This window comes from Achromobacter sp. E1 (genome assembly GCF_037039475.1).
GTDB lineage: Bacteria > Pseudomonadota > Gammaproteobacteria > Burkholderiales > Burkholderiaceae_B > Achromobacter > Achromobacter mucicolens.
In genome coordinates, this window is the sequence record NZ_CP146253.1 from 5440942 (window position 1) to 5666374 (window position 225433).

At 66.1% G+C, this 225433-nt stretch carries 208 protein-coding genes, 3 tRNA genes, 1 pseudogene and 1 riboswitch (2 of these 213 running past the window's edge); of the genes and pseudogenes, 106 read left to right on the top strand and 106 right to left on the bottom strand.

The window, feature by feature from the left end:
• Positions 1–1518: the 3' portion of a TonB-dependent siderophore receptor gene (locus V6V88_RS25080; protein ID WP_338616902.1), read on the top strand. It extends 684 nt beyond the left edge of the window; 1518 of the gene's 2202 nt are visible here — the last part of the coding sequence; its start codon lies beyond the left edge, outside the window; the stop codon is at positions 1516–1518.
• A gap of 104 nt (positions 1519–1622) precedes the next feature.
• Here V6V88_RS25080 and V6V88_RS25085 read toward each other — a convergent pair whose 3' ends face one another.
• The 5 genes from V6V88_RS25085 to V6V88_RS25105 all read right to left on the bottom strand — a co-directional run bounded on the left by V6V88_RS25085 (position 1623) and on the right by V6V88_RS25105 (position 7083).
• The gene (locus V6V88_RS25085; RefSeq protein ID WP_338616904.1) at positions 1623–2639 is read right to left on the bottom strand and encodes a tripartite tricarboxylate transporter substrate binding protein; all 1017 of its coding nucleotides are present in this window, start codon (positions 2637–2639) and stop codon (positions 1623–1625) included.
• A 164-nt stretch (positions 2640–2803) separates the two neighbouring features.
• A complete protein-coding gene (locus V6V88_RS25090; RefSeq protein WP_056320495.1) occupies positions 2804–3544 on the bottom strand; it encodes an amino acid ABC transporter ATP-binding protein in 741 nt (246 codons plus the stop codon).
• 61 nt (positions 3545–3605) lie between these two features.
• Entirely contained in the window at positions 3606–4706 is a 1101-nt protein-coding gene (locus V6V88_RS25095; RefSeq protein ID WP_128829065.1) for an amino acid ABC transporter permease, read from the bottom strand.
• A gap of 1 nt (position 4707) precedes the next feature.
• Positions 4708–5898, bottom strand: coding sequence for an amino acid ABC transporter permease (locus V6V88_RS25100; RefSeq protein WP_338616906.1), 1191 nt, complete (start codon positions 5896–5898; stop codon positions 4708–4710).
• A gap of 168 nt (positions 5899–6066) precedes the next feature.
• Entirely contained in the window at positions 6067–7083 is a 1017-nt protein-coding gene (locus V6V88_RS25105) for an amino acid ABC transporter substrate-binding protein (protein WP_062841275.1), read from the bottom strand.
• A gap of 292 nt (positions 7084–7375) precedes the next feature.
• Between V6V88_RS25105 and V6V88_RS25110 the strand changes: the two genes are divergently transcribed.
• The 6 genes from V6V88_RS25110 (at position 7376) to V6V88_RS25135 (ending at position 12868) form a co-directional block, all read left to right on the top strand.
• Complete coding sequence (locus tag V6V88_RS25110; RefSeq protein WP_056320486.1) at positions 7376–8131, top strand: ATP-binding cassette domain-containing protein; 756 nt, start codon at positions 7376–7378, stop codon at positions 8129–8131.
• Positions 8128–9036: a permease-like cell division protein FtsX gene (locus tag V6V88_RS25115; protein WP_063954607.1), complete on the top strand. Its 909-nt coding sequence runs from the start codon at positions 8128–8130 to the stop codon at positions 9034–9036. The genes V6V88_RS25110 and V6V88_RS25115 overlap by 4 nt, the downstream gene beginning before the upstream one ends.
• Before the next feature lie 363 nt (positions 9037–9399).
• Entirely contained in the window at positions 9400–10257 is an 858-nt protein-coding gene (cheD, locus tag V6V88_RS25120) for a chemoreceptor glutamine deamidase CheD (protein WP_338616907.1), read from the top strand.
• A 64-nt stretch (positions 10258–10321) separates the two neighbouring features.
• Entirely contained in the window at positions 10322–10852 is a 531-nt protein-coding gene (thpR, locus tag V6V88_RS25125; protein ID WP_223573357.1) for an RNA 2',3'-cyclic phosphodiesterase, read from the top strand.
• Positions 10853–10888: 36 nt separating this feature from the next.
• On the top strand, positions 10889–11449 hold the full coding sequence (locus tag V6V88_RS25130) for a 5'-3'-deoxyribonucleotidase (RefSeq protein ID WP_062841277.1): 561 nt from the start codon (positions 10889–10891) through the stop codon (positions 11447–11449).
• Between the two features lie 81 nt (positions 11450–11530).
• Positions 11531–12868 (top strand): flagellar biosynthesis protein FlgA, encoded by a 1338-nt coding sequence (locus V6V88_RS25135; protein WP_056320475.1) that lies wholly within the window; start codon positions 11531–11533, stop codon positions 12866–12868.
• Positions 12869–12887: 19 nt separating this feature from the next.
• Here V6V88_RS25135 and V6V88_RS25140 read toward each other — a convergent pair whose 3' ends face one another.
• Complete coding sequence (locus tag V6V88_RS25140) at positions 12888–13634, bottom strand: FadR/GntR family transcriptional regulator (RefSeq protein WP_062841278.1); 747 nt, start codon at positions 13632–13634, stop codon at positions 12888–12890.
• A 150-nt stretch (positions 13635–13784) separates the two neighbouring features.
• Positions 13785–14522: an SDR family NAD(P)-dependent oxidoreductase gene (locus tag V6V88_RS25145; protein ID WP_175234833.1), complete on the bottom strand. Its 738-nt coding sequence runs from the start codon at positions 14520–14522 to the stop codon at positions 13785–13787.
• Between the two features lie 493 nt (positions 14523–15015).
• On the opposite strand from V6V88_RS25145, the gene V6V88_RS25150 reads away from it, so the two are divergent.
• From V6V88_RS25150 to lpdA, 10 genes are all read left to right on the top strand, one after another.
• The gene (locus tag V6V88_RS25150; RefSeq protein WP_338616908.1) at positions 15016–16251 is read left to right on the top strand and encodes a branched-chain amino acid ABC transporter substrate-binding protein; all 1236 of its coding nucleotides are present in this window, start codon (positions 15016–15018) and stop codon (positions 16249–16251) included.
• A 146-nt stretch (positions 16252–16397) separates the two neighbouring features.
• The gene (locus V6V88_RS25155) at positions 16398–17339 is read left to right on the top strand and encodes a branched-chain amino acid ABC transporter permease (RefSeq protein ID WP_056320465.1); all 942 of its coding nucleotides are present in this window, start codon (positions 16398–16400) and stop codon (positions 17337–17339) included.
• Positions 17336–18616: a branched-chain amino acid ABC transporter permease gene (locus V6V88_RS25160; protein WP_338616909.1), complete on the top strand. Its 1281-nt coding sequence runs from the start codon at positions 17336–17338 to the stop codon at positions 18614–18616. Before V6V88_RS25155 ends, V6V88_RS25160 begins: the two co-directional genes overlap by 4 nt.
• Entirely contained in the window at positions 18613–19365 is a 753-nt protein-coding gene (locus tag V6V88_RS25165) for an ABC transporter ATP-binding protein (protein ID WP_338616910.1), read from the top strand. Before V6V88_RS25160 ends, V6V88_RS25165 begins: the two co-directional genes overlap by 4 nt.
• Complete coding sequence (locus V6V88_RS25170) at positions 19362–20081, top strand: ABC transporter ATP-binding protein (protein ID WP_338616911.1); 720 nt, start codon at positions 19362–19364, stop codon at positions 20079–20081. Before V6V88_RS25165 ends, V6V88_RS25170 begins: the two co-directional genes overlap by 4 nt.
• Before the next feature lie 36 nt (positions 20082–20117).
• The gene (locus V6V88_RS25175; protein ID WP_338616912.1) at positions 20118–20906 is read left to right on the top strand and encodes an SDR family oxidoreductase; all 789 of its coding nucleotides are present in this window, start codon (positions 20118–20120) and stop codon (positions 20904–20906) included.
• Between the two features lie 39 nt (positions 20907–20945).
• The gene (locus tag V6V88_RS25180) at positions 20946–23129 is read left to right on the top strand and encodes a thiamine pyrophosphate-dependent enzyme (protein WP_338616913.1); all 2184 of its coding nucleotides are present in this window, start codon (positions 20946–20948) and stop codon (positions 23127–23129) included.
• On the top strand, positions 23126–23614 hold the full coding sequence (locus V6V88_RS25185; RefSeq protein WP_338616914.1) for a VOC family protein: 489 nt from the start codon (positions 23126–23128) through the stop codon (positions 23612–23614). The genes V6V88_RS25180 and V6V88_RS25185 overlap by 4 nt, the downstream gene beginning before the upstream one ends.
• A gap of 10 nt (positions 23615–23624) precedes the next feature.
• Positions 23625–24947, top strand: a complete 1323-nt coding sequence (locus V6V88_RS25190) for a pyruvate dehydrogenase complex dihydrolipoamide acetyltransferase (protein ID WP_338616915.1) — start codon at positions 23625–23627, stop codon at positions 24945–24947.
• 8 nt (positions 24948–24955) lie between these two features.
• The gene (lpdA, locus tag V6V88_RS25195) at positions 24956–26353 is read left to right on the top strand and encodes a dihydrolipoyl dehydrogenase (protein ID WP_062841288.1); all 1398 of its coding nucleotides are present in this window, start codon (positions 24956–24958) and stop codon (positions 26351–26353) included.
• 346 nt (positions 26354–26699) lie between these two features.
• Here the strand turns inward: lpdA and V6V88_RS25200 are convergent, their stop codons facing one another.
• From V6V88_RS25200 to V6V88_RS25225, 6 genes are all read right to left on the bottom strand, one after another.
• Positions 26700–27581 carry a LysR family transcriptional regulator gene (locus V6V88_RS25200; RefSeq protein ID WP_062841289.1) on the bottom strand — a complete coding sequence of 294 codons (882 nt, stop codon included), beginning with the start codon at positions 27579–27581 and terminating at the stop codon, positions 26700–26702.
• Positions 27582–27600: 19 nt separating this feature from the next.
• Positions 27601–28956 (bottom strand): type II toxin-antitoxin system HipA family toxin, encoded by a 1356-nt coding sequence (locus V6V88_RS25205; protein WP_338616916.1) that lies wholly within the window; start codon positions 28954–28956, stop codon positions 27601–27603.
• A gap of 2 nt (positions 28957–28958) precedes the next feature.
• Positions 28959–29219, bottom strand: a complete 261-nt coding sequence (locus tag V6V88_RS25210; protein ID WP_062841291.1) for a helix-turn-helix transcriptional regulator — start codon at positions 29217–29219, stop codon at positions 28959–28961.
• Positions 29220–29448: 229 nt separating this feature from the next.
• The gene (gene ilvD / locus V6V88_RS25215; protein ID WP_062841292.1) at positions 29449–31317 is read right to left on the bottom strand and encodes a dihydroxy-acid dehydratase; all 1869 of its coding nucleotides are present in this window, start codon (positions 31315–31317) and stop codon (positions 29449–29451) included.
• A gap of 106 nt (positions 31318–31423) precedes the next feature.
• Entirely contained in the window at positions 31424–32233 is an 810-nt protein-coding gene (locus V6V88_RS25220; protein WP_062841293.1) for a helix-turn-helix transcriptional regulator, read from the bottom strand.
• The gene (locus V6V88_RS25225) at positions 32230–33129 is read right to left on the bottom strand and encodes a LysR family transcriptional regulator (RefSeq protein WP_056319797.1); all 900 of its coding nucleotides are present in this window, start codon (positions 33127–33129) and stop codon (positions 32230–32232) included. The genes V6V88_RS25220 and V6V88_RS25225 overlap by 4 nt, the downstream gene beginning before the upstream one ends.
• Positions 33130–33287: 158 nt before the next feature.
• On the opposite strand from V6V88_RS25225, the gene V6V88_RS25230 reads away from it, so the two are divergent.
• Together V6V88_RS25230 and V6V88_RS25235 are read left to right on the top strand one after the other, a co-directional pair.
• The gene (locus V6V88_RS25230) at positions 33288–33833 is read left to right on the top strand and encodes a GNAT family N-acetyltransferase (RefSeq protein WP_223573375.1); all 546 of its coding nucleotides are present in this window, start codon (positions 33288–33290) and stop codon (positions 33831–33833) included.
• Positions 33830–35068: an MFS transporter gene (locus tag V6V88_RS25235; protein ID WP_223573377.1), complete on the top strand. Its 1239-nt coding sequence runs from the start codon at positions 33830–33832 to the stop codon at positions 35066–35068. Before V6V88_RS25230 ends, V6V88_RS25235 begins: the two co-directional genes overlap by 4 nt.
• 156 nt (positions 35069–35224) lie before the next feature.
• Here V6V88_RS25235 and V6V88_RS25240 read toward each other — a convergent pair whose 3' ends face one another.
• Together V6V88_RS25240 and queC are read right to left on the bottom strand one after the other, a co-directional pair.
• A complete protein-coding gene (locus V6V88_RS25240) occupies positions 35225–36496 on the bottom strand; it encodes an IS256 family transposase (RefSeq protein WP_102776314.1) in 1272 nt (423 codons plus the stop codon).
• A gap of 433 nt (positions 36497–36929) precedes the next feature.
• Positions 36930–37649 (bottom strand): 7-cyano-7-deazaguanine synthase QueC, encoded by a 720-nt coding sequence (gene queC, locus V6V88_RS25245; RefSeq protein ID WP_056319804.1) that lies wholly within the window; start codon positions 37647–37649, stop codon positions 36930–36932.
• Positions 37650–37815: 166 nt separating this feature from the next.
• Between queC and ppc the strand changes: the two genes are divergently transcribed.
• The 4 genes from ppc to V6V88_RS25265 all read left to right on the top strand — a co-directional run bounded on the left by ppc (position 37816) and on the right by V6V88_RS25265 (position 44888).
• Entirely contained in the window at positions 37816–40665 is a 2850-nt protein-coding gene (ppc, locus tag V6V88_RS25250; protein ID WP_338616918.1) for a phosphoenolpyruvate carboxylase, read from the top strand.
• Positions 40666–41571: 906 nt separating this feature from the next.
• On the top strand, positions 41572–42507 hold the full coding sequence (locus V6V88_RS25255) for a 3-hydroxyacyl-CoA dehydrogenase family protein (protein ID WP_223573381.1): 936 nt from the start codon (positions 41572–41574) through the stop codon (positions 42505–42507).
• A gap of 169 nt (positions 42508–42676) precedes the next feature.
• On the top strand, positions 42677–44017 hold the full coding sequence (locus V6V88_RS25260) for a TIGR00366 family protein (protein WP_338616919.1): 1341 nt from the start codon (positions 42677–42679) through the stop codon (positions 44015–44017).
• Between the two features lie 142 nt (positions 44018–44159).
• A complete protein-coding gene (locus V6V88_RS25265; protein ID WP_062839031.1) occupies positions 44160–44888 on the top strand; it encodes an SDR family oxidoreductase in 729 nt (242 codons plus the stop codon).
• Between the two features lie 50 nt (positions 44889–44938).
• On the opposite strand, the gene V6V88_RS25270 is transcribed toward V6V88_RS25265, so the two are convergent.
• Positions 44939–45721 carry an IclR family transcriptional regulator gene (locus tag V6V88_RS25270; RefSeq protein WP_056319820.1) on the bottom strand — a complete coding sequence of 261 codons (783 nt, stop codon included), beginning with the start codon at positions 45719–45721 and terminating at the stop codon, positions 44939–44941.
• 194 nt (positions 45722–45915) lie between these two features.
• Here V6V88_RS25270 and V6V88_RS25275 point away from each other — a divergent pair, with 194 nt between their 5' ends.
• The 6 genes from V6V88_RS25275 to V6V88_RS25300 are packed head-to-tail and all read left to right on the top strand — an operon-like array spanning position 45916 to position 49775.
• Positions 45916–46605, top strand: coding sequence for a 3-oxoacid CoA-transferase subunit A (locus V6V88_RS25275; protein WP_056319823.1), 690 nt, complete (start codon positions 45916–45918; stop codon positions 46603–46605).
• Positions 46602–47246, top strand: a complete 645-nt coding sequence (locus tag V6V88_RS25280) for a 3-oxoacid CoA-transferase subunit B (RefSeq protein ID WP_056319825.1) — start codon at positions 46602–46604, stop codon at positions 47244–47246. The genes V6V88_RS25275 and V6V88_RS25280 overlap by 4 nt, the downstream gene beginning before the upstream one ends.
• 60 nt (positions 47247–47306) lie before the next feature.
• A complete protein-coding gene (gene catC / locus V6V88_RS25285) occupies positions 47307–47582 on the top strand; it encodes a muconolactone Delta-isomerase (protein ID WP_056319828.1) in 276 nt (91 codons plus the stop codon).
• Between the two features lie 12 nt (positions 47583–47594).
• Positions 47595–47891, top strand: a complete 297-nt coding sequence (locus V6V88_RS25290) for a YciI family protein (RefSeq protein WP_056319830.1) — start codon at positions 47595–47597, stop codon at positions 47889–47891.
• 58 nt (positions 47892–47949) lie between these two features.
• Positions 47950–48729, top strand: a complete 780-nt coding sequence (gene pcaD, locus V6V88_RS25295) for a 3-oxoadipate enol-lactonase (RefSeq protein WP_062839029.1) — start codon at positions 47950–47952, stop codon at positions 48727–48729.
• A gap of 5 nt (positions 48730–48734) precedes the next feature.
• A complete protein-coding gene (locus V6V88_RS25300) occupies positions 48735–49775 on the top strand; it encodes a cyclase family protein (protein WP_338616920.1) in 1041 nt (346 codons plus the stop codon).
• Positions 49776–50025: 250 nt separating this feature from the next.
• Here V6V88_RS25300 and V6V88_RS25305 read toward each other — a convergent pair whose 3' ends face one another.
• A complete protein-coding gene (locus tag V6V88_RS25305) occupies positions 50026–50352 on the bottom strand; it encodes a PsiF family protein (protein WP_223573392.1) in 327 nt (108 codons plus the stop codon).
• A gap of 217 nt (positions 50353–50569) precedes the next feature.
• Between V6V88_RS25305 and V6V88_RS25310 the strand changes: the two genes are divergently transcribed.
• From V6V88_RS25310 to V6V88_RS25320, 3 genes are all read left to right on the top strand, one after another.
• Positions 50570–50911 carry an FxLYD domain-containing protein gene (locus V6V88_RS25310; protein WP_223573394.1) on the top strand — a complete coding sequence of 114 codons (342 nt, stop codon included), beginning with the start codon at positions 50570–50572 and terminating at the stop codon, positions 50909–50911.
• A 188-nt stretch (positions 50912–51099) separates the two neighbouring features.
• Entirely contained in the window at positions 51100–51750 is a 651-nt protein-coding gene (locus tag V6V88_RS25315) for a carbonic anhydrase (RefSeq protein ID WP_056319841.1), read from the top strand.
• A gap of 210 nt (positions 51751–51960) precedes the next feature.
• Positions 51961–52560, top strand: a complete 600-nt coding sequence (locus V6V88_RS25320; RefSeq protein ID WP_338616921.1) for a glutathione S-transferase — start codon at positions 51961–51963, stop codon at positions 52558–52560.
• A gap of 39 nt (positions 52561–52599) precedes the next feature.
• Here V6V88_RS25320 and V6V88_RS25325 read toward each other — a convergent pair whose 3' ends face one another.
• On the bottom strand, positions 52600–53508 hold the full coding sequence (locus tag V6V88_RS25325) for an AraC family transcriptional regulator (RefSeq protein ID WP_338619726.1): 909 nt from the start codon (positions 53506–53508) through the stop codon (positions 52600–52602).
• Positions 53509–53659: 151 nt separating this feature from the next.
• Here V6V88_RS25325 and V6V88_RS25330 point away from each other — a divergent pair, with 151 nt between their 5' ends.
• On the top strand, positions 53660–54493 hold the full coding sequence (locus tag V6V88_RS25330) for an oxidoreductase (RefSeq protein ID WP_223573409.1): 834 nt from the start codon (positions 53660–53662) through the stop codon (positions 54491–54493).
• A gap of 87 nt (positions 54494–54580) precedes the next feature.
• A complete protein-coding gene (locus V6V88_RS25335) occupies positions 54581–55162 on the top strand; it encodes a hypothetical protein (protein WP_280003360.1) in 582 nt (193 codons plus the stop codon).
• Positions 55163–55380: 218 nt separating this feature from the next.
• Here V6V88_RS25335 and V6V88_RS25340 read toward each other — a convergent pair whose 3' ends face one another.
• Positions 55381–56715, bottom strand: coding sequence for a DUF3100 domain-containing protein (locus V6V88_RS25340; protein ID WP_280003357.1), 1335 nt, complete (start codon positions 56713–56715; stop codon positions 55381–55383).
• Positions 56716–56976: 261 nt separating this feature from the next.
• On the opposite strand from V6V88_RS25340, the gene V6V88_RS25345 reads away from it, so the two are divergent.
• From V6V88_RS25345 to V6V88_RS25360, 4 genes are all read left to right on the top strand, one after another.
• On the top strand, positions 56977–57912 hold the full coding sequence (locus tag V6V88_RS25345) for a LysR family transcriptional regulator (protein WP_062839016.1): 936 nt from the start codon (positions 56977–56979) through the stop codon (positions 57910–57912).
• 73 nt (positions 57913–57985) lie between these two features.
• Entirely contained in the window at positions 57986–58177 is a 192-nt protein-coding gene (locus V6V88_RS25350; protein ID WP_056319879.1) for a DUF2970 domain-containing protein, read from the top strand.
• A gap of 507 nt (positions 58178–58684) precedes the next feature.
• Positions 58685–60427 (top strand): nitrite/sulfite reductase, encoded by a 1743-nt coding sequence (locus tag V6V88_RS25355; RefSeq protein ID WP_223573412.1) that lies wholly within the window; start codon positions 58685–58687, stop codon positions 60425–60427.
• Complete coding sequence (locus V6V88_RS25360; RefSeq protein ID WP_056319884.1) at positions 60420–60965, top strand: DUF934 domain-containing protein; 546 nt, start codon at positions 60420–60422, stop codon at positions 60963–60965. Before V6V88_RS25355 ends, V6V88_RS25360 begins: the two co-directional genes overlap by 8 nt.
• 84 nt (positions 60966–61049) lie before the next feature.
• Here V6V88_RS25360 and V6V88_RS25365 read toward each other — a convergent pair whose 3' ends face one another.
• Complete coding sequence (locus V6V88_RS25365) at positions 61050–61844, bottom strand: helix-turn-helix domain-containing protein (protein ID WP_223573413.1); 795 nt, start codon at positions 61842–61844, stop codon at positions 61050–61052.
• A gap of 102 nt (positions 61845–61946) precedes the next feature.
• Between V6V88_RS25365 and V6V88_RS25370 the strand changes: the two genes are divergently transcribed.
• The 4 genes from V6V88_RS25370 to V6V88_RS25385 are packed head-to-tail and all read left to right on the top strand — an operon-like array spanning position 61947 to position 66053.
• Positions 61947–62936: a tripartite tricarboxylate transporter substrate binding protein gene (locus tag V6V88_RS25370; RefSeq protein WP_056319888.1), complete on the top strand. Its 990-nt coding sequence runs from the start codon at positions 61947–61949 to the stop codon at positions 62934–62936.
• A 17-nt stretch (positions 62937–62953) separates the two neighbouring features.
• Positions 62954–64459, top strand: coding sequence for an AMP-binding protein (locus V6V88_RS25375; RefSeq protein ID WP_223573415.1), 1506 nt, complete (start codon positions 62954–62956; stop codon positions 64457–64459).
• Entirely contained in the window at positions 64456–65244 is a 789-nt protein-coding gene (locus V6V88_RS25380; RefSeq protein WP_062839013.1) for a citryl-CoA lyase, read from the top strand. The genes V6V88_RS25375 and V6V88_RS25380 overlap by 4 nt, the downstream gene beginning before the upstream one ends.
• Positions 65241–66053, top strand: a complete 813-nt coding sequence (locus V6V88_RS25385; protein ID WP_223573417.1) for an SDR family NAD(P)-dependent oxidoreductase — start codon at positions 65241–65243, stop codon at positions 66051–66053. Before V6V88_RS25380 ends, V6V88_RS25385 begins: the two co-directional genes overlap by 4 nt.
• Positions 66054–66058: 5 nt before the next feature.
• On the opposite strand, the gene V6V88_RS25390 is transcribed toward V6V88_RS25385, so the two are convergent.
• Positions 66059–67051: a tripartite tricarboxylate transporter substrate binding protein gene (locus tag V6V88_RS25390; RefSeq protein ID WP_152382826.1), complete on the bottom strand. Its 993-nt coding sequence runs from the start codon at positions 67049–67051 to the stop codon at positions 66059–66061.
• A 100-nt stretch (positions 67052–67151) separates the two neighbouring features.
• A complete protein-coding gene (locus V6V88_RS25395; protein WP_280021839.1) occupies positions 67152–68249 on the bottom strand; it encodes a mandelate racemase/muconate lactonizing enzyme family protein in 1098 nt (365 codons plus the stop codon).
• A gap of 101 nt (positions 68250–68350) precedes the next feature.
• Here V6V88_RS25395 and V6V88_RS25400 point away from each other — a divergent pair, with 101 nt between their 5' ends.
• Entirely contained in the window at positions 68351–69313 is a 963-nt protein-coding gene (locus tag V6V88_RS25400; protein ID WP_279991247.1) for a LysR family transcriptional regulator, read from the top strand.
• A gap of 15 nt (positions 69314–69328) precedes the next feature.
• Here the strand turns inward: V6V88_RS25400 and V6V88_RS25405 are convergent, their stop codons facing one another.
• Positions 69329–70123, bottom strand: coding sequence for a MetQ/NlpA family ABC transporter substrate-binding protein (locus V6V88_RS25405; protein WP_338616926.1), 795 nt, complete (start codon positions 70121–70123; stop codon positions 69329–69331).
• A 172-nt stretch (positions 70124–70295) separates the two neighbouring features.
• Here V6V88_RS25405 and V6V88_RS25410 point away from each other — a divergent pair, with 172 nt between their 5' ends.
• Positions 70296–71369, top strand: a complete 1074-nt coding sequence (locus V6V88_RS25410) for a tetratricopeptide repeat protein (protein WP_056319909.1) — start codon at positions 70296–70298, stop codon at positions 71367–71369.
• 120 nt (positions 71370–71489) lie between these two features.
• On the opposite strand, the gene V6V88_RS25415 is transcribed toward V6V88_RS25410, so the two are convergent.
• The 5 genes from V6V88_RS25415 to hemA form a co-directional block, all read right to left on the bottom strand.
• Positions 71490–72050 carry a UbiX family flavin prenyltransferase gene (locus V6V88_RS25415; RefSeq protein WP_056319911.1) on the bottom strand — a complete coding sequence of 187 codons (561 nt, stop codon included), beginning with the start codon at positions 72048–72050 and terminating at the stop codon, positions 71490–71492.
• A 6-nt stretch (positions 72051–72056) separates the two neighbouring features.
• Positions 72057–72383, bottom strand: coding sequence for a Grx4 family monothiol glutaredoxin (gene grxD, locus V6V88_RS25420; RefSeq protein WP_056319914.1), 327 nt, complete (start codon positions 72381–72383; stop codon positions 72057–72059).
• A 293-nt stretch (positions 72384–72676) separates the two neighbouring features.
• Positions 72677–73510, bottom strand: coding sequence for a peptide chain release factor N(5)-glutamine methyltransferase (prmC, locus tag V6V88_RS25425; protein ID WP_338616929.1), 834 nt, complete (start codon positions 73508–73510; stop codon positions 72677–72679).
• Between the two features lie 10 nt (positions 73511–73520).
• Entirely contained in the window at positions 73521–74603 is a 1083-nt protein-coding gene (prfA, locus tag V6V88_RS25430) for a peptide chain release factor 1 (protein WP_056319917.1), read from the bottom strand.
• Positions 74604–74688: 85 nt separating this feature from the next.
• On the bottom strand, positions 74689–75963 hold the full coding sequence (gene hemA, locus V6V88_RS25435; protein ID WP_338616931.1) for a glutamyl-tRNA reductase: 1275 nt from the start codon (positions 75961–75963) through the stop codon (positions 74689–74691).
• Positions 75964–76288: 325 nt separating this feature from the next.
• Between hemA and V6V88_RS25440 the strand changes: the two genes are divergently transcribed.
• The 3 genes from V6V88_RS25440 to V6V88_RS25450 all read left to right on the top strand — a co-directional run bounded on the left by V6V88_RS25440 (position 76289) and on the right by V6V88_RS25450 (position 79295).
• Positions 76289–76364, top strand: a tRNA-Phe gene (locus V6V88_RS25440).
• 131 nt (positions 76365–76495) lie between these two features.
• Positions 76496–76571, top strand: a tRNA-Phe gene (locus V6V88_RS25445).
• A gap of 264 nt (positions 76572–76835) precedes the next feature.
• Positions 76836–79295: a mechanosensitive ion channel domain-containing protein gene (locus V6V88_RS25450; protein WP_338616933.1), complete on the top strand. Its 2460-nt coding sequence runs from the start codon at positions 76836–76838 to the stop codon at positions 79293–79295.
• 49 nt (positions 79296–79344) lie between these two features.
• On the opposite strand, the gene V6V88_RS25455 is transcribed toward V6V88_RS25450, so the two are convergent.
• Positions 79345–79815, bottom strand: a complete 471-nt coding sequence (locus V6V88_RS25455) for an Lrp/AsnC family transcriptional regulator (RefSeq protein ID WP_056319925.1) — start codon at positions 79813–79815, stop codon at positions 79345–79347.
• A 206-nt stretch (positions 79816–80021) separates the two neighbouring features.
• On the opposite strand from V6V88_RS25455, the gene V6V88_RS25460 reads away from it, so the two are divergent.
• Positions 80022–80666 carry a LysE family translocator gene (locus V6V88_RS25460; protein ID WP_081100881.1) on the top strand — a complete coding sequence of 215 codons (645 nt, stop codon included), beginning with the start codon at positions 80022–80024 and terminating at the stop codon, positions 80664–80666.
• A 53-nt stretch (positions 80667–80719) separates the two neighbouring features.
• Positions 80720–81625 carry an EamA family transporter gene (locus V6V88_RS25465; protein ID WP_338616936.1) on the top strand — a complete coding sequence of 302 codons (906 nt, stop codon included), beginning with the start codon at positions 80720–80722 and terminating at the stop codon, positions 81623–81625.
• 256 nt (positions 81626–81881) lie between these two features.
• Here the strand turns inward: V6V88_RS25465 and V6V88_RS25470 are convergent, their stop codons facing one another.
• The 16 genes from V6V88_RS25470 to V6V88_RS25545 all read right to left on the bottom strand — a co-directional run bounded on the left by V6V88_RS25470 (position 81882) and on the right by V6V88_RS25545 (position 99009).
• Positions 81882–82853 (bottom strand): tripartite tricarboxylate transporter substrate binding protein, encoded by a 972-nt coding sequence (locus V6V88_RS25470; protein ID WP_338616937.1) that lies wholly within the window; start codon positions 82851–82853, stop codon positions 81882–81884.
• Positions 82854–82897: 44 nt separating this feature from the next.
• The gene (gene otnI / locus V6V88_RS25475) at positions 82898–83683 is read right to left on the bottom strand and encodes a 2-oxo-tetronate isomerase (RefSeq protein ID WP_280003344.1); all 786 of its coding nucleotides are present in this window, start codon (positions 83681–83683) and stop codon (positions 82898–82900) included.
• A gap of 81 nt (positions 83684–83764) precedes the next feature.
• On the bottom strand, positions 83765–85777 hold the full coding sequence (locus V6V88_RS25480) for a TonB-dependent receptor (RefSeq protein WP_338619728.1): 2013 nt from the start codon (positions 85775–85777) through the stop codon (positions 83765–83767).
• Positions 85778–86056: 279 nt separating this feature from the next.
• Positions 86057–87106 (bottom strand): ABC transporter substrate-binding protein, encoded by a 1050-nt coding sequence (locus V6V88_RS25485; RefSeq protein WP_056319935.1) that lies wholly within the window; start codon positions 87104–87106, stop codon positions 86057–86059.
• An 89-nt stretch (positions 87107–87195) separates the two neighbouring features.
• Positions 87196–88179 (bottom strand): CobW family GTP-binding protein, encoded by a 984-nt coding sequence (locus tag V6V88_RS25490; protein WP_223573434.1) that lies wholly within the window; start codon positions 88177–88179, stop codon positions 87196–87198.
• Positions 88179–89846 (bottom strand): amidohydrolase family protein, encoded by a 1668-nt coding sequence (locus tag V6V88_RS25495; protein ID WP_180097316.1) that lies wholly within the window; start codon positions 89844–89846, stop codon positions 88179–88181. The genes V6V88_RS25490 and V6V88_RS25495 overlap by 1 nt, the downstream gene beginning before the upstream one ends.
• A gap of 5 nt (positions 89847–89851) precedes the next feature.
• Positions 89852–91099 carry an amidohydrolase family protein gene (locus V6V88_RS25500; protein ID WP_223573435.1) on the bottom strand — a complete coding sequence of 416 codons (1248 nt, stop codon included), beginning with the start codon at positions 91097–91099 and terminating at the stop codon, positions 89852–89854.
• Between the two features lie 26 nt (positions 91100–91125).
• Positions 91126–92007, bottom strand: coding sequence for an ABC transporter permease (locus V6V88_RS25505; protein ID WP_056319944.1), 882 nt, complete (start codon positions 92005–92007; stop codon positions 91126–91128).
• A gap of 8 nt (positions 92008–92015) precedes the next feature.
• On the bottom strand, positions 92016–93062 hold the full coding sequence (locus V6V88_RS25510; protein WP_223573436.1) for an ABC transporter ATP-binding protein: 1047 nt from the start codon (positions 93060–93062) through the stop codon (positions 92016–92018).
• Between the two features lie 3 nt (positions 93063–93065).
• Complete coding sequence (locus V6V88_RS25515; protein WP_223573437.1) at positions 93066–93911, bottom strand: ABC transporter permease; 846 nt, start codon at positions 93909–93911, stop codon at positions 93066–93068.
• Positions 93912–94194: 283 nt separating this feature from the next.
• Positions 94195–95349, bottom strand: a complete 1155-nt coding sequence (locus V6V88_RS25520) for a hypothetical protein (protein WP_223573438.1) — start codon at positions 95347–95349, stop codon at positions 94195–94197.
• Positions 95346–96482 carry a hypothetical protein gene (locus V6V88_RS25525; protein ID WP_338616944.1) on the bottom strand — a complete coding sequence of 379 codons (1137 nt, stop codon included), beginning with the start codon at positions 96480–96482 and terminating at the stop codon, positions 95346–95348. Before V6V88_RS25525 ends, V6V88_RS25520 begins: the two co-directional genes overlap by 4 nt.
• Before the next feature lie 12 nt (positions 96483–96494).
• Positions 96495–96833 (bottom strand): hypothetical protein, encoded by a 339-nt coding sequence (locus V6V88_RS25530; RefSeq protein WP_062838996.1) that lies wholly within the window; start codon positions 96831–96833, stop codon positions 96495–96497.
• Between the two features lie 2 nt (positions 96834–96835).
• Positions 96836–97717 carry a decaprenyl-phosphate phosphoribosyltransferase gene (locus V6V88_RS25535; protein WP_223573440.1) on the bottom strand — a complete coding sequence of 294 codons (882 nt, stop codon included), beginning with the start codon at positions 97715–97717 and terminating at the stop codon, positions 96836–96838.
• A complete protein-coding gene (locus V6V88_RS25540) occupies positions 97714–98337 on the bottom strand; it encodes an HAD-IB family hydrolase (protein WP_223573441.1) in 624 nt (207 codons plus the stop codon). The genes V6V88_RS25535 and V6V88_RS25540 overlap by 4 nt, the downstream gene beginning before the upstream one ends.
• Before the next feature lie 255 nt (positions 98338–98592).
• The gene (locus V6V88_RS25545; RefSeq protein ID WP_280003332.1) at positions 98593–99009 is read right to left on the bottom strand and encodes a carboxymuconolactone decarboxylase family protein; all 417 of its coding nucleotides are present in this window, start codon (positions 99007–99009) and stop codon (positions 98593–98595) included.
• 226 nt (positions 99010–99235) lie between these two features.
• Between V6V88_RS25545 and V6V88_RS25550 the strand changes: the two genes are divergently transcribed.
• The gene (locus V6V88_RS25550; RefSeq protein ID WP_062838994.1) at positions 99236–99631 is read left to right on the top strand and encodes a hypothetical protein; all 396 of its coding nucleotides are present in this window, start codon (positions 99236–99238) and stop codon (positions 99629–99631) included.
• Between the two features lie 177 nt (positions 99632–99808).
• Entirely contained in the window at positions 99809–101899 is a 2091-nt protein-coding gene (locus V6V88_RS25555) for a PhoX family phosphatase (protein WP_338616948.1), read from the top strand.
• 102 nt (positions 101900–102001) lie between these two features.
• Here the strand turns inward: V6V88_RS25555 and V6V88_RS25560 are convergent, their stop codons facing one another.
• From V6V88_RS25560 to V6V88_RS25620, 13 genes are all read right to left on the bottom strand, one after another.
• Positions 102002–102970 carry a glycosyltransferase family 9 protein gene (locus V6V88_RS25560; RefSeq protein WP_338616950.1) on the bottom strand — a complete coding sequence of 323 codons (969 nt, stop codon included), beginning with the start codon at positions 102968–102970 and terminating at the stop codon, positions 102002–102004.
• 75 nt (positions 102971–103045) lie between these two features.
• A complete protein-coding gene (locus V6V88_RS25565) occupies positions 103046–104275 on the bottom strand; it encodes a polysaccharide lyase family 1 protein (RefSeq protein ID WP_338619730.1) in 1230 nt (409 codons plus the stop codon).
• Between the two features lie 20 nt (positions 104276–104295).
• Positions 104296–106209: a tetratricopeptide repeat protein gene (locus V6V88_RS25570; protein WP_338616951.1), complete on the bottom strand. Its 1914-nt coding sequence runs from the start codon at positions 106207–106209 to the stop codon at positions 104296–104298.
• Positions 106202–107233, bottom strand: a complete 1032-nt coding sequence (locus V6V88_RS25575; RefSeq protein WP_158216737.1) for a sugar ABC transporter — start codon at positions 107231–107233, stop codon at positions 106202–106204. Before V6V88_RS25575 ends, V6V88_RS25570 begins: the two co-directional genes overlap by 8 nt.
• A 121-nt stretch (positions 107234–107354) precedes the next feature.
• Entirely contained in the window at positions 107355–108071 is a 717-nt protein-coding gene (locus V6V88_RS25580) for a hypothetical protein (protein WP_056319973.1), read from the bottom strand.
• 9 nt (positions 108072–108080) lie between these two features.
• The gene (locus V6V88_RS25585) at positions 108081–109418 is read right to left on the bottom strand and encodes a sugar ABC transporter permease (RefSeq protein WP_223573451.1); all 1338 of its coding nucleotides are present in this window, start codon (positions 109416–109418) and stop codon (positions 108081–108083) included.
• Positions 109419–109435: 17 nt separating this feature from the next.
• A complete protein-coding gene (locus V6V88_RS25590) occupies positions 109436–110593 on the bottom strand; it encodes a polysaccharide biosynthesis/export family protein (RefSeq protein ID WP_223573453.1) in 1158 nt (385 codons plus the stop codon).
• A gap of 43 nt (positions 110594–110636) precedes the next feature.
• Positions 110637–112694: a glycosyltransferase gene (locus V6V88_RS25595; protein ID WP_179690527.1), complete on the bottom strand. Its 2058-nt coding sequence runs from the start codon at positions 112692–112694 to the stop codon at positions 110637–110639.
• A complete protein-coding gene (locus V6V88_RS25600; protein WP_223573457.1) occupies positions 112691–115171 on the bottom strand; it encodes a hypothetical protein in 2481 nt (826 codons plus the stop codon). The genes V6V88_RS25595 and V6V88_RS25600 overlap by 4 nt, the downstream gene beginning before the upstream one ends.
• A gap of 38 nt (positions 115172–115209) precedes the next feature.
• The gene (locus V6V88_RS25605; protein ID WP_128829408.1) at positions 115210–116469 is read right to left on the bottom strand and encodes a nucleotide sugar dehydrogenase; all 1260 of its coding nucleotides are present in this window, start codon (positions 116467–116469) and stop codon (positions 115210–115212) included.
• A gap of 793 nt (positions 116470–117262) precedes the next feature.
• Positions 117263–117339 (bottom strand) — tRNA-Pro (locus V6V88_RS25610).
• Positions 117340–117468: 129 nt separating this feature from the next.
• Positions 117469–118434, bottom strand: a complete 966-nt coding sequence (gene ispB, locus V6V88_RS25615; protein WP_062838984.1) for an octaprenyl diphosphate synthase — start codon at positions 118432–118434, stop codon at positions 117469–117471.
• Between the two features lie 193 nt (positions 118435–118627).
• Positions 118628–119797 (bottom strand): fumarylacetoacetate hydrolase family protein, encoded by a 1170-nt coding sequence (locus V6V88_RS25620; protein WP_280003322.1) that lies wholly within the window; start codon positions 119795–119797, stop codon positions 118628–118630.
• Positions 119798–119933: 136 nt separating this feature from the next.
• Between V6V88_RS25620 and V6V88_RS25625 the strand changes: the two genes are divergently transcribed.
• From V6V88_RS25625 to proB, 5 genes are all read left to right on the top strand, one after another.
• Positions 119934–120692: an IclR family transcriptional regulator gene (locus V6V88_RS25625; protein WP_338616956.1), complete on the top strand. Its 759-nt coding sequence runs from the start codon at positions 119934–119936 to the stop codon at positions 120690–120692.
• A 269-nt stretch (positions 120693–120961) separates the two neighbouring features.
• Positions 120962–121273, top strand: a complete 312-nt coding sequence (gene rplU, locus V6V88_RS25630; RefSeq protein WP_006216228.1) for a 50S ribosomal protein L21 — start codon at positions 120962–120964, stop codon at positions 121271–121273.
• A 34-nt stretch (positions 121274–121307) separates the two neighbouring features.
• Positions 121308–121568 (top strand): 50S ribosomal protein L27, encoded by a 261-nt coding sequence (gene rpmA, locus V6V88_RS25635; RefSeq protein WP_006389959.1) that lies wholly within the window; start codon positions 121308–121310, stop codon positions 121566–121568.
• A gap of 201 nt (positions 121569–121769) precedes the next feature.
• The gene (obgE, locus tag V6V88_RS25640; protein WP_056319997.1) at positions 121770–122906 is read left to right on the top strand and encodes a GTPase ObgE; all 1137 of its coding nucleotides are present in this window, start codon (positions 121770–121772) and stop codon (positions 122904–122906) included.
• Positions 122907–122961: 55 nt separating this feature from the next.
• A complete protein-coding gene (proB, locus tag V6V88_RS25645; protein ID WP_056319998.1) occupies positions 122962–124098 on the top strand; it encodes a glutamate 5-kinase in 1137 nt (378 codons plus the stop codon).
• Here proB and V6V88_RS25650 read toward each other — a convergent pair.
• Positions 124067–124732 carry a winged helix-turn-helix domain-containing protein gene (locus V6V88_RS25650; RefSeq protein WP_338616958.1) on the bottom strand — a complete coding sequence of 222 codons (666 nt, stop codon included), beginning with the start codon at positions 124730–124732 and terminating at the stop codon, positions 124067–124069. The genes proB and V6V88_RS25650 overlap by 32 nt on opposite strands.
• Positions 124733–124835: 103 nt before the next feature.
• On the opposite strand from V6V88_RS25650, the gene V6V88_RS25655 reads away from it, so the two are divergent.
• Positions 124836–125285: a helix-turn-helix transcriptional regulator gene (locus tag V6V88_RS25655; RefSeq protein ID WP_063952153.1), complete on the top strand. Its 450-nt coding sequence runs from the start codon at positions 124836–124838 to the stop codon at positions 125283–125285.
• A 205-nt stretch (positions 125286–125490) separates the two neighbouring features.
• On the opposite strand, the gene V6V88_RS25660 is transcribed toward V6V88_RS25655, so the two are convergent.
• Positions 125491–126054 (bottom strand): hypothetical protein, encoded by a 564-nt coding sequence (locus V6V88_RS25660; protein WP_056320000.1) that lies wholly within the window; start codon positions 126052–126054, stop codon positions 125491–125493.
• 222 nt (positions 126055–126276) lie between these two features.
• Positions 126277–126385, top strand: a riboswitch (TPP riboswitch).
• A 64-nt stretch (positions 126386–126449) separates the two neighbouring features.
• On the opposite strand from V6V88_RS25660, the gene thiC reads away from it, so the two are divergent.
• Positions 126450–128363, top strand: coding sequence for a phosphomethylpyrimidine synthase ThiC (thiC, locus tag V6V88_RS25665; RefSeq protein WP_062838980.1), 1914 nt, complete (start codon positions 126450–126452; stop codon positions 128361–128363).
• A gap of 1206 nt (positions 128364–129569) precedes the next feature.
• On the opposite strand, the gene V6V88_RS25670 is transcribed toward thiC, so the two are convergent.
• From V6V88_RS25670 to gpmA, 7 genes are all read right to left on the bottom strand, one after another.
• Positions 129570–130982 (bottom strand): FAD-binding oxidoreductase, encoded by a 1413-nt coding sequence (locus V6V88_RS25670; protein WP_338616959.1) that lies wholly within the window; start codon positions 130980–130982, stop codon positions 129570–129572.
• Complete coding sequence (locus V6V88_RS25675) at positions 130979–131698, bottom strand: FadR/GntR family transcriptional regulator (protein WP_056319752.1); 720 nt, start codon at positions 131696–131698, stop codon at positions 130979–130981. The genes V6V88_RS25670 and V6V88_RS25675 overlap by 4 nt, the downstream gene beginning before the upstream one ends.
• Positions 131699–131865: 167 nt before the next feature.
• Positions 131866–133056 carry a GGDEF domain-containing protein gene (locus tag V6V88_RS25680; RefSeq protein WP_056319751.1) on the bottom strand — a complete coding sequence of 397 codons (1191 nt, stop codon included), beginning with the start codon at positions 133054–133056 and terminating at the stop codon, positions 131866–131868.
• Positions 133057–133160: 104 nt separating this feature from the next.
• Positions 133161–133919 carry a molybdopterin-synthase adenylyltransferase MoeB gene (gene moeB / locus V6V88_RS25685; protein WP_056319748.1) on the bottom strand — a complete coding sequence of 253 codons (759 nt, stop codon included), beginning with the start codon at positions 133917–133919 and terminating at the stop codon, positions 133161–133163.
• Entirely contained in the window at positions 133916–135361 is a 1446-nt protein-coding gene (locus V6V88_RS25690) for a S41 family peptidase (protein WP_223573469.1), read from the bottom strand. The genes moeB and V6V88_RS25690 overlap by 4 nt, the downstream gene beginning before the upstream one ends.
• Positions 135362–135497: 136 nt before the next feature.
• Positions 135498–137099, bottom strand: coding sequence for a peptidoglycan DD-metalloendopeptidase family protein (locus tag V6V88_RS25695; RefSeq protein ID WP_338616962.1), 1602 nt, complete (start codon positions 137097–137099; stop codon positions 135498–135500).
• A 7-nt stretch (positions 137100–137106) separates the two neighbouring features.
• Complete coding sequence (gene gpmA / locus V6V88_RS25700; RefSeq protein ID WP_056319742.1) at positions 137107–137859, bottom strand: 2,3-diphosphoglycerate-dependent phosphoglycerate mutase; 753 nt, start codon at positions 137857–137859, stop codon at positions 137107–137109.
• A gap of 214 nt (positions 137860–138073) precedes the next feature.
• Between gpmA and V6V88_RS25705 the strand changes: the two genes are divergently transcribed.
• The 5 genes from V6V88_RS25705 to V6V88_RS25725 all read left to right on the top strand — a co-directional run bounded on the left by V6V88_RS25705 (position 138074) and on the right by V6V88_RS25725 (position 141523).
• Positions 138074–138496, top strand: a complete 423-nt coding sequence (locus V6V88_RS25705; RefSeq protein ID WP_056319739.1) for a rhodanese-like domain-containing protein — start codon at positions 138074–138076, stop codon at positions 138494–138496.
• Between the two features lie 52 nt (positions 138497–138548).
• Positions 138549–138806 carry a glutaredoxin 3 gene (gene grxC / locus V6V88_RS25710; protein WP_056319736.1) on the top strand — a complete coding sequence of 86 codons (258 nt, stop codon included), beginning with the start codon at positions 138549–138551 and terminating at the stop codon, positions 138804–138806.
• Positions 138807–138843: 37 nt separating this feature from the next.
• Positions 138844–139380, top strand: a complete 537-nt coding sequence (secB, locus tag V6V88_RS25715; protein ID WP_062838973.1) for a protein-export chaperone SecB — start codon at positions 138844–138846, stop codon at positions 139378–139380.
• Between the two features lie 17 nt (positions 139381–139397).
• The gene (locus V6V88_RS25720; RefSeq protein WP_180097274.1) at positions 139398–140465 is read left to right on the top strand and encodes an NAD(P)H-dependent glycerol-3-phosphate dehydrogenase; all 1068 of its coding nucleotides are present in this window, start codon (positions 139398–139400) and stop codon (positions 140463–140465) included.
• Between the two features lie 65 nt (positions 140466–140530).
• On the top strand, positions 140531–141523 hold the full coding sequence (locus V6V88_RS25725; protein WP_062838971.1) for a tripartite tricarboxylate transporter substrate binding protein: 993 nt from the start codon (positions 140531–140533) through the stop codon (positions 141521–141523).
• Positions 141524–141545: 22 nt separating this feature from the next.
• Here V6V88_RS25725 and V6V88_RS25730 read toward each other — a convergent pair whose 3' ends face one another.
• Entirely contained in the window at positions 141546–142016 is a 471-nt protein-coding gene (locus V6V88_RS25730; RefSeq protein ID WP_062839053.1) for a tRNA (cytidine(34)-2'-O)-methyltransferase, read from the bottom strand.
• A 134-nt stretch (positions 142017–142150) separates the two neighbouring features.
• Positions 142151–142885: a ComF family protein gene (locus V6V88_RS25735; protein WP_338616966.1), complete on the bottom strand. Its 735-nt coding sequence runs from the start codon at positions 142883–142885 to the stop codon at positions 142151–142153.
• An 89-nt stretch (positions 142886–142974) separates the two neighbouring features.
• Here V6V88_RS25735 and V6V88_RS25740 point away from each other — a divergent pair, with 89 nt between their 5' ends.
• Positions 142975–143910 carry a methyltransferase domain-containing protein gene (locus V6V88_RS25740; protein WP_056319728.1) on the top strand — a complete coding sequence of 312 codons (936 nt, stop codon included), beginning with the start codon at positions 142975–142977 and terminating at the stop codon, positions 143908–143910.
• 25 nt (positions 143911–143935) lie between these two features.
• On the opposite strand, the gene V6V88_RS25745 is transcribed toward V6V88_RS25740, so the two are convergent.
• The 7 genes from V6V88_RS25745 to rsmB all read right to left on the bottom strand — a co-directional run bounded on the left by V6V88_RS25745 (position 143936) and on the right by rsmB (position 153375).
• Positions 143936–145174: a YbdK family carboxylate-amine ligase gene (locus tag V6V88_RS25745; protein ID WP_062838968.1), complete on the bottom strand. Its 1239-nt coding sequence runs from the start codon at positions 145172–145174 to the stop codon at positions 143936–143938.
• Positions 145175–145501: 327 nt separating this feature from the next.
• Positions 145502–146971, bottom strand: coding sequence for a potassium transporter TrkG (locus V6V88_RS25750; RefSeq protein ID WP_062838967.1), 1470 nt, complete (start codon positions 146969–146971; stop codon positions 145502–145504).
• 41 nt (positions 146972–147012) lie between these two features.
• The gene (trkA, locus tag V6V88_RS25755) at positions 147013–148392 is read right to left on the bottom strand and encodes a Trk system potassium transporter TrkA (protein WP_062838966.1); all 1380 of its coding nucleotides are present in this window, start codon (positions 148390–148392) and stop codon (positions 147013–147015) included.
• Positions 148389–149084, bottom strand: a complete 696-nt coding sequence (locus V6V88_RS25760) for a response regulator (protein WP_338616970.1) — start codon at positions 149082–149084, stop codon at positions 148389–148391. Before V6V88_RS25760 ends, trkA begins: the two co-directional genes overlap by 4 nt.
• A gap of 11 nt (positions 149085–149095) precedes the next feature.
• On the bottom strand, positions 149096–151411 hold the full coding sequence (locus V6V88_RS25765) for an ATP-binding protein (RefSeq protein ID WP_062838965.1): 2316 nt from the start codon (positions 151409–151411) through the stop codon (positions 149096–149098).
• On the bottom strand, positions 151408–151998 hold the full coding sequence (locus V6V88_RS25770) for a DUF4390 domain-containing protein (RefSeq protein ID WP_081100878.1): 591 nt from the start codon (positions 151996–151998) through the stop codon (positions 151408–151410). Before V6V88_RS25770 ends, V6V88_RS25765 begins: the two co-directional genes overlap by 4 nt.
• A 39-nt stretch (positions 151999–152037) precedes the next feature.
• Positions 152038–153375, bottom strand: a complete 1338-nt coding sequence (rsmB, locus tag V6V88_RS25775) for a 16S rRNA (cytosine(967)-C(5))-methyltransferase RsmB (protein ID WP_338616972.1) — start codon at positions 153373–153375, stop codon at positions 152038–152040.
• A gap of 95 nt (positions 153376–153470) precedes the next feature.
• Here rsmB and V6V88_RS25780 point away from each other — a divergent pair, with 95 nt between their 5' ends.
• The 3 genes from V6V88_RS25780 to rimO all read left to right on the top strand — a co-directional run bounded on the left by V6V88_RS25780 (position 153471) and on the right by rimO (position 156038).
• A complete protein-coding gene (locus V6V88_RS25780; RefSeq protein ID WP_338616973.1) occupies positions 153471–154103 on the top strand; it encodes a LysE family translocator in 633 nt (210 codons plus the stop codon).
• Between the two features lie 194 nt (positions 154104–154297).
• Positions 154298–154549, top strand: coding sequence for a helix-turn-helix domain-containing protein (locus V6V88_RS25785; RefSeq protein ID WP_063952133.1), 252 nt, complete (start codon positions 154298–154300; stop codon positions 154547–154549).
• 142 nt (positions 154550–154691) lie between these two features.
• Positions 154692–156038, top strand: coding sequence for a 30S ribosomal protein S12 methylthiotransferase RimO (gene rimO / locus V6V88_RS25790; protein WP_062839051.1), 1347 nt, complete (start codon positions 154692–154694; stop codon positions 156036–156038).
• A 130-nt stretch (positions 156039–156168) separates the two neighbouring features.
• Here rimO and V6V88_RS25795 read toward each other — a convergent pair whose 3' ends face one another.
• Positions 156169–156729, bottom strand: coding sequence for a ferritin-like domain-containing protein (locus V6V88_RS25795; RefSeq protein ID WP_280003993.1), 561 nt, complete (start codon positions 156727–156729; stop codon positions 156169–156171).
• A 234-nt stretch (positions 156730–156963) separates the two neighbouring features.
• On the opposite strand from V6V88_RS25795, the gene V6V88_RS25800 reads away from it, so the two are divergent.
• From V6V88_RS25800 to V6V88_RS25820, 5 genes are all read left to right on the top strand, one after another.
• Entirely contained in the window at positions 156964–157554 is a 591-nt protein-coding gene (locus V6V88_RS25800; RefSeq protein WP_062838960.1) for a TIGR00730 family Rossman fold protein, read from the top strand.
• Between the two features lie 35 nt (positions 157555–157589).
• Positions 157590–158156 (top strand): hypothetical protein, encoded by a 567-nt coding sequence (locus tag V6V88_RS25805; RefSeq protein ID WP_062838959.1) that lies wholly within the window; start codon positions 157590–157592, stop codon positions 158154–158156.
• A gap of 70 nt (positions 158157–158226) precedes the next feature.
• Positions 158227–158853, top strand: coding sequence for an HAD hydrolase-like protein (locus tag V6V88_RS25810; RefSeq protein ID WP_338616976.1), 627 nt, complete (start codon positions 158227–158229; stop codon positions 158851–158853).
• A gap of 12 nt (positions 158854–158865) precedes the next feature.
• Positions 158866–159492: a pyridoxamine 5'-phosphate oxidase family protein gene (locus V6V88_RS25815; RefSeq protein ID WP_056319673.1), complete on the top strand. Its 627-nt coding sequence runs from the start codon at positions 158866–158868 to the stop codon at positions 159490–159492.
• A 15-nt stretch (positions 159493–159507) separates the two neighbouring features.
• Complete coding sequence (locus V6V88_RS25820) at positions 159508–160029, top strand: class IV adenylate cyclase (protein WP_062838957.1); 522 nt, start codon at positions 159508–159510, stop codon at positions 160027–160029.
• A gap of 19 nt (positions 160030–160048) precedes the next feature.
• Here the strand turns inward: V6V88_RS25820 and fmt are convergent, their stop codons facing one another.
• The gene (gene fmt / locus V6V88_RS25825) at positions 160049–160990 is read right to left on the bottom strand and encodes a methionyl-tRNA formyltransferase (RefSeq protein ID WP_338616978.1); all 942 of its coding nucleotides are present in this window, start codon (positions 160988–160990) and stop codon (positions 160049–160051) included.
• A 14-nt stretch (positions 160991–161004) separates the two neighbouring features.
• Positions 161005–161517 carry a peptide deformylase gene (gene def, locus V6V88_RS25830; RefSeq protein WP_062838955.1) on the bottom strand — a complete coding sequence of 171 codons (513 nt, stop codon included), beginning with the start codon at positions 161515–161517 and terminating at the stop codon, positions 161005–161007.
• Between the two features lie 230 nt (positions 161518–161747).
• Here def and dprA point away from each other — a divergent pair, with 230 nt between their 5' ends.
• The 3 genes from dprA (at position 161748) to V6V88_RS25845 (ending at position 164356) form a co-directional block, all read left to right on the top strand.
• Positions 161748–162854 (top strand): DNA-processing protein DprA, encoded by a 1107-nt coding sequence (gene dprA / locus V6V88_RS25835; RefSeq protein ID WP_062838954.1) that lies wholly within the window; start codon positions 161748–161750, stop codon positions 162852–162854.
• A gap of 93 nt (positions 162855–162947) precedes the next feature.
• Complete coding sequence (locus V6V88_RS25840; RefSeq protein ID WP_056319662.1) at positions 162948–163856, top strand: hydroxymethylglutaryl-CoA lyase; 909 nt, start codon at positions 162948–162950, stop codon at positions 163854–163856.
• Between the two features lie 26 nt (positions 163857–163882).
• Entirely contained in the window at positions 163883–164356 is a 474-nt protein-coding gene (locus V6V88_RS25845) for a hypothetical protein (protein ID WP_223573490.1), read from the top strand.
• Between the two features lie 70 nt (positions 164357–164426).
• Here V6V88_RS25845 and V6V88_RS25850 read toward each other — a convergent pair whose 3' ends face one another.
• Both V6V88_RS25850 and V6V88_RS25855 read right to left on the bottom strand, forming a co-directional pair.
• Positions 164427–165443 (bottom strand): amino acid ABC transporter substrate-binding protein, encoded by a 1017-nt coding sequence (locus V6V88_RS25850; RefSeq protein WP_056319656.1) that lies wholly within the window; start codon positions 165441–165443, stop codon positions 164427–164429.
• 172 nt (positions 165444–165615) lie between these two features.
• Positions 165616–166857 (bottom strand): PLP-dependent aminotransferase family protein, encoded by a 1242-nt coding sequence (locus V6V88_RS25855; protein WP_062839050.1) that lies wholly within the window; start codon positions 166855–166857, stop codon positions 165616–165618.
• A gap of 211 nt (positions 166858–167068) precedes the next feature.
• Here V6V88_RS25855 and V6V88_RS25860 point away from each other — a divergent pair, with 211 nt between their 5' ends.
• On the top strand, positions 167069–167788 hold the full coding sequence (locus V6V88_RS25860) for a YggS family pyridoxal phosphate-dependent enzyme (RefSeq protein ID WP_062838952.1): 720 nt from the start codon (positions 167069–167071) through the stop codon (positions 167786–167788).
• Between the two features lie 155 nt (positions 167789–167943).
• The gene (locus V6V88_RS25865; RefSeq protein WP_338616985.1) at positions 167944–168912 is read left to right on the top strand and encodes a tripartite tricarboxylate transporter substrate binding protein; all 969 of its coding nucleotides are present in this window, start codon (positions 167944–167946) and stop codon (positions 168910–168912) included.
• Between the two features lie 174 nt (positions 168913–169086).
• On the opposite strand, the gene V6V88_RS25870 is transcribed toward V6V88_RS25865, so the two are convergent.
• The 4 genes from V6V88_RS25870 to V6V88_RS25885 form a co-directional block, all read right to left on the bottom strand.
• Positions 169087–169482 (bottom strand): Hsp20/alpha crystallin family protein, encoded by a 396-nt coding sequence (locus tag V6V88_RS25870; RefSeq protein ID WP_062838951.1) that lies wholly within the window; start codon positions 169480–169482, stop codon positions 169087–169089.
• A 32-nt stretch (positions 169483–169514) separates the two neighbouring features.
• Entirely contained in the window at positions 169515–169958 is a 444-nt protein-coding gene (locus tag V6V88_RS25875; RefSeq protein WP_062838950.1) for an Hsp20/alpha crystallin family protein, read from the bottom strand.
• A 228-nt stretch (positions 169959–170186) separates the two neighbouring features.
• Positions 170187–174146, bottom strand: a complete 3960-nt coding sequence (locus tag V6V88_RS25880) for an FAD/FMN-binding oxidoreductase (protein WP_312539236.1) — start codon at positions 174144–174146, stop codon at positions 170187–170189.
• Positions 174147–174278: 132 nt separating this feature from the next.
• Complete coding sequence (locus tag V6V88_RS25885) at positions 174279–174815, bottom strand: YqaA family protein (protein WP_056319771.1); 537 nt, start codon at positions 174813–174815, stop codon at positions 174279–174281.
• A gap of 95 nt (positions 174816–174910) precedes the next feature.
• Between V6V88_RS25885 and ilvA the strand changes: the two genes are divergently transcribed.
• Entirely contained in the window at positions 174911–176419 is a 1509-nt protein-coding gene (gene ilvA, locus V6V88_RS25890; protein WP_056319636.1) for a threonine ammonia-lyase, biosynthetic, read from the top strand.
• Positions 176420–176583: 164 nt separating this feature from the next.
• On the opposite strand, the gene V6V88_RS25895 is transcribed toward ilvA, so the two are convergent.
• Positions 176584–177696 carry a porin gene (locus V6V88_RS25895; RefSeq protein ID WP_056319633.1) on the bottom strand — a complete coding sequence of 371 codons (1113 nt, stop codon included), beginning with the start codon at positions 177694–177696 and terminating at the stop codon, positions 176584–176586.
• 449 nt (positions 177697–178145) lie between these two features.
• Positions 178146–178526: a DUF4148 domain-containing protein gene (locus V6V88_RS25900; protein ID WP_128829534.1), complete on the bottom strand. Its 381-nt coding sequence runs from the start codon at positions 178524–178526 to the stop codon at positions 178146–178148.
• Between the two features lie 384 nt (positions 178527–178910).
• Here V6V88_RS25900 and V6V88_RS25905 point away from each other — a divergent pair, with 384 nt between their 5' ends.
• Positions 178911–179801, top strand: a complete 891-nt coding sequence (locus V6V88_RS25905; protein WP_056319627.1) for a LysR family transcriptional regulator — start codon at positions 178911–178913, stop codon at positions 179799–179801.
• Between the two features lie 51 nt (positions 179802–179852).
• On the opposite strand, the gene V6V88_RS25910 is transcribed toward V6V88_RS25905, so the two are convergent.
• From V6V88_RS25910 to purT, 8 genes are all read right to left on the bottom strand, one after another.
• Positions 179853–180407, bottom strand: coding sequence for an adenine phosphoribosyltransferase (locus tag V6V88_RS25910; RefSeq protein WP_056319625.1), 555 nt, complete (start codon positions 180405–180407; stop codon positions 179853–179855).
• Positions 180408–180461: 54 nt separating this feature from the next.
• The gene (gene cydC / locus V6V88_RS25915; protein ID WP_280003797.1) at positions 180462–182159 is read right to left on the bottom strand and encodes a thiol reductant ABC exporter subunit CydC; all 1698 of its coding nucleotides are present in this window, start codon (positions 182157–182159) and stop codon (positions 180462–180464) included.
• Entirely contained in the window at positions 182156–183823 is a 1668-nt protein-coding gene (gene cydD, locus V6V88_RS25920; protein WP_223576572.1) for a thiol reductant ABC exporter subunit CydD, read from the bottom strand. Before cydD ends, cydC begins: the two co-directional genes overlap by 4 nt.
• Before the next feature lie 77 nt (positions 183824–183900).
• Positions 183901–184026 carry a cytochrome bd-I oxidase subunit CydX gene (cydX, locus tag V6V88_RS25925; RefSeq protein ID WP_056319618.1) on the bottom strand — a complete coding sequence of 42 codons (126 nt, stop codon included), beginning with the start codon at positions 184024–184026 and terminating at the stop codon, positions 183901–183903.
• Positions 184027–184042: 16 nt separating this feature from the next.
• Entirely contained in the window at positions 184043–185197 is a 1155-nt protein-coding gene (cydB, locus tag V6V88_RS25930; protein WP_056319614.1) for a cytochrome d ubiquinol oxidase subunit II, read from the bottom strand.
• 14 nt (positions 185198–185211) lie between these two features.
• On the bottom strand, positions 185212–186786 hold the full coding sequence (locus V6V88_RS25935; RefSeq protein WP_063952111.1) for a cytochrome ubiquinol oxidase subunit I: 1575 nt from the start codon (positions 186784–186786) through the stop codon (positions 185212–185214).
• Between the two features lie 126 nt (positions 186787–186912).
• Positions 186913–187458, bottom strand: coding sequence for a GbsR/MarR family transcriptional regulator (locus V6V88_RS25940; protein WP_056319609.1), 546 nt, complete (start codon positions 187456–187458; stop codon positions 186913–186915).
• Positions 187459–187770: 312 nt separating this feature from the next.
• Positions 187771–188988: a formate-dependent phosphoribosylglycinamide formyltransferase gene (gene purT, locus V6V88_RS25945; protein ID WP_217618572.1), complete on the bottom strand. Its 1218-nt coding sequence runs from the start codon at positions 188986–188988 to the stop codon at positions 187771–187773.
• 104 nt (positions 188989–189092) lie between these two features.
• On the opposite strand from purT, the gene V6V88_RS25950 reads away from it, so the two are divergent.
• The 9 genes from V6V88_RS25950 to V6V88_RS25990 all read left to right on the top strand — a co-directional run bounded on the left by V6V88_RS25950 (position 189093) and on the right by V6V88_RS25990 (position 196560).
• The gene (locus tag V6V88_RS25950) at positions 189093–190082 is read left to right on the top strand and encodes a KpsF/GutQ family sugar-phosphate isomerase (RefSeq protein ID WP_062838940.1); all 990 of its coding nucleotides are present in this window, start codon (positions 189093–189095) and stop codon (positions 190080–190082) included.
• A complete protein-coding gene (locus V6V88_RS25955; RefSeq protein WP_271263764.1) occupies positions 190079–190687 on the top strand; it encodes an HAD family hydrolase in 609 nt (202 codons plus the stop codon). The genes V6V88_RS25950 and V6V88_RS25955 overlap by 4 nt, the downstream gene beginning before the upstream one ends.
• Before the next feature lie 37 nt (positions 190688–190724).
• Positions 190725–191357, top strand: a complete 633-nt coding sequence (gene lptC, locus V6V88_RS25960; RefSeq protein WP_056319599.1) for an LPS export ABC transporter periplasmic protein LptC — start codon at positions 190725–190727, stop codon at positions 191355–191357.
• Between the two features lie 38 nt (positions 191358–191395).
• The gene (gene lptA, locus V6V88_RS25965; RefSeq protein ID WP_223576573.1) at positions 191396–191977 is read left to right on the top strand and encodes a lipopolysaccharide transport periplasmic protein LptA; all 582 of its coding nucleotides are present in this window, start codon (positions 191396–191398) and stop codon (positions 191975–191977) included.
• A 33-nt stretch (positions 191978–192010) separates the two neighbouring features.
• A complete protein-coding gene (lptB, locus tag V6V88_RS25970) occupies positions 192011–192805 on the top strand; it encodes an LPS export ABC transporter ATP-binding protein (protein ID WP_062838938.1) in 795 nt (264 codons plus the stop codon).
• A 217-nt stretch (positions 192806–193022) separates the two neighbouring features.
• On the top strand, positions 193023–193361 hold the full coding sequence (gene raiA / locus V6V88_RS25975) for a ribosome-associated translation inhibitor RaiA (protein WP_056319592.1): 339 nt from the start codon (positions 193023–193025) through the stop codon (positions 193359–193361).
• A gap of 337 nt (positions 193362–193698) precedes the next feature.
• Complete coding sequence (locus V6V88_RS25980; RefSeq protein ID WP_056319588.1) at positions 193699–194154, top strand: PTS sugar transporter subunit IIA; 456 nt, start codon at positions 193699–193701, stop codon at positions 194152–194154.
• 20 nt (positions 194155–194174) lie between these two features.
• Positions 194175–195101, top strand: coding sequence for an HPr(Ser) kinase/phosphatase (gene hprK / locus V6V88_RS25985; RefSeq protein ID WP_006216298.1), 927 nt, complete (start codon positions 194175–194177; stop codon positions 195099–195101).
• A 25-nt stretch (positions 195102–195126) separates the two neighbouring features.
• A complete protein-coding gene (locus V6V88_RS25990) occupies positions 195127–196560 on the top strand; it encodes a PLP-dependent aminotransferase family protein (protein WP_338616990.1) in 1434 nt (477 codons plus the stop codon).
• Here the strand turns inward: V6V88_RS25990 and V6V88_RS25995 are convergent.
• Both V6V88_RS25995 and V6V88_RS26000 read right to left on the bottom strand, forming a co-directional pair.
• The gene (locus V6V88_RS25995) at positions 196557–197840 is read right to left on the bottom strand and encodes a cytochrome c (RefSeq protein ID WP_062838936.1); all 1284 of its coding nucleotides are present in this window, start codon (positions 197838–197840) and stop codon (positions 196557–196559) included. The genes V6V88_RS25990 and V6V88_RS25995 overlap by 4 nt on opposite strands.
• Positions 197841–197852: 12 nt before the next feature.
• The gene (locus tag V6V88_RS26000; protein ID WP_226847480.1) at positions 197853–198524 is read right to left on the bottom strand and encodes a c-type cytochrome; all 672 of its coding nucleotides are present in this window, start codon (positions 198522–198524) and stop codon (positions 197853–197855) included.
• Between the two features lie 280 nt (positions 198525–198804).
• Between V6V88_RS26000 and rapZ the strand changes: the two genes are divergently transcribed.
• Both rapZ and V6V88_RS26010 read left to right on the top strand, forming a co-directional pair.
• Entirely contained in the window at positions 198805–199677 is an 873-nt protein-coding gene (rapZ, locus tag V6V88_RS26005; protein WP_056319767.1) for an RNase adapter RapZ, read from the top strand.
• Complete coding sequence (locus tag V6V88_RS26010) at positions 199674–200633, top strand: septal ring lytic transglycosylase RlpA family protein (RefSeq protein ID WP_223573502.1); 960 nt, start codon at positions 199674–199676, stop codon at positions 200631–200633. Before rapZ ends, V6V88_RS26010 begins: the two co-directional genes overlap by 4 nt.
• Before the next feature lie 70 nt (positions 200634–200703).
• Here the strand turns inward: V6V88_RS26010 and V6V88_RS26015 are convergent, their stop codons facing one another.
• Both V6V88_RS26015 and rsmI read right to left on the bottom strand, forming a co-directional pair.
• Positions 200704–201288 (bottom strand): methylated-DNA--[protein]-cysteine S-methyltransferase, encoded by a 585-nt coding sequence (locus V6V88_RS26015; RefSeq protein WP_338616991.1) that lies wholly within the window; start codon positions 201286–201288, stop codon positions 200704–200706.
• Positions 201289–201291: 3 nt separating this feature from the next.
• Complete coding sequence (rsmI, locus tag V6V88_RS26020) at positions 201292–202227, bottom strand: 16S rRNA (cytidine(1402)-2'-O)-methyltransferase (protein WP_223573506.1); 936 nt, start codon at positions 202225–202227, stop codon at positions 201292–201294.
• A gap of 64 nt (positions 202228–202291) precedes the next feature.
• On the opposite strand from rsmI, the gene V6V88_RS26025 reads away from it, so the two are divergent.
• The 4 genes from V6V88_RS26025 to V6V88_RS26040 all read left to right on the top strand — a co-directional run bounded on the left by V6V88_RS26025 (position 202292) and on the right by V6V88_RS26040 (position 204681).
• Positions 202292–202771 carry a YraN family protein gene (locus tag V6V88_RS26025; protein ID WP_081100875.1) on the top strand — a complete coding sequence of 160 codons (480 nt, stop codon included), beginning with the start codon at positions 202292–202294 and terminating at the stop codon, positions 202769–202771.
• Positions 202772–202853: 82 nt separating this feature from the next.
• Complete coding sequence (locus tag V6V88_RS26030; RefSeq protein WP_056319572.1) at positions 202854–203447, top strand: phosphoheptose isomerase; 594 nt, start codon at positions 202854–202856, stop codon at positions 203445–203447.
• Entirely contained in the window at positions 203444–204190 is a 747-nt protein-coding gene (locus V6V88_RS26035) for a BON domain-containing protein (RefSeq protein ID WP_062838932.1), read from the top strand. Before V6V88_RS26030 ends, V6V88_RS26035 begins: the two co-directional genes overlap by 4 nt.
• On the top strand, positions 204187–204681 hold the full coding sequence (locus V6V88_RS26040) for a TlpA disulfide reductase family protein (RefSeq protein ID WP_056319566.1): 495 nt from the start codon (positions 204187–204189) through the stop codon (positions 204679–204681). Before V6V88_RS26035 ends, V6V88_RS26040 begins: the two co-directional genes overlap by 4 nt.
• Before the next feature lie 117 nt (positions 204682–204798).
• Here V6V88_RS26040 and V6V88_RS26045 read toward each other — a convergent pair whose 3' ends face one another.
• Entirely contained in the window at positions 204799–205587 is a 789-nt protein-coding gene (locus tag V6V88_RS26045; protein WP_056319563.1) for a MetQ/NlpA family ABC transporter substrate-binding protein, read from the bottom strand.
• Positions 205588–205862: 275 nt separating this feature from the next.
• Between V6V88_RS26045 and argB the strand changes: the two genes are divergently transcribed.
• The 5 genes from argB to V6V88_RS26070 all read left to right on the top strand — a co-directional run bounded on the left by argB (position 205863) and on the right by V6V88_RS26070 (position 211040).
• On the top strand, positions 205863–206765 hold the full coding sequence (argB, locus tag V6V88_RS26050; RefSeq protein ID WP_013396740.1) for an acetylglutamate kinase: 903 nt from the start codon (positions 205863–205865) through the stop codon (positions 206763–206765).
• A gap of 43 nt (positions 206766–206808) precedes the next feature.
• Positions 206809–207555 (top strand): pyrimidine 5'-nucleotidase, encoded by a 747-nt coding sequence (locus V6V88_RS26055; protein ID WP_056319764.1) that lies wholly within the window; start codon positions 206809–206811, stop codon positions 207553–207555.
• Between the two features lie 53 nt (positions 207556–207608).
• The gene (slmA, locus tag V6V88_RS26060; RefSeq protein WP_056319559.1) at positions 207609–208184 is read left to right on the top strand and encodes a nucleoid occlusion factor SlmA; all 576 of its coding nucleotides are present in this window, start codon (positions 207609–207611) and stop codon (positions 208182–208184) included.
• 303 nt (positions 208185–208487) lie between these two features.
• Positions 208488–209981 (top strand): DASS family sodium-coupled anion symporter, encoded by a 1494-nt coding sequence (locus V6V88_RS26065; protein WP_152382895.1) that lies wholly within the window; start codon positions 208488–208490, stop codon positions 209979–209981.
• A gap of 9 nt (positions 209982–209990) precedes the next feature.
• Complete coding sequence (locus tag V6V88_RS26070; protein WP_280003803.1) at positions 209991–211040, top strand: Ldh family oxidoreductase; 1050 nt, start codon at positions 209991–209993, stop codon at positions 211038–211040.
• Positions 211041–212241: 1201 nt separating this feature from the next.
• On the opposite strand, the gene rodA is transcribed toward V6V88_RS26070, so the two are convergent.
• From rodA to V6V88_RS26095, 5 genes are all read right to left on the bottom strand, one after another.
• The gene (gene rodA / locus V6V88_RS26075) at positions 212242–213378 is read right to left on the bottom strand and encodes a rod shape-determining protein RodA (protein WP_056319549.1); all 1137 of its coding nucleotides are present in this window, start codon (positions 213376–213378) and stop codon (positions 212242–212244) included.
• Entirely contained in the window at positions 213375–215303 is a 1929-nt protein-coding gene (gene mrdA / locus V6V88_RS26080) for a penicillin-binding protein 2 (RefSeq protein ID WP_056319545.1), read from the bottom strand. The genes rodA and mrdA overlap by 4 nt, the downstream gene beginning before the upstream one ends.
• Before the next feature lie 15 nt (positions 215304–215318).
• Positions 215319–215888: a rod shape-determining protein MreD gene (gene mreD / locus V6V88_RS26085; RefSeq protein ID WP_056319542.1), complete on the bottom strand. Its 570-nt coding sequence runs from the start codon at positions 215886–215888 to the stop codon at positions 215319–215321.
• Positions 215875–216759: a rod shape-determining protein MreC gene (gene mreC / locus V6V88_RS26090; RefSeq protein ID WP_056319540.1), complete on the bottom strand. Its 885-nt coding sequence runs from the start codon at positions 216757–216759 to the stop codon at positions 215875–215877. The genes mreD and mreC overlap by 14 nt, the downstream gene beginning before the upstream one ends.
• Before the next feature lie 84 nt (positions 216760–216843).
• Positions 216844–217887, bottom strand: a complete 1044-nt coding sequence (locus V6V88_RS26095) for a rod shape-determining protein (protein ID WP_006216320.1) — start codon at positions 217885–217887, stop codon at positions 216844–216846.
• 229 nt (positions 217888–218116) lie between these two features.
• Here V6V88_RS26095 and gatC point away from each other — a divergent pair, with 229 nt between their 5' ends.
• The 5 genes and pseudogenes from gatC to V6V88_RS26120 form a co-directional block, all read left to right on the top strand.
• The gene (gatC, locus tag V6V88_RS26100; protein WP_056319538.1) at positions 218117–218425 is read left to right on the top strand and encodes an Asp-tRNA(Asn)/Glu-tRNA(Gln) amidotransferase subunit GatC; all 309 of its coding nucleotides are present in this window, start codon (positions 218117–218119) and stop codon (positions 218423–218425) included.
• 3 nt (positions 218426–218428) lie between these two features.
• On the top strand, positions 218429–219964 hold the full coding sequence (gene gatA, locus V6V88_RS26105) for an Asp-tRNA(Asn)/Glu-tRNA(Gln) amidotransferase subunit GatA (RefSeq protein ID WP_338616993.1): 1536 nt from the start codon (positions 218429–218431) through the stop codon (positions 219962–219964).
• Between the two features lie 4 nt (positions 219965–219968).
• A complete protein-coding gene (gene gatB, locus V6V88_RS26110) occupies positions 219969–221426 on the top strand; it encodes an Asp-tRNA(Asn)/Glu-tRNA(Gln) amidotransferase subunit GatB (protein ID WP_062839047.1) in 1458 nt (485 codons plus the stop codon).
• 100 nt (positions 221427–221526) lie between these two features.
• Positions 221527–221775: a hypothetical protein gene (locus V6V88_RS26115; RefSeq protein ID WP_062838926.1), complete on the top strand. Its 249-nt coding sequence runs from the start codon at positions 221527–221529 to the stop codon at positions 221773–221775.
• Positions 221772–222098 (top strand): annotated as a pseudogene (locus tag V6V88_RS26120) (type II toxin-antitoxin system VapC family toxin); the annotation flags it as partial. The gene V6V88_RS26115 and the pseudogene V6V88_RS26120, both read left to right, overlap by 4 nt.
• A gap of 149 nt (positions 222099–222247) precedes the next feature.
• On the opposite strand, the gene pyrE reads toward V6V88_RS26120, so the two are convergent.
• Positions 222248–222934 carry an orotate phosphoribosyltransferase gene (gene pyrE, locus V6V88_RS26125; protein ID WP_056319532.1) on the bottom strand — a complete coding sequence of 229 codons (687 nt, stop codon included), beginning with the start codon at positions 222932–222934 and terminating at the stop codon, positions 222248–222250.
• Between the two features lie 133 nt (positions 222935–223067).
• On the opposite strand from pyrE, the gene V6V88_RS26130 reads away from it, so the two are divergent.
• Complete coding sequence (locus V6V88_RS26130) at positions 223068–223862, top strand: exodeoxyribonuclease III (RefSeq protein WP_062838925.1); 795 nt, start codon at positions 223068–223070, stop codon at positions 223860–223862.
• 412 nt (positions 223863–224274) lie between these two features.
• Positions 224275–225433 carry the 5' portion of an NADP-specific glutamate dehydrogenase gene (gene gdhA, locus V6V88_RS26135; RefSeq protein ID WP_056319526.1) on the top strand. Its footprint extends 188 nt past the window's final position, so only the first 1159 of its 1347 coding nucleotides appear in the window; the start codon lies at positions 224275–224277; its stop codon lies beyond the right edge, outside the window.

The following is a 225433-nucleotide window of genomic DNA, read 5'->3' on the forward strand; positions in this document are numbered from 1 at the left end:
CAGTACCAGCACGTCGACGATGAACGCCAGTTCATTGCGCCCAGCTTTACCTGGCGGCCATCCTCGGACACCAGTCTTAACCTCACTCTGCAGTACCAGAAGATCACCAGCCACGGCGGCGGCGGCGCGCCCGTGCTGCCGGTGGTCGGAACGCTGGAAAAGAGCAGCGCGGGCTACATTCCGCGCGATCGCTTCGTCGGCGAACCGGGTTACGACATCTTTACCAACGAACAGGCCATGGTCGGCTATACGCTGGATCACCGCCTGAACGATACCTGGAGCGTGCGGCAGAGCGCGCGCTATACCAACGTGGACACGAACACCCGCCGCGTGCAGATCGGCGCCATGGTGTCGGATACCGAGGCGATCCGTTACGCGTGGGCCTTCCCCGAGACATCGCATGCGTTCCAGGTCGACAACCAGGTGAACGCCAAGTTCACGGCGGGCCCGACACGCCACGACCTCACTTTTGGCCTGGATTACCTGCGCGAAAAATCGCGCTACAACGAAAGCAGCCTGGGGCTGATGCTGCCCCCGGCCTCGCCGCTATTCGATGTGTTCAGCCCTGACTACGGAACGCCGGTGACGCGTCCGCCCACGGCCACCAAGATCAACATGACGCGCAACCAGTTGGGCGTGTACGCGCAGGACCAGATCGAACTTGACCGGTTGCTGTTCACGCTTGTGGGCCGCTACGACTGGACCGAAGGCACCACCGATACCGGCGCGCGCGGCAGCGCCGGGCAATGGTCATGGACCTCGCGCGATGCCGATGCCAACCGTTTTACCGGGCGGCTCGGCGTCACGTATCGCTTCGACAACGGCCTGGCGCCCTATCTAAGCTATTCCACGTCATTTCAGCCCGTGACCGGCGTCACCCGCGACGGCTCACCCCTCAAGCCGACGACTGGTGAGCAGTACGAAGCCGGCATCAAGTTCCAGCCGAGCGGCTACGCCAGCTTCGTGACGCTGTCGGCGTTCCAGATCAACCAGAACAACGTCAGCACCCCCGACCCGGTCAATACCAGCTTTGTCGTGCAGACCGGCCAGGTTCAGGTGCAGGGCCTCGAGCTGGAGGGCAAGGCCAGTTTCGACAACGGCCTGGATCTGACGATGTCGTATGCGCTCAGCGACAGCGAGATCACCAAGAGCAACAACCCTGCGCAGCGCGGCAATCAGCTGAACTTCGTGCCGCGCCACCAGGCCGCGCTGTGGGCCGACTACACCCTGCGCGATGGCCCATTGCAAGGCGTGGGCGTGGGTGCCGGCGTGACGTACCGGGGCGGCTTCTATGGCGACCTGAACAACAACTACGCCATTCCCGCCGTGACCCTGGTCGATGCCGCCATCCGCTACGACCTTGGACGCGCCAGTCCTGCACTCGCGGGCGCGCAAATCGCCTTGAACGTCTCCAATCTCTTTGACAAACGCTACGTCGCCAATTGCCTGGGCACGGCGGTCAGCTGCTATTGGGGCGCGGAACGCACGGTGATGGCCACGCTGCGATACCGCTGGTAAAGGCCGGCAGCCCGAAAACCAAACGCCCGCCAGGAAGACTCCTGACGGGCGTTCACATTCCATCACGACAGGCACCCGGTCAAGGACGCCCGCCGCTACAAACCTCAATTCAAGCTGGCACCCGAAATCTTCACGATCTCCTGATACTTCGCCTTCTCGGCCTTCACAAAATCAGCAAACGCTTCAGGCGTCATCGCGCCCGCTTCGGAGCCCATCGTCAGCAGACGCTGCTTCACATCCGCCTGCCCCATCGCCTCGGCATAGGCCTTGTTCAGCTTGGCCACCACCGGCGCCGGCGTGCCGCCCGTCGTGAATACCCCGAACCACGTGCCCAGGTCAAAACCCTTCACGCCCGATTCCTCGACGGTCGGCACGTCAGCCAGCAGCGACGAGCGCTTGGCCGTCGTCACCGCCAGCGCCTTCACCTTGCCGTCCTTGATCAGCGGCGCCGACGCCGCCAGATTGTCGAACATGAAGTCCGACTGGCCCGACAGCAGCGCCAACTGCGCCGGCGCCGCGCCCTGGTAGGGGATGTGCTCCACATTGATGCCGGCCCGCGCTTTCAGCAGCTCGCCCGACAGGTGGCCCGCGCTGCCATTGCCGCCCGAACCGTAATTCAGCTTGCCCGGATTCTTCTTTGCGTATTCGATCAAGTCCGCCAGCGTCTCGATCTTGTTCTTCTGCGCGAACTCCAGATTCATCACCAGCACGTTCGGCACCGCCGCCACGATCGTCACCGGCGCAAAATCCTTCACCGGGTCGTACGGCAGGTTGGCGAAAAGCCACGGATTGATCGCGTGCGTTGCCACCGCGCCCATCACCAGCGTGTAGCCGTCAGGCTGCGCCTTGGCCACCAGGTCCGCGCCGATATTGCCGCCCGCGCCCGAACGGTTTTCCACGATCACCGGCTGACCCAGCGAACCGCGCACCTTTTCCGCCAGCATGCGCGCCATCGTATCCAGCGGCCCGCCGGGCGGGTAAGGCACCACGAAACGGATCGGCTTGGTCGGGAAGTCAGCTGCCTGCGCCAGCGCCGGGGCGCCGAAAGGCAGGGTTGCGGCCAGCGCCACGGCGCCTTGCAACAGGGCGCGGCGCATCGCGCTGCGGGGGGTATTCGTCATGGTGTGTTCTCCTCACTCTGTAATCAATGGCGGTCAGTAGCATACCCCACGCACGTGGCTGCCGTAACAAAGGGATACCTGGAATATGCCCCCGACTTCCCGGGTTTGCCGAACGCCGCCCAAAGAAAAACCGCCCGAAGGCGGTTTGGCGGATCAGCGCGCGATCAGTGCAGGATCTGGCTCAGGAAGAGCTTGGTCCGTTCGTTCTGCGGGTTGTCGAAGAACTCGTCCGGGGTGTTCTGTTCGATGATCTCGCCGCGGTCCATGAAGATCACGCGGTTCGCGACCTTGCGCGCAAAACCCATTTCGTGCGTCACGCAGATCATCGTCATGCCGCTTTCCTGGGCCAGGCTCACCATCACGTCCAGCACTTCCTTCACCATTTCCGGATCCAGCGCCGACGTCGGCTCATCGAACAGCATGATCTTGGGGTTCATGCACAGCGACCGCGCGATCGCCACGCGCTGCTGCTGGCCGCCCGACAGCTGGCCCGGAAACTTCTTGGCCTGCTCCGGAATGCGCACGCGCTCCAGGTACTTCATTGCGGTGGCTTCCGCTTCCGCGCGCGGCTTCTTGAGCACCCACATGGGTCCCAGCGTCAGGTTTTCCAGCACCGTCAGATGCGGGAAAAGATTGAAGTGCTGGAACACCATGCCAACGTCCTTGCGGATCGTCTCGATGTGCTTCAGGTCATTGGTGAGCTCCGTGCCGTCCACGATGATGTGGCCCTTCTGGTGCTCTTCAAGGCGGTTGATGCAGCGGATCATCGTGGACTTGCCCGAACCCGAGGGTCCGCACACCACGATGCGCTCGCCTGGCGCCACGTCCAGGTTGATGTTGCGCAACACGTGGAACTGGCCGTACCACTTGTTCACGTCCTGCAAACGAATAATGGCATCCGACATGCCTGTACTCCCGTAAGTATCGCGGTGCGCGCCCGCCTGGCGGCGGACGCGCGGCAAATTGCTAGCGTGCGTGACCCGTGGCCAGGCGTTTTTCCAGCGCCTGGCTGTATTTGGACATGGAGAAGCAGAAGACGAAGTAGATCAGCGAAATGAACAGGTACGCTTCCACCCCGAATCCGCGCCATGCCGCATCGGACAAGGCTGCCTTGGCCGCCAGCGTCAGGTCGAAAATGCCGATGATCACCACCAGCGACGTGTCCTTGAACAGCGCGATGAAGATGCTGACCAGCGGCGGAATCACGATCTTGAGCGCCTGCGGCAGAATGATCTTGCGCATCTGCTGCCAGTAGTTCAGGCCCAGCGAATCCGCGCCCTCGTACTGTCCCTTCGGAATCGCCTGCAAACCGCCCCGCACCGTTTCCGCGATGTAGGCCGCGGCGAACATGATGATTGCGATCTGCGCGCGCAGCAGCTTGTCGATCGAAAAGCCTTCCGGCAGGAACAACGGCAGCATCACCGACGACATGAACAGCAGGCTGATGAGCGGCACGCCGCGGATCAGCTCGATGTACACGACGCACAGCGCCTTGATCGCCGGCATCTTCGAGCGCCGGCCCAAGGCCAGCAGCACGCCGATCGGGAACGCGAAGGCGATGCCGAACGTGGACAGGATGAGCGTCAGCGGCAGGCCGCCCCAACGCGCGTTTTCCACGTAGGTCAGGCCGAACACGCCGCCCCACATCAGCAGCGCCACGGCCGTCAGGCCCACGGTCCAGATGACGGCAAGCTTCCAGTTCCAGAAACGGCGGATGCCGCTGCAGACGATCACGCCCACCAGGATGACGGTGGCGATCAGCGGCCGCCATTGTTCATCGTAGGGATAGGTGCCGAACAGGATCAGCCGGTGCTTTTCAATGATGAACGCCCAGCAGGCGCCGCCGGCGGCGCGGCACTCCTGCGCGTTCGTGGCGTCGAAGCTGGCCTTGATGAAGGCCCATTCAACCAGCGCCGGCACCGACATCAGCAGGAACCACGCGAGCAGCACCGTGATGAGGATGTTCAGCGGCGACGAGAACAGGCGCGTCCTGAGCCACGCCCAGGCTCCGGTCTGGTTGCTGGGCGGCGGCAGGGCTTCGCTGGGGGTATGCGTAGTGCTGCTCATATCAACGCTCCACCAGCGCGATGCGCTTGTTGTACCAGTTCATGAAGATCGAGATCGACAGGCTGACCGTCAGGTACGCGCCCATGATGATGAGAATGCCCTCGATGGCCTGGCCCGTCTGGTTCAGCGTCGTGTTCACCACCGACACGATGTCGGGGTACCCGATGGCCACGGCCAGCGAGCTGTTCTTCGTCAGGTTCAGGTACTGGCTGGTCATCGGGGGGATGATGACGCGCAGCGCCTGCGGCAGGATCACCAGGCGCAGCACCTTCGAGCGCGGCAGGCCCAGCGAGCCCGCGGCTTCCCATTGGCCATTGCTGACCGCCTGGATGCCCGAGCGCACCACTTCGGCAATGAACGCCGATGTGTAGATCACCAGACCCGCCAGCAGCGCGGCGAATTCCGGCGACAGCGTCAGGCCACCCGAGAAGTTAAAGCCCTTGAGCGCCGGCATGTCCAGCGTCAGCGACGCGCCGCTGACCAGCCAGCCGATGAACGGCAGCCCGATCAAGAGGCCGATGGCCCAGCGGCCCAGCGGGAACATGTGGCCGGTGGCCTCATGGCGTTTCTTGCCGTAGTGGCCCAGGACGATGATCGCGACGATCGCCAGTCCCAGCCCGGCCAGCATCCAGTCGAGCGAGTTGCCTTCCAGCGCCGGCACTTTCAGGCCGCGGTTGGAAATGAACACGCCCGGCAGCGGATTGTGCGCCTGGCGCGGACCCGGCATGTTCTCGGTGATCAGCGCATACCAGAAGAAGAGCTGCAGCAGCAGCGGCACGTTGCGCATCACCTCGACATACACAGAGGTGATCTTGGCCACGAGCCAGTTCTTGGACAGGCGGCCGATGCCGATGAGCGTGCCCAGGATGGTCGCCAGCACGATGCCAAGGACGGCGACGCGCAGCGTGTTGAGCAGGCCGATCACGATGGCTCGGCCGTAAGTGTCAGAGGGGGAATAGGCGATGGCGGTTTCGCCGATGGCAAAGCCCGCCTCGCGGTTCAGGAAGCCGAAGCCCGTGGCGATGTTGCGCACGGACAGGTTGTGGAGCGTGTTTGAAACCAGGAACCACACGGCCCAGGCTACCGCGGTCAGCGCAATTACCTGGTAGACCACGGAGCGCACGCCGGGATCGTTCCAGTTCAGACGCCGTGGGGGTGCCGAAATCGGGGCGTTTTTGTTGGGAGTCATCATGATGAATCTACAGAAGTCGGACACCGGGTGGCAGGCCCGAAAAGCCGCGCCACCCACTTCTGCCGCCCGCCCGAAGGCGGGTTAGGGCCTGTCCAGAATACACGTCCTGTGCAGACAGGCCCTAGGCATGACGGAGAGCCGTGCTCCGCCATGCCAGGCAGCCGCGCGTCAGCGCACCGGCCAGCCGTACATCAAGCCACCTTGCTTGTACGAAGCGTTCAAGCCGCGCTCCAGCTTCATCGCGCTGTTCTTGCCCAGCGTGGCTTCGAAGCTTTCGCCGTAGTTACCCACGTTCTTGATGATGTTGTAGGCCCACTTGTCGTCCACGCCCAGGTTCTTGCCCATGCCCGGGGTCACGCCCAGGATGCGCTGGATGTTGGGATTGGGGCTCTTGAGCATTTCGTCGACGTTGGCCTTGGTGATGCCGTATTCCTCGGCTTCCAGCATGGCGTTCAGCGACCAGCGCACGATGTTGAACCACTGCTCGTCGCCCTGGCGCACCATGGGACCCAGCGGTTCCTTCGAGAAGTCTTCCGGCAGGATGACGAACTTGTCCGGGTTCTCGAGCGTGGTGCGGGTCGAGGCGAGCTGCGACTTGTCGGTCGTGAACGCATCGCAACGGCCGGCCGAGAAGGCGCGGATGATTTCGTCGTACTTGTCGATCACGACCGGCTTGAATTCGATCTTCTGGCTGCGGAACCAGTCGGCGAGGTTCAGTTCGGTGGTGGTGCCCGGCTGCACGCAGATGGTGGCGCCGTTCAGTTCCTTGGCGCTCTTGACGTTCAGGTCCTTGGAGACCATGACGCCCTGGCTGTCGTAGTAGTTCACGCCCACGCCGATCAGGCCCAGCGTCGTGTCACGGGTCAGCGTGACGGTGGTGTTGCGGGTCAGCACGTCGACTTCGCCGGATTGCAGCGCGGTGAAGCGTTGCTGGGTGTTCAAGGGCGTGAACTTGACCTTGGTCGCGTCGCCGAACATGGTCGAGGCGATGGCGCGGCACATGTCCACGTCGATACCCTTGTATTCGCCCTTGCTGTCAGCGATGGAGAACCCCGGGATGCCCGTCGAAACCCCACACTGGACAAACCCTTTCTTCTTGACGTTATCGAAGGTTGCGCCCGCATTGGCAGCCGAGGATGCAGCGAACAGGGCAGCGCCAATGGCAGCGAGTTTCAGTACTTTCATCGTGATCTCCGTGTGGGATGAAGCGAATCCAAAGCAAAGGCCGGGTTGGGCCCACGCATGGGGCGGATGGTAGCGTCCGAAAAGCACGCGGCGCATCCGGGAATTCCCTTGAAATATAGGGACACTGGATGAAATGAAACGCTGTTTTTGACTAAAAACAGGGACGCGCTTTCAGATTTAAGAACATGTGTTTCAGCCGGCCGAATGATGCGCATAGGTTCCGACCGCGCCAACAGATGTAGGCCACCTTACTGTCCCCGAGTTACTATGGCGGCTTCATCTGACAGCCGCCATGATCGAATTCCAGCACGTATTCAAATCGTATGGTCGCGGCCGCAATATTCTGGCCGACATCAACTTCCGCGTGAGCGCGGGAGAGTTCGTTTTCGTATCGGGGCCGTCCGGCGCCGGCAAGTCCACGCTGCTCAAGCTGATCGGCGGTCTTGAGCCCGCCAGCCGGGGGTCCATCCAGGTGAACGGGCAGCGGCTGGACAAGCTGCCTGCGCGCGCCCGGCCCTACCTGCGCCGCGCGGTCGGCGTCATCCTGCAGGACACGCACCTGCTGTTCGATCGAAGCGCGTTCGAAAACGTGATGCTGCCGCTGGCGGTCCAGGGCCATCCCTGGGATTCCGCCGCGTCGCGCGCCCGCGCCGCCCTGGACAAGGTCGGACTGTCGGGCAAGGAAGACCTCAACCCGATCGAGCTTTCGGGCGGCGAGCAGCAGCGCCTGGCCATCGCCCGGGCCATCGTCAACCGGCCCGCCATCCTGATTGCGGACGAACCCACCGCCAACCTCGACCACGACAACGCGCAACGCATCATGAACGTGTTCCGCGACTTCAACCGCGTCGGCGTCACCACGCTGATCGCCTCGCACGACCAGGAACTCATGGCGCGCTACGCCACCCGCACCCTGCGGATCGAGCCGGGCAAGTTTGCCGACTCCCACGGCCCCGCCACCCCCACGGACGGCATGGCCGCACAGGCTGCGCCGGCACGCGCCGCCCGCACCGAGCCAGGCCTTGGCCATCCGGGAGAGTCCGCATGAACGCCTGGCTGCGGCAACATCGCTACGCGCTGCTGGTCACGCTGCGCCGGCTGATCAAACAACCTTTCTCCTCGCTCGCCAACCTGTTGGTCATGGCGCTGGCGCTGGCGCTGCCGCTCTTGGGCAGCGCCATCCTGGTGTCGGTGCAACCCGTGGCGCGGGAAATGTCCGTCACGCCGGAGGTCACCGTCTTCATGCGTGTGGACGCGCCGGCGGGCGCCGCCGCGGACGTGGCCAAGCGCATCAAGGACGACTACCCGCAGGACGTGCGCGCCGTGCGCGTGGTGGGCCGCGAAAGCGCCTTGGCCGACCTGCGCGCCAACCCCGCCTGGCAGGAGGCGCTGGCCGTGCTGCCCGGCAATCCGCTGCCCGATGCGGTCGTCGTCACGCTGGCCGATGGCGACAACCTGGCCGGACGCGCCGACACGCTGGCCTCGGCCTGGAAGCAATGGAACCACGTGGACCTCGTCCAGCTGGACAGCGCCTGGGTTCAGCGGCTGGAAGCCATCCTGCGCTTCGCGCGGATCGGCCTGGGATTCCTGGCCGCGTGCGTGGCGGTCGTGGTGCTGGCCACGGTCTTTAACACCGTGCGCATGCAGGCGCTGTCGCAACGCGAGGAAATCGGCGTGGCGCGGCTGGTCGGCGCGACCGAATCGTTCGTGCGGCGGCCGTTCCTTTACTTGGGCGCGCTGTCCGGCGCCCTGGCATCCTTGCTGGCCATCGGCGTCGCGGCGGTCGCGCTGTCGCCCCTGAACGAGGCCCTGCTGGGACTGGCCCGAAGCTACGGGGCGGAGTTCGCCCTGCACCTGCCGGGCGCCCCCGTCCTGATCGGCGCGGTCGTCGCCTCCGCCGCGCTCGGTGCGCTGTCTGCCCGCTGGTCGGTCACGCGCAGCACCCGGTTCTGACGCCGCCGCGAGGGGGGCCCGCCCCCTCAGCTACTGCCGTCCGCGCCCGGCCCGCCGTCTGTGTCTTATCTGCCGGCGGGTCTAAAGGTCCGTTTGAAGCCCCTTCCTCCCCGTGATCCGGGGAAAGACCCCCAAATGCCCTGTGTACGATGACTGCCTGCCATCCGTGCGGGCCGGTTTGCGTGCGGGGCGCAGGTACAAGTTCCAATAAACGACGCTTTGGTCGTATTTACACAGTTTTCTTCCAAGCGCTGCCGGGATATGCAAGAATAAAGCGACATTTTTGTACATTTTTTGTCACAATTACCGCTTCCGCTCGCATTTCAGTGTCTCAATCGCCGTTTTTGCCCAGATATCCGTCCCATGGCCGCTCTTGAAGCCCGCGCAACACGTCACTACTACGACAGCGCGTTCCAATCTCAGGCAGTGAAAGTGCTCCCCAACGAGTACTACGTCACCAACGAGAACATGATGATCTCGACCGTGCTGGGGTCCTGTGTGGCGGCGTGCATCCACGACCCGGTGACGGGCGTGGGCGGCATGAACCACTTCATGCTGCCCGAGGGCGACATGCAGTCCCCCGCGTCGGCCACCATGCGCTATGGCGCCTTTGCGATGGAAGTGCTGATCAACGAACTGCTCAAGGCCGGCGCCTCGCGCGACCGCCTGGAAGCCAAGGTGTTCGGCGGCGGCGCGGTGCTGGCAGCCATGCAGCAGATGAACATCGGCGAGCGCAACGGCCAATTCGTCCTGAACTACCTGAAGACCGAAGGCATCCCCGTCAAGGCGCAGGATCTGGGCGACGTGCACGCGCGCCGCATCAATTACTTCCCGCGCGACGGCCGGGTGATGGTGCGCAAGATGGCGCCGCACCACCAGCGCGCAGAAGAGATCATCGCCAAGCGCGAACAGGAAGCCGCGCAAAGCGCGGCGGCCAAGACCGCCACGCCGCAACGGGTCGAGCGCTTTGCGCGGCCGGGCGTCGAACGTTTCGACCGTCCAGGCGTGGAACGGCTGGATCGTCCCGGCGTCGAGCGTTTCGACCGTCCTGCTGCCCGCCCCGGCGTGGAGCGCTTTGACCGCCCTGCCCGGCCTGGCGTCGAGCGCTTTGACCGGCCCGCTGCGGCCGACGCCGCCCCCGCCCAAGCGGCCCGACCCAGCGCGGCGCGCCCCGGCGTCGAGCGCTTTGATACCGGACTGACCCGGCGCCCCAAGCCGTAACCCGGCCGGCCCGCCGCGCAGGGCGGCAGCGTGCAATAGCGGTTGGGCGTCCTACAATCTGCGCATGTCCACCCTCCGCCTCTTCTACGCGCTATGGCCGTCCCCTTCGCTGGCGGCGTCTCTTGCCGGTTGGGCAGAGCAGGCCAGGCTGACATGCGGCGGACGCGCCATGCGCACCGAGACGCTGCATCTGACGCTGGCATTCCTGGGGCCGGTCGACAGCGCCCTGGCCGATGAACTGGCCGCCGCCACGCCCGAACGCAGGCTGGCGCCGGGCGACGTGCCGCTGGAACGCTATGGGGTGTTCAGCCGCCAGCGCATCCTGTGGGCGGGCCCATCCGAAACGCCTTTCGGCCTGCAGCAAGCCCACGACGATCTCTGGCGGTGGCTGTCCGGCTACGGCCTCACCCCGCCCACCCAGCCTTTTCGCCCGCACGTCACGCTGCTGCGCAACATCACGCAGGCCGAGCCGCCAGACGACGCGCCCGCGCCGCTGGCCTGGCATTACGACCGCATGGTGCTGGTCGCGTCCGAGTCGCTGACCGGCGGCAGCCGCTACCGCATCGTCGCGCAATCCCGGCCGCTCGGCGGCTAGGGCACAATCGTACGGTTGCCAATACCTGGGACCCCCATGATCATCCTGCTGGATCAAGACGGCGTGCTGGCCGATTTTGAACACGCCTTCATCGACGCCTGGCGCGCGCGCCACCCTGACGTCGCGCCCGTGGCGTTCGAGAACCGCAAGTCCTTCTACATCCGCGAGGACTACGCCCCCGAACTACGCGGGATGGCCGAGGCCATCTACACGGCGCCGGGCTTCATCCGCAACCTGCCGCCGGTCCCGGGCGCTCTGGAGGCCTTCAAGGAGTTGCTGGCGCTGGGAATGGACGTGCGGATCTGCTCGTCGCCGCTGTCCCAGTTTGAAAACTGCGTCGCCGAGAAATACCTGTGGGTGGAAAAGAACCTGGGCCGCGAGGCCACCAACCGGCTGATCCTGACCAAGGACAAGACGCTGGTGCAGGGCCATCTGCTGATCGACGACAAGCCGCATATCGAAGGCGCCGCGCGGCCGCGCTGGAAGCACATTCTGTTCGATGCGCCCTACAACCGCGAGGTGACGGACCGCCCGCGCATCAACTGGCAGAACTGGCGCAACGTGCTGGCCGGCGAGCTCTATACGGCAGACGCCTGACTCCGGCTGAATCCTGTTCAGGCGTCATCGTTTGGGACTATCCTGTGGAGTCGTACGCCCCACCCGGGAGGAGCCCGCGCCATGAATCTGTACCGCCTGCTCAAGCAGCGAGAAGCCGACCACAAGCCTCTGCGAGTCGCATTATTGGGCGCCGGAAAGTTCGGCGCCATGTTCATGAGCCAGGCCCCGCGCACGCCGGGCATCCGCCTGGTGGCGGTGGCGGATCTGGTGCCCGACCGGGCCCGCGCCGCGCTGACCCGTGTCGGCTGGCCGGCCGGCGCGCTCAACGCCAGCAGCATCAATGACGCTTACAAGAACGGCAAGGTCTATTTCTGCGACGATGCGCGCACCGTCATCGCCAGCCCCGACGTCGACATCGTCATCGACGCGACCGGCCAGGCCGCCGCCGGCATCACGCACGTGCTCACCTGCTGCGAATACGGCAAGCACATCATCATGGTCAACGTGGAGGCCGACGCGCTGGCCGGGCCGCTGCTGGCGCGCCGCGCGCGCGAAGCGGGCATCGTCTATTCGCTGGCCTACGGCGACCAGCCCGCCCTGATCTGCGAAATGGTGGACTGGGCGCGCGCCAGCGGCTTCGAGGTCATGGCCGCGGGCAAGGGCACCAAGTATCTGCCCGAATTCCACACGTCCACCCCCGACACCGTCTGGCCGTATTACGGCTTCACCGCCGAAATGGTGGCGGCGGGCGACTTCAACGCGCAGATGTTCAACAGCTTTCTGGACGGCACCAAGAGCGCCATCGAGATGGCGGCCGTCTCCAATGCCACGGGTCTTTTGCCGTCGCCCTCGGGCCTGCACTTTCCGCCTTGCGGCGTGGATGATCTGGCGCGCGTGCTGCGTCCCCGCGAGGACGGCGGCATGCTGCATCATCGCGGCCAGGTCGAGGTGATCTCGTCGCTGGAACGCGACGGACGGCCGGTGTTCCGGGATCTGCGCTGGGGCGTGTATGTCACGCTTGCGGCCGACAGCGACTACGTGCGGCGCTGCTTTCAGGAATATGGCCTGGTCACCGATCCCAGCGGCAACTTCACCGCCATGTACAAGCCCTACCACCTGATCGGCCTGGAACTGGGCATCAGCGTGGCCAGCGTGGGCCTGCGGCGCGAGCCCACCGGTGCGCCCGCGGGCTGGCACGGCGACGTCGTGGCCACCGCCAAGCGCGACTTGCAGGCCGGCCAGATCCTGGACGGCGAAGGCGGCTACACGGTGTACGGGCGCCTGATGCCTGCCCCCGATTCGGTCGAGGAAGGCTATCTGCCGCTGGGCTTGTCGAACAAGGTCAAGCTGAAGAACCCCGTGCGCCAGTCGCAGGCGATCCGCTGGCGCGACGTGGAATACGACGAACGCTCGACGGCGGTGCAGTTCCGCCGCGAGATGGAGCAGACCTTCGCGTAGGCGCGGCCCGGCACCGCGGTCACACGGGCGCGGGGCGCTCCGCCTGGAACAACCGCAGCCGGTCCGCCGCGTTGCGCAGGTGCTCTTCGGCGGCGCGGCCCGCGGCGTCGGAGTCGCCGGCTTCAATGGCGGCAAAGATGGCCTGATGCTCGCTCTGCACGGCGGCCATGCGCTCGGCATACCTGCGCGCCGTGTTGTTGCGCGCGCTGCGGATGACGCGGCGCACATTCGCTTCCAGGTAGTCGTTCAGCGCCACCAGGTGCGGGTTGTGCGTGGCCTGCACGATGGCCTGGTGGAATTGATAGTCTTCCTCGTCGCCCAGCTTGTCGTTGATGAGCGCGTACTCCATGCCCACCAGCGCCTGCCGCATCTTCTTCAGGTCGGGCTCGGTGCGCCGCTGCGCCGCGTAGCGCGCCGCCGTGACTTCAATGGACAGCATCAGTTCCAGGATGTGCTCCAGGTCCTGGTTGTCGCCCGGCGTGGGCGCGGCGATGCGAAATGCGTTCTTCTGGAAATTCGGGTCGACGAACACGCCGCTGCCCTGCTGCGACGTGACCAGCCCTTCGGACTTGAGACGGGCCAGGGCCTCGCGCACGACCGCGCGGCTGACCGAGTGCATCTCGGTCAGCTGCTTTTCGGTCGGCAGGCGATCGCCGGGGGCCAGCACGCCTTGGCGTATCTGGTCGGCCAGGGCGTCCGCCACCGCCGCCGATAGCGAGCTGCGGGGCGCGGCGCGCGCCGGATCGGGTTCTTGACTTGGCTGCATGTGGATCGTTCGAACGTGAGGGCGGCGCGCGGGCGCGTCGGCCATGGTTATAGGAATGTCTCGCGTGGTGGTCCCGACAGGCTGGTTCGCGGCAGCGCCCTGGAAATTATAGGTTTGCCGGTTTTTCCCGGCGCGCCGCGTTCTGGCACTTTACGCGATATAGATCCCGCCATTGACCTGCATGACCTCGCCCGTCACGAAGGCTGCCAGCGGCGAACACAGGAAGGCGATGGTCCCGGCGATTTCCTCGGCCGTGCCAAAGCGGCGCAGCGGCGTGCTTTCCAGCAGCTGCGCGCCCTTCTGCCCGATCAGGTCGTGCGTCATGGAGGTGGCGATGATGCCGGGCGCCACCGCGTTCACGCGGATCTGCGGGGCCAGCTCCAGCGCCAGGCTGCGGGTGAAGCTTTGCACCGCGCCCTTGGACGCGGCGTAGGCGGCGTGCGCGTAGCTGCCGCGCTGCGCCGCCAGCGACGTCAGGAGGACGATCGAACCGTCATGGCGCAGATGGCGCTGGGCGGCGCGGCACACGTAGAACGTGCCGTCCAGGTTCACGCGCATCAGCGTGCGCCAGGACTCGTCGCTGGTGTCCTTGACGAGCTGCTCGGGGTAGATGCCCGCGCAGTGGACCAGATGGTCAAGCCCGCCAAAGTGCCGGGCCGCTGCCTCGAACACCCGTTCGCAATCGTGCGGCACCGATACGTCCAGCGCGTGCGTGTAGACGCGCTGCCCGCTGGGATCGAGCTCGGCCGCCACTTCCTGCAGCCGCGCGTTGTCGATGTCGGTCAGCACCAGCCGCGCGCCATGCGCGGCCATGAGGCGCGCCGTGGCCAAGCCGATGCCATTGCCCGCGCCGGTGATGGCGGCAACCTGCCCCTCGAACGAAATCATCCTGTCTCCTGAAGCTGTTTTTGGCGGCCCGCGTCGCTTTCGCGGCAGCGGCTCGAATTCAGATTGAACGCCTGAATCGGTTGCTTGACACGAGAAAAACGCTTGCCCTATGATTTATCGGACAACTTAATAAAGTTGCCTGACAACTTGTTCGCCAAAGCGTAAATCAACTGCCGCTTTCAGGCAAGTCAGTCAGAAAAACACGGCGTCACGCCGCATAAACAGGCAGGGGACAACCAGGTGAACTTCACCGGCAGCATGACCGCATCCGCGCCCTCGGCACGTCCGACGGCGCACTTTCAGACGCCCCGGCGGCTTCATGCCCTGCCCGGCCGGCGCCTCGCCCCGGCGCCCCGCGCGTCCACGGCCGGCGCCATTGCCTCATCTTCGCGCCACATCGCCTGCCCGCCCTCGCGGCGCGCGGGCGATGCGGCGTGCGCACCTGCCTGACCCACGCAAATCAACACACTCCCGTTCCACGGAGGAGACACGCATGAAATTGGCTTTCACCACCGGTCTGCTGTGCCTGGCCGGACTCGCCGCCACCGCCCACGCCGCACCCGTCAAGATCGGCCTGATCGAAACGCTGTCGGGCCCGCAGGCCTCGACCGGCCTGATGTTCCGCGCCGCCGTCAAATACGAGCTGGACCGCATCAACGCCGCTGGCGGCTGGAACGGCCAGCCGCTGGAGCTGGTGGAGTTCGACAACCAGGGTGGCCCCGTGGGCGCCTCGGACCGTTTCCGTGCCGCAGCCGCCGAGGGCGTGCAGGTGCTGGTGCAGGGGTCGTCCTCGGCCATTTCGGGCCAGCTCACCGAAGACGTGCGCAAGCACAACCTTCGCAACCCGGGCAAGGAGATCGTATTCCTGAACGTGGGCGGCGAAGCGCTGGAGCTGACCGGACAGAAGTGCCACTTCTACCACTTCCGCTTCACCACCAACGCCGACCTGCGCGTGAAGGCGCTGGCATCCGTCATGTCCGCCGACGGCACGCTGGGCAAGCGCGTGTACGCGATCAACCAGAACTACTCGTGGGGCCAGGACATGGAAGGCGCGACCGAGCGCTTTGCCAAGGAGTACGGCTACGAGGTCGTGGGCAAGACGCTGCACGAGGTCAACAAGATCCAGGACTTCGCGCCCTATGTCGCGCGCATCCGCTCGGCCACGCCCGACACCGTGGTCACCGGCAACTGGTCCAACGACCTGCTGCTGCTCATGAAGGCCACGCAGGCCGCTGGCCTGAAGGTGCGGTTTGCCACGGTGTTCCTGGACCAGGTCGGCAACCTGGCCAACGCCGGCGAGGTCGCGCTGGGCCATTACATCGCGCACCCGTACAACATCGAGGCCGCGGGCGAGGAAGGCGCGGCGTTCGCAGAGGACTACAAGTCCAAGACCGGCCACTACCCCAGCTACACCGAGCCGCAGACCGTGATCGGCGTGCGCTTCCTGGGCGAGGCCTTGAAGCAGGTCAAGCCGCAGGACGGCAAGCTGCCGGTGCCCGAACTGGCGCTGGCGCTGGAGAAGGTCACCTACAAGTCGGCGTTGGGCGAATACACCATGCGCGCCGACGACCATCAGGTGCAGTTGCCGATGGTGGTGTCCAAGGTGGGCAAGAACGCCAAGTACAAGGCCGACGGCACCGACATGGGCTTCGAACCGGTGAAGGTGCTGGCCGCGGCGGACGTGTCCGCGCCGGTGCAGGGCACCTGCAAGATGCAACGTCCGAAGTGATGCCCGCGCGGCGGGCTGTGCGCTGAACTGCGCGCGGGCCGCCGCCGGCACATGACAAGCGCACTCCCGGCGCGGGCCGGGCAAAAACAACGTGCGCAATCGCTCGCGGGACGCCTGGCGTCCCGCGCAAGAATACTGGAGCGGACATGGAATACTTTACCGTCTCGCTGTTGAACGGCGTGATCTACGGCCTGCTGCTATTCATGGTGTCGGCAGGCCTGACACTGATTTTCGGGATGATGGGTGTGCTGAACTTCGCGCACGCATCGTTCTATATGATCGGCGCGTATGCCGCCTACACCCTCACGCCCGTCACGGGCTTCTGGACGGCGCTGGTGCTGGCCACGATCATCGCGGGCGTGCTGGGCATGGGCGTCGAACGCTTCTTCCTGCGCCGCGTGCACAAGTTCGGCCACGCGCAGGAACTGCTGGTCACCTTCGGGCTGGCGTTCATCGTCGCCGAGCTGATCAAGCTGTTCTACGGCGACTTTCCTGTCGACTACCGCGTGCCGCCGTTCCTGAACTTCGCGGCATTCCGCGTGTTCGACGCGGACTATCCGTTCTACCGCCTGCTGATGGGCGGCGTGTCGCTGGCGATGTTCGCCGTGATCTACCTGCTCTTGTCGCGCACCCGCGTCGGCATCGTGGTGCGCTCGGCCATCTACCGGCCGCGCATGGCCGAGGCGCTGGGCCACAACGTGCCGCTGGTCTTCATGAGCGTGTTCGGCGTGGGCGCGGCGATGGCGGGCCTGGCCGGCGCGGTCGCGGGCGCCTTCTACACCACCAACCCGAACATGGCGCTGGAACTGGGCGTGCTGGTGTTCGTGGTGGTCGTGGTGGGCGGCCTGGGCTCGCTGGAAGGCGCGATGATCGCGTCGCTGCTGATCGGCCTGATCAGCTCGTTCTCGGTCGGCATCGACGCCAGCCTGGCGACGCTATTTGGTCTGTTCGGCGCGCGTGAGTGGGCCGAAAGCGTGGGCGGGCTGATGACGGTGAAGATCTCCAGCCTGGCCGCAACGCTGCCGTTCCTGTTGATGCTGGTGGTGCTGCTGGTCAAGCCGTCGGGACTGAAGGGAGAGCAGGCATGAGCCATACCGCCACTTCCACCCGCCGCGCCACGGGCGCGCTGCTGTTGATCCTGTGCGTGGCCGCGCTGTGCGCGCTGCCGTGGCTGCTGCCTGCCGGGCAGCTCGTGGCGGCCGTGCAGATGCTGATCGCCGCGCTGTTCGCCTGCGCCTTCAACCTGCTGGCCGGCCAGGGCGGCATGCTGTCCTTTGGTCATGCCGCCTACTTCGGCGTTGGCACCTTCGCCACCATCCACGCGATGAATGCACTGGGCGGCGCGGGCCTATTGCCCACGCCGCTGATGCCGCTGGTGGGCGGCGTGGCCGGGCTGCTGTTCGGCCTGGTCGCCGGCTGGTTCGCCACCATGCGATCGGGCGTGTATTTTTCGATGATCACGCTGGCGCTGGCCGAGCTGCTGCACGCGCTGGCGCCGCACCTGAAAAGCGTCTTCGGCGGCGAGGCGGGCGTGTCCGCGATGCGCATGCCGGCATGGGGCTTTACCTTCGGCTCGGACATCGAGGTGTACTACCTGGTGCTGGCGTGGGTGCTGGTGTCGCTGGCCGCGCTGTATGGCCTGACGCGCACGCCGCTAGGCCGGCTGACGCTGGGCCTGCGCGAAAACGCCAACCGTCTGCGCTACCTGGGCTACCGCCCGCACGCGCTCAAGACCATGGTGTTCGCACTGTCGGCCATGTTTGCCGGCATCGCGGGCGGCTTGCAGGCGCTGAACATCGAAGCCGGCAACTACGTGCTGTTCGAGGTCAAGCTGTCCACCGACGCGGTGCTGTTCGCCTACATCGGCGGCGTCAATGCGTTCCTGGGACCGGTGCTGGGCGCCTCCATCCTGACCTTCCTGTCGCAGACGCTGGCCGACATCACGCGGTCGTGGCTGTTGTACCAGGGCATTCTCTTCGTGCTGGTGATGCTGTTCGTGCCGGACGGCCTGGTGGGCCTGGTGCAGCGCGCGGCCAAGTCGCTGCGCGAGCGCGGGCTGGCCAACTGGCTGCCGCGCGCCGCGGTCTCGGTGGCCGGGGGGCTGCTGCTCACCGGCGCCACCGTCTTCACCGTGGAACTGCTGCAACGCATGTTTGCGCGCGATTACCGCGCGCTCCTGGCCATGAACCCCGAGGCCGGCTGGCCCGCCATCCCGCTGTTCGGCCAGGAGTGGGCGCCGCTTGCGCTGTCGACCTGGCTGGTGCCGCTGGTGCTGTTTGCCGCGGGCCTTGCCGCCTGCCGCTGGGCGCTGGCCCTGTGGCGCGACACGGGCGAAGCCGCCCCCCTGCTGGAGCCCGCCCAATGAGCCACGAGATCCTGACCCTGACCGACGTGCGCAAATCCTTTGGTGAAGCGCAGATCATCCGCGGCGTGAACCTGGCGGTCGAAGCCGGCGAACGCCACGCCGTCATCGGCCCGAACGGCGCGGGCAAGTCCACGCTGTTTCACCTGATGTCGGGCTCGTTCGCGCCCACGTCAGGCGACATCAGCCTGCGCTCGCGCCCGATTGGCGGCCTGGCGCCCGAAGCCATCAACCGGCTCGGCCTGGCGCGTTCGTTCCAGATCACCAACGTGTTCCCGCGCCTGCCGGTGCGCGAAAACCTGCGCCTGGCGGTGCTGCGCATGCACGGCCTGGTCTACAACTTCTGGCGGCCCATCGCACGCAACCGCGCCGTCAACGAGGACGTGGACCGCCTGCTGGAGAAAGTGCGGCTGACGGCGCGCCAGAACACGGCGGCCGGCGACCTGAACTATTCCGAGCAGCGCTCGCTGGAAATCGGCATGACGCTGGCGTCGCGGCCCAAGGTGATCCTGCTGGACGAGCCCATGGCGGGCATGTCGCAGCACGAGGTCGACTACACGGTCGAACTCATCAAGGACGTGACGCGCGACTGCACCCTGCTGATCGTCGAGCACGACATGCAGGTGGTGTTCTCGCTGGCCGACCGCATCAGCGTGCTGGTCTACGGCGAAATCCTGGCCACCGGCACGCCCGCCGAAATTCGCGGCGATGCCCGCGTGCGCGAGGCCTACCTGGGAGAGGAAAAGGTATGACGACGCAATCCCCTCTCTTGTCGCTGCAGGGCGTGCATGCCCATTACGGCAAGAGCCACATCCTGCACGGCATCGACCTGTCGATCGGGCGCGGCGAAGTCGTCAGCCTGCTGGGCCGCAACGGCGCGGGCCGCTCCACCACCATGAAAAGCATCATGGGCCTGGTGGACGTGACCGGCGGCCAGATCGCGATGGAAGGCCGCGACATCACCAACAAGCGTCCCTTCGAGATCGCCCGCGCGGGCCTGGCCTTCGTGCCCGAGGAGCGCGAGGTGTTCGCCAACCTGACGGTGGACGAGAACCTGCGCATGGGCGAGCAGCCCCGGCGCGACGATGCGCCGTACTGGACCGTGGCGCAGATGTTCGACTACTTCCCGCGCCTGAGGGAACGCAGCAATACCCGCGCCGGCAACCTGTCGGGCGGCGAACAACAGATGCTGACCATGTGCCGCTCGCTGCTGGGCAACCCGAAGGTCATCCTGATCGACGAGCCCACCGAAGGGCTGGCGCCCAAGATCGTCGAGGTGATCGCCGACGTCATCCGGGATATCCACAAGCAGGGCGTGTCCGTCGTGCTGGTCGAACAGAAACTGACGATCGCGCTGAAGGTGTCCACCCGCGTCAGCGTCATGGGCCACGGCCGCATCGTGTTCGAAGGACCGCCCGCGCAGCTGCATGAGCGCCAGGACGTCGTCCAGGAATGGCTGGCGGTCTGAGCCGCCTTACGTACTCACCTTACACAGGCACACATCGTGGACAACACCACTGAAGTCATTCATGCCGAGTTGCGCGGCCAGGCGGTCGTCATCACCGGCGGCGCGAAGGGCATCGGCTACAGCACGGCGCAGGCCTTTGCACGCCAGGGCGCGCGCGTCGCGCTGCTGGACATGGATGCCGGCGCGCTGGACGCCGCCGTCGCGGCCCTGGCCGCCGACGGCGCGCAGGCCATGGCGGTACAGGCGTCCGTTACGGATGCCGACGCCGTCGAGCGCGCCTTTGCGCAGGTTGCGGACACCTGGGGCGGCATCGACGTGCTGGTCAACAACGCCGGCATCTCGGCCAACAAGCCCACGCTGGAGGTCACCGTGGACGAATGGCGCCGGGCCGTCGACATCAACCTGACGGGCGTCTTCCTGTGCGCGCAGGCCGCAGGCCGGCGCATGGTGCCCGCCGGCTCGGGCAGCATCATCAACCTGGCCTCCATGTACGGCGTGGTGGCCGCCCCCGACCGCGCCGCCTACTGCGCCACCAAGGGCGCGGTGGTGCTGCTGACCGAGACGCTGGCTGTCGAATGGGGCCCGGCGGGCGTGCGCGTCAACGCGCTGGCGCCCGGCTACGTCGAAACCGACCTGGTGCGCGACCTGGCCGCGCGCGGCCGGCTGGACCCCGAACGCCTGAAGCAACGCACGCCCCTGCGCCGCATGGCGCAGCCGGCCGAAATGGCCGACCTGGCGGTTTTCCTGGCCTCGCGCCAGGCCGCCTACATCGCCGGACACACCCTGGTGGCAGACGGCGGCTGGAGCCGCTACAGCTACCTCTGATTGCCCCGACGCTTAAAAAAACACACTGGAGATTCACTCATGGCCACCTACCAACCGCTCGAGCCCCAGGCGCCCTGGCGGCAACTGACGGCCCAGGCCTCGGACTGGCAGCAGGCGGACCCCGCGCTGCTCGGCACGATGCTGACCCAACTGCACTGGATCCGCGCTTTCGAGGAAGCCGTGCTGGAACTGGCCGCCGAAGGCCTGGTGCACGGCCCCGCGCACTCGTCGGTCGGGCAGGAAGGCGGCGCCGTCGGCTCGGTGCTGGCCCTGGGCGCCGGCGACCAGATCAACGGCTCGCACCGCGGCCACCACCAGTTCCTGGCCAAAGCGCTGCAGCACGTGGCGCCGCAGGGACTGGATCCGCGCAACCCGCTCACGCCCGCCATCGATGAGGTCCTGCACAAGACGCTGGCCGAGATCATGGGATTGGCAAACGGCTACTGCCGCGGCCGTGGGGGCAGCATGCACCTGCGCTGGCTGGAAGCGGGCGCGCTGGGCACCAACGCGATCGTCGGCGGCGGCGTGCCGCTGGCCGCCGGCGCGGCCTGGGCGCACAAGCACGCGGGCACGGATCGCGTGGCCGTGACGTACTTCGGCGACGGCGCGGTGAACATCGGCTCGGTGCTCGAAACAATGAACCTGACCGCCGCGTGGAAGACGCCGCTGTGCTTTTTCATCGAGAACAACCGCTACGCCGTGTCCACGACCGTGGAAGAGTCCACCGCCGAGCCGCGCCTGTCCGCGCGCGGCCTGGCCTTCAACATTCCCGCGTGGAAGGTCGACGGCATGGACCCGCTGGCCGTGCACCTGGCCATGTCGGAAGCCGTGGCGCACATGCGCGCGGGCAAGGGTCCCACCATCGTCGAGGTGGACGTCTACCGGTTCTTCCACCAGAACGGCCCCTTCCCCGGCAGCGCCTTCGGCTATCGCACCAAGGACGAAGAGGCGCAATGGCGCCTGCGCGATCCGCTGGACCGCATCGCGGCCGAGATGATCGGCCGCAAGCTAGTCACGCAGGCGGAGGTGGACGCGCTGCGCCAGCGCTGCAAGGACGTGATGAAGGAAGTGTCCGGCCGCCTGACTGAAGCGGCTGACGGCGGCAAGCGCCGCGTGCGCGCCGACCTGTGGCCCAGCCCGGATTTCCGCGACGTGGGCCTGCGCAGCGATGGCTCGGAACTGGCCGGCCTGCGCTACCAGGAGGCGGCGGACCACACCGGCCCCACCGTGACCCGCAAGTTCGTCGATGCGGTGGCCGACGTACTGGACCGCCGCATGGAAACCGACCCCGGCGTCGTGGTGCTGGGCGAAGACGTGCACCGCCTGAAGGGCGGCACCAACGGCGCCACGCGCGGCCTGAAGGACAAGTATCCGGACCGAGTGCTGGGCACGCCCATTTCCGAAAACGCCTTTGCAGGACTGGGCGGCGGGCTGGCGATGGATGGCCGCTACAAGCCCGTCGTGGAATTCATGTACCCGGACTTCATGTGGGTCGCGGCCGACCAGATCTTCAACCAGATCGGCAAGGCGCGCCACATGTTCGGCGGCGACATCGACGTGCCCTTCGTGCTGCGCACCAAGGTCGCGATGGGCACGGGCTACGGCTCGCAGCATTCGATGGACCCGGCCGGCATCTTCGCCACCGCGCCCGGCTGGCGCATCGTCGCCCCGTCCACGCCGCACGATTACGTCGGCCTGATGAACACGGCGCTGGCCTCCAAGGACCCGGTGCTGGTCATCGAGCACGTCGATCTGTACGCGTCTTCGGGCGAGGTTCCCGAGAATGACCTGGACTACGCCATTCCGTTCGGCCGCGCGCAAGTGCGGCGCGAGGGTGGCAAGGTCACCATCCTGACGTACCTGTCCATGGTCAGCCGCGCGCTGGCGGCGGCCGAAGCAGCCGGCGTGGATGCGGAAGTCATCGACCTGCGCACGCTGGACCGCGCCAGCCTGGACTGGGACACCATCGGCGCCAGCATCCAGAAGACCAACAACGTGCTGATCGTGGAACAAGGCGCGCGCGGCACGTCCTACGGCGCCATGCTGGCCGACGAGATCCAGCGCCGCTACTTCGACTGGCTGGACCAGCCGGTCAAGCGCGTCACGGGCGGCGAGGCCTCGCCCAGCATCTCCAAGGTGCTGGAGCGCGCGGCATTCGCCGATACCGATGAAGTGGTGGCAGGCCTGGCCGACGTGCTGGCCGACCTGGGGGAAAAGCCATGACTGCCCTGCACATGACCGTGCCGATGGAAGTCGGCATCTGCTGCGCGGACCTGGATGCGCTGGCCGCGTTCTACACCGATGTGATGGGCCTGACGCTGGTGAACCGTGTGACCGTGCCGGCCGGCAAGGCGCAGGCCACGGGGCTCACGCCGCACGGCTACGACGTGGCGCGTCTGCAGACGCCTTACGGCGAGCGCATCAAGCTGCTGCAGCCGGCCGTGGCGCCCGAACCGGCCGTGCGCGGCAAGGCCATTCTGGACCGCCAGGGCGCCGCCTACCTGACCTTCATCGTGCGCGACCTGCGTGGCGTGGTGAGCGACCTGCAATCGAAGGGCGTGGTCTTTGACAGCGCGCCCGCGCCCATGGAAGTGCGCCCGGGCACGTGGCTCGCCTTCTTCCGCGACCCCGAAGGCAATGTGCTCGAACTCGTCGAATACGACGACCCCGCCGCGTACCGGCCCGACCTGGCCGGCGCCGCTGAATAGGAACAACATCGTGGCATACCTTATCAAGCTCCCCTCCGTTGCCGCCGACGCCTCCGGCGGCGTGCTGCACCAGTGGCTCAAGCAGGAAGGCGATCGCGTCGCCGTGGGCGAGGCGCTGGCGGAAGTCGAAACCGAAAAGGCGATCGTCGAGATCAACGCCGAACAGGCAGGCGTGCTGGGCCGCATCGTCGTGCAGGCCGGGCCGGCCTCGGTGCCCATCAACACCGTGATCGGCGTGCTGGTCGCGGATGGCGAAGATGCGGCGGCGATCGATCGTGCGTTGGCCGAGCACGGTGGTGCGGCGGTGGCTGCCGGGTCGGCTGCTGGCGCGTCGGCTCCCGGAGCGTCGGCTCCCGGAGCGTCGGCTGCCTCGGCATCCGCTGGCGCTGCCTCTGCCTCTGCCTCGCAACAAGCCGGCAACGCGCCCGCGTCCGCCGCGCATTCCCCATCCGCATCCGCGACCGCGTCCGTCCCCGGCGGCCGCCTCTTCGCCAGCCCCGTCGCCCGGCGCCTTGCCGCGCAGTGGCACGTCGACCTGCTGGGCGTAACCGGCACCGGCCCGCATGGCCGCATCGTGCGGCGGGACGTGGAAGCGGCGCGCGACCGTGCGCCGGCCGCTGCCACCGCTGCCGCGCCGCTGGCTGGCCGGGCGGCCGCGCGCCGCGTGCCCCACACCGGCATGCGCCGCGCCATCGCGCGCCGCCTCACCGAAAGCAAGCAGCACGTGCCGCACTTCTACCTGACGGTCGACTGCCGCATGGACGCGCTGCTGGCGCTGCGCGCGCAGGCCAATCACGGCGGTGCGGTCAAGCTGTCGGTCAATGACTTCATCGTGCGCGCCGCCGCGCTGGCGCTGCGCGAGGTGCCGGAGGTCAACGCGTCCTGGCACGACGATGACATCGAGTACCACGCCGGCGCCGACGTCTCGGTGGCGGTGGCCACCGACGGCGGCCTGGTGACGCCCATCGTGCGCGATGCCGACGTCAAGCCGCTGTCCGCCATCTCGGGCGAGATCGCCGAGCTGGCCGCGCGCGCCAAGGTCAACCGCCTGAAGCCCGACGAGTTCACGGGCGGCTCGCTGACCGTCAGCAACCTGGGCATGTACGGCATCAGCCAGTTCGCCGCCATCATCAACCCGCCGCAGGCCGCCATCCTGGCCGTGGGCGCGGCCGAACGCCGCCCGGTGGTCGACGCCGAGGGTCAACTGGCCGCCGCCACCGTGATGACAGTGACGCTATCGGCGGACCACCGCGTCGTGGACGGCGCGGTCGGCGCACGCTGGCTCGCGGCATTCCGCACCCTGATCGAAAACCCCGTGCGCATCCTGCTGTGAGCCCCGCCATGACGAATACGAGTTTTGACCTGGTGGTGGTGGGCGGCGGCCCGGGCGGCTACGTCGCCGCGATCCGCGGCGCGCAGTTGGGCATGTCGGTCGCGCTGGTCGAGCGCGCCGAACTGGGCGGCATCTGCCTGAACTGGGGCTGCATTCCCACGAAAGCCCTGCTGCACAGCGCCGCCGTGCTGCGCGCCTGCCGCGAGGCCGCGCATTACGGCGTGACGGGCGCGGGCGAGGCCCGTCCCGATCTGGCCGCCATGGTCGCCCGGTCGCGCAAGGTCGCCGGCCGGCTGGGCCAGGGTGTCGCGCACCTGATGAAGAAGAACGGGGTGACGGTGTTTGCCGCCAGCGCCCGGCTTGCCGGGTCCGGCAAGCTGGCGCTGGACAACGGCGCCACGCTGTCGGCCAAGCACATCATCCTGGCCACCGGCGCGCGCGCCCGCGAGTTGCCGGCGCTGCCCGTGGGCGAACGCATCTGGGCCTACCGGCAGGCACTGGTTGCCGACGCGATCCCGGCATCGCTGCTGGTGGTGGGCGCAGGCGCCATCGGCGCCGAGTTCGCCAGCTTCTATCGCGCGGTGGGCGCCGAGGTCACGCTGATCGACATGACGCCGGAGATCCTGCCGCAGGAAGACGCCGAAATTTCGCAATTGGCGCGCAAGGCCTTCGAGAAGCAAGGTATCCGCGTCCTGACCCGCTGCGCGGTGACGGCCTCGTCTACCACCGCCGACGGCGTCAAGGTCACGCTGGAGCACGACGGCAAAAAGATCGAACAGACGTTCGACCGCGTCATCGTCGCCGCCGGCATCGTCGGCAACGTCGAGAATCTTGGCCTGGAAAAGACGCGCGTCAAAGTCGAAAAGACGCACATCGTCACCGACGGCCTGTGCCGCACCGGCGAGCCGGGCGTCTACGCGATCGGCGACGTGGCCGGCGCGCCGTGGCTTGCCCACAAGGCCAGCCACGAAGCCGTGCTGTGCGTGGAAGCCATCGCCGGCCTGCCCGTGCACGCCATCGACCCGCTGCGCATTCCCGCCTGCACCTACTCCTACCCGCAGGTCGCCAGCATCGGCATGACCGAAGCCCGCGCGCGCGAACACGCCACCCGGCACGGCGGCGACATTCGCGTGGGCAAATTCACCTTCGCCGGCAACGGCAAGGCGATTGCGATGGGCGAGGACCAGGGACTCGTCAAGACAGTCTTCGACGCCAAATCGGGAGAACTGCTGGGCGCGCACATCATCCACCCCGAGGCGTCCGAGCTGATCACGGGCTATGGCGTAGCCGCATCGTTGGAAGCCACCGAGGAAGACCTGATGCACACCGTGTTCGCGCATCCGACGCTATCGGAAACGCTGCACGAATCGGTGCTGGCGGCATTTGGAAGGGCATTGCACGCGTAGCCAATGGCGGTGTCTGACACCCTCGTGAGACAGGCGACATGCCCAGAGCCCGTCCGCAGGGTGTCAGACACCTGCGCCCAATCTGTGCCGGCGGAATTGGACCGGGCATTGCACGCGTAGCCAATGTCGGTGTCTGACACCCTCGTGAGACAGGCGACATGCCCAGAGCACGTCCGCAGGGTGTCAGACACCTGCGCCGAATCGGTGCCGGCGGAATTGGGCCGGGCATTGCACGCGTAGCCAATGTCGGTGTCTGACACCCTCGTGAGACAGGCGACATGCCGAGAGCACGTCCGCAGGGTGTCAGACACCTGCGCGCATCCAGGGTGTCAGACACCTGCGCGCATCAAATCCGGCCCGCGTAAAAGTCCAGGAAGCACGCAATGCGCCGCGATAGCTGCGTATTGCGGTGGTACACCGCGTGCATCGGTTGCAGGTAATCGGTGTATTCGCTTTCCAGCACCTTCACCAGCCGCCCGGCCGCGATGTCTTCGCGCACGACGAAGTCCGACAGGCAGGCGATGCCAACGCCGCGCAGCGCCAATTGCCGCTGCGTTTCGCCGCTGGAAGTCGACAGCGTCGGCGTCGCCTGAAAGCTTGAACCGCCCGCATGGCGCAGCGGCCAGAGGTTCAGGCTTTCCGGCTGGGTAAAGCCCAGCAATTCGTGGTCCGCCAGATCCTCCACCGTACACGGCGCGCCACGGCGGGCGATGTAGTCGGGACTAGCCATCATCCAGCGCGGCGACGGCCGTAGCGCGCGGGCGTGCAGCGTCGAATCGGTCAGCGGCCCCATGCGCAGCGCGACATCGGTGCGATGCTCCATCAGGTCCACGATGCGGTCGTTGCTGGTCAATTCCAGCGATATCTCCGGATACGCGCGCCGGAACTCGGCCACGTGCGGCACCACGCAATGCAGCATCACCGGCACCGACGCATCCACACGCAATCGCCCGGCCGGCCGCTGGTGCACCATGCGCATGCACTCCTCGGCCTCTTCCAAGGCGGCCACGATCTGGCGCGCCTTGGGCAGGAAATGCCGGCCTTCCTCGGTCAGCTCCATGCGGCGTGTGGTGCGGTTCAGCAGCGTGACGCCCAGGTCTTCTTCCAGCCGCTGCAGACCGCGGCTGACGCCCGACGCCGTCTGGCCCAGCATTTCGGCGGCGGCGCTGAGGGAACCGGCGTCGACCACGCCGAGGAAGAGGCGCAAGGCTTCGGAGTTCAGGGACATGGGTGCGGACTCCTTCTGGCTAACCCGCTAGTCTGTCTGCCGCGGCCTGCAGGCCATTCAGGATGGGAGTGGCCACGTGGTCCGGAAATGCGGGTGACAGTAAGTCGCGCACCAGGCGCACGACTTCCGGCGTGCGTGAGACCAAGTCGTCGACCACCGCCTCCACGCCCCGGCCGTCAGGCGCCACCACACCGTGTTCCGCCCCCATCGCGAGCCAATGACGCCGCAGGATATCGCGCATGATCCAGTGGGGATTCCTGGTGCGCACTGCCATGGCCATGCGCGCCTTGAAGGGCGAAAGCTGATTGGCGCCGGTCCCGATAACGGGATAAGCAGACAGCACGTCGTACAGCGGCGTCAGTGCGTATGCGCCGCCCGGACGCATAAAAATGCTGAAGTTCTTTGCGTGGCCGTCCGTGGCGCGCAACATCCAGAACAAGACCTGCGCCTGAAAAAACGTGCGCCGATCAACATCGGGCTCGCGCGAAGTGGCCAGCAGCTTCATGATGGTGCGTACGCCCGGCCCGCCATCGGATTCGTACTTCAGATGCGGCGGCGTGGCCGTCGCCTGGCACATGTCTTCCTGCGGCCGCCGGATCAGCCAGCGCTTGCCGTCGTCATTGCGCCACCACATGCGGTCGAAGCGCTCGACCGCGAGCACCTTCATATCCTCGAACATCAAAGGCCGGGTGCGGGCCACCGGCATTCCATAAGCGTGGAGGATCTCGGAACATAGCCACTCGTTCTCTACCGAGTCGCTCATGTCGAACTTCAAGTTTCCAACGAGGCCAAGCGGCATCTTGAAGATATGCGTGGTTGGCGTGGCGCCGTGAGGCCTGCACCAGCGGCCATCGAACCACAGCATGGCCGTCTTTTCCTGTGCGCCGGCGATCGAGATGCGAAATTCGTCATCGTCATCCACATTGCGACCCGCCCACGGCCCCGGCGTCAGGGTCGTGCGCAGCGCCTGGGCTACTTGCGCGTCGCTGAGGGCCGTGGCGTCAACCCGCGTCACATGCTCAGGCGCCTGGCCGTGGGGCATGACCTGCACCGCGCCGACGCAATCCCGGCCAATTTCAGCCAGCAACGAGAACGCATCGGTGGATCCCGTCTGAAACCGCCGCGCGACGCGCTCGCGCATGTTCTGGCTGTCGGGCAGCAGATTGTCGAAGTAATTACGCACGGCTTCGCCGCGATGCGGCGGGTTGCCCGGCGTGAATGGAAGTGACAACGACAGTGGCCGGCCCCGTTCGGAGGCGATCCACGTCTCGTCGTAGTGGAGCATCTCTCCGGTCTGGGGCTGGACGCTCCAGACGCCCACAAAATCCCCGTTCATCCAGAGATCCAGGGCGCGGTGGTGGGATCGTCGGCCCATGGTTACCAATCCGGTGTGGTCGATGACTCGGTCGCGGACGGCGCCGTGCGCTGCCGCAACACGACGTCCACGCCCAGGATGCCGAGAATTTCCAGCAACCGGTCGGCGCCGAGCTTGTCCGCATTGCGCTCGAACGCCGACAGCGTCTGCTGCGTCACGCCCAGACGTAGCGCCGCCGCAGCCTGGGTCATGCCGGCCTGCTTGCGGAATGCCCGCAGCAAAGCGGGGAGCTGGTCCGCCGTGTGGACGGTGAAGTCGGACATGCCAAACTCGCGCAGATGAAGGTTTACAGATTCTAGGTTGTAAATTCTAAATACGCAACTTAAGCTGTATTTCCGAAAAACAGCCTTTAAACTGTTTTTCGGAAATACAGCTTGAATTTTGTATTTCAAACATTGCTGGGCAGCGTCTACTAATACGCGTCGTGCCTCACGGCGCAATAAAAAGCGGCGCCCGAAGCGCCGCCTTTTTCAGCAACCGGTCATCAACCGGTCACCGCTTGCCCTTGAGCTTGAGCTGCGACAGATCGCGCACCGCACCACGATCGGCCGACGTGGCCAGAGCGGCGTAGGCCTGCAGCGCCTGCGACACCACGCGTTCGCGGCCCACCGGCTCCCAGCCGTCGGCGCGCGCGTCCATTGCCGCGCGGCGGCGGGCCAGTTCGTCGTCGGACACGGCCAGGTGGATCTTGCGGTTGGGGATGTCGATCTCGATCGTGTCGCCTTCTTCGACCAGGCCGATGGTGCCGCCTTCGGCCGCTTCCGGCGAGGCGTGGCCGATCACCAGACCGGACGAGCCGCCCGAGAAGCGGCCGTCGGTAAAGAGTGCGCAGGTCTTGCCCAGGCCCTTGGACTTCAGGTAGGAGGTGGGATAAAGCATTTCCTGCATGCCGGGGCCGCCCTTGGGGCCTTCGTAGCGGATCACCACCACGTCGCCCGCGACGACTTTGTCGCCCAGGATGCCTTCAACGGCGTCGTCCTGGCTTTCAAAGACGCGCGCGCGGCCCGTGAAGGCCCATTGCGACTCGTCCACGCCGGCCGTCTTCACGATGCAACCCTTTTCCGCCAGGTTGCCGTACAGCACGGCCAGGCCGCCGTCCTTGGAATAGGCGCTTTCCTTGCTGCGGATGCAGCCCGTCTTGCGGTCGGTGTCCAGCGTCAGGAACGTGGCGTCCTGGCTGAAAGCGACCGTGGTCGGGATGCCGCCGGGCGCCGCGCGGTAGAACTTTTTGGCTTCTTCGCTGGCGTTGCCGGCCACGTCCCATTGCTGGATGGCGTTGCCCAGCGTGCCGCTGTGCACGTTGCCGCAGGACAGGTCCAGCAGATCGGCGCGCGCCAGTTCACCCAGGATGCCCAGGATGCCGCCGGCGCGGTGCACGTCTTCGATGTGGTACTTGTCGGTGGCGGGCGCCGCCTTGCACAGGCACGGCACCTTGCGCGAGATGCGGTCGATATCGGCCATGGTGAAGTCCACGCCGGCTTCCTGCGCCGCGGCCAGCAAGTGCAGCACGGTGTTGGTCGAACCGCCCATCGCCACGTCCAGCGCCATCGCGTTCTGGAACGCGCTCTTGGTGGCGATGTTGCGCGGCAGGACGGATTCGTCTTCTTCGACGTAGTAGCGGCGGCACAGGTCAACGACCAGACGGCCGGCCTGTTCGAACAGCCCCTTGCGCCAGGCGTGCGTGGCGACGATGGTGCCGTTGCCCGGCAGCGCCAGGCCGATGGCTTCGGTCAGGCAGTTCATCGAGTTGGCGGTGAACATGCCGGAACAGGAGCCGCAGGTCGGGCAGGCGCTGCGCTCGACTTCGGCGACTTCCGCGTCCGACACGTTGGGATCGGCGGCCTTGATCATGGCGTCGACCAGGTCGATCTTGGCAATGACCTTGCCGTCGGTGGGCGACTTGACCTTGCCCGCTTCCATCGGGCCGCCGGACACGAACACGACCGGAATGTTCAGGCGCATCGCGGCCATCAGCATCCCCGGGGTGATCTTGTCGCAGTTCGAGATGCAGACCATGGCGTCGGCGCAGTGCGCGTTGACCATGTATTCCACCGAGTCCGCGATGAGTTCGCGCGACGGCAGCGAATACAGCATGCCGCCGTGACCCATGGCGATGCCGTCGTCCACGGCGATGGTGTTGAATTCCTTGGCGACGCCGCCGGCGGCTTCGATTTCCTTGGCCACCAGCGCGCCCAGGTCGCGCAGGTGCACGTGGCCGGGGACGAACTGCGTGAACGAGTTCACCACGGCGATGATCGGCTTGCCGAAGTCGCCATCCTTCATGCCGGTGGCGCGCCACAAGGCGCGGGCGCCGGCCATGTTGCGGCCGTGGGTCGAAGTGCGGGAGCGGTAGTGCGGCATGATCTGTCTCAGGCTGTAGCTGTTAGCGTGGGCGGCAAAACGGTAAATAATACGCTGGTTCCACCCCCGGCCGCCCCGCGGCCGTGCTGAAACGGACACGCGGCCGTCAGGCGGACGCCACGCTGCGCGCTGCAAAGGCGCTGGGCGACTCCCCCAGCGCCTTGCGGAACATGGCCGCGAACGCGCTGGGGCTTTCGTACCCCAGGTCCAGCGCCACATCCAATACCCGATCGCCCCGCGCCAGCCGCTCCATCGCCGCCAGCAGCCGCGCCTGCTGGCGCCAGCGGCCGAACGTCATGCCCGTATGCCGCAGAAAAAGCCGATGCACCGTCTTGGGATCCACCCCCAACGCCCGCGCCCAGTCGGCCGCCCCGTCCTGACGTTCCGGATGCCGCACGATGGCCCGGCAGATGCGGGCAAGGCGCGCCTCCGACGGCTGCGGAAGATGCAGCGGCAGCGCGGGCTCCTGGCGCAGCTCGTCCAGCAGCAGCATCATCAGCCGGCCGTCGCGCGTGTCCGGCGCCCAGTCCAGCGGCACCTGGGCGGCGGCGGCCATCAACTCGCGCAGCAAGGGCGACACCGACAGCACGCAGCACTGCGCAGGCAGATGCGCCGCCGCGCCGGGCTCCACAAACACGGTGCGCATGCGCGGTTCGCCGCTCATGCGGATGCCGTGCGTCACCCACGCCGGCACCCACACGCCGCGCGTCGGCGGCACCACCCAGATACCCGCGTCCGTATCCACCACCATCACGCCCGAGATCGCATAGACCAGCTGTCCGCGCCGATGGCGATGGCGCTTGACGCGATGCCCGTCCGGGTAGTCCACGGCCAGCCCCGCCACCGGACGGCGCGACGATTCATAGGGATAGAGATCCAGTTCGGCCGGCGTGCGCGACACGGAGGACGCCGTCATGGCGCATCCCCCCGCAGCGCCAGCAGCGCATCCTGCAGATGCCGCAGCCCGCGGCTGAGCGGCTTGTCGCGCCGCAGGACGATCGCCAGGTCGCGCGACAGGCGCGGCGTCAGCGAGCGTACCTCCAGCGCCTCGCGCCGCCCCGCGCCCGACACCGCCAGCCGCGGCAACACCGCGCAGCCCAGGCCCGCCCCCACGATCTCCTTCATCGCCTCCGTGCTGCCCAGTTCCATGATCGGCTTGGCCGCCACGCCCGCCGCCCCGAACCAGTCGTCCACCAGCCGCCGCGTACGCGCGCCCGGCTCGAACAGCACCAGCGGCATCCGCGCCAGCGCCTGCGGCGTCACCGCCTCGGGAATGGCGGCCGCATCGCGCGCCGGAAAGATCGCCACGAATTCGTCCTCCATCAACGGCGTCGCCTGGAACATGCGGCCCGGCGCGGGCAGCGTGATCAGCACGATATCCAGCGTATTGGCCTCCAGCCCGCGCAGCATGTCCGCCGTGTTGCCCGTGCTGGCCACGACGTCCAGCGCCGGAAACCGCTGGCGCAGATCCGCCAGCACCGGCGGCAGCAGATAGGTGCACGCCGTCGCGCCCGTGCCCAGCCGGATCCGCCCCGACACCTGCGATGCATGCGCGCTCATTGCCTGCTCGGCCTGCGCAATCGCGCCGTCGATCACGCGGATGTGCGCCAGCAGCTCACGCCCCGCCGCCGTCGGCCCCGCGCGCCGCCCCACGCGCTCGACCAGCTTCAGGCCGAAGCGCCGCTCCAACTGCCGGATCTGCAGGCTGACCGCCGGCTGCGTCACGCCCCCGCGCTCGGCGGCGGCGGAAAAACTGCCCAGTTCGATGACCTGCGCAAACGTGCGCAGGTGGTCCAGATTCAAGCCGCGCATGGCTCACACCAAAGTTGTGCTTATGAAAATCATAATAGATCAAAGCTTTATTAATGAAAGCGCTTGGCCCACACTGACGTTTTCATTGCCCATCCACGCGTCCATCTGCGCGTCCACGCTTGCGCACCCGATCGCCCACTAAATTTCCGGCTATTTCCATGTCGCCCCATTCGCCCACCGTCCTCATCCGCGACAGCGCGGAAGCCGATCTGCCCGCCATCAAGACCATCTATGCGCACCACGTGCAGCACGGCACCGCCTCGTTCGAGCTCGACCCGCCCTCCATCGCCGAAATGCGCCAGCGCCGCGCCGCCGTTTTGGAAAAGGAAATGCCCTACCTCGTGGCCGAGATCAACGGCGAAGTCGTCGGCTACGCCTACGTCACGCCCTACCGCCCGCGCCCCGCGTACCGGCACACCGTCGAGGACTCCGTCTACGTCAAGGCCGGCCGCGCCGGACTGGGCATCGGCGGCAAGCTGCTCGCCGCCCTGATCGAACGCTGCACCGCCGCCGGCTGGCGCCAGATGCTGGCCGTCGTGGGCGACAGCCGCAACGCCGCCTCGCTGGCCCTGCACGCCAGCCAAGGCTTTCACCCCGTCGGTACCCTCCGCTCCGTCGGTCACAAGCACGGCGAATGGCGTGACACCGTCCTCATGCAGCGCAGCCTGGGCGACGGCGACACCACGCCCCCGCAACGCCCATGATCCGCCCCCACGCCGTCATCTGCCTGGGGCTCACCCAGCTTGTCGGCTGGGGCGTCACCTTCTACCTCATCGGCGCCCTCGGCCCGGCCATGACCGCCGACCTGGGTTGGAACGCCGCCACCATCTACGGCGGCTTCTCCGCCGCCATCGTCGTCATGGCCCTGGTATCGCCCGCCGCCGGCGCCGCCGTGGACCGATGGGGCGGCCACCGCGTCATGCCCGCCGGCGCCGTGCTGTCCGCGCTGGGCTGCGCCCTGCTCGCCGTCACGCACGCCCACGCCCTCTACTTCGCGGCCTGGGCCACGCTGGGCGTCGGCATGCGCCTGTGCCTGTACGACGCCGCCTTTGCCGCCCTGGCCCGCGCCGCCGGCCCCGCCGCGCGCCGGCCCATGTCCCAGATCACCCTCTTCGGCGGCCTGGCATCCACAGTCATGTGGCCCGTCGGCCACTTTCTTGCCGAATGGCTGGGCTGGCGCGGCGCCGCCTGGTGCTACGCCGCACTGGCGCTCGCCACTGTCCCCCTCTACCTGGCCCTGCCCCGCCGCCGCTACACCGCCACCCCCACCGACCCCGGCAAGGCCGCCACCGCCCTGACCCGCACCGCCGCCGAACGCCGCCTGGCCGGCACCCTGTACGCCGTCATGGCGATGCTGACCAACTTCCTGGCCGCCGGCAACGCCGCCCACCTCTTTTCCCTGCTGACCGGCCTGGGCCTGGCCACCGCCGCCGCCGTCAGCGTCGCCGCCCTATGGGGCATCGGCCAATTCGCCGCCCGCCTCGGCGACGTCCTCGTCGGCGCCCGCCTGCATCCCCTGACCCTCAACCTGGCAGTGGGCCTCGCCCTCCCCCTGTGCTTCCTGCTCGCCCTTGTACCCGGCGGCAACCTCTACACCACCGCCGCCTACACCCTGCTCTACGGCGCCTGCAACGGCCTCATGACCATCACCCGCGGCACGCTGCCGCTGGCGCTCTTCGACTTTCGCAGCTACGGCGCGCTGGTTGGAGCGTTGCTGATCCCCAGCTTTCTGCTGACCGCCGCCGCGCCGGTTGCGTATGCGTATGTCATCGAGTGGCAAGGCGCGAAAGCAGCAATGATGGCGTCCGCAGCGCTGGCAGCCGTCATTGCTGCGGCAGCGGTGATGCTGAGATGGAGGTTTATCGGGCGGGTGAATGAAGCGGCAGTGTCGGCGGCCGCCACACCTGCCGTTGTGCCGACGGCGCGGGATGGTTTTTGAGCGCTGGCGTTCTTGGGACGGTGTCAGACACCCAGGAGGTGGTGGCGCTAGATGGGAGGGCGTTTCTGCAGGGTGTCAGACACCTAGTGCGAACACAGCACAACCACGCGCGAAGAGCCTGTCCGTATTTTTGTGGGCGAGGCGTTTTAAAAGTTGTTATCCCCGGGCCGCAGTAAACCGTTCGCCGAACAGGATAGCAAACTGGTTCATGGCGACTTTCCAGTCGAAGGTCGCTCTGACGGACTTGGCCAGCACGTTGCGTAGCGCCAGCCATAGGAGCTTGATGGCGGCCTCATCCGTTGGGAAGTGGCCTCGCGTCTTGATGATCTTGCGCAATTGCATGTTCAAGCTCTCGATGGCATTGGTCGTGTAGATCACGCGCCTGATGTCCGGCGGGAACACGAAGAACGGCGTGACGTTCTCCCAGGCCCGCTGCCAGGCCGCGACGATGGTGGGGTACTTGGTTCCCCAGGGCCCATCGGCGAACGCCTGTAGCGCCTGCTCGGCTGCTTGTGCGCTGGCGGCTGCGTAGATCGGGCGCAGGGCGGCGGCTACAGCCTTGCGATCCTTCCACCCCGCGTAATCCAGGCTGTTGCGGATCAGATGCACGATGCAGGTCTGCACCGTCGTGCGCGGGAAGGCCGTGCCGATGGCGTCGGCCAGGCCCTTCAGGCCGTCGACCACGGCGATCAGGATGTCCTGGCACCCTCGGGTCTTGAGTTCATTGAAGACCTTGAGCCAGAACTTGGCCCCCTCGGTTTGCTCGACCCACAGGCCCAACACATCGCGCTGGCCGTCGGCCTGCACGCCCAGCGCCAGGTACACCGCCTTGTTGCTGACGCCGCCGTCGTCTCGGATCTTGACCCGCAACGCGTCGAAGAACACCACCGGGTACATCGCCTCCAGCGGCCGGTTCTGCCAGGCGATGGTCTCGGCCATGACCTCGTCGGTGACCGAGCTGATGAAGTCCGGCGAGACCTCGGTGCCGTAGCTCTCGGCCAGGAACGCCTGGATCTCGCGCACGCTCATGCCCCGTGCGTACATGGCGATGATCCGGTCATCGAACCCGGTGAAGCGTCGCTCGTGCTTGGGGATCAGGATCGGGGCGAAGGAGCCGTCCCGGTCACGGGGAAGCTCCACGCGCACCGGGCCATGCTCGGTCAGCACCGTCTTGCCGCTGGCGCCGTTGCGCTCGTTGGCCTGGCCTTCGGGCTTGTCCTCGCCTGGCCGATAACCCAGATGCAGGTTCATCTCCGCGGCCATCGTGCGTTCGATCACCGCCTTCTGGAACGACAGGAACAGGTCTTGGACCTCGCTGGGCGTCATCGGTCCCTTGACCAGATGATCCAGCAGTTCGGCTGGGACTTCAGGCAGCGGCCCACGGGCCGCCGCCTGAGCGGCTGCGCTGCGTCTCTTCTTCATCGGCATATCCATGGTCTTTAGTCCTCATGATATGCCTCGCACACAAAATTGCGGATAGGCCCCGCGCGAAGCGTCATCACCAAACGCAAGACACCGCGTAAGCCCCGCCAGGCCGCCCGCGCGGCCGTCGTGGGGCGGGCGCCGCAAGATGCTCCACCCCCGCGCTAGCGCTGGCAAGAACCTCAAGAACTCGATTCGCCCCAGCGCCCGCCAAGCTGAAACCACCAGAGCTCGGCGTGTCGTCGGCCTGGGGTGCGCGGGGCGTGTAGATGCGCCCGAGGGAATCTGAAGGAAGCGCCGAAGGCGCTGACGAAGATGACAACGGGGCAGTCCGGAGCGAAGGCTCCGGACCGCAATCGTAGCCCCGCGCGCCCCAGGCCGACGACGCGCCGGGCGTCTTAAGAACCAGCCACAGGCCATTGCCGAGCTGACCAGCCACTCACCCCTCAGCCGCCGAAGCCACAACCCACTTCTCCCACCCGATCTTCCTCAACTTGCAAGCCGGACACTCCCCGCACCCATACCCCCAATCATGCCGAGCCCCCCGCTCCCCCAGATAACACGTATGGCTTTCCTCGACGATCGTCTCCACCAACGCATCACCGCCCAACGCATAAGCCAACGCCCAGGTCTCGGATTTGTCGATCCACATCAGCGGCGTCTCGATCGTCACCCGTGACCCAAGTCCCAGCCCCAACGCCACCTGCTGCGCCTTGATCGTGTCGTCCCGGCAATCCGGATACCCCGAGAAATCCGTCTCGCACATCCCGCCCACCAGCACGTCCAGCTGACGCCGGTACCCCAGCGCCGCCGCCAACGTCAGGAACAACAGATTGCGCCCCGGCACAAACGTATTCGGCAGCCCATTGGCCTGCATCTCGATCGCGCGGTCGCTGGTCATCGCCGTATCGCCCACCTGACCCAGCACCTTCAGGTCCAGCAGATGGTCCTCGCCCAACCGCGCCGCCCAGTCCGGAAAATTGGCCCGGATCTCGCGCAGCACATTCAGCCGCGCAGACAGTTCGATGTGATGACGCTGCCCGTAATCGAACGCCACCGTCTCCACATGCGCATAGCGGTCAAGCGCCCAGGCGAGGCAAGTGGTGGAATCCTGGCCGCCCGAAAACAGCACGAGCGCGCGACGTTGATGATTTTGCATAAAGGGGGCTTCTGGAATAACGAAGGGATACCTCGCACTTTAACCGAGCAAACGGCCTTCCCCGTAAGGAACGCTGCGTAAAATCGACCCATCATTTTCAAGGTTTGCCCGCAACGCCCGCTTCGACTTTTCCTCTTCCAACAGCCGTCAGACGGATCCCCGCACGATGAATGCCAAGCGCACGCAGTCAGATTCCGCAGAACCCTTGCGTCACGATATCCGGCTGTTAGGCCGCCTGTTAGGAGAAGTCATCGAAGAATGCGAAGGCAAGCGCGTCTTCGACACCATCGAAACCTTGCGCCGCACCGCCGTCAAATTCCGCCGGGAAGGCGACGACGCCGACAGCAAACTGCTTGAGCAACGCGTCAAGCGCCTGCAAGGCAGCGACCCCAACTCCGTCGCACGCGCCTTCAGCTACTTTCTGCACCTGGCCAACATCGCCGAAGACCGCGACCAGAACCGCCGCCAGCGCGCCCGCGCCCTCACCGACGGCACGCCCGCGCGCGGCAGCCTGCGCGAAGCCATCCAGGTGCTGGGCGGCCAGGGCGTCGGCGTGGCGCGCATCCGCCGACTGCTGGCCGAAGCCTGCGTCATGCCCGTCCTCACCGCGCACCCCACCGAAGTGCAGCGCAAAAGCACGCTCGACGTCCACCGCGAAATCGCCAGCGCGCTTGCGCAGCGCGACGCCCAGCTCACGCCCGACGAACTGGCCGAACTCGACACCGCATTGCTCGGCCGCGTCGCCACCCTGTGGCAGACCCGCATGCTGCGCTACACGCGCCTGACCGTCGCCGACGAAATCGAAAACGCGCTCTCGTACTACCGCAGCACCTTTTTGCAGGTCATCCCCCGCCTGTACGGTGACCTCTCCAAACTGCTCAACCGCGAATCCGCCAAGCCCTTCGCCGCCCCGCCCCCACCGCTCGAACCCTTCCTGCGCATGGGCAGCTGGATCGGCGGCGACCGCGACGGCAATCCCAACGTCGACGCCGCCACGCTCGAACGCGCCCTGCTGCGCCAGGCCACCGTCCTCTTTGAACACTACCTGCAGGAAGTCCACGCGCTGGGCGCCGAACTGTCCATCACCACCCTGCTCATCGCCGCCGACCCCGAACTGCTCGCGCTCGCCGAGCGCAGCGGCGACGACTCCCCGCACCGCCGCGACGAACCCTACCGGCGCGCCCTCGTCGGCGTCTACGCCCGGCTGGCCGCCACCGCGCTGCGCCTGACCGGCCAGAACCTTGCGCGCCGCAGCACTGTCGCCGCCCCCGCCTACGACGCTCCCCAGGAATTCGCCGCCGACCTCGCCGTCATCGCCGCATCCCTGGCCGCGCACCACGGCGCCCCCCTCGCCAAGCTGCGCCTCTCCGGCCTGCAGCAGGCCCTCGAAGTCTTCGGCTTTCACCTGGCCACCGTCGACCTGCGCCAAAGCTCCGACGTCCACGAAGGCGCGCTTGCCGAACTCTTCTCGCGCGCCGGCGTCACGCACAAGGGCAAGCCCCTCGACTATCTGGCCCTGTCCGAAGACGAACGCGTCGAACTCCTGCGCGCCGAACTCGCCCAGGCGCGCCCGCTCGCGTCGCCCTGGATCGCCTACTCCGAAGACACCACCCGCGAGCTCGCCGTCCTGCGCGCCGCCGCCGCCGGCCGCGCGCGCTACGGAAAACAGGCCGTGCGCCAGACCATCGTCTCGCACACCGAAACCCTCAGCGACCTGCTCGAAGTCATGGTCCTGCAGAAAGAGGCCGGCCTCATCGCGCCCGCCGGACAGGACATCCTTCCCGAAGACGGCCTCATGGTCGTGCCGCTCTTTGAAACCATCCCCGACCTGCAACGCGGCGCCGACATCATGGCCGCCTGGCTCGACCTGCCCGAAATCCGCCAACGCGTGAAGCGCGCGCAAAACGGCGCGCAGGAAGTCATGCTGGGCTACTCCGACAGCAACAAGGACGGCGGCTTCCTGACCTCCAACTGGTCGCTCTACCAGGCCGAACGCGCGCTGGTCGATGTCTTCTCCAGCCGCAACGTCCGCCTGCGCCTCTTTCACGGCCGCGGCGGCTCCGTCGGCCGCGGCGGCGGTTCCAGCTTCGACGCCATCCTTGCCCAGCCTCCCGGCACCGTCGCCGGCCAGATCCGCCTCACCGAACAAGGCGAAGTCATCCAAAGCAAGTACAAGGACGCCGAAGTCGGCCGCTGGCACCTTGAACTCCTCGTCGCCGCCACCCTCGAATCCAGCCTCGCCCCGCGCGCCGAAGCCACCAGCGCCGAAGACGCCCACATGGCCCACCACGGCCCCGCCATGTCCTTCATGTCCGACACCGCGCAACGCACTTACCGCGGCCTCGTCTACGACACCCCCGGCTTCGCCGAATACTTCTTCGCCGCCACGCCCATCAGCGAAATCGCCGGCCTGAACATCGGCTCGCGTCCCGCCTCCCGCAAAAAGGGCCAACGCATCGAAGACCTGCGCGCCATCCCCTGGGGCTTTTCCTGGGCCCAATGCCGCCTCATGCTCACCGGCTGGTACGGCATGGGTTCGGCCATCGAGGCCTACCTCGAAACCGGCTCCCCCGACGCCTCCCGCTCCCGCCGCGGCCGCCTCGCCCAACTACGCGAAATGGCCCGCGACTGGCCCGCCTTCCGCACCCTGCTCTCCAACATGGAAATGGTGCTGGCCAAATCCGACCTCGCCATCGCCGCCCGCTACGCCCAACTCGTCCCCCAGCGCGCCCTGCGCGAACGCATCTTCGGCGCCATCAGCGCCGAACACGGCCGCACGCTCGCCATGCTCAAACTGCTGACCCAACGCGAACTGCTCGCCGACAACCCCACGCTGCAAATCCTGCTGCGCGAACGCTTCGCGTATATCGACCCGCTGAACTATCTGCAGATCGACCTCATCCGCCGGCATCGTGCCGCGCAGAAAAATCCCGCTGCAGAGGTCGACAAGCGCGTGCAGCGCGCGATCCATCTGACGATCAACGGGATCGCGGCGGGGTTGCGGAATTCGGGGTAGAAACGCTGGCGGGAACCGGAACCGCGGATGTCGATGACGCCACCAGGATTGCAGCTTGCGGCCGGTGTCAGACACCCGGCCACGTCGCGGCAGGCTCAAGCGGCGTTGCTTAAGGGTGTCAGACACCTAAGAGCATCTGCATCTAGGCCGCCGTCAGATACCAAGAAGACCACGCGAGCGCGAAGCGTCATCACGCCAACGCAAGACACCGCGTAAGCCCCGCCAGGCCGCCCGCGCGGCCGCCGCGGGGCGGGCACTGCAAGACGCTTCAAACCCGCACGGCCGTAAGCAAGAACCTCAAGTACCCCACCCGCCCCAGCGCCCGCCAAGCTGAATTCATCCGAGCCCGGCGTGGCGGCGGCCTGGGGTGCGCGGGGCGTGTAGATGCGCCCGAGGGAATCTGAAGGAAGCGCCGAAGGCGCTGACGAAGATGACGAAGGGGCAGTCCGGAGCGAAGGCTCCGGACCGCAATCGTAGCCCCGCGCGCCCCAGGCCGACGCCGCGCCGGGCGTCAAAAGAACACTGCCTCGGTCTCCTCGAAAACCATCACAGGCCTGCACGCAAAAATCCGGACACTCCCTCATCCGCAAAGACAGCAGCCAGCGGACAGGACCAGCGCACGTCACCGCTTCACAAGCCATCACCAAGCCAGACAACCCTCCGCCCATTCAACGCAGCCCCACGCACCACCCCACCGAACACCCCCCAACCACGATTTGTCCACCCCCAGCAACTTTTAGTACTATCCCCCACAGAAATTCTATACACGCACAAATGTTCGTATATAGAACACAAAGGTTTTTCTGGCCAGCCGCGCACAGAAAGGCACCCTCGGACGAGACAGCGTTCCTCCTGGTCCCCGCGTGCCCGCGTGCAAGCAGCAGCCGCAAGCACCAAGCGAGCCATATGGACAATCCCCTCAGAAATCTCGCCGTCATCGGCGCAGGCGCCATGGGCAGCGGCATTGCCGCGCTGTTCGCCTCGAAGGGACTCAATGTCGTTTTGATCGATCCGGTCGACGGCGCCCTGGACCGAGCCCTCAAGACCATCGAACGGCAGTTGAACGTCTACGCGCCCGGCGAAGTCCAGCAGGTCATCCAGCGCATCCGCATGGAGCAAGGCCTCGAAGCTGCCGCCGCCAGCGACCTCGTCATCGAGGCCGTCCCGGAGAACCTGGATCTCAAGCGCGGCATCTTCGCCAAGCTCGACACCCTGTGCCTCGCGCACACGATCTTCGCCACCAACACCTCCGGCCTGTCCATCAACGCCATCGCCAGCGCCGTCCAGCGCCGCGACCGCTTCGTGGGCGCCCACTTCTTCACCCCCGCCGACGTCATTCCGCTCGTCGAGGTCGTCCGCAACGACGACACCTCCGAGGACACCGTTGCCAAAGTCATGGCCACCCTGCGCTTCGGCGGCAAACGCCCCGTCCTCGTGCGGCAGGACATTCCCGGCTTCATCGCCAACCGCATCCAGCATGCGCTTGCGCGCGAGGCCATCTCCCTGCTGGAAAAGGGCGTTGCCAGCGCCGAAGACATCGACGAAGTCGTCAAGTGGAGCCTCGGCATTCGCCTCGCCCTGTCCGGCCCCCTGGAACAGCGCGACATGAACGGCATCGACGTTCATTACGCCATCGCCAGCTACCTCTACAAAGACCTCGAGAACCGCACCGAACCGTCCGACCTGCTCAAGAGCAAAGTCGACAGCGGTCACCTCGGCGCCAAGAGCGGCCAGGGCTTCTACACCTGGAGCCCCGAACGCCGCGAACGCGTCCTGCGCGAGAAAAGCGCCGCCCTTGGCGAACTGGCCGCCTGGCTGAACGGCAAGGCCGGCGGCTCCTGAGCCGTTCTCGAACATCCACAAAAAGCGCGGCGGCCAAGACCGACCGCGCCATCGGGCCACGAGCCCACCCACACAAAGAAAAGCAATCGTCCCGCGCGCCCGCATCGTCACCCGATGACGCGCGCCGCCGGACATCAGAGAACCGCCTTACGGAGTTGTTGGAGGCACCATGAATAAATTGGCTTCATTTTTCACCGAGCTGATGCGCAAGTATCTGCCCGATCCCTTTGTCTTTGCGATCGCGCTCACCTTGCTCACCGTGCTGCTGGCCATGGGCATCGAAGGCCAGAGCATCGGCGACGTCACCCGCGCCTGGGGCAAAGGCTTCTGGAGCCTCCTGGCCTTCACCACCCAGATGGCCGTCATCCTGGCAATGGGCTACGTGCTGGCCACCGCGCCGCTGACCGACCGAATGCTCAACCGCATCGTCAGCCACGTCCACAAGCCGCACACCGCCATCATCGTCGCCACCCTCGTCGGCGGCATCGGCAGTTACCTGAACTGGGGCTTTGGCCTGGTCATCGGCGGCATCGTCGCCAAGAAGCTGGCCCTGAAGGTCAAGGGCGTGCACTACCCCCTGATCATCGCCGCCGCCTACAGCGGCTTCACCATGTACGGTCTTGGCCTGTCGGCCAGCATCCCCGTGCTCGTCGCCACGCCCGGTCATCCCACCGCCGCGCAGATGGGCACCATCCCCCTGTCCCAAACCATCTTCTCCGTGCCCATGCTGATCACCAGCCTGGTCATCATCGTCACCCTGCCGCTGCTCAACGCCTGGCTGCACCCCAAGAAGGGTGAAGCCATCGTCGAAGTCGATCCCAACATCGACCGCGACGCCAACGCGTCCAGCGCCGCCGAAGACATGCTCGAAAAGGGCACCCTCGCCTCCAAGCTCAACAACAGCCGCCTGCTCAGCCTGCTCATCGGCGCGCTCGGCGTGGCCTACGTCGTCTTTCACTTCATGGACGGCGGTTCGCTGGACCTGAACCTCATCAACTTCATCATCCTGTTCCTGGGCATCATCCTGCTCGGCACCCCCGCCGCCTACGTCGCCAAGCTGACCGAAGGCATCAAGACCATCTCCGGGATCATCCTGCAGTACCCGTTCTACGCCGGCATCATGGCCATCATGGCCGCCTCGGGTTTGGTCACCTCGATCTCCAAGGTCTTTGTCGACGTCGCCACGCCTGAAACGCTGCCGTTCTGGGGCCTGATCAGCTCGTTCGTCATCAACTTCTTTGCGCCGTCCGCCGGCGGGCACTGGGTCATCCAGGGTCCGTTCATGATCGACGCCGCCAAGGAAATCGGCAGCGCGCTCAACCAGACCACCATGGCCGTCATGCTGGGCAACGCCTGGAACGACCTCGTGCAACCCTTCTGGATCCTGCCCGCGCTGGCCCTGTCCAAGCTGAAGCTGCGCGACGTGATGGGCTATACCGTCATCATGATGCTGTGGGTCGGCGTGATCCACATCACCGCAGTATTGGCATGGGGCTATCTGACGCATTGAGCCCCCCCGTACGCGCTTGCGCGCGCCCCCCAGGGGGCGACACCTGCAGACCGGCGGAGCCGGATCTGGCGGTGTCCCCGATCTGGGGCGGGAAGAGGGCTATTGTCAAAGCAGTGTTTTTTTGAACCGAACGGGAATTGATATGACCAAACCCACCGCATATCTCGTCACCGGCGGCAGCGCCGGGATCGGCGCCGCCATCGTCCGCATGCTGCTCGATGCCGGCCACAAGGTCGTCAACATCGACTACAAGCTGCCCGAGAATCCGCCGGCGGGTCTGGTCTCGTATCAGGCCGATCTGACCGATGAAGCGCGCACGCAGGAAGTCGCCCGCGAAGTCACCAGCGCGTTCAACATTGTCGGCCTCGTGAACAACGCCGGCGCCACGCGGCCCGGCACCGCCGACACCGCCACGCTGGCCGACCTGGACTACGTCGTCAATCTGCACCTGCGCACCGCGCTCATCCTGGTGCAGGCCGCGCTGCCCGCCATGCGCGAAGCCGGCTTCGGCCGCATCGTCAACATGTCCTCGCGCGCGGCGCTGGGCAAGCCGGATCGTGTCGTCTATTCGGCCACGAAGGCCGGACTGGTGGGCATGACCCGCACGCTGGCCATGGAACTGGGAGGCGATGGCATCACCGTCAACGCCATCGGCCCCGGCCCCATCGCCACCGACCTTTTCACCAAGAGCAATCCCGCCGGCGCGCCGCAGACCGAGCGCATCATCAACAGCATCGTCGTCAAGCGCCTGGGCACGCCCGAAGACGTCGCGCGCGCCGCGATGTTCTTTTTGTCGCCCGACAACGGGTTCGTCACCGGCCAGATGCTGTATGTCTGCGGCGGCACGACGCTTGGCGTCGCACCCATCTGAACGCGGCCGCCATGTCCCTGCTGGCCGACCTCGCCATCCGCCCGCGCCGCCTAGCGGCGCAGCAGCGCGTGGTTGATCTGGTCGGCGGCGCGGCGCAGCGGCGGCAGAAAGGCCTCCAGCATCGCCTCGCGCGAAAACCGGTTGGCATGGCCGCTGACGTTCATCGCGGCAATCACGCGGCCGCTGCGGTCGATGATGGGCACCGCCACCGACTGCAGGCCGGGCTCCAGTTCCTGCGCCACGCACGCGTAGCCATCGGCGCGCACGCCGGCCAGCACGCGCTTGATCTCATCGATGTCGGTAACGGTGTCCGCCGTGTAGCGCTGGATCTGGCTCATCGCCAGCACGCGGTCCAGCTCGGCGGGCGGCAGGCCCGCCAGCAGCACGCGGCCCATCGACGTCACCCAGGCCGGCAAGCGGCTGCCCACGGCCAGGTTGATCGTCATCACCTTATGGGTCGACAACCGCAGGATGTAGACGATGTCGGCGCCTTCCAGCACCGACACGGAACACGATTCGCGCGTCAGCTCGGCGACTTCTTCCATGTAGGGCAGCGCCAGGTTCCACAGCGGCGTGCCCGACAGGTAGGCGTAACCGAGCTCCAGGATGCGCGGCGTCAGCGAGAACTTGCGGTCCTCGACGGTGACGTAGCCCAGATGTTCCAGCGTCAGCAGGATGCGGCGCGCGCCCGCGCGGGTCAGGCCCGTCACGGCCGCGACTTCGGACAGCGTCATCTGCGAACGGTCGGGGCCGAAGGCCCGGATCACCGACAGGCCGCGCGCGAAGGATTGCACGTAACTGTCGCTGGGTTGCTGGGGATCTTGCTCGGCCATCCGTCTGGTTCCAAGAGTAAAAGGCCCGCCGCCGGCGAGCCCTGCGTTGCCCCTTGCGGGCGACTCCGAACGATGGAGAGTGCGGCGTGCGGGCATGCCTTGACGCTTCGCAGTCCCCATGAAACGATGTTCTTCAGAAGAACGAAAGTTCGAAAGAAGAACAAATTATGACACGCCACCTATGAGCGAACATCATGATCTCTAAGCTTGTTGCAAGCGCTGCCGCCGCCCTGGCGGACGTTCCCGATGGCGCCACCGTCATGATCGGCGGCTTTGGCACTGCCGGCCAGCCCATGGAACTGATCGACGCCCTGCTTGAACAGGGCGCCAAGGACCTGGTCATCATCAACAACAACGCCGGCAACGGCACCACCGGCCTCGCCGCGCTGCTGGGCGCCAACCGCGTGCGCAAGATCATCTGCTCGTTTCCGCGCCAGGCGGACTCGCAGATTTTCGACGGCCTGTACCGCAGCGGCAAGCTGGAACTGGAACTGGTGCCCCAAGGCAACCTGGCCGAGCGCATCCGCGCCGCCGGCGCCGGCATCGGCGCGTTCTTCACGCCTACCGGCTACGGCACGCCGCTGGCCGACGGCAAGGAAACCCGCGAAATCAACGGCCGCCAGTACGTGCTGGAGTACCCGCTGCACGCCGACTACGCGCTCATCAAGGCCGAACGCGGCGACCGCTGGGGCAACCTGGTCTACCGCAAGACCGCCCGCAACTTCGGCCCCATCATGGCCAGCGCCGCGCGCGTCGCCGTGGCCCAAGTGCGCGAAATCGTCGAACTGGGCGAGCTGGACCCCGAAACCGTCGTGACCCCCGGCATCTTCGTCAAGCGCGTCGTGCAGATCGCAGGCCAAGCGGCCGCCAAGGAGCAACAATGAGCACCAAACTGACCCGCGACCAGATCGCCGCCCGCGTCGCGCAGGACATTCCCGAAGGCGCCTACGTGAACCTGGGCATTGGCCTGCCCACGCTCGTCGCCAACCACCTGCCGGCCGGCCGCGAAGTCATCCTGCACACCGAAAACGGCATGCTGGGCATGGGCCCGGCGCCCGCCAAGGGCGAGGAAGACTACGACCTCATCAACGCCGGCAAGCAGCCCGTCACCGAACTGCCCGGCTGCTCCTTCTTTCACCATGCCGATTCGTTCGCGATGATGCGCGGCGGCCATCTGGACATCTGCGTGCTGGGCGCCTTTCAGGTCTCGCAGCACGGCGACCTGGCCAACTGGCACACCGGCGCGCCCGACGCCATCCCCGCCGTGGGCGGCGCGATGGATCTGGCCATCGGCGCGAAGGACGTCTTCGTGATGATGGAACTGCAGACCCGCGAAGGCCAGAGCAAGCTGGTCGAGACCTGCACCTATCCGCTGACCGGCGTGCGCTGCGTATCGCGCGTGTACACCGACGTCGCGGTGTTCGACATCAACAAGGACGGCGTGACCGTCACCGACATCTTTGGCGACATGACCGCCGATGAGCTGCTGCGCCTGACCGGCCTGCCGCTCAAGTTTGCGAACTGAAGTCCCTGAATTGCCGATACGCCGCCCCGCCAGCCGGGGCGGCATCATGGAGAGTCCATCATGTTGTTCATGGTTCAAATGCAAGTCAATCTGCCCGTCGACATGCCCGCCGACCGCGCCGACAAACTGAAGGCCGACGAAAAGGCCCTGGCGCAGCAGCTTCAGCGCGACGGCAAATGGAAGAGCCTGTGGCGCGTTGTGGGCCGCTACGCCAACGTCAGCATCTTCGACGTCGAAAGCAACGACGAACTGCATGCGCTGCTGTCGTCCCTGCCGCTGTTCCCGTACATGGATATCGAAGTCACGGCGCTCGCGCGCCATCCCTCGGCGATCTGACAGGAGCCTTGCATGCCCTACATCATCGAAACCTTCGACAAGCCCAACCACCAGGACATGCGCCAGCAGCACCGCGCCAAGCACCTGGAATACCTGGACGCCAACAAACAGCTCCTGTTGGCGTGCGGCGCCAAGCTGCAGGATGACGGCAAGGATGCCGGCGGCGGCCTGTACATCGTCGACGTCGACACGCGCGAAGCCGCGCAGCAGTTCATCGATGCCGACCCGTTCGCGCAGGCCGACCTGTTCGACCGCGTGACCATCACCCGCTGGCGCAAAGCCTACGTCGACGGCGTCTGCCACCTGTAATCCCCGCGCGGCCGCCGTCAACGCCGCGCGGCCGCGGCTTTCCCGGAAGGAATCCCACATGTCTTATGCCGATCTCAGCCAGGCACGGCTGTTCTACGTCATCGATGGCCCCGCCGACGCGCCGGTGCTCGTGCTCTCCAATTCGCTGGGCACCTGCGCCGACATGTGGGCCCGCCAGATCCCCGAACTGACCCGCCACTTCCGCGTGCTGCGCTACGACACCCGCGGCCACGGCAAGTCCTCGGTCCCCGAAGGCGAGTACAGCTTCGAGCAGCTGGGCAACGACGTCGCCGAACTGCTGGCGCACCTGGACATCAAGCGCGCGCACTTCTGCGGCCTGTCGATGGGCGGCCCGACCGGCCTGTGGCTGGCGCTGGCGCGCCCCGAACTCGTCGGCAAGCTGGTCCTGTGCAACACCGCCGCGCGCATCGGTTCGACGGAAGGCTGGAGCGCCCGCATCGCCGCCGTGGCTGAGCAGACGCTGGAAAAGATGGCCCCCACGCTGGTCGAGCGCTGGCTGACCGACGGCTACCGCGCCGCCGAACCCGGCCTCACGCAGGTCCTGATCGACATGCTGCGCCGCACGCCGGATGCGGGCTACGCGGGCAACTGCGCCGCGCTGCGCGACGCCGACTTCCGCGAACAGGTGTCTTCGATCACCGCGCCCACACTCGTCATCAGCAGCACGCACGACCTGGCCGCCACGCCCGCGCAAGGCCAGGAACTGGCCGCCGCCATTCCCGGCGCCCGCTATGTCGAACTGAACACCTCCCACATCTCGAACTGGGAGCAACCGGAAGCCTTCACCCGCGTGGTCGTCGACTTCCTGACGGAGTGAGCCGCATGCAACGCTGGAAGCACCGGCCCGAAGGCTCCAACTGGGGGGACTTCGGGCCCGACGACCAACTCGGGCGCCTGAACCTCATCACCGAAGAACAGGTTCTGAAGGGCGCGCGCGAGATCCGCGCCGGCAAGACCTTCTGCCTGTCCCTGCCGCTGGACCTGCCCGGCGGCAACGTGCTCAACCCGCGCCGCCATCCGCCGCAGCTAAGCCCCACGAAACTCAAGGACACGCCGTACCTGAACTTCCCGCTCAAGAACGTGAACCCGGACGCGCTGGATGTGCTGAGCGACGACCAGGTGCTGCTGTCCATGCAGTATTCGACGCAGTGGGACGCGCTGGCGCACGTGGGCGCGCTGTTTGACGCCGATGGCGACGGCACGCCGGAACTGCGCTACTACAACGGCTTTCAGGCCGGCGTGGACGTCGTGGGCCCCGCCGACGGCGACCACACCGGCTGCGGATGCAACAGCGGCGGCCCGTCCGCCGCGCTGAAGCTGGGCGTCGAGAACCTGGCGCAAAAGGGCATGCAGGGCCGCGGGGTGCTGGTGGACCTGTTCCGCCATTATGGCCCGGGCCGCACGCTGATCGGCCACGCCGAACTGATGCATGTGCTGGACGCGGACGGCATCGACGTGGAGCCCGGCGACATGCTGGTGCTGCGCACCGGCTACGCCGAAGCCGTGGTCGCCATGAACGGCGCGCCGGACCCCGAGGTGCTGCACACCTACGGCGCCGCGCTGGACGGCACCGACGACGCGCTGCTGCAATGGATCACCGACAGCGGCATCGCCGCCATCTGCGCCGACAACTACGCGGTCGAGGCCTACCCCGCCCGCGAAAAGTCCGGCGTGCGTCCCATGCTGCCGCTGCATCACCACTGCCTGTTCAAGTTGGGCCTGCCGCTGGCCGAGCTTTGGTATTTGAAGGACCTGGCGGATTTCCTGCATGCCAACGGCCGGCACCACTTCATGCTGACCGCGCCCCCGCTGCGCCTGCCGCATGCGATCGGCTCACCCGTTACGCCGATTGCGACGGCGTGACGTGCACGCGTCAGGTCTCTGACGCCAGCACAGGTCAGGTGTCTGACACCCGTACGAGACGGCCATGAAGCTGCATCGGTGCAACATGGGTGTCAGACACCCGCGGGAGGCAGTCTTCCATTGAACCGATGTGCCTGGGGTGTCAGACACCTGACCGTATCCGATTGCCACGGCGTGACGCGCGTAGCGCCGCTGTCAGCGGGCCAAAGAAAACGCCAGACCTCGTCTGGCGTTTTTGCTTGCCGGGCGGTCAGCCCTTCAGGCAGGTGCTCATGAAAGTCTTGCGGGCCTCGCCCGTCAGCTTTTGCTCGCCGGCCTTGGCGTTGCAATCCTTCATCTTCTGCTGCTGCGGCGTCAGTTGCTTGGCGGGCTCCTCGCCCTTCAGGCAGCTGCTCATGAAGGTCTTGCGCTCGTCGCCTTTCTTGCCCTCGGCGGCCTTGTTGCAGTCCGACATGCGCTGCTGCTGCGGCGTGGGCGTCTTGGCGGTTGAGGGCGCGGCGGGGGTCTGGGCCTGCGCGCCGGCAAAACATGCGGACAACAGGATGGCCGAGGCCAGCTGGGTGGTACGGGAAAGCATGAGTTCCTCCCTTGAGCGCCCCAAACGCATTGGCACGCGCGACGCGGGGCTGCACGGTCCGCCGGCCAAGGCGCCGGCCCGGTCATCATCGGACAATCCCGGCGCCTTCGCAACCTCCGCCGCAACCTGTTACCCATTCATCCATCTGACCCGTTGAATCCCCGGCCGGAAAGGAGTGAGATAGGCAAAACCCGCGCCGCGAGCCCCAGGAGACGCCATGAAAAAAATCATCCTCGCCTCGATTGCCGTGTTGGCCTGCGCCTGCGCCCCCGCTGGCGCTCAAAGCCTTGCCTACGGCGTCACCCTGGGCAACGTCCAGGCCGTGCGCGACAGCACCCGCAACGTCTCGACCATCACCGGTTTCCTGGCCAACCAGTCCGAACGCCCCGTCAATAGCGTCCTTCTGACCTACGTCCTGTACGACGCCCAGAACCGCGAGGTCGGCCGGGTCAGCGAAGACATCGTGGGCCCCCTCGCCCCCGGCCAGATCAAGGTGGTCAAGGCCATCACGCCGCTCGAATTCGCCCGCGTGACCCCGCTGGACGTGGCAGCCCGCTAAGACTGCCCAGGGCTTAGACCCGCCGCAAAAAAAACCCTTTCAATATCAGGGTTTAGACAGGTGGCTATCAGCCCAATTATGGGAAAATCCCGACTGCCGACTCGATAAAAGGGGCTTCCACACGAAGCCCCTTCGTGCGTATGCCGGCGCGCCAGCAAGCCTGGCCTCGATATTAGGAACTGAAGATCATGTTTCCCAAAAGACTCTCCGAAGGCTACCAATCCTTCCTTGACGGCCGCTTCCAGACAGAAAGCAGCCGCTACCAAAAGCTGGCCGAAATCGGCCAAAGCCCGGAAATCCTGATCATTGGCTGTTGCGACTCGCGCGTGTCGCCCGAAGCGATCTTCGACGCAGGCCCCGGTGAAATGTTTGTGGTGCGCAACGTGGCCAACCTCGTGCCGCCCTGTGATCCCGACTCGGAATCGTCGTACCACGGCACCAGCGCCGCCATCGAATTTGCGGTCAACGGCCTGAACGTCAAGCACATCGTCGTGCTGGGCCACGCCTCCTGCGGCGGCATCCGCTTCTTCTTCGACGACGCCACGCCGCTCAGCAAGAGCGATTTCATCGGCAAATGGATGTCGCAGATCGAACCCGTCGCCAAGGGCATGTCCCCCGAGACCGGCGATCGCCAGGCCAACCTCAAGCGTTTGGAACTGGCCACCGTCGCGCACAGCCTGAACAACCTGATGACGTTCCCGTCGATCCGCCGCCGCGTCGAAAAGGGCGAACTGGAACTGCACGGCGCCTACTTTGGCGTGGCCACCGGCGTCCTGTTCCTGCGCGATCCGGAATCCGGCGAGTTCAAGCCCTGCCTGGAAACGGGCGTTACGGAATAAGGCCGTGAGCGCCGGTCCGCAAAGGGTCCGGCGTCGTCAGCACGCGGGGCGCGGCTCGTACGAGGCGCCTCTCTGCCTTTCCGCCGCCGGCCGCTTCCCCTTGCCGCTGGCGATTCCCCGCTTCATGCCTTCCCGATTGTCATCCGCAAGCAGGCTGGACAGCGTTAGCACGCTGCGCAACACTGACGCCTCTCACCGACAGGGAACCCCATGAAAATCTTCTTCTCGCCCGCTTCGCCCTTTGTACGCAAGTGCATGGTCATCGCCCACGAACTCGGGCTGGCCGACCGGATTGAAAAGCTGCCCAGCGCCGCCGGTCCCGTCGCCCGCGACCAGACCATCATCCCGAGCAATCCGCTGGGCCAGGTGCCCACCTTCATCACCGATGAAGGCCAGGCGCTGTTCGACAGCCGCGTCGTCTGCGAGTATCTGAACGACCTGGGCGGCGGATCGTTCTTTCCTGCCGGCAAGGCCCGCTGGCCCGTGCTGACCGAGCAGGCAATGGCCGACGGCATGCTGGGCGCGGCGCTGCTGGCGCGCTACGAGACCGTGCTGCGTCCCGAGGCCTTGCGCTGGGATGGCTGGGTCGAGGGCCAGTTGGGCAAGGTGCGCGATGGCCTTGCGCTCATCGAGAAGAGCGCCGCGGGCCTCGCGGGCCGCCTGGACATCGGCACCGTCACCATCGGCTGCGCGCTGGGTTACCTGGACTTCCGCTTCCCTGACCTGGACTGGCGCGCCTCGCACCCGGCCACGGCTGCCTGGTACGAGGATTTCAGCCAACGCCCCTCGATGCAGGCCACCAAGCCCTGATCCGGCCGCCGGCGTTTTGCGCCGGTAACTGCCACGGCATCAATGCGACGACACGAACGCGGCTTGCGCGAAGGCTGGTATGGCGAAGCCTTCGCGCATGCGCCGCGCCTCTGCCGCTGGCGTCAGGCCAAATAGGCGCTTGAACTCGCGGCTGAACTGGGACGGGCTCGTGTAGCCCACCGCCTGGCTAGCCGTCTCGGCCGTCAGATCCTGCCGCACCATCAAGAGGCGCGCCTGGTGCAGGCGGGTCGATTTCACGTACTGCATCGGGGAAACCTGCGTCACCGCCTTGAAATGGCTGTGAAAGCTCGGGACGCTCATGCCAGCCTCATTCGCCAGCCTGGTGACATCCAGCGGCTGGGCATACTCCGCATGGATGACACGCAGGGATTTGCCAATACGCCCAAACTGCCCTCGCAGCGATAGTGCTTCCCGCATCGAACTGCCCTGCGGGCCGGTCAGCACGCGGAAATAGAGTTCGCGCAGCAGGCCCGCTGCCAGCACTGCGGCTTCCAACGGCTTGGCCATGGCCTCGATGAAGCGCAGCACCGACGCACGCATCGCTTCATCCATCGGGGTCGACATCATGCTTTGCGGCGCCTGGACAGGCGCCGCGTGCCCGGCGCCGTCGATCTGCGACGCCAACTCCGCCGCCAACGCAAAGTCCAGGTGCAGGTACAGCGCCAGCAGCGGCCGCTCGGGCGTGGCTTCAGTCTCCATGCTGAAAGGAACCGGGACGGAGACGGCCAGGTAGTGCTGCTCGTCATAGAGGTAAAGCCGATCGCCGAAGTAACCGCGCTTGCGGCCCTGGCACACGATCACGATCCCGGGGTCATACAGCACGGGCGTGCGCGCCAGCGCGCGGTTGGCGCGCAGCACGCGCACGCTGGGCAACGCCGTCAGGTTGTAGCCCTCATGGGGCGCCAAGCCGCGCAGCAGTTCGGCCATGCGGCTTTCGGCAAGAGCGGGGCCTGCCGCGCCGTCCGCGCCCGGGGAAATCGCGTTCATAGTTTTATGCAAGATAAGTAGCGGAATACGGCTTATCCGCGCGTTATTGCGAGACTACCATGCATTCTCCACTGACTTTGGAGCCGACTCCATGACCTCCCCCAAAACCCTGCTCATCACCGGCGTCAGCAGCGGCTTCGGCCGCGCATTGGCCGAGGAGGCCCTGGCCGCCGGCCATCGCGTGGTGGGAACCGTGCGCAGCGAACCCGCACGGATCGCCTTCGAGGCCTTGTCCCCAGGCGCGGCCATCGGTCGCATCCTGGACGTCACCGACTTCGACGCCATCGACGGCGTCGTGGCCGATATCGAAGCCGGCGTCGGGACCATCGATGTGCTGGTCAACAACGCGGGCTACGGTCACGAAGGCGTGATGGAAGAGTCGCCGCTGTCGGAAATGCGCCGCCAGTTCGACGTGAACGTCTTTGGCGCGGTCGCGATGATGAAAGCGATCCTGCCCTTCATGCGCCATCGCCGGCGCGGCCACATCCTGAACATCACGTCCATGGGCGGCCACATCACCATGCCGGGGATCGCGTACTACTGCGGCAGCAAATTCGCGCTGGAGGGGATTTCCGAAGCCCTGGGCAAGGAAGTGCAGCCGCTGGGCATCGCCGTGACCGCCGTGGCGCCGGGATCGTTCCGCACTGACTGGGCGGGCCGATCCATGACACGTACCCCACGCGCGATTGCAGACTACGACGCGATCTTCGACCCCATCCGCAAGGCGCGCGAAGAGAAAAGCGGCCGACAACTGGGGGACCCGCGCAAGGCGGCGCGCGCCATGCTGGCGGCCATCGCCGCCGATCATCCGCCCGCGCACCTGCTGCTGGGCAGCGATGCGCTCGGGTTGGTCAGGGGCAAGCTGGCCGCCTTGCAGGAGGAATTGGCGGCGTGGGAGACGGTTACGAAATCCACAGATGGATAAAACCTTTCGCAGAAGGCTTTGCTAAAGTGAACTTGCATCTCCCCTGACAGACCAACCCAAAGGTCAATCACGACAAGGAGCGCCCGCATGGCCATTTCTGCGATCTCCGCCATCCCGCACGTCGCCGCGCCTTTTCCGGCGCGCGTCTCGATGCTGGATGAAAACCGCCCCGCCTGGGAAGCCGAACGCGCCGCGCAGAACTTCGCGGCCCGCCAGGCGCAGCGCTCCGCCCAGGCCCAGGCCGCCCGCGAAGCCCAGCGCCTGGAACGCGCCCAGGCCGACAAATTGGCAAGGGCCGAGCAAAACGCCCCGCGCGTCAGAGACAACGCGGACCCCGCGGCCGCACCCCTCGCTCTTGCCGCCCCGGCCATCAACGTCGATGAATTGCGCGACCTGTACGCGGACGCCCGCATGCGGCGCGCGGTCGAAGACTTTGCCGCCCGGCCCGACCCGGCGGCCCAACGCGCCCAGGCCGCGAACGACTGGGGCACCATCGAAGGCCTGGCGCCGCTGCAACCTTATCGTGTCGCCATGGGCAATCCGCAAGTCGAGTTGCAGGCCGCGGCTGTCATGAAGGCAGCCAGTGCTGCCGTTCCGGCGGTGGCCAACATCGGCCCCACCGAAAACGCAACCGACAACGCGCGCTACCGGCCCGGCGCCGCGCCCTGATTCCCGCGCAGACCCCGGTGTCAGACACCCGAAAGATCCTTGCGCTGCCCCAGGTGTCAGACACCCGAAAGATCCTTGCGCTGACCCAGGTGTCAGACACCCAAATGAGACACCCGTCAATTGGCGACGGCGTCTCGACGGGTGTCTGACACCGCCCCCAAGCCCGCCCATGAAAAAAGCCGCCTATAAAGGCGGCTTTATCATGGCGCGAAGACCGATCAGTGGAAGAATTCCGCGATCATCGTGGCGCCCATGAAGGTGCCGGCGTTGGCGGCCAGCGACACCACCACGATCTTCCAGCCCAGCTTGCGGAAGGCGGGCAGGTCTTTCAGGATCGACAGGCCGGCCATGGCCAGGATGACCGTCGTGAACGGCAGGAAGTTGACCTTGCCGACCATTGCGATGATCTGGTCCGAGTACGGCAGCACGCCGGGGCAACCGGCCGTCATGGCGATCAGCGACAGCACGAACACCGCCGGCAGCTTGGGCACGACGCGCAGGATGAGGTCAGTGATGACGACCAGCAGCACGATGATGCCCATGCCGGGCAGCGCGTCCGCGAACGGCACGTTGTAGCCCAGGCGGTTGCCCACCAACGCAAACAGGCCACAGATGACGTAGGCGGTCAGGCGGTCGCCAAAGCCCATCTTCGTGCCGTGTGCGGGAACGTCTTCCGACACGCTGTCGTCGACCACGGCCTCGTTCTTGCCGCGCGAGAAGCGGCCCAGCACGGGCTCCAGCTTGCCGTACAGGAAGATCGTCGTGGGCAGCGAGATGAAGAGGGTGAAGTACACGCCCACCACGGTGGTCAGCAGGTTGGCGGCAGCAGCCAGCGCAGCCACCTGATGCGCCATTTCAGGCGTCTGCTGCGAGGCGATCGCACCCACGCCGGCGGCCATCATGCTGCCCGAGCCCACGCCTGCACCCATGGCGAGCGAGCGCGGATCGAAGATGTTCAGGCTGGTGATGAAGCCGGCCATCAGCGCCACGAACAGCGCGCCGATCACGGTGCCGGTGATATATTCGGCCATGACGCCGCGGCCTTCGGGCGAATTCATGCCGTAGCGCTCGCCGATGATCGCCAGGCTGGGCTCACGGCCCACCGAGAACGTGGCGCCGATCGCTTCGCGCTTGATGCCCAGCAGCAGCGCCAGCGGCAGGCCGATGGCCATGGTGCCGAAGAAGTGGCCGAACTCCTGGAACACCAGCGCCCAGCCGGCCTCGCGCACCTGCGGCAAGGCGCCGCCGACCATCAGGCCCAGCTTGGCCAGGAACGGCAGCAACGCATATTGCAGGTAGCCGCTGATGCGGGTCTGCATGGCCTTGTCGATGCCGATGCCGGACGGCAGCCGCTGACCGAAAGCCGCCACGACCGCGCCGATGAAAATGGCCCACAGCATGGGTTGCAGGACGATCTTGCCGGGACCGACCGAGAAGGTCACGCTGCCGATCGCTTCGGAGATGACGACCACCAGCAGGATGGCGGCGAGCATGCGCACGCGCCCCGATAGCGGCATGGAAGGCAAGGCCAGGCTGGCGCTGGCATGAGACATTGTTTTTCCCCTGATGACGAACGGCGCGCAACGGGCGCGCCGGTTCGGACTGCGCAATCAACGGGCGCGCCGGTTCGGACTGCGCAATTTTCGCTCTGCCCGTTAGCGGGCAACCATGACACCCGCCGCCGAGAAACGTTGCGTAAAATGCAACGAATTGCCTTTTCCTGGGAAATTTTTGCACGGGACAGCGTTCGTTAAGGGTAAACCCTTAACTGTCCGCGTGGAAAATCCGCCGCAATCCCGCCCGGAGCCGCCGCCATGGATGAACAACTCGACGCCCGCCGCACGCATTACTTCATGCAGGTCATGAGCCGGGGCTCGGTGCGCGGCGCGGCCGAAGCGCTGGAAATGGATCCGTCCGCCGTCAGCCGCGCCATCGCCGCGCTGGAACGCGACTGCGGCATGGCGCTGTTCGAGCGCCGCGGCCGCGGGCTGGTGCCCACCGATGCCGCCCACATCCTTGCCCGCTACGTAAAGCGCCAGCAGGACATCCAGGAAAGCTTCTTTTCCGAGATCGACAGCCTGCGCAAGGCCGAGCGCGGCCACATCGATCTGGTGCTGGGCGAGGGCTTTGTCGAACTCATGTTCGACCGCGTCCTGCCGGGTTACTGGCGTAGCCACCCGGAAGTCACGCTGGACATCGACGTGGCCCGCACCTCCGAGATCGTGCAGCGCATCGTCGATGACCGCGCCTATATCGGGCTGGTGTTCCAGCCGCCCAACGACGCGCGGCTGCGCACGCATTACTCGCGGCCCGAACCGATACGCGCCATCGTGCGCCAGGATCATCCGCTGACCCGGCTGCGCCGCCCCCTGCTCTTGACCGACCTGGCCGACTACCCCGGCGCGTCCATGCAGGAAGGCTTTGGCGTGCGCCAGCACATCCAGGCCGCCGAAATCAGCGAGCAGGTGCGGCTGCACAACGTGCTGACCACCTCGTCCTTCAAGGCGCTGTGGCAATTCGCGGCGGCCGGCATCGGCTACGCGCTCACGCCCCCCATCGCCGTCACCGCCGACATGCAGGCACAGCGGCTGGCCAGCCTGCCGCTGGCCAATCCCATCCTGAATCAGGGCAGCCTCCACGTCCTGAGCCGCGCCGGCCGCCACATTTCGCCCGCCGCGCGCGAACTGCTGGACCACATCGTGCGCGGCATCGGCGCGCATGCCGCCGCGCCAACTGATACGGTCGGTTGAACCGGATCTGCATCTGTCTGCGCCCCAGTCCAGCGTCTACAGTGGACGGTCAAGAATCTGCCCGGAGGCGCATATGCTCAGTTTCCTGCGCACGGTCCGCTCCGTGCTATGGGCCTTTTTCGGCGTGCGCCGCGGACGCGGCTACGACGCCGACATCGCCCACAACAAACCTGGCCCCCTCATCGCCACCGGCCTGCTGCTCGCGGCCTGCCTGGTGATCATTCTGGTGTTCGTGGCGCGGTGGGCAGTGAATGCGGCGTTGTAGCCGCGTCGCCAGCGAGCGCCGGCCGGGGCAGTCGCGACTATCCATATGCAACGACGGCGCCGCTGGACGGCATCGGTGCAGATGATTTCCCGCAAAGGCCGAAAACCCATCCTTTGCAAAAATACCCGCCACGCATGAACCATGCCCCTCCGGCAGCCGTACTTTGCGAAGGGCGTAGCGCCCGGCCTCCGCAAAAACAGCCGCCCCGCCGCCCGGCCGCCCGAAGGCGGGGCAGCCCCCTTGGGGGGCAGCTAGCGCGCGGAGCGCGCGCGGCGTGGGGGCATTGATAGCCGCCCCGCCGCCCGGCCGCCCGAAGGCGGGGCAGCCCCCTCGGGGGGCAGCTAGCGCGCGAAGCGCGCGCGGCGTGGGGGCTCTTATTTCTTTATTACCAGAATGACTTAGACGGTCTTTACGGCTGCCTGTTACGGTTATGAATCCCGTTTTTCCGGCGCCGTGCGCCTGCCCCGTTCCGGGGTTCAGACCGAGAAGATTTCAAGGGCAGTAGACATGTACGTGTATGACCCCGTCGATCAACAGCTTGTCGAGCAGCGTGTCGCGCAGTTTGCCGATCAGACGCGCCGCTTTCTCGACGGCCAGCTTACCGAGGACGATTTCCGCGTCCTGCGCCTGCAGAACGGCCTGTATATCCAGCGCCACGCTCCCATGCTGCGCGTCGCGATTCCGTATGGCCTGCTGGCGTCGCGCCAGCTGCGCACCCTGGCGCACATCGCGCGCAAATGGGACCGCGGCTACGGGCATTTCAGCACCCGTCAGAACATCCAGTTCAACTGGCCCAAGCTCGAAGACGTGCCGGACATCCTGGCGGAACTCGCCACGGTGCAGATGCACGCCATCCAGACCAGCGGCAACTGCATCCGCAACACCACCACGGATCACTTTGCCGGCGTCGCGCCGGACGAGCTCGTCGATCCGCTGATCTGGTGCGAGATCATTCGCCAGTGGTCCACGCTGCATCCGGAATTCGCCTTCTTGCCGCGCAAGTTCAAGATCGCGGTCAGCGGCGCCGTGGAAGACCGCGCCGCCGTGGGCGTGCACGACATCGGCCTGCAGGCGGTCGAACGCGACGGCAAGCTGGGTTTCCGCGTGTGGATCGGCGGCGGCCTGGGCCGCACGCCCATCGTCGGCAAACTGATCAATCCGTTCGTCGAATGGCAGCACCTGCTGACCTATCTGCAAGCCGCGCTGCGCGTGTACAACCTGCATGGCCGCCGCGACAACAAGTACAAGGCGCGCATCAAGATCCTGGTCAAGGACCTGACGCCCGAGGTCTACGCGCAGCAGGTCGATGAAGAATGGCAGCGCATCAAGGGCGGCCCCGACACCATCACGCAGGAATTCGTGGACCGCATCAAGTCGCGCTTCGTCTGGCCGCAGCACGATGCCGCCGCCACGGCGGACGTCGACAACACCGCCGCGCTGGCTGCGGGCGACAAGCGTTTTGCGCGCTGGCTGCGCACCAACGTGCATGCGCACAAGGTCGCCGGCTACGCCGCGGTCACGGTGTCGCTCAAGCCCACCGGCGTGCCGCCGGGCGACATCACCGCGGACCAGATGGACGCCGTGGCCGACCTGGCCGACGACTTCGGTTATGGCGAACTGCGCGTGTCGCACGAACAGAACCTGATCCTGGCCGACGTGCGCCGTTCGCGTCTGCATGAGCTGTGGCAAAAGCTCGAAGCCCTGAACCTCGCCACGCCCAACGTCGGCCTGCTGACCAACATCATCGCCTGTCCGGGCGGAGACTTCTGCGCGCTGGCCAATGCCGTCTCCATTCCCGTGGCCGAAGCCATCCAGCGCCAGTTCGACGACCTGGACTACCTGTTCGAAATCGGCGAGCTGGACCTGAACATCTCGGGCTGCATCAACTCTTGCGGCCACCATCACGTCGGCCACATCGGCATCCTCGGCGTCGATAAAGCCGGCGAGGAGTGGTACCAGGTCACGGTGGGCGGCCGCCAGAACGGCGCCGCCAAGCCGCTGCCCGACCTTGAATCCACGCACGGCGGCGGCGCGGCCATCGGCCGCATCATCGGCCCGTCGTTCGCGCGCCATCAGGTGCCCGGCGTGGTCGACCGCCTGATCCGCACCTACCTGGGCCTGCGCGACAGCGAGGCCGAGCGCTTCATCGACGTGGTCGACCGCGTCGGCATCGACCCCTTCAAGCAGGACGTGTACGCGGACCCTGCCTTCGCCAAACCCACGCAGCACGCGGAGCCCGCCCATGTCTGAGATCTACGCCCACGACGCGCCCGGCCCGCACCTGATCCGCAACGGCAAGCTGGAGGCCGACACGTCGCGCCCCTTCGTGCCCGAACCCGAAGTGCCGGCCGAGGGCCAGGTGCCTGCCGACGAGCCCGGCTGGATCGTCCCGCTGTCCGTCTGGAAGACATCGCGCGCCACGCTGCGCCGCCACAAGCATCCCGTGGCGGTATTGCTGGGCCCCGATGCCGACCTGACCGATCTGGCGGACGCCGACGGCGTGCTGCATCCCGAAGGCATCGCCTTCATCGCCGTGGACTTCCCGGTCTACACCGATGGCCGGGGCTACTCGCTGGCCCAATTGCTGCGCACGCGCTACCAGTGGCAAGGCGAGCTGCGCGCGGTCGGCGACGTGATGATCGACACCATCCACTACCAGGCGCGCGTGGGTTTTGACAGCTTTCTCGTCAAGCCGGGACACGATCCGCACAAGGCGCTGGCCGCCTTCAAGACGTTCACGGTGCACTACCAGAAGACGTACCGCGTCCCCACGCCCGCGGCCGCATAAACGGGTCGCATAAACGGGTCGCAAAAACGGGTCGCAAAAACTGGCCGCCTGAACGAGGCCGCCAGAACGAGGCCGCCTGCGGCCTCAGTCCCCTTTGCCAGGCGCCGCCCCCAGCTGCATGCCGAACCCGCTCTGCGCCAGTTGCGCGCGGATCAGGTCGGCAATGCTGCGCTGGCGCGGCGCCTGCATCCGGCTGATCAGGCTGGATACGCTGACCGCCAGCCGCGGATACCCGCCGGCATCGCACAGCGCCACCCCCACGCCCAGCACCCCCGGCACCGCCGCGTTGCCCACCACCGCCCAGCCGCGCCCGCGTGTGTTCTCGACCAGCCGCCGCATCTGCGCCACCGTCATGCCGCCATAGGCGCGTAGCGCCTGCTCGTTCTGCGCCACAACTTCGTCGGCTTCGGCGGCGGGCAACGCGCCCAGCAGCGCCAGACCCGCGGCGCCCACGCCCAGCGGCTGGCGATGCCCGACCGTCACGGCCAGCACCTGCACCGGGTAGTTGCCGACCTCGCGATGCAGGCAGAGCGAATCGTTCGCCGCCCGGCAGATGAGAAACGCCGAATCGCCGCTGACATCGCTGATCTGGCGCAGCAACGGCCGCAGGCTGCGCACGGCCTGCGCGTGCGGATCGCCGGCCATCATCACGCCCAGTTCGGCGACGCGCCAGCGCGGCGCGCCCGATTCGCGCAAGGCATAGCCCTCTTCGACCAGCACATCCAGGTAGCGGTACACCGTGGACCGCTGCATGCCGGCGGCCCGCGCGATGTCCACCACGTGCATGCCGGCCGCGCCGGCCTGGCGCAGCACGCCCAGCACCTTCAGCCCGCGCCGCAGGATGCGCGGACCGGAACCCTCGGAATCCGGTTTGTTCAATTTCTGGACACCTTGCGTTGATAGGGCCTCCATCAAAGCCGAATATGAAGGCGGACAGACGAAGATCTGTCCAATTATTAGACAAACAGGACGGAGACAACAATGAAGACATTCGGCAAGCGCTGGACCGCTGCGGCGGTGGCCTTGAGCGGCGCCCTCGTGGCCGCCGCCCCCGCCTGGGCGGCCAAACCCTACCCCGAACGCCCCATCACCCTCGTCGTCGGCTACGCCGCCGGCGGCGCCACCGACATCGTGGCGCGCCTGATGGCCAAATCGCTGTCCGAAGAGCTGGGCCAGACGGTCGTGGTCGAGAACAAGACCGGCGCCAACAGCAACATCGGCGCAGAAATCGTCTCGCGCGCCGCGCCCGATGGCTACACGCTGTACGTCGGGTCCATCGCCAACACCATCAACCGCACGCTGTACAGCCAGCTCAATTACGACTTTGTCAAAGGCTTCGAGCCGGTCGGCCTGCTGGCGACCATTCCGAACATCCTGGTGGTCAATCCCAAGCTGCCGATCAAGTCCGTGCAGGAATACATCGCGTATGCCAAGAAGAACCCCGGCAAGCTGACCTGCGCCTCCTCCGGCAGCGGATCGTCCATTCACCTGTCGTGCGAACTCTTCAAGATGAAGACCGGCACTGACATCCTGCACGTGCCCTATCGCGGCAGCGGCCCCGCGGTGGCGGACCTGCTGGGCGGCCAGGTGGATTCCATGTTCGACAACCTGCCCTCATCCCTGCCCCACGTGCAGGCGGGCAAGCTGCGCGCCATTGGTGTGACCTCGCCCGAGCGCCTGCCCGCCACGCCCGATGTGCCCACGCTGGCCGAATCCGGCCTGCCGGGCTTCGACGTGGAATCGTGGTTTGGCCTGGTGGCGCCGGCCGGCACGCCCAAGCCCGTCATCGACCGCCTGAATCAGGCAGTGAACAAGGCGCTGGCCAGCCCCGCCCTGCAGACCTCGTACAAGCAGGGCGGATTCTTCCCGCCGCAGCCGCCCAACACGCCGGAGACCTTTGCCAAGAAGATCGCCAGCGAAATCGACAAGTGGGGTGCGGTCGTGAAAAGCGCCAACCTCAAGGCCAACTAGCGATCCAAGGAGCCAAGGTGTACCCGATTGATTTTTTCTTCCGCGCGGCCGAGCTGCATCCGGACCGCGTGGCGCTTGATGGTCCCGACGGGCAGGTCACCTACGCGCGGCTGGCGGCCGACACCCGCGCGCTGGCCGCCGCCCTGCAGGACCTGGACCCGGCGCCGCAGACGCGCGTGGCCATCTGCGCCGGCAACTCGGCGCGCCACATCCTGGCGCTGCTGGCGGTGCTGGCCAGCGGCAAGGTGTGGGTGCCGCTCAACTACCGCAGCACCGCGCGCGAGATCGGCCGCATCCTGGATGCCACCGAGCCGACCATCGTGATCGTGGACGGCGTGGGCGGGCCGCTTGTGCCCGTGGGCCCGGCGCGTCGCGTCGAACTGGAAGACACGGCGGCAGACCTGACGCTGGATGGCCTGTTGGCCGGTTTCGAGGGCCGTGCGCCGCTGCGGCACGCGCTGCCCCGCGATGCCACCCAGGCCATCAAGTTCACGGGCGGCACCACCGGGCTGCCCAAGGGCGTGATGCAGCCGTATCACGCGTGGAACGCCGGCATCGTCAACCAGATCCTCAACTGGGGCCTCACGGCCAACGACCGCTATGTCGTGTCCGCGCCCATCACGCACGGCACGGGCACGTATCTGTTGCCGGTGCTGGCGCAAGGCGGCGCGCATCTGCTGCTGGATAGCGTGTCGCCCCCCACCATCACGGCGGCGTTTCGCGAGCGGGGCGGCACGCTGAGCTTCATGCCGCCCACGCTGATCTACATGCTGATGGCGCAGCCAGGCGTGTCGCGCGCGGACTTCCCGCGCCTGCGCAACCTGATCTACGGCGGCGCGCCGATGCCCGTCGAGAAAATCGAGCGTGCACGCGCGTTCTTCGGTCCGGTGCTGGGCACGACCTACGGCCAGACCGAGGCGCCGCAGATCGTCACCGTGCTGCGTCCCGCCGACCTCGAAGCGCCTGAGAACCGCGCGTCGGTCGGCCGGGTCACGCCGCTGTCGGACGTGGCGATCATGGCGCCCGACGGCACGCTCTTGCCGCGCGGCGAGATCGGCGAAGTGGTGGTCCAGGGCGACCTGGTGATGACGGGCTACTGGCGGCTGCCCGAGAAAACGGCCGAGACCGTGGTCGACGGCTGGCTGCACACCGGCGACACCGGCCTCATCGATGCGCGCGGCTATCTGTTCCTGAAGGACCGGCTGCGCGACGTCATCATCACTGGCGGTTTCAACATCTACCCGGTTGACGTCGAGAACGCGCTGTCCGCGCATCCAGCCGTCTACGAGTGCTCGGTATTCGGCGTGCCCGACGACAAATGGGGCGAGGCGGTGCACGCGGCCGTTCAGCTTCAACCCGGCGCGCAAGCTAGCGACGATGAACTGAAGGCGCACGTCCGCGCGCTGCTGGGCCCGGTGGCCACGCCCAAGCAGATCCATTTCCACGACAGCCTGCCGCGCTCGAGCGTGGGCAAGGTGCTGAAGAACGCGGTGCGCGACGCCGCAATGAAGGAGACGCCATGAACACGCCCGAAACCCGCCTGTGCGCCCATCACTTGACCGGCATGTCGTACCGCGACGTCGACCTGGTCGAAGACCTGATCGGCAAGAAGTCCTTCACCGAGGTGATGATCATGCAGATCCTGGGACGCGACGCGCGCCCGGTGGACATGCGCATCGTGGACGCCGTGCTGGTCACGCTGATGGAACACGGCATGACGCCCAGCGCGATCGCCACGCGTCTGATCTACATGAGCGCGCCCGAGAACCTGCAGGGCGCCGTGGCGTCCGGCCTGATGGCCGTGGGCAGCCAGTTCGTCGGCACCATGGAGAACTGCTCGCGCCTGCTGGACCGCATCCGGCAGGCCGCCGACGGCCCCGCCGAGGCGCTGGCGATTGCGCGCGAGCACCGCGCCTCGCGCAGCCCGCTGCCCGGCTTCGGGCATCACCTGCACAAGCCGGACGATCCGCGCGCGATCAAGCTGCTGGCGCTGGCCGAGGCGGAAAGCGAGCTGAGCGGCGAGTCCGTGCAGGCCCTGCGCTGGCTGGCCAGCGCCATCGACGAGACGTACGGCAAGCACATCACCATCAATGCGACGGGCGCCGTGGCCGCGCTGCTCAGCGAAATCGGCGTGCCCACCGACCTGATGCGCGGCTTTGCCGTCATCTCGCGCGCGGCGGGTCTGGTCTCGCACGTTGCCGAAGAGCAGCAAAGCCCTTCCGGGCGGTTTATCTGGGAAACCATCGACCACGCCATTCCGTACGTGGGCAAGGGCAAGTCCCATCAGCAAGACGGCGGGCAATCATGACGGCGGCATCCGGCGGGCGCCTGGCCGGCAAGGTCACGCTGGTAGCGGGCGCGGGCACGTCGGCGCCCGGCTGGAGCATCGGCAAGGCCAGTTGCGTGACGCTGGCGCGCCAGGGCGCGGCCGTCGTTGCGCTGGACGCCAACCTGACCGCCGCCGAAGACGCGGCGCACGAAGTCGAATCGGCCGGCGGCATCGCACTGGCGGTGCAGGCCGACGTGGCCGATCCGGCTGCGATGCAGGCCGCGGTGGAGGCGGCGCTGGGCCGCTTCGGCCGCATCGACGTCCTGCAGGCCAACGCGGGCATCGGCAAGGTGGGCGGCCCCGAAGACATCTCGCTGCAAGACTGGGACCGCATCCAGCAGGTGAACGTGACCAGCCTGCTGATCGCGACACGGCTGGTGGTCCCGCTGATGCGCGCGCAAGGCGGCGGGGCCATCGTCGCGGTGTCGTCGATCGCGGGCATCCGGTACACCGGCTATCCGCATCTGGCGTACAGCGTCAGCAAGGCCGCCGTCATCCACTTCGCGCGCATGGCCGCGCAGCAATATGCCGCCGACCGCATCCGGGTGAACACGGTGATTCCCGGCCTGATCGACACCCCGCGCGTGGCCAGCAACGTCGCCAGGATGTTCGATGCCAACGACCTGGACGCCGCCCGCGCGGCGCGCGACAGGCAGGTGCCGATGGGCCGCATGGGCACGCCCTGGGAGGTCGCCAACGCGGTGGCCTTTCTGGCTTCCGACGACGCGTCTTACATCACCGGCACCGAACTGCTGGTCGATGGCGGCCTGACAGGCAAGTACGCCTGACGCGCCTACTCGGCCTTGATGTTGCCGCGCTGGATCACGCCCGTCCACTTGGCCACGTCGTCCTGGATGCGCTGCGCGAATTGCGCCGGCGTGCTGCCGACGGGCTGAAAGCCCATCCCCGTCAGCTTGTCCCGCAACGCGCCGCGCTGCACGGATTCGGCCAGCGTCTGCGACAGGCGCTCGATGATCGGCGCGGGCACGCCGGCCGGCGCAACCAGGCCGAACAACGGCGAGATGTCCACGCCCGGCAGGCCCGCTTCCGCAAAGGTGGGCACGTCGGGCAGCTGGCTCACGCGCTGCGGGCTGGTGACCGCCAGCGCCCGCAGCTTTCCGCCCTTGATGTGTTCAAGCATCGTGGGCACGGTGGCAAACCCGAACTGCACCTGGCCGCCCAAGAGGTCGGTGATCACAGTGCCGCCGCCGCGGTACGGCACGTGCAGCACGTCCACGCCCGCCTGCTGGCGCAGTTGCTCGCCGGCCAGATGCGGACCGCTGCCCACGCCCGCCGATCCGAACGACAACGTGCCCGGCTGCGCCTTGGCCAGCGCCACAAAGGACGCGATGTCCGTCGCCTTGACCGAGGGGTGCACCACCATGACGAAAGGCGCCGTCGCCATCAGCGAGATCGGCGCGAAGTCCTTGATGGCGTCATACGGTTGACGCTCGCCCAGCAGCGCGGGATTGATCGTGAACGTGGAGTCGACCATGCCGATGGTGTAGCCATCGGGCGCCGACACCGCAAGGGCGCGCGTGCCGATCGTGGTGCCGCCCCCGCCCCGGTTCTCCACGACGAAGGGCTGACCCAGCGCCTCGGCAAACACCTGGCCCGCCATGCGGCCCAGCGTGTCCGTGGCCGCGCCCGGCGGATACGGGATGGTCAGGCGGACCGCCTTGTCCGGATACTGCGCGGCGCGCGCCGCGAAAGACCACGGCAACACGGCGGCGCCAGCGGCCAGGGCCGCGCCATTGATCAGGAACGCTCTGCGTGAGGGATGCATGGGGTTGTCTCCAGGTTCATATGCGGTGCGGCCTCTTGAGGGCCGGTTCGTATTTCGGTGTGTCTTTCGTATCTGATGCGTGGGTGCGGATGCGTGTGCTTCAGCTGCTGTAGCGGCCCTCGGCTAGTTCCGCCTCCGGGTCCGCGCCCAATCCCGGCGCGTCCGGCACGTCGACCCAGCCGTCCTTGATGGGCACGCTGCACCCGTAGGGCACGTGCGCCAGTTCGACGTACAGGCGTTCCAGCGATACCTCGGCCTGTTGCGCGGCGATCAGGTGCAGGCTGGCAAGGTATCCGGGACCGAAGAACGCCACCTGCGGCGCGCACACGACGCGCGTGTCCGCGCACTTTTGCGCGATGCGCCACGCGGCGGTCAGGCCCAGCTTGATGACGCTGGGCTGCACGTACTGCGCTGCTTCCGTGTCCACCACGCGCTCCAGGTCGGTCGCGCTGGCGGCGTTCTCGCCCACCGCCAGCGGAATGCCGCAGGCATCCTTCAAGCGGGCCAGCGCGCGGTCGTCTTCCGGCGGCCACAAGGGTTCCTCGATCCAGAACGGATCGTGCGGGCGCATCGCCTCGATGGCGGCTTCGGCTTCGCCGGGCAGCCAGGCGCAGTTCGTATCCACCATGATCGGCACGCCCGGCCCCGTGCTGCGGCGCACGGCAGCCAGCGCATCGGCCGTGCGCTCGTGCAGCTTGATCTCGGTATAGCCTTCGTTCAGCGCGCGCGTGGTCACGGCGTCCAGGCGCTCGGCGTTGCCGTAGTACTGAAGCAGCGACGCATACACACGCACCCGTTCGCGGCGCTTGCCGCCCAGCAGTTCGTACAACGGCACGCCCGCGCGCTTGGCGCGCAGGTCCCACAGCGCGATGTCCAGACCGGCCAGCGCATGCACCACGGGGCCGGACCGCCCCAGGTTGTGCAGCGTGCGCTGCATGCCCGGCAGCAAGGTGTCGTCGTCCGCGTCCCGCCCGCAGGCCAGCGGCGCGATCAGCGTTTCGAAGATGGCGGGCAAGGCGCGCGGCTCCACGCAGTACGACTCGCCCCAGGCCACCGTGCCGTCTTCCGTCTGCACGCGCACCAGCGCGCTGTCGAGCTTGTCGCGCGGCCGGCCGGCGAACAGCGGCGACGGGCTCCAGTGATGAAACGGCAGGCGCAATGGAATGCAGGTGACGGAAACGATGGTGTTGGCGGGCATGGCGGCGCGGAGGTCGGGATGCAAAATGCGATGGGCTATTCTGGCGGCCGCCGGTTCATATGGTCAAATAGATGAATTGACTATTTCCATATGAATTTCATATGTTCAACCGGCGAGAACTCCTACTGCTGCGCGCCATGTACCGGCACGACACCGTCACCGCCGCGGCGGCATCGGTCAACATGACGCAGCCCGCCGCCAGCGCGCTCTTGCGCGACATGGAAACGCGGCTGGGCTTTGCGCTCTTCAGCCGCGAGAACCGGCGGCTGCACCTGACCAGCCAGGGCCGCGCGCTGATCCCGGAAGTCCTCAATGCGTTGGCCGGCATCGAGGCCGTGGACCGGCTGGCCGTCGACATCCGCCAGGGCGCGCTGGCACGGCTTGATGTCGCTGCCGTCGCCATTGCGGCGTCCAGTCTGCTGCCGCCGGCCCTGGCCGGCGTGCGCCGCGCCCATCCGTCCGTGGCCGTGACCGTGCGCGCCGGCACCGCCCTGGAAATCATCGAGATGGCGGTGGACCATCGCATCGACCTGGGCATCATCATCGGTTCGCCGCCGGACATCGACCGCGTGTCCAGCCTGCGGCTGGCGCCCCTGGGGCTGCATGCGGTCATGCCGAAGGACCATCCCTGGGCCAGAAAGGCCACGTTGACGCTCGACGAGGTCGCCGAAGCCGGCCCGATCGTGCTGGCCCCCGCCCTGCCCGCCGGGCGCGCGACGCGTCAGGCGCTGGAGGCACGCGGCCTGCCCTATCGCCCCATCATCGAGGCGGCGCAATCATCGGCGGCGTGCGCGCTGGCCGCGCAAGGCCTGGGTGTGGCCATCGTGGAAAGCCTGGGCGCGCATTACGCCGAACGGCAGGGCCTGGCCGCGCGGCGCCTCTTGGCGCTGGAAGACCCGGTGCTGGCGGTGGTGTGGTCGCGCGACCGCGCGATGAGCGCGCCGGCGCAGGTGCTGCAGGAGGGCTTGGCGAACGAGGCGCGCATGTGGCTGTCGCGCGGGGAGGCCGCGGCTGACGAACGCCAGACGGCGCGAGGCCGGACGCGCGCGCGCCCGGCCGCTTGAAGGTGGCGGGACGGCTTACCAGGAGGTCGTGTAAGCGCCGGGGAACTGCTTGGCCACGAAAGCCTTCACTTCGTCGGATTGGTAGGCCTTGATGAAGCGCGCGATGCGCGGATCGTTCTTGTTGTCCTCGCGCGCGGCGATCACGACGGCCGCAAACGGCGCGTCCTTGCTCTCCAGCACCAGCGCGTCCTTGGCGGGCGACAGGCCGGCGGGGATGGCATAGGCGGAATTCACGGCGGCGGCATCCACGTCCTTGAGCGAGTGCGGCAGCTGCGCGGCCTCGATCTCGACGAACTTCAGGTTCTTGGGGTTCTCGGCGATGTCGAAGATCGACGCCGTCACCGTCACGCCGTCCTTCAGCTTGATCAGCTTGGCGGCCTGCAGCACCAGCAGCGCGCGGGCGCCGTTGGTCGGATCGTTCGGAATGGCCACCTTGCCGCCCTGCGGCAGATCGTCCAGCGACTTCACGCGTTTGGAATAGATGCCCATCTGCTGCACGACGGCCGTCGCCACCGGCACCAGCCTGTAGCCGCGCGCCTTGTTCTGCGATTCCAGGAAAGGCTTGTGCTGGTAGATGTTCACGTCCAGCTCCTTGGCGTCCAGCGCGGCATTGGGCTGGATGAAGTCGCTGAATTCGATCAGCTTGACCTTCAGGCCTTCCTTGGCGGCCACCTGCTGCACGACTTCACCGATCTGCGCGTGCGGGCCGACGGTGACGCCCACCTTCAGCTCGGCGTCCTGCGCCATCGCCGAGGTGCCGGCAAAACCGATAAGGGTGGCAAGTACGGCCAGGGAATGACGAAGGCGCATGGGAGATCTCTAGAGGTAGTCGTAATGAGACCCCGGATTCTAGAGACGCCGCCTCAAAACCGGAAGCGATGAATATTCATATTGATATGTGGATTTCGATATAAACACCGCGATGACAGCGCCGGCGCATGCGGACACAATAGAGCCTGCTTTCATCAACCCACCCGCCTCCATGTCCACGACTACCGAACTCCATCCGCATGCGCGCGCGCTGCTGGCTGACCATTACGCCGCCGTCGACGCCGACCTTCCCGCCCTGCTCGACCTGCTGTTTGCGCGCAGCGCCGGCGAAGACTGGCATAAGGCCGGCACGTTCAAGCATCACCTGCTGGGCGTCTACCGCACGCTGGCGCTGTGGAACCAGCCGCGCGAGGTTCGCCTGCTGGGCCTGTTTCACAGCGTGTACGGCAACGAATACGTGGACCTCACGCTGTTTGACCGTGAACGCGAGCGCAACACGTTGCGCGATGTGCTCGGCGCCGAAGCCGAAGAATGGGTCAGCCTCTTTTGCGCCATGCCGCGCACGCGATTCGTGCAGGCCATCCTGCAGGGACAGGGCACGGGACCGGAAGGCCTGACGCTGGAAGGCGCCGACGGGCAGGTGTTCACGTTCACGCCGCGCCAGGTCGCCGCATTCACCGTGGTGTCCGCCGCCGACATGGGCGAGCAATGGCATAGCTGGCAGGACGAGATCTTTGCCTGCTATCCGCAGCAGCAGCGCCGCGACTTGAAGACCAACTGGGCCTCGTCGCTGTGGCCCGGCCCGCTCAAGCCGCCGTCGAACATCCTGTCGATGCTGTCGCATCTGCTGGCGCCGCTGTCGCGCATGCCGCAGGACACCGGCATTCCGCTGCCGCCCGCCTTCGACAATTGCCGCGCCACGCTCAGCCCGCGCGACGAAGCGGCGGCCAGCGCGCTGTACTGGCAGGTCATCACCCGCATGCATCCCCTGACCGAAATGGACAGCGCCCGCCACATGCTGGAAGCCGCGGTGGAGCACAACCCGTGGGTCGGCGAACCGCGCCTGCTGCTGGCGCAACTGGCGTTGACGTCAGGAGATTTCGAGGCCGCGGAACAGCATGCCGCCGCCGGCCTGGCCGCGCTGCAGGCCTGGGGCACGGCGTGGGACAAGCGCATCGAATGGGCCGGATGGATGGCCTGGGCGCGCATCGAACTGCAGAACGCGCGCGCGCGCAAATGGCCGGAAAACCTGGCCGCGCTGAACGGGCTGGGCCTGGTGGAGTAGCGCCTGCGGGGCTTGCCGGGATGGGACGGCGCGGGCGGCTTTTGCGCCCGCGTTCCTTTGCGAATGGGGTGGCTAGCGCCTACTTGGCTTGCCGGCTTGGACAGGACGGGAGGCTAGCGCCTACGTGCCTTCCCAATGCGGCCCGGGCACGACGATGTCGAACAATTCCAGCACGCGCGCCACGGTGTGATCCACCATCTCTTCGATGGACGCGGGCCGGTGATAGAACGCCGGCAGCGGCGGAAACACGATGCCGCCCATTTCAGTCACCGCCGTCATGTTGCGCAGGTGAGCCAGATTGAACGGCGTCTCGCGCACCATCATCACAAGGCGGCGGCGCTCTTTCAGCGTGACGTCCGCGGCGCGGGTGATCAGGTTGTCGGACAGGCCATGGGCCACGGCCGCCAGCGTGCGCATGGAGCACGGCACGATCACCATGCCCGCGGTCTGGAAAGCGCCGCTGGCCAGCGTGGCACCCACGTCGCGCACGCTGTGCACATGATCGGCCAGCGCATAGACGTCGTGGCGGCTGACATCGAGCTCATGCTTGATGTTCAGCACGCCAGAGGCGGACACCACCAGGTGCGTCTCGACGTCTTCGACGTTGCGCAGCGCCTGCAGCATGCGCACCGCGTAGAGCGCGCCGGTGGCGCCCGTGATGCCGACGACGAGCCGCCGCATGATGCGTCAGGCCGTGGCGCCGGATTGCTCCAGCAGCGTCTTCAGTTCGCCGGACTCGTTCATCTCATTCATGATGTCCGAGCCGCCGATGAACTCGCCAGACACGTACAACTGCGGAATGGTGGGCCAGCTGGAGAACTCCTTGATGCCCTGGCGGACTTCGTCGTCCTCCAGCACATTGACCGTGACGAGCTTCTTCACGCCACAGCCTTTCAGGATCTGAATGGCCTTGCCGGAGAAGCCGCATTGCGGGAACTGGGCGGTGCCCTTCATGAACAGCACGACGGGGTGCTGGGTAACGGTTTCACGGATGAATTCTTGAACGTCGCTCATGGTGGTCTCTTGGACTGGCAAAACGGAATGGGTCAATTATAGGTACACCCGGGAAAACCGCCCGATTACCCCGGCGCGGGGCCGGTAAATCCGGGGCAAACGCAACAACACGTGTCGGACCGGGCGAGCTGCGCGGGAAGGTGTCAGACACCCGGGTGACGGCGCGGCAACCTGAACGGGCATATCCAGGGTGTCAGACACCAGAGGAGATCCAGGGTGTCAGACACTAGAGGACCGGGTGTCTGATACCCCGACGAGAGAGTCTACGCCTTGAACGGGCGCATCGCGGGGTGTCAGACACCTGCGACCAGCAAACGCCCGCCCGAGATCCGCTCGATCCCCGCCAGATCCTGCCGGCTGTGCACGTCTGCAAACCCGGCCTGGCGCAGCATGCCGCGTACCCGCTCCGCCTGATCCCAGCCATGTTCCATCCACAGCGAGCCGCCGGGCTTCAGGCGGGCGCCGGCGCCTTCGACAATGCGCGCCAGATCCTCCAGCCCGCCCGCGCCATCGGTCAACGCGCCGCGCGGCTCAAAGCGCAGGTCGCCCTGCTCCAGATGCGGATCGTCGCTGGCCACATACGGCGGATTGGACACGATCAGGTCAAAGCCCTCGCCAGCCGGCACGGCCTCGTACCAGCTGCCTTCGACAAAGCGCACGGCAGCGGTCAACTCCCACGCGTTCGCGGCAGCCACGGCCAGCGCGGCCGCGCTGACGTCCGACGCCATCACGCGCGCGTCGCGACGCGCCAGCGCGATCGACACCGCGATCGCGCCGCTGCCCGTGCCCAGGTCCAGCACCATCGGCCCGGTGACGCCAGCAATGCATTCCAGCGCGGTTTCGACCAGCACTTCCGTGTCGGGCCGCGGAATCAGCACGTCGGGCGTCACCCGGAACCGGTGCCCCATGAACTCGCGATGGCCCAGCAGGTAGGCCATGGGTTCGCCCGCCAGCCGGCGCAGCGCCAGGGCCTCGTATGCCGCCGCCACCTCGGGCGCCAGCGCATCGGTGTCGTGCGCCAGCAGCCAGGCGCGCGGCTTGTCCAGCACGTGCTCCAGCAGCATGCGCACTTCCAGGCGCGGCAGGCGCGTGTCCAGCAGCAGGCTCTTGATCTGGGGCGCGGTCATCGCGTCGGCCTCAGATGTCGTCGCCCAGCGCGGCAAGCTGCTCGGCCTGGTGCTCGGCGATCAGCGCGCCGGTCAGTTCCTCGAGGTCGCCTTCCATGATCTGCTGCAGCTTATACAGCGTCAGATTGATGCGGTGATCGGTCACGCGGCCCTGCGGATAGTTGTAGGTGCGGATGCGCTCGGAGCGGTCGCCCGTGCCGATGAGGCTCTTGCGCTCGGCCGCTTCCTTGCTCTGGCGCTCGCGTTCTTCCTTGTCCTTCAGGCGCGCGGCCAGCACCTGCATGGCCTTGTCCTTGTTGCGGTGCTGCGAACGGTCGTCCTGGCATTCGACCACAAGCCCGGTCGGCAAGTGGGTGATGCGCACCGCCGAATCGGTCTTGTTGATGTGCTGGCCGCCCGCGCCGCTGGCGCGGAAGGTATCGATGCGCAGGTCGCTGGGATTGATGACGATCTCGGACATGGCGTCGGCTTCGGCCATGATGGCGACCGTGCAGGCCGACGTGTGGATGCGGCCCTGCGCCTCAGTCGCCGGCACGCGCTGCACGCGGTGCGCCCCCGACTCGAACTTCAAACGACCATACGCGCCGTCGCCGTCGATGCGCGCGATCACTTCCTTGTAGCCGCCCAGCTCGGACGGGCTTTCGGACATCAGTTCCACGCGCCAGCCGCGCTGTTCCGCGTAGCGCGTGTACATGCGCAAGAGGTCGCCCGAGAACAGCGCGCTTTCGTCGCCCCCCGTGCCCGCGCGGATTTCCAGGAACACGCTGCGCCCGTCGTTGGGGTCGCGCGGCAGGAGCAGCAGCTGCAGCGCCGCTTCCAGCGTTTCCAGCTTTCCGCGCCCGGTCTTGATCTCTTCTTCGGCCATCGCCTTCATGTCGGGCTCGGACAGCATCTCCTGCGCCGTCGCGATGTCTTCCTCGGTGCGGGCGAACGCGGTGAAGGCTTCGACCACCGGTTCCAGTTCGGCGCGCTCGCGGGAAAGCTTGCGAAAGCGGTCCATGTCGGACGCGGTTTCCGGTTCGGCGAGCAAGGCATCGACCTCGATCAGGCGATGGCACAAATGCTCCAGCCGGCTGCGCATGGAAGATTTCATGAGGGGAAGACCCAAGGAGAAGACAGAAAAAGCGGGCGCCCACAAAGCGAACGCCCGCCATGAGGCGGGGCGTGGGGCAGAGCCGCTAACGGCGGGAGTCGCGGCCGGGGAAGAGGCGCGGCATCCAGGCAAGCAGTTGCTTGCGGTCGTCGCCTTCGCTGCGGTTCAGCGCCGCGAGCGGGCCGTGCAGGTACTTTTGCGTCAGGCCGTGCGCCAGTTGTTCGAGCACGGCTTCGGGCGATTCGCCCCGCGCGAGCAGGCGGCGGGCGCGTTCCAGTTCGGCGGCGCGGACGTCCTCGGCGGCCTGGTGCAGGTCGCGGATGACGGGCACCACTTCGCGGGATTGCATCCAGTGCATGAAGCCCTGGACGCGGGTTTCGATGATGGCTTCGGCTTGCACCACCGCGGCGCGGCGGGCGTCGGTGCCGGTCTGCACCAGCCGGCCCAGATCGTCGACGGAATACAGGTACACGTCGTCCAGGCGCCCGACTTCGGGTTCGATGTCGCGCGGCACGGCCAGATCGATCATGACCATCGGGCGGTGACGGCGCAGGCGCGTGGCCCGTTCCACCATCCCCAGACCGAGGATGGGCAGGGAGCTTGCCGTACAGGAAACGACGACGTCGAATTCGGACAGCCGCTCGGTCAGGTCGGACAGCTTCATCGTGCTGGCCGAGAAGCGGTTGGCCAGCAGTTCGGCGCGTTCGGCCGTGCGGTTGGCCACCACCATGCTGCGCGGATGCTGCGCGGCAAAGTGCGTGGCGCACAATTCGATCATTTCGCCCGCGCCGATGAACAGCGTGCGGGCCTGGTCCAGATTGCCGAACACACGCTCGGCCAGGCGCACCGCGGCGGCGGCCATGGACACGGACTCGGCGCCGATGGCGGTTTGCGAACGGACTTCCTTGGCGACCGAGAAGGTGCGCTGGAACATCTGATGCAGCAGGGTGCCCAGGGAACCGGCTTCGCCGGCGGCACGCACCGCGTCCTTCATCTGGCCCACGATCTGGGTTTCGCCCAGCACCATGGAATCCAGGCCGCTCGCCACGCGGAAGGCGTGACGCACGGCGTCGTCTTGATGATGGCGATATAGGTGCGGGCGCAGCGTGCCGGCGTCCAGGCGGTTGTGTTCGGCCAGCCAGGCGGGCAACTGATCCGCCACATGGCCGTCGGCCGCGCAGTAGATCTCGGTGCGATTACAGGTAGACAGGATGGCGGCTTCGCGGACGGAGCCGCCGAACGCCGAACGCAAGCCTTCGAGGGCGGGCTTGACCAGATCGACGGGCATGGACACGCGCTCGCGGACCGATACCGGCGCGGACGTGTGATTCAGACCGAAGGCAAGGACAGCTACCGACATGTGTGAGGGATGGCGGAAAGCCACCCGCGGCTAAGCGTTAAGAACTGCCACTATATGAACAATGTGTCGCAGCCCGCTTGTCTCGCGTCAAAGGCGGGAAAGCATCCGGCTGTAACAACAAAACCGCTGACGATTATACTCCTGCGGGTTATCCCCAGGCCACTTCCGCCCCCGATTGCCGTCAGATGACGCCTTTTCGTGCCGCGAAGCCAACAGTCTGCGGCGACGGGCGATCCGGGGAATCCGTGCGGTTCAGAAAAAAGTGGCGCAACGCGGGCCCGGCTGGCACAAGCCCGAAAAATTGTGTATAGTTGCGGACTTCGTTGGCCTGGTAGCTCAGTCGGTAGAGCAGAGGATTGAAAATCCTTGTGTCGGTGGTTCGATTCCGCCCCAGGCCACCAAAAGCATTCGGGACTTCGGTTCCCACGAAAAACCCAGCCCTCGCGCTGGGTTTTTTGTTGAGTTTTTTGGTGGCGGCGGCGTGTGCGCCTCCACCTGTCCCGACATTTTGTGTATAGTGGCGGGCTTCGTTGGCCTGGTAGCTCAGTCGGTAGAGCAGAGGATTGAAAATCCTTGTGTCGGTGGTTCGATTCCGCCCCAGGCCACCAAAAGATTCCTGCACTTAGCCCCGCCCGGTATTTACTGCGGCGGGGTTTTTGCTTTTAGGCGCGCCAATTGCCAGACATGCTTGCGATACCTACCCCACGCCGGCAGCGCTCGCATTAAATGCGCCATTCGCCATTCGCGAATTGCGAATGGCGACATCCACATTGCCCTTCTGGCCCACCGCATTTCGCGATATCGTGACATGCCGCCGTTTCGTAGTCGATCTCAAGTAACCGCACGTCCGTCCCCCACCACGGAGTCGCACCATGCGCGCCCGCGCACGAATCCTCTTCTGCCTGTTTGGCCTGGTCCTGGGATGGGCGCGCGTGGCGCTTGCGGCGGAAACTCCCGCGCCCGCCGCGCCGCCGCCCGCGATCCAGATGGCCGAAATCCCGCTGCGGGCGGATACGGATTTGCGCTACGCCGAGGGCGTGTTGCAGCGCGCGGCCACGGCGGATCCGCTGACCGCGCTGATGCCGCCGCTCGATGCCATCGCCAAATCCGCCGACGAAAAGCTTTACGAATTCCAGCCGGCCCAGCTGCGCAACTTTCCCATCATGCGGCTGGAAAGCCTGGAGCGGCACTGGCTTTTCGACGTGCGGCGGCTGGCGCGCTGGCGGGCCGACATGCGGCAGGCGACGGCCTGGTACGCCAGTGACGCAGCCGAGCTGCTGCGCCGGCGCACGGCCTGGCAGGCGATCAAGGACGCCCCGGGTGCGGCGGGGCTGCCGGCGGCACTGGCCGACCGCGTCGACGTGGTGATCGCGCAGTTGCTGGCGGCCAGCCAGGCGCTGTCCGTGCCGCTGTCGCGCCAGGTCGAACTGGAACAGCGGGCCAATGCGATCGAGGAACAGATCAAGGCAGGCCAGCGCCAGGTGATGGAGGCGATCAGCTACGTCGACGCGCGGCTATTGCGGGTGGATTCCCCGCCGCTCTGGGCGTTGGACTGGTCCGGACGATCCGACCAGGACACCATGACCCTTCTGCGCCAAGGTCTGGACATCGAGGTCCGCTTCGCGCGCGACTACGGCGCCGCCGGCGCCAGCAATCAGCGCGCGCTGCACACCTTGCAACTGCTGCTCCTGCCGCTGCTGATCTGGCTGGCCAGAAAGAGCCGCAACGCCATCCGCACCGGCGTCATGAGCGAAACCGCCGCCGGTGTGCTCGGGCGGCCGATCTCCACGTGGGTCCTGCTGTCGATGATGGGCGTGCTGGCCCTGGAGCCGGACGCGCCGTTGATGGTGCAGCAGATCGCCCTGGTGCTGGCGGCGGTGCCGGTGCTGCGCCTGCTTCCGCCCGCCAGCCGCCGGCATCTGGACCATTGGCCGCGCGTCATCACCGTGCTCTTCCTTGCCGAGCGGCTGGGCTTCCTGTTCCTGGCCAACACCCTCTTCTATCGCCTGTCGACCGTGGCGGCGGCGGTGGCGGCCCTGACGGCCATTCTGTGGCTCCTGGCGCGCGGACGGCGCCAGACCTATCCGCCCGGCTCCGAGCGGCTGGTGCGCGCCTTGCGCGCCGTCGCCTGGTGCGCGGCAGCCCTGCTGTGCGTGTCGCTGGGCGCGAACCTCATCGGCAATGTGTCGCTGTCCGAAATGCTGACCAGCGGGATCATCGGCAGCGGCTACTTCGGGCTGGTGCTGTACGCGGGCGTCACCGTCATCATCACGTTGCTGCAGCTTCTGTTGACCCGCCAGGGCATTTCGCGCTTCCGGCTTGCGCGCGAACATGCGCCGCCGCTGGTGCTGCTGCTGATCCGTCTTATCAGTGCCGCCGCGGTCGTGGGCTGGGCGGTCTACACCATGGACCGCTTCCGCGTCCTGCGCACCACCTACGCCTTCGTGACGCAGGTGCTGTCCTACACGCTGGAGGTCGGCGAGGTCTCGATCAGCCTGGGCAACATCCTGGTCTTCGCGATCTCGGTCGTGATTGCCTTCTGGGCCGCGCGCGCGGTGCGTCTTATCCTGCACGACGAGGTCCTGACCCGCATGTCGCTGCCGCGCGGCGTCGGCAACAGCATCGCCTCGCTGTCGTACTACCTGGTGCTGCTGCTGGGATTGGGCATCGCGCTGTCGGCCGCGGGTTTCCAGACCAGCCAGCTCACCATCGTGTTCGGCGCCTTGGGCGTAGGCATCGGCTTTGGCCTGCAGGGCGTGGTGAACAACTTCGTGTCGGGCCTGATCCTGATGTTCGAGCGGCCGATTCAGCCCGGCGATGTCGTGGAGATCGGCGGCACGTCGGGCCAGGTGCGGGATATCGGCATGCGCGCCACCCGCATCAAGACGTTCGACGGCGCCGACGTGATCGTCCCGAACGGCACATTGCTGTCCGACAAACTGACCAACTGGACGATGCTGGACCGCAGCCGCAGGATCGAGATCAGCATCGGGCTGGCCTACGGCACCGACCCGCGGCGGGTGCTCACGCTGCTGGACGACGTCGCGCGGCAGACGCCGGGCGTCGTCACGGAGCCTGCGCCGATGGTGCTCTTCATGGGCTTTGGCGCCAGCACGCTGGATTTCAGCTTGCGCGCGTGGACTTACGACTTCGACCGGTGGATCGAGATCCGCAGCGACATGCTGGCGCGGATGTACGACACGCTGCGTGACGCGGGCATCCAGATCCCCTTTCCGCAGCGGGACTTGCACTTGCGCAGTGTTTCGGAAGAGGCTGGCCGTGCGATCTTCGCGGCCAGGCAACCCGGACCGGACGCCCCGTCTGCGGGCTGAAGCTGTACCTGGCAGAAGTTGTACCTTAAGCGCCGGCCTCGGCGCCGCTTCACCCGCCGGCCATCACCGGCACCGTCAACCCGTTCTTCACCCGGCTCATCACCACCAGCGTCGAGAACCGCTTCACGTTCGGATTGCCCCAGAAGTACCGCTGCGCGAACACCTCGTATTCGGCCATGTCGCGCATGGTGAGCGTCAGCACGAAATCGACCTCGCCGGTCACCGACAGGCATTGCATGATTTCGGGCGCGTTTTGCATGGCGCGCTTGAACTGGTCGAGTTTGTCGGCGCGTTCGCTTTCCAATGACACCAGCACGACCATCGTGATGCCGCGGCCCACGGCGGCGGGGTCGACGACGGACACGTCCGCCGTCACCACCTTGGCTTCGCGCAGCCGCTTCATGCGGCGCAGGCACGATACCGGCGACAGGTTCACGCGTTGCGCGACGTCCTGGCTGGTGCGCTGGTTGTCCTCCTGCAGGCTTTGCAGGATCTGCAGGTCGAAATCGTCTAGTTCCATGAGGGGCTCGGAACGCGGGGAAATGGCGCCCAGGATGGCGCGGGAGAGGCTATTGGAGGATTCTAGTCGGGGCGGCGATGCAATTCTTCGCGATTTCGACGGGAAACTTCATTTCGGGTCCGCTGGACGCAGGAATTATTCAGGCCGCTTGCTTACACTGGGAGCCCTCCGCCCGCACATGCGGGATTTTTCACGCTGCACCCGCAATGCCCTCACTCCAGTTGTTCCTGCTGTTCCTGGCCGCCGATGCGGCCTTGAAGCTTACGCCCGGCCCCGACATGGCGCTTACGCTGTCGCGAGGCATGACGCAGGGATTCCGCCCCGCTTTCCATAGCGTGCTGGGCAACGTGGCGGCCGGGTTCATCCAGGTGCCCGCCGTGGTGCTGGGGCTGGCGTCGGTGCTGCGGACCTTTCCCACGCTGTTCGTCGGCATCAAGGCGGCGGGCGGCCTGTACCTTGGCTACCTGGGCATCAAGGCCATGATCCGGTGCGCGAACGCCGCCGAGGTGTCGCTGGCGGCCCAGCCCGGCGACGCGCGCGACGCCTTCTGGCAAGGCTTCATCACCAATCTGCTGAACCCGAAGGTGCTGCTTTTCATGATCGCCTTCCTGCCGCAGTTCACCTCGCCGGACAACGGGCCGGTCTGGATCCAGATGCTGGTGCTGGGCGTCACGATGAAGGCGCTCAGCCTGCCCTACGGCAGCTGCTTTGCGTACGGCGCATCGCGCATCCGCGGCTGGGTCGGGCGCAACCCCTGGTTCCTGCGCACGCAGCAGGGGCTGCTGGGCGCAATCATGTTCGGGCTGGCGATCTACGTGCTGATTTCCACAGCGATGCATCCACAGCCCTGACCGCTCATTCGCCCGCCTGAACCGACGACGCCATTGCACACCCTCAGCCTTCCATGACCGCCGCCACCTTGAACAACGGACACCCCAGCGCCACGTCCACCCTGCTGCCCACCCTGTCGCTGATCGGCGCCATGGCCTCCTTGTGCGTGGGCACCTCGTTCGCCAAATCGCTGTTTCCCGAAGTGGGCGCGCAAGGCACCACCGCATACCGCATCGTCATCGGCGCCATCATCCTGCTGGCCTTCTGGCGGCCGTGGCGCTTTCCGCTCACGCGCCGCAACGCCGCAAAGATCGCCCTGTACGGCGTGACGCTGGCGTGCATGAACCTGCTGTTCTACATGGCGCTCAAGACTCTGCCGCTGGGCATTGCCATCGCCATCGAATTCACCGGGCCGCTCACGCTGGCTGTCGTGCTGTCGCGGCGCGCCATCGACTTCGTCTGGATCGCCTGCGCGCTGGCCGGCCTGATCCTGCTGATCCCCACCGGGCAGTCCGTGCACGATCTCGATCCGCAAGGCATCGCGTACGCACTGGGCGCTGCCGTGTGCTGGGCGCTGTACATCATCTTCGGCAAGATGGCCGGAGACGTGCATGGCGGCCAGGCCACGTCGCTGGGCCTACTGGCGGCCACGATGGTGGCCCTGCCGGTCGGCGCGGCGCACGCGGGTATGGCGCTATTGGATCCCAAGTTGATCCTGGCCGGCGTGGCCGTCGGCATCCTGTCCAGCGCCCTGCCTTACTCGCTGGAAATGGTGGCGCTGCGGCGGCTGCCGCAAAAGACCTTCGGCGTGCTGCTCAGCATGGAGCCCGCAATGGGCGCGCTGGCCGGGGTCGTGGTGCTTAACGAGCACCTGTCGCAGACGCAATGGCTGGCAATCTGCGGCATCATCATCGCGTCCGCCGGCTGCGCAGCCACGGCGCAGCGTGGCCGCAAGGCGCCGATCCCCGCGCCTGATTGATCAGACCCCTGCGCGCGCGGACGGTGTCTCACCAGGTGTCTGACACCCTGGGGAGAGGATCGTCCGCTTGCAGCGGCATCTCAACGGGTGTCAGACACCGCCGCAACAAATCGCCCGCCCCTCGTACCCCTCACCAGGTGTCTGACACCCTGGGGAGAGGATCGTCCGCTTGCAACGGCATCTCAACGGGTGTCAGACACCGCCGCAACAAATTGCTCGCCCCTCGTACACCTTGCGGCGGCTGTTACCCGCCCGCTCACTCGGCCGACAGCCCCTTGCTCCGGATGACCGCGCCCCAGCGCGCGTGTTCCTGGCGCGCGTATGCCTCGAACGCCTGCGGCGTGCTGCCGGCCGGTTCCATGCCCTGCAAGGTAAGCTGCTTGACCACGTCCGGCGAGGCCAGGGTTTGCCGGATTGCGCGGCTAAGCGTCTCCACCACCGGCGCCGGCGTGCCGGCCGGGGCCACCACGCCCTGCCAGGCCGCCGCCTCGAAAGCCGGACCGCCCGCCTCGGCAAAGGTCGGCACCTTGGCCAGTTGCCCGGATCGTGCGGCGGACGGCACCGCGATGGCATGCAGCCTGCCCGCCTGGATCAGCGGCCGCGCGGCGGCCAGGTCCGCCATCATCAGCGGCACCACGCCAGCAGCAACGTCCTGAAGCGCCGGCGGCGTCCCCTTGTACGGCACGGCCGTGGCGCGCCCCCCGATCGTTTCCATGAACAATTCCATCGCCAGATGGTGCGGACTGCCCATGCCCAGCGAGGCGTAACTGCCCGGCTCCTTGCGCTTCAGATACGTCTTGACGTCGTCCAGCGTGCGCAGCCCGGAATCCGGGGCGGTCACCAGGACGATGGGCAGCGCCACCAGCGTGGACACCGGCGTGAAGTCGGCCTGGGGATCGTAGGGCAAATCGCTGTAGAGCCACGGGTTGAGCGCCAGCGTGCTCATGCCGGCGGTCAGCACCGTGTAACCATCCGGCTGCGCGCGCGCGGCCTCCTGCGCGGCGACGATGGTGGCCGCGCCGGGCCGGTTCTCGACCACCACCGGCTGGCCCAGCGTCTGGCCGACATGCCGGGCCACGATGCGCGTGGCCAGATCGCTGCCGCCGCCAGCACTGAACGGCACCAGCCAGCGGATGGGGCGATCGGGATATCCGCCCGCCACCGACGCGGCCGGAATGGCCGCCGCCAGCGCGGCCGACAACAGCATGCGCAGCACGCCCTGAAACATGAAGCTCACTCCTTTTGCACTTCGATTGGGGGCATTGCGCGGGATCAGGCGCGGGCGGCGTTCAGCCAACGCAGGCCGGCCGAGGTCACGCCCGCAGGGCGGTACTCGCAACCGATCCAGCCGCCGTACTGCAACTCACGCAGCACGCCGAAGATCCAGCCGTAATCGAGTTCGCCGCGGTCGGGCTCCTGGCGCAGCGGCACCCCGGCGATCTGCAGATGGCCGACCCGCCCGGTGGGCAGGTATTCGCGCAGCTTGGCGGTGACGTCGCCCTCGACGATCTGGCAGTGATAGAGGTCCATCTGGACTTTCAGGTTGGGCGCGTCGACCGCCTGCACGACGGCGTGCGCCTCGTCCTGGCGGTTCAGGAAGTAGCCGGGGATGTCGCGCGTGTTGATCGGCTCGATCAGCAGTGTGACGCCGGCGGACCGGGCCTCGCGCGCAGCCCAGTCCAGATTGGCCAGATAGCAGTCCCGCATCTCATCGCGCGACGCGTCCGGCGGCGCCACGCCCGCCATCACGTGGACGTTGGAACAAGACAGCGCGGTGGCATAGCAGAGCGCCTGCTCGATGCCGGCCTGGAACTCTTCCTGCCTGCCCGGCAGCGCCGCCAGGCCGCGGTCGCCCTGCGCGGTGATGCCGGGCGGCGCATTGAACAGCACCTGCGCCACGCCGGCAGCGTCCATGCGCTCGCGCACGAACGCGGCGGGAGCTTCATACGGAAACATGCACTCCACGCCCGCAAAGCCGTCGGCCGCTGCCGCCGCATAGCGGTCGAGGAACGCATGTTCCGGGTACATCATCGACAGATTGGCGGCGAACTTCAGCATGGCGGGCTCCTGGCGCGTGATGCCGCCGCGGGCGGCGGCATCCGCCGAAAATAGCACAGCCGGGCGCCGCCCCCAACCCGGTCAGTACGTCATGCGCACGCCCAGCAACACGCTGCGTCCGGGCAACGGCGCCACCGACGAGATAAACGACGCGTGGTTGTAGGCCAGCTTGTTCAACAGGTTGGTGCCGCGCAGGTAGACCTCGTAGCCCGTCGCGCCGTACTGGCCGCGATACGCGACGACCGCGTTGACCATGTTGTAGCCCGGGGTGGTGTCCTCGTACGCCGCAATGTCCTTCTGCGCGAACACGCGGGCGTATTCGACGCCGCCCGACCACTGCTGCCACTTGAAGTTGCCGCGCACGCCCGCGCGCCCTGCCGGAATGCGCGGCAGATTGCCGTCGCCGCCCGTCAGCCTGCCCCGCACGTAGTCGCCGAACACCGCCGCCGAGAAGACCGGCGTGAACTGGTGCCGCAGCTCGCCTTCCACGCCCGTGAATTCCGCATCCTGCTGCGTGTATTCGATCAGGCGGAAATCCTCGAAGCGATCCAGCGTATTGGCGTAGATGTAGTTCTTGACGCGGTTGTGGAACACGCTGGCCGAGAACGTCGTGTCGCCCGAATGCTTGCGCAGCGTCAGGTCGATGTTGTGCGACGTTTCGCGCGTCAGGTCCGGATTACCCAGTTCATACGTATTGGTGGCAAGGTGAACGCCGTCCGCATACAGTTCCTGCGCGTTGGGCAGGCGCTGCGAGCGTGACAGCGACAGCGCCACCGAATACTGCGGCGCGAAGTCCCAGATCGCGGCGGCCGACAGCGACGTGCCCGACAGGCTGCTGCGCGGCGCGCCGCCCGACGGCGACACGCGCTGCCAGTCCTGGCGCGCGCCCAACTCGAACCGCCAGTCGTTGAACTGGTATTCCTCCAGCACGAAAATGCCGTTCGACCGCGTCTTGCTGGGCGGCAGGAACGCCTCTTCGCCTTCGGCGCTGAAATCGCTGTACGCATTCTGCAGACCGATCACGCCGCGCCAGCCGGCGATGGGCTTGTGCTGCAGCTCCACCCGCATGTCGTAGCCCTTGTTCTTGAAGCGCGTGCCAACCTCGCCGCCTTCGATCTCATCGTGCTGGTAGTCCGTCAGGCCGCCGCGAAAGCGGATCTTCTCGAAGCCGGCAAACGGATCCTGGTATTCCGCGCGCAGATCCACCCGGTTGCTGCGCAGCTTCACGTAGGGCACGCCGCCATGCTCGTGATCGTGGTCGTGACCTTCCTCGCCCTCGTCGCCGTGGTCATGATCGTGGCCGCCGCAGTGCAGATGCGTGCCGTGCGGGTGACACCCTTCGTACTCGTGGTTGTGTCCTGGCAGGCCGTATTCGCTTTGCAGATGCGTGAAGGCCACGCCCACATAGCCGCGCGGCGTGATCCACGACATGCCCACCGAGCCCTGCGTCGATTCGCTGTACGAGCCTTCCAGCGTGCCGCCGGGCCAGTCCGGCACGTCGTAGTCGCTGGTGCGGCGCTTCATGCCTTCGACGCGCACCGCGAACTGGCCTTCGCCCGCCGTGATGCCCACGGCACCGGCGCGCTCCTTGGTGCCGGTGGCGCCGCGCAGCTCGGCTTCGGCGGCGATGCCTTTCTCCGGCACCTCGGTGGGGATTTTCTTGTCCACCACGTTCACCACGCCGCCGATCGCGCCGCCGCCATACAGCAGCGTGGCCGGCCCGCGCAGGACTTCGATGCGATCGGCCAAGAGGGGCTCGACCGTCACGGCATGGTCGGGGGAGATGGCCGAGGCGTCCATCACTTCGGACCCATCGGACAGCACCTTCACCCGGGGCGCGGTCTGCCCGCGTATCACCGGGCGGCTGGCGCCGCCGCCAAACGTGTCGCTGTTCACGCCCGGCAGGTTCTTGAGGGTCTCGCCCAGCGTCCCGTTGCGTTGCTCGATCAGCGCGTCACCTTCCAGGACCGAGGCGGGCAGCGTGGTGCTGTTCAAGTCCAGCCCCAACGGGTTGGCGGACACGGTGATCGGCGCGACGGTCTGCGCGCGCGTTTCGCTCGCGGTCTGCGCCTGCGCCACGGGCGCCATCAGCATCAGCGAGCACACCAGCGGTTTCAGGGGCGCCCGGCCTTGTCGACGGCTGCGCGAGGCCCTGACGCGTGCTTTCCCCAACCCCTGCTTCTTTCCTTTCATCTTTTGCTCTCTCGGATGTTATATCATTACAAAACGCAGACGGATGATATAACATTTCATAACTGATGCAGCAGCTCCCCGAATGAAAAAGCGCGATTCCCTTGCAGGAATCGCGCTTCGATGACGCGGCCAACGATGAAACGGATAACCGGAAGGGCGGGAACGGCGCCCGCCTGTCGATCAGCCCGCCTTGAATTCCTTGTTCCAGAACTCGAGCATGTCCGCCTTCTTCTCGGTCAAGCCCTTCAGGTCGTAGGCGTGCAGCAGCTTGACCTCGGCGTCCGAAAAGCCCACCCGCTTCAAGGCTTCCGGCAACTGCGCGTTGGTCACGGTGGGCGCGTAGCCCATCTTTTCGGCAAAGCCGATCTGCCCTTGCGGATCCAGCATGGCGTTCAGGTAGGCCCAGGCCGCATCCTTGTTGCGGCTGTTTTTGGCGACGGCCGCTTCAAACGACACCGGCACAGAGCCTTCCTTGGGGATGACGAAGCCCAGCGGCAGACCGCTGTCCTTCCATTGCAGCGCGCGCGCCTTCCACATGACGGCGATCGCGATTTCGCCGGACTTGAAGGCGGCGGCAACCGCTTCGTTGGACGGGTAGATGCGCGGCGCGTTGGGCTTGAGCTTGGCCAGAAAGCGCTTGCCGCCCTCGAAATCCTTGGTGTTGCCGTCCGCGCCCAGGCCCACGAAGACCGAATTGTAGAGATAGAGAATGTCGGAGAAGCCGACCTGGCCCTTCCACTTCGGATCCAGCAGCACCTGCAGCGAATCCGGCGGGGTCGGGAATTTCTCGGTGTTGTAGACCAGGGTCATCGCGCTGAAGATGTGCGGAATCGAATACGGCGTCTTCAGCGTGTCGATGGCGTTTGCCAGGTTGGGCAGCTTCTTGGTGTCCAGCGGCTCCAATGTGCCCGAGCGCTCGGCGTCGTACATGTCGACTTCGCCCAGCAGCGCCACGTCCATGCTGCCGCGGCGCGAGTTCTTTTCGGCGCGCAGCTTGGTCACGCGCCCCACGGCGTTGCCCGTGTCGTAGACCACCTTCACGTCCTGCTTGGCGACGATGGGATTGATGATCTGCTGCAGCAGGTTCTGGTAATCGCCGCCCCAGGTGCCCACCACGATTTCCTTTTCGGCCGCATTGGCCATGCCGGGCAGCCAGCCCAGGGCGGGCGCCAGGGCCAGGCCGGAGGCGGTCTTGATGAAGCCACGGCGATTCAGGTTTTTCTCTTGCATAACAACCTCGTATCGAAGGGAACTGACGACTTGCTACGATGCGCCGCGCGGCAGGCCAGTCTGGCGCGCGGCCTTGGGTTCAACAGGATTCAGACCAGCATCTGCACCGGCGCATCCGGCGAGGACGCGCGGATCTCGTCGGCCTCGATGTCACGCGCGATCACGATGATCGCGTCGCGCGCATCGGGCTGCCGCGTCAGCCGCTGCGGCAGGCTGAACGTCGAGCCGACCGACTGGATCAGGATGGGTTCCTCGCAGTCCGTGACGCGCACGACCGCCTTCACGCGCAGCAGACGGTCGCCGCACAGGCCGGCCAGGTTATCCAGCCACTCGGAAAAATCGGTCCAGCTGATGCCGCTTTGCGCGCGCGCCGCCATGACGCGGATGCGCGGATGCGCCGCGCCCTGCCCGCCTGCAGCAAGCACTCGCGCCGCAAGGCCGGCCAGGTCGGACGTGCCTTGCGACGGGGCGAACGCGGCCTGCACCGCGCGCCGGCGATCCGGTTCCGCGACGATCTCGGCAAGCGGATTCAACGCCTCGGCGCGCGCGGCGCGTTCGCCCAGCGCGCCGGGCACGGCGGGCAGCAGATCGGTCTTGGTCAATACGATGCGATGGGCCGCGCCAAACTGCGACATCGCTTCGTCCATCTCGGCCAGCGCGTCGGGATCGCGCGCGCAGTCGTCGGTGCAGACCACCGTCAGCCGCAGGCCGCGGCTGGCCAATTCCGGGTCCGCCAGCGACGCGATGATCGGGCCCGGCCGCGACAGGCCGCTGCACTCCAGCACGACGCGTTGCAACGGACCCTCGCCTTCAGGCCGGGGCGCATCCAGCAACGCGCTCAGCGTGTAGACCAGATCGCTGCGCAACGAGCAGCACACGCAGCCGTTGGCCATCAAGGTCATCGGCACGTTGTCGCTGTCGTTGGCCACGATGGCCCCGTCCACGCCAACCTCGCCCGCCTCGTTGACGATCACGCCCGTATCGCGCGATTCCGGATCGCGCAGGTAGTCCACCAGCAGCGTGGTCTTGCCGCTGCCCAGGAACCCGCACAACAGGAAAAGATCGACGGCCATCAGGTCACGTCCTCGCCCGGGTCGCCCGAGTCGCAGGGCGACCCGGCCGGCGCGCCGCCGGTGGGCGGGCGCTCGCCGTCGGGATCATCGGCCCAGCTGTCCCGCACCATGGCGCGCACGTCCGCCAGCAGTTCGGCGGTGTCGTACACCACGCCCGACTTGATGGTGGTCTGCAGGCAGCGCTTCCATTCGACCTTGGCGGTGTCGTCGTTCAGGCGCATGGCGCCGGTGCCGAACAGCAGCTTGAAGTCGGTGAGCGGATTCTGGTCGTGGATCAAGAGGTCGGCGCGCTTTTGCACGTCGATGGAGCCGGTGTCGTCATCGATGCCCAGCAGCGCCGCGCTGTGCGACGTGGCCGCGCGCAGGACCTCGATGGGATGAAAGCCCGCTTCCTGCAGCAGTTCCAGTTCGCGGATGAAGCCGAAGCCGTAGATCTGGTAGATGAAGCCCGAATCGCTGCCCGCGCAGACGCGTCCGCCCAGGTTCTTGTATTCGTTGATGAACTGCATCCACAGCCGGTAGTTCTGCTTCCATTCGATTTCGTTGGTGGTGCTCCAGCGGTACCAGTAGGCGCCGTGGCCGCCGCGCTGCGGCTGGAAGTAGCGCCACACCGCCTTCCACGTGTACTCGTCGTGCCAGTCCGCGCGGCGTGCGCGCATCAGGTCGCGGTTGGCGTCGTAGATGTTGAAGGTGGGCACGAAGGTGTGACCGATTTCCAGGAACTCGTCCATGACCTGGCGCCACTTGGCCGAACCTGGCTGCGCGGCCTGCATGAAGGTCTGGCCCGCCACCGCAAAGCGGTAGTACTCGTCGCTGTAGTTGTAGTCCGTGGGAAACGACTGCACCACGCGGTCTTCGAACAGCGCCTCGGGCAGGCCGTAGTAGTGTTCGGAGCTGGTCAGCCCCCAGCGCGCGGATTTCAGCGCATTCACGCGCGTCACCGCCATCTGGGCGTGATGGCAGCCCGAACGCAGGCCCACCTTGGCCGCCTCGTCCAGCGCCGCTTCCATGATGGCCGGCGGCGCGCCAAAGAACTTGATGCCGTCCGCGCCGCGCGCGGCCAGCTTGCGCACCCATTCGCGGCCCTGCTCCGGCGTGTGGATGGTCTTGACGCGGTCGTTCACGGCGGGAAACACGGAATGCACGATCATGCGCGGCGCCGCGATCTGATTGGCCGCGGACAGCTCGCGCTGCTCCATCGTCCAGCCCAGGCCGCCCATCGCGCCCATCTCGCGCACGGTGGTCACGCCATGCGCCAGCCACAGCTTGTAGATGTAGTCGGCGGGCGGCACGATGCCGCTCATCGCGTGATACGGCGTGCCGATGTGCGCGTGCGCGTCGACAAAGCCGGGCGTCACGAACTTGCCGTGGCAGTCGATCTCGTGATCGCCGGGGCCGGGACGGCGCTTGGGGTCGATGGCCTTGTGCGGCGTGCCCACGTTGACCAGCGCGGTGATGCGATCGTTCTCGATCACGATATCCACCGGGCCCCAGGGCGGCGCGCCGGTGCCGTCGATGATCGTGGCCCCGCGCAGGATCAGCCGCGGAAACGGCCCCAGGCCGCGGTCGCGGGGCGCGGGCGCCGAGGGCGGATGCCAACCCTTGGCCGCGTTGACGTCGCGGGATTCTTCGCCGACTTCCGATTGCGAAAACGTGGGATCGCTCATGGCCCCTACACCCCCAGGTCGTTATGTTCGATGACGCCGCCCTTCATGATGAGGCCGATGTGCTCGCCCTGCCCCAAGAGGCACGACAGGTCGCGGTACGGATCGCCGTCCACCAGCAGGATGTCGGCCAGCGCCCCTTCCTGGAGGCGGCCCAGCTGGCCGACCTGGTTCAGCACCTCGGCCGCCGTCGTGGTGGCGCACTGGATGACTTCCTGCGCGGACAGCACCTCGCGGCGGATGCGGAATTCGTCGCTTTGCAGGCGCTGTGACGGGCCCAGCAGGTCCGAGCCGTAACCGATCTTCACGCCCGCCTTCTTGTAGATCTCAAGTGAATGCAGGCCCGCGGTGCGCACCGTGGCGATCTTGGCCACGGAATCGGCCGGCAGACCGTAATCGGCGCCTTCGTTGGCCAGCGCCTCGTAGGTCACCAGCGTCGGCACCACGAACGCGCCCTTCTCGGCCATGAAACGCGCCACGCGCTCGTCGACCAGGTTGCCGTGCTCGATGGTGCGCACGCCGTTGCGGATGGCGCGCTCGATGGCGTCGGCGGTGTAGGAATGCGCCATCACGTACGTCTGGCGGCTGGCCGCCTCATCGACGATGACGCGGATTTCCTCTTCCGAGTAGCCAAAGGACGCAATGGGATCGGTGGGCGACGCCACGCCGCCCGAGGCCATCATCTTGATCTGGTCCGCGCCCATCTGCAGTTCCTGGCGCACGGCCTTGCGCACGTCGTCGATGCCGTCGGCCACGCGGCCGATGTCGCCCGCCCGGAAGCAGCAGCCGCAAAAGCTCATGGGACGCAGGTGGTCCGAACGCGGACGCGGATCGCCGTGGCCGCCCGTCTGGCTGATGGCGCGGCCCGAGATGAACAGGCGCGGTCCCTTGACCGTGCCTTCGTTGACGGCGCACTTCAGGCCCCAGCCCGCGCCGCCCGCGTCGCGCACGGTGGTAAAGCCCCGGCGCAGCATTGCCGCCATGATGGGCACCGCGCGCATCATCACCAGCGCGTCGGGCAGGACGCCCTGCGTGCTGAGATTCAACTGCGTGGCCAGCACATGCACGTGCAGGTCGATGAGGCCGGGCATCAGCGTGCGGCCCGCGGCGTCGATCACGCGCGCCGAGGACGCGGTGATCGGCTTGTCCGACACTTCCTTGATGACGCCGTCCTCCACCAGGACGTGGTGCCCTTCCAGCAGCTCGGATTGCAGCGGATCGAGCAGGTTTGCATTCTTGAACAGCACAGCGGACATGAGAATTTCCTTCGGGGATGTCTGGGTCAGGACGCCATGGTCTTGATGTAGCGCCGGTGGATCAGCCAGTTGGATATCAGTGCGATGACGAGCGTGCCGCAGACCAGGATGACCGCCAGCGCGGCGCCAAACGGCCAGTTCGAGGCTTTGGTGATCTGGTCATACAGCGCCGGCGCCATCATGGTCAGGCCCGAGCCGCCCAGCAGCACCGGCGTGGCGTACGCGTTCATGCACAGGATGAACACCAGCATCGTGCCCGCCGCCACGCCCGGCGCGGCGATCGGCAAGACGATGCGGCGGAAGGTGGTGAAGAAGCTGGCGCCCACATTGCGCGCGGCCTCTTCCACGGACAGGTCCATGCCTTCCAGCACGCTTTGCAGCGTCAGGATCAGGTACGGCATGACGACTGCCGTGGTGCCGATGACGACGGCGGTCGGCGTGTACATCAGCGTCAGCGGCTTGTCGATGATGCCCAGGCCCTGCAGCACGGCGTTGACCACGCCGGCGTTGCCCAGCGCCACCATCCAGCCGGCCGCGCGCACGACGTTGCCCACCATCAGCGGAAACACCAGCAGAATCACGAACAGGCTCTTGTAGCGGCTTTGCGTGCGCGCCAGGAAGTACGCCACCGGAAAGCCCAGCACCAGCGCCAGCACCGTGCACAGCGCCGCGATGCCCAGCGTGGTGAAGAAGATGTCGCGGTAGTAGGGGTCGCCGAAGAACTTGGCGTAGTTCTCGAACGTGAAGGCGGTCTGCATCATCTCGACCGGGTCGAAATGATTGAAGCTGTAGCGCGCCAGCTGAAGGATCGGGATCATGATGATCACCAGCACCACCAGCGAGGCCGGAAAGGCCAGCCCGGGGCCCAGCCATCGGCTGGGGCGCCCATCCTGCGTTGCGGTCGTCATGGCGCCTCCTATTGCGTGAAGGCGACGCAGTCGTCGGGCTCGAAGCACGCATAGACGCGCTCGCCGGCGGCTGGCGGCGCGCCGCGCGCACCCGCATTGACGATCTGGCTGATCAGGCGGTCGCCGCCATCGAGCTGCACCCGCACCTCAAGCACCGACCCCAGGTACAGCGACGACTCGATCACGCCCGGCAGCGCGTTGCCGCCGGACGGCTGCGTCTGCAGGCGCACGCGCTCCGGCCGCACGCCCAGATGCGTGGCGTTGCCGCCGCCCGGCGCCGCGATGCGCTGGCCGGTCTTGGTCTCGAACTGATCGCCGGCCTGGCCGCGTCCCGTGAAGACATTCATCTTGCCCAGGAAGTCCGCCACGAAGAGGTTGGCGGGCCGTTCGTACAGCGTGTCGGGCGCGCCCACCTGCTGCACGATGCCGTCGTGCATGATGGCCATGCGGTCCGCAATCGCCAGCGCCTCTTCCTGGTCGTGCGTGACAAAGACGGTGGTCAGGCCCAGGCGCCGCTGCAACGCGCGGATTTCCTCGCGCACTTCCAGGCGCAGCTTGGCGTCCAGGTTGGACAGCGGTTCATCCAGCAGGAACACCTTGGGTTCGATCGCCAGCGCGCGCGCAATCGCCACGCGCTGCTGCTGGCCGCCGGACAACTGGCGCGGATAGCGGTCGCGCAGCTCAGTCATGCGCACCATGTCCAGCACACGACGGATCTTCGCATCGCGGTCGGCCTTGGGCACCTTGTGCATTTCCAATCCGAACGCCACATTCTCGGCCACCGTCATGTGCGGAAACAGCGCATAGCGCTGGAACACCATGCCGGTATCGCGCTTGTGCACCGGCAGCCGCGTGACGTCGGTATCGCCAATGCGGATGCGCCCCGACGTCGGCGTGATAAAGCCGGCAATCATGCGCAGCGTCGTCGTCTTGCCGCAACCGCTGGGCCCCAGGAAGGTGACCAGCTCGCCTTCGGCAATCTCCAGGGAAAAATCCGACACTGCGACCGCCGCGCCGAACTGCTTGCGGATGTTTTCGATTGAGACCTTCGCCATTTCTTACACCACCTGACTGAGTTTCACGTAGCGGTCGGTCACAAGCATGATGATGCCCAACAGCAGGATTTGCACCGAGGCCACCGACGCGATGGTCGGGTCCAGGTTGAATTCGAGGTACTGCATGATCGCGATCGGCAGCGTCGTGCGACCAGGGCCCACCAGCGACAGCGACAGCTCCAGGTTCTCGAACGACACGACAAAACTGAACAGCGCCGCAGCGACGATGGACGGCCGCAGCATGGGCAGCGTCACGCGCATGAATGCCCTGGGTGCGCTTGCGCCCAGGTTGCGAGCGGCTTCCTCAATGGAGCCGTCCAGCCCGGCCATGCCCGCCGTGACCAGACGCACGGTCCACGGAATGGTGAGGCACACGTGCGCAATGACCAGACCGCCGAACGTGCCGACAAGATCCTGGTCCAGCACGTTTTCAGCGCGCAGGTAAAAGAGATAGACGGCCACGCCCGCGACGATGCCGGGAATCAGCAGCGGCGACAGCAGCAAGGTGTTGACGCCCTTGCTGCCCGCGAAGCGGTAGCGGGCAATCGCGACCGCCGCCAGCACGCCCATCACCACGCCGATGAACGCGGCCACCAGCGACACCTGCAGGCTGAAAAGGAAGCCGTTGGCGAACGCGGGGTTCTCCCAGGCCTTGACGTACCAGGAGAGCGTGTAGCCCGATGGCGGGAAATAGAGGATGGCGTCCTTGAAGAAGCTCAGCCAGACCACCAGCACGATGGGGCTAAGCATGAACGCATACATGAGAACCACGAAAACGCGGTGCAGCCACGTGGCCCACGGGATCACGCGCACTGGCTTGTCCCGCGAGACCGCGACGGCTGAATCCAAAGGAGGTGCATTATGCAAATCCGGTTCCTTTCAGCAACTGCCGGCTCGGTTTGAAACTCCTCCGAAAGACTCTGCGGTCCCTACGGTTAACCGAAGCATATCGACCGGTTGCTGCCCGGCTCAAGTAGGGATAACCCACGGCACGCCAAAACTCGCGGGTTATCCCTGCGGTAGCGCCGCCACGAGTGCAACCCGCTGCGAACACTGGCCGCGGCAGGTGCAACCTGCGCTGAAACCAGCAGCTAAAAGGCCCCCGCCATCGCTGCGCCGCCCGGGCCGCGCGTCAGGAATCGGCAGCGCGAAGCGCAGCCGATGGCGATGCGGCCGCCGCGCCGATCCACGCGGTCAGCGCCATCGACATCAGAACGAGCAGTGACGGATACAGCATGCTCAGGTTGCGCGCCTCGCCCTCGGCGGCGAACAGCAGAAAGAGCGGCACGTTGACCGCCAGCGCCATCAGCACGTGCACGCGAAACGGCGTGGGCAGCAGGCGCCAGCCGGTCGCGGCCACGCCCGCGATCATCAGCACCATCACCGCGCTCAAGCCCTTGGGCAGCGCGACGCCGTAGGTGCTTTCGGTACGGAACCAGTTGCCCGGATCCAGGAAGTAGAAGAAATTCGCGCCCGGCTGGAAGCTCACCGCGCCGCCGGGATTGCCCGCGTAGCGCATGCGCAGCGCCAGATACACGCAGCCGCAGACGAACACCAGGGCCGCCACGACGCCTGCTGCCATGACGCGCGGCAGGCTGCGCCGCAGAAACGGATACAGCGTCACCACATAGAAGAAGAACGCCTCCTTGTTCCATGTCGCCATGGCCGCGACGACGGCCAGAAGGCCCAGCCGTCCCGCTGCGCGCATGGGGCGCTCCACGGGAATGCGCCAGGCCAGCAGGATCGCGCACGCCATGAACAGCACTTCGAAGAAGTCGTAGAAGAAGCCGCCCTCGGTCAGGAAGAAGGGCAACAGCAGCGCGATGACCATCGGCGCCGCGGTGGCCGCGGCCCCGCTGGCGCCTGCCGCAAGACACACCGACCGCATGGCGAACAGCGAGCCGAGCAGCGCCGCGAAGGTCAGGTAATAGACGATGTGATAGCGCAGCGTCACGGGGGCCTGCATCGCTTCCGATTCCGGATAGCGCATCGCCAGCCCCGAGCGGCTGTTCACGCGGCGCGGCTCGGTCAGCCGTTCGGACAGACGCGCCACCGTCGCGGCCGGGAGCAAGTCCTGGATGCCGTTGGCGATGGCCGGCGCGAATTGCCGGTACACGTAGGGACGGTGGGCGGTGCCGTCCACCATGGCCGCCAGCGAATGCGGGCCATGCCCGTCGTTCAGCCGCCACTTCGTATAGAAACCGTTGAAGGCTGCCGCAGCCACCATCACGTACAACATCGCCAACAGAAAGCGGCGGTAAACCACGCTATTGAAAAAACGGATCATCGGACTTCCGAGGCGGCCGGTTGGGAGGAGCCCTGCGGGCCCAGCCATTTGGCCAGCGCCAGCGCCAGCAGGCACAACAGGGACGGATAGAGCATGCTCAGGTTGCGCATTTCGCCTGGCGAGCAGAACAACAGGAACAGCGGCAGGTTGATCGCAAGCGCCATCTGCGCGTGCCAGCGCAGAGGCTGGGGCAGGCGCGTCCAGCCGTGGATGGCAATGCCGGCAAAGGCCAGAATGCTCACGATGCTGAAGCCGCGCGGCAAGAGGACGCCATAGGTGTTCTCGGTCCGCAGCCAGTTGCCGGGGTCCACGTAAAAGCGCAGGTTGTCCCACAGCTGGTAATCGACCGTCGAGCCGGGGTTGCCCGCGTAGCGCAGGCGCAGCGCCAGATAGACGCAGCCGCTTACCAGCAGCAGCACGCCCGCCACGCCTGCGGCGTGCAGCCGCGGCAGGTTGCGCCGCAAGAGCGGATAGAGCGCGGGCATGAAAAAGAAGAAGGCTTCCTTGTTCCAGGTGGCCAGCCCGGCCAGCGCCACCAACGCGCACAGCCGCACCGGCGTCTGGCGCGATGCGCCCAGCGCCAGCAGCACGGCGCTCATGATGAACATCAGTTCGACGAAGTCATAGAAGAAGCCGCCCTCGGTCAGAAAGAACGGCACCACCATCGCAAGCAGCGCGGGCGCGATCGTGGCGGCCGCGGCGCCGGCCCCCGCCTGCAGCGCTACGCGGCGCATGACGAAAAGCGAGGTCAGCAGCGCGGCAAAGGTCAGGTAGTAGACCAGGTGATAGCGCAGGGTCACGGCCGGCATGAGGGCCTCGGACCCTGGATAGCGCATCGCCAGGCCCGAGCGGCTGTCCACCCGCCGGGGTTCGGCAAGGCGTTCGGACAGGCGCGCCACGGTGGACGGCGGCAGCAGCGACTGGATGCCATTGGCCAGCGCCGGCACGAACTGGCGATACACATAGGGGCGGTAGGCCGTGCCCTCGACCATCTGCGCCAGCCCGAGGGCCGCGTGGCCGTCGTTGAGACGCCACTTCGTGTAGAAGCCGTTCATGACGGCCGCCGCCACCACCACGTAGGCGCAGCAGAGCAGGAACCCGCGGTACCACGCGCCATTGAAGAAACGTTGCATGCCTGTGCCCGCCTATTTCGAAATCAGGAAGACGCCAATGGCGATGAACGCCGCGCCCGCCATCCGCAGGACGGTGATGGTTTCCGTGCCGGACAACAAGCCGTAGGCAAAGACGCCCGCGATGGCAAAAGCCACCATCAACGGGTAGGCCAGCGTCAGATCCAGCTGGCGCAGCGCCAGCGCATAAAAACCAAAACCCAGTCCGTACGCGCCGATGGCGGCCAGATAGGGCAGCCCCTGGCTCAGCAGGGACGGCGCGGCCGCTTGTGCGGCGCTGCTTCCTGCCGCCTTGAGCGCCACGCTAGCCGCCACGCTACAGGCCCCGCTGAGGATCAGCCAAAGATATGCCATGTCTACGTCCTTACAAGCAAAACCACCACGGCCACCCAGGCCAGCACCGCCAGGCGTATCTGGTTGTCGGCAAGCAGATCGCGGCCCGGCTCTTCGCCCGATCCGCCCTTGTACAGCAGGTACAGATAGCGAAATACGCCAAACGTGACAATGGGCAGCGTGATGATCAGATGCTGCGTCCCGTGCAGCGCGGCGGTGTCCGAGTCCACCGTGTAAAGGCCATACGCCAGCAGCGTCGTGCTGGCGGTAATGGCCACCAGAATGTCCAGCAGTTGCGGGGAATAGTGCCGCAGCACGGTGCGCGTGCTGCCCGCCGACGCTGGCGCATCCAGGGGCGCCGAGGCAATCTCGGCGCGCCGCTTGGCAAAGCCCAGGAACAGGGTCAGCATGAAACTGCACAGCAGCATCCAGCGCGACGGGACGATGCCCACCGCGTAAGTGCCACAGGCCAGGCGGATCATGAAGCCGGATGCGATGCAGAACACATCGACCAGCACCTTGTGCTTCAGGCTCAGCGTGTAGGCAATGTTCAGGGTCAGGTAACCGGCCACGGCCAGCGCGACCGGCCACAATCCGCACGCGAGCGGCAGGCCCAGCGCCACGCCGAACAGCACCGCGATCAGCGCGCGGGCGGCGGGCAGGCTCACCCGGCCGCTGGCGATGGCGCGCAGCCGTTTCTTGGGGTGGGCCGCGTCGGCGGCGCGGTCGTAGTAGTCGTTCAGGACATACACCGCGCTGGAGGCCAGGCAGAACGCCACGAAACCCACACCCACCGCGAACACCAGCGCCGGGTCGGACCAGCCGTGGCTGAAGATCAGGCCGATCAGCACGAAGCCGTTCTTCAGCCACTGCTGCGGACGCAAGAGGGAAAGCAATGCGGTCATGGCTTGACCGCCTGCCCGCGATACCACGCGTGGTGCGCCGCATCGATGAGCCACTGGTCGCCGCGGCTGTCGCCGTAGGCGTGCAGTTCGTATTGGTCCGTGCCGCCGAAACGTTCGGTCAGGCGCCGCAGCTTTTCGGGCCCCCAGCAGTTGTGGCCGTCAAAGTCGCCGGTCAGGCGGCCCTGCGCGTCCACCGCCATGCGCGTGCAGATAAGGTCGTCGAACCCCAGGTATCGCGCCACTTCTTCCAGGTAGATATCGGGAGACGCGCTGATCAGCACGCAGCGGTCGCCGCGCTGCTGGTGCCAGCGTAGACGCTCGATAAGCGCGGGCCGCAGCGGGATGGTGTGCACCCAGGCGCGGGCGACGTGGGCCAGCTGGGCGCGCGGACGTCCGCGCAACGCGGCGCGGCACAGTGATCTTTTTGCGTCTTCGTTGCTGCGCAGGCGCATGGCAAAGGCCGCCAGCGCCGGGGCGGTTTGCAAGAGCGCCGTCAGAAAACGGACCCACGACAGATGGGCCAGGAAGGGGACGAACGTATCGCGCTGGGTGAGCGTGCCGTCAAAATCGAAGGCCGCGATCACCCGCGTGGAATCGGGAAACTGCGTCTGTGTAGCCATACTGCTTTCGCGGCGGCGCCCAGGCAGGGCATGACGTCGCAAACTGTGCCGGAAAATGCGTCGGCGCCCAAGGCGCGAACGCGTAATGTCAGACGCAGGGCTGCGCGATGCAGTCCTGCGGTGAAGCCTATGCGTTTTATTTCAAATTTTGTGTGTTTGTAACACACTTAATGACAATTCATCATAGCCTGCCCACCGGGCGAGCAAGGCCAAAAGCACCGCGCGATTCCTGCCGTTTTTCGCGCGGCAAGGGCCTCAGGCCTGCTCTGCCTTCTTGAATGCGCCTTCCTCTTCCAGCACCTGGTTGGCCACCTTGAAAGCGTCCAGCCCCGCGGGAATGCCGCAGTACACCGTGGCCTGCAAAAGGATCTCCTTGATCTCTTCGACCGTCACGCCGTTGTTCAGGGCGCCCTTGACGTGCAGCTTGATCTCGGCCGGACGGTTCAGCGCCGTCAGCATGGCCAGATTGAGCATGCTGCGCGTTTTCTTCTCCAGCCCGGGACGGCCCCACGTATAGCCCCAGCACCACTCCGTGGTGATGTTCTGGAAGGCCATCATGAAGTCGTTGGCGCGCGCCAGCGATCCGTCGACATAATCGGCGCCGAGCACTTCGCGGCGCAGCGCCAGGCCTTGATCGAACAGCGCCTGGGTATCTTTCTGAGTGTCTGCCATGGGTTCCTCCGGGATCGTGGCGGCGGGCATCGGCGGCCCGCCTGCCGGTTTTCATCCGGCCGATTGTGGGCGTGCCGCATCCCGCCCGTCAAATGCGGCGCAGCGGCGCAAATCGATTCCAGCGGCCCAAGCCGGCAAAATTTCGTCAGGTATATATCAGACGGTCATCCCCGCCCGAGGCGATCCGTATAGGATGGAGCCGTCGTCCATCAGAAGGAGCGTTTCCATGCCGTCCCTGCGACATCCCATGCTGGCCACCGCGCTGGCTGCGGCGCTGGCCGCCGCCGCCCCCCTTGCCGCCCACGCCGAATCCGTCACCCTGCAGGTCGAGCAGGCCACGCCCGGCGCCGATCCGCACACCAACGCCCGCATTGTCGACATCAAGCTCAAGCCGGACAGCAGCAAGGCGCTGGCGAACTTCACGCGCGAGCGCGTGGGCCAGCGCGTGCAGTTCCGCGCGAACGGCATTCTCCTGTCCTCGGCCACGCTGATGAGTCCGCTGGAAGGTGACAGCCTGCGCATCACCGCCGGCGAACACGGCTTTGCCGGCAAGTCGGCCGAAGAGATCGCGCAAGGCATCATGAAGGACGGCGCGCTGACGATGGACGACGAGAACAGATAGACGCACCTGCCTTATTGGGTCCCGTGGCTGACGCCCGCGCATGCGGGGTCAGCCATTTGTTTTTGGCCATGCGCTTGCCGCGCGCCGCAATTTCAGGGCACTGTCATTAACCTTTCATTTCGGACTTCTAGTATTGCTCGTCCCCATCGGGCATCAGACCCAAAGCCAGGAGTTCCAATGAGCAAGTCCATCTCCGACAAGACTGTCCGCAACCCCAGCCAGAGCACCCCGTTCAGCGAGATCCTCGAAAAGAACATGTCCCGCCGCATGGTGATGCGCGGCGGCATCGCCGCCGCCTTCGCGACGATGACCAGCCTGGGCCTGGCCGGCTGTAATGGCAGCGACGACGATGACGACGACGCCGGCAACGGCGGCCAGAATCCCGCGCCCGAAGTGCCCGGCGGCGAGCAGCCTGCCGCCCCGATCAAGCTCGGCTTCGAGTCCCTGCCCACCTCCATGACCGACGCCTGTGTCGTGCCGGCCGGCTACACCGCCCACGTGTTCGCGCCTTGGGGCACGCCGTTCAACGACAACGCCAACCCTTGGGACCGCAACGGCAACAACAGCTCGACGGACCTGCTCAACTCCACCGGCATGCACCACGACGGCATGCACTTTTTCCCGATCAACGGCAGCTCCACCGAAGGCCTGCTGGCGATCAACCATGAATACATCGACCAGGGCGCGTTGCACCCGAACGGCCCGACGAACGTCGCAGGCGTGCGTCCCATCGAGGAAATCCGCAAGGAGATCAACGCGCACGGCGTGTCGATCCTGCACGTGCGCCTGGAAAACGGCCGCTGGAACATCGTTCACAATTCGCGCTACAACCGCCGCTTCACGTCGGCCACGCCGATGAAGCTGGCCGGCCCGGTCGGCGGCACGGACTGGGTCAAGACCCCGTACTCGCCCACCGGCACGATGGTGCGCGGCACCAACAACAACTGCGGCAACGGCTTCACCCCGTGGGGCACGTACATCACCGCTGAAGAAAACTGGGCCGCCTGCTTCGTGAACACCGGCACGCGACCCGCGCACCAGCTTCGCGTCGGCGTGCCGGATACCGCCGGCCGCTACCAATGGGAAACGGGCGCCAACGATCCGCTGGAAGTCCAGGGCGAGTTCGCGCGCTTTAACGTCACCGAGACCGGCGCCGACTTCACGCAGGATTGGCGCAACGAAGTCAACGGCTTCGGCTACCTGGTCGAGATCGATCCGTTCAACGAAAACAGCATCGCCACCAAGCGCACCGCGATGGGCCGCTTCGCGCACGAAGGCTGCGCGTACGCCATGCCCGAAGCCGGCAAGCCGCTCGCCTTCTACAGCGGCGACGATTCCCGTTTCGAATACATCTACCGCTTCGTGTCCGAAGCCGTGTGGGATCCGAAGGATGCCGAGCGCACCGACCGCCTCGCCGTGGGCTCGAAGTACCTGGACAAGGGCACGCTGTACGTCGCGCGCTTTGACGCCGACGGCACGGGCCAATGGATCCCGCTCGTCGGCACGACCGTGGGCGCGGGAGGCCGCACGCTGGCCGACGAATTCGGCAGCCTGGAAAACATCATCATAAACACGCGCGGCGCAGCGGACTTCGTCGGCGCCACGCCGATGGACCGCCCGGAATGGACGGCCACGCACCCGACCAACGGCGACATCTACCTGACCCTGACGAACAACACCAGCCGCAATGCCAGCCGCGGCACCAACCCGGCCAACCCGCGCCTGAACAACGTCAACGGCCACATCGTGCGCTGGCACGACGAGCCGGGCTCGACCAAGTTCAAGTGGGACATCTTCGTGTTCGGTTCGAACGCCGGCGCCGATGCCGACACCAACCGTTCCGGCCTGACCGCGCTGAACCAGCTTGCCAGCCCGGACGGCCTGGGGTTCGACCCGCGCGGCATCCTGTGGATCCAGACCGACAACGGCATCGACGGCGGCCGCAACAACGACGTGGCCCGCGCGACCAACGACCAGATGCTGGCCGTGATCCCCGGCGCCCTGGCCGACAGCACCGGCACGGGTCCGGCGATCAATGCGACGAACCAGGCCGATCTGCGCCGCTTCTTCATCGGGCCGAACGAAGCCGAGGTGACCGGCTTTGCCTTCACGCCTGACTACACCAGCGTCTTCCTGAACATCCAGCATCCGGTGAACTGGCCGGCCTACGACACCGATGACGCCACCGTCGCCACCACGGGCGTCGTCCGTCCGCGTTCGTCCACGGTGGTGATCCGCCGTGCCGACGGCGGTCCGATCGGGGTGTGATGACGGCGCGACCGGGACGCCCCGGTCGCCCAAGCACTAAGGCCACCTTCGCGGGTGGCCTTTTTTTATTGCTTCGCGCGCAAGGCGCCGGCTAGTGATCGGCTAAGCGGCGCACCGATCAAGCCCGGGTCGCTGCCGGGACTTGTCCAACACCGTCATGCAAGCCTGGAGCACACGCCCCGGCTCAATCGAATCGATATTCGAAAATCCCGCTTCTGGCACGACATCGCGAGTGTACTCGCGGGCCCAGAACCATTCGGGGTTGGATTCGTTGAACACGCCCACGTAGGGCACACAGAGGCCCTGCGCGATATGGGAGGGGCCGCAATCGTTGGAGACGATAAGGCGCGCGTGCTGCATCAGCGCGACCAGCTCGGCCACGGGCCGGCAGTTCTCTAGCCGGAAGTCCGCCCGCTGCAGGGCTTGCAGGCGTTCGCGCTCGGCCGCTTCAGCCGGCCCCAGCACAAACGTGAACGTCGCCCCGCCACCCAGCCGCGCCTGCAGCAGATCGGCCAGCGCAACGTAATGCTCCACCGGCCACCGCTTGAACTTGCCTGCGCCACCGCCTGGAATGAAGACGATGTCGGCCGGTTGCACCTTGTCCGCGCAGGGCCGTGCGATCTCAAGGAAGCACTGGCGCGCGATGACTTCGGGGTCGTGGTGCTGCACCGTGGACAGCAGCCGCAGGTTTGCCAGCCCGATGTATTCGCGGATGTCCTTGACGTGCGAATGCGTCCAGACACAGTCGCCAAGGCGGCGGTTGCTGAAGCCCAGACGCATCGGGGGACGGCGCAGCAGGTTGATTACGGCAAAGCGCTCGCTGGAATGATGCAGGGTCAACGACGCGCTGGCGCGCCGCGGAAGCGCCCGGACCTGATCGCCGAACGCGTTCGCGCGGACAAACTGGTCCACCCACGGCAGCTGCGTATAGAAGTCCTCGACGGCAAATCGGGACACAACGCGCACCTGCTTGTCCGGCCACAATTTCTTGACTTGATACAGCGCGGGATACGCCACTATCTGGTCGCCGTAGCGCGACTTGCTACGAACGAATACGACGACATCGGCCATGGCCACTCACTTGGTGAAATCTCGCACGACATCCTGCTTTCTTGCAGAACCGCGCGCAATCGGAAAACTCTGAAATCAAGACCCCGGCCGATGACTTTCAGCCTGGCAACCCGCACCCGTGCGTGAGGCCGGCAGGGGCGTATCGCCCGATGTATTGCCCGCAAACTTGCGGATCTTCTCGGCCAGCTCGGGCGTCGCCTTCTCGTAGCCGTAACAATACGGCGGCGTGGGCGCCGACTCGGGGCGGTAATCCTGCAGCACAGGCTTCGCATCGCCCAGGTACAGGTTGTCTTTCAGACGCAGAAACGCCTTGAAGTCGCGAGTGTACCCGTGATCCTCCTTGCGCCTTTCATAGGCCCCGCGATCGGAGTCGCCATTTTCCAATGCGCTGCGCGCCGGCGCAATCGGGATATAGCGACAATAATTGACATTGATGCCTTCCACGGTGGGAAAGAACTCGGGTTCTACGCATTTGCGCTGGCCATCGTTGTTGAAGATGTTGCCTTCCACCAGCGCCTTGGCCTCCAGGCTGAAACTCATGCCATAGAAGTCCCAGTTCTCAAGCAGGTTGTTGAACAGGTGGAAGGTGCCGAACTGCGCGCGCGGATTGCGCTGCACGGTGTTGAAGAAATAGTTGTGATGCAGCGTTACACGTGCAATCGAGTCGCGCTCGTAGTTCTGGAACAGGTTCTTGGACGTGATGTTGTTCAGCAGCATCACCTTGTTCGAATTGTGGAACTTGGTCCACGAGATCGTCACGTCGGTCGAGCCGTTCTTCACGTTCAACAGGCGATCCGACATCCGCGACAAATCCATATGGTCGACCCATACGTCGCGGCTGTCGTTGGCCACGTTCACGGCCTGCGTGAGGCGGGTGAGCCGCCCGTCGATGGTCAGGTGCGTCAGGATGACGTTCTTCGCGCCATACACGCCCAGGCCATCATCGATCAGGGCCACCCGCTTGCCGCGGCCATCGATGGTCGTGTTGGACGGAACCCGCAACTGCGACTTCAGGACGATGGTCATGTCCGAGGCAAAGCGTATCCACGTCGGCCCCTTGCGGGCCTGCGCCAGCGCCGCCCGCAGCGTGCCGGGGCCGGCGTCCTGGTCGGACGTCACTTCAATGAACTTGCCGCCCAGGCCACCCGTCGCCTTGGCCCCATACCCTTCGCGCTGCGCCAGCAACGCCGAGACGATCGGACAGTGCTCGTCCGGCGCCCCGCATTGCTCGGCGGCTGCCGCCGCACCGCCATGCAGGCCGGCCAGCGCCAGCAGCCCGATCATCATCGTCTTTTGAAGTCGCATCACAAATTGCTCCCTGTGCGTCACGCGGACGGATCCGCGGCCGTCACGTGACGCCAGATGCCGCCGCTCAGCCGCAGGTTTTCCGGCGGGCCGGCAAGGTGCTCGCGCAGCCGCTCGAAGTACGCCTTCTGCCAGCGCTGCGCGTAGGCGTCGGCGGCTTCGCCCGGATTGGCGGCCGGCAGCATTTCCAGCGTGTAGGCCACCTGACCGTTCTCCCAGCGCGGCGCGTAGAACACGGACGGCACGCCCATCCGGTGCGCCAGATGCGCCGCAAAGCCGGAATAGGTGACGTCCTGGCCTTCGAACGTCGTGCGCGGCGCGGCAGGATTGGCCGCGCCGTCGATCGCCAGGCAAAGCACGAATCCCGAGTTGATCGCGCGCATGCAGGCCTTGGCGACCTGCGCTTCGGTCTGGTCGGCCGTCGAGATCAGCGCCTCGGCGTAGCTGCTGCGGGCGATGCTGGGCGCCGACGCCAGCCAGCGCGACGGGATGCCGACCAGTTCCAGGGCCATCAAGCCTGCATACATCGGCCCGACGTGGGCAGTGGCGACCACGACACCGCGGCCGGCGGCAAGCAGCGGCGCAAAGAAGCGCTCGCCGGTGTCCAGCTCACCCAGCATGGCCATCGCCTCTTCGACGCGTTCCTCGCGGCATTCGAGCCAATCGAACAGCAGATGGTCGATCATGTGTCCCCAGCGCGCGCGGCGCTCCCACGTGGCGCGGTCGATGCTGGTGTCGCCGCGCATCGACCAGGCCCAGTCCAATCGCGCCTGCGGAATGGGTGCGGTGTCGAGCTGCGCTTCCATGCGCGCCAAGGCTTCCTGGAAGGTCTCCGGCAGCCGCGCGCCGCGCTTGGCCACGTATTGCTCGAACAGCGCCTCGGCCTCGTCCTTGCGCCCGGCCTGCGACAGCGCGCCAATGGCGGACCGCTGCCACAGCAGGTTGTCCGGCGACTTTTTCAGCAGGAACATCATCTGCTCGGCCGCCGCGTCGTACTGCAAGGTGTAGCGCAGCGCGCGGGCATACAGGCCCCGCGTCTGCTCCAGATCGGGCGCCAGTTCGATGGCGCGCGCAAGCGGCGCCACGGAATCCTTGTAGCGTCCGGCGCGCAGCAGCGTTTCGCCATGCAGCGTCAGCAGCCGCACGTCGTCGGGCGCGGCCTTCAGGCCTGCTTCAAAGTGCGCCAGCGCATGCGTCTTGCGATCTTCCTCGGTGCCGCGCCGCAGATGCGCCAGCCCCAGAGACGATCGCAGCGCCGCGCAGTCGTGGCCCGCGCGCAAGGCGGCGTCGCCAAGACGAATGGCCGCGGCGTTGCGGCGGTCCGCCAGCAAAGCGCGCACCGCCATCGTGGCCACGCGCTCATTGGGCAGGTTGTCCGGGTCCAGCGCTGCCGCGATGCCTGCTGCCTCGGCCACGTCGCCGTTGCGCACGAAGGCCATCAGCCACGAATACGCGTCTTCCGGCGCGCTCTGGGCAAGCGCAAGGGTCGTGCGGGCGACTTCCGCCGCCTCGGGCACGCGCCCCGCCTGCACGCGCAGCTGGATGCGCGCGGCATGCTGCGACGCATTGCCGGGCTCGATGCCGGCCGCGGCGTCCGCCTGCGCAATGGCCTTGTCCCATTGCTCCAGGCGGCCGAGCAGACTGGCGAGCAGGCGCCTGTCGTCGGCCCGGTCGGGATACACGGCAATCAGCGTCTCCAGCGCCGCGACGGCGGGGGCCAGCTTGCCCTCCTTCACGTACGGCGACACCAGAAGGCGCCGGACCTCGCGCCAGCCATCCTTCGCCGGCCGCAGCGCCGGCTCCAGCGCGGTCATATCGCGCGCCGGGTCAGCCGAGGCGCGGATCTGTCCGATGACGTCACGCAGGCGCGCCGTGGCGTCCTTCGGTTCGGCGCCGGCTTGCGGCGGGCAGTTTCCAACGACCGTATCAACCATGACGCAGCCCCCTCAACAAAGCCATCGCGACGCGGGCGATGAACATGAGCACAAATCCCAGCGCCAGGGCCTGCAACAGCAGAATGCCGGTGCGCGGGCTGCTGGGGCGGTCGGTCGGAACCGGCTGCGCGATGATGGACAGATACCGCTGCAGGCGCAGCGCGTCCGTCATCGCCTGCTGGTACGACTGCTGCGCCAGCGTCAGGTTGGAATCCGCAAACACCTGGGCATTACGCAGCGCCTCGTATTCCTTCAATTGCTTGGCTTCAGTATTGCCGTCGCCGCTCAGGCGCTGGCGCACGGAAGCAAGCCGCTTTTTCAGCGCCGCCACCTGCATCTGGGCAGGCTTGAGCATGAAATGGTCCTTGTTATCCAGCGCCCGGATCTTGTCCAGGTTGATCTGCGCGGTGCTCAGCTCGCCTTCCAGCTGGCTGGACAGGTTTAGCAGCATCGACACCGTTGCGCTGGGATCGATGTTGCCGTGCTTGGTGCGCCAGGTCGTCAGCGCATCGCGCGCCGCCAACGCCTTTTCCTCGGCCAGCTTGACCGACTCCTCGCTCACCTTCAGCTTGTCGGCCACGCCCTTCTCGTTCATCGAGCTGACGAATTCCTCGGCCAGGCCGATCAGCGCCTTGGACAGCGTGGCCGCGTCTTCCGACGAGAACGCGCTGACGCGCAGCACATCGATCTGCTCCAGCGCGTTGAACGAGACGTGCACCGAGGCCTGATAGGCGCGGTACAGATCGTCCTCGCTGGAGTCCTCGGCCAGGCGGTTCAGCGGATCCAGTCCGTCGTTCATCAGGTAACGCCGCAGGCCGACCTTGCGGTCAAGCTGCTGCATGCTGTCGCGCGATTTCAGGAAATCCGCGACGGCCCATCCGTCCACGAAGCCGCCCAGCATGCCGCCGGAGTTGCCCGTGGTCAGCAGGCTGGCCGCCGCGCCCCCGCCGCCCTGCTGGTTGGACGCCGACTGCACGAAAAAGCGCGACTCGGCCTCGTAGCGCGGCGTGGCGACGAAGGACAGGTAGATCAGCGCCAGCACCACCGGCACCAGGACGATCAGCGCGTTGACCCAGCGATGGCGCCGGCGCTCGCGCAGCGCCGACTGCCGCTCGCGGCGGCGGCGTTCGATCTCGGATCCGCCCTCAGAAGCCGAGCTGGCCTTCGTCGAAGCCGCCTCCGAGGACGTCGTCGCCTGTGCCGGAATCGCTCCGAGATCGTCGCGGTGGATACCTGCGGAGGCACTGGTCGAGGTCGTCGTCGATGCTGAGCGCGCTTCGTTCATAGATCAAGCCTTTGAAGCAATAATCCGCCAACTGATTCTGGCGATAACTGGAAAAAATGAGTGTCCGGCCCACCAGCCGCTCTTCGAACAGAGCCAGCCAGAGCCGGGTGAAACGGCAAGGCTCGAAGGGGATGCTTCCTTCGATCACGTAGACATCGAACGCGGGCGCCAGCGCCAGCGCGAACGAGAACTCCTGCCGCACGTAGAGCGGCCAATGCTCCATGGGCTTGGCCAGCATCTTGGGATCGCTGATCAGGTCCGCGACCAGCTCGTACGTCGCGTCGGGATCGATCTCGTACATCTCGCTGACGAAATCGATCATGGCAAGGCCGCTGGCCTTGCCGCGGATGAAGCCCTGGCGGCCAATCGCCCAGGAGACGTTGCCGTCGTGCTTGACGAAACCCTGCCGCGGCGGCCGCAGGCAGCACAGCACGTCCACCAGCTGGCGGTGCATTTCCGGCGCGGGCGACAGCAAGGCATACCGCCCGGCCGGAATGTCGAGCGTGGCGTTGGCCAGCAGCGGCAGCCTGCTGCCGAAGGCATAGGGTTCGTCGGTTACGCCATTGAGATGGATCATTGGTCACCCTCACATCGGCTGGACATTGGGACGGGCAAGGCGCTCGGCCACCAGGGCGATCACCATCATGAACACCAGCGAGGTCAGGAAATAACCCAGGCTGGCGTCGTGCGACTCGTACGCCTGGAAGTACGCCGAGCGCAGCAACTGCATGCCGTGCGCCAGCGGCGACCACAGCAACCACGGCCGCAATTGCTCCGGAAACTGCTCCGACACGAAAAACACGGCCGCGAAGATCTGCAGAAAGCGCTCGATGATCGGCGCTAGCCGCAGGAAAAAATGCCAGAACGTCGCGATCGATCCGAACAGCACGCCCATCGCCGCCCCCGCCACGCCCATCAGCACGACAAACAGGATGAAGCCGGCCCAGCTCTTGGGCAGCGTGATGAGCCCGATCGCATGGCCCGCGGTGATCAGCACCCCGAACACCACGAGATACACCGATACATAGATCATGGCCTGCACCAGCGCGCACATCAGCGGGGTGACGCCCTGGAAGTTCAACAGGCCACGCGCCGAGACATAGGCCGTACTGCTCCGAAACGCGATCTGGCGGAACATGATCCAGGTCGTCGCGCCCAGCAGCGAGAACGTCTGCACGTCCATGCCCAGGATGTAGTGCGTGCCCATCAGGATGTACAGCGACGAAATCAGGGTCAGCAGCACCACCGGGCCCACCAGCGCCCATACCAGCGCAATGCGGCTCTCGCCGTGCATCACGCGCAGCTGATAGATGAACATCGCCATCAGCGTGCGGCCGATCGGCCGGTGGCCGGCCGTATCGTCCGAATGCCCTTCATGCAGGGTGCGCAGCCGGTCGCGCAGGATGGCCAGGTCGCCCGCCTCGCTTTGCGGAACCTCGATCTCCAGCGCGATGTCGTTGCGCGACGCATGGCGGCGCGCTTCGCGAGCTTCGTCCTGCTTGCGCCGCTCCACGCGCCGCGCATGCGCGGCGGCCAGCCGCTCGTCCTCGGCGATCAGCTTGGCCGGCATGTAGCCCAGCGCGAAGACATCCACGCCCGCGCGGATGTCCTGCTCCAGAAGGCGCACGATGATGCGCAGACGCCGCCGCGAAAAATCGGCCAGGGACTCGTCGACCGCGCTGCGCACGATCTCGGCATCCAGCTCCGCCTGCACGGCCTCGTACACCGCCCGCCTCGCCGCCACGGAGTCATGCGGCTCGCCCTGCAGGCGGGCCAATAGCGGCTTGAACAGCACGGCCGGCGGGGCCTTGGCCTCGAACAGCGCGGCCGGGTCCAGCCGCCAGTTGGCGACGCCAGACCCTACCGTGTAGTTGCTTTCCTTGCGGCGCGAGCGCCAGCCCTTGATCCGATCCTCGTTACTCATGGACGCTCATGGACGCGCTACTGGGCTACGCCGGTCGAACCGCCGCCCGAATCGCTGTCGATGGCTCGCGTGGCGCTGAAGCCGGCGCTCATCGTGACGCGGAAGGCCGACAACACCTTCTGCACCTGCGTGAACGGCGCGTCCGAGATATAGATCGCCTGTCCTTCATGCACCGTGAACTCGCGCGCCAGCGCCACCTGCTCCGGCCGCGTAAGGTCGAATTGGTAAACGACGGGCAGCAAGTCCGGCTTGCCTTCGGCCCCCGCCCTCGCGGGCGTGAACAGGAACACCGACCGCGGGTCGGCCAGCTTGTCGTCCAGGCCGCGCGAATCGGCCAGCGCGTCCAGCACGCTGTAGTTGCGCTTGCTGATCTCGACCCGGCCCTGCTGGCCGGCCGCGCCCAGCACGGTCAGGTATTCCTTGGCATCGTAGGCGGTGATGACATCGCCCGAGCGCAGAAGAATGTCGTTGTTCTGATTGCGGTAGATGTCCGCCAGCCGCACCGAGGCGACCTGATTGTCGCGGCGCAGGCTGATGATGAGCTGCTCGGGATTGGTCTGTACCGGCGCGGCCTGCGCCAGCGCGCTGCTCAGGCGCTGGGCGGTCTGCGTGATGGGGTACATGCCGGGCTTGGTCAGGTTGCCCTGCACCGTCACCATCTGGCCGCGCGCATCGGCCGCGCGCGTGACGCTGACGTCCGCGCCGACCACGAGCTTGCTCAGGCGCGCCACGATGGCGTCATGCAATTGGCCAAGCGTCATGCCCTCGGCGCGGAACTTGCCGATGATCGGGAACGAGACATGGCCCGAACGATCGATCTCCTGGTTGCCCAGGTCGCTGACGCCGGAGGGGTCCGTGGCAAACACGCCCAGCCCGCCGCGTTCCCAGACGCGCACGTTGATGCCGTCGCCCGGCACCAGCTTGTCGAATCCGGCTTGCGTCAGATCGCGGTAGCGAACAGGGAAATCGGCCACGTCGGGCACCCTGCTCTTTTGCGCCAGTTCACGCGACACGGGCATCACGATGACGTCCTTGTCATCGTGAGCGCCGGTCATTTCGCTGAGCATCGGGCCGGACCGTGGGAGCTGGCAACCCGAGAGTGTCAGCGCTGCCAGAAGCAGCAGGGCAAGGGTCGCGTGTCGCCGCGATCCCAGGGCCGGGACGTTCATTTGCATAAGATCCTTCAGCGTCAACAACTTGAAAAAGAACAACTGCCGATTACGCAAGCATGCGGCGCTGGGGCGCCACGTCGATGCGCTCGTCGTTCTGGGACTCGGTCATGGCGGGCATGCAGATGCTCATGAACTTGGTCAGCATCGCATCCAGCGAGAACAGCTTCTGCGCCCGCTGGCGGCTGTGCGCCCGCAGGTCCGCATTGCTGCGCACCTGGTCCACCATGTTCAAGACCTTCTTGTACGCCTCGTGCATGTCGGGGTGATCGACGTCGCTGAGCAGGTGGCCCGTTTCGTCCTCGACGAAACACTCCTCTGCCCCGCCCGCCGGCGTGGAAATCACCGGCACGCCCAGCAGCTGCGCCTCGATCAGGACGTTCGGCAGGCCTTCATATCGCGACAGCAGCACGCTGGCGTCCATCTTCGAATACCAGAACCCCACGTGGTTCGACAGGCCCACCAGCAGCAACCGGTCCAGGACGTCGTGTTCCTGCGCCAGCGCTTCGATGTTCTCGCGCAGGCGCCCGTCGCCAACCAGGAAAAAGCGCGCCTGCGGCCGCTCCTTCAGGTAAAGCGCCGCCAGCTTGATGAAGAGCTGCGGACGCTTGTCGGGTTCCAGGCGGAACACGCCGCCAATCGTTTCCGTGGCGTCCTGGGTGCGGGCCTCGAAGGCTTCCCACTTTTCCTTATCGGCGTCCGACGCATCGGTCGCCAGGTCGGGCACGCCGTTGTACAGGATGTGAAAGCGCTCGAGCGGCAGGTCCAGCCACTCGGCATACGCCTCCGCGGCCTTGCGGCTGTTGCTGACGAACACCACGCCGGGCACCTGGGCCAGCGCCTGGTACAGCTCGGGATACTCTTCGCGGAACCGGTCCTTGCGGATGTTCGGCGGCAGGCCCCGAAACACCAGGTGGATGGTCGGCGTGCCGGCCAGAAGCGCGGCCAGGGCGCCGAACAGGCACGTGCCGTCCTGCCACAGGCTCACCACGTCGAACCGGTTCGCGCGCAGCACCGGCGCCAGCCGCGTCACGCCGTAGTGCACGGGCGGCGGCAGCTGCTCCAGCAGGCGGCCCAGGCTGCCTTCGGGCAGGGCCTGGTGCGCCACCGAGATCGCCGGCAGGCGGTTGATCTCCGTGACGGGAATCTGCGCCTTGATGAGCACCGGCAGGAAGAAATCATCCTGCTTCTTGGACACGCCGGACGGTTCGGTGTGCTGCTTGACCAGCACCTCGACCTTCTTGGGGCGCATGAGGATGTCGGGCGGCTGCTGTTCCGGCGAAGCGGCCAGACGGGTCAGTTCGCCGGCCAGGCGGGTCAGCTGGCGCTCGGCCCCGCCCGGTCCCAGGCTGCCGGTGACCAGCGCCACCGACACGGCCTTTTCCGGCGTGTTCTCGGCAAGCTTGCGATTGCGGAAATGCAGGATCGCGTGCTTCATCGAAATGATGCGCACGTCCTTGCCGGCCAAGGCCTCCTCGGATTCGAAACGCTGATAGAACGCGTAGTCGCTGGCCAGCCCTTCGGCCAGCTCGGCCGCCTTGCTGCCTGGGGTCAGGTGCTTGGCCACCGGCGCGATCGCCTCCCAGGCGTCCGCCAGAAGCCCGCGCTTGCGCAGGCGCTTGGCGAACTCCACGCGCATGTTGCGGTCCGTGTGCTGCGAGATCAGGCTGCGGAACAGCGCGTCGGACTGCTCGTGCGCGCGGATGTCGCTCAGCAGCTTGGCCCGCGCGAACAGGCGGTCCGGATTCGTCGTGGACGCGGGCAGGTGACGGTCGACCAGCGCCATGGCGTCGTCCAGGTGCCGCTCCTTCACCAGCCGCGTCGCGCAATAGCGCACGATCTGCAGGTCATCCGGGCATTCCTCGAGCAGCGTCGTCCACTGCTCGGCCATGCCTTCGTTCAGGCCCGCCGATTCCTGCAGGCGAAGCAGCAGGAACCGGACCTTCGAGTCTTGCATGTGGCCGCGGGCAAGCTCCTTGGCCCGCGCCAGGTTTTCCTGAGCGACTTGAACCCGCACCGATGCCGCAACGATTTCCTCCAACTGCGCTTGAACTTGCTGAAGTTCGGACTTGGCGTCCGCTCGCTCGGTAATCAGTGGCGGATTCATGCTGCCTTTCTCCGGTTGATCTTTTCGATCCACGCGAGGCAGCGCTCGATGTAACTGTCGTATTGCGCCGGGTTCTCGGAACGCTCCTGCAGCGTCTTCCAGTACGGCAGGGCCTGTTCGAACCGGTGCAGACGCATCGCGCCCACCGCGGCCAGACGCAGGCCGATGGGATCGTCAGGCACGAGCGAGACGATACGTTCGCCCAGCGCCAGGCGTTCGGTCGTGCTGGACGAATCCAGGGCGCGCGCCTCGGCGTACAGATAGGCCAGGATGCGGCGCTTCTCGTGATCGACCTCCGGCATGCCTGGCCACGACTGGGCCACGCGATCCAGCAGCTTCCATGCGCCCTGATGATCGCCATTCGACAGAAGCTCGCGGGCGCCGCGGATGGCGCGCGGTCCAAGGCGGCCCAACTGGCGCTCGGCTTCGTCCTTGGCGCTCTGGTCGGCGCCCGGGTGGGCAAGCACGTCCTTGTAGGCGTCGATGGCTTCACCGAACCAGCCGCCATTGAAGGCCACGCGGGCAAAGTGCAGCTTCGTGCTGAACGGGGCGGACTCGCCGGCGGCGGCCACTTCCAGATGGCGCATGGCCGTCTTCTTGTCGCCCAGCGCGTCGGCGGCGCGGCCACGCATGGCGTGCAGCTCGGGGAAGTCCACGTTCGTGTCGATGGCCAGGTTGGTCAGGTCGATCACTTCCTTGTGGTTGCCCGCCACCAGCGCGGCCCGCGCGCCGAGGCGCATGGCGCGTTCGAATGCACGCTGCGCCCGTGCGCCGGTCAGCGCGTCGGGGTTGAGCAGACGGTGCGCGCAGATGCGTTCGGCCGCATCGCGCAGGCGTCCTTCCTCCAGCGCGCGGTTGCCTTCTTCGGCCCACGTCGCCGATTGCGCCTGCAGCCAGCCGCTGATGTCTTCCTGCTCGCTCTTGGCCAGGTTGCACGAGGCCGCCAGCGTCGCCGCGGCCACGATGCAACCGCGCCACGAGGCTTCCTTGACCAATTCCAGCGCGTCGCCCTCTTCCAGCTTGGGCTGCTCGTTCGCCAGATCGCGCAGCGCGTCGCGGTCGCCGGCCAGCAGGCGGTCGCGCCACAGGACCGCGAAGCCGCGACCGTAGCCGGGATTGGCCGCGCGGACTTCCTGGACCCAGCGAATCGCCGCTTCCATGTCGCCGCCCGTCTGCAACAGCGACAGCACGGTGTCGGCCGCCTCCAGCGACATGGCGTCGCCCGCCGCGCTGATGCGGAACAGCTGCTTCCAGTTGCCCAGGCTTTCGTCGACATAGCCCAGGTGGCCCGCGGACACCGCCGCGATGCGGACGATTTCCGGTGTTTCGATTTCGTCGCCCAGCAGGCCGGCTGCCAGCGAGTACGCCACGTCGTAGCGGCCCAGCTTGAACTGGTTACGCATCAGGATCTGCTCGGCCTTGCTGCCCGAGGCCAGGGTGCCGTCGGCGCTGGTCAGGAGCGCCAGCGAACCTTCGTAGTCGCCCAGCTCTTCCTGGATGCGCGCAAACAGCACCACGTGATCCGGCAGGCCCGGGTAGCGGCGCAGCACGTCGCGCACACGGCGCGAGGCTTCGCGCAGTTCGCCCGAGTCCCACAGCTTCTCGATGCGCTCGACGCTTTCCTCAGCGCCCAGCTTGGGCACGGCGGTCTGCGGGGTCGAGGAGCTCATGCGCGGCCGGATGAAATTCTTGAACCAGTCCGTGTACAGGCGCTCGGCGAAGACCGGCGTGTAGTGGGTCAGGTCCAGCCCGCCGTCTTCCATCGCCTCGGCCTGGCCGATCTTGTTCATGAGCGGCGTCGGGTCGTAGCACGGCACCCCGATACGCTGCGCGGCGGCGGTAATGGCGGCGATCAGCTGCTGGCGCTGTTCGATCGGCACGTTGTCCGGCGTGAGGGCATTCACGTGGGTGACGAACACGATCTTGTCGCGGCCCAGCAGCTCGACGAGCTGGCGCATCTCCTGCTCGATCTCCTCGTCCGTCTGGTCACGCTTGACGATGCGGGCGAGCAGGTCGCGGTCTTCCGCGCTCAGGCTCTTGAAGACCGGGTCCTGATCGAGCTGCGCGCGGCGTTCGGCGAGGCGGTCGGTGGCGGCCATGGACCAGAAGGCGCGGGTGCGCGTGCGGTCGGCGAAGAACTCGCTGAAATAGCGGCCCAGGTAATTGGACTGGATGGGATGGCCGTCAATGGTCAGCAGCTTGCGCGAGGACAGCTCGACCATGTACAGGTCGGCCGGCTTGTGCGTGCCGCGGCGAGCCTGCTCGCCATTGGACGGACGGAAGATCAGGCGCTGCACGTCGGCGGGGATGTCGCTTTGGCCGAACATGAAACGGGCCTGCTGGAGCGCTTCGGCGGCCGTGTGCACGAAACCGTAGTTGCGGCCGAGTTGAAGCTTGATCGGGTAGCGGCCCACGGCATCGCGCAGCGGCGTATGGATGCGGCAGGTTCCGATCGGAGCGATAGTGAAAGCAGTCATTCAGGGTCTCTCCTGTAGGTATGGATTACGCGCCTGAACTACAGAGTCCAGTACAAGAGGTCGGCCGGCAGCCGTTTGGGGTCCAGGACGGACTTCAAGTCGCACACCATGCCGCCGTTCTTGACGAGCTGCGGCAGGTCTTCCCAGATGGTTTCCATGGTTTCGCGGTGCGGCACCGCCAGGATCAGCACGTCCATGTCGCGGAACTGGTCGCGGCCGACAAGCTTGATGCCGTATTCGTGGTCCATCTGCTCCGGATCGACCATGGGGTCGCACGCCACCGGCGTGATGCCGTACTGGCCAAGCGCGTTGTAAAGATCGACGACCTTCGAATTGCGGATGTCGGGCACGTTTTCCTTGAACGTCATGCCCAGGATGCCGACGCGGGTGGAGGCGTTCAGGCGGCCGTTGCGCGCCAGTTGCTGCACCAGGCGCGAAGCCACATGCGCGGCCATGCCGTCGTTGATGCGGCGGCCGGACAGGATGACTTCGGGGTGGTAGCCCAGTTCCTGGGCCTTGGACGTCAGGTAGTAGGGGTCCACGCCGATGCAGTGACCGCCCACCAGGCCGGGGGTGAACTTCAGGAAGTTCCACTTGGTGCCGGCCGCGGCCAGGACTTCCGACGTGCGGATGCCGACCAGGCCGCAGATCTTGGACATCTCGTTCATGAGCGCGATGTTGATGTCGCGCTGCGTGTTCTCCAGCACCTTGGCCGCTTCGGCCACCTTGATGGAGGATGCGCGGTGCACGCCGGCATCGATGATCTGCTCGTACACGCCGGCAATGACTTCCAGCGATTGCTCGTCCTGGCCGGAAACGATCTTCACGATCTTCTCAAGCGGATGCTCGCGGTCGCCCGGGTTGATGCGCTCGGGGCTGTAGCCCAGCTTGAAGTCGACGCCGCAGCGCAGGCCAGACGCCTTTTCCAGCTCGGGACCGCAGATTTCCTCGGTGGCGCCGGGGTGGACGGTCGATTCGAAGACCACGATGCAGCCCGGACGCAGCACGGGGCCAAGCGATTGGCACGCGCGGACCAGCAGGGAAAAGTCGGGGTTGTTCTTCTCGTCGACGGGCGTCGGGACGGCGACCACGAAAAAGTCGCAGCCTTCCAGTTCGGACAACTGGTCGGTGAACTGCATGGGGGAGGCAAGCAATACGTCGCGTTCGATCTCGCCGGTCCAGTCATCACCCTCTTTCAGCCGTGCGATTCTCCGCTTGTCCACGTCAAAACCGATGACATCAAAGCGCCTGGAAAATGCCACTGCCACGGGCAGGCCAACATATCCAAGGCCACACACTGCGATTCTCTTTACCACGGGGGACCTCACTGTTTTCGTCGTGTCGCAGACACTAGAAATCGACGCCCCAAAGCGAGTAAATCGACATAAGGCCGAAATACTGTTGCCGTATAGGGGCGGACGTATCGCTAAAAATGAATTTGGCTCGGTACCCCGTTAACGGACTGGGTAGCGAGCCTGGGCATCGTAGAGGGGTCGAACAGCAAACTTTTTTCTAAATATTTTTATTGCTGCGGAAATAAATCAGGACAACCCGTAATAAACACGGGAAATCCCTAGAAAAATTACATTCATTACACAAACCGCAACATCAAAACTGCGAGTAATGTAATCAAATATGAAAAGACGTTTTTCTTGGTCCGTTTTAACCAAACTGAAAAATCGTTATCCAGATCGGCTGCTTATTAGGTTATTGCGTGAGGCAATATAAAAATCCGCACCAAACTGGGGATCAGCACGCACCCTATCAGCACGAGACATGCCAGGGTTTTCATCGCCCGGTAATAAATGGCCAGGAAATGGCCAGGCCTTGAATAATTCGGCAGGCGATTCGGAAAGTCTCGCCATACAAGGTGTACAAGGTGTCTGACACCCAAGCGAAATGACTTCGGGCTAGACGCAGTGACTCAAGGGTGTCAGACACCGGCCGCTGAAGGGTGTCAGACACCGGCCGCTGTGAAATAGTTTTTGCATTTACCCGCGCAAATGCAAAAAAACCGGCAACGCTTGCGCGATACCGGCTTTCAGCCAAAGGTGTCGGGAAACACCTTCATGAATTCTCGACCACATGAAGTGGTCGGGGCGAGAGGATTCGAACCTCCGACTCCTGCGTCCCGAACGCAGTACTCTACCAGGCTGAGCTACGCCCCGATCTTGACAACTTATTCAGCGATGCTCAGTACCGCCAAACATTCCTACCGCCAAACATTACTTCACTTACTGCTACTGCTTACTGCACTTTCCTGGTGAACTTTCTGCCGATCTCGCCGCCGTTTTTGGCTAGCGATCTCTATTCACCGCGAAAGCGCAGAATTCTAACAGAGAATTTTGAAAAGGGGAAATGGGGTAGATCGAAAGGGCTTCGCGTGCCCGATCGGCTTCGGCCACGGCGGCCTGGCGGGCGTGTTCCAGCGCGTCGGTGGCCTGGATGGCAGCGGCCACGGCAGCGAAGTCTGCGTCGCCCGTCTTGATGGCGTCGCGGATCAGCTGCTGCTGCTCAGGCGTGCCCACTTCCATGACGCGGATCAGCGGCAGGGTCGGCTTACCCTCGCGCAGGTCGTCGCCCACGTTCTTGCCCAGGGCGGCGGCGTCGCCGCTGTAGTCCAGCACGTCGTCGACCAGCTGGAACGCGGTGCCCACGTGGCGGCCATAGGCGGCGGCGGCGGCTTCCTGCTCGGGCGTGGCGCCCGCCAGCACGGCGCCCACCTGGGCGGCGGCCTCGAACAGCTTGGCCGTCTTGTAGCGCACCACCTGCAGATAGCGCTCTTGCGAGACGTCCGGGTCATGCACGTTCAGAAGCTGCAGCACCTCGCCCTCGGCGATCACGGTGGTGGCTTCGGACAGGATGCTCATGATGCGCATCGAGTCGGCCTCGACCATCATTTCGAACGATCGCGAGTACAGGTAGTCGCCCACCAGCACGCTGGCCGCGTTGCCGAACACCGCGTTGGCGGTTTCGCGGCCGCGGCGCAGGTCGGATTCGTCGACGACGTCATCGTGCAGCAGCGTGGCGGTGTGGATGAATTCCACCACCGCGGCCAGCAGCTGGTGATGGGTGCCTTCGTAGCCCAACGCGCGCGCCACCATCAGCACCATGGCCGGGCGCATGCGCTTGCCGCCCGCCCCAATGATGTAGTCGCCAATCGTGCGGATCAGAACCACTTCGGAATTCAGCCGCTCGCGGATAACCGCGTCGACGGCTTTCATATCGTCAGCAATGGGGGCAATGAGCGCGGGGAGATTCAAGACGTATCCGACAAGTGTGAAGCGAGCCGCGTAACGGCTCTTACCGCTGGGCCCGCCAGCGGTCGGCGGGGGATTCGACCACGGATTATACGGGGAGTGCGCGGGAAGTCCGGCCGCCGGCGGCCCGGGCCGCGCAGCCCGGCGCCAGGCGCCCCGCGCCGGTCGGATCAGCCGGTCGGATCCCCCGGCCGGATCAGCGCCCGCGCGCCAGCAGGCCGCGCGCCATCAGGTTCGCGTAGAGCGCGCGCACGCCGAAGGTCCAGGGCGGGATTTCCGTGGACAGCTGCACCTCGTTCACGAGCGCGCCCAGGCGCTCCGAGGCAATGACGACCCGGTCACCCGCCACATGCGTGAACCCGGTGCCCGGCCCCTTGCGATCCTTGGTGGGCGAGAACATCGTGCCCAGGAACAGCATGAAGCCGTCGGGGTACTGATGGTGCGCGCCGTGGGTCTGGCGCACCAGGTCCAGCGGGTCGCGGCTGATCTCGCGCATGTGGCTGACGCCATCCAGCGTGAAACCGTCGGGACCTTCGATGTGCAGCGAGACATCGGCCCCCCGGACGCTGTCCAGCGTGAATCCGCCATCGAACAGCCGGATGAACGGCCCGATGGCGCAGGAGCCGTTGTTGTCCTTGGCCTTGGTCAGGAGCAGCGCGCTGCGGCCTTCGATGTCGCGCAGGTTCACGTCGTTGCCCAGCGTGGCGCCGACCACTTCGCCCCGGCTGTCGACGGCCAGCACGATCTCGGGTTCGGGATTGTTCCACTGCGACTCGGGCAGCACGCCGATCCGCGCGCCAAAGCCCACCGAGGCCATGGGCGGCGTCTTGGAGAAGACTTCGGCGTCGGGGCCGATACCCACTTCCAGATACTGCGACCACTGCCCGCGCTCGAGCATTTCGGCTTTCAGGCGGATGGCCTCGGGCGATCCCGGGCGCAGCCGGGACAGATCGGAGCCGATCAGCGCCTGCATGCGCACGCGGATTTCATCGGCGCGGCCGGCGTCGCCGCCCGCCTCTTCCTCGATCAGGCGCTCCAAGAGGCTGATGGCAAACGTGACGCCCGCCGCCTTCACCGGCTGCAGGTCGCAGGGCGCCAGCAGACGCGGCCCATGCTCGCCTTGCAGCGTGGCATCCATGAGCGCGTGCGCGTCGCCCAGGGATTCGCCCTTGGCCTGGCGCGCGAGCGACACGCGGTCGGGATGGTCCAGCAGGTCGGACACGGTCGGCGCCGTGGCCGTGATATCGACGACCTCTCCCCCACGCACCACGACCACGCTCGGGCCGCCGACGGGATCGGGCCGCCACACGCGGCCCACGAGCAAGGCATCGGACAGATCGGCGGGCAGCAGATTGTTGGGGTTCATGACGTCTCCTCGCGTTGGTGCCCTGCCGGCGGCGGGCTCGTGTTCTGTGCCGGCTGACCCGGCAAGGCGCAGCCAGTCTAGGAGACTTCATTTATCATGTCCAACATCTTGCATATCTGTCCAACATATTGGAATCATGGCCGCCGATTACGACGTTCCCGCCATCCGCCGCACCCACGACATCCTGCGCGTGCTGGCCGGCCGCCCCGCTCCGGTAAAGGCCGCGGAGCTGGCCCGCGCCTGCCAGATGCCAAAGAGCACGCTGTACCTGCTGCTGGACTGCCTTGAGCAACGCCGCTGGGTCGAGCGCCTGGACGGCGGCTATATCGTCGGACTGGAACTGATGGCCCTCGGCGCGGCGTACCTGCGCCACGACGGGCTTCAGACGGCCTTTCATCAGGCGGCCGGCGCCTTCGTGGCCCGCTGCAACGAGGTCGTGCAACTGGCCGCGCTCGATGGCTTTGATGTGGTCTACCTGGCCCGGGAGGACGCGCGCCGGCCCGTGCGCCTGGTGTCGGACCTGGGTCTGCGGCTGCCCGCACACGCGTGCGCGCTGGGCAAGGCCCTGCTGGCCAGCCTGCCGCCCGACGACCTGGCCGCCCGGCTGCCCGAGACCCTGCCCCGCGTCACCGACCGCACGATCGCCGATGCCGCCCACCTGCACCGCGAACTGGACGACGTGCGGCGCCACGGGCTGGCCCACGACCGGGAAGAAGTCACCACCGGTCTCGTGTGCTTTGCGGCCTTTGTAGGCGTGACGCCCCTGGGCAAGCGGGTGGCGGTCAGCACGTCCATCCCCACCGACCGCCTGGACGACGCCCACCGGCAAGCCGCCACGGAAGGCATCCGCCGCGTGGCGCGCGACATTGCGCTGCGCGTGATTCCGGGCGCCTGAAGCCTGCACGCCACACCTAAGCCCTTAGCCTGCAACAGCTTTTTGACTTTCCAAAAGTCCCGGGCTAATATCTCGGATTCGGTCAGCAATGGCCGAATTACGTCGGTTGTTCGTGCACGCCGCCTGGCATCATCGCAAGTCCTGATTCAGCGGATTTGCGGCTAGTACAAGCGCTAGTACCAGCACTGGTACGGCAGGCCAGCACGGCATTCTTGCCCAGCAGGGCAGGCAGCACGAACGAACCCATTTACCTATTTAAGGAATACCCCATGTACGCGGTCGTAAAAACCGGTGGCAAGCAGTATCGCGTTGCCGCTGGCGAAAAACTCAAGATAGAACAGATACCGGCTGACATTGGGCAAGAAATCACCCTGGACCAAGTGCTGTCCGTGGGCGAAGGCGACCAACTGAAAGTTGGCACGCCCCTCGTCTCCGGCGCCGTGGTCAAGGCAACGGTTCTTGCGCAAGGCCGCCACGACAAGGTCAAGATCTTCAAGATGCGCCGTCGCAAGCACTATCAGAAGCGTCAGGGCCACCGTCAGAACTACACCGAAATCCGCATCGAAGCCATCACGGCTTAAGAAGCGACTCGGTACCACTTAGCAGGAGCTAAACATGGCACAGAAAAAGGGCGGCGGCTCTACGCGGAACGGACGCGACTCAGAATCGAAGCGTCTGGGCGTCAAGGCATTCGGCGGCGAATTGATTCCCGCTGGTTCGATCATCGTGCGTCAGCGCGGTACTCGCTTCCACGCTGGCGTGAACGTCGGCATGGGCAAGGACCACACCCTGTTCGCGCTGGTCGACGGCAAGGTTCAATTCGGCTTCAAGGGCGCATTGAACAAGCAGACCGTTTCGATCGTCGCTGCCGAGTAATCGGTTGGCAAGCCCGCGGACTTCACGTCCGCGGTCGCATACGGTCTGGGACGCGGTCCGCCGCAGTTCCCGAACGGCAAAAGCCCTGTCGCGTGCGGCAGGGCTTTTTTGTTTGAAGGCAATTGGCGAGTAAGCTCTCTTTTGCCTCCCGGCGGCTCCCCGTGTGGACGCCCGCCCTCACCCACTACACGCGCATACACCATGAAATTCGTAGACGAAGCCACCATTGAAGTGGTCGCCGGCAAAGGCGGCAATGGCGTGGCGAGCTTTCGCCGCGAAAAATTCATTCCCCGTGGCGGCCCCGACGGCGGCGACGGCGGCCGTGGCGGCACCATCTACGCGGTGGCCGATCGCAACATCAACACGCTGATCGACTTCCGCTACGCACGCCTGCACCGCGCCAAGAACGGCGAAAACGGCCGCGGCTCGGACCAATACGGCGCTGCCGCCCCGGACATCACCCTGCGCGTGCCCGTGGGCACGATCATCCATGACGCCGAAACCGGCGAAGTCCTGTTCGACCTGAACAAGCACGAACAAAAGGTGGTGCTGGCCGCCGGCGGCCAGGGCGGCATGGGCAACATCCATTTCAAGTCCAGCGTGAACCGCGCGCCCAAGCAATGGACGCCCGGCAAGGAAGGCGAACACCGCTACCTGCGCATGGAACTGAAGGTGCTGGCCGACGTGGGCCTGCTGGGCCTGCCCAACGCCGGCAAATCGACGCTGATCACCCGCATTTCCAATGCGAAGCCGAAGATCGCGGACTACCCCTTCACCACGCTGCACCCGAACCTGGGCGTCGTGCGCACGTCGCCGTCGCGCAGCTTCGTCGTGGCCGACATTCCGGGCCTGATCGAAGGCGCCTCCGAAGGCGCCGGCCTGGGCCACCTGTTCCTGCGCCATCTGGCGCGCACCCGCGTGCTGCTGCACCTGGTGGACGTGTCCACGCCGGATCCGGACGCCGATCCCGTCGAGCAGGCCGTCGCCGATGCGCGCGCCATCGTCGAGGAACTGCGCCGCTATGACGCCGACCTGGCCGCCAAGCCGCGCTGGCTGATCCTGAACAAGCTGGACATGGTGCCGGACCCCGAGGACACCAAACGCCGCTTCCTTGAGCTCTACGGCTGGACCGGTCCGGTGTTCGGCATCTCGGGCCTGTCGGGCGAAGGCACGCAGGACCTGATCTACGCGCTGCAGGACTACCTGGACGCCGAGCGCGAAAAGGAACAGCTTGCGCAGGATCAGGCCGAAGGCACCTACGTGGCGCCGGACCCGCGCTTTGACGACACGCGCACCGACGCGGACAAGCCGGCCGCGCCGCGCGGCGGTAACGAATAAGCCATAATCGCAGTCCTTTCGATTACGCTTTTTTTCGCCGCAGCCGGCCGCCATCATGTCTGCTGAATCACCTGCCGTTTCCGTCGTCACCCACGCCCAGCGCATCGTCGCCAAAGTCGGCTCATCGCTGGTCACCAACGAAGGCCGAGGCCTGGACCGCGCCGCGGTCGCCCACTGGGCCGCGCAGATCGCCGCCCTGCACAAGCAGGGCAAGCAGATCGTGCTGGTATCCAGCGGCGCCATCGCGGAAGGCATGGCGCGCCTGGGCTGGCGCAAGCGCCCGTCCGTCATGCACGAACTGCAGGCCGCGGCAGCCGTGGGCCAGATGGGACTGTGTCAGGCCTACGAGGCCGCCTTCGCCGAACACGGCCTGCGCACCGCGCAGATTTTGCTGACCCACGAAGACCTGGCCGATCGCCACCGCTACCTGAACGCGCGCAGCACGCTGTTTGCCCTGCTGCGTTTGGGTGTCGTGCCCATCGTGAACGAAAACGACACGGTCGTGACCGACGAAATCCGGCTGGGCGACAACGACACGCTGGGCGCGCTGGTCACCAACCTGATCGAAGCCGACACGCTGGTCATCCTGACGGACCAACGCGGCCTGTACGACTCCGACCCGCGCAAGAATCCGCAAGCCAAGTTCATGTCGCACGCCCAGGCGGGCGACCCCGCGCTGGAAGCCATGGCGGGTGGCGCGGGCAGCGGCATCGGCACCGGCGGCATGCTGACCAAGGTGCTGGCCGCCAAGCGCGCGGCCCATAGCGGCGCGCACACCGTCATCGCCTCGGGCCGCGAACGCAATGTGCTGACGCGCCTGGCCCAGGGCGAGTGCATCGGCAGCGAACTGCAGGCGGTCGTGCCGGTGTGGTCGGCGCGCAAGCAGTGGCTGGCCGATCACCTGCGCCTGCGTGGCCGCGTGGTGCTGGACGACGGCGCCGTGCAGGCGCTGCTGCGCGAAGGCAAGAGCCTTCTGCCTATCGGCGTGACCGACGTGGAAGGCGAATTCGGCCGCGGCGACGTCGTGGCCTGCGTCGACAGCCAGGGCCATGAATGCGCCCGCGGGCTGATCAATTATTCGTCGGCCGACACGCGCCGCATCCTGCGCCAGCCTTCGTCGCAGATCGCGCGCATCCTGGGCAGCATGACCGAACCCGAGCTCATGCACCGGGACAATCTGGTCGTGCTGTAGGAAGGCGCGGCAGCAGGATATATCCCCACCCCCGCACCGCCAGCAACGGAAGATCGATATTGAACCGGCGCGCCTTGTTGCGCAGCCGGGACACGACCACGTCCACGCGCCTTGCGCTGTCCAGGGGATCGCGCGCTTGCGCCGGAAAGAAGCTTTCGCGATGAAGACAGTGGCCGGGCGCATTGAACAACCGGATGAGAACGGCGCGCTCGCGAAGGGTAAGCGGCAGGCGTTCGCCGCGGGGGCCCACCAGCATGCGGCCAAATGCCACGACGCGCCAGTCGCCCGGTCCGCACCGCGCGCGCCGGCACAGGCTGCGCAGCAGCGCGTCCCACTCCAGGAGTTCCATGTCCGGCGGCACGCAGGCGTCGACCCCTGCGTCCAGCGCTGCCGCGCGCTGCGCCGTGGTGGCGCCGCCGTCCTGCCACACCACCCGCGCACCCGGCGCGGCTTGGCGCACGCGGTCAACAAGATCGGCCTTGCCGTCGCAAGGCCCTTGCACGACAAGCAGATCCGGCGCGTCACCGGACACGTGTTCGAGCAGGGCGTCCACCGATGCAAAGACGCGCGTGTCCCAGTCGAATTGGCGCAGCGCACTGGCCAGCCGCCACCCCGCCATGTCCTCGGATCGCACGATAAATACGCTGCCCCGCTCCCACATGCGACCTTCCCTCTGTTATCACCCTAGTGTTATTTATATCCACCAACGTGACAGATCGGCAAGCTTCAATCGCCCTGTGAAAACATTCTCAGACCGACTGAAGCATGCGCGTCTTCTTCGTGGCCACACGCAGAAGGCGCTCGCCCGTCTGGTGCGCATCTCGCAAAGCGCGATCGGCAGCTACGAAAGTGGTCTGCGGCATTCAAGCCGATCCGCGCGCAAGCTGGCTCAGGTGTTGAAGATCGAAGTCGAATGGCTGGAAACCGGCAAGGGTCCCATGGAGCTTCCCCTGGACGCCTACGACCTGAGCAATACTTTGCCAGTATCAGGCGTTTCCGAGTCGGCGCCGCGCCCCGGCGGCCGGCCCCGTCCGCTGGCGCCGTGGCCCTATCCCAACATTTCACCGTCGCAATTCGAATCGCTGACGCCCGATGAACGGGCAATGCTCGAAGCGTTAACCCAGACCTTCATCGAAACGACACTGCTTCGCCGCGGCATCAAGCCGCGCGGCCGCAAGATCGGCTGATCGCGGCCTCTGCCCGCGGCCCGCGACACACCGGACCGCGCCGGGGGCAACGCTTCAAGATCACGACACTGCGAGCCGAATCGAACGGACTAATTTGTCCCGTTCGCGTGGACGCCTGGCGCGCACGTTGAATGTCCCCTCCAAGACAACAACGCAGACGAAAAAAAACCGGCCACGTAAGCCGGTTTTTTTGCGCACCCCGAGATCAGGGCTTGGCAGCGGGTGCCGGCGCGGGTGCCGTTCCGCCTGCGGCGGGCACGGCATCGCCACGGATGCGCGCGGCGATTTCGGAGGCCGCCTGGGCCGAGGGCACGCCAAAGGCCAGGACGCCACGGTTCAGGGGCTCGCCGATGAGCGGCGCGGCAACCAGTTCCTGATCGATCACCAGGGCCAGCACGCTGCCGACGTTGGCGGTGCTGACGGCGGTCAGCTTGCGGGTGCCGGCTTCGGAGAAGCGCAGACCCACGAAGTTCTGGCCTTGGCGATCCACCAGCGCGGCGGCATCGGTCAGGTCGGCGCGCGTGAGCACGGGCGTTTCCTGCAGATAGAGCTTGCCGTCGGGCAGGTTCACTTCACGCAGGCCGGCGCCGGGTTCGCGCTTGGCCAGATAGAAATCCACGCGCGCGGCGGCCGCGGGCGTGGTCGATTGCTGGCCCGCCGGGGGCGTGGCCGTGGCGTCGGACGTCTTAGTCGGGGCCGTCTTGCAACCCGCTAGCGCCAATGTCACGACTACGAGGGCGGGCGCCAATGTGCGTAGGTTCAGTTGCATGCTCGATTCCTTCTTAAGTGGGCTGATGCCGGACGGTAAGACTCTAAGACTGTACACGCGGCGTGTGGAAAAAAGTGTACCGAACCTGCATGGCGGTGTCTGTCTAGACTGAATCCAAATGTAAAGCAGTAATACCAGCCTCGTTCAAAAGCCCTATCCGCGCGGGTTGCGAGGGTGCTCGCAGATTGTTCAATGCGCCGCGTCTGCTTGGCTCTATACTGCGCGTTCACGCAGGGGTACTCGTCCCGCCATCGACGGCGGCGACGTGTTGAGAGAGTCCCTTCGTACCAGTACGGATAATGCCGATGCTGGGAGCGTATTCCCGCCACGCGTCTTCGCACGTCCTGGGCGGGAGTCCATCCCGATCGGCTCCAACCACTCGCTTGGAGCTTTCCATGAACGCAAATCCCAAATTTTTGGCCGCGACCGCCGAAGTCGACGCTGCGGCCGTCGCACCGCTGCCCAAATCACGCCGCGTGTATGAAGTGGGCTCACGCCCGGACATCCGGGTCCCCTTCCGGGAGATCGAACAGGACGACACGCCGACGATGTTCGGCGGCGAAAAAAATCCGCCGCTGACGGTGTATGACTGTAGCGGTCCCTACACGGACCCGGACGTCAAGATCGACATCCGCCGCGGCCTGCCGGAACTGCGCCGCGCGTGGATCGAGGAACGCGGCGACACGGAGCTGCTGTCCGGCCCGACCAGCGACTACGGCAAGTCGCGCCTGACCGATCCGAAGCTGACGGCGATGCGCTTTGACCTGCAGCGCCCGCCGCGCCGCGCAAAGTCCGGCGCGAACGTTTCGCAGATGCACTACGCGCGCCGCGGCATCATCACGCCGGAAATGGAATACGTGGCGATCCGCGAAAGCCTGCGCCGCGAGCACTACCTGCAAACGCTGCGCGACAGCGGCCCCGACGGCGAAAAAATGGTCAAGCGCCTGCTGCGCCAGCACCCGGGCCAATCGTTCGGCGCGGCCATCCCCGCCGCCATCACGCCGGAGTTCGTGCGTGCCGAAGTCGCCCGCGGCCGCGCGATCATCCCCGCCAACATCAACCACCCGGAAGTGGAGCCGATGGCCATCGGCCGCAATTTCCTGGTGAAGATCAACGCAAACATCGGCAATTCCGCGGTCAGCTCGGGCATCGGCGAGGAAGTGGAAAAGATGACGTGGGCGATCCGCTGGGGCGGCGACACGGTGATGGACCTGTCGACCGGCAAGCACATCCACGAAACCCGCGAGTGGATCATCCGCAACTCGCCGGTGCCGATCGGCACGGTGCCGATCTACCAGGCACTTGAAAAGGTGGACGGCAAGGCCGAGGACCTGACCTGGGAGATCTTCCGCGACACGCTGATCGAGCAGGCCGAACAAGGCGTGGACTATTTCACGATCCACGCAGGCGTGCGCCTGCCGTTCATCCCGATGACCGCGGACCGCATGACGGGCATCGTGTCGCGCGGCGGCTCGATCATGGCCAAGTGGTGCCTGGCGCATCACAAGGAGAGCTTCCTGTACGAACGCTTCGAAGAGATCTGCGAAATCATGAAGGCGTACGACGTGAGCTTCTCGCTGGGCGACGGCCTGCGTCCGGGCTCGGGCTACGACGCAAACGACGAGGCGCAGTTTGCGGAACTGAAGACGCTGGGCGAGCTGACGCAGGTGGCGTGGAAGCACGACGTGCAGGTGATGATCGAAGGCCCGGGTCATGTGCCGATGCAGATGATCAAGGAAAACATGGAGCTGCAGCTGGAACACTGCCACGAGGCGCCGTTCTACACGCTGGGCCCGCTGACGACGGACATCGCCCCCGGCTACGACCACATCACGTCGGGCATCGGCGCGGCGCTGATCGGCTGGTATGGCACGGCGATGCTCTGCTACGTGACGCCGAAGGAACACCTGGGACTGCCGAACAAGAAGGACGTGAAGGACGGCATCATCACGTACAAGATCGCGGCGCATGCGGCGGACCTGGCCAAGGGTCATCCGGGCGCGGCGATCCGCGACAACGCACTATCGAAGGCGCGCTTCGAGTTCCGCTGGGACGATCAGTTCAATCTGGGCCTGGATCCGGATACGGCGAAGGAATTCCACGACGAGACGCTGCCTAAGGATTCGATGAAGGTGGCGCACTTCTGCTCGATGTGCGGCCCGCATTTCTGCAGCATGAAGATCACGCAGGATGTGCGGGATTATGCGGCGGCTCAGGGGGTTAGCGAGAAGGAAGCGCTGGCTAAGGGGATGCAGGAAAAGTCGGTGGAGTTTGTGCGGAAAGGGAGTGAGGTTTATCACCGGCAGTGATTTGTTGGCGGGGATTTAGGTTGATGGAGTGAAGGGGTTGCTGCATTCGGCTTGCGGCTTGCGGCGCGGCTTGCGGTGGATCGGGTTCTTTAGACGCCCGGCGCGTCGTGGGCCTGGGGCGGGCGGGGCTACGATTGCGGTCCGGAGCCTTCGCTCCGGACTGCCCCGCGCTCAACCTCGTCCGCCTTCGGCTCCCTTCGGTTTCCGCCGGGCGCATCTAAACGCCCCGCCCGCCCCAGGCCCACGCCACACCGGGCTCTGCCGCTTAATCTTTACGGACGGCGGGGCGAGTCGGGTTTTTAACGTTCTTGCACGCAGTCGGTTGGAAGAGAAACGTCTTGCGGTGCCCGCCCCCGGGCGGCCGCGCGGGCGGCCTTCGTGGGCTTACGCGGTGTCTTGCGTCGTCGCTATGACGCTTCGCGTGTGGCTGCTTCCTCTCAAGGTGTCTGACACCCTGGTGAGAGGCACTTCATGCCGGGTTCACCTCCCGAGGGTGTCAGACACCGGCAGCAGCAAACGCGCTCGCCAAGTTCCCGCACGACCGCCATTGATCGTCAATTGAACTCCAGTGCTCGATGGGCGGCGCGCGTAGAGGTGGGCAGGTTGTAGCTGGCCGTCGACGCGCGCCGCCCATCACCGCCCCTCCCCCGTCGGAGAGCACCATTAGCAAGCCGATCCCGGCCAGCGCGCAAGCGCGCATCGCCCCGACGACCAGACGCCCGTATGCCGATTGCCGCCGCCCGGGCGGCAGCAATTCGGCGGCCCCGAAGATCTCCTGCCCTGTCCACAGGTCTTGAAGCGCCACATACCAAAGACCCTCGCAGCACGGCGTCGCGGGCACCGTGGGTGCGAGCGCCGTCGATGCGCCCGAGGGAATCTGAAGGGAGCCGAAGGCGGACGAAGATGACGAAGGGGGGGGCCGCCTAGGCAAGTCCGGAGCGAAGGCTCCGGACCGCAATCGTGGGCGATCGTGCCCACGGTGACCGCGGCGTCGGGCGACCTACGAAGATCCGATGCAACTACGAAGATCTAAAGCCACGACAAGCTCCGTGCCCCCCCCGAAGATCCGCGGCAACTACGTAGATCCGCTGCACCTATGAAGATCCGACCTACGCAGATCCGCTGCAACTACAAAGATCTAAAGCAACCACGAAGATCTAACGCCACGACAAAGCTCCGTCCACCCCCGAAGATCCAAACCAACGCCTACAACAACTTCCCAGGATTCATAATCCCCGCAGGATCCATCACCTTCTTGATCTCCCGCATCAACCGTAACTCCACAGCATCCTTGCTATGCAGGAAATGCTCACGCTTGAGCTGTCCAATTCCATGCTCAGCCGAAATACTCCCCCCATAGCGATTCACTTCATCCAACACCGCATCCGTGATCGCCGCCCCATGCTCCGCGACCCAGTTGCGGTCTGCGCCTGCCGGGCGGGACAGGTTGTAGTGCAGGTTGCCGTCGCCGAAGTGGCCGAAGATGAACGGGCGGATGTCGGGGTACAGGGCGCGTACGCGCGCTTCGGCCGACTGCATGAAGTCGGGGATGCGCTCGATCGGCAGCGACACGTCGTGCTTCAGGTGGGGGCCGTCGGCGCGTTGGGCTTCGGAGATTTCCTCGCGCAGCTTCCACAGCGTCTGCAATTGGGCCAGTGACGCCGATACCGCGGCGTCCAGGCACAGGCCGCGTTCAAGCGCCGTGCCGATGACGTTTTCGAGCAGCGTGTTGAGCGCGGCCTCGTCGGTGGTGTCGGCCAGTTCCACCAGCACGTAGGCCGGGTAGCGTTGTTCGAAGGGCTCCTGCACGCCCTCGGCGTGCGTCAGCACCAGGTCCAGGCAATCGCCGGTGAAGAATTCGAAGGCTTGCAGGCGTGCGCCGCATTGTTCGAACAGGATCTCGAACAGTTGCAGCGCCTGCGCCGGGGATTCGACGGCGGCCAGCACGACGGAGCGCACGTCGGTGCGCGGGTACAGGCGCAGCGCGACGGCGGTGATGATGCCGAGCGTGCCTTCCGACCCGATGAGCAACTGCTTGAGGTCGTAGCCGGTGTTGTCCTTGCGCAGGGTGCGCAGGCCGTGAAAGATTTCGCCGGTGGGCAGCACCGCTTCCAGGCCGAGGACCAGTTCGCGGGCCATGCCGTAGCGCACCACGTTTACGCCGCCGGCATTGGTGGCGACGTTGCCACCGATCTGGCTGGAGTCTTCCGCAGCAAGGCTGAGCGGCAGCAGGCGGCCGGCGTCCTGGGCCGCGCGGCGCAGGTTGCCGAGAATGGCGCCGGCCTCGGCAACCATGGTGTTGGCGACGGTGTCGATGGCGCGCACCGCATTCATGCGGTCCAGGCTGATGACGACGTTGTTGGCGCCGCCGTCGGGCGTGGCGCCGCCGCACAGGCCGGTGTTGCCGCCGCGCGGCACGACCGGCACGCCGGCTTCCTGGCACAGGGCGAGGCATGTGGCGACTTCGGCTGTCGTGCGCGGGCGCACGACGGCTTGGGCCTGGCCGTTATACAGGCCGCGCCAGTCGGACAGCCACGGGGCGATGTCCGCCGGGTCGGCGAACACGGTATCGGGGCCCAGGGCCTGGGCCAGCCGTTGAGAAAAGTCGGTTGCGCTCATGAGATGTGGGATGCAGCGGGAAAGAGAAGATCGAGTTGCAGGCGGCCGGCGGCTTGCTGCAGGTGGCGGATGGCGGCCTGGCGGGCGCGGTCCGGATCGCGCGCGCGGATGGCCTCGAACACGGCGACGTGTTCCTGGTGCACGGCGGCGGTCAGGCCTTCCTGCAGGCGGCTGTTTGACCGGGCGGTGCTGACGGCCAGGCGCAGCTGCAGGTTCAGGTATTGCAGCAGGTCCTGGTAGTAGCTGTTGTGCGTGGCGGTCGCGATGGCGACGTGAAAGGCGATGTCGTGTTCGACGCCCGCCTCGGGGTGGTCCAGATGGGCCTGAAGCGAGGCGAGGGCCGACGCCATGGCGTCCAGGTCCGACGCCGTGCTGCGAACCGCAGCCAGCGCGGCCGCGCCGCCTTCCAGCTCCATGCGCAGTTCGTAGACGTTGGCGAGCTTGTCGCGGTCAACCGCAATGCCGGTGGACACCTGAAAGCCCTGCGCGCCCGTTCGCGAAACGACCGTGCTGCCCGATCCCTGCCGGCTCTGGATCAGGCCCTGCGCACGCAGGCGTTCCGTGGCTTCGCGGATGACGGCGGCGCTGACGCCGTACTGCTCGGCCAGCACACGGCCGGACGGCAGCTTGGCGCCGACGGCGTGGATGCCGTCGGCGATCTCGCTGGCGAGTTGGCGGGCGACCTGCTCGGTCAGGGTGAGGCTCTTGGTCAACATGAGCGGATTATAGGCAGATTTTTCAGGTTATCTGATAACTTTAATTGTTTCAGAGCCCCGGTCATATGGCCCGTATGCCGTGGTGGTGAAGCGCGGAAATCAGTGAACGGCGTCCAGATTTGGACAGATTCGGCCCCGCACGCCCGCGGCGGGCGAGCGCCGTCGCTTCAAGCGGCGACCGACGCGCTTTGCAGGCCTTCGCTTTCGGCGATGACTTGGCCTTGGTCGACCACGCAGCAACGGCCGCCCTGCGCCTTGGCCCGGTACAGCGCCGCGTCGGCGGAATCCAGCGCGCCTTGCGGGGTGCGGTTGGCGCCCGACATGATCGAGATGCCGATGGACAGCCCCACGCAGACCCGGTTGCCGTCGGCCAGCGTGATGGGCTGCGAGACGTCGCGCAGCAGATGCTCGCCCAGCCGCAGCGCGGCCGTGGCGTCGATGCCGGTGACCAGGACGATGAATTCGTCACCGCCGATTCTTGCGGCCACGTCGTCCACCCGCAGCATGGCCCGCATGCGCTCCGCGATGGTCTTGAGCACCTGGTCGCCCCCGGCGTGTCCGTGGGTGTCGTTGATCCGCTTGAAATCGTCCATGTCCATGTACAGCAGCGCGGCGGCGCTGTCGTGGCCGCGCGCGCTGGAACACACACGCTCCAGCGCCGCCAGCAGGCCGGCGCGGTTGGCCAGGCCGGTCAGCGCGTCTTCGCTGGCGCGCCGGTCGCTGTCGCGTTCGGCCAACATGGTGGACACCAGAATCCGGTTGAGCCGGTGCGAGGCGATGACCATGCTGATGAGATAAAACGGGATCTGGATGAAGACGATCGCCATCACCCATTCGCCCGTGAACAGGGCGCCCAGGCACATGGGGCCCAGGCTCAGGAAGATCATGGCGCCCACCAGCCGGGGCGCGCCGTAGTTGCGAAAGCAGATCCCGCCCGCCATGGCGCCGCACGACACGCCGGCCAGCGTCGCCGCCAGCCAGTCCCCGTTCAGCAAGGTGACGAACACGCCATAGCCCACGCTGAACGCCCAGAGCAGCGCCAGCAGGATGTAGAGATCGGTATAGGTATTGCCGCCCTTGGGGGCCGCCCGCAAGGCGGCGCGCAGAATCGTGACGCGCACCAGCGCGAGCACGATCTCCAGGATCAGCCACGAGACGTACAGCGGTTCGGGCCGGCGCCACGCGACGACGCCCGAGATCATCAGGGTGTTGATGACCCCGCCGGCAAAAATGGGGAGCGTGCCGAACAGACTGGCAATGAGCGCCGCGCGGATGTCCGCCGGCGTGTCATGCCCGGAATGCGTCAGCCAACGCGTCAGCCGCCACTTGGGCAAGCTGAACTTCAGTCCTGTATCCACGCCGTCATATCCATGACCATCTACCCGAATTCAGTAGGCTGGCTGGCGTTATAGCAGGTATTTGAAACCTTTAGTATTGTCCTTGGGTGCAATACGGGCGGTCTTTACCCGTGCGCGCGGTGCCCGCAAACCGTGCATTCCGGGTCGCGCTGCACGTTGACGCTGCGCCATTGCATGGTGCGCACGTCCAGCCAGAGCAGGCGTCCGGACAGGCTTTCGCCCACCCCGGACAGCAGCTTCAGGGCTTCGGCGGCCTGCATGCTGCCGATGATGCCGACCACCGGCGCGAACACGCCCATGGTGGCGCAGTTGGCTTCCTCGACGTCGTCGGCTTCGGGAAACAGGCAGTGATAGCACGGTGCGTTGTCGTCGCGCAGATCGTAGACGCTGACCTGGCCGTCAAAGCGGATCGCGGCGCCCGAAACCAGCGGCTTGCGATGCTGCACGCAGGCGCGATTGATGGCGTGACGGGTGGTGAAGTTGTCGGTGCAGTCCAGCACCAGGTCCGCCTGGGCGACCGCGTCGGACAGGGCCTGGTCCTTCAAGCGCTCGACCCGGGCATGAACGCGGGTCTGCGGATTGAAGGCGCCCAGCATGTCGCGGCCGGACTCGGCCTTGGGACGGCCGACGCTGGCGGTGGTGTGCAGGATCTGGCGTTGCAGATTGCTCAGTTCGACGACGTCGTCGTCGGCCAGCGTGATGTCGCCCACGCCAGCAGTGGCCAGGTAGAGCGCGGCGGGCGAACCCAATCCGCCCGCCCCCACGATGAGCACACGCGCCGCCAGCAGTTTTTCCTGCCCTTCGATCCCGAGTTCGTCCAGCAGGATGTGGCGGGCGTAGCGCAGCAGTTGCTCGTCGTTCATTTGTCCTTGCTGGGCTCGACTCCGGTCGGCGTGATCTTCATGCGCTGGGGCGTCCCGCCGCCGGCCTTGGCGTCAGCCTTGGCCTGGGCGCGGGCCGAGCCCTTCTGCACCGGCTTGCCGGCCAGCAGGTTCAGCGCCTGCTGAAGCTGGAAGTCGTCCTTGCCGCCGAATTCAAACACCTTGGCCGGCAGTTCCACGTTGTCCTGGTCAGCGCTGGACTTGATCTCGTTGGTGGTCTGCTGGTTCGACAGGTGGCGTTGCAGGTCGGCTTCGCGCGGCAGGCGGAACAGGTCGCCGTCGGCCGTGTCGGCAACGACGTAGTCCGGTTCGATGCCGGTCGCCTGGATGGAGCGGCCGCTGGGCGTGAAGTAGCGCGACGTGGTGAGCTTGACCGCGGTGGATTCGGACAGCGGCAGGATCACCTGCACCGAGCCCTTGCCGAACGTGCGGTTGCCCAGCACCTTGGCGCGCTTGTGGTCCTGCAGCGCGCCGGCCACGATTTCGGATGCCGAAGCCGAGCCCACGTTCACCAGCACCACCATCGGGACCGTCTTGGTCCAGGCCGGCAGGCCGGACAGGTAGTTGCTTTCGCCGCGAGCGTATTCCGACGGCGTGGCCAGGTACTTGTGGCGGGCGTCCGGGGTGCGGCCGTCCGTGGACACGATTAGCGTATCGGGCGGCAGGAACGCGCCGGACACGCCAATGGCGCTGGTCAACAGGCCACCCGGGTCATTGCGCAGGTCCAGCACGAGGCCCTTGGGCGGTTCCTTCGCGCCCAGCTCCTTGAGCTGGCGGGCGAGATCGGCGCCGGTCTTTTCCTGGAACTGGGCGACGCGCACGTAGGCGATGCCGTTGTCCAGCATCTTGCTGCGCACGCTGCGCACCTTGATGATGTCGCGCACGATCTTCACGACGATCGGCTGCGGCCGGTCGGCGCGCATGATCGTCAGGGTGATGGGCGACTTGGGCGCGCCGCGCATGAGCTTGACCGCGTCGTTCAGGGTCATGCCCTTGGTGGGCGTGTCGTCGATCTTGATGATGAGGTCGCCAGCCATGACGCCCGCGCGGGCGGCGGGCGTGTCTTCGATGGGCGAGATGACCTTCACGAAGCCGTCTTCGGCGCCGACCTCGATGCCCAGGCCGCCGAACTCGCCTTGCGTCGCGGTCTGCATCTCGCGGAACGCGTCGGCATCCAGATAGGCGGAGTGGGGATCCAGGTTCGACACCATGCCGGAGATGGCATTGTCGATCAGGGTCTTGTCGTCGACGGCCTCGACGTAGTTGTTCTTGATGGCGGCAAACACATTGCTCAGTTGCCTGAGCTCGTCCAGAGGCAGGGGGCTGCCGCGCTGGGCGACCGCAGTCACGCCAACACTGAGCAACACGCCAGCCACCGCACCGATGGCAATCAGACCGAAACCGCGAAACTTACGAGTGCCCATGCACACTTCCCGAATTTTGTTTTCGCCGATGGGTTTGGTAATTTACCAACGGTATTTTTCCAACGACATTCATTTACCGACAGCATCTGCGCCGATCGCATCCCAGCAAACCGGTGCACGACCGGCCGACCTACATCTACTGTGCCAGCCATTGGGCCGGGTCCACTGGAGCGCCACGATGGCGAATTTCAAAGTATAGGCCGGATTCCACTTGGCCGCCGGTCGCGCCGACGGTTGCAATAGTATCGCCGCCAGCCACCGGATCGCCCACCCGTTTGAGCAGGCTCTGGTTGTAAGCATAGACGGTCAGGTACTGCTGGCCATGATCCACAATGATCAGGTTGCCAAAGCCGCGCAGCCAATCGGCGTAAACCACAGTACCGGGGGCCACCACCTTGACGGGCGTCCCTTCTGGCGCGCGCAGCACCACGCCCCGCCATACGCCTCCGTCCGGGCGATCCACCCCGAACCTGCCCTGCACCTGGCCGCGCACCGGCATGGTCAGCCCGTGCCGCAGACCACTGCCGCCGCCCACGGGCGGCGCCTTTGCGGTCTGCTGAGCCGATGCACTGCGCGTTGGAGTGGCGGGCTCGTCAATCGGTTCCGTCTTTTTGGGCGGTTCAGCAGGCTTTGTTTGCGCCGGCGTATCGGCAGGGCCGCCAATGCGGGTCTGGCGCTGCTCGGCGGGACGCAATCCGGCGGCATCCGGGTCGGCCACGGCCACAGGGCCCCGATTCTGGCGGGCGGCCGCCTCGACCTGTTCGCGCGCCTGGGCTGCCTCGCGGGCTTCGTTGTCGCGGCGGGCGCCGTCCTCGGCGACCTTGCGGTCGGCCTCGGCCTTGCGTCGGGCGTCCTGCGCGCGGCGTTCAGCCTCGGCGCGCTTCCTGGTTTCTTCAGCCACGCGGCGGGCTTCCTCGGCCGCACGCCGCGCTTCCTCGGCCCGGCGGACTTCCTCGGCGCGCTTGCGCGCCTCTTCCGCCTTGCGCGCTTCCTCGATCTGCTTGGCAATCGCCGCGTCCAGATCGGTGATGAGCCGCGACAGGCGCTGGTCGTCACGCCCGAGCTTGTTGGCCTCGGCGCGCTGGGCGGCGATCTGCCCTTCCAGCTGGGCCAGCAGGCTGGCGCGCTCTTTTTGCTGCGCGACCAGCGCGGTTTTCTGTTCGGAGGTCTCGGCGACCCCTTTTTCGATTTCGGCGCGGCGTTCATCCGCGCGGGCTTGCAACGCCGCCAGGCGGTCGATGTCGGCCCGCAAGGCTTTGACAGCGTCGGCCCGGGCGCGGGACACATAGTCCAGATAGCCCAGATTGCGGCCCAGCACCTGGGGATCGTCGCCGGAGAGCAGCGCCGTCCAGGGCGACAGGCCGCTGGTGTATTGGGTGCGCAGCTGGTCGGCCAGTTCGACGCGGCGCTTGGCCAGCACGGCCTCCTGCGCGGTGATCTGCTTTTCCAGCGACGCGAGGTCGGCTGTCGCCTTGCGGTTGGCCTCGGCCAGTTCCTTCAGGCGCAGGTTGATCCGGGAAATGGACGATTCCGACTGCTTGAGCGCGTCGGCCGCCTCTTTGCGGGCGGCCTCGCGGTCGTCGATTTCCTTTTGCAGACTCTCGATGCGGTCACGCAAGGCGGCCTGCTGTTTCTCGGCATCGGACTGACGCCCGGCAAGGTCGCTGGGCGCGGCGCGCGCAGGCAGCGTCCCACTGGCCAACATGACCGCCAACAACAACCCCGCCGTGCGACGCATAGAGATATCAGTCCTTCTTGGCCTTGCCCTGGGCTGCAACCGCAGCCATGGCCGCCTCGATCTCGGCGGCATCGCCCAGATAATAGTGGCGGATCGGGCGCAGGTCATCATCCAGTTCATAGACGAGCGGCTGGCCGGTCGGGATGTTCAGGTTGACGATGTCGTCGTCCGACACGTTGTCCAGATGCTTGATCAGGGCGCGCAGGCTGTTGCCGTGGGCGGCAATCAGCACCTTGCGGCCGGAACGGATGGCCGGGGCGATCGATTCGTTCCAGAACGGCAGCACGCGGGCCACGGTGTCCTTCAGGCACTCGGTGGCGGGCAGCTGGTCGGCCGGAATCTTGGCGTAGCGGCTGTCGAAACGCGGGTGGCGTTCGTCGTCCAGGGACAACGGTTCCGGGGCGATGGCGTAGGCGCGGCGCCAGATCAGCACCTGTTCGTCGCCGTACTTGGCGGCCGTTTCGGACTTGTTCAGGCCTTGCAGGGCGCCGTAGTGGCGCTCGTTCAGGCGCCAGTTCACGCCGACCGGGGTGTACATGGCGTCCATGGCGTCCAGCGCGATCCACAGGGTGCGAATGGCGCGCTTGAGCACGGAGGTGTAGGCCAGGTCAAAGGCGAAACCTTCCTTTTTGAGCAGTTCGCCCGCCTTGCGGGCCTGTTCGCGGCCCGTGTCAGTCAGGTCGACGTCGGTCCAGCCGGTGAAACGGTTTTCCAGATTCCACTGGCTTTCACCGTGGCGCATCAGTACGAGTTTGTGCATGGTTTGGGGCGCCCGCAGCGCGGGTTAAAGTTGGAGGATGGTTAAGGAATGGGCTCATTTTATAATTGAGTGATTTTGCCCGTGATTCTGCCCCGGCGCACCGCGTCCATGTCCTGGACGCGATGCATCAGGGTTCGCCCCTACCCGGCTGGCCGGCGGACTTGCCGACATGCAAGCCGGCGTAGCGCCAGCCGACGTACTACAGGAAGCCTTCGTGGACCTTTTGCAATTCTTGCTCGATAAAAACAACATTTTCATTGTCGCCGTCGCCGTGGTGTCCGGCGTGATGCTGATCATTCCGGCCCTGCGCAAGGGCCGTACCGGATCCGCCATCAGCACGAATGAAGCCATCCAGATGGTCAACCAGCGCAATGCCGTGTGGGTCGACGTGCGCCCTGCCGAGCAATTCCAGGCCGGCCACATCGCCCAGGCACGAAACGTGCCGGCAGCCGACATCGAGCAGAAGGCCAGCTCGCTGCCCAAGAACAAGCCGCTCGTGGTGGTTTGCGACAATGGCCGCGATTCGGCTCGCGCCGCCGCCAAGCTGCGCGCTCAGGGCTTTACCGACGTCGTGCCGCTGGAAGGCGGCATGCGCGCCTGGTCCGCCGCCAGCCTGCCGGTCACCCAGAAGGGTTGAAGCGGGCGGACTCGCCCCCATCTACCAATTCTTGTACCCACAGGAGCGCCCTATGAACAAAGTCGTCATGTACAGCAAGGACTACTGCCCTTATTGCGCCCGCGCCAAGTCGCTGCTCGAGCAGCGCGGCGTAACCGACCTGGAAATCATCCAGATCGACCGGGAACCGTCCCAGCGCGATGTCATGATCGAACGCACCGGCCGGCGCACCGTCCCGCAGATCTTCATCGGCGATACCCATGTCGGCGGTTGCGACGACCTGATGGCCCTGGACCGCTCGGGTGGACTCACCCCCTTGCTGAACGGCTAATCGCCCCTTTTTGCCTCTCCCACCAACGGAAACACTCATGGCTGATCAAGACCAAAACTCCCAGCAAGAAGGCGGCAACGACGCGCCCTCGTTCAATCTGCAGCGCGTCTACCTGAAAGACCTCTCGCTGGAAATGCCTAACGCGCCTCACGTGTTCCTGGAGCAGGAAGCGCCCCAGGTCGAGGTGAGCATCACCGTGGGCGGTCAGCGCCTGGCCGAAACCGTGTTCGAAACCACGGTCACCGTCACCGTCACCACGCGCATCAACGACAAGGTCGTGTACCTGGTCGAAGGCACGCAAGCCGGCATCTTCGAAGCGGCCAACATCCCCGAAGAACAGCTTGATCCGCTGCTGGGCATTGTCTGCCCCACGATGCTCTACCCGTACCTGCGCGCCAACATCGCCGACGCGATCACCCGCACCTCGATGCCCCCGCTGCACCTGACCGAAGTTAACTTCCAGGCCCTGTACGAACAGCGCATCGCCGAACTGCAACAGCAGCAGGCTGGCGGCGCCAATGGTAGCGGCGGCGACTCGGGCATCATCCTGCCCCCCGGCGCGACCCGCCAGTAAGCACCCCGCGGCGCCCCATGAACCAACCCGCCGAGCCGCGCCTGCGCGTCGCCGTCCTGGGTGCGGGCAGTTGGGGCACCGCGCTGGCGGCGGCCGCCAGCCGCCGCCACCCCACCCAGCTTTGGGCGCGCGAAGCCGCGCAAGCGGCCGCCATGGCCGCCACCCACGAAAATGCCCGCTATCTGGCGGGCATTTCCCTGCCCAAGACGCTGCAGTTTTCCGCCGATCTGGACGCCACGCTGCGCACCTTGCAGGACGACGCCGCGCGCCCGCTGATCGTGTTGGGCGTGCCCGTCGCGGGTCTCATGTCCATCTGCGAGGCGCTGTCGCAACGGCTGCCCGCCCTGGGCCTGCAGGACACCCCCATCGTCTGGACGTGCAAGGGCTTTGAAGCCGACACGGCCAGGCTGCCCCACGAAATCATGCGCGAGGCCCTGCCCGGCGCAACGGGCGGCGCCTTGTCAGGCCCCTCGTTCGCTCGCGAGGTCGCGCAAGGCCTGCCCGTCGCACTGACGGTCGCCAGCAGCAGCCCCGCGCTGCGCGAGGTCACGACCGCGGCGTTCCATGGCGCGGCGCTGCGGGTCTACGCCAGCACCGACCTGGTCGGCGTCGAGGTGGGCGGCGCGCTAAAGAACGTGATCGCGGTTGCCTGCGGCATCTGCGACGGCCTTGCGCTGGGCACCAATGCCCGCGCGGCCCTGATTACCCGCGGCCTGGCCGAGATGACCCGTTTTGGCGTCGCGCTGGGCGCGCAGGCCGAAACCTTCGCCGGGCTGACCGGCCTGGGCGATCTGGTGCTGACCGCCACGGGCGAGCTATCGCGCAACCGGCGCGTGGGCCTGGAGATCGGCGCCGGCCGCAAGCTGGCCGACATCCTGGCCAGCGGCATCACCGCCGAGGGCGTGCGCTGCGCCCGCGCCGCGCTGGAACGCGCCCGCGCCATCAATGTCGAATTGCCCATTACCGAAGCCGTGTGCGCCGTGCTGTTCGAAGGCGTGGCGCCCATGACGGCCGTCTCGGCCCTGCTGGCGCGGGACGCCCGTTACGAAGGGTCCGGCTCCGGCGAGGCCTTCGGCGCCGCCTAGACCGCGCCTCTGTCCATTCCGCTCCGACAACAACACACGACACCCACCCCGAGGAGACATCCTTCATGACGCAAACCCGCAAGTTCCGGGTCGGCCCGCTGCTGCGTGGCCTTTGCCTGAGCCTGGCCGCCATCGTGCCCTTTGCCGCCCATGCCGACTGGCCTGAGCGCCCGATCCACATGGTGGTGCCCTTCCCGCCGGGCTCGTCTCCCGACATCCTGGCGCGCACGATTTCCGAGCCGCTTTCCCAGGCCCTGGGTCAGCCCATCGTGATCGAAAACAAGCCGGGCGCGGGCGGCAACATCGGCACGCGCATGGTGGCGCAGGCCAAGCCCGACGGCTACACGCTGCTCTACACGATCAACGGCCCGCTGGTCACCGCCCCCACCCTATACAAGAAGACGCTGGGCTACGACCCCCTGACCGATCTGGAGCCGGTGTCGCTGGTGGGCACCAGCCCCAACGTGCTGGTGGTGCCGGGTAGCCTGAAGGTCGACAACGTCCAGGACTTCGTCAAGCTGGTCAAGGGCCGCGGCAATTCGCTGAACTACGGGTCGGTCGGCCCGGGCAGCTCGGCCCACCTGGCCATGGAAATGTTCAAGGAGAGCGCGGGCGTGGACCTGGCGCACATCCCGTACTCCGGCTTTCCCCAGGTCATCACCGCCATCATCGGCGGCGACGTGCAGGCGGGCTTCATGGTGCCGGCGATCGCCGTGCCGCAGGCGCGCGACGGCAAGGTCAAGCTGCTGGCCGTGACAAGCCTGCAGCCCAGCGACGCCCTGCCCGGCGTGCCGACCATGGCCTCGCAAGGCTATCCGGATTTCGAGGCTATCTCGTGGAATGCGATCCTGGCGCCGGCCGGCACGCCCACGCCGATCGTTGAACGGCTCAATAGCGAACTGGCGCGCATCATCAACAGCGATGCCGTGCGCAAGCAGCTCGCGCTGCAATACTTCACGCCCGCCCCGTCCACCCCGGAAGCCCTGACCGCCCGCATCAAGAATGAAAAGGCGCGTTGGGACCTGGTGATCGACAAGCTCAAGCTGTCGCTGGACTGAGCTTCCCGGCCGAAGGGCGGCGCTATGCGCCCCCTTCGTAACCCTGCTGGCGCCAGGCCTCGAACACCGTGACCGCCACGGCATTCGACAGGTTCAGGCTGCGCTGGCCGGCGCGCATCGGCAGCCGCAGCCGCTGCTGGGGCGGAAACATCGCCTGGTGCTCGTCGGACAGGCCGGCGCTTTCGCGGCCAAACACGAACACATCCCCCGGCTTGAAACTGACGTCGGCCACGCTGCGCTGCGCGTGCGTGGTCAGCGCATAGATGCTGGACGCGGCCGCGCCGGTCTCTTCCAGCGCCTCGCGCAGCGTGTCGTGCACGCGCACGGGTTGCCACTCGTGATAGTCCAACCCGGCCCGCCGCATGCGGGCGTCATCCAGTTCAAACCCTAACGGCCGCACCAGATGCAGCTGCGCGCCGGTATTGGCGCACAAGCGAATGGCGTTGCCCGTGTTGGGCGGGATCTCCGGGCAGACAAGAATGACGTGGAACATGGCGCAGGGAAGATGAAAAGGCGTGCGGCCGGAAGCGGCCGCAGGCGTGATTGTCGCCGATTTGCCTGGATGGGCCGGCGCGCGGCGGGCCATCGTGTCGGCCGGGCCTGGACACCGGCCGATGCAATCCGGCGTCATGGCGTGCGCGCGGCCACCAGCACCGTGACGCTGGCCGCGCCCGCCGCCATCAGGGCCGCCGCTGCAGCCCCAGCGGTGCTGCCGGTGGTCATCACGTCGTCCACCACCGCCACATGCCGGCCAAGAACGTTGCCGGTGCAGGTGAAAAGACCCGCGGCCCCGCGCTGCCTGGCGCGCCGGTCCAGCGTGGCCTGCCGGGGCGTCTCGCGCCGCCGCGCCAGGGCAAGGCGCGGCGCGGGCAGCGACAGTTCGGCCGCCAGGCTGCGCGCGATCTCGGCCGCCGGGTTCATGCCGCGCTGGCGCAGCGACGTGCGGCTGGCCGGGATGGGGACCAGGAGCAGATCGGCAGGCCAGGCGCCCGCGCCCGGACTGGCTGCCCCGTCCGCCGCCAGCAGCGCGTGCGCCATCAGCCGCGCCAGCACCGGCGCCATGCTGAGCCGCAACTGCGTCTTGAGCATCAGAATCAGCGAGTCGCCGGGCGGCGCGTAGTCAAAGGCCGCGACGGTCCGGCTGAATGGGCGCGGCGCCGCCAGGCAGGCCGCGCAATGCTGCCCGCCGCCTTTGAGGCGAAGCGCGCACTGCGGGCATCTGGCCGATGTGCCCGGCGGCCCCGCCAGGATGTCGGCCTGGCAGCCGGCGCACAACCGCGCCCCCGCGACCCGTGCGCCGCATAACGGGCAATCGCCGCCCACGCGCGACAGCAGCCGTCGCCCCATGTCCAGTAGGGGCAATCGGAGCCTGCGGCCGGGATGCGCAATAATGTGTGCCATCCCAGATCAAACCATGCTCCGCCCCGGGCGATCCCGCGGGCGCGACCGAAATGTCCCTGCCAGAAACCGCAACGCCCCCCTCCCTGCCCCTCGTCAGCGCCGACGTGCCGCGCCAATTCGCGCGCCGCGGCGACCTGGCTGACGCCCAATTCCTTTATGGCGAGGTGGCGCGCCGCATGCTCGGCCGCCTGCAGTACATCCGCGTGCAGCCGCAAGCATTGCTGGACGCGGGCTGCGGCGCCGGCGACAACCTGCCGCTGCTGCGCGAGCGCTACCCGGATGCCGCCTATACCGGCCTGGACAACTGTGAGCCGCTGCTCAGCCAAGCGCGCAAGCGCCACGCGCCGGGCGGCCTGTCGGCCTGGATCGGCAAGCTGGCGCGCCGCGGCCCCGCCGCCCCCGCGTTCGTCAACGCGGATCTGGCCAATACCGGCCTGCCCCCCGAATCGCTGGAGCTGGTGTGGTCGAACATGGCCATGCACTGGCACCGCGAACCGCACGCCGTGCTGGCCGAATGGCGCCGCATCCTGAAAGTGGGCGGCTTGGCGATGTTCTCCTGTCTGGGACCGGCCACCCTGCGCGAACTGCGCCAGGCGGTGGCCGACGCGGGCCTGCGCACCGCCACGCCGTCCTTCGTGGACATGCACGACTTCGGCGACCTGCTGGTGGAGAACGGCTTCGCGGATCCGGTCATGGACCAGGAAATCCTGACCCTGACCTATCGCAGCCCGGAAAAGCTGCTGCAGGATGTGCGAGCGCTGGGCGGAAACCCGGCCGAAGGCCGCCGCGGCGGGTTGGTGGGACGGGATTGGCGCGACCGCCTGTGCGCCGCGCTGGAAGCGCAGCGCAATGCCGATGGTCTGATCGTGCTGAGCATCGAGGTGGCGTACGGCCACGCCTGGCGCGCCGCCGCGCATCGGACCGTGGCGGGAGAAACCCGCCTGTCCGTCAGCGCGATCGGCGGCCGGCACCGCGGCGCCCCCTGACACGGGGGCCCCGCCGCTGGCACTTCTAGTGCAGCCGTTCGGGCACGATGACGCCGGGCTCGGAAGCGGCCAGGCTCTGCATGGGCTCGGACGTCGCCCGGATCCGGCGGCGCAGCACCGCAGTGGGCTCCGCGGGCGGCGCGACGGGAGCCGCCGTGCCGCGCCAGGCATTGGACATGGCCTCCACCACCAGCGGCAGGTCGCGCAGGCGGTGATACTGGCTGCGCAGCCAGCGGGCATCGTTGCCGGCACGCATGGCATCGTCGCGCAGGGCGGCGATCATGTCGCCCGTGCCCAGTTCCTCGGCCACCGGCATCAGGCGCTGGAACAGCGCACGCAGATGGTCGATCAGGCGCACGCGTTGCCCTTCCGGCGTCACGTAGCTGCCTTGCAGGCCAAAGCGGCAGGCCTGGAAATGGTTGCTGCGGTAGGACAGCCACGCGTTGTCGCTGGGATCTTCCTCGCGCATCAGCAGCACCGCCAGCACCTGGGCAAACGCCGCCACCTGGCAGGCGCGTTCCACGGTCAGCGGCGTGTCGCAAACACGGATTTCGACCGTCCCGTACTCGGGCTTGGGACGGATATCCCAGTACAGGTCCTTGATGCTTTCGGCCAGGCCGAAGGCGCGCAGTTGCGACAGATGGGCCTCGAACTGGTACCAGTCCTTGACCTCGGCGGGCATATGCCCGGCGAGCGGGAAGCTGTTGACCGCGTTCAGGCGCGAGCACGAGAACAGGGTGTCCACGCCTTCGCAGTAAGGCGAAGAGGCCGACAGCGCGATGAAATGCGGCACGTAGGGCGACAGGCGGCGCAAAAGCTTGATGGAATCGTCGCCGCTCTTGACGCCCAGATGGATGTGCTGGCCGAAAACCGTAAATTGACGCGCCAGGTAACCGTACATTTCGGCCAGGTACTGGAAGCGCGGGGTATCCGAGATGGAGCGTTCCTGCCAGCGCATGAAGGGATGGGCGCCGCCGCCCGCCACCGACACGCCCACCGCGTCGGCCGCTTCAACCAGGGCGTCGCGCATCTCGCGCATTTCGGCCAGAAGGCCCATGGGGTGCTCGTGCACCGAGGAGTTCAATTCGATCATGGACCGCGTGATTTCGGGTTTGACGCGGTCGGCAATAGGATGGTTGGCCATCTGAGCCAACAGTTCGTCAGAGGCTGCAGCAAGGTCAAAACTGCGGGGGTCGATCAGTTGCAACTCAAGTTCGATGCCCAGGGTGTTGGGGGCCGACGAAATGAACGGGATTTGTTCCATCTCGGACTCCTTTGAATGTTTGATGAGGGTATGCGCCGTTCGACCTTGAAGCCCGGCAACTTCCCGGGGGGCGCTAGACGGCGGCTTGTGAACGCATGATAGCCGCAGCTTTGTGGCAAAACGATTGAAAATCGTGACATTTGTGTGCAACATCGCGAATCATCCGGTTTTGCCCTCTGAAGAAAAGTAAGCAAGCGCTCACAGCATAGGATTGGCGCGGGTCGCCACCGCGCCAGGCGCCGAAAGCCAGTATTGACGGGGATTTTGAGAGGGGGTGGGATAACCCTGATTAGGGTTATCCCTTATCGAATTGACGCTGGACGGCGGCTATTTGCGCCAGAAGATCGGGGTGAACAGGACCAGCACGGTCATCAATTCCAGGCGGCCGATCAACATCGCGAAGGTGCACACCCAGATCTGGAAATCCGAGAGCACCGCAAAGCTGCCCATCGGCCCGACAGGGCCCAGGCCGGGGCCCGTGTTGTTCACCGTGGCAAATACTGCCGAAAACGCGGTGATGGGGTCCAGGCCCGACAACAGCAGCAGGCTGGTGAACACGGCAATGGTCATGCCGTAGAACAGCATGAAGGCCAGCACCGACGACATGGTGCGCCCCTCGACCGCCCGTCCGTGGATCCGTACCGGGCTGACGGCATGCGGATGCAACATCGTGACGAGTTCGTTGCGTGCCTGTTTGACCAGGAGAATCGCGCGGATCATCTTGATTCCGCCCCCCGTGGACCCGGCAGACGTGGCAAACCCCGAAAGCAGCAACATCGTCAGCGGTGCAAACAAAGGCCATTGGGCATAGTCAGTGTTTGCGTAACCGGTTGTGGTTGCCACAGAAATGGTATTGAACATGCCATACCGAAGCGCCTCAAGCGGATCGGCGTAAACATCTTTCAGATACAGAAATGTGGAGATGACCAGCCCTGCCCCAAGCACGACGGCCAGATACGGGATTGCCTCGGGACAGCGCAGGTAAGCGCGGGGGCTACGCTGACGAAAGGCGTTGAAGTGGGTGGCGAAGTTGATCCCGGCAATCACCATGAAGACCATGGCCACGATTTCCACTGCCACCGAGTCAAAGTGCGCGAAGCCATCGTCCCACGTGGAAAAACCGCCCAGCCCCATGGTGGTGGCCATGTGGCACCACGCCTCGAACCAGGACAGCCCGGCCAGCCGGTAGGCCAGGAAACAGAGGATCGAAAATACGAAATACACCGCGTACAGGGCCTTGGCCGTGCTGGCGATGCGCGGAGTCAGCCGTTCATCCTTCATGGGCCCCGGGGTTTCGGCGCGAACCACCTGGTGTCCGCCGACGCCCAGCAGCGGCAAAATGGCCACGGCCAACACCAGGATCCCCATGCCGCCGATCCAGACAAGCGTGGCACGCCACAGGTTGATCGATGGCGGCAAGGCATCCAGGTTGGTCAAGACCGTTGCGCCGGTAGTGGTCAGCCCCGACATGGCCTCGAAATATGCGCTCGTGAATGACAGCGGCAAGCCGGCGCGATGAAAGTAGAGCATCAGCGGGATGGCGGCCAGCAACGGCAGTCCGGCCCATACTGCCGACACCAGGACAAATCCGTCGCGCGCCCGCAGCTCACTGCGATTTGCACGCGTCAACGCCACCAAGCCGCCACCGATGCCGATCGAGATCAGAAACCCGTCCCGGAAGGCATCTCTGGCCGCATCCGCCCCGAGATAGGCGATGCCTAGCGGGATGAGCATGGTGAGGGCAAACATCACCATGGTGAGCCCCAGAATGTACGAAGTGGCCAGGACGCGCTTCATGGGGACTTATCCGGCCGCGAGGGGTTGGGCAAAGCGGCGCATCAGAAAAAGGACGCCGAGACCTGAAACAGCTTTTCGACGCGCGGCATCTGCTTTCGCGAGGGTACGAATACGATGACATGGTCGTCCGTTTCGATCTCGGTATCCGCGTCGGGCAGGATGATTTCTTCGCCGCGCACCAGCGCGCCGATGCTGGCGCCCTTGGGCAGGCTGATCTTGCCCACCGCGCGGCCCACCACCTTGGACGTGGAGCGGTCGCCATGGGCAATGGCTTCCAGGGCCTCCGCCACGCCCTGGCGCAGCCGATGCACGGCGGCCACGTCGCCGCGGCGCACGTGGCGTAGCAGCTCGCTCATGGTGGCTTGCGATGGCGACACCGCGATGTCGATATGGCTGCCCTGCATCAGTTCGCCGTACGCCTGCCGGTTGATCAGCGCGATCACCTTGCGCGCGCCCAGCCGCTTGGCCAGCAACGACGACATGATGTTGTCCTCGTCGTCGCTGGTCAGCGCCAGCCAGGTGTCCATGTCTTCGATGTTCTCGCGCTCGAGCAGCGCCTCGTCGGTGCCGCTGCCGTGCAGGACCAGCACGCTGTCCGGCAACTGGGTCGCCAGGTATTCGCAGCGTTTCAGGTCGTGCTCGATGATGCGCACGCTGTACTTTTCTTCGGCGAGCTGGCGCGCGAGCCGCAGGCCAATATTGCCGCCGCCCGCGATCATCACGCGGCGCACGGCCCGCTCCGCGTCGCGCAGCTTGCGCACGGCGCGGCGGGCATGGTCGGAATCCACGACCAGCACGACTTCGTCGCCCGGCGCGATGACGGTGCCGCTGCCCGCGCGCAGAGGACGCCCGCCGCGCAGCACGTCGATCACGCGCGCCTTCACGTCCGGCCAGACATCGCGCAGCTTGTCGACCGGCGAATGCGCCATCGGGCTGCCATGCCCCACGCGCACCGTCACGACGCTGACACGGCCTTCGGCAAATTCCACGACCTGCAGGGCTTCCGGGAATTCGATCAGGCTGTGCAGGTAGGTGGTGACGCTGCGTTCAGGGCTGATGAGCGCGTCGATGCAGAAGCCTTCTTCGCTCATGAGTTCCGGATGCTCGGGAAACTCGGCCGAACGGATGCGGGCGATGCGGCGGGGAACGTTGAAGAGCTGGCGCGCAATCTTGCACGCGACCATGTTGGCGGCGTCCGACGCCGCACAGGCGATGAAAAGATCGGTGTCGGCGGCGCCGGCGTTTTCAAGCACCGACACCTGCGAGCCGTCTCCCAGGACGACACGCAGGTCGAAGTGTTCTTGCAGATACTTGAGTTGCGCAGGGTCGGAATCGATGACCGTGATGTCGTTTTGCTCGGACACCAGGTTTTCCGCCACGCTGGTGCCCACGCGACCAGCGCCCATGATGAGGATCTTCATGTGCTGCGCTTGCGCGCGGACTCGATGCCCAATTGCTTGAGCTTGCGGTAAAGGTGGGTGCGTTCCAGCCCTGTCCGTTCGGACACGCGCGTCATGCTGTGGCTTTCCCTGACCAGGTGGTATTCAAAGTAGATGCGCTCGAATTCGTCGCGCGCCTCGCGCAGCGGCTGGTCCAGCGAGATGCTGCCAAGCTGGCCGTTGGAGGTGGCCGGCGCATCGTTGACCGACACGGCAGCCAGCGCGGCCGGCGGATCGAGTTCGTCTTCCAGTGCGACCACCGGGCTGGCGACCGCCGGATTGGCGGCGGCAGGCGTCGGATGCGGCAAGCGGCCCCGTGCCAGACCCGCGGCAACTGTCTTGAGCAGACGCTGCAGCGTGATGGGCTTTTCCAGGAAATCCATGGCGCCGATGCGCGTGGCTTCGACTGCCGTGTCGATGGTGGCGTGGCCGCTCATCATGATGACAGGCATGTCCAGCAAGCCTTGCGAGCCCCACTCCTTGAGCAGGCTGACACCGTCGGTGTCGGGCATCCAGATGTCCAGCAACACCAGATCGGGACGCATGCGAAGACGGGCAGCGCGCGCTTGCGCCGCGTTTTCGGCCAGCTCGACCGTGTGTCCCTCGTCGTAAAGGATTTCCGACAAAAGCTCGCGTATACCGACTTCGTCGTCAACCACCAGAATTCTGGCCATAAAGCATCCACCTATTGCGTAGCCGCATTATCCTTTTCTTGCGCGGTGGCGTCCATAGTATCGGACCCGGGCGCGAGCCGGGTCAACAGGATGGAAATCCGCGCCCCTCCTTCCTTGCGGTTGGCAAGGTCGATACGTCCGCCATGCTCTTCCACGATCTTGCGGACGATTGCCAATCCTAACCCAGTCCCGTGGGACTTTGTGGTTACGTAGGGCTCGAACGCGCGCTGCATGACCTGCGGCGGGAAGCCCGGACCGGTGTCGGCGACCGTGAAACGCAGCGCCTGATGGGCCACGCGATCGGGCTGTTCGCTGCGCATGAGCTGCGTCGTCACGCTGACGCGGCCCTGGCCGCCCAGTTCCGCGATCGCGTCGCGGGCATTCGACAGCAGGTTGTGAATCACCTGCCGAAGCTGGGTCGGATCGCCTTCGATGTCGGGCAGCCCGGCCGCCAGGCTCACGTCCAGGTTCAGGGTCTTCTCGGTCAGGCGCGAGGACCCGCCCTCGGGCTCCCAGCCGTACAGCGACAGCACGTCCGCCACCAGCGCGTTGAAGTTGATGCGTTGCATGACGGCCGGCGGCGTGCGGGCGTATTCGCGGAAGTCATCCACCATCTGCTTGAGCGACGCCACCTGGTTCACGATCGTGTTGGTCGAGCGCGCCACGATCTGGGCCTCGGCGGGCGGCAACTTGCCTTCCAGCTTCATGGCAAGGCGCTCGGCCGAGAGCTGGATGGGGGTCAGCGGATTCTTGATTTCGTGGGCCAGACGACGCGCCACCTCGCCCCACGCCACCGTCCGGTTGGCCGAGATGACTTCGGTGATGTCGTCGAACACCACCAGATAGCCGTTGCCGCGTCCGTCCACGCGCAGGTGCGTGCCCCGCGCCAGCAGCGTCAGCGGCTGCGATGCGGTCTCGCCTTCGACCGCGGCGGGCGCGATTTCGAACTGCTGCTGCCAGTGCTGGCGTTCGGAACCGACCGCCGCATGCGTGGAAAACGCCTGACGCACGATGTTCGCAAACTCCAGCATGCCGTCCGCCGTCTCCAGCGGGCGGCCGATCACCGAACGCAGGTCGGCGCCCAGGATGGTCTGGGCGCCCTGGTTGACCGTGGTGACGCGGAAGGCTTCATCGAACACCAGCACGCCGGAGGACAGGTTGGACAGCACGCTTTCCAGGTACACGTTGGAGCGCTCGAGCTGCTGGCGGTTGCTTTCGACCATGCGGCGCGCCTCGTCGAGCTGTCGCGTCATGGCGTTGAACGAGCGCGTGAGTTGGCCGACTTCGTCGCGTTCCGGCGGTTCGGGCAAGGGCCGGTAGTCGCCCACGCCCACCGCCTGCGTGCCGCCTGCCAGGCTCAGCAGCGGGCGCACCAGCCGCTTGGACAGGGACAGCGCCACCGCGATGGCGCCAAACGCCGCCAGCAGCAGGGCCAGCGTCAGCGTGATGCCGTAGAGCTTGCGCAGGCCCAGCCGCGACAGCGCCAGCTCCTGGTAATCGCGAAAGCCCTGTTGCACGAGGTTGGCGTTGTGCGCGATCTGCTCGGGCACCGGCTGCAGCAGCTGCAGCCAGCGGGGTTCGGACGCTGGCCCCAGCAGGTTGTCGTAGCGGTCCGGGCCGTTCAGCGGGATCACCACGCGCAGATGCAGGCCGCCCTCGGCGCCCGGCGTCACGGGATCGTCGGCTTCGGCCGCCGAGTAGCCGCGCGCCAGCCGCAACTGGTTCATCACCGTGGACGGCGGCATTGCAGGCAGCAGTTGCCCATACTGGCTGGTCGAAAATGCCACCATGCGGCCGCTGCCCGTGAACACCATGGCTTCCTGCACGCCATTGGCCTCGCGCAGCCGGGTCAGCGCCAGCGTCACGCCGCTGTCGGTGCTGCGGTTCAGCTCGACGGCCATCGAGCGCGCCCGCGCGTCCAGGTCCGCCAGCAGCGAATCCAGCGCGGCGCGGCCCAGGTTCAGGCCGGCTTCCAGCGCCGTATCCACGCGCACGTTGAACCAGGATTCGATGGAGCGCGACATGAACTGCACCGACACGGTGTAGATGAGCGCGCCGGGCACCACGCCGATCAGGGCGAACGCCAGGGAAAATCGGGCGGTAAGCCGCGCGCCGAACTGCCGGCGCCGGATCTGCCGGGCCAGCCGCACCGTCAGCGCGACCACCCAGACAAAGAGCGCCAGCGCGAAAATGCCGTTCAGGACCAGCAACGTGTCGTAGTAGCGCGCAAAGCGCGAGGCGTTTCCGGTGGACCAGGCCAGAAGGCCCAGCAGCGCCAGACCGCTCACGGCGCCGACCATCAGCGCCAGCCGAAGCAAAAGCCTCATGAGGGATCTTTCTCCTTGTCGCCCAACATGAACGAGAAGTCCATCCACGGCGTCGCCTGCGCCCACGAACTGCTGTTCAGGGCATTGACCTGGAACGGCCGCGGCAGCAGCGACGTATCCAGCCTCAGGCGCAATTGCCCGTTGTATTCCGACCCCGCATCAAACTCGCTCGCCTCTGCCACCCGCCAATTACGGATGTGCCGGATGGCGCTCATCGCGTCGTCCAGCGAGGCCACCGGAAAGGACAGCTCGCCCACGCCCGCCCGCCATTGCCGGGTCAGCGCGTTATAGACCACCCGCCAGGTGCGTGACGTGTCCACCAGCGACTGGTCGAACCAGTACCAGCGCTCGCGGGTGATGGTGAGGTCGGCCGTGAAATACAAGGCGACACCGCGCTGGGCGGCGTCGCGCAACTGCTGATTCAGCTCGAATTCGATATCCGCGTCGATTTCGAGGTTGCCGTCCCGCACCACCGGATCCACCCGGGTGACGCGGGGTTCGGACGCATGCGCCAAGCCGCCCGGCGCGGTCAAAAGCACGGCAGATACCAGCAACAACCCAAGAAATACGCGCGAAATAATGGACATACGGCACCGGGACTACGTCATGCCCCTATTCTTCGGGATTCAGGACTGCTTGGCAAACAAGGCGTAGAAAAACCCGTCGTGTTGCGCCGCGGGTGTTGCATCGACCGCAACTGGCAGCAACTGGCCCGGTGCCTCCAGGCGGGTCGCGTCGGGGTGGCGCTGCAGAAACTCCAGGGCCTGGCGCGTGCCCTCGATCGGAAAGACCGAGCATGTCACATAGAGCAGGCGGCCGCCCGGCGCCACGGTGGACCAGAGCGCGTCCAGGATCCGGGTCTGCAGGCTGGCCGTGCGGCGCAGGTCGTTCTCGCGGCGCAGCCAGCGGATGTCGGGGTGACGGCGCACGATGCCCGACGCCGTGCAGGGCACGTCGGCCAGCACCGCGTCAAAGGGCTTGCCGTCCCACCAGGCGTCCAGGTCGGCCGCATCGGCCGCCTTGAGCCGGACGTGATCGCCGCCCAAGCCCAGCCGCGCCAGGTTCTGTTCCACGCGGGCAAGCCGGTCGGCATCGGCGTCCAGGGCAAGCAGGTCGATATCGGCCAGCTCAAGCAGGTGCGCCGTCTTGCCGCCCGGCGCCGAGCACGCGTCCAGCACCCGCATGCCGTTCGCGGGCGCCAGCAATTCGGCGGCGAGCTGCGCGCCCGCGTCCTGCACCGACCACCAGCCCTCGGCAAAGCCGGGCAACTGCGTCACCGGTTTGGGCGTGGCGAGCACCACGCCCGACTGGCCCACCGGCTCGGCCGCCAGGCCCGCATCGGCAAACGCCGCCAGCACCTGTTCGCGCGTGGCGCGACGGCGGTTCACCCGCAGCGTCAGCGGGGCCGGCAGGTTGGCGGCCGCCAGGATGTCGCGCCATTGCTTGGGATAGGCCACGGTCAGTTGCTTGACCCACCAGCCGGGGTGATTGAATTGCGCCTCGGGGCTGTCGGCCACCGCGGCTTCAAGCGCGGCACGTTCGCGCAGGAAGCGGCGCAGGCAGGCGTTGAGCATGCCTTTGTACGACGCCAGGGCGCGCGAGCCGGCGGCCGCGGTCACCGCCTGGTCGACGACCGTGTGCGGGGCGTAGACCGGCATGCCGGGCAAGGCCACGGCCGCATCGCCCTCTTCCTTGAGCAGCGTCAGCGACACCAGCAGCAGAGACTCGAACAGCACGCTGGGATAGCGCTGCACCATCTCGCGCCCGACCGCATCGGCCCAGCCCAGGTAGCGCATCGCATGAAACGACACGGCCTGCGTCGCCGGACGCAGCGCGGCGTCCACGTCGGCCAGCGCCTCGGTGAGCGAACGGCCGTCGAGCACACCCTCCACCACTTCCGCGCTGGCAAGAAGGACTGAAGAGAGCGGAGGAGCCAGATTGGGGGAGTCGGAACGCGTGGACATGGGGCGAAATCAAAGAGTAAGACCGCTATGGTAGCCCGGACCTGGACGAGAGGGCGGCGGGCGCGGCACACTGGGTGCCTGCCCCGGAGCTCGATATGACCCTTGCCACGCTGCTGCTGTTCGTCCTGGCCTCTGCCGTCGCCATCATCACGCCCGGTCCCACCGTGCTTCTCGCCCTGTCCAACGGCTCGCGCCACGGCGTGCGCGCCGCATGCTGGGGCATGGGCGGCGCCGTGCTGGCCGATCTGGTCCTGATCGGCGCGGTGGCCTGCGGCCTGGGCGTGCTGCTGGCGGCCTCCGAAGTCGCCTTCCAGATCGTCAAATGGGCGGGCGCGGCGTATCTGGCGTGGCTGGGCGTCAAGCTCCTGCGTTCGGACGCGGCGCTGACCCTGCCGTCCGAGCGCCCCCGCGACACCCGTCCGGACGGCCTGGCCCTGGGCATGCGCAGCTTCGTCGTAGCGCTGACCAACCCCAAGGCCCTGCTTTTCATGTCGGCCTTTCTGCCCCAGTTCATCAACCCCGCGGCGCCGCTGCCCGCCCAATACGCCATCCTGGCCGGGATCCTGGCGCTGCTGAACGTGGCGACGATGCTGGCGTACGCCACCCTGGGCGCCCAGATGGTCCGCGCCTTCCAGGCGGGCGGTCTGCGCTGGCTGAACCGGATCTGCGGGGGCATGCTGATCGGTCTGGCCGGGACGCTGGCCCTGTACCGGCGCACCGCAGCCTGAACCGGACACGGGCCGACGGTCCGCGCCCGCTTCTCCGCCCCCCTTTTTGCAGGCCTGTTGCGCACCTAGCGCTATCCGCGCCTACGGCAATGCCGTATAATTTCGCGCTTTCCTGCCATCGCCATGGCGAGCGGCCGCCAGCCTCGAATTCGCTTGGCGGGAAAACGCCGCCCCCCTCCCCCCTTGATTGAGTTATGAATAAGGCTGTTCCGCTTGCCCGGTCCGTCCGGTGGCAGGCGTCGCACATCAGCGAAGCGCGCAATCGCGTGGGCCTGCCGCAGGCGGATTTCGCGGCGTTGCTGGGCGTAAGCGTGCGGACCTTGCAGGATTGGGAACAAGGCCGGCGCAATCCTTCTGGCGCCGCGCAGACATTGCTGCGGGTCGCCATGCTGCATCCCGAAACGCTGCGCCACCTGTCCTCCGTGGACGCCCCGGCCTGGCCCTGACCCTTTGACGATTACCCCGCCGCACGCCCAATGCCCGTGCGCGAACCTACGGTGAATTAGATTGGAAGTTATTGAACATTCCCGCCCCGGCAAAGGCGCCGGCACTAATCCCAGCAATGGCGCCGACGCGACGCTGGACGCCATCACGGCCGCCGCCCAAGAGGCCAACCCGGGGCGCGCGCCGCGCGTGGGGTTCGTGTCGCTGGGCTGCCCCAAAGCCCTGGTCGACTCCGAACGCATCCTGACCCAGCTGCGCACCGAAGGCTACGAAATCACGCCGGAATACAACGGTGCCGACGTGGTCGTCGTGAACACCTGTGGTTTCATCGACAGCGCCAAGGCCGAGTCGCTGGAAGCCATCGGCGAAGCCCTTGCCGAGAACGGTAAGGTCATCGTGACCGGCTGTATGGGCGTCGAGGAATCGGTGATCCGCGACGTGCATCCCAGCGTGCTGTCGGTGACCGGTCCCCAGCAATATGAAGAGGTCGTGCGCGCCGTGCACGGCGTGGCGCCCCCGCGCACGGACCACAATCCCTACGTGGACCTGGTGCCGCCGCAGGGCGTGAAGCTCACGCCGCGCCACTACGCGTACTTGAAGATCTCCGAAGGCTGCAATCATCGCTGCAGCTTCTGCATCATTCCCTCGATGCGCGGCGACCTGGTCAGCCGTCCCGTCGGCGACGTGCTCAATGAAGCCGAGCGCCTGGTGAAGGCCGGCGTGAAAGAGCTGCTCGTGATCTCGCAGGACACCAGCGCCTACGGCGTGGACCTGAAATACCGCAGCGGTTTCTGGAACGGCCGCCCGGTCAAGACCCGCATGACCGAGCTCTGTATGGCCTTGTCCGAAATGGGCGTCTGGACGCGCCTGCATTACGTGTACCCGTACCCGCACGTCGACGAAGTGATTCCGCTGATGGCCGAGGGCAAGATCCTGCCCTACCTGGACATCCCGTTCCAGCACGCCAGTCCGCGCATCCTGAAGCTGATGAAGCGCCCGGCCTTCGAAGACAAGACGCTTGCGCGCATCAAGCGCTGGCGCGAAATCTGCCCGGACCTGACGATCCGCTCGACCTTCATCGTCGGCTTTCCCGGCGAAACCGAGGAAGACTTCCAATATCTGCTGGACTGGATGCAGGAAGCGCAGCTGGACCGCGTGGGCTGTTTCCAGTATTCGCCGGTTGAAGGCGCGCCGGCCAACCTGCTGGACGATCCGGTGCCGGACGACGTCAAGCAGGATCGCTGGGAGCGCTTCATGGCGCTGCAGCAGACCATCTCCGCCCAGCGCCTGGCGCTGAAGGTCGGCCGCGAGATCGACGTGCTGATCGATGAGGTCGACGAAGACGGCGCGGTGGGCCGCAGCGCGGGCGACGCGCCGGAAATCGACGGCTGCGTCTACGTCAGTTCGGACAAGCCCCTGCAGCCGGGCGACATGGTGCGCGTGCGCGTCACCGAGTCCGACGAGTACGACCTCTGGGCCGACGCGCTGTAAAAGCAGCGACTTCGGATAAACGCCGTCCGGCGCATCGCGCGCCGGACGGCGTTTATCTTTGGGCGTGACGAGCCGCGGATCCCGGGACCCCGCCCCATGCACGCCGCCCCGCGAACGGGGCGGCGCCCGATCAGGACTTGGCCAGGAAGTCCGACAGATCGTCGGCGTGTTCCTCTTCCACCGCCAGGATTTCCTCCAGCAGACGGCGCGTGGTGGAATCCTGTTCACCGATGTAATCGATCATCTGGCGATAGCTGTCGATGGCGATACGCTCGGCGATCAGGTTTTCCTTGATCATCTCTTCCAGCGAATTGCCTTCGACGTATTCCGAGTGGCTGCGGTCCAGAATGCCCTTGGGCGACAGGTTCGGCTCGCCGCCCAGCTGCACGATCCGCTCGGCCAGCTTGTCGGCGTGATCCTGCTCTTGAGCCGCGTGCTCGGCAAACTCGGCCGCGACCGGTTCCGCATTCAGGCCGCGGGCCATGAAATAGTGGCGCTTGTAGCGCAGCACACAGACGATTTCCGTGGCCAACGCTTCATTCAGCAGTTTCAGCACGGTTTCACGGTCTGCGCGATACGTGTCGGTGATGGCGCCGGATTCGATGTCCTTGCGCGCCTTGGCGCGAATCGCCTGCACGTCCATATCGAAGGGACGCTTGTTTTCCTGCGGGTTGCGGTTTGCTTGTTCCATATCGTTAGCTCCTCTAGTCCGTGAAAGCAGCACGACGCTGGACTTCCAGTCGTTTTCGCAATCTTCAGTCTACCGAGCGCGCCGGAACTTGCTGTGTCCAAACATTGCCCGCGTCTCCCCGCGGCGCTCGCCCAGGGTCTCGGGAGTCCTCCGGCAACCTTGCGTAAACTATCGGCTTCGCGAAAGGCCGCGTGACGCAATCTGTAACGCGGCCGGCAATTTCCCACCCGTTTTATGACTCTGAAGAATATCTGCGTGTATTGCGGCTCCAACCCGGGCACGCGCCCGGACTACGTCGAGCAGGCCCGCGTGCTGGCGCGCGAACTCGTCAAGCGCGACCTGGGCCTGGTGTACGGCGGATCCATCGTCGGGATCATGGGCGTGGTGGCCAACGAAGTGCTGGCCGGCGGCGGCCGCGTCATCGGCGTCATCCCCGAACTGCTTCTCAAGAAGGAACAGGCGCATCTGGGGCTGACCGAACTGCACACGGTGCAGAACATGCATGAGCGCAAGGCGATGATGATGGAGAAGGCCGACGGCTTCATCGCCCTGCCCGGCGGCGCCGGCACGCTGGAAGAATTCTTCGAAGTCTGGACCTGGGCGCAATTGAACATGCACCAGAAGCCCTGCGGATTGCTGAACGTGGCTGGGTACTACGATGCCCTGATGCAATTCATTGACCACACCGTGGAAGAAGCATTCATCCGTCCCCAGCATCGCGACATGCTGGTCGTGGAAGAAGACCCTGCCCTGCTGCTGGACCGCTACGCCATCTACGAGCCGCCCAACGTCTCGAAGTGGTTCGATCCGATCCGAAAGCCCTGACCCCCACGCCAAAGACCTGAATGGAAGCCCCCGCAATGCCTACCGATTCGTTGTTCCCCGGTTGCACCGAGTCCGTATTGCGCGACTATTTTCACGCCAAGGACGAGAACCGCCCGCACTACATGGCCCGCGCCTTTGCGCCCGACGCCGTGCTGAAAATGGCCCTGCGCACGCAGGCCATCGCCTTTCCGCCCGAATCGCATGGCCTGGCCGCCATCACCGACACGCTGGTGCGCAAGTTCGGCCAGACCTACGACAACGTCTACACCTTCTACCTGTCGCGCCCTCCTGCGGACACGCGCCTGCCGGATTACCAGTGCGACTGGCTGGTCGGCATGACCGAAAAGGCGACCGGCAACGTGCGCGTGGGCTGTGGGCGATACGACTGGGAATTTCAGCCCGACCCGTATCGCGCCAAGCGCCTGACCATCACGATCGAAACCATGGTGACCCTGCCCCCGGGCGATGCATCCGCGGTGTTCGGCTGGCTGCTGGCCCTGGACTACCCCTGGACCAGCGCTGCGCGCGTGGTCGCCGGCGCTCCGCCGCTTGAAGACCTGGCGCCGGTCGTGCACTATCTGCTTCACCCGCACGGCATGTAGGGATGCGCGACGACGCCTGTCAGCGTGGGAGAGGCGTCCCCGCCCAGCCTGCCGGCATTGGATTCAAGAATTGAAATACGACCTTGCAGCCTTCGACTTCGACGGGACCCTGGCAGACACCATGCCGTGGTTCAACACCATTCTCAATACCGTCGCGGAGAAGTACAACTTCCGCAAGATCGATGCGGCCGAACGCGAAGCGCTTCGCAGCCGCGATGCGATGGAGATCCTGAAGTACCTGAACATCCCGCTATGGAAGCTGCCCGCAATCATGACGCACGTGCGCACGCTGATGCAGGAAATCGATCCCAGCGTGCAGCTGTTTGACGGCATCCCGCAAGCGTTGGCCCGCCTGAAGGCGAGCGGCCTGCGCCTGGCGGTGGTCAGTTCGAACTCCGTCGAGAACGTCAAGCGCGTGCTGGGCGAGGAAACCGCGGCGCTCTTTGACGACTACGAATGCGGCAGCGACCTGTTCGGCAAGGCTGCCAAGATCGACCGCCTGCTCAAGCAGCACGGCACGTCCCCCGAACGTTTCCTGCTGGTGGGCGACGAAATGCGCGACATCGACGCGGCCCGCAAGGCGGGCGTGCGCGTCGGATCGGTTGCCTGGGGCTACAACCATGTCGACGCCCTGCGCGGCCGCGGCCCCGACGAGCTGTTCCTGGCGGTTCAAGACCTTCCCAACGCACTGGCCTAACGCCCAGATCCAATGCATACCGATCCCGCTCACCTGATTACCGACGCCGACGCCCTGCACGCGCTTTACGGTTCGCCCGGCGAAGCCTCCCTGAAAAAAGAGGTCGACCATGTGCATCCGCACTACCGCGCGTTCATCGAGGCCGCGCCGTTCGCGCTGCTGGCGACGGCGGGACCGGATGGGCTGGACGCCTCGCCGCGCGGCGACCCCGCCGGGTTTGTAGTGGTGGAAGACGAAAAGACGTTGCTCCTGCCCGACCGCCGCGGCAACAACCGCGTGGACAGCCTGCTCAACGTCATTGCCGATCCGCGCGTGGCCCTGCTGTTCCTCGTGCCGGGCGTGGGCGAAACATTGCGAGTGAACGGCACGGCGCGCATCAGCGTCGACCCGGCGCTTCTGGCGCGCTTCGAAATGGACGGCAAGCTGCCCCGCTCCGTGCTGGTCATCGACGTGCAGAAGGTCTATTTCCAATGCTCGCGCGCCCTGCTGCGCTCGCGCCTCTGGGACCCGCAGACGCAGATCCCCCGCACCGCGCTGCCCAGCGTCGGCCGCATTCTGTCCGACCTGACCGCGGGCACGTTCGACGGCGTGACCTACGATCGCGAACTGCCCGCCCGCGTGGCCGGTTCGCTTTACTGAATCCGGAGCGCGGCCATGGCACGCAATGTCGAGATCAAGGCGCGGGTGGACAGCCTGGATGCCCTCGAACACCTGGCCGCGGCGCTATCGGGAAAAGAGCCGGTCTTCATCGACCAGGACGACACCTTCTTCACGTGCGCCAACGGCCGCCTGAAGCTGCGCGCCTTCGCGGACGGCTCGGGCGAGCTGATCTTCTATCGGCGCGCCGACGATAGCGGTCCCAAGGAAAGCTTCTACGTCATCTCACCCACCGACGCGCCCGACTCCCTGCGCGAGGCCTTGTCGCACGCCTATGGCGTGATCGGCCGCGTCAGGAAACACCGCACGGTGTTCATCGCCGGGCGCACGCGCATCCACCTGGACCGCGTGCAAGGCCTGGGCGAATTCCTGGAGCTGGAAGTGGTGCTGCGCGACGACGAAAGCGTCGAAGCAGGCATGGAAGAAGCCCGAACGCTGATGGCCGGGCTGGGCGTCGCGCCCGAGCAGTTGCTGTCGGGCGCGTATCTGGATCTGCTGGCGGCGCGCGGCCAGGCGTGAGCCGCCTGGCGCAGCGCCGTCAGGCGGGCTGCCAGCCGCGCACGAACACGTCCACCGGCTGGCGCTTGCCGCCCGCCTTTTGCAGTTCAAGCAGGCGCAGCACGCCCTGGCCGGTGGCGATGTCGATGCCCGCCGCATCGGCGCGCAGCACGCTGCCCGGCGCCGCCGTGGTGGTCTCGGCCAGCGCCTGGGCGCGCCAGACCTTCACGGCATCGGGCAGCCCCGGCAACCGGATGCTGGCGCCCGGGACGGGATTGAAAGCCCGCACGCGGCGCGCCAGCAATTGGGCGGGCTGACTGCAATCGAGCGCGGCTTCGGCCTTGTCCAGCTTGGCCGCGTAGGTCACGCCGTCTTCCGGCTGCTTGCGCGCGGTCAGGCCGCCATTGGCCAACGCATCCAGCGCCTGGACGATGGCTTCACCACCCGCCTGCGCCAACGCGTCGTGCAGCTGCGCGGCATTGGTTTCGTCCGAGATCGGCACGATGCGTTCGAGCAGCATGTCGCCCGTATCCAGGCCTTCGTCCATCTGCATGATGGTGACGCCGGTACGGGCATCGCCCGCCTCGATGGCGCGCTGGATGGGTGCGGCGCCGCGCCAGCGCGGCAAAAGGCTGGCGTGGATGTTCAGGCAGCCCAGGCGCGGCAGATCCAGCACCCATTGCGGCAGGATCAATCCGTATGCGGCCACCACCATGACATCGGGCGCCACGCTTTCCAGCAACGCACGGGCCTCGGCGGCCTCATCCGGATAACGGCCATCCAGCCGCAGGCTGCGCGGCTGGGCCACGGCAATGCCGGCATCCAGCGCCGCCTGCTTGACCGGGCTGGGCGTGAGCTTCAGGCCCCGCCCCGCCGGCCGGTCCGGTTGCGTCATGACCAAGGGGATCTCGTGGCCCGCGGCCCGCAGGGCGTCGAACGCGATACGGGCAAATTCCGGGGTTCCGGCAAAGACGATACGCATGGACCGGCTCTCCGTCAGGCGCGCAGCGCTTCGCGCTCGGCTTTCTTGAGCTTGGTCTTGATGCGATTCTGCTTGAGGTTGGACAGGTACTCGACGAACACCTTGCCTTCCAGGTGATCGAGTTCATGCTGCACGCAAACGGCCAGAAGACCGTCGGCCTCGAATTCGAAAGGCTTGCCGTCGATGTCCAGCGCCTTGCAGCGGATGCGCGACGCGCGTTCCACTTCGTCGTAAACGCCGGGGACGGACAGGCAGCCTTCTTCGTAGATCTTGTAATCGTCGCTGCGCCAGGTGATCTCGGGGTTGATCAGGGTCAGCAGCGAATTGCTTTCCTCGGACACGTCGATCACGACGACGCGCTCGTGCACGTCGACCTGGGTCGCGGCCAGGCCGACACCCGGCGCGTCGTACATGGTTTCGGCCATGTCGCGCACGAGTTGGCGGATGCGGTCGTCGACCTCGGCAACCGGCTTGGCCTTTTTGTGCAAGCGCGGATCCGGGTAGCGAAGGATGGGAAGTAAAGCCATTGAAGGGGGATCGCCAGTAGTGATGCTTAGGCGAGAGTTTAATTCATTAGAGTCTTGATTTCTAATAGTTTTCGGCTAATTCAGGGATTGCGGACATTGCTGCGGCACCGTTTTTGCAGGGGGTTTTTGCCATTTGCGCGGGCGCGCATATCCGTCCACCCCGGTCCTGATGGACGGGCGTGGCACATGCGACACTCTCGAACCCCAGACGCCTTTTCCGCGCCCGTTTCATGCCCCTCACGCAATCGCCCGAAGAACTCGCCGCCTGGCTGCGGCTGTCCCTCGAACCCAACGTCGGTTCCGCGACCGCCTGCCAGCTGCTGGCCGCGCTTGGTCTGCCCGACCAGATCTACGCGCAGCGCGCCACCGCGCTCTCGCGGCACGTGCCGGAAGCGCTGGCGCGGCAATTGGCGGCGCCCATGCCGGCCGACATGGAAAAGCAGGTGCAGGCGGCGCTGGAATGGGTGCAGCAGCCCGGCCGCCACGTCCTCACGCTGGCCGATCCCTCCTATCCGCAAAGCCTGCTGACGATCGCCGACCCGCCCATCCTGCTGTATGTCGCCGGGGACCCCGCTTTTCTGCAGGGACCGTCGCTGGCGGTCGTGGGCGCGCGCAATGCCACGCCCGGCGGCCAGGAAAATGCGCGCGCGTTTGCCCGGCATCTGGCGGGCAACGGCTGGCGCGTCGTCAGCGGCCTGGCGCTAGGCATCGACGCGGCCGCGCATGAAGGGGCGCTGGACGCCGGCTCGCAGGGCGCGGGCACCGTTGCGGTCATGGGAACGGGCATCGACCGCATCTATCCGGCCAGCCATCGCGACCTGGCGCACCGCATCGCCGCGCACGGCGCGCTGGTGTCGGAGCTGCCGCTGGGCACCGGCGCGCGCCCGCAGCATTTTCCCAAGCGCAACCGCATCGTGGCGGGCCTGGCGCGCGGCGTGCTGGTGGTGGAAGCGGCCAAGCAGAGCGGGTCGCTGATCACGGCGCGGCTAGCCGGGGAATGCGGACGCGAAGTCTTTGCCATCCCCGGCTCCATCCATTCGCCGCTGTCGCGCGGCTGCCATGCCTTGATCCGCCAGGGCGCCAAGCTGGTCGAAACCGCCATGGACATCACGGACGAGCTTGGCGGGGGCCCCACGCCGACGCCGCCCGCGCGCAGGCAGACACCGGCCCCGGCCCATCCCGTGCTCGACGCCCTGGGTTTCGACCCGCTGCATCTGGACGCGATCCAGGCGCGGTGCGGCCTGGAGACGGCCGACCTGCAGACGCAACTGGTCGAACTGGAATTGCAGGGCCGCATCGCCCGGCTGGACGATGGCCGCTACCAGCGTTTGCACTAGCACTGCAACGGGGCCGGATGCGATGGCGCTAATATGTTCGGCAGCGCCGCAGCCTTGTAGCGCCGGCCTCCCAATACCGACACAGGAAGAGACATGGCATTGCCCTCCCGCGTGAAGATCGTCGAGGTATCGCCTCGAGACGGTCTGCAGAACGAAAAGGAATTCGTCCCCACCGACATCAAGGTGGAACTGGTCAACCGCCTGAGCGCCGCGGGCTTCCCCAATGTGGAAGCCGCGTCGTTCGTGTCGCCCAAATGGGTGCCGCAGATGGCCGACGGCGCCGACGTGATGGCGCGCATCGAACGCCGGCCCGGCACCATCTATTCGGTGCTGACGCCCAACATGAAGGGTTTTGAAGGGGCGCTGGCCGCCCGCGCGGACGAAATCGTGATCTTCGGCGCCGCCAGCGAGGCCTTTTCCCAAAAGAACATCAACTGCTCCATCGCCGAATCCATCGCGCGTTTCGAGCCCGTCGTGCAGGCCGCGCGCGAAGCCGGCATCCGCGTGCGCGGCAGCATCAGCTGCGCGCTGGGCTGTCCCTACCAGGGCGAAGTTCCCGTCGAGGCCGTGGTGGACGTGGCGCAGCGCTACCTGGCAATGCAGGTCGATGAGATCGACGTGGCCGACACCATCGGCGTGGGCAACCCCAAGCGCGTGCGCGAAGTGATGGCCGCCGTCACACAGGTCGTGGACCCGGCGCGCGTGTCGGGCCATTTTCACGACACCTATGGCCAGGCGCTTGCCAACATCCTGGCAGCGTTGGAAACCAACATTTCCATCTTCCACACGTCGGTGGCCGGCCTGGGCGGCTGCCCCTATGCAAAGGGCGCCACTGGCAACGTCGCGACGGAAGACGTGCTGTACATGCTGCGCGGCCTGGACATCGACACGGGCGTGGACTTCGACGCCGTGGTCGACATCGGGCAATGGATGTCCGCGCATCTGAACCGCAAGGGCTCCAGCCGCGCCGGCAACGCCATCGCCGCCAAGCGCGCGGCCTGATCCCGCGCCGCACGCCCCCCGCCCGCATGACCGCTCAGAATGCCCCCGCCTCGCCCGAAGACCTCGCGGCGCTGCTCCGCGCCATCGGCCCGTTGCCCCTGGCGGGCCAGGCCTGGCCGGACTGGGTGCGCATCCTGACCTGGGTGTTGCTTGCGGTGCTGGGCGTGCAGGTTGTCACCACTGCCATCCGCGCGCCCTCTCAGCCCTTCGACACGCTGCTGGCAGTGGCCGTGGTGCTGTGCTTTGTGGCGCTGCTGTTTGTCTCGTGGCACATGCAGACGTCCATCACCACGATCGACGATCACGGCATCCGCCAGACATGGTTCACGCGGCGCGAAGTGGCCTGGGAAGACGTGCGCTTCGCGCGCTTCGTGCCAATGGTGTTTTCCAAGCGGCTCGTCGTCTTCACGCACCGCGGAAAGCCGGTGATTTTTCAGGGCGGCACGCGGGAACTGCGCGCGGCGTTTGTGAAGATCGGAGAGTTGTACAAGCGCGCCTGATTCCGTCCAAAATCAGCCGGTGTCAGACACACAAGGTGTCTGACACGCAGGCGCTTTGAGACACACGGTATCAACGGATGGGCAACGCGTACATCAATCCGCCCTGCGTCCACTGCGCATTCAAGCCGCGCTTGATCTTGAGCGGGCTGCCCTCGCCCACGTTGCGCTCGAAGCTCTCGCCGTAGTTGCCCACCTGCTTGACGATGTTGTAGGCCCACTTTTCGTCCAGCCCCAGATTCGCGCCGCTACCGGGCGTCACGCCCAGGATGCGCTTGATGTTGGGATTGGCGCTCTTGGCCTGTTCGTCCACGTTCTTGGACGTGACGCCGTATTCCTCGGCTTCGATCATGGCCGACAACGACCAGCGCACGATATTCAGCCACGCGTCGTCGCCCTGGCGCACGAACGGGCCCAGCGGTTCCTTGGAGATGATCTCGGGCAGCACGACGTAGTCGTCGGGATTCTGCAGCTTGGAGATGCGGATCGAAGCCAGGCCCGAGGCGTCGGTCGAGAACACGTCGCAGCGGCCCGAGGCAAACGCGTTGACGACCTCGTTGAAGGTCTCGATGACGACGGGCTTGTAGGTCACGTTGTTGGCGCGCGCCCAGTCGGCCAGGGTGTTCTCGTTGGACGTGCCGGTCTGCAGGCAGACCGTGGCGCCGTTGATTTCCTTGGCGCTTTTCACGCCCAGCGATTTGGGCACCAGAAAGCCCTGGCCGTCGTAGAAATTGATGCCGGCATGGATGATGCCCAGCGCCGTGTCGCGTTGCTGCGTCACCGTGGTGTTGCGCGTTAGCACATCGACTTCGCCGGATTGCAGCGCGGTGAAGCGCTGCTGCGAATTGAGCGGCACCACCTTGATCTTGTTCGCATCGCCGAACACCGCGGCCGCGATGGCGCGGCACAGGTCCACGTCCAGGCCCTGCCATTTGCCTTGCGCGTCGGGCGCGGAAAAGCCCGCAAAGCCCGTGGTCGTGCCGCATGCGACGGCGCCGCGCTGTTTCACGACGTCCAGTGTTGCGGCCTGCGCGCCCTGCGCGGCTGCCATCAGAAGCGCCGCGCCCACCAACCCTTTTGCAATGTTCATGACGAGAATTCCTTTCTGCTACCGGGCGCGAAAGCGCGCCAAGGCAAGCAGCTTATAGACATGAAGCGCCCCCGCCAAATAACGGACGCTTATTTAGGTATGCCGCCGGCGCGTGCCGGCGGACCTGCGCAGAAAGGATAGCAACGCGGGGTGGGCGTGACGCTGCGCGCCGTCAAGCCGCCAGCGAAATCGACACCGGCTCGTTGGCCTGGCACGCGTCGAGCGCGCGGCCCAGGCGGACCATGCCCTGTGCGATCTGGGTTTCATTCATGGTGGCGAACGACATGCGCATGGCGAACAGATCCGCCTGCGCCGCGTCGGCGTAGAACGCCTTGCCGGGCACGTAGACGACTTCGTGCTCGATGGCGTAGGGCAACAGGCGCGTCGCATCCACCTCGCCGGTCAGGCGCGCCCAGAAGAACATGCCGCCCTCGGGCTTGCTGAACGTGATGCGGCCATCCAGTTCGCGCGCCAACGCGTCGGCCATGGCGGTGCAGCGCAAACCGTAGGCGGCGCGGATGCGCGGCACGTGTTCGTCATAGCGGCCGTTGGCCAGATACTGGGCGACGACCTCCTGGATCCAGGCCGAGGACGCCATGTCGTCGGCGGCCTTCGCGGCGACGCAGCGGCGGCGGATTTCGGGCGGCGCGACCAGCCAGCCGATACGCAGCGCGGGCGCCATGGTCTTGGACATGCTGGCCAGGTACACCGCCCAATGGCGGGCCTCGCCCTCGGCCAGCGCCGCGATGGGCGGCACGGCCTGCCCGGCAAAGCGCAGTTCGCTGTAGGGGTCGTCTTCGACGATCAGGAAACGGTGCTTGACCGCCAGTTCCAGCAGCCGCAGGCGGCGCGCGCGCGAAATGGTGGCCCCGCAGGGGTTCGAAAACGAGGCAACCACGCAGACCATCTTGGGCTTCACGCGCGCGGCCAATTCGTCCAGCGCGTCCACGTCGATGCCATCCGGGCCCGAAGGCACGGTGTGGACCGTCGCCCCCGTGTAGCGCAAGGCCTGCACGGAGTTCGGGAAGGCCGGCGATTCGATGATGGCGTGGTCGCCGGGCTGCAGCATCACGCGGGTCAGGAGCGCCAGCGCCTGCTGCGAGCCGCCCGTCACGACCAGTTCCGTATCGGCATTGCAATGCAGGCCACGCGCGGCGGACAGGCGCGCCAGCTCATGCCGCAGGCTGGCCTGGCCGTCGATGTTGGAATACTGCAGGCAGGCGCCCAGCCGGGCCATGACCTGCGTGGACGCGATCGACAAGCCATCGACGTCGAACAATTCCTGCGCCGGATATCCGCCAGCCAGCGAAATGGTGCCCGGACGCATGGCGTAGGGCATGAGCGATCGGATCGGCGAGGCGGGAGGGTTCAGGAACGGCGTGGCAAAGACGTATTCGGGCGCTGCACTGGACATGGCGGAAGGGCTGAGTAGGAGGGGGATCGTGTCGCCCGAATGGGCGGCGCCGGACGGCATAGAACTTTGAAATATAAACAAATCTCCGCAAATTCTAAGCCTGCCCCTCTGACAGGGTCAACGCCAGCCTTGCCGGGCTGAGAGCCCGCGCGCCGACAAGCGCCAAAACACGTCCTACACTATGGGACATCCTGTTTTCCCAGAGAGCTGCATGACCGCCGACGACACCATGGCCGGGCGCCTCGCCCGGATCCAGCAACGTATCCGAGAGGCCTGCGAACGGGCGGGCCGTCCTCCTGGCAGCGTGACCCTGCTGCCCGTCAGCAAAACCTTTGGCGAGGACGCCATCCGCGAAGCGATGGCGCTGGGCCTGACCCGCTTTGGCGAGAACAAGACCCAGGAGATCCGCCAGAAGGCCGAGGCGCTGGCAGGTTTGGGGCTGCAATGGGTGCTGATCGGACACCTGCAGACCAACAAGGCCAAGGACGCCGCGCGCGATGCGTCGGAAGTCCAATCCCTGGACCGCGTGGAACTGGCCGATGCCCTGCACCGCCGCCTGCAGAATGCGGGGCGCACGCTGGACGTGCTGGTGCAGGTCAAGACCTCGTCCGAACCCAGCAAGTACGGGATGGCGCTCGAAGAGGTCGGCCCGTTCCTGCGCCGCATCGCCGCCGACTATCCCACGCTGCGCGTGCAGGGGCTGATGACATTGGCGGTCAACTCGCCCAACCCCGACGAGGTCCGTGCCTGCTTTCGCGCGCTGCGCGAGCTGCGCGATGGACTGGCAAAAGAGAACATTCCCGGCGTTTCGCTCGACCGTCTGTCGATGGGCATGAGCGGCGACTTCGAACTGGCCATCGAGGAAGGCTCGACCGAGGTCCGCATCGGCTCGGCCATCTTCGGCGCGCGAAGTTATCCGGATCCGCAATAAGGCGGAGATGCGGGAGTTTGAGGGGGCCCAATGCACGGGCCCCTTTTTGCGCAGGCGCAAGGCATAATAGCCACGCAAAAAATATGCGGCGTAAGTTGACGTCAATCAACGACGCAAGCGCCGCGCTCACGATATCCCGCACGAGGAGACACTTCATGCACAAGCACGCAAAGCGCCTGCTGGCGCTTGCCGCCCTGTCGCTGGCCGCCACCGCGGCATCCGCCCAATCCTGGCCCACGCAACCGGTCCGCTGGATCGTTCCCTACCCCGCCGGCGGCGGCACCGACGTGGTGGCCCGCACCGTGGCCAGCAGCCTGGAAAAGACGCTGGGCCAGACCATCGTGGTCGAGAACCGTCCGGGCGCCGGCACCATCATCGGCGCCACGGCCATCGCCCAGGCCGAACCCAACGGCTACCTGGTGGGCACGGCGGACTCCGGCACGCTGGCCTTTAATTCGTCGCTCTACGCCAAGCTGTCCTACGACCCCGTCAAGTTCACCTACATCGGCGGCATCGCCAAGTTCCCGCTGCTGCTGGCCGTGAACGTCAACTCGCCGTACAAGACGGTCGAAGACGTGCTCGCCGCCGCCAAGAAGGAACCGGGCAAGCTGACCTCTGCATCCGCCGGCGCGGGCTCGCCGCATCACCTGGCGCTGGAGCTCTTCAAGCAACGCACGGGCGTCAACGTGCTGCACGTTCCGTACAAGGGCGCGGCGCCCGCCATCCAGGACCTGCTGGGCGGCCAGGTCGACATGATGTTCATCGACCTGGGATCGGGCCTGCCCAACGTCAAGGCCGGCAAGCTGCGCGTGCTGGCCGCCGCCACGCCCGAGCGCGTGACGGTGCTGCCGGACGTCCCGACGATGGCCGAACAGGGCGTGGCCAATTTCACGGCCTATGCCTGGCAAGGCCTGGTCGGCCCGGCCGGCCTGCCGGAAGCCGTCGTCAAGAAACTGTCGACCGACCTGGACGCCACGCTCAAGTCGCCCGCGGTCTCGCAGAAGATGCTGGACATGGGCGTCATCCCCATGCCGATGTCGGCGCAGGACTTCAAGACGTATGCCGATCAGGAGCGCAGCGCCTGGGCCGACGTCATCAAAAAGGCGAACATCAAGCTGGAGTGATCGCTCCGGCGTCATCCGGCAAGGCAAAAAGCCGCGGTCAGTCGACCGCGGCTTTTTCATGGCCGTGCTTGGGACGGTGTCAGACACCCGGCGCAGACAGTCCCCGTTTGCCGTGGCGACTCGTCGGGTGCCCGACACCCGTGGGCCACGCCAAATGGCGTCCCGACGCCCGAATCACCCCGCCACGACAGGAATCTGCCGCGGCTGCGCCTCACGCACGCGCGGAATGCGCAGCGTCAGAAGGCCCTGCTTCAGGCTCGCGCTGATCTGCGCGCGGTCGAACTCCTGTCCCAGCCGGAACGCCCGGCGAAAGAGCGGCGCGCGCATTTCACCCAGCACCAGCCGCAGGTCGCTCGGCGTCTCGACCGCGGCCTCGCCCTCGATCTGCAGCACGTCGGCCTCTACGTTGATGCGCAGCCTTTCCTTGGACACGCCCGGCAGGTCCGCAAGCAGCGTGATGCCTTCCTTGTCCTCGTAGATGTCCACGGCCGGCACGGTCACCCCGCGTCCGTCTCGCTTTTCGGAGACGGCCGCTTCGGCGGGCACGGTCAGGTCTTTGCGTTCATTCATGATCGTTACTCCTATGCGGTTGCGTTGGCGGGTCACTGCACGGTCACGGTGCGCGGCTTGGCCGATTCCTTTCGCTTGATCGAAATGGCCAGGCAGCCGTCCGTGTAACGCGCCTGCACATTGTCCGGATCGGCGTCGGCGGGCAGCTCGATGACGCGCGTGTAACGGCCCTGCGTACGCTCGCGCGCGTAGTAGCGGGCGCCTTCGGGCAGGTCCTGCGGCTTGCGCTCGCCGCTGATGGTCAACAGGCTTTTTTCGATCGACACGTTCAAGCCTTCCGGATCCACGCCGGGAATGAACGCAACGACTTCGATCGAATCGCCAGACACCCCGACGTTGACGGGCGGAAAGTACCCCTGGGGCGTGGCGCGCAAGGCGGCAGGCACCCCGGCGCCGCGCAGCACGCGGCCCATGTGTTCCTGAATGGCGTCGAAGGCCGACGCGAAGCCGCTGTCGTTGAACGGAAAGTTGCTCATGAAGGTCTCCTCGGATCAAAAAAGGGACCGATGCAGACGCGCCACAATCGCCACCACCGCGACCGCACGTCTGATCGCTTCAGTGCCAAGTATGGGAGCGGTTTTTGGAGTTTCAAGGGGGAAAAAGGGCTGGTGCCACCGCCTTCATTGCCCGGTTTCCCGCATTGCGCGGCGCAAAAAAAACCGCGGCCATCGCTGGCCGCGGTTCTCGATTGCGCAGGGCGCGGATTACACCAGGACCCGTTCGATCCCGCCCGCGTTGGCGCGGCGCACGTAGTCTTCCATCCAGCCTTCGCCAAGAATGTGGCGCGCCATCTCGACCACGATGTAGTCGGCTTCCATGCCGGTGTCGCCTTCGTAGCGCGACAGGCCCTGCAGGCACGACGGGCACGAGGTCAGGACCTTCACGTCGCCCGTGAAGCCGTCGCTGCGGATCGCGGCATCGCCCTTCTGCAGCTCTTCCTGCTTGCGAAAGCGCACCTGCGTGGAGATGTCCGGGCGGCTGACGGCCAGCGTGCCCGACTCGCCGCAGCAGCGGTCGCTCTTGACCGCGCCATCGCCCACCAGCGCGCGCACGGTCTTCATGGGTTCCTGCAGCTTCATCGGCGTGTGGCAGGGGTCGTGGTACATGTAGCGCACGCCCTTGGCACCTTCCAGCTTGATGCCCTTTTCCAGCAGGTATTCGTGGATGTCGATCAGCCGGCAGCCCGGGAAGATCTTTTCGAATTCATAGCCGGCAAGCTGGTCGTAACAGGTGCCGCAGCTGACCACCACGGTCTTGATGTCCAGGTAGTTCAGCGTGTTGGCGACACGGTGGAACAGCACCCGGTTGTCGGTGATGATCTGCTCGGCCTTGTCGGTCATGCCGTTGCCGCGCTGGGGATAGCCGCAGCACAGGTAGCCGGGCGGCAGCACGGTCTGCACGCCGGCGTGCCAAAGCATCGCCTGCGTGGCCAGGCCCACCTGCGAGAAAAGGCGCTCGGAACCGCAGCCCGGGAAGTAGAACACCGCTTCCGTGTCGGCGGTGGTGGCCTTGGGGTCGCGGATGATCGGCACGTAGTTGGCGTCTTCGATGTCGAGCAATTTGCGCGCGGCCTGCTTGGGCAGCCCGCCCGGCATCTTCTTGTTCACGAAGTGCACCACCTGCTCGCGCAGCGGGGGCTTGCCCACCGTGGCCGGCGGCTTGGCCGTCTGCTTCTTGACCAGGCCCGAGAACAGGTCGTGCGCGGCGCGCTGCACCTTGTAGCCCACGCCCACCATCGCCTTGCGGGTGGCGTTGATGGTGGCCGGATCCTTGGCGTTCAGGAAGAACATGGCGCTGGCCGTGCCCGGGTTGAACGACTTGCGGCCCATGCGGCGCAGCACGGCGCGCATGTTCATCGACACGTCGCCGAAGTCGATGTCGACCGGACAGGGGTTGTAGCACTTGTGGCAGACGGTGCAGTGGTCGGCAACGTCTTCGAACTCTTCCCAGTGCTTCAGGCTGACGCCGCGGCGGGTCTGCTCTTCGTACAGGAAGGCTTCGACCAGCAGCGACGTGGCCAGGATCTTGTTGCGGGGCGAGTACAGCAGGTTCGCGCGCGGCACGTGCGTGGCGCACACCGGCTTGCACTTGCCGCAGCGCAGGCAGTCCTTGATCGATTCCGAAATGGCGCCGATGTCGCTTTGCTGCATGATCAGCGACTCGTGGCCCATCAGGTTGAAGCTGGGCGTCCAGGCGTGGCGCAGGTCCGCGCCGGGCATGAGCTTGCCGGCGTTGAAGTGGCCATTCGGGTCGACGCGGCGCTTGTAGTCCTGGAACGGGGCCAGCTCGGCCTCGGTCAGGAACTCGTACTTGGTCAGGCCGATGCCGTGTTCGCCGGAGATCACGCCGTCCAGGTCGCGAGCGATCTGCATGATGCGCTCGACGGCCGCGTGGGCCTCGCGCAGCATTTCGTAGTCGTCCGAGTTGACCGGGATGTTGGTGTGCACGTTGCCGTCGCCGGCGTGCATGTGCAGCGCGACGAACACGCGGCTCTTGAGCACCCGGGCGTGAATGGCGACGAGTTCGTCGACGATCTTCTTGTAGGCCGCGCCCGAGAACGCGCGCTGCAGGCCCGCCAGCACCTCGGTCTTCCAGGAGACCCGGATGGTGCGGTCCTGCACCACGTCAAAGACGCGTGCGCCGGGCTGTGCGGCCAGGCGTTGGGTCAACGTGGCGCGCAGTTCGCCAAGACCCAGTCCGTCCAGTTGCGGCAGCGCCTCGCCCAGCGGCAGGTCCAGGTTGTCCAGCAACCATTGCCAGCGCTGGCGCGTGGCGGCGATCAGTTCGATGGCCTGGCGCGTGCGCTCGGCCAGCGCTTCGGCGCGGGTGGTTTCGATGTCGGCATCGTCGATCTTGCCCACCGGCAGCGGCGTGCACAGATAGGCGTCAAGTTCCCCCAGCAGCTTGAGCTTGTTGCTCGTGGAGAGCTCGATGTTGATGCGTTCGATGTGGTCCGTGTATTCGCCCATGCGGGGCAGCGGGATCACGACGTCTTCGTTGATCTTGAAGGCGTTGGTGTGACGGGCGATCGCGGCGGTGCGCGAGCGGTCCAGCCAGAATTTCTTGCGCGCCTCGGGGCTGACGGCCACAAAGCCTTCGCCGTGGCGCGTGTTGGCCAGGCGCACGACCTCGCTGGCGGCCGCGGCCACCGCGTCGTCGTCATCGCCGACGATGTCGCCGATCAGGACCATCTTGGGCAGCACGCCGCGCTTGCTCTTGGTGGCGTAGCCCACCGCACGCAGATAGCGTTCGTCCAGGTGCTCCAGGCCGGCCAGGATGGCGCCGCGCGCCTTGCCTTCGCCGTCCAGGTAACCCTTGACCTCGACGATCGACGGGATGGCGTCGCGCGCCTGCCCGAAAAATTCCATGCAGACGGTGCGCGTGTGGCGCGGCATGCGGTGCAGCACCCAGCGCGCCGACGTGATGAGACCGTCGCAGCCTTCTTTCTGAATGCCGGGCAGGCCCGCCAGGAACTTGTCCGTGACGTCCTTGCCCAGGCCTTCCTTGCGGAACACACGGCCCTGGATTTCCAGCGTCTCGGTCTTGAGCAGGCGTTCGCCGGGCTTGCCCTTGCCGTCGAACCACTTGAGCTCGAAGCGGGCCACTTCCACGTCATGGATCTTGCCCATGTTGTGGTCCAGGCGCGTGACTTCCAGCCAGTTGCCGTCCGGATCGACCATGCGCCACCAGGCCAGGTTGTCCAGCGCGGTGCCCCACAGCACGGCCTTCTTGCCGCCGGCGTTCATGGCGATGTTGCCGCCCACGCACGAGGCCTCGGCGGACGTCGGGTCCACGGCGAACACAAAGCCGGCCGCCTCGGCCGCTTCGGACACGCGCTTGGTGACCACGCCGGCGCCGGCGTGGATGACCGCGACGGGCTCGGTGAGGCCGGGCAGGATACAGGACTCGACCTTGCCCAGCTTGTCGAATTTCTCGGTGTTGATGACCGCCGACTTCCAGGTCAGCGGAATGGCGCCGCCGGTGTACCCGGTGCCGCCGCCGCGCGGCACGATGGTCAAGCCCAGTTCGATACAGGCGGTGACCAGCGCGGCGATCTCGTCCTCGGTGTCGGGCGTGAGCACGACAAAGGGGTATTCCACGCGCCAGTCGGTCGCATCGGTAACGTGCGACACGCGCGACAGGCCGTCGAACTTGATGTTGTCGCGCGCCGTGATGCGGCCCAGCACCTTCTGCGCCTGCTTGCGCATCATGGCGGTCTGGTCGAACTCGCCTTCGAAGGCGGCAATGGCAGAACGCGCCCGGGCCAGCAGCCCGACCACCTTCTCGTCGCGATGCGGATCGTGGCCGGCTTCGGCGGGCGCGCCCGGTTCGCGGCGCTTGTCGATTTCGCCCAGGCGGTGATGCAAGGCCTCGATGAGCTGCTTGCGGCGCTTGGGATTGTCCAGCAGGTCATCCTGCAGGTAAGGGTTGCGGCGCACGACCCAGATATCGCCCAACACTTCGTAGAGCATCCGGGCGGAACGGCCCGTGCGGCGCTCGCCGCGCAGATCGCTCAGCAGGCTCCAGGCATCTTCGCCCAGCAACCGGCCCACGATTTCGCGGTCGGAAAACGACGTGTAGTTGTAGGGGATTTCGCGCAATCGCGCGGGTGCGGCGGGCGGCATCGCCCCGTTCAAGATGTGGCTGGCGAGTGGGGCGTTCATGGCGGCAAGAGGGGGCCCTTAAAAAAGTATTTTATGCCATTGTCCCGACCTGGCCCCGAATAACCCGGGCAAGCCGTGCAAAAGCGCATCGGGGACGACGCGTTTCGTCCCCGTTTAAGTGTGGCGTCAGCGCTAGATTTTGCCCGGGAAGAACCAGAGCAGGCCGGCAGTCATGAACAGATAGCGCATGAATTTGCCGATGGCCATGTAGAAGACGCAGGGCCAGAAGGACAGGCGCAACCAGCCCGCGACGGCGCACAGGGGGTCACCCACTGCGGGCAACCAGGACAAGAGCAGCGCCGGCGGCCCCATCCGATGCAGCCAATCGTGGGCGCGCTCGTTCCAGCGTCCGCGCATCCGGCCGCCTTCGGTGGCCTTGGGATGCGGATGGGGGTGCTTTTCCTTCCAGCGCTCGACTGCCTTCTCGGCGCCCAGCCCCATCGCGTAGCTGATGGCCCCGCCCACGGTGTTGCCGGCCGTCGCCACCAGGACGGCGGGCCAGAACATGTCCGGCGATAGCTTGATATAGCCGAACACCGCCGGCTCGGAGCCCAGCGGCAGCAGGGTCGCGGACACGAGCGAGACGGTGAAGATGGCCGGCAGGCCCACGGAGGGCAGCGCCAGCACCCCCAAGAGCCAATGAACTGCGGATAAGAGACTTTCTTCCATGGTTGCGGCAGTGTAGCCGCGGGAAACCGCGAAGGCGACAGGCATTCCCTGCAATAATCCTGGCCAGTCCCCACTCTTGCCCTGTCGCGCGGTCCATGTCCACTGATTATCTGAAACGCATCCTGACTTCCAAGGTTTACGACGTTGCGGTCGAATCCCCGCTCGAGGCAGCGCCCCTGCTGTCGCAGCGGATGTCGAACACGATGTTGCTCAAGCGCGAGGATACCCAGGCGGTGTTCAGCTTCAAGCTGCGCGGCGCCTACAACAAGATGGCGAACCTGAGTCCGGCGGCCCGCAACCGCGGCGTCATCGCGGCCTCGGCCGGCAACCACGCGCAGGGCGTCGCGCTGGCGGCCAGCCGCCTGGGCTGCCGCGCCGTGATCGTCATGCCCACGACCAGCCCGCAGGTCAAGATCGATGCCGTGCGCCGCCTGGGCGGCGAGGTCGTGCTGGCCGGCGAGAGCTTTTCGGATGCCTACGCGCACGCGCAGGTGCTGGAAAAGAAAGAGAAGCTGACCTTCGTCCATCCCTTCGACGATCCCGACGTGATCGCCGGCCAGGGCACCGTCGGCATGGAAATTCTGCGCCAGCACCCGGGCCACATCGATGCGATCTTCGTGGCCATCGGCGGCGGCGGCCTCATTGCCGGGGTCGCGGCGTACATCAAGCAGCTGCGCCCCGAGATCAAGATCATCGGCGTGCAGACCGAGGACTCCGACGCCATGCTGCGCAGCGTGCGCGCGGGCCGGCGCGTCCAGCTGAACGACGTCGGCCTGTTCTCGGACGGCACGGCGGTCAAGATGGTGGGCGCCGAGACCTTCAAGCTGGCGCGCAAGTACGTGGACGATTACGTGGTGGTCAACACCGATGCGATCTGCGCGGCCATCAAGGACGTCTTTCAGGACACGCGCAGCGTGCTGGAGCCGGCCGGCGCGATGGCGGTGGCAGGCGCCAAGCAGTACGCGGCCGAGCACAACCTCAAGAACAAGACGCTCGTCGCCATTGCATGCGGCGCGAACATGAACTTCGACCGGCTGCGCTTCGTGGCCGAACGCGCCGAGGTCGGCGAAATGCGCGAGGCCGTCTTCGCGGTCACCATGCCCGAGCAGCGCGGGAGCTTCCGCCGCTTCTGCGAACTGGTGGGCGAACGCAGCGTCACCGAATTCAACTACCGCATCTCGGACGCGGATCGCGCCCACGTGTTCGTCGGCATCCAGGTCTCGTCCGCCGCGGAACCCGACAAGATTGCCGCGAACTTCCGCCGGCACGGATTCGACACGCTGGATCTGACTCACGACGAAATGGCCAAGACCCACCTGCGCCACATGGTGGGCGGCCGCTCGGCGCTGGCGCGAAACGAATTGCTGTACCGCTTTGAATTTCCCGAGCGTCCGGGCGCGCTGATGCGCTTTCTGAACGCGATGAATCCCGACTGGAACATCAGCCTGTTCCATTACCGCAACCAGGGCGCCGACTATGGCCGCATCCTGATCGGCATCCAGGTGCCGCCCGCGGACAAGAAGCTGTTCCGCAACTTCGTGGCGGAATTGGGTTATCCCCACTGGAACGAAACCGACAACCCGGCCTACAAGCTCTTCCTGTAGTTCCGGCGCTGCAATGCGAGAGGGCCTCCTTGCGGAGGCCCTTCCCTTCTGGGCGCAAGTCACGCCCGGCCGGACCCAATGTAGGGGGGGGGGTTCGCTGTCACTCGGCGGTCCACGGAGAATGGCCCGCGCATTCAGCAAGGTCCGGCCGGACGCGCTGTTGCTTAGAAACGGTGACGCAGGCCGACGGCAACCGCCGTATCGGTGGCATCGTGCTGGAACGCGTAGTTGTCGCCATAAGAGGCGTACGCGTACAGGTTCGTGCGCTTGGTGAACTCGTAGGTATAGCCAAGGCTGTACACGTTGAACGTTGCGTCGTCACCCGTCAGCTTGTCATTGCTGGCGGTGGCGCGCTGCCACGAGCCGAACACGGCGTGGCGGCCCAGCGGCACGGTGGCGCCGATCATGTACGAGTTGGCGCGAAAGCCGTCGGCCAGCTTGAATGAACCCAGCTTGTTCATGCCGTCGGGCGTGGTGCCCATGTTCTGGCCGATGAACCAGCCATCGCGGGTCTGGCCAAAGGCGGCGGCCAGTTTCACGACTTCAAAGTCGTACGAACCGCCGACGATGTATTCCTGAATGCGCGCCGCATCCTTGCCGCCGACGCGGTCGTTGGACGGGTTGAAGCGATCGTAGGCGGCGGCCAGGTTCAGCGGGCCGTTGACGTACTGCACGCCGGCGGTGATCACACGGTTGTTGTTGCCCGTCGCAAAGCCCTTCTGCGTCGAGTCGGTAACGGTGTCGTCCGCACTGAACGCATAACCCAGGCCGACCTTCAGGCCGCCCAGGCTGGGGGTCTGATACAGGACCATGTTGTCCAGGCGCATCGTGTTGGCGCTGCCGAACGTGGTGCCCATGTTGGCGTTGTTGTAGCTGATCGAGAACGGGTCGATCGAGCCGAAGTACTTCGAGGCCAGGTTGGTCTGACGGCCGAATTCCAGACGGCCCCACGAATCGCTGTCCAGGCCAACGGTGGCCTGACGGCCGAACAGGCGGTTGCTCTGCAGCGAGTTGCCGTTCAGGGGACCGAAGCCGCCTTCCAGCGTGAACACCGCGCGCAGGCCGTCGCCCAGGTCTTCCGTGCCGCGCAGGCCGAAGCGCGAACCGCTGCTCACGCCCTGCACCGCACCGATGCGGCTCTGCGAGTCGCCCTTGAACTTCACTTTTTCGTAGCCAAGGCCAGCGTCGATCAAACCGTACAGCGTCACGGAATCGGCGGCCTGCGCGGCGCCGGCAAAGCCGGTCAGCAACGCGACGGCCAAAAACGTCTTCTTCATTTGAAACCCCAAAATGGCGAGATGAAAGGCGCACTGCTTGGCGCCGCAAGACCGCGGAACCTCGCATGCCGCTGCGTCCAATCGCGCGGCTGATGCACTGGAGGTAGTGTCCGGCTTGTAGCAGTTCGTAGTAACCCGGATTTCGACGAACTACTTTCCATGGCTGGGATAATGACGCGCCCCCGAAGGCGCACGGCGTGTCTTGGCGCCTGCTAACACCTTGATCTCAAATATGAATCATTGCTCGCATCGCGCTTTCACATCACCGGATCGGCCATGCGGCGCGCATCCTGGCCGGCAACAGATGTAGCGGGAGCGGAACAGTTTTTGCAGCGTAAATGCCACACGGATTCAGCCGCCGCACAAAAAGCAGGACGCAAAAAAAACCCCTCGGCGTCACAAGGGGTTCTTTCGGTGACCTTCCGGGCGGCTGGATAGCCGGTTTTGAATCAGCGGCCCTTGGGCGGGTAATCCAGTTCGCCGAACGTGTATTCGCCGCGCGCCTTGGCATCGGCCAGTTCCTGGCGAACTTCCGCACGGGTCTTGCCGGCGGTCTGCGAGACGGCCTTGGGCGGATAGTCGAGTTCAGCGCTCGTCACCTGGCCTGCTGCCTTGGCACTTTGCAGTTCCTGCTGAACCTGTTCGCGCGACAGGCTGGTGGTCTGGGGGGCAGCGGGCGGATAGTCCAGTTCGCCGAACGTGACGGTGCCCGCAGCCTTGGCGGCTTGCAGTTCCTGCTGGACTTGTTCACGCGTCTTGCCATCGGCGTGAGCGGCGGACATGCCAACCAGAGTTGCGGTAACCATGAGTGCGGTTGCTAGGGCTTTCATTGCGATGACTCCATCCTAAACGTTGCACATCGTCTTGCGCCAGGCTGGCGGGCTCGATATGACAATTTGATTGCTGGGACGAAGTATCTGGCGATTGGCGCTTAGTAAAAACCCTTAATTTGGGGAACATATTTGCACGGATGGGACAATTGCGTGCCGAATCCGGGTCATGGCTCTATGTGGAACGGCCCGCAATGGTTGCGCAGGATGATGCCAAACCTCGCATTTGTTCAGTTTCCCGCAAGGTGGGTATCGCAATATGAAGCCCCCACGCGATGGAATTGTTGTTCAAAGTGGAGAAATAGACATTTCTACTGGCGGGACAATAATTCCATTTATCATACGAATCTGCCAGAAATGGAAACTTGAGTCTCGAGGGCATTCATGGACATTCAGCTTAACGACATCGCGCTATTCGTCGAGGTCGCCAAGCGCAAGAACTTCAGCCACGCCGCCGAAGCCTTGAATATCCCGACCTCCACACTCTCGCGCCGGGTCAGCGAACTGGAACGCAGCGTGGGCATGCGGCTGCTCAACCGCAGCACCCGCAAGATCGATCTGACCGAAGCCGGCGCCATCTACTTCGAACGTTGCCGCCATATCGTCGAAGAGGCGCGCATCGCGCACGACCAACTGCTGGACATGGCCGTGCAGCCCAAGGGCCGTCTGCGGATCTCGCTGCCGACCAGCCTGGCGCAATTGTTCCTGCCCGCCGTGATCCGCGAATTTCGCGAACAGCATCCGGATATCGAATGCGACTTCGATCTGAGCATGCGCCCCATCGATCCCATCAGTAATCCCTTCGACCTGATCCTGCGTTTCGGGCAGCAGCCCGATTCCAGCCTCATCTCGCGCAAGATCGTGCTGATGGCGCACCAGCTTTATGCGTCGCCCGAGTATCTGGCCCGCCACGGCGAACCGCGCGTGCCGGCGGACCTGACCCACCACGAATGCCTGCGCCCCACCATGCGCGAGGAATCGTCCTTCTGGATGCTCCATTCGGGCGACAAGGTCGAGCGCGTGCAGGTGTCTGGCCGCCTGTCGGCCAATAACGTGGGGATGCTGGGACGATTGGCCGGTCAGGGGTTGGGCATCACCCCGCTGCTGGTGTTCGACGCGATGGAGCGCGCCATCAAGCAAACGGGGTTGGTGCGCGTGCTGCCGGAGTGGAGCCTGACGCCCCTGCCCTTGTTTGCGCTGCTGCCCTCGCGCATGCTGCCGGCCAAGACCAAGGCTTTTCTGGATTTCATCCAGCCCCGCTTGTCTGACGCCTGAGGAAGGTGCGCGGGGCGGCCCCCTGCGAAGGAGGCGGCTGATGCCGTACCGCTACGGCGTCGTGTCCGCGCCGTACTGACAGACCGTGTAGAGCGGCGTGCCGGTGGCAGCCACCTTGGCGGACCCGCCCAGATCCGGCAAATCAATGATCGCGGCGGCTTCCACCACGTTGGCGCCCAGGCGCTGCAGCAGCTTGATGGCCGCGAGCATGGTGCCGCCCGTGGCGATCAGATCGTCCACCAGCAGGACACGCTGGCCCGTCCGGACCGAATCCGTGTGCATTTCGACGGCCGCGTTGCCGTATTCGAGCGAGTATTCCTCTGCCACCGTGCGGTAAGGCAGCTTGCCCTTTTTGCGCACGGGCACGAAGCCCAGGTTCAGTTCATAGGCCAGCACGCTGCCCACGATGAAACCGCGCGCGTCCACACCCGCCACCAGATCCAGGCGCTGGCGCATGTAGCGATAGACGAAGAGATCGATCAGGACGCGGAACGCACGCGGATCCTGCAGCACCGGCGTGATATCGCGGAACGTGACACCGGGTTGGGGCCAGTCCGGAACGCTGCGGATGGTGCGCCGGATGAACTCGGCGTTGTCGGTCTGCATGGATACGGCCCTGAGTGAATTGAAGCAAGGCGAACTATAACCGCGCCGCCGCGCTTAAGCCAGGATTGCCGCATGCGATGACATGTCATGCAGTCGACCGTTGCGCAACACATGGCAACGGTGCACCGCGCCCTCGGGCAGGGCCGCGTGCGTGGCCAGCACCACGGTGCGTCCGCGCACCGCGTGTTCCAGGTCGGCAAAGAATGCCGCTTCGGCCGCGCCATCCAATCCCGCGGTCGGCTCGTCCAGCACGATGACCGCGGCGGGCGCCAGCAACGCCCGGGCCAGGCACAGGCGCCGCGCTTGCCCGGCCGACAGCTGCGAGCCGGTTTCGCCAGCCCAGGTGTCCAGGCCATCGGGCAGACCGCGCACGAAATCACCGAGTCTTGCTGCATCCAGCGCCTGCCACAGCGCGCCATCGTCGGCGTCGGGATTGCCGATCAACAGGTTCGTGCGCAGCGTGCCCAGAAACAGGGGCGAATCCTGCGAAAGCAGGACGATCCGCCGGTGCCAGTCGGCCTGCGCACATTCGCGCGCATCGCATCCGCCGAAGCGGACCTGCCCTGCCTGCGGATCTTCAAGCCTTAGGATCAGATGCAGCAGCGTGGATTTCCCCGCGCCGCTTGGGCCCAGGATGGCCACGCGTTCGCCCGGTTCGATTCGCAGGTTGATGTCTTTCAGCACCCGCACGCTATCGCCGGCGGCGCGGGCCGGATAGGCGAAGCCGACACCATCCAGTTCCAGCGCGCCGCTGTGGGGCAAGGGGCGCGGCACCGCCGGATCCTGCATGTCGGGTTCGCATTGCGTGACCTCGCGGATGCGCGCGGCGGCCGACATCGCGGATCCCATCCGCGATGCGCCCCGCATGATCGGACCGGCGACCTCGAAAATGCCGATGACGGCCAGCAGCAAGCCCGCCAGGACGGGGGCTTCGATCCGCCCCGCCTCATGCGCGGCAAGCCCAAACCACAACAGCGCCATCACCGCCACGCCCGCGGCCACCTGCAGGAACCATTGCCCGCGCACCGCCACCCGCGCCTGGCTGCGGCGCGCCTGGGCGCTGGCTTGGCACAGACGCTCGAAATGCGCCAGCGTCTCGGCCTGGGCATTCAGGGCCACCATGTCGGCGTGGCCGTCAACCGCATCCAGCGTGGCGGCGCGTAGCCCCGCCGCGCTTTCCTGCACGGCCGCGCCTGGCTTGCGCGCCGCACGCAGCAGCCACAGGGGCACGATCACGCACGCCGTCAACAGCGCCAGCGCAAAGACCAGCGCCGCCGCGGGGACCCATTGCCCCAGCACAGCGGTCAGCACCGCGCCGGCAACGATGGCGGTGGCCAGCGGCGCCAGCACAAACAGAAAGACCGTATCCAGCGCATCGACGTCGTTCGTCATGCGGGCGACCAGATCGCCGCTGCGATAACGCGCAAGCTGGCGCGGCGTCAGCCGGATCAGCGCCGAAAACACCAAGGCGCGCAGATCCGCCAACAAGCGCAGCGTGGCGGCATGACCGACCACCCGGTCGGCATAGCGCGACACGATCCGCAGGAAGGACAGTCCCCGCACCAGCGCGGACGGCGCAAACAGGTTGAAGACGCTGCCGGCGCCGGCCAGGAACGCGCCCGTCAGGAACCAGCCCGACACGCCCAGCAGTCCCACGCCGGCGGCCACGGTCGCCAGCGCACAGAACAATGCGAGCAAAAGCCCGCCTTTGCGGCGTGCGTATAGCGGCAGGAGCAACAGCAGATTCTTCATGCGTCTTCCACGCCGCCGGCGGCGATGCGCGCTACGCGCGGCAAGCGTGCGGCCACAGCGGGCGCGTGCGTCGCCAGCACCAAGGTGCGGCCAGCGGCAAATTGCAGAATCTCATCCAGCACGCGGGCCTGCGTCGCGTCGTCCAGGTGGGCGGTGGGTTCGTCCAGCAGGATAAGCCCCGGATCGCGCAGGAACAGGCGGGCCAGCGCCACGCGCTGCGCCTGCCCGCCGGACAAGCCGTGGCCGCGGCTGCCCAGCACGGTATCCAATCCTTGCGGCAGGTCCTGCGCGAATTCCAGCACGCAAGCGCGGCGCGCGGCATCCTCGACCTGCGCATCCGTGGCGCCGGGCCGGCCCAGCCGGATGTTGTCGGCGATCGATCCGGCCAGCAATTGCGGCCGCTGGCCGATCAGCGCCACACGCTGGCGCAAGGCGGTCTCGTCCCATTGCGCCAGCGGCAGGCCATCGATGCGAATATCGCCGTCGGCGGGCCGCAGGCGCGCCATGGCCTCGATCAGGGTGGACTTGCCGATACCGCTCGCGCCCATCAGCGCCATGTGCTCGCCGGGCGCGAGCACAAGCGCCGCATCGGCCAGCACTGCGTGGCCGCGGCCCGGCGCCTCGACCCGCAAGCCATCAATGGCAACCGCGGCGCCCTTGCCGGCATGCGCGGGCTTGCCGCCCAAATCGGGCGCTGCTTCGGCCTCGGCTTGCGGCAGGCCATCGAACAGGACGGCAATTTGCGTGACGGCGGCCAGCGCCGTCGCGCGATCGTGATAGTGGGCGGCAAACTGGCGCAGCGGCGCGTAGACCTCGGGCGCCATCAACAGGCAGAACAGCCCGGCCTGCAGCGTCAGCGGCGACCAGCGCATGTCCAGAAATCCCAGGTAAGTCAGGCCGATGTAGACCGCAATGCCCGCCACGCCCAACGCGGCAAAGAATTCCAGTACGGCCGAGGACAGAAACGCGATGCGCAGCACCGACATCGTCCGCTGGCGCAGCGCATCGCTGGCGGCCACGACGGACTGGGCCTCGGCCTGCGCGCGCCCATACAGCTTCAGCGTGGACAGCCCGCGCAACCGGTCCGCAAAAAATCCCGACAGCCGGGCGAATGCGCGCAGGTGGCGGCGGCTGGCGCCTTGCGCGCCCCACCCCACCAGCGCCATGAAGAGCGGAATCAGCGGCGCCGTGATCAGCAGCACCAGACCCGCAATCACGTCGACGGGCAGCAGCACCACCGCGAACGCCACCGGCAGCATCGCGGCCGCAGCCATCGCGGGCAGATACTTCGCAAAGAATCCATCCAGCGCCTCGACCTGGTCGACCACCGCGCTCGCCAGTTCACCCGACGTTTTGCCGCGGCTCCAGTAAGGGCCTTTTTGCACCAGCCGCAGGAACAGCGACTGACGAACGTGGCGCTTGATGCGCTCGGAGGCATCCGCGCCGGCGCGCTCGCCCGCCCAGGCAATGCACGCGCGCAGCAGCATCAGCCCCGCAATACCGGCGATGCCGCCCAGCAGTTCATGCCGCGGCGTGCCACCCACGATCGCCGAGTCCAGCACGCTGGCAAGAAGCCAGGCCTGCACGACGAGCAATGCGCCGCTGACCAGCGGCGCGGCGCCCGCCACGATCAGCGGATACCGCGCCGTTCTGGCCAGTCCCATCAGCCACCGCGACTGTTCGCGCGGCGGCTTCTGCAGGGACGCCGACGGGTCGTGCTCGAGGCTGCTTGCGCCGCCGCTCACTCGACGTCGCGGCTGGCGCGCGGGTCATGGGTCTGACCTTCGCGCAGCTCAAACCACATCGCATTGAGAATGGCGAATGCGCACGCCAGGCCAAGGCCGAGAATCCACGAGAAATACCACATGGACGAGGCTCCTTTATCAGTACGAGTTGGGCGTGTCGCCCACCGAATCATGGGTGACCTTGCCGCGCATGACGCGGTACACCCAACCGGTGTAGACGGTCACGATCGGCAGGAAGATGGCCACTGCAATCACCATGATCCACAGCGTCAGGTGGCTGGACGAGCCGTCCCAGATGGTCAGGCCGGCCTTCGGATTGGTCGAGGACGGCATGATGAACGGAAAGAGCGAGAAGCCCACCGTCAGGATCACGCCGGCAATCGACGCCGAGGACGACAGGAATGCCAGCATGTTGGCGCGCACGGTCAGCAGCAGCGCCGCCAGCACCGCGCCGGCCACGCCCAGCGCGGGCGCGATCCACATCCACGGCCACTTCGCGTAGTTGGCCATCCAGGCGCCGGTCTGCACCGACACGGTCTTTAGCATCGGATCGGACGGCGCGGACATATCGACCGCGCTGGTGATTGCATGACCCGGCACGCCGCCCGCGACCCAGAAGCCGCCGGCCACGAACAGCACTGCCGTCAGCACCGCGCACAGACGGCCCCAGTTGCGAGCGCGCGAGGACACGGGATCATCCGTGCGCCACGCCAGCAGCACCGCGCCATGCATGGCCAGCATCATCACGCTCAGCACGCCTGCAAGCAGGGCGAACGGCATGAACAGCTGGAAGAAGTGCCCTTCGTAGATCGGGCGCAGCGTCACGGCATCGAACGTGAACGGCACGCCCAGCACGATGTTGCCCATCGCCACGCCGAACACCAGCGACGCCACCACACCCGAGAAGCACAGCACGGCGTCCCAGCGATTGCGCCAGCGCGTGCCTTCCATCTTGCTGCGGTACTTGAAGCCCACCGGCCGCAGGATCAGCGCCAGCAGGACCAGCATCATCGCCAGGTAAAAGCCCGAGAACGATGCGGCATAGAGCAAGGGCCACGCGGCAAAGATGGCGCCGCCCGCGGTGATGAGCCAGACCTGATTGCCTTCCCAGACCGGCCCCACCACGTTGATGACGATGCGGCGCTCGGCGTCGGTCTTGGCGACCACCGGCAACAGCGCCGCCACGCCCAGGTCAAAGCCGTCCATGACGGCAAAGCCGATGAGCAAGGCGCCCAGCAGCACCCACCACACCACGCGCAGCGTGCCGTAATCAAAAGGAATTAGGGTATCCATTTGCGTTTCTCCCCTCAGGCGCGCACGGCGGCGTGGACGGGATCGGCGGCGGCATCACCCGGCGCCGGCCCGTCGGATTTCGGTCCGGCCTTGATGGCATGCAGCATGACCTTCACGCCGATGATGAGCAGGATCGTGTACAGCACCAGGAAGATCGACAGGCTGATGACAAGGTCGGTCATGGTCAGGCCCGACGCCGCGTAGTACGTGGGCAGCACGCCTTCGATCACCCAGGGCTGGCGGCCGTACTCGGCGACGAACCAGCCGCTTTCGATGGCGACCCACGGCAGCGGCAGGCTCCACAACGCCACCTTGAGCAGCGCCGGACGCTTGTCCAGGCGGCCGCGCGAGGCAAGCCAGAACGCCACGCCGAAGAACAGGATGAGGTACATGCCCACCGCGACCATGATGCGGAACGCCCAGAAAAGCGGCGCCACGGTCGGCACGGTATCGATCGCGGCTTGCTTGATGTCCGCTTCGGTGACCTTGCTGATGTCGGGCTGATGGCGCTTGACGAGGAGCGCGTAGCCCAGGTCCGGCCAGGTCCTGTCGAACACCATGCGCGCATCCACATCCTTCGGGTTCGCGCGGATCTTCTGCAGGGCCTCGTAGGCCACGATACCGTCGCGGATGCGATTCTCGGCGCGCAGGATCAGGTCATTGATGCCCAGCAGCGGCGTGGTCAGCGAACGCGTGCCGATGATGCCCATGACATAGGGAATCTCGATCGCGAAGTCGTTGCGGCGCTCGGCCTGGTTCGGGATCGCGATCAGGTTGAAGGACGCGGGCGCGGGCTCGGTGTGCCACATGGATTCCATGGCCGCGATCTTCATCTTCTGGTGTTCGGTGGTCAGATAGCCGCTTTCATCGCCCAGCACGACCACCGACAGGGCGCCTGCCAGGCCGAAGCTGGCAGCTACCGCCATCGAGCGCTTGGCAAGGTCGATATGACGGCCGCGCAGCAGATACCACGCACTGATCGACATGACGAACATGGCGCCCGCCACGTAACCGGCGCTGACGGTATGCACGAACTTGGCTTGCGCGACCGGGTTGAAGATGACCGCGGCGAAGTCGGTCATTTCCATGCGCATCGTGTCCGGATTGAAGACCGCGCCGACCGGGTTCTGCATCCAACCGTTGGCGATCAGGATCCACAGGGCCGAGAAGTTCGTGCCGAAGGCCACCAGCCAGGTCACGGCCAGGTGGCTGACCTTGGACATGCGGTTCCAGCCGAAGAAGAACAAGCCGACGAAGGTGGCTTCCAGGAAGAATGCCATCAGCCCTTCAAGGGCCAGCGGCGCGCCGAAGACGTCGCCCACGTAGTGGCTGTAGTAGGACCAGTTCATGCCGAACTGGAACTCCATCACCACGCCCGTGGCCACGCCCAACGCGAAGTTGATACCGAACAGCGTGCCCCAGAACATCGTCATCTTCTTCCAGATGGCGCGTCCGGTCATGACGTACACGCTTTCCATGATGGCCAGCATGAACGACAGGCCAAGCGTGAGCGGGACAAAGATGAAATGGTAGAGCGCAGTCGCGGCGAACTGGAACCGCGAGAGATTCACGACATCGAGATCAATCATGAGGCTGCTCCCAAGGCGTCGACGCGCTGCGGCAACCGGCATGGTTCCCAGGCCGTCTACCGCGCCATGTTAGGGGCGTTGCATACAACTTCATAGAGGTTTCCTGAAAAATCGAGGCGTGATGGGTCAGCCCTTGCCCCGCAATTTGCCGGCGAATCCCAACACCTTCTGAACCTTGGAACCAAGTTTCATGAGGCTTTGCAGGGTTTCGGGCGGCAGCCGTTGAACCTCATCGAACCACCCCGTGGATAGTTCGATGAGCTCCAGCATCTCGGTCATTCGTTGTTGCGCGTAAGCCTCGTCGGGGCCGGACGGCGACTCCAGCAGCGTGTCGCGCAGGAGCGTGAGGGTGGGGTCGACTTCGCGCTTGCGCTTCTCTTCCATGAGGATGCGGAAGATTTCCCAGACGTCCTTGGGGGTCTCGAAGTAGTCGCGGCGGTCGCCCACCTGATGCATCAGCTTGACCAGGCGCCAGGACTGCAGCTCTTTCAGCCCGAGGCTGACGTTCGAGCGCGAAAAGCCCAGGGCCTCGGCGATATCGTCGGCGTTCAGCGGCTGCGGCGCGAGAAACAGCAGCGCGTAGATCTGGCCGACGGTGCGGTTCACGCCCCAACGGCTGCCCATCTCACCAAAGTGCAGGACAAATCGTTCGATCTGGGGGGAAAGCGCCATGAGGATCAGCCAGTAACACAGCGAAGGGCTGCACGACACATGCAGTTACTTCGATTTCAGAAATTTCTGAAATTATCGAACAAACGATGAGAAAGCGCAAACCACACTGCGCTCAGGGGCGAAGGCGCAACCGGGCGCCATTCAGGGCGCGGGCAGGCCAAATTAGCCGCCGGACGTGACAGCCATACAACACGAATCGGGGAATGGCGCCCAGCAAAAACGCCACCGGCCGGTTGGCGGGTGGCGTTGACGGGGGGAAAAAGCGGGGTAACGGCGGGCGCTACCCGGTCCGGGACAGGCCCGCGCGGACGATCAGCCGGCCTTGACGGTCACGGCGGCCGACACGCGCTTGGCCTTGGCGCGGGCGGCAGCAACGTCTTGCGCCACGGCCAGACCCACGCCCATGCGGCGTTTCACGAAGGATTCGGGCTTGCCGAAGAGACGGATGTCCGTGCCGGGCTCGGCAAGCGCCTCGGCCACGCCATGGAACGTCACCGCCCGGGCTTCCACGCCGCCATAGATGACGCTGCTGGCGCCCGGCTGGCGCAGGCTGGGGTCGACCGGCAGCCCCAGCAGCGCGCGCGCGTGCAATTCGAACTCGTTCTGCACCTGGGTAATCATGGTGACCATGCCGGTGTCGTGAGGACGCGGGCTGACCTCGGAGAACCAGACCTGATCGCCCGCCACGAAGAGCTCGACGCCAAAAATGCCCAGTCCGCCCAGCTCGGACGTGACGGCCAGCGCGATGTCGCGCGCACGCTGGAGCGCCGCCGGCGACATGGGGTGCGGCTGCCAGCTTTCGACGTAGTCACCGTCCACCTGTTTGTGGCCGATGGGTTCGCAGTAGCAGGTCTCGACCTGGCCGTCGGCCCCGCGGGCCCGTACGGTCAGAAGCGTGATTTCGTAGTCGAAGCGGATGAACCCCTCGACGATGGCGCGGCCGCCCCCGACCCGTCCCCCTTCCTGGGCGTAGCGCCACGCGGAGGCCACGTCGTCGGCGCTCTTGATGACCGACTGGCCCTTGCCCGACGAGGACATGACCGGCTTGATGACGCAGGGATAGCCGATGCCGCCATCGATGGCCTGGCGCAGCTCGTCCTCGGTGTCGACAAAACGGTAGGGCGAGGTCGGCAGCCCCAGCGTCTCGGCCGCCAGGCGGCGGATGCCTTCGCGATTCATGGTGAGCTGTGCCGCGCGGGCCGTCGGGGTGACCCGCGCCACGCCGGCCGCTTCCAGTTCCACCAGCAAGCTGGTGGCAATGGCCTCGATTTCGGGGACAATAACGTCCGGTTGCTCCGCTTCGATGACCTGCCGCAAGGCCTGCGGGTCGGTCATCGATACCACATGCGCCCGGTGCGCCACCTGATGGCCCGGGGCGTCGGCATACCGATCCACCGCAATGACTTCGACGCCCAGGCGCTGCAGGGCGATGATGACCTCTTTGCCCAGTTCACCGGAACCCAGCAGCATGACGCGGGTGGCCAAGGGGGACAGTGGCGTGCCAAGGACGGGACTGGAAATGCTGGACATGGAGCGGGCCTGGAAGGAAAGTTTGAAAGCCGTTGAAAGACTCGCCAGCATGCCATACGCCCCTGCGCGGGGCAAACTAGCGTACTGCGATTAAAATCCGCCCCATGAACGACCATCCCACCTCTTCGTCCGGCACCGCGCTGGCATCTGCGCGCAGAACACTTCAGATTGAAAGCCAAGGGCTGCAAGACCTGTCCGCCCGGCTGGACGACAGCTTCACGCGTGTCGTTGACCTGCTGCTCGCCTGCCGCGGACGGGTGGTCGTCAGCGGCATCGGAAAAACGGGACACATCGCCCGCAAGATCGCCGCGACGCTGGCCTCCACCGGCACGCCCGCCTTCTTCGTGCATGCGGCCGAGGCCGTCCACGGCGACCTGGGCATGATCACCCGCGACGACGTCCTCATCGCGATCTCCTATTCCGGCTCAGGCTCGGAATTGCTGACGATCCTGCCTGTCGTGCGCCGCATGGGCGCGGGGCTGGTTGCCATCACAGGCAACCCGCAATCCGAACTGGCCCGGCAGGCCGACATTCACCTGGATGCCAGCGTGGCCCAGGAAGCCTGCCCGATGAACCTGGCGCCCACCGCCAGCACGACCGCCGCCCTGGCGCTGGGCGACGCCCTGGCTGTCGCCTGCCTGGAGGCCCGCGGTTTCGGGCCGCAGGACTTTGCCCGCTCGCACCCGGGCGGCGCGCTCGGCCGCCGCCTGCTCACCCACGTGCGCGACGTCATGCGCCAGGGAGACGCCCTGCCTATTGTCATGGCGGGCACCCCGGTATCGCAGGCGCTGGAGGTCATGTCGGCCAAGGGCATGGGCATGACCGTCGTCACCGACGCGCAGCACCGCCCGCAGGGCATCTTCACCGACGGCGACCTGCGCCGTCTCATCGCACGGCACGGCGATATCCGCAGCCTGACCGTCGAGGCGGGCATGACGCGCTCGCCGCGCAGCATCAATCCCGAGGCGCTGGCGGTCGAGGCCGCCCGGCAGATGGACGAACAACGGCTCAATCACATGCTGGTGTTGGACAATGACGGCGCGCTGGTCGGCGCATTGCACATGCACGATCTGATGGCCGCTAAAGTGGTATGACTATGAACCTTTCTGCTTCCGTGAATCACCCGGCCGAAGCGCTGGTGCTTGCCCGTATCCCTGCCATCGTGCGCGAACGCGCCGCGGCCGTGCGCCTGATGGTTTTCGACGTGGACGGCGTGCTGACCGACGGCAGCCTCTATTACGGCGAAGGCGGCGAACTGCAAAAGCGCTTCCACGCGCTGGACGGCCACGGGCTGCGGCTGCTGATGGAAGGCGGCCTGAAAGTGGCGCTGATCACCGGACGTTCCGGCCCCATCGTCGCCCGCCGCGCCGCGGAACTGGGCATCGCCGAAGTCATCCAGGGCGTGCGCGACAAGGGCAGCGCCCTGACCGAACTTGCGCAGCGCTGCGGTGTCCAACTGAATCAAACCGGCTACATGGGCGATGACATCATCGACCTGCCGGCCTTGCAGCGCGCCGGTTTCGCGGCCAGCGTGCCCAACGCTCCCGGCTACGTCAGCCAGGCGGCCCACTGGGTTTCCACCCTGCCCGGCGGAAGCGGGGCCGTACGCGAATGCTGCGATCTCCTCTTGGCCTCGCAAGGCCGCCTGGGCGCATTCCTGGCTTCGCCGGGCCTGCTCGGCCCCGGAGCCATCCAGTGATCGCCCCGTTAACGAATACGCCCTCGCGGCGCACCCGATGAAAGAACGTTTTCCCTCACTGATCGCGCTGTTCCTGCTGCTGGTGCTGGTCACCAGCTCGTGGTGGGCGGCCGATTACGCGCAGCGCGCCATCCAGGTGGACCCGCCGCGCCGCGTCACCCACGAAATGGACGCATGGTCGCGCGAATTCGTGATGCTGCGCACCGATCCCACGGGCAAGCCCATCAATCGCCTGGAAGGCGACTACATGGAGCACTTTCCCGACGACGATTCGTATCACGTCACCGCACCGCGCGCGGTGGGCCAGCGCGAGACCAATCCGATCACGGTCGCGGTTTCAAAGACGGCCGTGATGGAACAGGGCGGCAAGCGGATCGTCATGCAGGGCGATGCCCACGTGCTGCGCCAGCCCGATGCCGAAAACGACATGCTGGACGTGCGCAGCCAGCAACTCATCATCCTGCCCGATGACGACGTGGTCTTCACCGACCTGCCCGCCACGGTCCTGAAGGGCCGCTCGCGCATGCAGGGCACGGGCATGCACTACAACAACAAGACTCGCCAATTGCAGGTGTCGGCGTCGACCGACGTGGAAATTGCCGGTTCGGAAGGCAGGCAGCAGCGCCGCACCGAAATTCCTGCCAACAACTCTAACCAGAAAAAACCATGACCGACCTTCGGACCCTCTTCGCCCCGACGACCCGCCTGATGGGCGCCGTGCTGTTGACGGCTTGCGCGTTTGCGCCGGCCCATGCCGCGGACCCGAAGGCGGCAACCCCCGCTGAAGAGCCCAGCACGCTGATCCTGTCGGACACGCTGCACTACGACGACGTGAAGAAACAAAGCGTGTTCACCGGCAACGTCAACATGACGCGCGGCCTGATGACGCTGACGTCCGACACGCTGCAGATGAACGAGGACGCGCAGGGCAACCAATACGGCACGGCCACCGCCAACAAGGGCAAGGTCGTCACCATCCGCCAGGAACGCCCCGAGAACTTCGAACTCATCGAAGGCAAGGGCCTGCGCGCCGAATACGACGGCACCAACAGCACGTTCGACCTGATCGGCCAGGCCATCGTGACCCGCTACGTCTGTGGGAAACCGTTCGATACCATTCGCGGCGAACGGGTACGCTACAACGAGAAGTCCGGCACGTACGAAGCGCAAGGCGGCCCGAATTCCGCCGCGGCCGGCGGACGCGTGCGTTCCTTGGCCGAACCGCGCGCCAAGCTGGACGCCGCCGTCGCCGAATGCCGCAAGCAGCAGGCAGCCAAGAAAGGGCGCTGAAGCGCTTCCCATGCAACACCAATCGCAGCCACGATGAACCAACCTTCAGTGCCGACCCCCGTGACCTCCGCCCCTTCGGGCGTCAAGCAGGGCAGCCTGCGCGCAACCGGACTGCGCAAGACCTACAACGGCCGCACCGTGGTGCAGGATGTGTCCCTGTCCGTGGTCAGCGGCGAAGTCGTGGGCCTGCTGGGCCCCAACGGCGCCGGCAAGACCACCAGCTTCTACATGATCGTCGGCTTGGTGCCGGCGGACGCGGGCCGCATCGAAATCGACGGCGCCGCCATCACGGCGATGCCCATCCACAAGCGCGCGCGCATGGGCCTGTCGTACCTGCCGCAGGACGCTTCCGTGTTCCGCCGCCTGACGGTCGAACAGAACATCCGCGCCGTGCTGGAATTGCAGGTGGGTCCGGACGGCCGTCCGTTGTCGACGCCCAAGATCAACGAACAGATGGAGTCGCTGCTCGAAGAACTGCAGATCGGCCACATCCGCAGCAACGCCGCGATTTCGCTGTCGGGCGGCGAACGCCGCCGCGTGGAAATTGCGCGCGCGCTGGCGACCAGCCCGCGCTTCATCCTGCTGGACGAACCGTTTGCCGGCGTGGACCCGATCGCGGTCATCGAGATCCAGCGCATCGTGCGCTTCCTGAAGGGCCGCGGCATCGGCGTGCTGATCACCGACCATAACGTGCGTGAAACCCTGGGCATCTGCGACCGCGCCTACATCATCAGCGAAGGCAAGGTGCTGACCGACGGCCACCCCGAGGAAATCGTGGGCGACCCCGCCGTTCGCCGCGTGTATCTGGGCGAACACTTCCGGATGTAACCCCATGCTGAAAGACCCCGTAACGCCTGGGAAAGAAGGGCCATACGCCCTAGGGGCTCAGCCATAAAATTGCCATGAACTTGCGGTAGGTCAGCTTGTTTTATCGGCCCGAGTCTATACACTAGTACTAAACGAACCTGCTTATTGAAGGAGAACGCCTAACGACTTCACCGCGCCTTTTGCGCACCTTTTTCCTCTTTTAGAAGGAGAGCACACTATGAACCTGAGCATCTGCGGTCGTCACCTCGACGTCACCCCGGCCATCCGGGAATATGTCATGAACAAACTGGCGCGAGTGCTGCGGCATTTCGATCACGTCATCGATACCCAGGTCATGCTCTCAGTAGAGCCCCTGCGGCATAGAGCCGAAATCACCATGCGACTGAGCGGCAAGGACATTCATTGTGAAGCAACCGATGAAAACCTCTATGCAGCCATCGACCTTCTTGCTGACAAAGTCGACCGTCAGGTCATCAAGCACAAGGACAAGGTAAGAAGTCATTCAGCAGAGTCCGTGAAGCGGCAAGCGGCGACCCTCTCGCCACCCCAGCAGTAACGCGCTTCATGACCGCTCACCTGAGCGACTAGCCGTACAGGGATCCCAGGATCCTGCCTAAGTCCCGGTGTCCCGCTAGACCTTGCGTCCAGCCGGGGCATCGGCAAAGTCCCCTCCCCCCTCGTGTTTCATCCCGCTGGCGCCCGCCGGCCGATTGGCGCTTTACTTGGCTTTTGCCGGGCGCGCGCCGCGCCGTGATGATCGCCACCCCCAGAATGCCCACAACGCGCCGCGATCAGACTATGCTGTCGCTCTTGTGCCCCGATCGCTTCCGGTCGTCCGAAACGTCCGGGGTGGTTGATTGTTGCAGTGCGTCATATAACCCTATAATGCCCTGATGAATCATTTGTCGCGCATCCTCCCCGCCGGCAACGTCGTGCTCGATATGCTCGCCACGAGCAAGAAACGTGCGTTCGAACAGGCCGGTCTGCTTTTTGAAAACAACAATGGCTTGGCACGCGCGCTCGTGTTCGACAGCCTTTTTGCCCGTGAGCGTCTGGGGTCAACCGCCCTCGGTCAGGGCGTGGCCGTGCCGCACGGCCGCGTGAAAGGTCTGGAACAAGCGCTGGCGGCATTCATCCGCCTTGCCCAGCCCATCACGTTCGACGCGCCCGACGGTCAACCCGTGTCGATGCTGCTGTGCTTGCTGGTGCCTGAAACGGCCACGCAGCAGCACCTGGACATCCTGGCCGAACTCGCCCAGCTCATGTCCAACAAGGCATTGCGCGAGGCGCTGGCCACCGAGCCCGACCCGGCCATCGTGCACAGAATGCTCACGACCGGCCAACTCTGATCCCACGCGGAATCGCTGCCATGCTCACGGTGCAGGAACTCGTCGACGACAACGCCGACAAAATCCCTTTTAACTGGATCTCGGGCCAAGGCGCGGCGGACCGCGCGATTCCCGATGACGGCATGGCGGCCGCCGACCTGGTCGGCCACTTGAACCTGATCCACCCGTCTCGCATCCAGGTGTTTGGCCAGGAAGAGCTGGCGTATTACACGCGCTTCGACCTGCGCCGCCGCATGCACCACATGGACGAGCTGCTAATCGGCGGCGTGCCTGCGATTCTGCTGGCCGATGGCCTGACGCCGCCGCAAGACCTCGTCGACCAATGCGACCAGCACCAGGTACCGCTGCTGTCCACGCCGGTCGCGGCCGCGCAACTGATCGACCTCTTGCGCATCTATCTGGGCAAGAAGCTGGCGCCCACCACCACGGTGCACGGCGTGTTCCTGGACGTGCTGGGACTAGGCGTGCTGATCACGGGCGAATCGGGTCTGGGCAAGAGCGAACTGGCGCTGGAACTGATCTCGCGCGGCCACGGCCTGGTGGCCGACGACGCAGTCGAGTTCTCGCGCACCGCGCCCAACATGATCGAAGGCCACTGTCCGCAATTGCTGCAGAACCTGCTGGAAGTCCGCGGCCTGGGTCTGCTCGACATCCGCACCATCTTTGGCGAAACCTCGGTGCGCCGCAAGATGCGGCTCAAGCTCATCGTTCACCTGGTGCGTGCCACCGCGCAGGACAAGTTCGAACGCCTGCCGCTGCAAGACATCACGCAGGACATGCTGGGTCTGCCCGTGCGCAAGGTGATGCTGCAGGTGGCCGCGGGCCGCAACCTGGCCGTGCTGGTCGAGGCGGCCGTGCGCAACACCATCCTGAAATTGCGCGGCATCGACACGCTGGGCGAATTCATGGAACGCCAGGCCATGGCGATCCTCCAAAGCAGCAAATGAGCACGCGTCGTCGCCCTGCGGCATCGTGAGCCTCTACGAGACCCTGGCCGACGAGATCGCCACGTCGATCGCAAGCGGCGTGCTGCGCGCCGGCGACAAGCTGCCCTCCGTGCGCGACGCGTGTGCCGCGCGCGGCGTCAGCCCCTCGACGGTTTTCCAGGCCTACTACCTGCTTGAAGCACGCGGTCTCATCCGCGCGCAGCCGCGCTCGGGCTACTACGTCAACGCCCCCGCCGAATCACTGCCGCCCGAACCCGGCGCCTCATGCCCCGATGGTGAATCGACCGAACTGGCGATCAGCGAACGGATCTTCGACATCCTGGGCTCGGTGCGCAATCGCGATGTCACCCCGCTGGGCTCGGCCTTCCCCTCGCCGCTGCTCTTTCCGCTGCCGCGCCTGGCGCAGGCGATGGCCACGCATCTGAAGCGCCAGGACCCGCGCGACACCGTTGAAGATCTGGCGCCCGGCAATCCGCGCCTGCGCCGGCAGATCGCGCTGCGCTACCTGATCGGCGGCATCAACCTGCCCGCCACCGACATCGTCGTCACGAATGGCGCGCTCGAAGCCTTAAATCTCTGCCTGCAGGCGGTCACGCAGCCGGGCGATACCGTCATGGTGGAAGCGCCGACGTTCTACGGCGCCTTGCAGGCGCTGGAACGCCTTGGGCTGAAAGCGCTGGAAGTGCCGACGCATCCGCGCACCGGCATCGACCTGGACGCGATGCAGGCGGCCATCCTGCGCCACGCGCCGCGCGCCTGCTGGCTGATGACGCAATTCCAGAATCCGCTGGGCTGCCTGATGCCCGACAACAACAAGCGCCGGCTCGTCGAACTGCTTGCCCGGCACGACATTCCGCTGATCGAAGACGACGTCTACGGCGAGCTCTACTTCGGCGCGACGCGGCCCGTTCCCGCCAAGGCCTACGACACGCGCGGGCTGGTGCTGCACTGCTCGTCGTTTTCGAAATGCCTTGCGCCCGGCTACCGCATCGGCTGGGCCAGCGCTGGGCGCTACGCCCACCAGGTGCAACGGCTGAAACTGTCATCGACGCTGTCGGCGTCCGGCCCCGCGCAGGGCGCGATTGCCGAATACTTGGAACAAGGCGGCTACGACCGGCATCTGCGCCGGTTGCGGCAGACCTTGCAGGCGCAGCAGGAGCGCATGGCCGACGCGATCGCGCAGGCCTTTCCTGCCGGCACCCGCGTGACGCGGCCGCAGGGCGGATTCTTCCTATGGCTGGAACTGCCCGCCGCCGTGGATGCGCTGTCGCTGCACCGCCAGGCGCTGGCGCGCGGCATCAGCGTGGCGCCTGGCCCGATCTTCTCTGCCAGCGGCCAATTTGACAGCGCGCTACGCCTGAACTACGGGCACCCGTGGGACGCAAGCACCGAAGCGGCGATCCGCACGCTGGGCGACCTGGCGCGCGAAGCCTGCCGCGCGGCCACCGCCGGGCGCTAGTTCAACGTCGACGACGCCCGCGCGCGCTTGACCTCCAGACCGCTCACCGCGCCCGCGTCGTTCCCCCAGCTGTTGCGGATGTAGGTCACCAGCATCGAGATGTCGTTGTCGTTGAGCACCTGGCCGAACGGCGGCATGCCGTGCGGACGCGGGTTTGCGGCCGTGGCCGGAGCGTAGCCGCCGTCGAGCACCATGCGGATGGCGTTCACCGGCGATGGCGCGGTCACCGTGGGATTGCCGGCCAGCGCGGGCCATGCCGTGCCGCTGCCTTTGCCGTCGGCCTGGTGGCATTGCGCGCATTGCTGGCGGTAGAGCTTGCCGCCCAGTTCCATGGCCGCGGGCGCGGGGATGGCGGCGCGCGCATCGGTCGCGGGCGGCGTGGCGGGCAACGTCTTTAAATACGTGCCGATGGCAAGGGCGTCGTCGTCGGTCAGGTGCTGGGTGCTGCCCAGCACGACTTCGGCCATGGGTCCGCTGACCGTCGAATGCGCCGAAATGCCGGTCTTGAGCAGCGCGGCAATGTCCTGCGCGGACCAGCGCCCCATGCCGGCCTGCATGTCGTTCGTGAGCGGCGGCGCGTACCAATCCAGCACCGGAATCACGCCCCCCGCCAGCGCGTCGCGGGTGCGCGTGGCGCCCAGGCTGTTACGCGGCGTATGGCAGGCCGCGCAATGCCCCAGCCCTTCGACCAGATACCGGCCGCGATTCCATTGGACCGACTGGCCGGGATCGGGCGCTTGCACGCCAGGCTTGAAGTACAGCGCGCGCCACGCCGCCAGCAGCGCGCGTTGGTCGTACGGGAAATTCATGTCGGGCGGACGGTTCGCCTGCTTGACGGGCGACACGCTGCGCAGATAGGCAAAGAGCGCGTCGGCGTCGCTGCGGTTGACCCGCGTGTACTCGGTGTACGGGAACGCTGGATACAGCAAGGTGCCGTCCTTTGATTTGCCGTTGTGCAGCGCCTGCCAGAAGTCGTCGGCCGTCCATGCGCCGATGCCGGTATCCGGATCGGGCGTGATGTTCGGGCCGTAGACCGTGCCGAACGGCGTGGGAATGGGCGTGCCGCCCGCAAACGTCTTGCCCCCCTGGCTGGTGTGGCAGGCCATGCAGTTGCCGGCCAGCGCCAGATAGCGGCCGCGTTCGATCAGCGTGGCGCCCTCGGCTGCCGCGGCAGTGGGCCCGGTGCTGGCATCGTCACGCGTGCCCAGCCAATACAACCCGCCAACGGCCGCCACGGCCACCAGCAACAGGACACCCAGCACTCTTTTCATCAGCGTCATTCGCGGCCCCGTTCAGCGTTGCGCCTGGCTGCCGCATTCCGCGGGCAGCCGGACCGAATTCGCGGCATCAGGCACGTAGGGCTCGACGACTGGCTGCGACGACAGCCAGGCCGCCAGTGCGCCGATGTCGGCAGGCGTGAGCTTGTGGGAGATGTCGGCCATGCAGTCCGGCGCGGCGGCGCGGCGCAGGCCGTTCTTCCAGCTGCCGATCTGCGCGCCGATGTAATCGCGGGGCAGCCCCAGCAGGCCGGGAATCGCGGGCAGCATGCCCGAGAGCGCCGCGCCATGACAGGACGCACAGGCCGGCAGGCCGCGCGCCGCGTCGCCATCGCGGGCGAGCTTGCGGCCAGCCTCGAGCGTGGCCGCGGACACGTCCGCGCGCACGGGCGCCGGATACGGCACATGCTGGTCGGCAAAATACGCGGCCATTTCGCGCAGGTAGTCGTCGGGCAGTCCCGCCAGCAGGTGCGTCATGGGCCGGTACTGCCGCCGTCCGTCGCGGAAATTGAGCAGCTGGTGGTAGAGATAGTCTTGCGGCTTGCCGGCCAGCCGCGGGTAGTAGCCATCGGCCCCCGCCCTGCCCTGCGCGCCATGACAGGCCGTACAGGCCGCCACGCGCGCCGCCATGGTGTCGGGCTGCAAGACCGGCGGATCGGGCTGCTGCGCAAGCGCGGGCGCGGACATAAACACAACAGCCGCCGCGGCCAAGGCCCTTGGGATCGTCCAAAACCGCAGCAGTGAAACACTACAAGAGGAAATGAGGGCTAACATCTAGGTCGAATTCCAAACCCCGAATCGAGACGGCGGGGCGCGTAAAGTGGAACTGCGATGGAACCGCGGAGTTTGCGGCCCCTAGCTTACGTCAGGGCAAGCAGCAGGGAACAGAAGCAGTTCCTGAGTTTATGGCCATATCAGATGCTATCCCGCCGGCATCGTCCTGGAAAAGCGTGCCACAATCATGTCCATGTTGAAAGTCGTCCTCGTCACCGGCATTTCCGGCTCCGGCAAATCCGTCGCGCTGCGCATGCTCGAGGACGCAAGCTATACCTGCGTCGACAATCTTCCCGTCCGCTTCCTGACCGAGTTCATTGCCCAGGCGCGCGATGACGGCATGGAACGCGTGGCGGTCGCCATCGACGTGCGTTCGCCGGGCGAGCTTGCCGAACTGCCCGATGTGGTCACCGCGTTGCGCGCCATGGGCACCAGCCTGCGGGTCGTATTCCTGGATGCCAACACGGCCACGCTGGTGCAGCGTTATTCCGAATCGCGCCGCCGCCATCCGCTGACCGACCGCCTGCAGCGCGGCGGCACCGCGCCGTCGCTGACCGAGTGCATCGCCCTGGAAAGAGAACTGCTGGCGCCGCTGCGCGAGCAGGAACACGTCATCGACACCTCGGACCTGACGCCCGGCCAGCTTCGCGCCTGGATCCGCGACCTGATCAAGGCAGACCGCGCGCCGCTGGTGCTGACGTTCGAATCTTTCGCGTACAAGCGCGGCGTGCCCGGAGACGCGGACCTGGTGTTCGACGTGCGCTGCCTGCCCAATCCCCATTACGACCGCAATCTGCGCCCGCTGACGGGCCGCGACGAGCCCGTGGCCACGTGGCTCGCGGGATACGAGCAGGTGGGTCTGATGATCGACGACATCGCGGGCTTCCTGAAACGCTGGCTGCCGCTGTACACGCAGGACACCCGCAACTACCTGACCGTGGCCATCGGCTGTACCGGCGGCCAGCACCGCTCGGTCTACGTGGTGGAACAGCTGGCGCTGCGCTTTGCCGATCACGACCCGCTCCTGGTGCGCCACCGCACGCAACTGCCCGACGAAACCGCATGACGCTTTCCCGCCCCCTACATCTCATTTTCGTGCTGCTGCTGGCGATCGCCGTGGCAGGCTGCTCCACCAGCGGCGGACGCAAGAAGGGCGGTTACTACAAGGACGACGGGCCGGATGCCAATCCGCCGTCGAATCTGGACCAGATTCCAGACGCCGTGCCCAAGCTGGAACCCTACGCCAGCGGCGCAAACCGGCCCTATGTCGTGTTCGGTCAGCGCTACGTGCCGGACACGAGCGGAAAGCCCTACAAGAAGCGCGGCATCGCGTCGTGGTACGGCAAGAAGTTCCATGGCAACTCCACGTCGATCGGCGAGACCTACGACATGTATGCCATGACGGCCGCGCACACGACACTGCCGATTCCCAGCTATGCGCGGGTGACCAGCCTGGTCAACGGCAAGACGATCATCGTGCGGGTGAACGACCGCGGCCCCTTCCACAGCGACCGCATCATGGACCTGTCATACGTGGCCGCCTACAAGCTGGGCATCATCGGCCCGGGCAGCGGCCAGGTGGTCGTGGAAGCGATCCAGGCCGACGAGATCCGCCGGCTGGCCTCGCAAGGCGCGCCCGCGGCCCCCGCGCCGGAGCCGGAATCGGCCACGGGCTCGACGCCCGTGATGGCGCCCGTGGCCGCCACGCCAGTGGCGCTGACGCCAGAGCCCCTGGCGCCTGCCGCGCCCAGCCCAGCACCGATGCGCCCGGCGTCCGGCGTGGCCAGCGGCAGCGTCTACCTGCAGGTGGGCGCGTTCAGCCAGCCCGCCAATGCGCAGTCGTTGGTCAGCCGCATCAACACGCAACTGGGCGCCGAAGGCGCGCCAGCGGCGACGGTGGAACAGACCAACAATCTTTACCGGGTGCGGATCGGTCCGTATCCCGACCGCCAGAGTGCGCTCAATGCCGTGCCGCTCGTGTCGGACCGCATCGGCATTCTGCCGACCATCGCGTCGCAATAACGCACCGTAGTAGTTGGCCAAGCCGGCGGCCAAGTCAGCGCCCAAATAAGCGGCCGGGCGCCGGGCTTGCCTACCAGGACAGCTCTGCCTGCCCGTCGCAGACCCGGCGGGCGCGCGCGCTGCGGCTGAGATAGCGATTGCCCTCGTGGGCCAGCAGCGCCTGCTTGCGGGGCAACCCGCCGCCAAAACCCGTCAGCGACGTATCCGCGCCGATCACGCGGTGGCACGGAATGATGATGCTGATGGGGTTGCGGCCCACGGCGCCGCCCACCGCCTGCGCGCCCTTGGGCCGGTCCACGGCGCGGGCCAGCTCGCCGTAGCTGGTGAGCACGCCGAATTCCAGCGCGCACAGCGCATGCCAGACCTGATGCTGAAACGTCGTACCCACGGGGTCGAGCGTCACGTCGAACACGCGCCGCTCGCCGGCGAACCACTCGTCCAGTTCGCGCCGCGCCTGCTCCAGGAAGGGGTCTTTGTCGGACAGCGTCCAGCCTTCCGGCGACGGCAGCAGCGCCTGATCGGTGAACCAAGCGCCGCGCAACCCCTTGGGACTGGCGACCAGGCGCATCTCGCCCAGCGGCGTCGGCATGTCGCGATAGGTCAGCCGCTCGTTCGGGTCGGCCGGTTTGTTGGACACGAGCGTCGAATACGCCATGGATTATTCCTGCGTCTTCTTGCGCGCCAGGGCGCGGTTGTACAGGACGTCGCGAGGCTGGCCGGTCACCTTGGCGGCGACGCGCGCGGCGTCGCGCACAGACAGCGATTCCAGCAAGGCGTCCAGCAGAACGTCGTGGGCCGGGTCCGCGTCCTCGTCCGCGGCCGCTTCGGGCTCGGCATGGACGATCAGCACGAATTCTCCCTGCTCGCGGTGCGGATCCGCGGCCAGCCAGGCGGACGCCTCGCTCAGCCGGAAGGTGCCGATCTCTTCGAAACGCTTGGTCAGCTCGCGCGCCGCGGTCAGTTCGCGGTCGGGGCCGCACACCTCGAGCAGGTCGGCAAACGTGGCCGCCAGCCGGTGCGGCGACTCGAACATCACGACGGGCGCGGGCAATGCGCACCACTGGCGCAGCCAGCGCTGGCGGGCCACCGCCTTCGGTGGCGCGAAGCCCGCGAAGGCGTAGGCGGGGTTCTCGTCCGTAGTGACGCCGCTGCCCATCAGCGCGGCGATCACGGCGCTGGGGCCGGGCACTGGCACCACGGCATAGCCGGCGGCGCGCACCGCCCGGACCACCCGCGCGCCGGGGTCGCTGACCGCGGGCGCGCCGGCGTCGGACACCAGCGCCACGCGCTGGCCTTGCGCCAGGCGCTCGCAGATGGCCTGCGCCGCGGCTGCCTCGTTGTGGCGGTGCGCCGCCATGAGCGGCGTGCCCACGCCCCAGGCATCGAGCAGCGTGCGGCTGGCGCGCGTGTCTTCGGCAGCAATCACGTCAGCCCGCTGCAGGGCGTGCCAGGCACGCAGGCCCAGGTCGCCCAGATTGCCGATGGGCGTGGCCACGACATACAGCGTCGAGGCGGGCCAATGCTGGCCGGCCACGCGTTCCGACACGCGGGACCAGGCATCGCCGGCAACGGGAGGTGAGACGTTTTGATTCATTGCAGCCTGCAGACTCGGAAAACCATGTCAGTGTAGCCGCCTATGCCCGCTGCCTTTGGAATCCATGACGGACGACACCCTGCGCCTGGCCTGCGAACTTGCCCTGGCCGCCCGCCGCCGCGCCGCCAAACGCCGGCGGCGCACCGGACGCGCGCCGGCCGACCGTCCGCCCCCGCGCCGCTCGCCCACGCAGCGGCGCGGCGATCATCATGAAGCGGCCGCGCTGCGCCTGCTGCTGGCGCACGGCCTGACGCTGCTGGCGCGCAACCTGGCCTGCCGCGCCGGTGAAATCGATCTGGCCATGCGCGACGGCAACACGCTTGTCTTCGTGGAGGTCCGGGCGCGCGCCAACCGGCAGTTCGGCGGGGCCGCCGCCAGCATCGGCCGGGAAAAGCAGGCGCGGCTGGCGCGGGCGGCGGCGCTGTGGCTGCCCGAACTGGCCCGCCGCCACTGGCAAGGCGCGCCCCCGCCCGCCCGTTTCGACGCGGTGGTTTTCGACGACGGCGAGCCGGCCTGGCTACGCGGCGCTTTCTGGCTGCCCTGATCCGGCGCAGTCCGGCGCCGGCCCTAGGCGATCGTTGCGCGAGGACAGAACCGCGGCCCGGCCCCGTGAGATAATCGCGCCCATGGATATGACCTCTCGTATGACGTCGCACTTTCGCGACGCCATGGCCGCTCACGAACAAAGCATGAACGTCCTGGCCGAACCGCTGGCCGTGGCCGTGGACGTGCTGTTCGGCGCCCTGGCGAACAACGGCAAGATTCTGGCTTGCGGCAATGGCGGCTCGGCAGCCGACGCGCAACATTTCATCGCCGAGCTGGTGGGCCGCTTCGAACGCGAACGCCTGCCCCTCGCGGGCATCGCGCTCAATACCGACACCTCCATCCTCACGGCGGTCGGCAACGACTACGGCTTTGACGAAGTCTTCGAACGGCAGGTCAACGCCTTCGGGCAGGCCGGCGACGTGCTCGTGGCCATTTCCACCAGCGGCAATTCGCCCAACGTGGTCCGCGCCATGGAAGCCGCCAGCGCACGCGAAATGCACGTCCTGGCCCTGACCGGCAAGGGCGGCGGCGTCATGGGGGAACTCATTACCCCGATGGACGTCCATCTATGTGTTCCCAGCGATCGCACCATGCGCATCCAGGAAGTCCATATTCTGCTGCTGCACGCGCTGTGCGACGGCATCGACGCTCTTCTGCTTGGAGACACCGAATGATTCTTGACGTCAGACCCGCAGTCCGCCCGCTGATGCTTGCCGCCGCGCTGTCCACCGCGGCGCTTTCGCTGACGGCCTGCGCGCCTTTGATCGTGGGCGGCGCCGCCGCCACCACGGCGGTGGTCGTCACCGACCGCCGCACGTCCGGCGTCCAGCTCGAAGACCAGAACATGGCGTTCAAGGCGCAGAACCTGATCTCCCAGAAGCTGGGCGATACCGCACGCGTCAATGCCATGGCCTACGGCGGCCACCTTCTGCTGACGGGCGATGTGCCCTCCGAAGAAGCCAAAAACCAGGCCACCACCATTGCCCAGGGCGTGGAAAACGTAAAGCAGGTCATCAACCAGCTGAACGTCGGGCCCATCGCGTCGTTCGGCGTGCGCTCGAACGACACCTGGCTGACCTCCAAGGTCAAGACCGCTCTGCTCAACACCAAGTATGTGCCCTCAGGCACCATCGCCGTCACGACCGACCGCGGCGTCGTCTACCTGATGGGCAAGGTCACCCAGGCCGAAGGCGACTACGCCGCCAACGCCACCGCCGACGTCGGCGGCGTGACCAAGGTGGTCAAGCTCTTTGAAACCATCAGCCGCGAAGAAGCCATCCGCCTGTCGGGCAGCGGCTCCAAACCGGCAACCACGGAAAGCAAGGCGCCCATCGAAAGCGGCACCGGTCCGGCCACCGACAATGCGGCCGGCAGCGGCGGCACGAGCGGCGGCGTCGAAGCAATGCCCATCAAATGAAAAAAGCCATCGTAGCGCTTGCAGTTCTCGTCGCAGTCGGCATCGGCGCATGGTTCGCCATGCGCCCGGCCCAGACCGCCCCCGACGTTACCTTCACCACCCTGGAAGGCAAGACGTTCTCGATGCAGGACCTGCGCGGCAAGGTCGTGCTGGTCAAATTCTGGGCGACCAGCTGCGTCACGTGCGTCAAGCAAATGCCCGACACCATCTCCGCCTACAACGAGTATGCGGACAAGGGGTATGAGGCCATTGCGGTCGCCATGAACTACGACCCGCCCAACTTCGTGCTGAACTTCGCCGAGACCCGCAAACTGCCGTTCCCCGTTGCGCTGGACACCAAGGGCGACATCGCGCGTGCCTTCGGCGACATCCGCCTGACGCCCACGGCGTTCCTCATCGACAAAGAGGGACGCATCATCAAGCGTTATCTGGGCGAATACGACAAGGCCGAATTCCACGCCACGGTGGAAAAGGCACTGGCCGCCGGCTGATCCGCCCACGCAAGCAGCCCCCAAACAAAACGCCGCCCGCAAAATAACGGGCGGCGTTTTGTTTGGGGCATGCCGATGGGCGGGAGCGGGCGGCTCACGGCCCCCCCGCGCCGTGCATCAGAAGGCGGGAACCACCGCGCCTTTGTACTTTTCCTGGATGAAGGTCTTGACCTCCGGCGAGTGCAGCGCGTCGACCAGCTTCTTGATGCCCGGGGCATCCTTGTTGTCGCTGCGGGTGACCAGCACGTTGGCGTAGGGGGAATCGGCGCCTTCGATGAACAGGGCGTCCTTGGTCGGCACGAGGCCGGCTTCCAGCGCGTAGTTGGTGTTGATCAGCGCCAGATCCACGTCGTCCAGCGCACGCGGCAGCATGGCCGCTTCCAGTTCGCGGAACTTCAGCTTCTTGGGGTTCTCGACGACATCCGCGGCCGTGGCCAGGATGTTGGCCGGGTCCTTGAGCTTGATGACGCCCTGCTTTTGCAGCAGCACCAGTGCGCGGCCGCCATTGGACGGATCATTGGGAATGGCGACCGTGGCGCCGTCCTTCAGGTCCGACAGGCTCTTGATCTTCTTGGAGTAACCGCCGAAGGGCTCGACGTGGACCAGCGCCACCGGCACGAGGGTCGCCTTGCGGTCCTTGTTGAAACTGTCCAGGTACGGCTTGTGCTGGAAGAAGTTGGCGTCCAGCTGCTTGTCCGCCAGTTGCAGGTTGGGCTGCACGTAGTCGCTGAACACCTTGATGTCGAGCTCCACGCCTTCCTTGGCCAGCTTGGGCTTGACCACTTCAAGGATCTCGGCGTGCGGAACCTGCGTGGCGCCGACGACCACCTTCTCGGCATGGGCCGCATTGGCGGCAACCAGAAGGACCGACGCCGCCAGAGCGGAACGGACGAAGTTCAAACGCATGTCTTGCCTCTTTTATGTATGAAAAACGGGGATAGATGTCCCCGCAGGTTCGGGCGAGCCCCCTTTTGCGGGGCCAACCGTTGTGAAAACGCCCCCAATTTACCTGAATGCCGGTTATTTGTCGGGCATAAGGACATGGCTTTCCAGCATAAGAAACCTGAGGGGACTACAATCCGTCGTATGCTTGCGCTAGCCGCGTTCCAACCGCGTTCTTGTGCAGGCATTTTTTTAACGCCCGCTAACTTACCTGTTATTTATTTGCCGACTTAGCTGCCATGACCGACACCCCCGACCCTGCTGCCGTTTCGTCTCCCGCCGTCAAAGCCGCCGTGCTGTCCGAGGCTCTGCCGTATATCCGACGATTTCACGGCAAGACCATCGTGGTCAAGTACGGCGGCAACGCCATGACGGAAGAGCGATTGCAGCGCAGCTTCGCGCACGATGTCGTGCTGCTCAAGCTGGTGGGTCTGAACCCGGTGGTGGTCCACGGCGGTGGTCCGCAGATCGATGACGCCCTGCGCCGCATTGGCAAGCAAGGCACCTTCATCCAGGGCATGCGCGTCACCGACGCCGAGACCATGGAAGTCGTGGAATGGGTGCTGGGCGGCCAGGTCCAGCAGGACATCGTCATGATGATCAACGAGGTCGGCGGCAAAGCCGTGGGCCTGACCGGCAAGGACGGCGGCCTGATCCAGGCCCAGAAGAAACTGATGGCCAACAAGGACAACCCGTCCGAGCCCATCGACATCGGTTTCGTGGGCGACATCACCATGGTCGAACCGGCCGTCGTGAAGGCCCTGCAGGACGACCAGTTCATTCCCGTCATCTCGCCCATCGGCTATGGCGAAGACGGCACGGCGTACAACATCAATGCCGACGTGGTCGCCGGCAAGATGGCCGAAGTGCTGGGCGCCGAGAAGCTGCTGATGCTGACCAACACCCCCGGTGTGCTGGACAAGGGCGGCAAGCTGCTGCGCAGCCTGTCCGCCCAGACCATCGACGAGCTCTTTGCCGACGGCACGATCTCCGGCGGCATGCTGCCCAAGATCTCGTCCGCGCTGGACGCAGCCAAGAACGGCGTGAATTCGGTGCACATCGTCGACGGCCGCGTGCCGCACTGCCTGCTTCTTGAAATCCTGACCGACCAGGGCGTCGGCACGATGATCAGCTCGCACTGATGCAGCCCGATTCCGCAGCACTGCGTGCCGTGAGCCTCTCATGATGCAAGCGCGTCGCCAGCTGCTGCGGCCCGCGGTCCGCATGCGCCGGTCGCGCGGGATCGCCACGGGCGCGCCCGAGCGCCTGTGGCTCTTCGACCTGGACAACACGCTCCACGACACCTCACACGCCATCTTCTCCAAAATCGATCACGGCATGACGATGGCGGTGGCCGAGGCGCTCAACGTGGACGTGGATGCCGCCAACCTTGTGAGGTCGCAGTACTGGAAACGCTACGGCGCCACCATGATCGGCATGGTGCGGCACCACGGCGTCAATGCGCATGAATTCCTGCATCGCAGCCATGACTTCGACGTCGCGCCGCTGATGCGGTCGGAAAAGGCGCTCGCCGACAAGCTGCGCCGCCTGCCCGGCCGCAAGGTGCTGCTTACCAACGCGCCGCTGCACTATGCGCGGTCCGTCCTGTCGCACCTGGGCATCCTGCGCCAGTTCGACAGCCTGTGGGCCATCGAGCACATGCGGCTGCATGGCCAATACCGTCCCAAGCCCTCGGCGGCGCTACTGCGCTACGTGCTGGCGCGCGAAGGCGTTCCCGCCCACCGAGCCGTGCTCGTGGAAGATACGCTCGCCAACCTGCGGGGCGCCCGCGTGGCGGGCTTAAAGACGGTCCACGTCTACCACCCCGGCACGCCCTTTGGCCGCGGACGCTCGCACCGCCCGGCCTACGTCGACTTGCGGGTAAACTGCGTCAGTGATTTGTTGTTACGCCGACGCCCCCTGCGGGCCTGACGGCGCGCTCCACTCCCCCTCCACCCGTCATCCTGCGCGAAGCAGTCCCTTCCATGGCGAGCAAACCCGGCGAGCGCAAGACCCAGATTCTGCAGACTCTGGCCGAAATGCTGGAGCAGCCGCACGCGTCCCGCATCACCACGGCCGCACTGGCCGCGCGCCTTGAGGTTTCCGAAGCCGCCCTCTACCGGCACTTCGCCAGCAAGGCGCAGATGTTCGAGGGGCTGATCGAATTCATCGAAACCAGCATCTTCACGCTGGTGAACCAGATCGCCACCGCCGAACCCTACGGCGTGCCCCAGGCGCACAAGACGGTCGCCATGCTGCTGACCTTCTCGGAACGCAACAAGGGCATGACGCGAGTGCTGACCGGCGACGCGCTGGTCACCGAAGACAACCGGCTGCAGGAACGCATCAACCACATCAATGATCGCATCGAGGCGTCGCTAAAGCAGTCGCTGCGCATCGCGATCACCGACGGCGGCCTGCCGCAGGAAGCCAATGTCGCCGCGCACGCCAGCCTGCTGACGCATCTGGTGCTGGGCCGCTGGCTGCGCTACGCCCAAAGCGGATGGCGCGTCACGCCCACGCTGCATCTGGACGAACAACTGCGCCTGGCCTTGGGCTGAACCGCCTGCATTAGCGTCATTTCACGGAACAATGCGCGCGGCCCTTGCTGGGCAAAACGCATCCATCGTGACCCGATTGGTTCGTGTAAATGCAACACTCACTTGCTTGCCCCACGCAGGGGGCGACGAGCATAATGCCCGGGACAAGTTTTCCACAAGCGCTGTTCTCCGCTTGCTTGATGTTCATCAATACGGGTTTTCCTCAATGCCGTCACGATCATCCTGTAGCGTCGACACACCGATTTGATTGACCCCGTGCTCGCGGGCGGTGTTTCGTCAGTTTGACCTCAACCGGAGAAGGATATGGCCGCGGAAACCGCAGTCCCCGCCTCGCAAGCCCCCAAAAAAGCCAAAATACCCATCGGGCTCATCGCCGGCATCCTCGTGATGATCGGCGTTTTAATGATGCCCCTGCCCGCTGACCTGCCCGTTGCAGGACACCGCATGCTGGCTATCCTGGCGTTTGCCGTGGTCGTCTGGATCACTGAAGCCGTCTCCTACGAAGCCAGCGCCATCATGATCACGACACTGATGGCCTTTTTGCTGGGCACCGCACCCACCATCAAGGATCCCAACGTGCTGTACGGCACGTCGGCCGCCATCAGCATGGCGCTCACCGGCTTCGCAAATTCGGCGCTGGCGCTGGTCACCGGCGCCCTGTTCATTGCCGCCGCCATGACCTTCACGGGGCTGGACCGCCGCATCGCGCTGGTCACGTTGTCCAAGGTTGGCACCAGCACGCGCCGCATCCTCATCGGATGTATCGCCGTGACGATCGTGCTGAGCCTGGTCGTGCCCAGCGCCACCGCGCGCAGCGCCGCCGTGGTTCCCATCATGATGGGCGTGATCGCGGCCTTCGGCGTGGACAAGCGCTCGAACATCGCCGCCGGCATCATGATCATCGTGGCCCAGGCCACCAGCATCTGGAACGTCGGCATCCAGACCGCCGCGGCGCAGAACCTGCTGACGGTCGGCTTCATGGAAAAGATGCTGGGCGAACGCGTGGCCTGGTCGGACTGGCTGATCGCCGGCGCCCCCTGGTCGCTCATCATGTCGGCCGTGCTGATCGTCATCGTGCTCAAGCTGCTGCCGCCTGAAAGCAACAGCATCGCCGGCGGCAAGGAAGCCGTCGAAAAGTCGCTGCTCGACCTCGGTCCCATGACTGGCGCGCAAAAGCGCCTGATGGCTGTGTCCATCATGCTGCTGCTGTTCTGGTCGACCGAAGGCAAGCTGCACAAGTTCGACACCACCTCGACCACCTACTTCGGCCTCGTGCTGCTGATGCTGCCGCGCTTTGGCGTGATGACATGGAAAGACGTGCAATCGCGCATCCCATGGGGCACGGTGATCGTGTTCGGCGTCGGCATCAGCTTGGGCACGGCGCTTCTCACGACGCAGGCCGGCCAATGGCTGGGCAACCAGGTGGTGCATCACACCGGCCTGGACCACCTTGGCCCGCTCGCCATCTTCGCCATCCTGGCCGCCTTCCTGATCGTGATCCACCTGGGCTTTGCCAGCGCCACTGCGCTGACCTCGGCCATGCTGCCCATCCTGATCTCGGTGCTGGCAACGCTGCCGGGCGACTTCAGCCGCCTGGGCATGACGATGCTGCTGGGTTTCGTGGTCAGCTACGGTTTCATCCTGCCCATCAACGCACCGCAGAACATGGTGTGCCTGGGTACCGAAACCTTCAACGCCAAGCAGTTCGCCAAGGTCGGGATCATTGTGACGATCGTCGGCTACCTGCTGATGCTGCTGATGGGCATGACGTACTGGCGCTGGCTGGGCTGGCTGTAAGGAATCTTCATGAAGATCACGATTGCCCAAGCCAACGAATACGGCCGCCGGGTGCTGATGGCACAAGGCGTGCCCGAGGACATCGCCCGCGACGTGGCCGAACACCTGGTGGAGTCCGACCGTGTCGGCTACACCAGCCACGGCCTGTCCATCCTGACCAACTACCGCCGCGTGTTGTCCGAGGGCCTGGCCCAACCCGACGGCCGCCCCGAACTCCTCAACGACCGCGGCGCCATGCTGGCCTACGACGGCCACCACGGACTGGGCCAGTACGTGGGCAAGGTCGTCATCGAAAAGGCGATCGAGCGCACACAGGAACACGGCCAGTGCATCCTGACCCTGCGCCACAGCCATCACCTTGGCCGCATGGGCCATTTTGGCGAAATGGTGGCGGCCAAGGGCCTGATCCTGCTGGCCTTCACCAACGTGATCAACCGCTCGCCCACCGTCGCCCCGTTCGGCGGCGCGCAGGCGTGCCTGACCACGAACCCGCTGTGCTTTGCCGGCCCCCTGCCCGGCGGACGTCCGCCGTTCATCGTGGACATGGCCACCAGCTCGATCGCGGTGAACAAGGCGCGCGTGCTGGCGGCGAAGGGCGAACAGGCGCCGCCGGGGTCGCTGATCGATGCCGACGGCAACCCAACGACGGACCCGGGCGCGCTCTTCACCGACCCGCCCGGCGCACTGCTGCCATTCGGCGGCCACAAGGGCTACGCGCTGGGACTGGTGGCCGAACTGCTTGCCGGCGTGCTGTCCGGCGGCGGCACCATCCAACCGGAACATCCACGCATCGGCGTGGCGACGAACAACATGTTCGCGCTGCTGCTGGATCCGCAGGTGGACTTCAATACGGATTGGCGGTCGATGGAAGTCGGCGCCTTCATCGACTACCTGCATGCGTGCAAACCGCAACCCGACGTGGAAGCGGTGCAGTATCCGGGGGAGTACGAGGCTCGCAATCGGGCGGTCAATGCGAATTCGGTGGAGTTTGACAGCCGGATTTGGGACGGGTTGACGAAGTTGGCCGTGGAGCTTGGGGTGGCTGAAGCGTTGCCGTGAGTCAGGTTTTGAAACGGCGGCGTTGAAGCGGGGTTGGTGTTAGCGATGGCAGTTTCAATGGCGAAACGTTGAGGCTGGCATTCATGCGGGTTCTTTTGACGCCCGTCGCAGCGGGGGCTGGGGCGCGCGGGGCTACGATTGCGGTCCGGAGCCTTCGCTCCGGACTGCCCCGTCCTCAACCTCGTACGCCTTCGGCTCCCTTCGGTTTCCGTCGGGCGCATCTACACGCCCCGCGCACCCCAGCCCCCGCTACGACGTGCTCCAGCCGCTTCAGCTTTACTGGCGGCGGGACGGGTTGGGTTCTTTAGGTTCTTGCCCACGGTGGGGGGAGAGAGAAAGATCTTGCGGTGCCCGCCCCCGGGCGGCCGCGCGGGCGGCCTTCGGGGGCTTACGCGGCGTCTTGCGGCGTGGTGATGACGCTTCGCGTGTGGCTGCGACTGTTCAAGGTGTCTGACACCCTGGTGAGATTTCCGTCATACCAAGTGCTTCTCCCTTGGGTGTCAGACACCGGCAGAAAGCCGACACTCATTCCGCTGTCCGAACCCAACTGCAAATCGCGCTCGGCTCGCCATTATTCGTCACTTGAACGCCAGTGCCCGATGGGCGGCGCGCGTACGGGTCGGCAAGTTGTGGCCGGCGGCCGATGCGCGCCGACCATCACCGCCCCTCCCCCTTGTTCGTGGTGCCATCAGCACACCAACCTCCGCCAGCGCGAAGCGCACACCGCCACGACGTCCCACCGGCCCGATGCCGATTGCCGCCGCCCGGGCGGCAGCAATTCGGCGGCCCCGCAAATCCCCTTCCCTGACCACAGGTCTTGCAGCGCCCCAAACCAAAGACCCTGGCAGCACGGCGTCGCGGGCACCGTGGGTGCGAGCGCCGTCGATGCGCCCGAGGGAATCTGAAGGGAGCCGAAGGCGGACGAAGATGACAACGGGGAAGTCCGGAGCGAAGGCTCCGGACCGCAATCGTGGGCGATCGTGCCCACGGTGACCGCGGCGTCGGGCGACCTACGAAGAAGTCCGTAGCGCAAAGACTATCGCCCTATGCAGAGCGCCAAGACACAAAGACTATCGACCTACGAAGCACGCCAAGGCACGAAGACCATAGACCTACAAAGCACCCCACGGCACGAAAATCATCGCCCTAAGAAGCACTCCAAGTCACAGAGACATCGACCGACGAAGAACAACCATCAACATCAAGTCTTCACAGACCGATGCCGACTAATACTCATCATGATCCCAAACGCAATCCCCATCGTGAACAACGCCGTCCCCCCGTAGCTCATGAAGGGCAACGGCACCCCCACCACGGGCAGGATCCCTGTCACCATGCCCACGTTCACGAAGACATAGATGAACAGCATCATCGTCAGCGCGCCGGCCAGCAGGCGGCCGAATTGCGATGAGGCGCGGGACGCGATCGTCAAACCGCGCGCCATCATCAGGCCGTACAGCACCAGGATTGCGATGCCGCCGTACAGACCGAATTCCTCGGCGTACACCGCGAAGATGAAGTCGGTCGTGCGTTCGGGGATGAAGTCCAGGTGCGTCTGCGTCCCCTTCATGTAGCCCTTGCCGTAGACGCCGCCGGAGCCCACCGCGATCATCGATTGGATCGTGTGAAAGCCCTTGCCCAGCGGATCGGAGCTGGGATTGAGCAGCGTGCAGACCCGGTGCTTCTGGTAATCGTGCAGCACCACCCAGTCCACGTCCGGCTCGCAGAGCTGGTCTTCGTAGTAGACCAGCGTGCCGATGGCAATGATGCCAGCCAGCATGACCGGCACCAGCAGCTTGAACGAGAGGCCGGCAAAATAGATTACGAAAAAGCCGGCGCCGAACACGAGCAGCGCCGTGCCCAGGTCGGGCTGCAGCACGATCAGGCCGAAAGGCGCGGCCAGCATCGCGGCCGCGGCGAGGAAGTCGCGCACGCGGACTGCGCCTTCGTGACGCTGGAAGTACCAGGCCAGCATCATCGGCACCGCGATCTTCATCATTTCGGACGGCTGGATGCGCGTCACGCCCAGGTTCAGCCAGCGGGTCGCGCCCTTGCTGGTCTCGCCGAAGAATTCGACGCCCAGCAGCAGCACCACCCCCACCACGTAGAACGGCAAAGCCAGCTTCATCAGCAGCTTCGGCGGAATCAGCGCCATCGTCCACATCGCGAAGAAGGCGATGATGAAATTGCGAGACTGCTCCGCAAAGCGCCAGTCGGTGCCGCCGACGGCCGAGTGCATCACCGTCAGGCCCAGCGCCGCGAACATCATCAGGATCGCGAGCAGCGGCCAGTCGAAGGCCGTGAAGACGCGCAGCAGGATCAGGCCAAGGCGCTTCATTGTTGGCGCACCAGGTCGGAGGCGATGTCGTCGACGGTCGCCATGGTGTCCGCGCGCTCGGGACGAACGATCTTGTCCTGGCGGTCCTTGGCCAGCCAGTAGTCGAAGACCTTGCGCGCGACGGGGGCCGCCACGCTGGCGCCCCAACCGGCGTTCTCGACGATCAGCGCCACGGCGATGCGCGGGTGCTCAAGCGGCGCGAAGCCCATGAACAGCGCGTGGTCGCGCAGGCGTTCGTCGATGGCGCTGGCGCGGTAGTGGCCGCCGCGCAGGCTGAACACCTGCGCGGTGCCGGTCTTGCCGGCGGCCTGGTAGGGCGTGTTGGCGAACGCGCGCCGCGCCGTGCCGGCCCGCACGACGTCAGCCATGGCATTTTTGATGACGTCCACATTGGCCTGCTTGAGCGGAATGCGATAGTCGGGCGGCGACTCGGTCGGCTTGGCCACACCCGAGCGCGGATCGCGCACCGCGTGCACCAGGTGCGGACGGCGGTACAGCCCGTTGTTGGCCAGCGTGGAGGTGCCCTGCGCCAGTTGAAGCAGCGTGAACGCGTTGTAGCCCTGGCCCACCGCGACGGAAATGGTCTCTCCCGCGTACCAGCGCTGGCGCTCCTTGTCCTTGTAGGCCGCGCGCTTCCAGTCGGTGGACGGCAGCACGCCGCGCTTTTCGCCTTCCAGGTCGATGCCCGTGATCTGGCCAAACCCGAACTGCTTGGTGAAATCGTGCAGCGCGTTCACGCCGATTTCCGGCCCCAGCGAATAGAAATAGGTGTCGGAGGACACGACGATGGCCTTATGCATGTCCGTCATGCCATAAGCCGCGCCGCCGGCGTTGCGGAACTTCTGTCCGCCGAATTCGTAATAGCCCGGGTCCGAGATGCGGTCGGTCGCGCGGCGCTTGCCCAGTTCCAGCGCGGCCAGACCCACAAAGGGTTTGTACGTGGAGCCGATGGGATAGGTGCCGTACAGCGGACGATTGATCAGGGGATGGTCGGGCGATTCGTTCAGCATGCGCCAATTGTCGACATCGATGCCGTCCACGAAGAGGTTCGGATCGAATGACGGCTGCGACACGAAAGCCAGCACTTCGCCCGTGTCCGGATCGATGGCAACGAGCGCGCCACGCTGGCCTTCGAACGCCTCTTCGGCCACCTTCTGCAGTCCCATGTCGATGGACAGCATGATGTCCGAGCCAGGAACCGGATCGATGCGGCGCAGCGTGCGCATGGGCCGACCGCCCGCCGTCACCTCGACTTCTTCAAGGCCGGTGCGGCCGTGAAGTTGTTCTTCCCACGTCTTTTCGATGCCCTTCTTGCCGATGACCTCGGTGCCGCGATAGTTTCCCAGTTGCCCGGCGCGGTCCAGTTCCTCGATGTCGTTGTCGGCGATGCGGCCGATGTAGCCCACCACGTGCGCGGCCGACACGCCCTGCGGATACTCGCGCACCCAGCGGGCGCGCAGTTCCACGCCCGGAAACTGGAACGCGTGCGCGGCAAACCACGCGGCCTCGGTCTCGTTCAGGTTGTTTCGAAGCTGCAGGCTGGCGTAGCGGCTGGACTCGGCGGCGCGACGCTTGAAGCGGCGCTGGTCGGACGGGCTGATGTAGACGACTTCGGTCAGGCGCTCGAAGAGTTCGTTCATGTTGCCCGCGTGGGCCGGCACGACTTCGAGGGTGTAGGTGCGGTAGTTGCGCGCCAGGACTTCGCCGTTACGGTCCAGGATCTCGCCGCGGCGCGGGGGGATCGGCACGACCGCGATGCGGTTGCGGTCGGCGCGTTCGGACAGGCCTTCGTAGCGGTCGACCTGCAGGTACCAGAACCGGCCCACCAGCACGCCAAAGCACACCAGCGCGAAGGCGCCGCCCACCCACGCGCGCAGGCGGAAGCGCTGCTTCTGCTGCTGGCCGGTTTTCTTGAATTCAAACATGACGCGACGCCGCCGTCAGGCGGATGAGGATTCGGCGTCGTCGACACCACGTTGCGGCAGGTGCAGCACCCAGCCCGCCAGCGGCCACAGGGCGGCGGTCAGCAGCACGCTGATGCCCCAGTCCCAGCCCGGCCATTTGCCGGCCAGCCACGCGTGGATGATCTGGGTGACAAAGCGCGCAATGAAGAACACAGGCAGCATGTGCATCGCCTGGCTCCAGAGGTCGAAGCGCTGCAGCCGGCGGTGCAGGACCACCGCGCCGTAGGCGACGAGCGTGTACGACAGCGCATGCTCGCCCAAGAGGCCCGCGTCGTGCACGTCCATCAGCAGGCCGAAGAAGAAGGCCGTAAACAGGCCCACGCGGCGCGGCTCGTGCACGCACCAGAAGGCGATGATGAGCAGCAGCACGTCGGGCGCGCCCTGCCACAGGCGCCACGGCAGCAGCGACACCAGCCACGCGAGCAGCACGGTGCCCCACACGAAGAAGGCATGCGCGGGCCCCGACAGCCTGTCGGGCTGCACGTTGCTGGGCGTGCCAAGGCGGCGCGGAGACTGCCCTGCGGCTTGTTGGTTAGTCCGATCCACCGGAATCGACCTCCTGACGGTTGGACTCGGCGCGATCCACATCCACCTGCAGAACCAGGAAGTGGCGATAGCGTTCGGGGTGGGCCAGGGGTTCACACACGGCGCGCGCGAAACCGGATGCGGTATCGCGTTCGACCGAGGTCACCTTGGCCACGGGCAGGCCGGCGGGAAAAAGACCGCCGACGCCGCTGGTGACAATAGTATCGCCTTCCTTGATGTCGGCATTGGCCGCCAGGTAACGCACTTCCATCTTGCCGGGGGAATTGCCGCCAAATGCAATCAGACGCAGTCCGTTGCGCAGCAATTGCACCGGGATGGAGACCTGCTCGTCGGTGACCAGGGCCGCCTCGGCGGTCATCGGCGTCACGCGGACGATCTGACCGACCACGCCGCCTTCGTCGATGACGGGCATGCCGGGGGCAAGACCGGCCTTGCTGCCCTTGTTGAAGACCAGGCGCTGGGTGAACGCGTTGGTGGGTTCGTACATGACTTCGACCACCACCGCGGACTGCGCCACGGTGTCGGTCACACCAAGCAGGCGGCGAAGCTGGGAGTTTTCGGCGGCGAGCTGGGCGGCGTGGGACGCGACCTGGGCAAGCTCGATGCGCTGGCGTTGCAGGGCTTCGTTTTCGCTGCGGATGAGATTGGCCGCGTTGACCCACTCATTGACTTGCTGGACGAGGTCGCGAGGCGCCATGACGGCGCGCTGGAAGGGATAAAGCGCCACGGCGATCGTCCGGCGCGCCGGCTCCAGCATGCGCCATTGTGAATCCATGACGATCAGGGCCAGGGCAAGGACGACCAGAACGACCAGCCGCACCTCTGCCGGTGGGCCGCGCCTGAATAGGGGGGGAGTCCCTTGTCGTTGCATGAATCTCAGCCCGGGCGCCCGCGTCCGAGGCCCCCGCAGCGGCCGGAGCCAGAAAAAAGCGGGGCTCCGGGCTGGCGGGCAATATTAGTCGTTGATGAAGATGGCGCCCAGTTTCTCAAGGTGTTCCAGCGCCTCGCCGCAACCGCGCACGACGCAGGTCAGGGGATCGTCGGCCACCACGACCGGCAGACCGGTTTCTTCTTGCAGCAGGCGGTCCAGGTCGCGCAGCAGCGCGCCGCCACCGGTCAGGGCGATGCCCTTGTCGGTGATGTCGGCGCCCAGCTCGGGCGGCGTCTGTTCGAGGGCGATCTTGACGGCGGACACGATCTGGTTGAGCGGATCGGTCAGCGATTCCAGGATCTCGTTGGACGAAACCGTGAAGCTGCGCGGCACGCCTTCGGCCAGATTGCGGCCCTTGACTTCGATTTCGCGGACTTCGGATCCCGGGAACGCCGAGCCGATTTCCTTCTTGATCAGTTCGGCCGTGGGTTCGCCGATCAGCATGCCGTAGTTGCGGCGGATGTAGTTGACGATGGCCTCGTCGAACTTGTCGCCGCCGACGCGCACGGAACCCTTGTAGACCATGCCGCCCAGCGAGATGACGGCCACTTCGGTGGTGCCGCCGCCGATGTCGACGACCATCGAGCCGCTGGCGTCGGACACGGCCAGGCCGGCGCCGATGGCCGCGGCCATGGGTTCTTCGATCAGGAATACGTGGGAAGCGCCGGCGCCGAGGGCCGATTCGCGGATGGCGCGGCGTTCAACCTGGGTGGAACCGCAGGGAACGCAGACGATGATCCGCGGGCTGGGCGCCAGCATGTTGCGGGGGTGCACCATGCGGATGAACTGCTTGAGCATCTGCTCGGTGACCGTGAAGTCGGCGATCACGCCGTCTTTCATGGGCCGAATGGCCTCGATATTGCCGGGAACGCGGCCGAGCATCTGCTTGGCTTCGTGCCCGACGGCTTGAATGATCTTCTTGCCGTGGGGCCCGCCTTCATGACGGATTGCGACCACGGAAGGCTCATCGAGAACGATGCCCTTGCCGCGGACGTAAATCAGCGTATTGGCGGTACCGAGGTCAATCGCCATATCGCTGGAAAAATAACTGCGCAGGAATCCGAACATGGGAGCTCAGCTAAATTCTGGGGGGAATTGGGGTCAAGCCGCGGGGCGTTTGGCCCGTAAAACGACGGGTCCGCCTGTCATCACGGCGATTAAACCGTGAATCATAACTTATAATTTCCCCGGAAATAGCGCATAAATGCAGGCTATTCAAGCTTTGTAACGGGTTTGGCATGTGCATACTGCCCACTCCCGCCCCGCGGCCTTCGCTCACCGATTTTTGCAATTCCCCATGGCGCTCAACGACAAAGATGTGGCCCGCATTGCCCGGCTGGCCAGAATCGAACTGACCCCCGACCAGCGCACCGTCGCGCAGGCCGAACTCAACGGCATCCTTCACTTGATCGAGCGGCTCCAGTCCGTCGATACGCAAGGCGTGGAACCTTTGGCCCATCCGCTGTCCGCCCACGAAGACATCGTATTGCGCCTGCGTGAAGACGCCGTGACCGAAGCCGGTTCGCAAGCCCGCCGCGAGGAACTGCTGGCCAATGCGCCGGATGCCCAGGACGGCCTGTTCCTGGTTCCCAAGGTCCTGGAATAAGTCATGACGAAACCTGCCCTGCACACCCAGTTCGAGGGGATCGCCGCCCTGCGCGCGGCCCTCGCCCAACGCGAAGTCAGTGCCGTCGACCTGGCGCAAAGCGCCTTGTCGGCCGCCGAAGCGGCCAGCGGCCTGAACAGCTTTTTACATATTGACGCCGAATTGACGCTGGCCCAGGCGCGCACAGCCGACGCCGCGCTGGCGGCCGGCACCGCCGGTCCGCTGGCGGGCATCCCGATCGCCCACAAGGACGCCTTCGTCACGCGCGGCTGGCGCACCACCGCGGGCAGCAAGATGCTCGAGGGTTACACCAGCCCGTTCGACGCCACCGTCGTGGAGCGCCTGCAAGCGGCCGGCGCGGTTTCGCTGGGCAAGCTGAACTGCGACGAATTCGCCATGGGCTCCGGCAACGAGAACTCCGCCTACGGCGCCGTGAAGAACCCGTGGGATCACGCTGCCGTGCCTGGCGGCTCGTCGGGCGGTTCGGCCGCCGCCGTGGCCGCCCGCCTGGTCGCTGCCGCCACCGGCACCGACACCGGCGGCTCGGTTCGCCAGCCGGCCGCCCTGTGCGGCGTGAGCGGCATCAAGCCCACCTATGGCACTGTGTCTCGCTATGGCATGGTGGCCTTCGGCTCCAGCCTGGACCAGGCCGGCCCGCTGGCCCCCAGCAGCCGCGACCTGCTCGAACTGCTGGACGTCATCAGCGGCTTTGACCCGCGCGACGCCACCAGCCTTGAAAAGTGCGACGGCGCCGTCAACGAGCCCGGCCGCGTGCGCCGCGACTTCGACGCCGCGCAAGGGCGCTTCGACGCCGCCGGCAGCCAGCCCCTGAAGGGCCTGCGCATCGGCGTGCCCGAGGAATATTTTGGCGCCGGCCTGGCGTCCGACGTGGCCGCCGCCGTGCAGGCCGCGCTTGAGCAGTTCGAGGCGCTGGGCGCCGTGCGCGTGCCGGTCTCGCTGCCGCGCACCGAGCTGGCCATTCCGGCGTACTACGTGATCGCCCCCGCCGAAGCGTCCAGCAACCTGGCGCGCTACGACGGCGTGCGCTACGGCCACCGCGCCAAGCAGTACGGCGACCTGAACGAGATGATCAGCCGCTCGCGCGCCGAAGGTTTCGGCGACGAGGTCAAGCGCCGCATCCTGATCGGCACCTACGTGCTGTCCCACGGCTATTACGACGCCTACTACCTGCAGGCGCAGCGCCTGCGCCGCCTGATCGCGCAGGACTTCCAGCGCGCCTTTGCGGACCAGTGCGACGTCATCATGGGACCGGTCACGCCCACGGTCGCCAAGAACATCGGCGACAACCGCGACGACCCGACCGCCGACTGGCTGGCCGACGTCTACACGCTGGGCGTCAGCCTGGCGGGCCTGCCCGCCATGTCGATCCCCTGCGGTTTCGGAGGCGAAAAACAAAATCGCCCCATCGGCCTGCAGATCATCGGCAACTACTTCGACGAAGGCCGCCTGCTGGCCATCGCCGACCGCTACCAACACGTGACGGACTGGCATCAGCGTGCCCCTGTCCAGCAAGGCTGAGAACATGAACTGGGAAATCGTCATCGGCCTGGAAACGCACACGCAGCTTTCCACGGACTCCAAGATCTTTTCGGGCAGCAGCACGCAATTCGGCGCCGCGCCCAACACGCAGGCCAATGAAGTCGACCTGGCCCTGCCGGGCAGCCTGCCGGTCATGAACCGCGGCGCGGCCGAACGCGCCATCCGCTTCGGTCTGGCCGTGGGCGCCAAGATCGCGCCGCGCTCGGTCTTTGCGCGCAAGAACTACTTCTACCCTGACCTGCCCAAGGGCTACCAGATCAGCCAGTACGAGCTGCCCGTGGTGGTGGGCGGTTCGCTGTCGTTCTTCGTGGGCGAAGAAGAAAAGACCGTCAACCTGACGCGCGCCCACCTCGAGGAAGACGCCGGCAAGTCCCTGCACGACGACTTCAGCCTGGCCAATGGCAGCCCCGCCAGCGGCATCGACCTGAACCGCGCCGGCACCCCGCTGCTGGAAATCGTGACCGAACCCGAAATGCGCTCGGCCGCCGAAGCCGTGGCCTATGCGCGCGCGCTGCACAGCCTGGTCGTGTGGCTGGGCATCTGCGATGGAAACATGCAGGAAGGCTCGTTCCGCTGCGACGCCAACGTGTCGGTGCGCCCGGTGGGCCAGAAGGAATTCGGCACCCGCACCGAGATCAAGAACGTCAACTCGTTCCGCTTCCTGGAACGCGCCATCATTTATGAAGCGCGCCGCCAGATCGAGCTGATCGAGGACGGCGGCACCGTGGTCCAGGAAACGCGTCTGTACGACGCCGACCGCGACGAAACGCGCAGCATGCGCAGCAAGGAAGACGCGCACGACTACCGCTACTTCCCCGATCCCGACCTGCCCACGCTGGTGATCTCCAGCGACTGGGTGGACGAGGTCCGCGCCGCCATGCCCGAACTGCCGGCCGCCCAGCGCGCCCGCTTTGAATCGGAATACGGCCTGCCCGCCTACGACGCGGCCCAACTGACCGTCAGCCGCGACCTGGCCGCCTACTTTGAAGCCGTGGCGCACGCGCTGCCGGCCGGTCAGGCCAAGCTTGCGTCCAACTGGGTCATGGGCGAAGTCGCCGCGGTGCTCAACAAGGAAGAAAAGACCATCGCCGAATCGCCCGTCGCCGCGCCCGCGCTGGCGGCCCTGATCGGCCGCATCATCGACGGCACGATCTCCAACAAGATCGCCCGCGAGGTCTTTGGCGCCATGTGGGCCGGCGAGAACGGCGGCGACGCCGACGCCATCATCGAGTCCCGCGGCCTGAAGCAGATCAGCGACACGGGCGCCATCGGCGCGATGATCGACGAGGTGCTGGCCGCCAACCCGGCCATCGTCGAGGAGTACCGCGCCGGCAAGCAAAAGGCGTTCAACTCCCTGGTCGGCCAGATCATGAAGGCCGCCCGCGGCAAGGCCAACCCGCAGCAGGTGAATGACTTGCTGAAGCAGAAGTTGGATAGTTGATCGCTTATTGCGAAATCAGACTAATCCGAAGCCGCGGCAGATTGCCGCGGCTTTTTCTTTGGCGAAGAATGGAGCGGTCAATGTCTGATGGGAAGACAACATGTCTCCGTACTTTGAAGTGCCCCTGGAACAACTGCCCCAGCGTGTGGATTCGCTCATTGAAGCCGCACACCAAGGAGCCCGCATCGTCGTCCTGCGTGACGGACAGCCCTACGCCCAGATCCGCCCCGTCAATCCCATGATGAGCGAAAACGCGCATTGGGCAGTGGAGTCGATAAAGACATTTCCCGCCGTCCAGCACGACAGCTATGAGAGCTGGTGGGCGGCGGTAAAGCCGGTGCACGAATGAAACTTGTCCTTGACGCCTCGGTTGCGCTCAACTGGCTGAGCCTGCCCAGCCAGCCTTTTCGAGAGGCAGCCTTTCGCATCCTGGAGGGGCTGGACGACTACGTCACGTATGTGCCAACGATCTGGCATCTGGAGGTCGCCCATGGCGCGATGCGCGCGGAGCGCTCTGGCATGGCCAGCGCGAGCATGCTGACCAAATTCTCGGAGATCCTGAGCCGCGTGCCCTTCTCTGAAGAACAACGCCCCACGCAGCTTTGGCTGACCGCCAGCGTGTCCCTCGCCCGGAAACACAGCCTGACCGTCTACGACGCGTCCTATCTGGAACTGGCATTGGCAACCGGCGCCACGCTTGCGACCTTCGATCAGAAACTATGTGCCGCGGCGCAAACCTGCGGGGTTTCCGTACTTGGACCGCCCTCACACCTGGCGGAACCGCTCGCGCAGTATGGCTCCTCTTACCAGTATGGCTCCCCTTACTTCACCCCGTACTTCGTCCGATACGCCAGTACGGCATCCCGGTTCTCGGCAAACGCCGCATCGTCTTGCAGCAAGGCCAGGATGTCAGTCAGCGAGGCAATCGCGACCACGGGGATGCCATAGGTCTTGGCCACGTCCTGCACGGCCGAATGCGGCGACAAGGCGTCGTCCGGGCCGGCGCGCTCCATGCGGTCCATCGCGATCAGCACGGCGGCCGGCTCTGCGCCCGCGGCGCGGATGATTTCCACCGATTCGCGCACCGACGTGCCGGCAGTGATGACGTCGTCGATGATGACGACCTTGCCCTTGAGCGGCGCGCCGACCAGGGTGCCGCCTTCGCCATGGTCCTTGGCTTCCTTGCGGTTGTAGGCAAACGGCACGTCGCTGCGGCCCTGCATGTCAGGATGGCCGGCCAACGCCACGGCGGTGGCGGTGGACAGCGGGATGCCCTTGTACGCGGGGCCAAACAGCATGTCGAACTCGACGCCGGAATCCAGCAGGGCCTGCGCGTAGAACTGCGCCAGCTTGCCGACCGAGCGGCCATTGTTGAACAGGCCCGCGTTAAAGAAATAGGGGCTGATACGGCCCGACTTGACCTTGAAGCTGCCAAAGCGCAGAACGCCCTCGTTCAAGGCGAAGCGGACGAAATCCAGGGCGGTGACGGAGGACTGGGCGGCGGGCATGCAAGGGGTTCCGGTAGGTGGCAGACCCCGCATTTTATCCGCTGTCGGGGACTTTCCCGGACGGCGCCGCCGAGTCGGTTAAATTCCTGGCATTGTCCGCCCCCCCCTGCGGCCGCATTACAGGAGTTTCGCTTTGCTGCGCATCACGTCGATCAACCTCAATGGCATCCGGTCCGCCTTCAAGAAGGGCCTGCAACCGTGGATGGAAAAGCACGCCGCCGACGTGCTGTGCCTGCAGGAAATCAAGGTCTCCCACGAGGACCTGACCGACGACCTGCGCCATCCGCCCGGCTACACCGGCCACTTTCATCACGCCGTGAAAAAGGGCTACAGCGGCGTGGGCATCTACCTGAGAGATGCCGCCGAGCGCGTGAATAACGGCTTTGATTGTGAAGAGTTCGACAACGAAGGCCGTATCATCCGCGCCGACTGGAAGGATCTGTCGATCATCAGCGCTTACCTGCCTTCCGGCTCCAGCGGCGACGAACGCCAGCAGGCGAAGTACCGCTTCCTGGACCGGTTTGGGCCGTGGATCGATGCCCTGATGCACGAGCACAAGACGACCGGCCGCGAATTCGTCATCTGCGGCGACTGGAACATCGCGCACAAGGAAATCGACCTGAAGAACTGGAAGGGCAACATGAAGAATTCCGGCTTCCTGCCCGAAGAGCGCGCGTGGCTCACGGACGTTTTCGACAAGCGCGGCTTTGTGGACGTGTTTCGCACCATTGATGACCGTCCGGACCAATACACCTGGTGGAGCAACCGCGGCCAGGCCTGGGCCAAGAACGTCGGGTGGCGCATCGACTACCAGATCGCCACGCCGGGCATCGCCGCCAAGGCACGTAGCGTGGCCATCTACAAGGACGAGCGCTTCTCGGATCACGCGCCGTTGACGATCGATTACGACACCACCTTGCGCGCGTGATTTTTCTCAAATTTTAATTGGGGACTGATCACGTTTGGGGCACGGGCCGCTGCGCATGCAGGCGGCCTGACAATGACCTCGCGGCCAGCGGGCACGGGCAGCCGCCCCTATGACGAGGCGGGCATTTAAAACGGGGACGTATTAATTTCCCCTGATATTTCAAGCATCACGCGCAAACGCGCACCTTTGGATTCCGCATCCCGAGACGCCCACCCGGAAATACGTCCCCGATTTTTGCTTTGAAAAATCCGTTTGTTATCAACGTGATGGCGCGGTTTTTCGCTTTGCGCAGGGCAACATTTTGCCCCTACAATCGCCGCACCATACCGGTGCAGTCTTGCACCAAACCAAACTGATCGCGCCCCAATCTGGCGCAATTTCCGCACCTATTCGAAGCACCCCCGAGGAGATCATGGTGAAAGTGCAGAGTCTGGACGACTTTCTGCGTGGCGTCGCCGCGCGCGACCCGCAGCAACCCGAGTACATGCAAGCCGTCCAGGAGGTGATGCTCAGCTTGTGGCCTTTCGTCGAGAAGCATCCTCACTACGCTGAACACGCCCTGCTCGAACGCCTGGTCGAACCCGAGCGCGTCATCCAGTTCCGCGTCTGCTGGACCGATGACCAGGGCCGCGCCCAGGTCAACCGCGCCTTCCGCATCCAGCACAGCTCGGCGATCGGCCCGTTCAAGGGCGGCATGCGCTTTCACCCGTCCGTGAACCTGTCGATCCTGAAGTTCCTCGCCTTCGAACAGACCCTGAAGAACTCGCTGACCACGCTGCCCATGGGCGGCGGCAAGGGCGGCTCGGACTTCGATCCCAAGGGCAAGTCCGATGCCGAAGTCATGCGCTTTTGCCAGGCGCTGATGATCGAGCTGTACCGCCACCTGGGCCCGGACACCGACGTGCCGGCCGGCGACATCGGCGTAGGCGCGCGCGAAGTTGGCTTCATGGCAGGCATGATGAAAAAGCTGTCCAACTCGACGGCCAGCGTGTTCACCGGCAAGGGCCTGACCTTTGGCGGCAGCCTGATCCGTCCCGAAGCCACCGGCTACGGCACCGTGTACTTCGCCGAAGAAATGCTCAAGCGCGTGGGCAAGTCCTTTGATGGCATGCGCGTTTCCGTGTCGGGCTCGGGCAACGTGGCGCAATACGCCATCGAGAAGGCGATGGCCCTGGGCGCCCGCGTCATCACCGTGTCGGATTCGAACGGCACCGTCGTCGACGAGGCCGGCTTCAACCACGAGAAGCTCGTGGCGCTGATGCACATCAAGAACGATCTGCGCGGCCGCCTGGACACCTACGCCCGCCAATTCGGCCTGCAATACGAGGCCGGCAAGCGCCCGTGGCATGTGCCCGTCGACGTCGCCCTGCCCTGCGCCACGCAGAACGAGCTGGAGCTGTCGGATGCGCAGACGCTGATCAAGAACGGCGTGCTGGCCGTCGCCGAAGGCGCGAACATGCCCGCCACGCTTGAAGCCGCGAAGGCCTTCGTTGCCGCCCGTGTGCTGTACGCGCCGGGCAAGGCCAGCAACGCCGGCGGCGTGGCCGTGTCGGGCCTGGAAATGGCACAGA

What these genes read in the sequence shown, in the direction of transcription:
- V6V88_RS25385 (WP_223573417.1), top strand. Translation starts at nt 65,241, where the DNA reads ATGACGGCGGCATCCGGCGGGCGCCTGGCCGGCAAGGTCACGCTGGTA.
- V6V88_RS25500 (WP_223573435.1), bottom strand. Translation starts at nt 91,099, where the DNA reads ATGTCCGCTGTGCTGTTCAAGAATGCAAACCTGCTCGATCCGCTGCAA.
- V6V88_RS25745 (WP_062838968.1), bottom strand. Translation starts at nt 145,174, where the DNA reads ATGGAACAAATCCCGTTCATTTCGTCGGCCCCCAACACCCTGGGCATC.
- V6V88_RS25545 (WP_280003332.1), bottom strand. Translation starts at nt 99,009, where the DNA reads ATGGCAGACACTCAGAAAGATACCCAGGCGCTGTTCGATCAAGGCCTG.
- V6V88_RS26055 (WP_056319764.1), top strand. Translation starts at nt 206,809, where the DNA reads ATGCAAGCGCGTCGCCAGCTGCTGCGGCCCGCGGTCCGCATGCGCCGG.
- V6V88_RS25205 (WP_338616916.1), bottom strand. Translation starts at nt 28,956, where the DNA reads ATGGGCCGACGATCCCACCACCGCGCCCTGGATCTCTGGATGAACGGG.
- V6V88_RS25470 (WP_338616937.1), bottom strand. Translation starts at nt 82,853, where the DNA reads ATGTTTCAGGGCGTGCTGCGCATGCTGTTGTCGGCCGCGCTGGCGGCG.
- V6V88_RS25235 (WP_223573377.1), top strand. Translation starts at nt 33,830, where the DNA reads ATGATCCGCCCCCACGCCGTCATCTGCCTGGGGCTCACCCAGCTTGTC.
- V6V88_RS25265 (WP_062839031.1), top strand. Translation starts at nt 44,160, where the DNA reads ATGACCAAACCCACCGCATATCTCGTCACCGGCGGCAGCGCCGGGATC.
- V6V88_RS25260 (WP_338616919.1), top strand. Translation starts at nt 42,677, where the DNA reads ATGAATAAATTGGCTTCATTTTTCACCGAGCTGATGCGCAAGTATCTG.
- V6V88_RS25760 (WP_338616970.1), bottom strand. Translation starts at nt 149,084, where the DNA reads ATGGCCAGAATTCTGGTGGTTGACGACGAAGTCGGTATACGCGAGCTT.
- V6V88_RS25410 (WP_056319909.1), top strand. Translation starts at nt 70,296, where the DNA reads ATGTCCACGACTACCGAACTCCATCCGCATGCGCGCGCGCTGCTGGCT.
- V6V88_RS25770 (WP_081100878.1), bottom strand. Translation starts at nt 151,998, where the DNA reads ATGTCCATTATTTCGCGCGTATTTCTTGGGTTGTTGCTGGTATCTGCC.
- moeB (WP_056319748.1), bottom strand. Translation starts at nt 133,919, where the DNA reads ATGAACGACGAGCAACTGCTGCGCTACGCCCGCCACATCCTGCTGGAC.
- prfA (WP_056319917.1), bottom strand. Translation starts at nt 74,603, where the DNA reads ATGAAATCTTCCATGCGCAGCCGGCTGGAGCATTTGTGCCATCGCCTG.
- V6V88_RS25805 (WP_062838959.1), top strand. Translation starts at nt 157,590, where the DNA reads ATGCCTACCGATTCGTTGTTCCCCGGTTGCACCGAGTCCGTATTGCGC.
- V6V88_RS25390 (WP_152382826.1), bottom strand. Translation starts at nt 67,051, where the DNA reads ATGCATCCCTCACGCAGAGCGTTCCTGATCAATGGCGCGGCCCTGGCC.
- V6V88_RS25695 (WP_338616962.1), bottom strand. Translation starts at nt 137,099, where the DNA reads ATGCGTCGCACGGCGGGGTTGTTGTTGGCGGTCATGTTGGCCAGTGGG.
- lptA (WP_223576573.1), top strand. Translation starts at nt 191,396, where the DNA reads ATGGGCGCCGTGCTGTTGACGGCTTGCGCGTTTGCGCCGGCCCATGCC.
- V6V88_RS26065 (WP_152382895.1), top strand. Translation starts at nt 208,488, where the DNA reads ATGGCCGCGGAAACCGCAGTCCCCGCCTCGCAAGCCCCCAAAAAAGCC.
- V6V88_RS26045 (WP_056319563.1), bottom strand. Translation starts at nt 205,587, where the DNA reads ATGCGTTTGAACTTCGTCCGTTCCGCTCTGGCGGCGTCGGTCCTTCTG.
- V6V88_RS25400 (WP_279991247.1), top strand. Translation starts at nt 68,351, where the DNA reads ATGTTCAACCGGCGAGAACTCCTACTGCTGCGCGCCATGTACCGGCAC.
- mrdA (WP_056319545.1), bottom strand. Translation starts at nt 215,303, where the DNA reads ATGTTTGAATTCAAGAAAACCGGCCAGCAGCAGAAGCAGCGCTTCCGC.
- V6V88_RS25490 (WP_223573434.1), bottom strand. Translation starts at nt 88,179, where the DNA reads ATGGCCGTCGATCTTTTCCTGTTGTGCGGGTTCCTGGGCAGCGGCAAG.
- V6V88_RS25850 (WP_056319656.1), bottom strand. Translation starts at nt 165,443, where the DNA reads ATGAACATTGCAAAAGGGTTGGTGGGCGCGGCGCTTCTGATGGCAGCC.
- V6V88_RS25550 (WP_062838994.1), top strand. Translation starts at nt 99,236, where the DNA reads ATGCCGTCCCTGCGACATCCCATGCTGGCCACCGCGCTGGCTGCGGCG.
- V6V88_RS25870 (WP_062838951.1), bottom strand. Translation starts at nt 169,482, where the DNA reads ATGAATGAACGCAAAGACCTGACCGTGCCCGCCGAAGCGGCCGTCTCC.
- V6V88_RS25785 (WP_063952133.1), top strand. Translation starts at nt 154,298, where the DNA reads ATGAATAAGGCTGTTCCGCTTGCCCGGTCCGTCCGGTGGCAGGCGTCG.
- V6V88_RS25580 (WP_056319973.1), bottom strand. Translation starts at nt 108,071, where the DNA reads ATGATCCATCTCAATGGCGTAACCGACGAACCCTATGCCTTCGGCAGC.
- V6V88_RS25100 (WP_338616906.1), bottom strand. Translation starts at nt 5,898, where the DNA reads ATGATGACTCCCAACAAAAACGCCCCGATTTCGGCACCCCCACGGCGT.
- V6V88_RS25155 (WP_056320465.1), top strand. Translation starts at nt 16,398, where the DNA reads ATGGAATACTTTACCGTCTCGCTGTTGAACGGCGTGATCTACGGCCTG.
- V6V88_RS26030 (WP_056319572.1), top strand. Translation starts at nt 202,854, where the DNA reads ATGGATATGACCTCTCGTATGACGTCGCACTTTCGCGACGCCATGGCC.
- V6V88_RS25740 (WP_056319728.1), top strand. Translation starts at nt 142,975, where the DNA reads ATGTCCCTGCCAGAAACCGCAACGCCCCCCTCCCTGCCCCTCGTCAGC.
- V6V88_RS25200 (WP_062841289.1), bottom strand. Translation starts at nt 27,581, where the DNA reads ATGTCCCTGAACTCCGAAGCCTTGCGCCTCTTCCTCGGCGTGGTCGAC.
- V6V88_RS25115 (WP_063954607.1), top strand. Translation starts at nt 8,128, where the DNA reads ATGAACGCCTGGCTGCGGCAACATCGCTACGCGCTGCTGGTCACGCTG.
- V6V88_RS25590 (WP_223573453.1), bottom strand. Translation starts at nt 110,593, where the DNA reads ATGCAAATGAACGTCCCGGCCCTGGGATCGCGGCGACACGCGACCCTT.
- V6V88_RS25900 (WP_128829534.1), bottom strand. Translation starts at nt 178,526, where the DNA reads ATGAAAGCCCTAGCAACCGCACTCATGGTTACCGCAACTCTGGTTGGC.
- grxD (WP_056319914.1), bottom strand. Translation starts at nt 72,383, where the DNA reads ATGAGCGACGTTCAAGAATTCATCCGTGAAACCGTTACCCAGCACCCC.
- V6V88_RS25465 (WP_338616936.1), top strand. Translation starts at nt 80,720, where the DNA reads ATGACCGCCGCCACCTTGAACAACGGACACCCCAGCGCCACGTCCACC.
- rsmI (WP_223573506.1), bottom strand. Translation starts at nt 202,227, where the DNA reads ATGAATCAAAACGTCTCACCTCCCGTTGCCGGCGATGCCTGGTCCCGC.
- obgE (WP_056319997.1), top strand. Translation starts at nt 121,770, where the DNA reads ATGAAATTCGTAGACGAAGCCACCATTGAAGTGGTCGCCGGCAAAGGC.
- V6V88_RS26000 (WP_226847480.1), bottom strand. Translation starts at nt 198,524, where the DNA reads ATGTCCGCGCCCGCGCTTGCGCAGCAGCCCGATCCGCCGGTCTTGCAG.
- V6V88_RS25600 (WP_223573457.1), bottom strand. Translation starts at nt 115,171, where the DNA reads ATGACTGCTTTCACTATCGCTCCGATCGGAACCTGCCGCATCCATACG.
- V6V88_RS25455 (WP_056319925.1), bottom strand. Translation starts at nt 79,815, where the DNA reads ATGGAACTAGACGATTTCGACCTGCAGATCCTGCAAAGCCTGCAGGAG.
- V6V88_RS25360 (WP_056319884.1), top strand. Translation starts at nt 60,420, where the DNA reads ATGTCTGAGATCTACGCCCACGACGCGCCCGGCCCGCACCTGATCCGC.
- thpR (WP_223573357.1), top strand. Translation starts at nt 10,322, where the DNA reads ATGTCCACCCTCCGCCTCTTCTACGCGCTATGGCCGTCCCCTTCGCTG.
- V6V88_RS25595 (WP_179690527.1), bottom strand. Translation starts at nt 112,694, where the DNA reads ATGAATCCGCCACTGATTACCGAGCGAGCGGACGCCAAGTCCGAACTT.
- V6V88_RS25180 (WP_338616913.1), top strand. Translation starts at nt 20,946, where the DNA reads ATGGCCACCTACCAACCGCTCGAGCCCCAGGCGCCCTGGCGGCAACTG.
- trkA (WP_062838966.1), bottom strand. Translation starts at nt 148,392, where the DNA reads ATGAAGATCCTCATCATGGGCGCTGGTCGCGTGGGCACCAGCGTGGCG.
- V6V88_RS25780 (WP_338616973.1), top strand. Translation starts at nt 153,471, where the DNA reads ATGACCCTTGCCACGCTGCTGCTGTTCGTCCTGGCCTCTGCCGTCGCC.
- V6V88_RS25485 (WP_056319935.1), bottom strand. Translation starts at nt 87,106, where the DNA reads ATGCAAGAGAAAAACCTGAATCGCCGTGGCTTCATCAAGACCGCCTCC.
- V6V88_RS25820 (WP_062838957.1), top strand. Translation starts at nt 159,508, where the DNA reads ATGGCACGCAATGTCGAGATCAAGGCGCGGGTGGACAGCCTGGATGCC.
- lptB (WP_062838938.1), top strand. Translation starts at nt 192,011, where the DNA reads ATGAACCAACCTTCAGTGCCGACCCCCGTGACCTCCGCCCCTTCGGGC.
- fmt (WP_338616978.1), bottom strand. Translation starts at nt 160,990, where the DNA reads ATGCGTATCGTCTTTGCCGGAACCCCGGAATTTGCCCGTATCGCGTTC.
- V6V88_RS25335 (WP_280003360.1), top strand. Translation starts at nt 54,581, where the DNA reads ATGGCCATTTCTGCGATCTCCGCCATCCCGCACGTCGCCGCGCCTTTT.
- V6V88_RS25240 (WP_102776314.1), bottom strand. Translation starts at nt 36,496, where the DNA reads ATGCCGATGAAGAAGAGACGCAGCGCAGCCGCTCAGGCGGCGGCCCGT.
- prmC (WP_338616929.1), bottom strand. Translation starts at nt 73,510, where the DNA reads ATGACCGCGCCCCAGATCAAGAGCCTGCTGCTGGACACGCGCCTGCCG.
- V6V88_RS25675 (WP_056319752.1), bottom strand. Translation starts at nt 131,698, where the DNA reads ATGTTGACCAAGAGCCTCACCCTGACCGAGCAGGTCGCCCGCCAACTC.
- V6V88_RS25395 (WP_280021839.1), bottom strand. Translation starts at nt 68,249, where the DNA reads ATGCCCGCCAACACCATCGTTTCCGTCACCTGCATTCCATTGCGCCTG.
- cheD (WP_338616907.1), top strand. Translation starts at nt 9,400, where the DNA reads ATGGCCGCTCTTGAAGCCCGCGCAACACGTCACTACTACGACAGCGCG.
- V6V88_RS25450 (WP_338616933.1), top strand. Translation starts at nt 76,836, where the DNA reads ATGCGCGCCCGCGCACGAATCCTCTTCTGCCTGTTTGGCCTGGTCCTG.
- rodA (WP_056319549.1), bottom strand. Translation starts at nt 213,378, where the DNA reads ATGAAGCGCCTTGGCCTGATCCTGCTGCGCGTCTTCACGGCCTTCGAC.
- V6V88_RS25300 (WP_338616920.1), top strand. Translation starts at nt 48,735, where the DNA reads ATGCAACGCTGGAAGCACCGGCCCGAAGGCTCCAACTGGGGGGACTTC.
- rplU (WP_006216228.1), top strand. Translation starts at nt 120,962, where the DNA reads ATGTACGCGGTCGTAAAAACCGGTGGCAAGCAGTATCGCGTTGCCGCT.
- V6V88_RS25355 (WP_223573412.1), top strand. Translation starts at nt 58,685, where the DNA reads ATGTACGTGTATGACCCCGTCGATCAACAGCTTGTCGAGCAGCGTGTC.
- V6V88_RS25130 (WP_062841277.1), top strand. Translation starts at nt 10,889, where the DNA reads ATGATCATCCTGCTGGATCAAGACGGCGTGCTGGCCGATTTTGAACAC.
- argB (WP_013396740.1), top strand. Translation starts at nt 205,863, where the DNA reads ATGACCGACACCCCCGACCCTGCTGCCGTTTCGTCTCCCGCCGTCAAA.
- V6V88_RS25305 (WP_223573392.1), bottom strand. Translation starts at nt 50,352, where the DNA reads ATGCTTTCCCGTACCACCCAGCTGGCCTCGGCCATCCTGTTGTCCGCA.
- V6V88_RS26035 (WP_062838932.1), top strand. Translation starts at nt 203,444, where the DNA reads ATGATTCTTGACGTCAGACCCGCAGTCCGCCCGCTGATGCTTGCCGCC.
- gatC (WP_056319538.1), top strand. Translation starts at nt 218,117, where the DNA reads ATGGCGCTCAACGACAAAGATGTGGCCCGCATTGCCCGGCTGGCCAGA.
- V6V88_RS25895 (WP_056319633.1), bottom strand. Translation starts at nt 177,696, where the DNA reads ATGAAGAAGACGTTTTTGGCCGTCGCGTTGCTGACCGGCTTTGCCGGC.
- V6V88_RS25730 (WP_062839053.1), bottom strand. Translation starts at nt 142,016, where the DNA reads ATGTTCCACGTCATTCTTGTCTGCCCGGAGATCCCGCCCAACACGGGC.
- cydB (WP_056319614.1), bottom strand. Translation starts at nt 185,197, where the DNA reads ATGGATACCCTAATTCCTTTTGATTACGGCACGCTGCGCGTGGTGTGG.
- V6V88_RS25845 (WP_223573490.1), top strand. Translation starts at nt 163,883, where the DNA reads ATGACCGCTCAGAATGCCCCCGCCTCGCCCGAAGACCTCGCGGCGCTG.
- V6V88_RS25460 (WP_081100881.1), top strand. Translation starts at nt 80,022, where the DNA reads ATGCCCTCACTCCAGTTGTTCCTGCTGTTCCTGGCCGCCGATGCGGCC.
- gatB (WP_062839047.1), top strand. Translation starts at nt 219,969, where the DNA reads ATGAACTGGGAAATCGTCATCGGCCTGGAAACGCACACGCAGCTTTCC.
- V6V88_RS25520 (WP_223573438.1), bottom strand. Translation starts at nt 95,349, where the DNA reads ATGATCCGTTTTTTCAATAGCGTGGTTTACCGCCGCTTTCTGTTGGCG.
- V6V88_RS26025 (WP_081100875.1), top strand. Translation starts at nt 202,292, where the DNA reads ATGACGGACGACACCCTGCGCCTGGCCTGCGAACTTGCCCTGGCCGCC.
- dprA (WP_062838954.1), top strand. Translation starts at nt 161,748, where the DNA reads ATGCCCCTCACGCAATCGCCCGAAGAACTCGCCGCCTGGCTGCGGCTG.
- pcaD (WP_062839029.1), top strand. Translation starts at nt 47,950, where the DNA reads ATGTCTTATGCCGATCTCAGCCAGGCACGGCTGTTCTACGTCATCGAT.
- V6V88_RS25660 (WP_056320000.1), bottom strand. Translation starts at nt 126,054, where the DNA reads ATGCAACTGAACCTACGCACATTGGCGCCCGCCCTCGTAGTCGTGACA.
- V6V88_RS25105 (WP_062841275.1), bottom strand. Translation starts at nt 7,083, where the DNA reads ATGAAAGTACTGAAACTCGCTGCCATTGGCGCTGCCCTGTTCGCTGCA.
- V6V88_RS25185 (WP_338616914.1), top strand. Translation starts at nt 23,126, where the DNA reads ATGACTGCCCTGCACATGACCGTGCCGATGGAAGTCGGCATCTGCTGC.
- def (WP_062838955.1), bottom strand. Translation starts at nt 161,517, where the DNA reads ATGGCTTTACTTCCCATCCTTCGCTACCCGGATCCGCGCTTGCACAAA.
- V6V88_RS25865 (WP_338616985.1), top strand. Translation starts at nt 167,944, where the DNA reads ATGCACAAGCACGCAAAGCGCCTGCTGGCGCTTGCCGCCCTGTCGCTG.
- V6V88_RS25565 (WP_338619730.1), bottom strand. Translation starts at nt 104,275, where the DNA reads ATGCGACTTCAAAAGACGATGATGATCGGGCTGCTGGCGCTGGCCGGC.
- V6V88_RS26070 (WP_280003803.1), top strand. Translation starts at nt 209,991, where the DNA reads ATGAAGATCACGATTGCCCAAGCCAACGAATACGGCCGCCGGGTGCTG.
- V6V88_RS25310 (WP_223573394.1), top strand. Translation starts at nt 50,570, where the DNA reads ATGAAAAAAATCATCCTCGCCTCGATTGCCGTGTTGGCCTGCGCCTGC.
- secB (WP_062838973.1), top strand. Translation starts at nt 138,844, where the DNA reads ATGGCTGATCAAGACCAAAACTCCCAGCAAGAAGGCGGCAACGACGCG.
- cydX (WP_056319618.1), bottom strand. Translation starts at nt 184,026, where the DNA reads ATGTGGTATTTCTCGTGGATTCTCGGCCTTGGCCTGGCGTGCGCATTC.
- V6V88_RS25350 (WP_056319879.1), top strand. Translation starts at nt 57,986, where the DNA reads ATGCTCAGTTTCCTGCGCACGGTCCGCTCCGTGCTATGGGCCTTTTTC.
- V6V88_RS25340 (WP_280003357.1), bottom strand. Translation starts at nt 56,715, where the DNA reads ATGTCTCATGCCAGCGCCAGCCTGGCCTTGCCTTCCATGCCGCTATCG.
- V6V88_RS25370 (WP_056319888.1), top strand. Translation starts at nt 61,947, where the DNA reads ATGAAGACATTCGGCAAGCGCTGGACCGCTGCGGCGGTGGCCTTGAGC.
- V6V88_RS25135 (WP_056320475.1), top strand. Translation starts at nt 11,531, where the DNA reads ATGAATCTGTACCGCCTGCTCAAGCAGCGAGAAGCCGACCACAAGCCT.
- V6V88_RS25510 (WP_223573436.1), bottom strand. Translation starts at nt 93,062, where the DNA reads ATGGCGAAGGTCTCAATCGAAAACATCCGCAAGCAGTTCGGCGCGGCG.
- V6V88_RS25325 (WP_338619726.1), bottom strand. Translation starts at nt 53,508, where the DNA reads ATGGCCGAACTGCTGCGCGGCTTGGCGCCCCATGAGGGCTACAACCTG.
- thiC (WP_062838980.1), top strand. Translation starts at nt 126,450, where the DNA reads ATGAACGCAAATCCCAAATTTTTGGCCGCGACCGCCGAAGTCGACGCT.
- V6V88_RS25315 (WP_056319841.1), top strand. Translation starts at nt 51,100, where the DNA reads ATGTTTCCCAAAAGACTCTCCGAAGGCTACCAATCCTTCCTTGACGGC.
- V6V88_RS25935 (WP_063952111.1), bottom strand. Translation starts at nt 186,786, where the DNA reads ATGATTGATCTCGATGTCGTGAATCTCTCGCGGTTCCAGTTCGCCGCG.
- V6V88_RS25955 (WP_271263764.1), top strand. Translation starts at nt 190,079, where the DNA reads ATGACTATGAACCTTTCTGCTTCCGTGAATCACCCGGCCGAAGCGCTG.
- V6V88_RS25980 (WP_056319588.1), top strand. Translation starts at nt 193,699, where the DNA reads ATGAATCATTTGTCGCGCATCCTCCCCGCCGGCAACGTCGTGCTCGAT.
- V6V88_RS25525 (WP_338616944.1), bottom strand. Translation starts at nt 96,482, where the DNA reads ATGCAACGTTTCTTCAATGGCGCGTGGTACCGCGGGTTCCTGCTCTGC.
- purT (WP_217618572.1), bottom strand. Translation starts at nt 188,988, where the DNA reads ATGTCCAGCATTTCCAGTCCCGTCCTTGGCACGCCACTGTCCCCCTTG.
- ilvA (WP_056319636.1), top strand. Translation starts at nt 174,911, where the DNA reads ATGTCCACTGATTATCTGAAACGCATCCTGACTTCCAAGGTTTACGAC.
- V6V88_RS25225 (WP_056319797.1), bottom strand. Translation starts at nt 33,129, where the DNA reads ATGCGCGGCTTGAATCTGGACCACCTGCGCACGTTTGCGCAGGTCATC.
- V6V88_RS25480 (WP_338619728.1), bottom strand. Translation starts at nt 85,777, where the DNA reads ATGCTGATGGCGCCCGTGGCGCAGGCGCAGACCGCGAGCGAAACGCGC.
- V6V88_RS25220 (WP_062841293.1), bottom strand. Translation starts at nt 32,233, where the DNA reads ATGACGGCGTCCTCCGTGTCGCGCACGCCGGCCGAACTGGATCTCTAT.
- V6V88_RS25320 (WP_338616921.1), top strand. Translation starts at nt 51,961, where the DNA reads ATGAAAATCTTCTTCTCGCCCGCTTCGCCCTTTGTACGCAAGTGCATG.
- gpmA (WP_056319742.1), bottom strand. Translation starts at nt 137,859, where the DNA reads ATGCACAAACTCGTACTGATGCGCCACGGTGAAAGCCAGTGGAATCTG.
- V6V88_RS25270 (WP_056319820.1), bottom strand. Translation starts at nt 45,721, where the DNA reads ATGGCCGAGCAAGATCCCCAGCAACCCAGCGACAGTTACGTGCAATCC.
- V6V88_RS25540 (WP_223573441.1), bottom strand. Translation starts at nt 98,337, where the DNA reads ATGGCTACACAGACGCAGTTTCCCGATTCCACGCGGGTGATCGCGGCC.
- V6V88_RS25555 (WP_338616948.1), top strand. Translation starts at nt 99,809, where the DNA reads ATGAGCAAGTCCATCTCCGACAAGACTGTCCGCAACCCCAGCCAGAGC.
- V6V88_RS25275 (WP_056319823.1), top strand. Translation starts at nt 45,916, where the DNA reads ATGATCTCTAAGCTTGTTGCAAGCGCTGCCGCCGCCCTGGCGGACGTT.
- V6V88_RS25795 (WP_280003993.1), bottom strand. Translation starts at nt 156,729, where the DNA reads ATGGAACAAGCAAACCGCAACCCGCAGGAAAACAAGCGTCCCTTCGAT.
- V6V88_RS25530 (WP_062838996.1), bottom strand. Translation starts at nt 96,833, where the DNA reads ATGGCATATCTTTGGCTGATCCTCAGCGGGGCCTGTAGCGTGGCGGCT.
- V6V88_RS26040 (WP_056319566.1), top strand. Translation starts at nt 204,187, where the DNA reads ATGAAAAAAGCCATCGTAGCGCTTGCAGTTCTCGTCGCAGTCGGCATC.
- V6V88_RS25585 (WP_223573451.1), bottom strand. Translation starts at nt 109,418, where the DNA reads ATGAGTAACGAGGATCGGATCAAGGGCTGGCGCTCGCGCCGCAAGGAA.
- V6V88_RS25940 (WP_056319609.1), bottom strand. Translation starts at nt 187,458, where the DNA reads ATGGCGCTTTCCCCCCAGATCGAACGATTTGTCCTGCACTTTGGTGAG.
- V6V88_RS25860 (WP_062838952.1), top strand. Translation starts at nt 167,069, where the DNA reads ATGACCGCCGACGACACCATGGCCGGGCGCCTCGCCCGGATCCAGCAA.
- V6V88_RS26115 (WP_062838926.1), top strand. Translation starts at nt 221,527, where the DNA reads ATGTCTCCGTACTTTGAAGTGCCCCTGGAACAACTGCCCCAGCGTGTG.
- V6V88_RS25670 (WP_338616959.1), bottom strand. Translation starts at nt 130,982, where the DNA reads ATGAGCGCAACCGACTTTTCTCAACGGCTGGCCCAGGCCCTGGGCCCC.
- rapZ (WP_056319767.1), top strand. Translation starts at nt 198,805, where the DNA reads ATGTTGAAAGTCGTCCTCGTCACCGGCATTTCCGGCTCCGGCAAATCC.
- slmA (WP_056319559.1), top strand. Translation starts at nt 207,609, where the DNA reads ATGGCGAGCAAACCCGGCGAGCGCAAGACCCAGATTCTGCAGACTCTG.
- pyrE (WP_056319532.1), bottom strand. Translation starts at nt 222,934, where the DNA reads ATGCCCGCCGCCCAGTCCTCCGTCACCGCCCTGGATTTCGTCCGCTTC.
- V6V88_RS25725 (WP_062838971.1), top strand. Translation starts at nt 140,531, where the DNA reads ATGACGCAAACCCGCAAGTTCCGGGTCGGCCCGCTGCTGCGTGGCCTT.
- V6V88_RS25495 (WP_180097316.1), bottom strand. Translation starts at nt 89,846, where the DNA reads ATGAGCGATCCCACGTTTTCGCAATCGGAAGTCGGCGAAGAATCCCGC.
- V6V88_RS25140 (WP_062841278.1), bottom strand. Translation starts at nt 13,634, where the DNA reads ATGCAGCCAAGTCAAGAACCCGATCCGGCGCGCGCCGCGCCCCGCAGC.
- V6V88_RS25280 (WP_056319825.1), top strand. Translation starts at nt 46,602, where the DNA reads ATGAGCACCAAACTGACCCGCGACCAGATCGCCGCCCGCGTCGCGCAG.
- V6V88_RS25145 (WP_175234833.1), bottom strand. Translation starts at nt 14,522, where the DNA reads ATGATTTCGTTCGAGGGGCAGGTTGCCGCCATCACCGGCGCGGGCAAT.
- V6V88_RS25150 (WP_338616908.1), top strand. Translation starts at nt 15,016, where the DNA reads ATGAAATTGGCTTTCACCACCGGTCTGCTGTGCCTGGCCGGACTCGCC.
- V6V88_RS25995 (WP_062838936.1), bottom strand. Translation starts at nt 197,840, where the DNA reads ATGACGCTGATGAAAAGAGTGCTGGGTGTCCTGTTGCTGGTGGCCGTG.
- V6V88_RS25800 (WP_062838960.1), top strand. Translation starts at nt 156,964, where the DNA reads ATGACTCTGAAGAATATCTGCGTGTATTGCGGCTCCAACCCGGGCACG.
- V6V88_RS25380 (WP_062839013.1), top strand. Translation starts at nt 64,456, where the DNA reads ATGAACACGCCCGAAACCCGCCTGTGCGCCCATCACTTGACCGGCATG.
- gatA (WP_338616993.1), top strand. Translation starts at nt 218,429, where the DNA reads ATGACGAAACCTGCCCTGCACACCCAGTTCGAGGGGATCGCCGCCCTG.
- V6V88_RS25405 (WP_338616926.1), bottom strand. Translation starts at nt 70,123, where the DNA reads ATGCGCCTTCGTCATTCCCTGGCCGTACTTGCCACCCTTATCGGTTTT.
- lpdA (WP_062841288.1), top strand. Translation starts at nt 24,956, where the DNA reads ATGACGAATACGAGTTTTGACCTGGTGGTGGTGGGCGGCGGCCCGGGC.
- V6V88_RS25290 (WP_056319830.1), top strand. Translation starts at nt 47,595, where the DNA reads ATGCCCTACATCATCGAAACCTTCGACAAGCCCAACCACCAGGACATG.
- rpmA (WP_006389959.1), top strand. Translation starts at nt 121,308, where the DNA reads ATGGCACAGAAAAAGGGCGGCGGCTCTACGCGGAACGGACGCGACTCA.
- queC (WP_056319804.1), bottom strand. Translation starts at nt 37,649, where the DNA reads ATGCAAAATCATCAACGTCGCGCGCTCGTGCTGTTTTCGGGCGGCCAG.
- lptC (WP_056319599.1), top strand. Translation starts at nt 190,725, where the DNA reads ATGAAAGAACGTTTTCCCTCACTGATCGCGCTGTTCCTGCTGCTGGTG.
- V6V88_RS25505 (WP_056319944.1), bottom strand. Translation starts at nt 92,007, where the DNA reads ATGACGACCGCAACGCAGGATGGGCGCCCCAGCCGATGGCTGGGCCCC.
- cydD (WP_223576572.1), bottom strand. Translation starts at nt 183,823, where the DNA reads ATGGGACTGGCCAGAACGGCGCGGTATCCGCTGATCGTGGCGGGCGCC.
- V6V88_RS25170 (WP_338616911.1), top strand. Translation starts at nt 19,362, where the DNA reads ATGACGACGCAATCCCCTCTCTTGTCGCTGCAGGGCGTGCATGCCCAT.
- V6V88_RS25720 (WP_180097274.1), top strand. Translation starts at nt 139,398, where the DNA reads ATGAACCAACCCGCCGAGCCGCGCCTGCGCGTCGCCGTCCTGGGTGCG.
- V6V88_RS25330 (WP_223573409.1), top strand. Translation starts at nt 53,660, where the DNA reads ATGACCTCCCCCAAAACCCTGCTCATCACCGGCGTCAGCAGCGGCTTC.
- V6V88_RS25750 (WP_062838967.1), bottom strand. Translation starts at nt 146,971, where the DNA reads ATGAAGCGCGTCCTGGCCACTTCGTACATTCTGGGGCTCACCATGGTG.
- V6V88_RS25230 (WP_223573375.1), top strand. Translation starts at nt 33,288, where the DNA reads ATGTCGCCCCATTCGCCCACCGTCCTCATCCGCGACAGCGCGGAAGCC.
- V6V88_RS25625 (WP_338616956.1), top strand. Translation starts at nt 119,934, where the DNA reads ATGGCCGCCGATTACGACGTTCCCGCCATCCGCCGCACCCACGACATC.
- V6V88_RS25415 (WP_056319911.1), bottom strand. Translation starts at nt 72,050, where the DNA reads ATGCGGCGGCTCGTCGTCGGCATCACGGGCGCCACCGGCGCGCTCTAC.
- V6V88_RS25765 (WP_062838965.1), bottom strand. Translation starts at nt 151,411, where the DNA reads ATGAGGCTTTTGCTTCGGCTGGCGCTGATGGTCGGCGCCGTGAGCGGT.
- raiA (WP_056319592.1), top strand. Translation starts at nt 193,023, where the DNA reads ATGAACCTGAGCATCTGCGGTCGTCACCTCGACGTCACCCCGGCCATC.
- V6V88_RS25620 (WP_280003322.1), bottom strand. Translation starts at nt 119,797, where the DNA reads ATGAACCCCAACAATCTGCTGCCCGCCGATCTGTCCGATGCCTTGCTC.
- V6V88_RS26010 (WP_223573502.1), top strand. Translation starts at nt 199,674, where the DNA reads ATGACGCTTTCCCGCCCCCTACATCTCATTTTCGTGCTGCTGCTGGCG.
- proB (WP_056319998.1), top strand. Translation starts at nt 122,962, where the DNA reads ATGTCTGCTGAATCACCTGCCGTTTCCGTCGTCACCCACGCCCAGCGC.
- grxC (WP_056319736.1), top strand. Translation starts at nt 138,549, where the DNA reads ATGAACAAAGTCGTCATGTACAGCAAGGACTACTGCCCTTATTGCGCC.
- V6V88_RS25085 (WP_338616904.1), bottom strand. Translation starts at nt 2,639, where the DNA reads ATGACGAATACCCCCCGCAGCGCGATGCGCCGCGCCCTGTTGCAAGGC.
- mreC (WP_056319540.1), bottom strand. Translation starts at nt 216,759, where the DNA reads ATGCAACGACAAGGGACTCCCCCCCTATTCAGGCGCGGCCCACCGGCA.
- V6V88_RS25880 (WP_312539236.1), bottom strand. Translation starts at nt 174,146, where the DNA reads ATGAACGCCCCACTCGCCAGCCACATCTTGAACGGGGCGATGCCGCCC.
- V6V88_RS25560 (WP_338616950.1), bottom strand. Translation starts at nt 102,970, where the DNA reads ATGGCCGATGTCGTCGTATTCGTTCGTAGCAAGTCGCGCTACGGCGAC.
- V6V88_RS25905 (WP_056319627.1), top strand. Translation starts at nt 178,911, where the DNA reads ATGGACATTCAGCTTAACGACATCGCGCTATTCGTCGAGGTCGCCAAG.
- V6V88_RS25690 (WP_223573469.1), bottom strand. Translation starts at nt 135,361, where the DNA reads ATGGGCACTCGTAAGTTTCGCGGTTTCGGTCTGATTGCCATCGGTGCG.
- V6V88_RS26095 (WP_006216320.1), bottom strand. Translation starts at nt 217,887, where the DNA reads ATGTTCGGATTCCTGCGCAGTTATTTTTCCAGCGATATGGCGATTGAC.
- V6V88_RS26015 (WP_338616991.1), bottom strand. Translation starts at nt 201,288, where the DNA reads ATGGCGTATTCGACGCTCGTGTCCAACAAACCGGCCGACCCGAACGAG.
- V6V88_RS25210 (WP_062841291.1), bottom strand. Translation starts at nt 29,219, where the DNA reads ATGTCCGACTTCACCGTCCACACGGCGGACCAGCTCCCCGCTTTGCTG.
- V6V88_RS25885 (WP_056319771.1), bottom strand. Translation starts at nt 174,815, where the DNA reads ATGGAAGAAAGTCTCTTATCCGCAGTTCATTGGCTCTTGGGGGTGCTG.
- V6V88_RS25840 (WP_056319662.1), top strand. Translation starts at nt 162,948, where the DNA reads ATGGCATTGCCCTCCCGCGTGAAGATCGTCGAGGTATCGCCTCGAGAC.
- otnI (WP_280003344.1), bottom strand. Translation starts at nt 83,683, where the DNA reads ATGCTGAAGTTCGCCGCCAATCTGTCGATGATGTACCCGGAACATGCG.
- V6V88_RS25570 (WP_338616951.1), bottom strand. Translation starts at nt 106,209, where the DNA reads ATGGTTGATACGGTCGTTGGAAACTGCCCGCCGCAAGCCGGCGCCGAA.
- rsmB (WP_338616972.1), bottom strand. Translation starts at nt 153,375, where the DNA reads ATGTCCACGCGTTCCGACTCCCCCAATCTGGCTCCTCCGCTCTCTTCA.
- V6V88_RS25110 (WP_056320486.1), top strand. Translation starts at nt 7,376, where the DNA reads ATGATCGAATTCCAGCACGTATTCAAATCGTATGGTCGCGGCCGCAAT.
- V6V88_RS25910 (WP_056319625.1), bottom strand. Translation starts at nt 180,407, where the DNA reads ATGCAGACCGACAACGCCGAGTTCATCCGGCGCACCATCCGCAGCGTT.
- V6V88_RS25815 (WP_056319673.1), top strand. Translation starts at nt 158,866, where the DNA reads ATGCATACCGATCCCGCTCACCTGATTACCGACGCCGACGCCCTGCAC.
- cydC (WP_280003797.1), bottom strand. Translation starts at nt 182,159, where the DNA reads ATGAAGAATCTGCTGTTGCTCCTGCCGCTATACGCACGCCGCAAAGGC.
- V6V88_RS25160 (WP_338616909.1), top strand. Translation starts at nt 17,336, where the DNA reads ATGAGCCATACCGCCACTTCCACCCGCCGCGCCACGGGCGCGCTGCTG.
- V6V88_RS25090 (WP_056320495.1), bottom strand. Translation starts at nt 3,544, where the DNA reads ATGTCGGATGCCATTATTCGTTTGCAGGACGTGAACAAGTGGTACGGC.
- ppc (WP_338616918.1), top strand. Translation starts at nt 37,816, where the DNA reads ATGAATGCCAAGCGCACGCAGTCAGATTCCGCAGAACCCTTGCGTCAC.
- catC (WP_056319828.1), top strand. Translation starts at nt 47,307, where the DNA reads ATGTTGTTCATGGTTCAAATGCAAGTCAATCTGCCCGTCGACATGCCC.
- V6V88_RS25165 (WP_338616910.1), top strand. Translation starts at nt 18,613, where the DNA reads ATGAGCCACGAGATCCTGACCCTGACCGACGTGCGCAAATCCTTTGGT.
- V6V88_RS25950 (WP_062838940.1), top strand. Translation starts at nt 189,093, where the DNA reads ATGAACGACCATCCCACCTCTTCGTCCGGCACCGCGCTGGCATCTGCG.
- ilvD (WP_062841292.1), bottom strand. Translation starts at nt 31,317, where the DNA reads ATGCCGCACTACCGCTCCCGCACTTCGACCCACGGCCGCAACATGGCC.
- V6V88_RS25255 (WP_223573381.1), top strand. Translation starts at nt 41,572, where the DNA reads ATGGACAATCCCCTCAGAAATCTCGCCGTCATCGGCGCAGGCGCCATG.
- V6V88_RS25095 (WP_128829065.1), bottom strand. Translation starts at nt 4,706, where the DNA reads ATGAGCAGCACTACGCATACCCCCAGCGAAGCCCTGCCGCCGCCCAGC.
- V6V88_RS25535 (WP_223573440.1), bottom strand. Translation starts at nt 97,717, where the DNA reads ATGACCGCATTGCTTTCCCTCTTGCGTCCGCAGCAGTGGCTGAAGAAC.
- V6V88_RS25345 (WP_062839016.1), top strand. Translation starts at nt 56,977, where the DNA reads ATGGATGAACAACTCGACGCCCGCCGCACGCATTACTTCATGCAGGTC.
- V6V88_RS25875 (WP_062838950.1), bottom strand. Translation starts at nt 169,958, where the DNA reads ATGAGCAACTTTCCGTTCAACGACAGCGGCTTCGCGTCGGCCTTCGAC.
- hprK (WP_006216298.1), top strand. Translation starts at nt 194,175, where the DNA reads ATGCTCACGGTGCAGGAACTCGTCGACGACAACGCCGACAAAATCCCT.
- V6V88_RS25855 (WP_062839050.1), bottom strand. Translation starts at nt 166,857, where the DNA reads ATGTCCAGTGCAGCGCCCGAATACGTCTTTGCCACGCCGTTCCTGAAC.
- hemA (WP_338616931.1), bottom strand. Translation starts at nt 75,963, where the DNA reads ATGTCGGTAGCTGTCCTTGCCTTCGGTCTGAATCACACGTCCGCGCCG.